This window comes from Gemmatimonadota bacterium, from assembly GCA_016714015.1.
Classification (GTDB): domain Bacteria; phylum Gemmatimonadota; class Gemmatimonadetes; order Gemmatimonadales; family Gemmatimonadaceae; genus Pseudogemmatithrix.
In genome coordinates this window covers 115,344-341,541 of sequence record JADJNZ010000006.1, presented here as the reverse complement: position 1 = coordinate 341,541, position 226,198 = coordinate 115,344, and the positions used below count along the sequence as shown (strand labels likewise).

Below are 226,198 nucleotides of genomic sequence, written 5' to 3'. Positions count from 1 at the left end.
GCACGTCCTCGGTCTGCTCCTCCTGGATGACGTCGATGACGTCGTCGACCGTGATGACGCCGAGCAGCCGGCTGTCGGCGTCGACGACGGGGACGGCGACGAGGTCGTAGTTGGAGGTCAGCTGCGCGACCTCCTCGCGGTCGGCGGTCGCCTGGACGGTGACGACCTCCGACCAGGCGATGTCGCTGATCCGCGCCCCCTCCGGGGCGGCGAGGAGTTCGCGGAGCGAGAGCACGCCGGAGAGCACCCCGCGCCCGTCGACGACATAGACCGTGCCCATCGCCTCGCGACGCCCGGCGCGGGCGATGGCGCGGACGGCCACGAGTGCCTCCTCGACCGTCTGCGAACCCGGGACCGAGACGAACTCGGTCGTCATCAGGCCACCGGCGGTGTCCGGCTCGTACTGCAGGAGCCGCTCGGTCTCGGCGCGCTCGCGTTCCGGGAGCTCCTCGAGGATCTCGTCGGCCGCCTCCTCGTCCATCTCGTCGAGCGCGTCGGCGCGCTCGTCCGGCGTCATGCCCGACAGGAGCCCGGCGGCGACGTCCGGGTCCATCGCCTCGAGGATCTCGGCGCGGAGGTCGTCGTCGACGTACTCGAGGACGGAGGCAGCGCGCTCGCGCGGCAGCGAGGTCAGCAGCAGCGAGACCAGCTCGCGCGGGATGAGCTCGGCGACGTCGGCGAGGTCGGCCGGGTGCAGCTCCTCCGTCTCGGCGGCGATGCTCCCCGGCTCCGTCTCGAGGAGGTCGAGGATGTCGGGCGCCACCAGCGCCGCGACCGACCGCTCCTTCTCGCGCTGATCCGGGCTCACGGGGTGCCTCCCCGGGTGACGAAGGTGTACGCGCGCGCGCGTACCATAGCGAAGTGTCCCGAAGCTAACGGGTCCGCGGGGCGCCCAACAAGCGCGCGCGTGGCGAAAGGACTCACGCAACGCTTCGCCGCCGGGCGCTGTCGAAACCCCTGAACGAACGACGCGTATCGTCTGCAGAGCGCAGGCGGCGCGGCGCTCGACCCCCACCGGGACCCCAACCCCGGACCGCACCATGTTGCTGCTCGCGCTCGCCCTGCAGACATCCGTCGCGCTGGGCCCGGACCCCGTGCGTCCGGTCCTCTCCCTCGATCCCGGAGCTCGCGCCGTTCCCGCGCCGACCGCGACGTCGGCCACCGCCGCACGCGCCACGACCGCCCCCGTCATCGACGGCCGGGACGACGACGCCATCTGGTTGCTCGCCCCCGCCATCACGCAGTTCCGGCAGCACGATCCCGTGGAGGACGGTGACCCGCGCTTCCGCACCGAGGCCAAGGTCGGCTACGACGCGCGCTACCTCTACGTCTTCGTCCGGGCCTTCGATCCCGCGCCGGACTCGGTCATGGCCTTCCTCTCGCGGCGCGACCAGCGCACGCAGAGCGACTACGTGCACCTGATGGTCGATGCCTACCACGACCGGCGCACCGGCTTCCGGTTCTCGGTGAATCCGCTCGGGGTGAAGCGCGACTTCTACATCTCCGGCGACGGCAACGAGGATGCGTCGTGGGACGGCGTCTGGGACGTGGTGACGGCGAAGGACTCGCTCGGATGGACCGCCGAGTACCGGATCCCGTTCGGCCAGCTCCGCTTCCCGGAGGCGGCGACGCACACCTTCGGGTTCGCCGTCTGGCGCGACATCGCGCGGTTCAACGAGCGCATCTCGTGGCCGCTCTTCCGGCGCAGCCAGACCGGGCTCGTGTCCCAGTGGGGCGAAGTGTCCGGGTTCGACGGCATCAGCCCGCCGCGTCGGCTCGAGGTGCTCCCGTACACGGTGGCAACGAATGCGCCGCGGCCGGTGGGGAACGCGTTCGAACGCCAGCAGAGCTTCGCCTTCGGCGCGGACGTGAAGTACGGGCTTACGTCGAACCTCACGCTCGACGGGACGGTGAACCCGGACTTCGGGCAGGTCGAGGCCGACCCGGCGGTGCTCAACCTCTCGGCGTTCGAGCAGTTCTTCGAGGAACGGCGTCCGTTCTTCCTCGAGGGCGCGGGCATCTTCAACTTCGCCGGGCAGGGCGGCGGGAACGGCAACGTCTCCAACGCGCTCTTCTACTCGCGCCGCATCGGGCGCGGTCCGCAGCTGGGCGGCCGCTACTACGACCAGGACAACCCGAACAACAGCACGATCCTCGGCGCGGCCAAGCTCACCGGGCGCACCGCGGGCGGCCTCAACGTCGGGTTCCTCAATGCCGTGACGGAGCGCGAGACCGGCGCCGGCGGCGCGACGATCGAACCGCAGACCAACTACCTCGTCACCCGGCTGCAACAGGACTTCGCCGAGGGCAACTCGGGCATTGGCCTCATGCTTACGGCGACCAACCGGTCGCTCGACGGTGACTCGCGCGAGTACCTGCGCGAGAGCGCCTACGCGCTCGGCGTCGACGCGCGACACCGCTTCTGGCGGAACAACTACCAGGTGAGCGGCTCCGCGGTGGCGAGCCGCGTCGCCGGCAGCGCGACGTCGATCCTCGCGACGCAGCAGAGCAATGTGCACCTCTTCCAGCGCCCCGACTCGCGCCTCGACGTCGATCCGGACGCGACCTCGCTCGCCGGCACACGCGTCGCGGTGAACGTCGGCAAGACGGGCGGCGGCATCACGCGCTTCAGCACCGGCGTCTCGTCGACGAGTGCGGGCTACGAGATCAACGACGCCGGTTTCCTCACGCGCGCCGACGTCACGAACAACGGCAACTGGTTCGGGCTCCAGCTCCAGGAGCCGACGAAGTACTATCGCCGCCTGTTCGTCAACGTGAATCAGTGGAACGACTGGAACACCGAGGGGCTCAAGCTCAACTCGGGGGCGAACATCAACCTGAACGGCGAGCTCCCCAACCAGTGGTGGTTCTGGACCGGCTTCAACGTGAACGCGATCGGCGAGTCATACGACGATCGCGCGGCGCGCGGGGGACCGGCGCTGCGGCGCAACCAGCGGCAGAACGTCTGGCTCGGCTTCCAGTCCGACGAGCGCAAGGCGGCGACGTTCGTGATGCAGGGGTACTACGTGTTCAAGGACGTCTCCGGGACCACCGAGTGGGGCGTCGACCCGTCGGTGAGCTTCCGCGTGGCGAGCCGCATGCAGGCCGAGGTCTCGCTCAACCTGAGCGCCGGCAACTACGACGCGCAGTGGGTGGGGAACCCCGTCGACTCGGCGGGCACGCACTACACGTTCGCGCGGATGCAGCAGCGCACGAGCGCGATCACGGCCCGGTTCGACTACACGGTCACGCCGCGCCTCTCGGTGCAGCTGTATGCGCAACCGTTCATCACCGCGGGCGACTACTCGAACCTGCGCGAACTCGCCGACCCGAGGGCCGCGCGCTACGCCGACCGCTTCCTGCCGTTCGCCGGCACGGTGGAGGACTTCAACGTGAAGCAGTTCCGGTCCAACACGGTCGTGCGGTGGGAGTACCGACCCGGTTCGGTGCTCTTCCTGGTCTGGCAACAGGGCCGCGGGCAGTTCGACCGGAACCCGGGCACGTTCGACATCGGACGGGACTACGCGGACCTGTTCCGCTCGCGCTCGGACAACACGCTGCTGGTGAAGGCGTCCTACTGGTGGGCGCGGTAAGGGGACAAGGGAGAAGGAGGAAGGGGGAACGCTCGACGATGCCGGATGCGAGGGTGGTGCCGGTCCGCGGCTACACCGCGCTCGGCGACGAGTTCCGGTGCTCGGACACCCGACGCCAGGCTTCTTCCTTCTTCATTCTGCCTTCTGCCTTCTGCCCTGAAACCCCGTAAACCCTTTTCCCGTACCTCGTGTCAGAGAACGTGAAGGGTCCGACGAAGAGTTGACAGTGGGGTGCGGGTCGGTGCTGGTGGGGGGCCGGCCGGCCCCCTGTCCGCTCCTCGTCGGAGGCCGAACGACAACAGCAACACCACAGCACCAGGGCAAGCGCGCCGGCGGGACCCGCAAGGGATCCGCCGGCGCGCTGCCGTTGCGTCACGCGAACGCCTAGATCGTCGGCAATGTGCGCGGCAGGATGCGGATCGCGGTCACTGCGAAGCCGGCGTCGGCGATCGCCGCGCGGATCGCCGAGTGCGATGCGCCCTCCGCGAGCGTGAGCTCAGCGCGGCCGAGCTCCACCTCCGCGCGCGTGATCCCCTCCACCGCCGCGAGGGCCATGAACACCGCGTGCTTCGCGTGCACGGCCAGCATCCCGTCGATCGTCACCTCGAGTCGCATGCGCGCAATCTACCATTGCGGGGAACGACCGGACCCGGCGAGCTTGTGGGGCATGACCACCGTCGCATTCCTCGGGCTCGGCGCGATCGGCACGCCCATGGCCAAGCATCTCGCGCGGGCGCCGCTCGGCTTGCGCGTCTGGAACCGCACCGCCGCGCGGGCCGCGGCCTTCGCCGCCGAACATGGTGTCGTCCATGCCGCCACACCGGCCGACGCGGCGCGCGGTGCCGATGTCGTGATCACCTGCTTCCCGGTCTCGTCGGACGTCGAGCGGCTTCTCGACGGTGCCGACGGGCTCCTCGCCGGCCTCGCGTCCGGGGCGACGCTCGTCGATTGCACCTCGGGTGATCCCGCCGGCTCGCAGCGCATCGCGGCCGCGCTCGCCGCGCGCGGCGTCGGATTCCTTGATGCGCCTGTCTCCGGGGGAGTCGTGGGCGCGGAGGCGGCGGCGCTCACCGTCATGGTCGGCGGCGATGCGGCGCTCCTCGCGCGCGTCCGGCCGGTGCTCGAGGTGTTCGGCAAGAAGATCGTCCACTGTGGCGCGGTGGGCGCCGGCGATGCCGTGAAGGCGGTGAACAACGGCTTGCTCGCGATCCATCTCTGGTCGCTCGCCGAAGGGCTCGCCGCGTTGCGCAAGGCCGGTGTCGATCCGGCGGTCGCCCTCGACGTGATCAACACCTCGAGCGGTCGCTCCAACGCGTCGATGAATCTCTTCCCCGAACGCGTCCTCACCCGCGCCTTCCCCCGCACCTTCCGTCTCGGGCTCCTCGACAAGGACATCGGCATCGCCGCCCAGGTGGCGCGCGAGCAGCAGGTCCCCGCGCCGCTCCTGCAGCTCACCGCCGACCTCTTCCGCGCCGCGCACCTCGCGATGGGCGAGGAGGCCGACCATGTCGAGGTCGTGAAGTGGGTGGAGCAGCTCACCGGCGTCACCATCGCCAAGGATTGAACCCGTGCTGAACCGCATCCGCGCGCGCTTCCCGGCCCTCCAACGGCACCACCGCGGGCTTCCGGTCGCCTACTTCGACGGTCCGGGTGGCACGCAGGTCCCGCAGTCGGTCGTCGATGCGATGGCGGACTACCTGCTGCACCACAACGCCAACACGCACTGGGCGTACCCGACGAGCGCCGAGACCGACGCGATGTTGCTCGCGGCGCGGACCGCGGTCGCGGAGTTCCTCAACGCGGCACCCAACGAGGTCGCGTTCGCGAACAACATGACCACGGGGACCTTCCATCTCGCGCGCGCGCTGGGGCGGGGGTGGGGGCCGGGGGACGAGGTCGTGGTGACCGACCTCGACCACCACGCGAACGTGGCGCCTTGGCGGGCGATCGAACGCGAGCGGGGCATCACCATCCGGCGGGTGTCGGTCGATGTCGCGCGCGGTCAGCTCGACCTGGCGTCGCTGCGTTCGGCGCTCGGTCCGCGGACGAAGCTCCTCGCGATCGGCGCTGGCTCCAATGCGCTCGGCACGATCTCGGACGTGGCCGAGGCCGCGCGCATGGCCCATGCGGTCGGCGCCCTCTGCTTCGTCGATGCCGTCCACTACGCGCCGCACGCGCTCGTGGACGTGCGCGCGATCGACTGCGACTTCCTCGGGTGCTCGGCCTACAAGTTCTATGGCCCGCACATCGGGATCATCTACGCCAAGCATGCCCTGCTGCAGGGACTCGACGTCCCCAAGCTCGCCCCGGCGCCCGACGAGGCACCCGACCGGTTCGAGACCGGCACGCAGAATCACGAAGGGATCGTCGGGGCCGGCGCGGCGGTCGACTTCCTCGCGTCGATCGGCGAGGGGCCGACCCGTCGCGCGCAGCTCGCGCACGCGTTCCACTATCTGCACGAGCGGGGCATGGCGCTCTTCACGCGCCTGTGGGACGGGCTGGGTGCGATCGACGGCGTGACCCGGTACGGGCCCGGCCCCGACCAGCCGCGCACGCCGACGATCGCCTTCACCGTCCGGGGGCACGACGCCGAGTCGGTGACGCGCGCGCTCGTGGACCGTGCGGTCTTCACGTCGCACGGCGACTTCTACGCCCAGACGATCGTCGAGCTCCTCGGCCGCGCGCAGGACGGTCTCGTCCGCGCCGGGGCATGCTGCTACACGACCGAGGACGAGGTGGACCGGCTGATCGAGGGTGTGCGGGAGATCGCCGCGCGCTGACCGTGGGCTGACGGCCCGCGCGCGCGGGCCGGAGGGGTCGGGTGGGAGGGTGATATATTGCGGCATGCGCGTGCGCCTGCTCCCGTTCCTCCTCGCCCTCGCCGCGTGCGAGCGCGCCGAGGCGCCGCCGCCGGCGCCGTCCGCCGAGTTCATCGTCGCCGCGGCCGACTCGGTGTTCTGGGTGCGCTCCGACGCTGACGGCATCCGGGTGCGCGGTGCGCCGATGGTGCTCGCGCAGGTCGCGGGCCGCTTCGCCGAGCTCTACGTCGCCGACGAGGACTTCTCGTTCTACGACGCGGCCTTCATCGGGCAGCGGCTCTTCAAGCGCGACCTCATCAGCGGCGACTCCGTGCAGCTGGTCGCGGACACGCTGCTGCCCGCGCTGGCGCGTGCCTATGCATCGGCCAATCCCGACGAGCGGCCGCTCGCGCCCGACGAGCATGGCAACGAGGACCCGCGCACCGTCGCCACGGCGGACATCCTCGTGCTCGAGATCCACGGACCGTGGCTCTCGTACGAGTACCGGACCGACGTCGACGTGATCGGCGGGACGAACGCGCACGGCGCGCGGCGCGGCGTGGTGGACCTTCGCACCGCGACGCCGGCGCCCCTCGAGGCGATCATCGGAGCGGGGCCGGCGCGTCGGGCCGTGGCCCTCGCGCGCGACCGCTGGAGCGCGCTGCGCGATTCCATCGCCGCGATCGCGCGCGACTCGGCGGTCGCGGTCACGCCGACGGTGGACCGCTTCGGCTTCGACGCCCGCAGCTTCTCGCTCAGCGTGATCGACCGGGCGTTGCAGGTGCGCTTCGCCGTCACGCAGAGCGGGGCCGACGAAGAGGCGAACGTCGTCGAGCTCGAGGCCATCGACGTCGACGCGCCGTCGTGGTTCGAGGCGCTGCGTCCGGAGTATCCGATCGACGAGCGCGCCGAGGAGCGACTCTGGCCGCGCGACGGCTTCACGCTGGTCGGTCGATCCGCCGATGACCCGCGCGCGCGGGTCGCGCTCTCGCTGCGCGATCCCGCCGGCACCGAGTGGCGGCTCGGGTCGGTGCCGTCGCCGGTCCTGCGGGTGATGTGGATCGGCGACTCGTCGGCGGTGCCGGGGACGCGCGCGGCGCTCACGAAGGCGTTCAACGACGCGTCGTTCTACTCGGGAGAGAACCGGATCGTTCGGCACACCCCTCGCGCCGCGCGTGTCGCGCCGCTCGTCGTCCCGGCTTCGGCGCGGAAGGCCCCCGTCGTCGTGCCGCGGCGCCTCGCACCGAGCCCCGCGGCGCGACGCGCACGGAGCGGCACATGAGCGCGCGCCCGTCCCGTCCCGTCCGCGAGTCGGCGCACGAGTCGACGAGCCTGATGATGCCCGAGGACGCGAACGTCCTCGGCGCCGTCTTCGGCGGCGCGGTGATGGCGCTGATGGACAAGACGGCCGCGGTCTGCGCCATGCGGCATGCGCGCCAGCAGTGCGTCACCGTCTCGGTCGACCGGATCGACTTCCGCGAGCCGGTGCATGTCGGGGAGCTGCTCGTGCTCAAGGCGAGCGTGAACTTCGCCGGCCGCACGTCGATGGAGGTCGGCGTGCGGGTCGAGTCGGAGGACCTGCGCACGGGGCGCCGCCGTCACACGAACTCCTGCTACATCACGTTCGTCGCCATCGACGAGAGCGGCCGTCCGACCGAGGTCCCGGCCGTGCGGCCGGAGTCGCGCGAGGAACAGCGCCGGTACGAGGCCGCCGAGGCGCGCCGCGCGCGACGCCTCGAGGAGCGCGCCGCCGAAGCGAAGCATGCGGAGGCGCACGCCCGCGCCGCCGTCACGACCCCCGAGGGAGCCCGCTGATGTCCGCCACCGCCACGCAGCTCTGGACCCCCGAGCGCGCGACCCGCGCCCTGCCGCTGGTCCGCCGCATCGCCGACGACCTCGTGCGCACCTACGCCGAGTGGAGGAGTCTCATGGCGCAGTTCGAGGTCGCCAACATCGCCACCGACCCGGACCGTCCCGACAGCGAGGCGGTGCGCCTCCAGAAGGAGGTCCAGCGCGCGGCGACCGAGATCGAGGGGTTCATGCGCGAGCTCGCCGAACTCGGCGTCGAGTGCAAGTCGCTGGAGACCGGACTCTTCGACTTCCCCGGTGAGCACGAGGGACGGCCAGTCTACTACTGCTGGATGCACGGCGAGCGCAGCGTGTCGCACTGGCATGAGATCGACGCGGGCTTCTCCGGTCGTCAGCCGTTGCCCTGAGCGCCGCCGCCGGGCCGCGCGCGCCGGTCAGCCGGCCGCGGCGACGCTCGCGGGGACCTCGTCCCGGTACGGCACCTCGAGCTCCATCCCGTCCTTGGCGAGCAGCACCTCGCCGCTGAAGGCCTCGCGCGCCTCGCGCCCGAGGTCGCTCGGATCGCGCGAGTAGCGCGCCGAGAAGTGCGTGAGCACGAGCCGGGTGACCCCGGCCATCTTCGCGACCGTCGCCGCTTCGCGCGCGGTCGAGTGCATCGTCTCCGCCGCGCGCGCGGCGTCCTCGTCCCCGAAGGTCGCCTCGTGCACGAGCAGGTCCGCGCCCACCGCCTGCTCGATCGTCCGCGCGCAGGGGCGCGTGTCGCCGGTGATGACGATCGTGCGGCCCGGCCGTGTCGGTCCCACGAGGACCGAGGGCTCGATCACGCGACCGTCGTCGAGCGTGACCGCCTCCCCCTTGTGGATGCGACCCCAGAGCGGGCCTTCGGGGATGCCGAGCTCCCGCGCGAGATCGGGATCGAAGCGCCCCCGCCGCTCGTGCTCGACGAGCGCGTAGCCCACCGCGGCCCCGTTCCGATGCTCCACCTGGAAGGGACGGATCTCGTAGTCCTTTCGCCGGATCGGCACGCCGGGCTCGACCTCGGCGACGGTCAGCGGGAAGGTGAGCTTCTCGTTCCCGAGGCCCTCGGCGCGCTTCATCATCGCGATCGCGCCCTTCGGTCCCCAGAGGCGGAGCGGTTCCGTGCGCGCCTGCAGGGCGAGCGTCTTCAGGAGCCCCAGCACACCCAGCCAGTGGTCGGTGTGGAAGTGCGTGAAGAAGATGTCACCGAGGGTGAAGCCGACGTTCCAGCGCATCATCTGGCGCTGGGTGCCCTCGCCGCAGTCGAACAGGAACGTCTCGCCCTCGCGCGTCACGGCGATGGACGAGAGCCCCCGCTCCACGGTGGGTCGCGAGGCGGAGGTGCCCAGGAAGCGCAGCGAGAGCGACATGGACGAAACTTAACGCCTCCCGCTGGCGTTCGGCCGTGAGGTCGATTTCCTTGGAGCGGTCCGCTCCTCATCACCCTTCGCCTGGCCTCCCTCACATGCATCGTCACCTCGCTCCGCTCCTCACGCTCGCCTTCCTGGCGGCGCCGCTCGCTGCGCAGTCGAAGGGCGCGCCGGCCCCCGCCGGCCTGCCGCGGCCCGGCTTCAACTGGGTGTTCGAGGGGAACATCGCCTTCGGTGGCGAGGAACTCATCGAGATCCAGTTCCAGAACGGCGACACGCAGACGCTCACGGGTGGCCAGGGCGGACAGATCGCGTTCGGCGGCCAGTACCGCTTGCCGGCGGCGCCGCGTCTCTCGCTCGGTGCCGTGGTCGGCTACAAGTTCGTGACCAACGCGTCGGAGAACGCGAGCATCGGCATCACGCGCATCCCGGTGGAGGTCATCGGCCGCTACGCGATCGATGCCGACTGGTGGGTGGGGGCCGGCATCACCAAGCACAACGCGGTGAACATGAACGGCGACGGCTTCTTCCCCGACACCGAACTCGAGTCGAACGCCGCGCCCACGCTCCAGCTCGGCTGGAAGTACGGGGTGCTCTCCTACACGGCGATGGAGTACACCGCGCCCGGTGGCGAGACGTTCGACGCCTCGGCGATCGGCATCGGCTTCCGCTGGGTCATCGGGCGGAAGTAGCGACCGCTTCCATGCGCTGGGTGCCGCTCCAGCTGGCACCCGGCGCGAGCGTCACCGGCGCGCCGATCGCGCCGGCCTCCACGCAGAGCATGTGGGTCTCGTCGCCGGGCACGAAGTCGCGGCGCGACGACGTCCCCGCCGCCCCGGGGTTCCAGACGACGGCGTCGGGGAATCCGCGCTTCATGAGGCGCAGCGTGCGATGCGGTTCGCGCAGCTCGAGCCGGTCCGGCGCGGCGTAGTAGACCCGGTCGAGCGGACCGGTGATCGCGAGCGCGGAACCGTGCTCGTCGAGGATGGCTCCGTCGCGCAACGCGTCACGGTACCGCAGGCCGTTCAGTCCGTGCACCTCGCAGGCGAAGGCGTCGCGCACGGCGAAGTAGGGATGCAGCGCCGCGGTGAACGCGAACGGCGCGTCACCCGTGTTCGTCACGTCCAGCGTGACCTCGAGTGCGTTCCCTCCCACCTGCGCCCGCAGCTCGGCGCGGAATCGATACGGCCACGCGGCGCACTCGGCGGCCGGTCGATCGCGCGCGACGTCGGCGTCGAGGAGGACCACTCGTGCCGTCCCGGCCGGCGCGGCGTCATCGGCGACCACCCAGCGCGTCGTGCGCGCGAAGCCGTGCTGCGGCAGCGCCCCGAAGGGCCCGAACTGCGGGAAGCAGATGGGGATCCCGCCGCGCACGGACTTGCCGCGACCGTACTCGGCCCGCGCGCTCACGAAGAGCCGGTCGTCGGTCTCACCGGCAGGGATCCACGACGTGACCTGGGCACCGTCGAGGTGGAGGCGGGCGGTGGCACCGTCGGCCGCGCGGAGATCGAGGAAAGGGGCGTCCATGCGTGAAGTCTAAGCCGGGCCTGGCGCGCGCGGACCCGCTATCGTTCAGCATCGCACGGACGACAGCTCAGGAGAGGACGGGATCGATGTCGCGGGCATTCCTGCGGGACGACGCGGAAGGCGAGATGCCTCGCCGCAACTATGCGCTGCCGGAGCGCGACGATCCGGACTACGATCGCGCCGCGGCGCGGGCGTTGCTCGACGCCGCCTGCGTGAGCGAGACGCAGCTCGCCGAACGCGCGACGGGATACTACTGGGGCGAGCCGAAGTTGAGACCGTATGTCGAGGTGATCCTCGCCGAGGCGGAGCGCACGCAGCAGGACCGGCTCGAACAGGTGGCGCGACGGTTCCTGCGTTGAACGCGTGAAGTGTCGGCGCATCGCGGCGCCGCATGATCCGTGGTGCCACAATGTGACGCTGCCTCTGGCCGCCGTGCGCGCCGTGCTCGTCATTCTCCGTGCACGGCGCACCGTGAACCGCCCGCGGCAGGAGAACGCGCATGACAGAACGCCCCAACCGTTTCCGTCAACTCACGGATTCGTTCGGTCTCGAGATCGATCGCCTCATCCGCACACTGCCCGGGGCGGATCCCTCGCTGCGCGGTGACCCCACGCCGTCACCGGATCGCGCGTCGCCAGCGATTCCCGGTCCGATCGGCGCGGTGAACCCGGCGCGCGGCAGCCTCGGCGCGAGCGCGGGTGTGGCCGCCGGTGCCGCCTCCGGCCCGACGTCGATCGGCGGCCTCGCGCCACGCACGATCGAGCTGATCGGCGCCTGGTTGCGCACGGCGGCCGCGAGCGGCCTTGGCGCCGCGGTGCTCTACTGGCCGTACGCGCACGAGTGCGGCTGGCTGCTGCATCTCTACCTCGGCGTGATCGCCGCGGTGCTGGTGTCCGGCGCGTGGGCGAGCGTGACCGCGTGGCGCGCGCGGGTGGCCGTCGCGCATGTGCTCGCGCTCATCGTGATGTTCTGGGGGGTCGTGCTCGCCGCGGAGCAGCTGCTGCCGCGCATCGGCTACGCCGCGGTCGGCGCGGCCTGGCGCTGCGCCGGTTAGGCGAGCGCGGCGTCGCCGCGGCCGCGCGCACTCAGGTAGTGATGCCAGAGGAGCCGCGCGGCCACCGCGCGCCAGGGTCGCCAGCGTGCGGCGATCGCATCGGCGCGCGAGGAGGCGATGGGACCCCGCGCGATGCGCACCTCGTGCACCGCCTTGATGAGCGCGAGATCGCCCGACGGCCAGGCGTCGGCGCGGCGGAGCGCGAATAGCAGATAGACATCGGCCGTCCAGGGCCCGATGCCTCGCAACGCGACCAGACGGGCACGCACGGTCGCGTCATCGGCGCGCGCGAGCGCGTCGAGGTCGAGCGTGCCGTCCCGGATTGCGCGGGCGACACCCCGCGCGTAGTCCGCCTTCTGTCGGCTGAATCCCGTCGCGCGCAGCGCGTGGTCGTCGAGCGCGAGGAACCGGTCGGGACGCACCTCGCCGAGGGTCGCGGAGAGCTTGGCGAACACGGCATTCGCCGACTCGAGGGAGACCTGCTGTCCGAGGATGCCGATGACGAGGCCGGCGAACCCCGGCGGGTGCGTCCAGAACGGCGGCTCACCATGCGTGTCGAGGATCCGCGCGAGGCGCGCATGTGCGAGGGCGAGCGCCTTCAGTCCGCGACGGTAGGTGCGGAGGTCGAGCGTCGCGGTCACTCGGCCGCGGAGAGGGCGTTCAGCGTCGCGCGGCACCAGGCGTCGAGCAGCACCGCGTACGCGGCCTCATCGAACGCGCCGAGGTCCTGGATGGTGACGGCGAAGTGCGGGTGCGCGGGGTGCGGCGGCGTGCTCGGCCGTTCGGTCACCGCCGTCGCGCTCGGCGGCGTCGCCACCGCGCTCCCGCCACTGGCATGCGACCGGCGCACCTCGCGCACCACCGTCGAGAGCGCGACCCCCTCGCGATAGACGCGCCTGAGCATGGCATACGCCCGGTCGCGCGTCGCGCCCCGGAACCGGGACGGGTGCTGGAGGGCGAAGGCCGAGAAGGCGAGGGCGTGGCGACTCCCCCACGGCTCCCGTTGCGAGTGGTCGAGCGCCAGCAACGCGTCGAAGCGCTGCGCGCACGAGTCCGAGGGATCCGGATACTGCGCGCCGCACTCGGGACAGGGGAGCGGCACGTCGGCGCGGACCATCATCATCAGTGCGCGTCCGGCGGGACCGGCAGCGTCTCCATCCAGCGGACGAGCGCGGTGCCGTCGTCGTGGGCGCGCAGCTGTGCGAAGAGCGCGAGTGCCGCGCGCCCGTCGGCGAGTGCCGCCGGCGTGTCCCCCATGGCCGCGAAGAGTTCGGCGCGCGAGCGCAGCGCCTCGGCCTGATGCAGGGCGGCCCCGAGCCGCCGCGTGCGGTCGACGGCGAAGTCGAGCAGGTCGCGCGCGTCGCGGTGCTTGCCCGTGATCGTGCACGCGACGCCCGCGAGGCGGCTCGCCTCGGCCTCGCGCACGACGTCGCCGGCCGCCGCGAACTCCCTCGCCGCGCGTCGTGCCTTCGCCTCGGCGAAGGAGGCATCGCCGCGGCGGAGCGCGAGCTCGGCGCGGCCGAGTCCGGCGATCGATGCGATGAGGGGCTGGGCCGCATCGCGGGCGAACTCGGCGCTGCGCTGCTCGAGCTCGTCCGCCTCTGCGAGCTTCCCGAGATCGCGATACGTGATCGCCATGTTGTGGAACGCCTCGGCCAGGCCGCGGGTGTTGCCGAGACGCTGGTGGGCCGAGATGGCGAGATGATAGAGGGCGAGCGCGCCGGTGCGGTCGCCCTCGATGTTGGCGATGGCGCCGAGGTTGCTCATCGCAAAGGCGACGAGGACGTCATCGCCATCCGCGCGAGCGAGGTCGAGCGCTTCATTGAAGCCGCGACGAGCGGCGTCGAGCTCGCCGAGCACGAAGTGCGCGGCGCCGGTGAGGACGGTGGCGCGGCGGAGGCTCGCGCGGTCGTCGCTCGCCTCGATGGCGGGGAGGACCGCGGCGAGCCACTCCTTCGCCTCGCGCGCGCGACCGGTGCGCACGAGCGACTCGGCGAGCAGCGCGGCCGTCTCGGGGTGGGTGCGCAGGCGCGATGCGTGCGCGAGGAGCAGCTCGCCCGCGTCAGTCCACGCGCCGGCCGCGGCGAGCTGCTGGGCCTGCGCCCGCAGTTCATGGAGGGCAGTGGGCGCGTTCATCGGGCCCCGTCCGTACCGGCGTCACCGGTCTCCTCGTCGCCGCCATCGAGCAGACGCATGAGGCGCGGGCGCGAGATGCCAAGCCGCCGCGCCGCCTCGCTCTTGTTGCCGCCGCACGAGTCGAGCGCGGCGCGCACGGCGAGCCGGATGATGTCGGCGAGCAGTACCGGGGATCCGGCGGTGGTCGGCCGCCCATCGGCATCGAGGTCGAGGAACTCGAAGTCGTTCGCCTCGAGCACCGGCTTGTCGGCGAGCAGCATCGTGCGCTCGATCACGTTGCGCAGCTCGCGGATGTTGCCCGGCCAGGCGCGGTCGCGCAGGGCGCGCTCGGCCCCCGCGCTGAGCGTCGGGCGCGTGAGCCCGTACTCCTTCGCGAAGCGCTCGATGAAATGGCGCGCGAGCGGCCCGATGTCCTCGCGGCGATTCCGCAGCGCCGGGAGCGAGACCGGCATGACGTTGAGGCGATAGTACAGGTCCTCGCGGAACTGCCCCGCCCGGATGGCCTCCTCGAGGTTCACATGCGTGGCCGCGATCACCCGCACGTCGATCGGGATGCTGCGGACGCCGCCGACGCGGCGGATGCTGCGCTCCTGGATGGCGCGCAGGAGCTTGCCCTGCAGCGGGAGCGCGAGATGTCCGATCTCGTCGAGGAAGATCGAGCCGCCCTGCGCCATCTCGAAGAGGCCCGGCTTGGCCGCCGAGGCGTCGGTGAAGGCGCCCTTCTCGTGGCCGAACAGGTCGCTCTCGAGGAGGTGCTCGGGGAGCGCCGCGCAGTTGATGTCGACGAACGGCGATTCCCGGCGCGGACCGTTGTAGTGGATCGCGCGCGCGATGAGCTCCTTGCCGGTGCCCGTCTCGCCGGTCACGAGCACCGTCACGTTGCTGTGCGGGATCACCTTCGCCACCCGTTCGAGCGCCGTCGCCAGGGTGCCGCTCGCGCCGAGGATGCCGTCGAAGGTGTACTTGCTGGCCTCGCCCGCCGTGAAGTGCAACCGGTCCTCGCGCGACCCGATCCGCTGGGTCGCGTCGGCGAGCCAGGACCGCAGGAGGTCGAGATCCTCGGGGATGACGAAGAGCTGGTCCGCGCCGGCGCGCATCACCGAGGTCGCGAGACGATGGCCCGCCTCGGCGGCCACCACCGCGAAGGCCGCGTCGGTCGCGGCGCGGAGGTCGCGCGCGGTCCGCGCCAATTGCGCTTCCTCGCCACCCGCGGCGACCAGGACGACGCTGCGCGTCGGGTCGATCTTCTCGGGGATCGCCTTCACGCGCTCGAGCGTCATCCCGATCTCGGCGGCGAGGCGCGCCCAGACATCGCTGAACGAGTCGCTGAGCGCGAGGACGACGAGCGTGGCCGGCGTCGTCCGCCGCCCCGCTCCGTCCGCTGCCCCTGCGCTGGCCCGCGATGTCGTCACGGCCACGATGCTACCAGCCGATGATGTAGTCGGTGAACCCGAGGACATCCGTCTCGATCTCGTGCGTGCCGATGGTGATCACGCTCGTCTGGCGGATCCATGGCGCCGAGACCGTCTCGCGCTTCCAGATGTCGATCAGGTTCAGGATCGCCGTGTCGTCGCTGTCCACCGAGCCGTCGTCGTCACGGTCCTCATCGGTCTCGAGGAAGCTGAACTTGAGGTCGGCGGGCTTGGCCGGGTCGAAGCGCAGCCCCGACGGTTCGAAGCGGACGAGCAGCTTCTCGGGGTCGACGAGGGTGATCGTGATGAGGATCGAGTCCCCGGCCGCGAACGGCGAGCCGTCGGGGCGGGTGAGCAACGCCTCGCGCGGCACACGGAAGCGGATGAAGTCGACCGAGTCGGCGCGCCCCGGACGCGAGCGATAGTACATGTACGCCGACGTCGCCTCGTCGTACTTGGCGTAGAACGTGACGACCGGATTCGCGATCGCCGGCGCGTCGGCGGCCGGCGCGAGCGAGTTCACCACGAGGCTCGTGTCGCCCACGGTGGGCGTGAGGGCCACCGGCGGCTCGTTCGGGACCGCGGTGCACGCGGCGGCGACGAGGAGCAGGCCGAGGACGGCGGCGCGGCGGGCGAAGGGAGCGAACATCATGGATCTTCCTGAAAGTGAGGTGAGCGGGTGATACCCCGGAAGTCTACCCGTGAAGTGTTGGATGCGCATTCGGGGTTCTCCACTCTGTGATGACCGGTCGCGCAGGGTCGCCCGGACGGGTCGACCCTGCGCGCACGGACGGTACCGGGACGGTGTGGCGTTATGCCGTGGGGAAGCTGCCGGCCACGAGCACCGCGCCCGCCGCGTTGCGGATCTCGATCGCGAGGCCGCTCACCGAGGTCGGGACCGACTGGCCCAGTTCGGTGCTGAACTCGATCTCCGCCTTGCCGAGCGCGTCGGTCGTCTTGGTGCCGACGCTCACGCCGCCGACGAAGAACTCCACCGCCATGCCGACGGGCAGGTGCTCGATCTCGAGCTCGAGTTCGCGCTTGGTGTTGCTATTGCGCGAGTCCCACGAGCCCTTGCCCTTGGCGTTCGAGAACGGCGCGCCGGCCGGCGGGAGGAGGTTCGCGTAGATGCGAATGCGAGCGGTCGACGAGGGGGTGGAGGTCGACGGGGTCGAGCTCCCCTTGGCGTCGGCGATGACCGACTGCGAGACCGGCGAGACCGGGCTGTCGGCGCAGGCGGCGAGGGCCAGGGCGGCGAAGAGCGAGGCGGGGGCGAGGTGGCGGATACGCATTGGACGAGGGGCTGTGGGGTGGTGGCGGCTCGCGGGCTGCGAGGCCGTCTGGCATCCCCTAGTGCAAGTGCGGCACCAGTAGCCCCCGACGAGTCAAGTCATTGCGTGTCAACAGCTTGGCGGAAATCGATGCGTCCGCTGGCTATAACGAAACGTTCCAAACCCCTATCGAATTGGAGTGGAGCGGACGCGTCACTCGGCCCGCGACCACCCGCCGGGAACCGCCGCGAGCAGTCGCCGGGCTGCCGCAGACGACGGCGAACCGAGGACCACCGACGCCTCCCCCTCCTCGGCCACCTGGCCATCGTGCATCACGAGGACGCGATCCGCGATGCGGGCGACCGATGGGATGTCGTGGGAGATGAAGAGCAGTGCGAGGCCGCGCTGGGCGCGGAGGTCGGTGAGGCGCTCGAGCAAGCGCTCGCGGGTGAGCGGGTCGACCGCGGAGACCGGCTCGTCGAGGATGAGCAGCCGCGGTTCGGGCCCGAGCGCGCGCGCCAGTGCCACGCGCTGTCGCTGGCCGGACGAGAGCTCCCCGGGCCTGGCCGATGCCACCGAGTCGGGGAGGTCGAGCTGCGCCAGGAGATCGCGGGCCCGCCGGCGCGCGTCGGTCGCATCGCAGAGGCCATGCACGAGCATCCCCTCGCTCACCAGCGCTTCGCAGGTGAGGTGCGCCGTGAGCGATGCGCCGGCGTCCTGCGGGACGAACTGCAGCGACTTCCGGATTCGACGCAGCGCCTCGCCCTCGAGGCGCGCGAGATCGTCGCCGTCGAATCGCATGGCCGTCGCGCGCGAGGGCCCGAGGCGCAGGATCGCGTGCGCGAGCGACGTCTTGCCGCATCCCGATTCGCCGATGATGCCGACCGACTCGCCGCGCCGGAGCGTGAACGAGATGTCCTTGACGGCCGTCACCTCCACGAGCGCATCGGGGCCGCGGCCGCGTGCGGGGTACGTCACGGAAAGGCCGCGGACGTCGAGCAGCGGCTCGGTGGGGGACGCCTCGCGCGGCCGGAGCGGCGCGCGCGCGATCGGCCGTCGCCGGGCGAGGACGTCAGCGGTGCGGCCGTCCTCCACCACGCGGCCCGCGTCGAGGACGAGCGTCCGTGCGCAGCGCTCCCCCACCAAGTCGAGATCGTGCGAGATCAGCAGGAGCGCCGTCCCGGACTCGCGGCGCAGCGTGTCGAGCAGGTCGAGCATCTCGCGCTGGCGCACCGGATCGAGTGCGGTGGTCGGCTCGTCGGCGACGACGAGCTGCGGCGCGACGATGAGCGCCATCGCGATCATCAGTCGCTGCCGCATCCCGCCGGAGAGCTCGTGCGGGAAGCGTCGCGCGGCCGCGCGGCCGATCCCCACGCGATCGAGCATCGTCGCCGCGCGCGCCGCGGCCTCCGCGATGCTCGCGAGCCCGTGCACCTCGAGGGCCTCGGCGAGCTGCGCGGCCGCCGGCATCGACGGGTTGAGCGCCGCGAGCGGCTCCTGGGAGATCAGCGAGATCCCGCGGCCCCGGACCGCGCGCAGCGCCTCGGCGTCGAGCGAAGCGAGGTCGCGTCCGGCGAGCGCGATCCGGGCGCCGTCGTCCAGGCGCAGCGGGGCGGGCAGCAACCGCAGCAGCGCGAGCGCGAGCGTGCTCTTCCCGGCACCCGACGCGCCCACTACCCCCACGCTGCTGCCTGCGGCGACGTCGAAGGCGACGTCATGCAGGAGCGTGTGACCGGCGCCACGCGCGCCGCGACGTTCGGCGACGCGCACGCCGAGGCCGCGGACCTCGAGCAGCGTGTCGCTCATTCGGTCGCGTCCGCGCCGCCGACGCGCTCGGCGACGAGGTTGGTCAGCAGGACCGTCGTGACGATCGCGAGAGTGGGGAAGACCACGAGCCACCAGCGCGCGACCACGCGCCCCTCGGCCTCGAGGATGATGTTCCCCCAGCTCGGCGCCGGCGCCGTGACCCCGAGGCCGAGGAACGAGAGCCCCGCCTCGAGCGGCACCGCGCTCGCGAGCGCCACCGTCGCGGCGACGCCGATCGTGGGCAGCAACGCCGGCATCAGGTGCACGCGGGCGAGGCGCATCGGCGGCACGCCGAGGGCGCGCGCACCGCGGATCCCCTCGCTGGCCAGCAGGCGCCGCGTCTCGGAGCGGACGAGTCGCGCCGTCGTCATCCAGCCGGTCGCCCCGAGCAGCAGGGCGAGCGCGAGCGGCGACACGCGACCGAACGCGGCGACGGCGGTGAGGAGGAGGAGCAGGCGCGGTACGGCGAGCATCGCATCCGTGGCGCGCATGAGGGAGGCATCGATCCATCGTCCGCCGAGTGCGGCCGTCGCGCCCACCGCGCTGCCGATCACCACCGAGACGACGACTGCGAGTGCGGCGATGCCGAGCGAGAGGCGCGCGCCGACGAGCATGCGGCTGAGCACATCGCGCGAGGAGGGGTCGGTGCCGAACGGGTGCGCCCACGACGGCGGCAGCGAGGCGAGCGCCAGCGGGTCCGGTGTCGCGAGCGGATCATACGGGGCGAGCCATGGGCCGACGAGCGCGAGCAGGGCGAGCGCGCCGAGCGCCGCGAGCGGGACGCGCAGGTCCACCGGGGAGGGCCGGTCGCCGCTCATGCGCGGCGCTGCCGGGGATCGGCCCACGCGACGGCGAGGTCCGCGAGGACGGTGCCGAGGACGACGAAGAGACTGCTGATGAGCACCGCACCGCCCACTAGCGGGTAATCGCGCCGGAGCACCGCGTCCACCATCACGCGCCCCATGCCGGGCCGGGCGAAGACGCGTTCGACGAGCACCGCGCCGCTCACCAGCGCGGGGAAGAGGAGGCCGCCGAGCGTGAGCACCGGCACGAGCGCGTTCCGCAACGCGTGGCGCATCAGCACCCGTCGTTCCGGAACGCCCTTCGCGCGGGCCGCTCGTACGAAATCGGCGCGCATCACGCCGAGCATCGCGCGCCGCTGGTGCCGCGCGACGACCGCTGCCACGATGAGCGCGAGCGTGAGGGCGGGCAGGGCAAGGTGATGGAGGAGGTCGAACAGGCCGGCGATCCCGGTGGGCGCGAAGTCGTCGCGCATGCCGCCGATGGGGAAGAGCCCGAGGGTGAGGGCTGGGCCCATCACGAGGAGCAGCGCGAGCACGAACTCGGGCGTGCTCAGCACGAGGAGCGAGGCCGCGGTGGCGAGCCGCGTGCGCGCGGTGTCGCCGCGCCACCCTTGCCAGGCACCGAGCGCCACGCCGGCGAGGCCCCCGAGGAGGAGGGCGGTCCCCATGAGCAGGAGCGTCGGCGGGAGCGCATCGCCGAGCACGCGTGAGACCGGGGCGCTGCGCGAGAACGACCAGCCGAACTCGCCGCGCGCCACGGCGCCCACGTAGCGCACGAACTGCACGGGGATCGGCGCGTCGAACCCGTAGAGCGCGCGCATCCGGTCGCGCACCTCGGGGGTGACCGTCTCCTGATCGAGAGACACGGCGAACGGATCGCCCGGCGCGAGCCGGATGAGCGCGAAGCAGATCGCGACGACCAGCGCGACGACGGTCGCGCCCTGACCGAGGCGGGAGAGGAGGACGCGCCGCACGTCGGGCCCGCTCAGGGCGCGGCGGGGGCCGCGTCGCGCGGGAGTCGCTGGGCCGGGTCGACCGACCAGTCGCCGAGCGTGAGCCACCACGCGTCGGGTCGCCAAGCGGGGAGGACCAGCCGCGCGTGGACAGCTGTCGCGTTGCGGCTCTCGAAGAGCCAGAGCGCGGGGGCGTCGTCGATGATGGTCTGGTAGGCGGCACGCAGGTGCTGGCGCGACGTGGCGAGGTCCATCGCGCCGAGCCCCGCGACGACGGCGGAATCGAACGCGGCGCTCTCGTAGTGCCAGGCGTTGCCCCCCCCGCCCCCGGGCACGGCGGCACTCGCCCAAGAGCCGCGCACGCCGTTGGGGCTCGGCGAGGTCCGAAGTCCGCCCATGATCGCGTCGAAGTCGCCGCCGGTCTGCGCGGCGACGAAGCGGGGGAAGTCCATCGCGTCGATGGTCATCGCGACGCCGATGCTGCGCAGCTGTTCCTGGATGAGCACCGCCATGCGCTCCCGCACGCGGCTCGTCGAGGGCACGATCACGGTGAACGCGAGCGCGCGTCCCTCGCGGCGCCGCACGCCGTCGGCGCCGCGCTCGGTCCAGCCCAACGAGTCGAGCAGCGCTTCGGCCGCGGTCCGGTCGAAGGGCAGCGGCGTCACGGTCGTGTCGGCCGTGGCCTGTGCGCGCACGAACGGTCCCAGCGCGGGCCGCGCGAGCGAATCGAAGACCGCGCGCACGACCTCACCGCGATCGACGGCGAGCGTGAGTGCGCGCCGCAGGGCGCGGTCGGCGAAGAGCGGATGCGGACGCTCCGCATCCCCCGCGACCCGCGCATTGAACGCGAGGAATCCGTAGTCGAATCCCGGCGACTGGATCACGCGCAGCGCGGGCACGGCCATGAGGCCGGCGACCTCGCCGGGCGGGAGCGGATCCCAGACGTCGATCTCGCCCGCCTTGAGGCGCGCCATCGCGGCGGCCGGATCGGGGGAGACGCTGAAGAGCACGCGGTCGAGCTGGGGGCGGCCGCGATAGTGCCCATCGACCGCGGCGAGTTCGATGCGAGCACCCGGCTCCCACCGCACCAGCTTGAAGCGGCCGCTGCCCACTGGCGCGCGCGCGGCCTCGCTCGTGCGCAACGCGCCACTCGCGATGGGGCCGACGAGGTGCGCCGGCAGCGGCATGACGAGCGTCGCGGCGAGGAACTGCTCGGGCGCGCGGGCGTCGAAGCGGAACGCGACGTGCAGCGAGTCGATCGCGGTCACCTCGCTGATGGCCGACGTCGCGGCGATCAGCGGGGAAGCGTTGGCCGAGTCGCGGATGACCGCGAAGCCGGTGACCACGTCGACCGCGCGCACCGGCGTGCCGTCATGCCAGCGTGCATCGGGGTGCAGCGCGAACGTGATGGTGAGCGAATCGGCGCTCCAGCTCCAGCGTTGCGCGAGCTGCGGCGTGAAGCCCAGGTCGCCGACGGTGCTCAACGACGGTCCCATCTCGGCGAGCCGATCGAACAGGAGCTCGGCGACGACCCGTCCCTGCTGGCCGTTCACGAGCGGCATGAGCAGGGCATCGGCGTCCACCGGGGTGCCGATGATGACCGTGCCGCCTAGGCCCGATGAGGCGGAGTCGCCGGTGCAGGCGATGGCGACGACGAGGGCGAGGCACGCGAGGGGACGGCGCATGGGAGGGGCGAGCGGGAGCGTGGCGTTCGGACCGGCCTCGCGCATCGCGCGGGCTCCCGCTGATAATGGCGTCTCGCCGCTCAGGGCGCCACGCGCGGGATCCACCCTGGCCGCACGTAGCGTGACGTGTTCCAGACCGCCGGATCGACCGGTGGGTCGAGCGTCACCTCGGTGTAGTACTCACCCTGGACCTCCGCTCCACCGCGGAAGACGTGCACCTCGCGCTCGATCCACACGCCGTTCATCAGCACGTGTCCGGACACCTGGATGTCGGTCAGCGGCTGTCCCGGTGCCGCCTCGAGCATGCGCACCAGATGCAGTCGTTCGGCATCGAGCCAGAACTGCGAGACGGTGGTGTCGCCGCTCGTCGCGCCGACGATCCAGACCGGCCGATCACGAAAGCGGCCGCTCGAGACCCGCGAGAGGTCGAAACCGTGTGCACGCAGTCGCGCGACGGTCTCCGGGACCGGCGCGGTGAAGGCGTCCATGATGAGCACCGCGAGGATGTTCCCCACGGCGCGCCCGCCGACCCGCTGCCCGCGCCGGAAGTTGATCGTCGAATCGCCGATGAACATGAAGGCGTTCATGCTGTCCACCGGCGCGACGTCGATGCGCAGCTTCCCCGGCACCTCGACCGTCTCGTACCAGGTCTGGTCGGGCCGGCCGGGGAAGGTCGTGCGTTGCACGAACGTCATGGTGCGATACCAGCGGCCATCGTACCGAGCGCGCATCGACTCGACGACCGCCTCGCCCGACCGCGGCGGCGCTTGCGCGCCGGCGCGGGGAGCGAGGCCGGGGCCGACGACGAGTCCCATGACCAGGGCGATCGCCGCCCGCCCCTGACGCACGGTCACTGCTGGCACCGTCCGTTCGGATCGGTCCGCGGCTTGTCGACCACCGGGCGCGCCTCGCTGTTCGCGACGCGGACGCCCAGCGCGGCGATGAACGAGGTCACGCGCGCGTAGTGCGGATAGTCGAGGTACTGCGGCTCATCGGTCACCTGATGGTAGTCCGCATGCCCGCCGGTCGTGAAGAACACGATCGGGATGTTGTACCGCGCGTACATGTAGTGGTCGCTGCGGCAGAAGATGTTCTGCGGATGCCCGTTGGCGTCGAGCGCGTAGTCGAACTTGAGCCCGTGGTTCCCGTCGCGGTTCTCCACCTCGGCCCAGTCGCCCAACTGCGTCGAGACGCGGCGCGAGCCGATGAGCTGCACGTAATCCGGGTTGCCGCGGATCTGCTCGCCCTGCAGCGTCGACCCGGTGACGTCGTCCGCGGTGCCGCGGCCGATCATGTCGACGTTGAGCTGGGCGATGATCGAGTCCCGCGGGACGGTGGGATGGTCGGTGAAGTACTGCGATCCGAAGAGCCCGAGCTCCTCGCCAACATGCCAGATGAAGAGGATCGAGCGCTTCGGCCGCGAGGTGCGGGTCGCGAGGTACTCGGCGATCTCGAGCACGCCCATCGAACCGCTCGCGTCGTCGTCGGCGCCGTTGAAGATCGTGTCCACGCGCGCACTCGCGCCGTTGGTCGCCCGCCGCACCTGCGCGAGCGCGGCGTTCACCTGCGCCTGCTGCTCGCTCGTGAGGTCGGGATCCGCCGCGTCCGCGCCCTGCAGGCGGAAGAGGTGGTTCACGATGTACATCGAGTCGTTCGCGACCGCCGGCCCGGTCCCGACGTGGTCGTTGTGCGCGCCGATCGCGACGTAGCTGTTGCGCAGGCGCGGATCGCTTCCCCGGAGGACGGCGACGACGTTGCGCGCCGGCGAGCGCGAGGGGGTGTTGCTCCACTTCACCGTGCCGCGCACCGGCGTGCCGGCGGTGCCCGGGGTCGCCGCGGCGAGCGGGCGACCGAGCATCGCCTCGGCCATCGGGCGCGTGACGTAGACGTAGAGCGGCAGTGGCGGTGCCGGTTCGCCCATCAGGAAGGCCGAGGGCTGCTGGTAGCCGGCGAGCGTGGCGGCGGGGATCTCCTCGCGCGCGACGATCGCGATGCCGGCGGCGCCCGGGTACGCCTGGTTCACGAGTCCGCGATTGGGCGTGTGCGGCGGGTTGCCGGGGAACGTGCCGGAGAAGGTGACGATGACGAGCTTGCCGACCGCGTCCTGCGCGCTCAGCCGCTTCGTCGCGTCGGCGAAGTCCCCGGCGTACACGACCGGGACGCCGTCGATGGAGCGCTCGCCCGTGCCCTGGTCACGCGGCACGAAATCGACCCAGGGACGGAAGGTCTTCCCGCCGGCGACGATGTTCGCCGTCTCGTCCAGCTTGCGGTCCATCCACGGCAGGGACTGGAAGTAGGTCCCGTTCTCGCCGGCGGGCTCGAGGCCGAGCCGCTTCATCTCGGCGGCGATGTACTCGACGCCCATGACGTTGCCGGGCGTGCCCATGAGCCGGCCCTGCATCGAGTCGGCCGCGAAGCGATAGACGCGCGACTGGAGGTCGGCGACGGTGATGTCGCCGGTGGTCGCGGTCGGTGTGCGGGTGGCGGGGCGGCGCAGCGCGGCCCAGGGCTCGGCCTGCTGCGCCGTGAGCGCGGCGGGAAGGGCGAGGAAGGCGAGGACGGTCGCGCGCGTGAGGAAGCTCGTCATGGGGCGCAGGAAGGGTGTGGGAGACGTGGGCGTCGATCGTTGGACACCGCGGAACGCGGGACGGTTCGCCTGTCCACGAGGGTACGGCCCCGCGCGCGGCGGGGTTTCGGGGCGAGTTCGGCCTAGGGGTCGGAGGGCGCGTCGGGCGCGGCGAGGGCGCGCGCCATGATCCAGTCCCGCTGCGGGTCGATGCCGACCGTGAAGATCTGCTCACCGACGACCGCGAGGCCACGCTTCTCATAGAAGGCGATCGCCCGGGGATTGCGCGTGAAGACCCCGAGCCAGAGCGCGTCCGCACCGCGGCGGCGCGCTTCCGCTTCCACCGCGTCGAACAACCGATGCGCCACGCCGGCGCCGTGATGCGCTCGCGCGACGTAGAAGCGCTTCAGCTCGATCGGGGCGGAGCCGGTGACGACCGCGGGTGCCTGCGTGGAGGCCACGTGCGCGTACCCGATGAGCGTCGCCGTTCCCCGCTCGTCGGTGTGCTCGGCGAGCAGGACGGTGCTCGCCGGGTCGGCGATCTCGGCGGCCTGGCGGGGTGGGCTGTAGTGCGCCGCCAGATGTGCGGCCATGTCCTCCGCGGTGTTCTGATCGGCGAACGCATCGCGGAAGGTCTCCGCCGCGAGGTGGCTGAGGGCAGCGGCATCCGCGGCGCGCGCGCGTCGCACGGTGATCATCGGACCGGAGGGGCGCTCGGGCATGGAGCGAATGATACGCGGGCGCGGCCGGTGCTGGGCTATGCGGACCCCGCGATCACCGCGAGGATGGTGCCGAGGACGACGAAGGTGCCGATGAACAACACGAGCGCGATCGAGGGGCCCGTCCGGATGAACGAGGTCTGCGACCGGAGATCGGGATGCGCTTGCAGATCGACGTAGGCGGCGCGCCCGCCGATGCAATCGGGGGCGCCGCCGGGCCGCGCGAGCGCGATCGCGCGCGAGAGCCAGAGCGTGTCGCCGCGCGTCTCGTGCACGGTCCCCTCGATGATGCGCACCGCGCATGTCGTGGCCGGCGCGCCCGGCGTGACGAAGACATGGACATCGAAGGTCCGCGGCGCCGAGAGCTGGATCGTCAGCGGCAGCGGAGGATGGCGATGGGTGGACGCGCAGCCGGACGCCGCAAGGACGGCGACGCCGAGGAGCAGCAGTCGACGAGCACTGTTCATGTCGGGGGTCCGAGGATTGCCATGATCGTGAGCGCGACGCCGAACGGGATCGCGAGGAGCACCGCGCCGAGCGTGCGCCAGGGATGCCCGCGCACGGTCACGGCCTCGACCGATGGCTGCTCCGAGAGGACCACGAGCCCACTCCGTCCGCGCAGGCAGTCCGGCGCGCGCGGCGCGCGTCGCATCGTGACGGCGTCATCGAGCACGAGCGTGTCGGCGCGGACCTCGCGGACGATCGCGCGCAGGTGGCGGACCTGGCACGGCCGCATCGCGGGGGTCTCGGAGTCGAGGACGTGGACCACGAACGGCCGCTCGGCCGCGAGCTGCACTGCGGGGCGCGTCACCGGGCTGCGCTGCGTGAAGGCACATCCGGATCCGAGCACGAGCAGTCCGGCGAGCACGATGGTGGGCCGCATGTGCGGGTACCTCGGGTGGGCGGACAACGCAGGGACGCGATGCCGGAAAGTGGCACCGCGTCCCGCGCCAGCGCTACCGTCGCGCCGACCGCTTCGCCTACCGCTCCCGGTTGGCGTCCGAGGTCCGCCGGTCCGGCAGGCGTTCGTACGCACGGACGAGCCGGACGAAGTCGGCGCGATAGCCCCATGGGTCGCGTCCGAGGGCGCCCTCGGCGAGTGCACGCGCCATGCCGCTGCTGGCCGCGCCCTTGTACTCGGAGTCCCGGAGCACCATGCCGAATGCCGCGACCGCCTGCGCGAAGCGGAAGTCCTCCGAGGCGACCGTCACGCGGTCCGGGACCGCGAGTTCCATCGGCACGCTCACCGAATCCTGCGGCGCCTTGTAGCGAAGGCGGACGAAGAGCAGCTCCTCCGAGGCCACGAAGGTCGCGGACTCGGCGCGGACGTACCGGAGCGAATCGGGGATCGGCGCGCGCTCCGCGTCCGACGCGCCCACGGGGATGACCTCGTAGAGGGCCGTCACGGAGTGTCCGGCGCCCATGTCGCCGGCATCCTTCGCGTCGTTCTTGAAATCCTCGTCCGCGAGCACGCGGTTCTCGTAGCCGATCAGCCGGTATCCCGCGACGCGCGACGGGTTGAACTCGACCTGCAGCTTCACATCCTTCGCCACCGTGACGAGGGTCCCGCCCATCTCCTGCACGAGCACCTTCCGCGCCTCGAGGGGGGAGTCGATGTACGCATAGTTGCCGTTGCCCTTGTCGGCGAGCATCTCCATCCGGTCGTCGTGCAGGTTGCCGGCGCCGAAGCCGAGCACGGTGAGCGCGGTCCCCTCGGCGCGCCGGGCCTCGACCATCCGTTCCAGCTCGGCGTTGCTCGTCGTGCCGACGTTGAAGTCGCCATCCGTCGCGAGGATGACGCGGTTGTTCCCGCGCGGGATGTGGTTCGCCTTCGCCACGTCGTACGCGAGGCGGAGCCCCGCACCACCGGCAGTGGAACCACCCGCCTCGAGCCGGTCGAGCACGTCGAGGATCCGCTGCTTCGCATCACCGGAAGTGGACGGGAGCGCGAGTCCCTCGCTGCCGGCATACACGACGATGGCGATGCGATCCTGCTCGCGCAGCTGGCCGACGAGCAGCCGGAAGGCCTGCTGCAGGAGCGGCAGCTTGTCCGGGCTCTGCATCGACCCGGAGACGTCGATGAGGAAGACGAGGTTGTTGGCCGGCGCGGTGGCCATGTCGATCGCGCGTGCCTGGAGCCCGATGCGGACGAGCCGGTGCTCCGGCGCCCATGGTGCCGCGGCGACGTCGGCGTGCACGGCGAACGGCCGCACGTCGTCCGGGGCCGCGTAGTCGTACGCGAAGTAGTTGAGCAGCTCCTCGATGCGCACGGCGTCGGCGGGCGGGTGCTGCCGGTCGACCGTGATGATCCGGCGCAGGTTGCTGTACGACGCGCGGTCGACGTCGATGCCGAAGGTCGAGCGCGGCGCCACGCGTGGCGACCGGAAGGGATTGTCCACGATGCGCGCGTATTGCTCGCCGCTCAGGTCGCGGTCCTCGGCGCTGCGCGATCCCCTGATGGGGAGGTCCGCCAGGCTGGTCCGCGCGCGGAGCTGGATCGCCGGCGCGCTGCCGCCGTAGAGCGCGCTCGCCGCCGCACCCTTGGTCACGATCACCTGCTCGAGTCGCAGCACGTCGGGTGCGAGCGCGAAATCGGCGGTCGTGGAGTCCTGCACGAGCGTGAGACGGCGCTCCTGCGGCACGTAGCCGATGGCGCGCGCCCGGACGACGATCGTGCCGCCGCGCTGCGCGGCGGGGAGGATGAGGCGGTACCGACCCTCGGCGTCGGTGCCGACGGAGACGCGTGCCGCCGGCACGACGACGTTCGCACCGAACAGCGGCGCGCCGGCCGTGGTGGTGATGCGGCCCGCGACGACGAGGTCCGCGGCCGGCGCCGGACGATCGAGCGGGATGGGCACGACGAGATGACTCAACGCGAGCACGGCACCAGCGAATGCTGCGGCATGCATGGCGACTCCTGCGTGGGTGGGGTCGGACGACGTGCGCGGAACGCACGTCCCTTTTCCCTCGCTACCCACCTATGCGAACGGCCGTCACGCGTGTGACGGCCGTTCGCCTGCGGAGGTACTGCTCGTCCTATCGCTGCTTCACGAACCGCACGTCGCGCGTGCGTCCGTTGCCCGCGTAGAGGCCGATGATGATGCCGTTGCGATCGCGCTCGAAGACGACGGTCGTCCCGTCCCCCGCACCGAACCGATCGCGCGCGCTCGGGGTGATCACCGCCGGGTCGGTCCGGCGGTTCAGCACCGTCAGCTTGCCGTCCTTCACCACGAGGTCGTAGAAGGTCTCGAGCTCCTCGCTGAAGTAGCGTCCGGCGTACGCGGCGAGCTCATCCGGCGTCGGCGCCCACGGCTTCTCGCCGTCGCCGACGAGGCGCGTCGCCTTCTGGTCGCCGTTCTGATGAAGCGTGAGTCCGGTCACCTTCCCCTGCGCATCGCGATGGAAGGTGATCGTCGCCGGCACGACGCGCAGGTCGAAGGTCGAGTCGGACATCGGGAAGATGCGGATCGCGCCCTGGCCGGTCGCCTGCGTGCGGAGCGTATCACCGGACCGCGTGAAGGTGAGCACGAATTGCGGGGCAGCATCGAGCGCATACCGGCCCACGAACGCGTCGAACTTCTTCACATCCCACGCCGACGCGTCGAACGCCGAGGACGCGGCAGCGGCGGTGGTCGGCGCGGCCGGCCGGAGCTCGGGGAGGAACGCCGCGGCGATCCGGAAGGCGAGGCTCGCGTCGAACCCGCCGTCGTTGCTCTGCACCGTCACGCCGGCGTCGAGGTCGGGATAGACCGCGAGCATCGAGCGGTGCGAGATGTCCGCGCCGCCGTGATGGACCCGCTTCTGCGTCCCCTGCTTGTCGATGAAGAGCCCGAAGCCGTACCCGGTCGGCTTCCCGTCGGTCAGGACGAACGAGGTCATCATCTGCGCGATCCCCGCCGCGGTGCCGACGCGCGGGCGCTGGTAGTTCTCCGCCCACTTCTGGAGGTCGGCGAGCGTCGTGTAGATGCCGCCGGCGCCCATCGAGCTCGCGAGGTCGCCGAGGTCGCGCCAGGTGTCGTCGGCGCCGCGCGAATAGCCGGTCGTCGCGCCACGCACCGTGCCGTGGCGGTCGGCGCGCACGACGGTCTGCGTCATCCCGAGCGGACCGAAGACGCGCGTCGCCATGAACTCGGGGAAGGGCAGCCCGCTCTTCCGCTCGACGATCATCGCCAGCATCGCGAAGGCGGTGTTGTTGTAGTTGAACTCCGCCCCTGGCGCGTTCTGCAGGGCCGGCTGACGCTGCACCGACCCGAGGATCTCGTCGCGCGAGAGGAAGTCGCCCTCGTCCATCCGACGCGCGGCGAGGAGCATCGCGTTGTAGACCTCGCGGTAGCCGCTCGTGTGCGTCAGGAGGTGGCGCACCGTGACGACCTTGCCGAGGTCGGGGATCTCGGGGAGGTGCGTGCGCACGTCGTCGTCGAGCGAGAGCTTCCCTTCCTCCACGAGCAGCATGATCGCGAAGGCGGTGAACTGCTTCGACGTCGAGCCGATGTTCGTCGGCGTCGCCGCGGTGAAGGGCACGTCGTAGGCGAGGTTCGCCATGCCGTAGCCCTTGGCGAAGAGCGTGCGGCCGCCCCGCCAGACGGCGACGGCGGCCCCCGGCCCGTCGCGACGGTCCCAGGGAGCCAGCAGCTGGTCGACGAGCCGCTTCGGGTCGGTCGAGAGCGGCTCTCGCGCGACGAGCGTGAGCACGAACTCGCCACCCGCCGAGTCGGGGAACACCTGGATGACGTGGGGTCCCTTCGCGACCGTCTCGACCTGGACGCGCTCGGTGCCGCGCCGCAGCTCGTTCCGCACGGTCAGCGCCGCGTTGCGCGGTCCCATCACGCGCACGATCGCGTTCACCGAGCGCTGCTCGACGGTGAGGCGGAGCAGCATGCCGGAGTCGGCATCGATGGTGTAGCGCGCCGTGTCGCCGCGGACGAGCGTCCGCTCGACGGGGCGACCGACGGTCAGCGGGACCTGCGCGAAGAGCGGAGCGGCGGCGGGGAGGAGTGCGAGGGCGAGGAGGCGGCGCATGCAGGGGCTCGGGGAGGAGGCGGTGGGGACGCCTGCGAAACTACCCGGGGACCCCGCGTTCGGCCATTGTCAATCGGCGCGCCTCACGGCCACGCATGCCGTCGCAAGCGCTCCACGCCATCCGCATCGGCGACCGCCAGGTACACCGCCCGCGCTCCGAAGCCGACGATCCGCTCGGCGAAGGGGAGCAGCACACGCCCCGCGATCTCGCCGCGACGCGAGACGATGTCGTATCGCCGCATCCGTGACTCCGCGGTCGGGAGTCGTTCGACCATCAGTCGTCCGTCGGGCATCGCGAGCACCGCGCTCCCGTCGATCCTTTGCGAGGGCATGGTGAAGGGCGGGATCACGTTCGGCCAGCCGCTCACGGCCGACACATCCGTGGTGGGCGGCCACCCGCGCATCTGCTGCATCGCCTGCAGGTACGCCTGACGCTCGCGCGCGGACATCGGCGGTCGTGTCGTGTCGAGCGGGCGCCCGATCGCGCAGGCGCGGCCCGGCGCGCACCAATCGACTCGGTACGGATCCGTTCGCGCGATGGCGATCCATCCGTCGGCGAAGACCGCGACCTGATCCTGCACCTGGAGCCCGAGAGCGTAGCGGCGCTCCGCGGGGGCGCCGCCCCCCGCGGCGGCGACCGCCGGAGGTGACGGCGTCACGCCCGCACCACGCTCCCACTGTGTGGGCGACCCGAGCCGCGTGATCGTGTCGACGCGGAGCGACGGACGCGCCACGCGCACGAGCAACAGCGAGTCGTCGAGCGTCGGCCGACCGCTCGCGTCTCGACCGAACTGCACGACGCCGATCCCGCCCCTCGTGTCGCTTCCCATGATGGGCATCATGCCCACGGCGCGGACGGTCGGATCGCCGGGGCCGAGCGTCGCGACCACCTCGACGCCCCGCAAGAGGAGCCAGCGCGGCGCGAACGGTTCCTTGAGCAGGGTCGAGTCGCCTCCGAGCGGCCAGAGGCGCCCGACCTGTCGGTACTCGCCGGGGCCATTGCCCGTGCGGCCGACCGCGAGCGATGTACCCGCGCGGAAGTCGACGGCGACGAGCACACCATCCTTCTCGTCCGTGACGAGGACGCGCCCGTCGGAGAGCTCGCGCATGCCGGCGACCACGGTGAACTCGGCGGGGTGCGTCGCGTTCGCCGGCGAGAGCCGGACCGGAGGCACGGTGGGCGTGCCCTGACCAGCGAGCGCGCGGGATACGAGGAGGACCGCGCTCGCGGCGATCGCGAGGGGCGAGTGAAGCGACATCGGAAGGCTCCGGGTTCGGAGGGTGGCGATCTTCGGACCCATCATGCACCGGAAAGATGTCGTCGAGATGGCCCCTGCATTAGAACTCGATGAACCGCGTGATGGCGTGTCGTCTCCCGCGCCGTGATATTGCGGGACCGTCCATTCCCAGAGGCCCCCATGCGCCACCGTCTTCCCGCCCTCGTCGCCCTCGCGGTGACGCTCGTTGCCCCTCTCGAGGCGCAGGCCCCGGACGCCATCCCCGCCCGCTATCGCGACGTCGCGAACCGGATCATCGCGGCGGCCGAGGCGGACTCGGTGGGCGCTTGGGACCGCATCGCCGAGCTCTCCGACCGCTTCGGGCACCGCCTCTCCGGCTCGGCGGCGCTCGAGCAGGCGATCGACTGGGTCGCGGCGACGATGCGGGCCGACGGGCTCGCCAACGTCCGCAAGGATCCGGTGATGGTCCCGCACTGGGTCCGTGGCGCGGAATCGCTCGAGCTCGTCTCGCCCCGTCGCATGTCGCTTCCGATGCTCGGACTCGGCGGCAGCATCGCGACCCCGCCCGGCGGGATCACCGCCGAGGTGATGGTCGTCGGGACCTTCGAGGAGCTCGCGGCCCGCGCGAGCGAGGCGAAGGGGCGGATCGTGCTGTACGACGCCGAATGGCGCGACTACGGGTTCAACGGTGCCTTCCGTCGGCAGGGCGCGATCGCCGCGGCGAAGGCCGGCGCGGTGGCCTCGCTCGCCCGCAGCGCCGGCCCGTACTCCATGCGCACGCCGCACACCGGCAACATGGCCTACGACTCCACCGTCACGCGCATCCCGCATGCGAGCGTCACCGCCGAGGACGCGATGATGATCCGCCGGATGATCGCGCGCGGCGAGAAGGTCCGCGTCACGCTGCGCATGAGCGCGCAGATGCTCCCGGACGCGCAGAGCCACAACGTGATGGGCGAGCTCGTCGGCCGTGAGAAGCCGTCGGAGATCGTGGTGATGGGCGGCCACATCGATTCGTGGGACGTCGGCAGCGGCGCGATGGATGACGGGGGTGGCGTGGTCGTCGCGTGGGAGGCGATCCGGCTCCTCAAGCGCCTCGGCCTCACGCCGCGGCGCACGATCCGCGTGGTGGGGTGGACCAACGAGGAGAACGGGGGTCGCGGTGGCGCGGCGTACCGCGACCAGCACCAGCGCGAGGTGCACCAGCTCGCGATCGAGTCGGACGGCGGCGTCTTCGCGCCCACCGGCTTCGGCTTCACCGGCCCGCCGGCCGCGCGCGCAGCCATCGAGGCGATCGGGTCGCTGCTCGCACCGATCGGGGCCGGCACCATCGGGGCCTCGGGCGGCGGCGCGGACATCGGGCCCATCATGCAGACCGGTGTCCCGGGGATGGGCCTCAACGTCGACGACTCGCGGTACTTCTGGTTCCATCACACTGACGCGGACACGCCGGACAAGCTCAAGCCGGCCGAGGTGCGCCGAGTGGTCGCCGCGATGGCGGTGATGGCGTACATCGCCGCGGACCTGGAGCAGTCGCTACGGCAATAGCGCGGCGACCGCGCGCCGGTCGACCTTCCCGATGGGGAGGAGCGGCAACGAGGCGAGGAAGGTGAGACGCTTGGGGACCTTGTAGGGCGACAAGCGCGCGCGGAGCGCATCGAGCAGCGTCACGGCGTCGAGCACGGCCCCTGTGTCCGGCTCCACGACCGCATGCCCGATCTCGCCCCACAGCGGATCGGGGCGGGCGATCACCACCGCGCGCGCGACGCCCGGCATCGCGTCGAGCGCGATCTCGATCTCGCGCGGATACACGTTGTAGCCACCCGACTTGAACATCTCGGAGGTGCGCCCGATGAGCCGAAGCGTGCCGTCCGCCCGCCACTCGCCGATGTCGCCGGTGTGGAGCCAGCCGTCGCGCAGCGCACGCGCCGTCGCGTCGGGCGCGTCGAGGTAGCCGCTGAACAGCATGTCGTCGCGCACGAGCACCTCGCCCTCGGACGAGAGGCGCACCTCCCGGGTCGGGTCGGGCCAGCCCGCGCCGTCCACCAACGACGCGGCGGGTGCGCCGAGCGGCGCCATGGTCACGGCGCCGACGCTCTCGGTCTGGCTATAGTCGGTGCCGAGGCGCCCGGGGAAGAGCGCGTCGAGCCGCGCGACGAGTGCGGCGGACGCGGGTCCGCCCGACCAGACCACCGCGCGCAACGACGTGAGGTCGTGGCGCGCCGGATCGTCGTTCGCGAGCACCAGGTCGAACATCGTCGGCACCTGGTACCAGAAGCTCACCCGCTCGCGAGCGATCAGCGCGAGCGTGTCCGCCGCATCGAAGCGCGGCACGCAGATGAGTGTGCCGCCGGAGACGAGCGTCGTCACCGACAGGTCGCCCACGCCGCCGATGTGATTCACCGGCACGTTGAGCAGTGTCCGGAACGGTCCGTGCGCCCAGGCGGCGACCCTTCGTCGCCCCGCCGCCAGCAGCGCGCGCTGCGAAAGGCATGCGCCCTTCCGCTTTCCCGACGAGCCCGACGTGTACACGATGAGGGCCGGTGCGTCGGGATCGGAGACGTCGGGCACCCCGGCCGGCGGGCCCGCGAGCAAGTCCTCGTGGTCGACGGCACACGCTCTCCACGGGTCGTCGATCGCCTCCGTCGCCGTCCCCGGCGCGACGATCACGCACGCGGGGTGCGCATCGTCCAGCGACTCGGCGAGCTCCGACGCCGTGCTCCGCGGATTCAGCCCGAGCCACGTCGCTCCGATCCGGACCGTCGCGAGGAACGCCACCCAGTATGCCGATCCCGGTGCCGTGAGCATCGCGACGCGATCACCCGCGCGCACACCCCGCTCGCGCAGGCCGGCCGCGGCCCGTTGCACCGCCGCATCGAGCGCGGCGTAGGTGAGCCGCGCGTTCGCATCCACCACCGCTTCGCGGTCGGGCGGCGCGTGCGACACATGATCGGAGAGGCGGCGGTGCCGCGGCGCGACGTCGGCGAGTCCGACGAGCGGGTTCGGTACGCTCATCCGATCGTGAGCAGGCGCGCCGGCGTTTCGACGAGGATCCGCTGGACGTCCGCCTCGCTGAAACCGCGACGACGCATCAATGGCACGACGTTCCGGAGGAGGTGCCCGTACCCGTGCCCACCGAGCGTGCTGAGCCGCGAGCGGTAGCAGATGTCCTGGCTGATCGCGATCTGGTCCAGGTGGCCGCGCGCCTTCAGCCGCCCGAGGGTCGCGACGCGCATGCCGTCGTTCGGCATGTCGATGTCGGCGAGCTTGTAGTACGTCGTCTCCATCCCGAAGAGGTCGAACTCGAGCACGATGCCGGTGTCCGCGAGGCGGAAGAGACGGTCGTCGTCGAAGATCGTCCGATCCAGATGGCTCATCACCACCCGCGACATGGGGACGCCGCGTCCCCGCAGGAAGTCCGCGACCTCCTGCGGCTGGTCGGGATGCCGACCCGGGTGGATCGTCAGCGCGGCGCCGCTCTCCTGCATCGCGAGCACCGCGCCCTCCATCACTCGCCGCTCCAGCGCGGTCCACGGCGCTTGGCATCCGATCTCGCCGATGATCCCCGCCCGGATCTCCGAGCCCCACGCCCCGTCGCGCAACTGCCCGAGCATCTCCGTCGCGAAGCTCTCCACCGTCCGCCCGGCGTTCCCCGGCGCCTGATAGTCGTCGACGTACCAACCGCATCCCATGACGATGTGCACGTCGGCGCGTCGCGAGACCTCGGCGAGACCTCGCGGATCGGGATGCAGGCCGCCACAGGACAGATCCACGATGCTGCGCCCGCCGTCCGCTCGCAGGTGCGCGAGCTCGGCCGCCGCGAGATCCACCTGGTCGAGCACGAGATTCCCGGGCGCGTGCACCTCGCCGTAGTCGATCGCGAAGCGCTCGGGGAGCGGGATGTCGTAGCCGCGCATCCCGTCGCCGCGCCAGGCCGGCGGGCGGATGTCGCACAGCACGTGCTCATGCAGCAACGTGGGGCCGAGCGCGTCGGGGGCGATCGGCCCGAGTACGGTCTGGACGTGGCCGGCCATGGGTTACCGCGCCGCCGCGCGCGCGAGCGGTCCGAGCGGCGAGCGCGCGTCGAGGGGATCCGCCGCGTAGAGGGCGCGATACCAAAGGAGCGAGACGAACTCCGCGAAGGCCTCGTCGGTCGGGGCCACTTCCGCGACGAGCGAGACGAGATGCGGGTCGCGCGTGGTGAAGAGCTTCCGCACGAGTTCGTCCATCATCCCGCCGAGCGCGTAGGCGACGAGTCGCACGTCGGTCTCGCGCACACGCGCCGCGGGGAAGCGGTGCAGTACGGCGGCGGAGATCCGCCGATACCACTGGTCGTTCGCATCGGCGAAGAGGCGCGCGAAGGTGGGCTCGTCGTCGGCGAGCTGGAGCAGGCAGCGGACCAGCCCGGCGTTCCGGCGCGCGGCGGCGATCCAGTCGCGGTTCGCCGCGTGGATCGCCGCGTATGCGCTCCGGCCCGTGGGGCGCTCCGTCGAGGCGGGGCGGGCGAGGAAGTCATCGAGGAATGCCCGGAGCACCGCGGTCGTCAGCGCGAGCTTGTTCTCGAAGTAGAGATACAGGACCGGCGGCGTGACCTCGGCGCGCGCGCAGACGTCGGACACCTTCATCTCGCGGTAGCCGACCTCGTTGAGCAGATCGATGGTCGCGAGGAAGATCCGGTCTCGCGTGCGTTCCCCCTTCGTCCGGCCGGTGACGGCCCGCTGCCGTCCGGCGACCGTGTCGCGGAAGGCGACGCCGGACGGCGCGGACGGGCGCGCGGCCCGCGCCCGGGAGGCCGCGCGTCGGCTCATCCCTGCGCCTCCCGCCAGGCGCGCGCGTACGCCGCGCGCGCACGCTGGAGCCCCGCGAGCGCGAGCGGCGCGGTGAGCAGCGGCAGCAACGCAAGCGACCACCCGACCGCTGCGTCGTCGTGGAAGATCCGCTCGGTGCCCAGCGCGACGAGCAGCGGACCGAGGCTCAGGCCGAGCAGGTTCGAGACCAGCAGGTAGAAGGCCACCACTTGCCCTCGCATCTCCGGAGGCGTGACCATCGCGAGCGAGGTGCTCGCGATCCCGTACGGATAGCCTTGCACCAGCGCCAGGGCAACGGCGGTCGCGGTCGCGATCGCCAGGCTCGGCGCGAGCGCGAAGGCGGGGACGACGACCGCGAATGCGAGCACCCCGCCGATCGCGGCGACGATCGGCGCGTCGGACCGCCCGCGCGAGGCGAGACGGTCGACGAGCCACCCCGCGCCGAGGACGCCGAGCGGGCCGGCGATCAGCATGCCGAGTCCGAGGCGAACACCTGCATCGGCCGACGCGATGCCGTGCACGCGGACGAGCACCGTCGGCGCCCACGCGAGCGATCCGTACGCGAGGACGGTGACCGCGGTGAAGGCGACGATCACCCCCCCGTAGATGTCGCGCCGTGCCCACATCCATCGGAGCGACGCGACGAGCGGCAGCTGCGCTGCGGCGGGGGCCGACGTGCGGCGCGGCTCATCGGCGAGGAGGAGCAGGGCGGCGACGAGCCATCCCGGTGCGCCCACCACGAGGAGGACCGCACGCCATCCCGCGGTGATCCCGAGCGCCCGGACCCAGGCGAGGTCGCCCGCGTCGAAGGCGGCGAGGAGCCAGCCGCCCGCGAGCAACGCGAGCGCCGAGCCCGCGAAGATGCCGGCCTGGAAGAGCCCGATGGCGCGACCGGCGCGTGATCGGGGGAATCGGTCAGCGAGCAGGGAGACCGCGGCGGGGGCGAGCGCCGCCTCGCCCACGGCGACCCCCATGCGCGCGAGGAAGAGCAGGGCGTAGCTCCCGGCGAAGGCCGAGGCGATCGTCATCGTGCTCCAGAGCGCGATCCCGGCGGCCATCAACCGAGGCCGATGGGTCCGGTCGGCGAGTCGACCGAGCGGGAGCCCGAGGACGGCGTAGAGGCTCGCGAACGCGAGTCCCTGCAACAAGCTCATCTGCACGTCGCTGATGCCGAGGTCGGCGCGCATCGGCTTCACGAGCAGCGTGAGGACCTGCCGGTCGACGAACGAGAGGCAGTTCGCCGCGAAGAGCAGGAGGGCGAGCCCCCACGCGCCCGCCTCGTGCCGGTCCTCCGCGGGCGACTCAGCCATCGGTCCGCTCATGCGCGCGGGGATCCGAGACCCAGAGCGAGAGCCAGTCGGCGACCAGCGCCGGCCGTCCCGCCCCTTCGACTTCTACCGTGACGCCGAAGCGGAAGAACTCGCCCGTCCCGCGCGGCTCGGCAGCGAGCAGTCGGACTCGGCAGCGGATCCGCGAGTCCACCGGCACCGGTGCGAGGAATCGCACGCGATCGAAGCCGTAGTTGAGCGGGAAGCCGGTGCGGGCGCTGTCCCCGGCGATCGCGTGCGCGGTGATGTCATGGAGGAAGTGCGTGAGGAGCGAGAGCGTGAGGAATCCGTGCGCGATGGGGCGGCCGTACGGGCTGTGCGTGGCGCACCAGGCGGGATCGTTGTGCAGCGGCTCGATGTCATCTGTGGCCGCCGCGAAGGCGTCGATCCGCGCCTGCGAGATGGGCAACCATGCCGAGACGCCGAGCTCCTCGCCGACACGATCACGCAACGTGGCCCGGGCCACCTCGTCGGCCGCGAGCGGCCCCCCGCGGGATGGACCCTCGGGCATCGCGGCGTCACGGCGGTCGGTCAGGCGATCCTCGGCAGGTTGACTTGTCGGAAGAAGCTAGTGACGTTTCCGAAATAAGCTAGTGACCACTAGGAAACGGGAGCGACGATGACAGGGCTCGGTCGACGGAGGGTGGCGGTGCGGCGCGCGACGCTCGGACTCTCGTTCGGACTCTCGCTTGGTCTCGCGTTCGGCCGGCTCGTCGCGCAGACGCCCGATGCCGTCGAAGTGCGCTATACCGCCTACGGGATGCCGCATGTGCGCGCGACGACGCTCGCCGGCGCCGGCGAAGGGTACGGGTGGGCCTTCGCCCGCGAGAACCTGTGCCTGATGCTGGAGAAGACCGTCACCCTCGCCGGCGAGCGCAGCCGGTCCATCGGGCCCGACAGTTCATACGTCGACGACTTCGTCGGCGTGCGGCTCACCAATGTCGAGAGTGATGCCGTCCACCGGTATCTCCTCGATCCGGCCGCAGTCGACGCCGCGCGCCGCGCCGCGTCGGCGGATGTCCACGCGCTCGTGCGCGGGTATGTCGCGGGGTTCAACCGGCACGTGCGCGCGGCGGCACTCCCGGGTGAGGCGTGCCGTGCGCAGCCCTGGTTCCGGCCGCTCACCGAGGAAGACATCTGGCGGCGCATCACGCAGGTGCCGCTCATCATGACGTCGATGCTCCTCATCAAGGAGATCGGCGTCGCGGCGCCGCCAGGGCGTTCCGACGCGGGAGCCGACGCCGCCACGGAGAGCGCACGCCCGGACGCGCTGCGTGCGCTCGCCGCGTTGGGCGGTCCAACGGGCGGCAGCAACGCGCTCGCCGCCGGCCGCGCCGTGCTCGGCGCGTCCGGCGGCGGGTTCACGTTCTCGAATCCGCACTTCCCCTGGCGCGGCTCCGAGCGGCTCTACGCCATGCATCTCACCGTGCCCGGGCGGCTCGACCTCTTCGGGTCGACGCTCTACGGCGTTCCCGTCCCGATGATCGGCTTCTCGGAGTCGATCGGCTGGTCCGACACGCACACGACCGACAAGCGCAGCACCATCTACGAGCTCACGCTCGATCCCGCCGACCCGACACGGTATCGCGTCGGCGACTCGACCCTCGCGATGCGGGCAGTGGTCGTCGAGATCCCCACCGCGGGCGGTCGCCGCACGCACACGATCTGGGAGACGCGTTACGGTCCGGTGATCGTGACGCCCGCCCTCCCCTGGACGCGTGACCGCGCCTACGCGTTCGCCGACCCCGAGCGGGGCAACGTGCGGATGGCCGACACGTTCCTCGCGATCGCGAGCGCCCGGTCGGTGCACGACATCCGCGATGCGCTCGTCCGGCATCAGGGATCGCCCTGGTCCAACATCACCGCCGCGGACCGGCACGGCGAGGTGCTCTTCGCGAACATCTCCGTCGCCGGCTACGTGACCGATGCGCAGCTCGCGCGGTGCCGCGTCACCAGCGCTGCGCGCGCGTACGAGAACCTCGCCGACGTCACGGTCCTGAACGGATCCGATCCGCAGTGCGCGTGGACACGCGACCCGCGCGCGCCGCAGCCGGGGATCATCCCCGCCGAGCTGCGGCCGTGGACCATCCGGCAGGACGTCACGCTCAACTCGAACGACAGCCACTGGTTCCCGAGCCCGATGCCCGGCGCGACGCTCGAGGGCTATCTGCAGGTGATCGGACCGGAGCGCACGGCGCGCGGGGAACGGACGCGGATCGCGTCGCTGTATGCGCGCGCCCACCTCGGTGCGGCGGCTGAGAGGCTCACACCTGCCTCCTGGGAGGCGCGCTTCTTCGCGTCGCGCAACCTCCTCGCCGAACTGGTGCTCGACGACCTGCTCGCGGACTGCCGCGCGACTCCCCGCGTCACGCTGGTCGACGGCTGGGCCGCGGACCTGACCGAGCCGTGCCGCGTGCTGGCGGCGTGGGACCGCACCGACCGGCTCTCCTCCCGGGGATCGGCCCTCTTCGCCGAGTTCGCGCGCGGATTCGAGCGCATCCCGATGACCGGCTTCGCGTGGGCGCCGCGGTTCTGGCGGGTGCCCTTCGATCCCGCCGACCCGGTGGGTACTCCGCGCGGATTCGTCGCCTCGGACGAGACGCGTCGGATCCTCGCGCGCGCCGCGCTTCGCTTCACGGGCGCGTCGCTCGCGCTCGACGCACCATTGGAGGCGCTCCAGTCGACGACCCGCGGAGGGCAGCGGCTCGCGCTCTCGGGTGCGAGCTACACCTATCACATGGTCTCCCCGGCGGCCTTCGAGCCCGCCAAGGGGATCACCGAGATCTACCACGGTGACAGCTACATCCACGCCGTGACCCTCGGCGCCGGGGGGCCCACGGGGCGGTTCATCGTCACCTACTCGCAGTCGACCAATCCGGCATCGCCGCACTTCGCCGACATGACGGCCGTGTACGCACGCCAGGAGTGGATCGACGTCGCGTTCACGCCCGAGGCGATCGCGGCGGCGCAGGTGGGCCCGCCGGTGCGCTGGGTGCGGTGAGGCCGTCGCGGGTGGCTGGCCACGCTCCCGCAGTATCTTCCAGCGATGCCCGCCACCAACACGACCTCCCGCATCCTCGTCGCCGGCGGCGGATTCCGGACGCCCTTCCTCGCGTACATGGCGGCCCTCACCGGCAAGGTCCGTCCGCGCATCTGCTACCTCCCCACCGCCGTCGGCGATTCGCCCGAGGCGATCAATCGCTTCTACGCCGACTGCGCGCCGCTCGCCGTGGAGCCGCACGTCCAGCGCGTCTTCATCGAGAGCCTGACCCAGACGGAGGATTGGGAGGAGGTCCTCCTCTCCATGGATGCGATCGTCGCCTCCGGCGGCAACACGCTGAACCAGCAGGCCATCTGGCGCGCGCAGGGCATCGACCTCGTGCTGCGCGAAGCGTGGGAGCGCGGGATCGTCCTCGGCGGCGCGAGCGCCGGCGGCCTCTGCTGGTTCGAGGAAGGCACCACCGACTCGCGGCCCAAGCGCCTCTCGGTGGTGAAAGGCCTCGGCTTCCTCAAGGCGAGCCACTCGCCGCACTACGATGGCGAACCTGGACGGCGTCCCCTCTATCAGGAGCTCATCGGCTCCGGGGCGCTGCAGCCGGGATACGCCTGCGACAACGACGCGGGGATCCTCTTCGAGGGCCAGACGGTCGCCCGCGTGGTGCACACCCGCGAGGACGCGAAGGTCTACCACGTGAGCGCGGTCGACGGCGAGGTGTTCGAACGGGAACTGCCCGCCGAGATGCTCGAACTCACGATCCGCCGCGAATGACGGAGATGCTGGATCGGTGAACCGTCGGGAAACCGATGAGGGCTCGCGTAGCTTTACTGAGTGAGAGGATGGACACTCAGTCCCGTACGGAGCGAACGATGAACGGCAAGAGCGGTGAGAACGGCGGCAAGTGCCCCGTGATGCATGACGCCCCGAAGGCGGCGACCGCCGGCGGCACGACCAATCGCGACTGGTGGCCCGAGCAACTGAACCTCGGCATCCTCCACCAGCATTCGTCGCTCTCCGACCCGATGGATGCCGGCTTCGACTACGCGGCCGAGTTCGAGACGCTCGACCTTGACGCGCTGCGGAAGGACCTCGCCGCCCTCATGACCGACTCGCAGCCGTGGTGGCCCGCCGACTACGGGCACTACGGACCGCTCTTCATCCGCATGGCGTGGCACAGCGCGGGCACCTATCGCACCGCTGATGGCCGCGGCGGCGCCGGCAACGGCTCGCAGCGATTCGCCCCGCTCAACAGCTGGCCCGACAACGGCAACCTCGACAAGGCGCGCCGCCTGCTCTGGCCGGTCAAGCAGAAGTACGGCCGCAAGATCTCCTGGGCCGACCTGATGATCCTCGCCGGCAACGTCGCGATGGAGACGATGGGCTTCAAGACGTTCGGCTTCGGCGGCGGTCGCGCCGACATCTGGGCGCCGGAGGAGGACATCTACTGGGGCGCCGAGGCCGAGTGGCTCGGTGACAAGCGCTACTCCGGGGAGCGGGAGCTCGAGGATCCGCTCGCCGCGGTGCAGATGGGGCTCATCTACGTGAACCCCGAAGGTCCCAACGGCAAACCGGACCCGCTCGCCTCTGCGCGTGACATCCGCGAGACGTTCAAGCGCATGGCGATGAACGACGAGGAGACGGTCGCGCTCACCGCCGGCGGGCACACGTTCGGCAAGATGCACGGTGCGGGCGATCCGGCCCTCGTCGGACCGGAGCCCGAGGCCGCGCCCATCGAGGAGCAGGGCCTCGGCTGGAAGAACGCGCTCGGCACCGGCAAGGGCGCCGACACCACGACCTCAGGGCTCGAAGGAGCCTGGACGCCGAATCCCACCACGTGGGACCACGGCTACTTCGACACGCTCTTCGGGTGGGAGTGGGAGCTGGTGAAGAGTCCCGCGGGTGCCTGGATCTGGGAGCCGACCGACAAGGTGAACGCGGCGATCGTCCCCGACGCGCATCGGCCCGGGAAGAAGGTGCTCCCCGCGATGTCCACCGCCGACATGGCGATGCGCATGGACCCGACGTACGCCGCGATCTCGAAGCGGTTCCATCAGGACCCGGCGGCCTTCGCCGATGCGTACGCGCGCGCCTGGTTCAAGCTCACGCACCGTGACATGGGGCCGCGCGCGCGCTACCTCGGCGCACTCGTGCCGCAGGAAGAGCTCATCTGGCAGGATCCGATCCCGGCGGTCGATCACCCGTTGATCGACGCGCAGGACAGCGCGTCGCTCAAGGCCGCGATCCTCGCGACGGGAACGCCCATCGCGCATCTCGTCTCCACGGCGTGGGCATCGGCGTCCACCTTCCGGGGATCGGACAAGCGCGGCGGCGCGAACGGCGCACGCATCCGGCTCGAGCCGCAGCGGAGCTGGGAGGCCAACCAGCCCGCGCGGCTCGCGAAGGTACTCGGCGCGCTGGAGCAGGTGCGGGCGGCGTTCGATGCGGCGCAGACGGGCGGCAAGCGAGTCTCGCTCGCCGACCTCATCGTCCTCGGCGGTTGCGCCGCGATCGAGGCGGCGGCCAAGAAGGCGGGGCACGACATCACCGTGCCGTTCACGCCGGGCCGGATGGACGCCGCGCAGGAGCAGACCGACATCGAGTCGTTCGAGGCGCTCGAACCGACCGCGGACGGGTTCCGCAACTATATGAAGACGGAGTACAGTGTCGCGGCGGAGGCCCTGCTGGTGGACCGCGCACAGCTGCTCACATTGACCGCGCCCGAGATGACCGCGCTCGTCGGCGGTCTGCGGGTGCTCAACGCGAATCATGGTCAGGTGCAGCACGGCGTGTTCACCAAGCGTCCGGAGACGCTCACGAACGACTTCTTCGTGCACCTGCTCGACATGGGGACGGTCTGGCAGCCGGCCGCAGGGTCGTCCGGGGTCTTCGAGGGACGTGATCGCGCGACCGGTGATGTGCAGTGGACCGGCACGCGCGTGGACCTGGTGTTCGGGTCCAACTCGCAGCTGCGCGCGCTCGCCGAGGTGTATGCGAGCGTCGACGGCGAAACGCGGTTCGTGCAGGCGTTCGTGGCGGCATGGAGCAAGGTGATGGAGCTGGACCGGTTCGACCTCGCCTGAGCGGGTGGTCCGCGCGCGCGGCGCGGACTAGCCCGTACGTGCGATGGGTTTCCCGTCGCGACGCAGGGCAGGGAAGGTCCGCGTCGTCGCCCGCGGCTCGCAGTTCCTGGACTACGCGTTCTTCCTGCTCTACGCGCTGCTCGGCATCCGGCTCGTGCTCGCGCTCATCGCCGCGCGGTCGGGGACCGGCTTCGTGCGATTCATCGCCACCATCACCGATCCCTTCTACGCGCCCTTCCGCGGCATCGTCGAGAGTCCGACGACCGACGGCGGCAACACCCTCGTGGTGCCGATCATCGTCGCGCTCGTGGCCTATGCGCTCCTGCATGCCGCGGTGAACGCGCTGTTGCGCATGGTGGGGACGCGCAAGACGGCGATCTAGCTCGCTTGCGTGCCGCAACGGGTCCGCGTGCTTCGCACACGGCCGTCTCGCGAGGACGCGTCGGCGGCCGGCCAACGCGCGATGCCATCGCGGCGTACCTTCACACGGTACCACGCCGGCGACCATTCCGCCGTCGCCCACCCGTCACCCCCTCGTCCATGCGACTCGTCCGCCTCGTCGCCACCTCGCTGTGCGCGACCCTCGCCGTTCCGCTCGCGGCGCAGCAGGCCCCGCGCGCACCGCTCGCCGGCTCCGTTCCGCTCACCTTCCCCACCGACGACCCGGTCCTGAAGCGCATCTGGACGGTCGGCATGGACAGTTCGATGACCGAGCGTCTCGGTCAGGTCATGTTCGACTCCATCGGGCCGCGGCTCACCGGCAGTCCCGGCTACGCGTCGGCGAGCGATTGGGTCGTGAGCCAGTACAAGCAGTGGGGGATCGACGCGCGGCGCGATACCTATGGCACCTGGCGCGGGTGGCGCCGCGGACTCTCGCACATCGACCTCGTGGGGCCGCGCGCGCGCACGCTCGACGGCACGATGCTCGCCTGGAGCCCCGGCACCAAGGGCCGCCCCGTGACCGCCGAGGCGATCATCCTTCCGAAGTTCAAGGACAGCACCGAGTTCGTGCGGTGGCTGCCGCAGGCGCGCGGCAAGATCGTGCTCCTCTCGCCGGCATGGCCGACCTGCCGCCCGTCGGAGGACTGGTTCCGCTTCGCGACCCCGACCTCGAAGGCGCGCATGGACTCGATCGTGAGCGTCATGCAGGCCGACTGGGCGAGCGACACGCGCGACAGCACGCGCCTCTATCGCGGCACCGGCCGGTCGATGGGTCTCGGCACCGGCACGCTCGGGCTCCGGCTCGAGCAGGCGGGCATCGCCGGGATGATCACCTCGCGCGCGAAGCTCAGCGGCTTCGGCGGCGCGCCCGGCGGTTTCGCCGGCGGACGTCCCGGTGGCCCGGGTGGGCAGGCGGCCACGCCAGCGAGCAACATGAGCGGCGGCGGGATGGCCGCGGCGCTGCGCGCGCCGGCGCCGCCGCAGGGCACTGGCGGCTGGGGTGTGATCGAGGTCTTCGAGACCTACAACACCGTCGCGCCGGCGATGACGCTCGACTGCGAGGACTACTCCCTCGTCTATCGTCTCGCCGAGAACGGCCAGAAGCCGATGGTGCGGATCGACGCCGACGCCGACCTGCTCGGCGAGGTGCCCGCGTTCAACACCATCGCCACCATCCGCGGCCGCGAGAAGCCGGATGAGTACGTGATCCTGTCGGCGCACTTCGACTCGTGGGACGGCTCGTCGGGCGCGACCGACAATGGCACCGGCACGCTGATGGCGATGGAAGCGATGCGCATCCTCAAGAAGGTCTACCCGAACCCGCGGCGCACGATCATCGTCGGGCATTGGGCGAGCGAGGAGCAGGGACTGAACGGCTCGCGCGCCTTCGCGAACGATCATCCCGAAGTAATGAAGGGACTGCAGGCGCTCTTCAACCAGGACAACGGCACCGGGCGCGTGCAGTCGCTCTCGTCGTCGGGGCTCACCGACATCGGCCCGCACCTGCGCGGCTGGTACGCGAAGCTGCCGAGCTTCTTCACCGACAGCATGAGCGCGAACGCGGTCTCGTGGAGCTTCCGCGACGTGCCCACCGGCAACCCCGGCGGCACCGACGGCGCGGTCTTCGCCTGCTACGGCACGCCGTCGATCGGCATGGGGGCGGTGGGGTGGAACTACAACACCTACACCTGGCACACCAATCGCGACACCTACGACAAGGTCGTGTTCGACGATGTGAAGCACAACGCGACCCTCGCGGCGATGCTCGCGTACCTCGCGTCGGAGGATCCGGCGTTCATCGATCGCACCAAGTCGCCCGGCCAGTGGCCGGCGAACTGGCCGGCCAACTGCGGCAATGCGCCGCGGCGGACCAACCCGCGCTACTGAGGGACGGCGAGCTGGGCGCCGCTACGCCCAGCTCGCCCCGACCGCGCGGATGAAGTTCCCGCCGAGTACGAGGCGGATCGTGTCGTCGCTGTAGCGGCGACGGCCCATCGCCTCGACGAGGTCGAAGATCCGCTTCGGGTGCGCCATGCCGTCCACGTGCACCCCGCCGTCGGCGGCGTAGTACGCCTTGTACCGCTCGAAGTTCGCCTGCGACGCCACCGACAACGGCACGTTCCCCTTCGGGATCGGCGTCCCGAGGCCCGCCATGTCGAGGTCCGACCCGATCCCGACATGCTCCGCGCCGACGAGCTTGATGACGTAGTCGAAGTGGTCCACCACATGCTCCACCGTGACCGGGGCCTCGGGGCGGATCATGAAGCGGATGAACGCGATCCCCATCACGCCGCCGTTCCGCGCCAGCGCCTTGAGCGCCTCGTCGCTCTTGCAGCGCGCATAGCCGGGCATCAGCCCGCGCGCCGCGCCATGCGTGAACACCACCGGCTTCGTCGCCGCGGCGATCCCGTCGAGCGTCGTGCGGTCCGCGCAGTGCGAGAGGTCCACCGTCATCCCGACGCGCTGCATCGCCGCGAGGACCTGGTGGCCGAAGACGCTCAGCCCGCCGTCATTGTGCTCGAGGAACCCTGCGCCGATGCGGTTCTGGAAGTTGTACGTGAGCTGCGCGACCCGCTGCCCCAGCCGATGGAACGTCTCGACGTCCGCCGGCGTGCGGAAGTAGTCCGCGTTCTGCGCCGTGATCATGATGCCGATGCGGCCGTCCGCGCGCGCGCTGCGGAGGTCGTCCACGCCATCGACGCGGATGAACCACTCCGGGCGCGACGCGATGAACCCGTTCCACTCGGCCATGAACTTGAGGTGGTCCTCGTACCCGGCGCCCCCGCGACCGAGCGCGAGCGTCTTCACGCCGGAGCCGCGGAACCGCTCGAAGTCGGCGGCCGTGAAGCTCGACGGATCCTGGATCCACCGGTCGGCACGCGGCGTCCCCTCCTCGCGCTCGTCGGCGAAGGCGAACTGGCAGAGCATGTCCACGACCGCCGACTCCTGCATCAGCCGGATGGTGCGCGCCGAATACTCGGCGGGGGACTGCGCGTCGAGGCGGTAGCGGCCACGGAGGAAGGCGGGGGCGGCCGCGGAGGAGAGGGCGGCGGCGCCGGCAAGGCGGAAGAGGTCGCGACGATGCATCGGGCGAATGTGCGACCCGCCCGGGAGCCACACAAGAGCGGGCGTCCGACTGGACCGCGGCCCGCGACACACCGATCTTGCGACCATGCCCCACGACCTCGCCTCCACCTTCCTCGAGCGCTCGCGCTACTACCTCGGCCGTGAGTACCCCGGCAAGATCCGGCTCGCCCTCAGCGCGATGCCCGCCGACCTTCTCTGGCAGCGCGCGAACGCGTCGTCCAACAGCGCCGGCAATCTCGTCCTGCACCTCGCCGGCAACGTGCGCCAGTGGATCGTGAGCGGCGTCGGCGGTGCCCCCGATGTGCGCCAGCGCGACGCCGAGTTCGCGGCCCGCGACGGGGCGGGGCTCGACGCACTGCTCGCGACGCTCGACGCCGCCTGTGCCGACGCCGTCGCGGTGTTCGACCGCCTCGACGCCGGCGCGCTCGGCGAGTCGCGAGTCATCCAGGGGCGCACGACGACGGTGTTCGCCGCGATCTACCATGTGGTCGAGCACTTCTCCGGGCACACCGGGCAGCTCATCCTCATGGCGAAGGCCGCTGCGCCGGATGGCGCGGTCCGCTTCTATGACGACACCGGGGGCCTCGCGCGGCCGCTCTTCCTGCCCGCGGGGATGACCGACGCCCCGCCGGGGGCGTGACATGACGATGCACATCGTGATCGACGATCCGGAGCGTCCTGATGTCCTCGCGCTGCTCGAGGAACACCTGCGGAATATGCACGCCATCACCCCCGCGGGCAGCGTGCACGCGCTCGACGTCTCGCGGCTCAAGGTCCCGTCGATCACCTTCTGGAGCGTGCGCGACGGCGACACGCTGCTCGGGTGCGGCGCGCTCAAGGAGCTGGACCCCGCGCACGGCGAGGTGAAGTCCATGCGGACGCCGGAGACCGCCCGGCGTCGCGGGGCCGGGCGCGCGATGATCCACCACATCATCGCGGTCGCGCGCGAGCGCGGATACGCGCGGCTGAGCCTCGAGACCGGTGCCTCGGCGCCCTTCCTGCCGGCGCGGCGACTCTACGAGAGCGTCGGCTTCACGTCGTGCGGGCCCTTCGGCGACTATCCCGACGACCCGCACTCGGCGTTCCTCACGCTCGCGCTCTAGCGCGCCCCGCCCGGCGGCGTCGCCGTGTCGGAAGGGACGTCGAACATCTGGCGCAGCAGCCGGCGCGCTTCGCCCTTCGGATCGTGCTCCACGGTCCACGGTCCATCGACGATCCGCATCGTCGCGCGTGAGTCGGCGGTGTAGCGCGGCCACGCCGGCTCGCCCGCGACGGTCGGATCTCCCGTGGTGGCGAACGCGGTCCAGGCGGCCTGGATGCGACGGGACAGCGCGGCCGGCGGCGCAGGGCCGGTGAACGACTCGACATCGGCGCCGAGATGGCCGAACACGAACGGCAACTCCATCGCGTGGCTCGCGCCGAGGCCCGGCACCCTCGAATCCCAGGCGAACAGGTACATGAAGACGGCGCTGTGCCGCGCCTGGCCTTCGGCGAGGATGATCGACGGTTGCCGGAGCCAGAACTCGCCCGCGAACTCCACGTAGCGCATCGGATCGTCGCTCCCCGCCGTGAAGCGGTCGGCGATCTCACGCACACGGGAGAAATCGCGCCCCATGGCCTTCCCCTTCTCCCGGTACTCGCGCATCAGGTTGCGCTCGAACTCCGGATCGTACAGCCGGAAGTAGAGCATCTCGTCCTCGTTCGTGCCGATCAGGACCGGCACGTCGGGATTCGCGCCACGCCAGATGTCGCCGAAGAGGTCCGTGGGCAGCACCTCCCCATCCACGCGCGCGCCCCAGGTGCTCACGCCGAGCTGGTCGCCACGCGCCTCCGCCACGCGTGCGGCCACGGCGAGCACCGTGTCGGCCGGCAGTGCCCGCAGCGCCGCGAGGTCGGCAGCATGCGCCTCCTGCATGAACGCGCGCGCGAGTTCCTGCGCGATCGGGATGTCGTCCGACTTGGGATAGCCCTTCACGGCGATGTTCGCCGGTCCGCCGCTCTCGATGATCGCCTTGTCGAAGAGGCCCTTGGCGAGCGGCATCGCCATGAGGCGCATCACCGCCGAGCCGCCGGCCGACTCGCCGAAGACCGTGATGTTGGCCGTATCGCCGCCGAACGCCCCGATGTGCGCGCGCACCCAGCGCAGTGCCGCGAGCTGGTCGAGCAGTCCCAGGTTGCGGCTTCGGTCCATCGCCGCGCCCCCGACCTCCGAGAGGTCGAGGAACCCGAATGGCCCGAGCCGGTAGTTCACCGAGACGAGCACCACGTCATTGTCGCGCGCGAAGTGGTGCCCGTCGTACATGGGGTCGGCGGTGCCGCCGCTGACATTGGCCCCGCCATGGATCCAGAGCATCACCGGGCGCGGTGGGCCATCGACGCGCCGCGTCCAGACGTTGACGCTGAGGCAGTCCTCGTCCTGACGCCTGAGCGATGCCGCTTCGACGGAGTCGATGGCTTGGCGGCAGCTGGGCCCGTACTCGCTGGCGTCGATGATCCCGTCGGCCGGCGATGGCGGGAGCGCCTCGCGCCACCGCAGCGGGCCGGTCGGCGCCTGCGCGTACGGGATGCCGAGGAACGCGAACACACCGTCCTCGACCGCGCGCGCGCGATACGCGCCCTGCGGGAGCTTCACGACGCGCGCGTGGTCACTGGCGGTATCCGGCGTGCACGCGGCGCACGCGAGGCACGTCGCGAGCATGAGCGCGCGCGTGGCCTCGGTCAGGAACTTCGTCCGTTCATGCATTCAGGGCCGCCGCCACGGATCCGAGAAGGATGTGTCACGCAGGAAGGCCGTATCGGTCAGCGTCGCGAGGAAGGCGAGCAGGTCTCGCCGCTGCTCGACGCTCAGCGCGAACCCATCGACGTTCGGTGCCTTGTGCGGGTTGAGTCGCCCGACCCCCGCATGCGGCCCCGTCGCGATCGTCCGCCCGCCCGCGGCGTAGTGATCGAGGACCGCGTCGAGCGTCGCGACGCTCCCGTCGTGCATGTAGGGTGCCGTCACGGTGATGTTGCGCAACGTCGGTGCACGAAAGCGTCCCATGTCCTCGGCGCGTCCCGTCACCGCATGCACGCCCGTGTTCGGCGCCGGATACGAGCGCGCTCCCGCGAGGTTGTAGAGGCCGGTGTTCGCGAACGTGCCCTCGGCCGACGTGTCCCCCTCCACGCGGACGCCGCCGCTCAGGTTCCATCTGCCATGACACTGGAAGCAGCCGCCCTGCTGGCCCGAGAAGAAGAACGCCGCGCCGCGCTTGGCCGACTCGGAGATCGCCCCGGGCTCGCCGCCGTAGCGGTAGCGGTCGTATGGCGACCGGAACGAGAGCAGCGTGCGCTCGAACGCGGCGATCGCGCGCACGACGTTGCGGAGGGAGTACGGCTCCGCGTCGTCGGCGAAGGCGCGCGCGAAGAGCCGGCGGTAGGTCGCGTCCCCGCGCACGGTGCGGAGGAACTCCGCCTCCCGGCCGTCCAGCCCGAGCTCGATCGGGTCGGTGCCGAGCATCGGCACGAGCGCCTGCGCCTCGAGGGCGTGCAGCGTGGGGTCGGCCCACGCGAGCGCCGGAGCGTACGCGACGTTCGTGAGGCTCATGCTCCCTCGCGGATGCCGCATCCCCGTGGCGCCGACGGCCTGGCCGAGACCATCGGTGAAGGCGAGCGCTTGTTGATGGCAGCTGGCGCATGACTGCCGGCCGTTCACCGACATCCGCTCATCGTGGAAGAGGTGCCGGCCGAGTTCGACCTTCGCGACGCTCATCGGGTTGTCGGCGGGGACCGGCGGTCGCGGGAAGGGCGCCGGGATCCGCCATGCGAAGTCGGGCTCCGGCGCCCGCAGCGCCGTCCCCAGTGTCGCCGCCGCGACGAGCAGGGCGACCGGTATGAGCAGCCGGGGGCGGATCCGCATCGACAGGGCGCGCTACTTGATGAGCAGCACCACGTCGAGCGATGCGAGCATCCGCATCGATCGCGCGCCGCGCTTGTCCTTCGGCAGCACGAGGCGGAAGCGTCCGTTCTCGGCGAAGAGCGGCTGGTCGTTCGCCGTGTCGGCGAGGAGTGCCTGGCCGTCGGTGATCGCCGGGTCGAGCTCGCCGATCGAGAAGAGCACCTGGTACCCGTCGGTCGCGCGGGCGAGCACGTAGCCCGAGAGCGAGTTGCGCCGTGCGGCGGGACCGAGGGCGAATCCCGCCTTCGCGAGGACGTCGGCCACCCACACGCCGCGGTAGGTCGTGGTCATCCCGTTGTTCGTCGTCGTCACCGTCGCGCGCGGCATCGCCGCGAGATCGGCCGCGGTGAGGACGAGCGGGGTCGGGACGTCACCACGGACGGTGATCGTCGGCTCGGGGGCGAGCGCGGACTGCGCATGCGCCGCAGGCGCGAGCGAGAAGAGCAACGCCGCCGTCGCCGCGGCGAGCGCGAGGAGCGGACGGCGGCGTGGACGGACGAGGCGGGCGGTCATGCGGCACTCGGTGAGGAGGGACGGTCGTTCAAATATACCGTCCCTCCCCGCCGGGCACCGATCGCCGGTCAGGGCTGCGTGCGGTTCACCACCGTGACCGTGAGCGACGACGGGTAGAGCCGCGAATGGTGCACGGTGCTGTGCGCCACCACGCCCTTCGATTCGTCGTAGTTGTTCCCGCCGGTGTTCAGGTTGCGGTCGAAGCGCGGGAAGTTGGAGCTCGAGACCTCGATGCGCAGCCGATGCCCCGGAGCGAACCAGTTGCTCGTGTTGAGCGGCTGGAGCGTGACCTTGTAGACGGAATCCTTCTGCATCCAGACCACCGGCTTGTCGTAGCCGTCGCGGTACCGCATGCGCTGGATGGACTCGTCGAGGTTGTAGGCCGTGCCATCGGGGGCGACGTCGAGCACCTTCACCGTGAAGTCGGTGTCGCGCGCATCGCTGGACACGAAGAGCGTCGGGATGATCGGACCCGAGAACTCCATCCCCTCCTTGAACGGTTCGCTCGTGTAGACGAGGACGTCCGGACGCGCCTCGGTGATGCGCTGGTCCATCGCGCCGGCACCGACCGCGTTCCCCTGGCAGCAGACGTTCCCGCCGCGCGACATCACCGGGTTGGCTGGGTCATACGTGAAGTGGTCGGGCGTGTCGCGGCGCGGCGGGGAGGTGCTGAGCACCCCGTCGCCGTTGAGCGTGTTCGCGTTGCCGCCGCTCCCGAGGTAGAAGGTCATCGGTGCCGCACCGCGCGGGGGCCAGACGTCCGACGTGTGCCACTTGTTCTCGCCCATCACGTAGTAGCGGACCCGCGCCATCGTGTCGATCGCCGTCGTCGGCGTCCCCTTCAGGAACTTGTCGAAGAAGGCGTACATGATCTCCTGGTAGCCCAGGCGCGCGTCGCCCATGTCGCGCTCGCCCACCACCGTGTGCTCCGTGGCGCGCGTGTACGAGCAGTGCGCCACCGGCGCGATGATCGCCCACTGCTGGTTCGCCGCCGCGCCGCGCGCCGTGCGGCGCACGATGTTGAACATCTCGAGGTTCGGTCCCACCGAGACGTCGTACCACGACATGAACCAGAGGCCCGGGATGTCGATGCGCATGTCGTCGTGATACAGGCCGCCGCGGTACCAGGCGGGGTCGTTCGGCGTGCGCTTGATCATCGCGCCGCCGGTGGCGACCGGCATCGAGTCGGCGAAGATGCCGCGCGGACCGTCGAGCGCCGAGAGGAGGTTCTGCACCGGCAGCGTCCAGAAGGCCTTCGCCCAATCCACGGGCGGGAGGCGCTGCGCCAGGTCGAACGACTTCGACGCGCGGATCAGCTGCTCCTGCGTCGCGTTCGCCGGGAACATCGGCCGCACCTGATTCTGCTCGCCGTAGAGCCAGTCGATGAAGAGCATCTGCACCGCGCCGCCGCGATACCAGTTGCCCTGCTCGTAGTAGGGCCCCACGCGGCCGACGCCGGCGCCGAATCCCTGGACGTTGAACGCCGCGTATCCCGGGTTCCCCTGCGCCGCGACCGCGCCCTGCCACTCCGCGGTCGACGAGCAGCCGGTCGTGCCGATCCGGCCATTCGACCACGGCCGCGCGCGGAGGTAGTCGAGCTCGTCGACGCCGTCGCTCACCGGCGCGCCGAGGATGTCGTAGTTCCCCTCGGACCAGAAGTGGCCGCGCTCCTGCATGTCCACCCATGCGTAGCCGCGCTTGATCGCCGTCAGCGCCGCCGTCATGTCGCGCGGTGCGCCGAGATTGATGTCCCACCAATTGAAGTTGTACGGCGTGCGCACCCAGATCGCCGGATACTTCTGCCCGCCGTCCTTCGGATAGTAGATGTCGGCCTGGATGCGGATGCCGTCGCGCATGGGGATCATCACCTTGCGTTCGACGACGGCGAGCGACTGCAGTTCGTTCTCGATCCTCCAGCGCACCGCGCGGAGGCTGTCCTGGTTGACCGCGGATGGCGCCTGCGCGGGCAAGGCGCCCGCGAGGCAGAGGGCGAGTGCGGCGAGGGAGATGGCGCGCCGTTGCATCCGAGCACTCCTTGTATGTGAGTTCCCCGACCTTCACAAGGTTGGAGCGCCCGGGCGCAGCGTCAAGCAGCCCGTGCCGCGGTCGTCCGCGCGTCGTCAGGGAAGCGCCGCACTTCCTGCGCGGGAGTCCCTGACGGCCGCGCGCTCTTCCGAGCCTCCCCTCCACGCGTTACGATCAGGCGGCGATCGTCCGATGATCGTCGCTCACCCCTCGCTCCCCGGAGTCCGTCGCGTGTTCCTCAGCAACCCCAAGGCCCAGACGGAATACGACGTGATCGTCGTCGGTTCGGGCGCCGGCGGCGGCATGGCCGCCTACCAGCTCGCCGTCGCCGGACTCAAGGTCCTCGTGCTCGAGGCGGGCCGGAACTACGACCCGGTGCGCGAGACGCCGATGTTCAAGCTCCCGCGCGAGGCCCCGCTGCGCGGTGCCGGCTATCGCGAGAAGCCGTTCGGTTTCTACGATGCCACCGTCGACGGCGGGTGGGAGGTTCCCGGCGAGCCCTACACCAACGCGCCCGGCACCGATTTCCGCTGGTGGCGCGCCCGCATGCTCGGCGGACGCACCAATCACTGGGGACGTATCTCGCTCCGCATGGGCGAGTACGACTTCAAGCCCAAGACCCGCGACGGACTCGGCGCCGACTGGCCGCTCACGTATCAGGACCTCGCGCCGTACTACGACCGCACCGAGATGCTCATCGGGGTCTACGGCGGCGATGACGACCTCGAGAACACGCCGCGCTCGTCACCGGGCGTGCTGCAGCCCGCCCCCGCGCCGCGCGCCGTCGAGCTCCTCGCCAAGAAGGCGTGCGGGCCGCTCAAGATCCCCGTGATCCCGGCGCACCTCGCGATCATGACGAAGCGCCAGGACGCGAACACGCTGCCGAAGAGGATCCACCCGGACAACCCGCTTGCCCAGCGCGTCCTCGCCCAGTCGATGCGCGAACGGCAGGCCTGCTTCTGGGCCACACCCTGCGGCAACGGCTGCTCCATCAAGGCGAACTTCCAGAGCACCACCGTTCTCCTGCCGCCCGCGCTCGCCACCGGCAACGTCGACATCGTCCCCGATGCCATGGTGCGCGAGGTGACGGTCGACCGGACCGGCAAGGCCACCGGCGTGAGCTACATCGACAAGCGCACGCGCACCGACCGGCACGTGAAGGCGCGCGTGGTCGTGCTCGCGGCGAGCGCCGCCGAGACGGCGCGCATCCTGCTCAACTCCAAGAGCGAGCAGGCGCCCAACGGCGTCTCCAACAGCAGCGGCCTCGTCGGCAAGTATCTCATGGATACCGTCGGCGCCGGGCTCGGCGGCCAGATCCCCATCCTCGAGAACCTCCCGCCGCACAACACCGACGGGGCGTCCGGGATGCACATGTACATGCCCTGGTGGCTCTACCAGGAGCAGCTCGCCGGCAAGCTCGGCTTCGCCCGTGGCTATCACATCGAGTTCGGCGGCGGCCGCAGCATGCCGGGGAACGGCACCTTCAGCGGGCTCGAGACCTACACGCAGGGCGCCTACGGCAAGCGGCTCAAGGAGGAGGCCCGCCGCTACTACGGGTCCTTCATGTGGTTCGACGGGCGCGGCGAGATGATCCCCAACGAGGACTCGTACTGCGACATCGATCCCGACACCGTGGACCAGTGGGGCATCCCGGTGCTCCGCTTCCATTGGAAGTGGTCGGAGCACGAGACGCGGCAGGCGGCGCACATGCAGAAGACCTTCGCCGAGATCATCGAGGCGATGGGGGGCAAGCTCACCGGTCGCGTCGAGACCGACGGGTCGCGCGCCATCGCGCGCGGCGGGCAGATCATCCACGAGGTCGGCACCTGCCGCATGGGCGACGACCCGCGCACCTCGGTCGTGAACCAGTACGGCCAGTCGTGGGACGTGAAGAACCTCTTCATCACCGACGGCGCGACCTTCGTGAGCAACGCCGACAAGAACCCCACGCTGTCGATCCTCGCGCTCGCGTGGCGCTCGTGCGACCACCTGCTCGACGAACTCCAGAAGAGGAACATCGGATGAGCGACGCGCCCGAGCTCCCCAACACCGACGGCACCGACACCCCGATCGGCGCGGACGAGTCCGCGCCCGTCACCCTCAAGCGTCGCGATGCGCTGCGCGTCCTCGCGGCCGCGGCGACGCTTCCGGTGCTCGACGGTCTCGCGGCCGGCGAGGCCGAGGCGCAGGGCACCACGCCGCGCCCAGCGGCACCGGCCGCCGCGCCCGCGACGCAGGCCCCGACCGGCGTCACGCCGGGCCCGCGCGGCACGCTCGCCGATCCCGACCTCCTGTATCCGCGCACCAACTGGCCGCGCCGGCTCACGACCGCCGAGATGGTGACCATCACCGCGCTCTGCGACGTGATCATCCCCGCCGACGAGAAGTCCCCCGCCGCCTCGGCCGTCGGCGCGCCGTCGTATGTGAACGAACACGTGAGCGCGCCCTACGACGGCAACCAGCGTGACCTCGTGCGCGTGCGCGGCGGCATCGCCTGGATCAACCTCGAGAGCCGCAAGCGCTTCTCGCGCGACTTCGCGCGGCTCACCGCCGCGCAGAAGACCGCGATCTGCGATGACATCTGCCATCTCCCGAACGCGAAGCCCGAGTTCCGCGCCGCGGCGCGGTTCTTCGACCTCGTGCGCGACCTGACGGCGACGGCGTTCTACACGACGGACGCGGGGATGAAGGACATCGGCTACGTGGGGAACGTGGCGATGCCCAAGTTCGATCCGCCGCCGCCGGCGGTGCTGCGTCAGCTCGGGCTGGAGTAGCGGGCAGGGCGGCCCACGCGCGATCCCCGCGCGTGGGCCGCACCCTCAGGCCAGCGGCGGCGCGCTCGCCACGAGCTCGCTGAACTTCGCGAGGTCGATGTTCCCGCCCGACACCACCACGACGATCGGCCCCTTGCCCGCCTGACCGGTGAGTGCCGCCGCCAGCCCGAGCGCCCCCGCGCCCTCGGCGATCACGCGCGACTTCTCCGCCATCAGCCGCATCGCCCGCTGCGTCTCGGCGAGTGAGACCACGATCGAACCGTCGAGCACCGGACGCATCCGTTCCCACATCCGCGGGAAGACGCTCTTCCCGCCCGCGCCGTCGACGAACGACGCCTCCCACTCCGGGAACGCCTGCGCCGAGCCCGCCGCGAACGAGCGCGCGACCGGCGAGGCCGTCGCCGGCTCTGCGCCCCACACCTTGGTCAGCGGACTGAGCGCGCGCATCGCCGCACCCACGCCGACGATCAGCCCGCCACCGCCGATCGCCGCGATCACCGCGCGCGTCTCCGGTTCGTCCTCGAGGATCTCCAACCCCATCGTCGCATGCCCCGCGATGAAGTCGTGGTCGTCGAACGGATGGATGAACGCCCCCTCCACACCCGGATACGCGCGGTCCTCCAGCGCCTGCCACGCCCCCGCGTACGAGACGGGCACGAGCCGCGCCCCCAGCGCGCGCATCCGGTCGAGCTTCGCCTGCGGGGCCGTCTCGATCGCCACGACGGTGCAGGGCACGCCCGCCATCCGCGCCGCGTACGCCACGCCTTGACCGGCATTGCCCGCGCTGATCGTCCACACGCCGCGCTGCCGCTCCGACTCAGGGAGCATCGCCACCGCGTTCACCGCGCCGCGAAGCTTGTATGCGTTGGTCGGCTGCAGGTTCTCGAGCTTGAGGCGGATGTCCGGGTGGCCTCGGCCGAGGTCGAGCCGCACGAGCGGCGTGCGGAGGATCGTCCCCGCGATGCGCGCGCGCGCGGCGTGGATCTCGGCGAGGGTGATCGGGCGGATGGGGGCGAGCATCAAGCGGCTCCGTGGTCGAGTCCGGTCGACTGAGGCGTGCGTGCGACAGTCACCGTGGAGCATCAACTTGGCAACGCGAACGGGCGGCCGCCATTGTTCCACGCGAGATGCCAAACCCCACCGACGACTTCCTCGACCTCCAGTCCGCCCTCGCCGGCGAGTACTCGCTCCAGCGCGAGCTCGGCCGCGGCGGCATGGGCGTCGTTCACCTCGCGCGCGACGTCCAGCTCGATCGCGATGTCGCCATCAAGGTCCTCCCCGCGCACCTCGCCAGCGATCCCGCCGCGCGCGAGCGCTTCGTCCGCGAGGCGCGCATGGCCGCCGGCCTCTCGCACCCGCACATCGTCCCCATCCATCGCGTCGGCGAGGCGGGCGGGTTCGTCTTCTTCGTGATGAGCTACGTCGAAGGCGAGACGCTCGGCGACCGACTCCGCACGCGCGGGCCGCTCCCGCCCGCCGACGCGACGCGGCTGCTCCGCGAGGTCGCATGGGCGCTCGCGTACGCGCATGGGCGCGGCGTCATCCATCGCGACATCAAGCCCGACAACATCCTCCTCGAGGCCGGCACCGGGCGCGCGCTCGTCACCGACTTCGGCATCGCCCGCGGCGGGGACCACGAGGAGGCCACGGGGCGGGTGATGGGCACCGCGCACTTCATGAGCCCCGAGCAGGCGGCCGATGGCGCCGTCGATGGTCGCAGCGACATCTACGCGCTCGGCGTCGTCGGCTTCCTCGCCGTCAGCGGGCGACTGCCCTTCGAATCGCCGAACGTCCACGCGCTGCTGCTGCGACAGGCGATCGAGGACGCGCCGCCCGTCGCGCGCATCGCGCCGGGCGTGCCCACCGCACTCGCGACGGCGATCGACCGCTGCCTCGCGCGCGACCCCGCGCGCCGCTTCGCGGACGGCGAGGCGCTCGCGGCCGCGCTCGCGCCCGTCCCCGACGCGCGACCCGCACTCCCGCCCACGCTCCGCGCCTGGCTCGGCGCGCGCAACCCGCTCCTCGTGCCGTACCTCGCCTGGGGCGGGCTCTTCGGCACGCTCACCTCGGTCAATCTCTTCGTCTGGCTCATCGGGCAGCGCCCGGCCGGCCCCGCCGACATCGTGCTCCTCGCCGCGATCACCGCGGCCCCGCTCGCCCCTATCGTCGGCTTCCATCTCAATCAGGCCGTCAAGCAGTTCCGCGCAGGGCACACCCTCGCCGACCTGCGCGCCGCCCTGGAGGTCTCACGGCGCGAACAGGCCGAGTCCGATGCGAGCGTGCGCGCGCCGTCCGATCCGCCGGCACATCGTCTGCTCCGCTACGCGACCACCGCGTCGGCCACCTGGCTCGCGACGACGTTGGGCCTGATCCTCGCCGGCGTCGTCCACGAGAACGTCATGGGCGCGCGCTGGATCGTCACGCCGATGCTCAGCACGCTCGCCCTCGGTGCCGTGAGCAATGCCCTCGACGTGCAGTTCATCCCCAACGGCATCCGGAAGCTCTGGCAGACCGGGATCCGCGAGCGCCTCTGGAACACCCGGCTCGGCGAGTGGTTCGCGCGGCGGCTCGGCGCACCCGAGCGGTCCACGCTCGCGGGCGCGAACGCCTTCCGCGCGACCGAGGCCGCCCTCGGCGTCGCCGCCGGCGAGCTCTTCGCCGCGCTGCCGTCGGCCTACCGCGAGCAGCTCGCCGAGCTGCCGCACATCGTCGCGTCACTCGAGGCCCGCGCCGCCGAGGCGCGCGCCGAGATCGAGATCGTCGCCGCGCTCGTGCCCGACGGCGACACGGGGGCCGACGTCCTCGCCGAGCGGAAGCGCGTCGCCGCGGCGCACCTCGGCGAGAGCGTCGCCGCGCTCGAGGGGATCCGCCTCGACCTGCTGCGCCTCCATGCCGGCACCGCCGACCTCAAGCCGCTCACGACCTTGATGGACGCCGCGCGTCGCATCGGGGAGGATCTCGGTCGGCTCGCCGAGGCGCAGCAGGAGGTGGAGGACGCTACGCGCCCGTCCGGGCCCACCAGAGGAATATCATCGCGAACACCAGATCCGGCGTCGCGTTGACCGCCATCCCCGCGGGGATCGCACCGGTGATGGCATAGAGGACGCTGAGCGCGAAGAAGCCGAGCTTCCCGAGTCCGCCGACGATCACGAGCGGGCGGTCGATCCGCGGACGGCGCGCGAGCCACGCGTACACGCCCCCGAAGAGCGCGATGGTGAACGCGAGTTGCGCCGCGAAGTACGGCGGCGCCTCGATCGGCAGGAATGGCGTCGCATACCCCATGGCCGGGAGCCCGAAGACGACGACGCCGAGCGTGTTCAACGCGACCGACGCCCACAGGGCGGTGCGGATGATCCGGTCGCGCGGCGCGCTCACAGCGTGACCGATCCACGGAACCCGCGCGCCGCGTAGTACGACTGGACGCCGTTGTGGTACGTGAACACGCGTCCATAGCGCCGATCGCAGAAGAGGGCACCTCCGAGCGCGCGCACGTCGGCGGGAGTGGCGACCCAGCTCGAGGTCTTGAGGTCGAACTCGCCGAGGGCCTGCAACGCGCGATACGCGTCCTCGTCGAGCATCGTGATCCCCATCGCCGCGGCCATGTCCATCGCACTGCCGGCCGGCTTGGCCTCCTTCCGGGCGTCGAGGGCGGCGCGGTCGAAGCAGAGACTGCGACGGCCCGCCGGGGATTCGGCCGCGCAGTCGGTGAAGGTCACGCGGCCCGTGCGCTTGTCGAACGCCGTGACGTCGGGCTCGCCGCCGCTCGATTCCATCGCCTGCACTGAGCGCAATGCCTTCGCGTCGTCCTCCAGCCGCGCTCGGACCTGCGCCCATGTGATCCCCGCATGTCGGTGCGGGTGCTGCCCGAAGCGCGCCTCGAGCGTGCGCAGCAACGCGTCCGGCGTCGTGCGATCGGCCTGCTTGGTGGTGGGGCGGGGGGACTCGGCCATGGCGATGCTCCGGGGCTGGTGGCGAAGGATGTTGCCGCGCGGTGAGACGGGGCGCTAGGCCTCGCCGGATCCGGGCGCCGGACTGCTGCTCGACGGGTGAGCCGGGTCGCCGCATCTTTCCGTGGAGATCCACGCACCCACTCGAGACCGCCTGCCATGCTCCGCGCGCTGCCGACTTCCCGCTCCCTCCTTCGCCGCACCGCGTTCGCGGCGGCCATGCTGGTCAGCATCGCCGGCTGCGACATCGGCGGCGGTGGTGGCGCCGACTCGCTCGCCTCACTGCCGCTCGACGGGACGATCGGCGCGAGCGGTGCCGGTGCCGCGCGCAGCAGCACCGGGCACTACTTCGTCCAAGCCCTCGACGGCGCCCTCTCCACCGTCCGCCTCGTGCCCGGCGGCACGCGCTGGGAGGTCTACGGCGTCGGCTACGGCACGCCCACTGCCCCTCAGCACGACGGCAGCATCTTCGTCCTGAGCGCGGGCGGCGGCTCGCTCATGCAGGTGGTGGGCGGCGAGTACGTCGATGTCCGTGCGGTGCCGGTGGCAGGCGCCACCTTCCTCGCCAAGACCGAGGATGGACGCCTGCACATGGTGAGCGCCACGGTCGTCACTGCGGTGAACTCCAGCTACACCTTCTGGAGCGCGCTCCCCGGTGACGCCACTTGGCGCAACGACGGCAGCGGCACGATGCCGACCGCGCAGCTCTGGATGACCTCGAAGGGCCGCGTCTTCGGGTGGCGGCGGAACTTCGGCGTGGTGCTCGTCGATCGCGCGACCGTGACACAGGCGACGGTCGTCGCGTGCGGACAGCCCGGGGCGAGTGCCATCGATTGCCCCAGTCTCTACCTGAGCGCCCTGCCGGATCGCCGCGGCCACTTCTATTTCACCAGCACCATCGACGCCAACGGCTTCCAGACCGAGCTGTGGCGCGTCGCCGATGGCCGCACCACCGCGACCCGCGTCGCCGGCCCGGGGCTGCCGCAGCTGCGCGAGAGCGACGGGGCCAGCAACTACTACCGTCCCGGCGGCATGGTCTCGCTCTACGCCGACGGGTCGCACCGTATCTGGATGGCGTTCCGCTGGGGCAACAACAACTCCAGCGACACCTCGTACCTCTACCGGTTCTCCGGGTCCGGCTGGAGCTACGTGCGCCGCGACCTGAGCCGCAACGTCATCCTCTTCGGCGACGGCGCGAACCCCGGCATCCTCGGCATCACGCTCTTCGGGTCGATGCAGGTGTGGAAGTTCGACTGACCCGCGCCCGGAGCGCGAGCTCCAGCGCAGCGGCGAGCCCCACGCCCACGGCGTAGCAGACCAGGTCGCTCCACAGGAATCCCTGGCCCAGCAGGAGTGCGCCGATCCGCGTCGCGCGCACCGCGTCGATCCATGGCGCGTGATACCGCTGGCTCAGCTCGACCGCGGCCGCGATGCTGATCGCCACGAGCGCGGCCCGGCGCACGGCGAGGCGCGGGCGGAGCAGCACGACGAGCCAGAGCACCATCGTCGCCCAGAGGGCGTCGCCACCGTAGCGCGCGATGAGGTCGGGGAACGCCCCCGGGAATCGCCGCGTGGCGAGGCCGAGTGCGATCGTCGCGGCGAGGAGGGCGAGGGTCCGCCCCGGTCGAGCCTGTCCCATGGCCTCAACGGTACGGTGGGCCGCCCCGATCTCCAATACTTAGGTATTGACAGAAGTATTAGTCACCCCTAACCTTCGCCCTGCAGGTCGCCCCCTCGAACCCCGGACGGTGCCGCGCATGGTACGAGCCGCAGACACGGATGACGTCTTCCACGCCCTCGCGAACCCCACGCGGCGAAAGGTCCTCGAGCGCCTCTCCACCGGACCGGCCACCGTCAGCGAGCTCGCGGCGCCGTTCGACATGCAGCTCCCCTCGTTCGTGCAGCACCTGTCGGTGCTGGAGCGCAGCCGCCTCGTGCGGTCGCGCAAGCGCGGCCGCGTGCGGACCTACGAGATCGCGCCCGAACGCTTCACCGTCGTCGATCACTGGCTCGCCGCCCGCCGTCGCGCATGGGAGTCGCGACTCGACCGCTTCGACGCGTACGTCACCCACATCAAGTCACAGGAATCCGACGCATGAGCGCCCCCATCCCGTTCGACCCCGCGCGCGACTTCGCCATCGAGCGATTCATCGACGCGCCGCCGCGCCTCGTCTGGGAGGCGCTCACGCGACCGGAGCATCTCAAGGAGTGGTACATGCCCAAGGTCTGGGGGCGTGTCGCGCACACCGAGATGGACGTCCGGCCGGGCGGCATCTTCCGCATCGACATCGCCGTGGGCGACGGACCCGAGATGCAGAACCTCGGCTGCTTCCTCGACGTCATGCCCATGGAGCGGCTCGCGTGGACGTCGATGCTCTTCCCCGGCTATCGCCCCGCGGTCTTCGACGACATCCCGATCACCGCGATCGTGACGATGCGGCCTGAAGGCACCGGCACCCGCTACGTCTTCACCGCGCTGCACCGGAGCGCGGAGGAGCTCGAGACGAACCGCTCGTCCGGGTTCTACCAGGGCACCGAGATCGCCGTGGACCAGTTCGTCGCGCACGTGCTCGGCCTCAAGTAGCGCCGGCCGCGCGCGCGCCTACGACTTGATGGGGCCGAGCGCGATGCCGAGTGCGGAGAAGAGGAGGAGCACGAACGCGGCGATCCCGAGCACGGCGGCCGCGCCCTGCACGACGCGCCAGGCGGTCTCGTGCGGTTCCTGCTCGGGCCAGGGGCGCGGGAGCAGCCGGAGCTCGGCCAGCGCCCACACGCCGTAGGCGGCGAAGCAGGTCGCCGCCGACGCGACGGCGAGCCAGCCGCCCGGGCGCGCCCACGCCGCCGCGACGGCGATGAGGACCCCGCCGATGATGTCGAGCACCAGGCGGTCGCGCGGCGTCCGTCGGGCGCGCGCGCTGAGGAGCTCGGCGAGGCTCGCGTTCGCGGGGAGTTCGGCGGCGACCATGGGGGGGCTCCGATCAAGGGTGGTCCGGGATGGCAGCGTCGGTCTGGGGGCGATCGACGTCACGCTCACCGATTCTACAGCAGAACGCGAGGACTCACCACCGACCCTTCGGGGCTGGATACGAACGGTCCGAGATCGGCGGAGGCAGCTCGGAGGCGGTCGGTGGGAACTGCGCATCGGACGGCGGGAACTGCGCGTCGGACCGCGGGAACTGCGCATCGGACGGCGGGAACTGCGCGTCGGACCGCGGGAACTGCGCATCGGACGGCGGGAACTGCGCGTCGGACCGCGGGAACTGCGCGTCGGACCGCGGGAACTGCGCGTCGAACTGCGGGAACTGCGCGTCGGACCGCGGGAACTGCGCGTCGGACGGCGGGAACTGCGCGTCGGACGGCGGGAACTGCGCGTGGGACGGCGGGAACTGCGCGTCGGACGGCGGGAACTGCGCGTCGGACGGCGCGAACTGCGGGTCGGACAACGGGGACTGCGGGTCGGACCGCGGGGACTGCGAGTCGGTCGCAGAGAACTCGTCGCCAGTCGGCTCGATCGCCGGACTTGATTCCGTCAACTCGCCAGGCGCCCGGGCGGCGCACCTTGGCTGGCGACGTCCCAGCGCGGAGCATATCGTAGCCTGATGCCCGACTCGACGAGATCGGTGGTTCAGACCGGCGGCCGCGTTGACCCGGTGCGAGCGCTCGCACGGATGGTCGTCCTCGCGGGTGTGGTCGCGGTCGCATGCACGAGCCCCGCCGAGCCGCCGCGCATCGCCGCGATCGACTTCGACTCGCCCTCCATCACACTCGATGCGCTCGGGGCCGCGGACACCATGGTCGCGACGGCCCGCGACCGCGCTGGCACGGCGATCGCGAATGTCGCGGTCACGTGGACGTCGAGCGCACCGGCCATCGCGACCGTCACGCCGGCAGGGGTGATCACGGCGGTCGCCAACGGCGAGGCGCTCATCCGCGCGTCAGCGAACGGGATCATCGGCACGCTCGTGGTACGCGTCGCGCAGGCGCCTGCGGCGCCGATGCTCGTCAACAGCGGGACGCTCGGTGCGACAGTCGGCACCGCGCTCGCGGCGCCGGTGCAGGTCAGGGTGCAGGACCGACTCGGCAATCCGATGGCGGGCCGCGAGGTCACCTTCGTCGTCGTGGATGGCGGCGGCACCGTGGGTGCCGCCAGCGCGACGAGCGGCGCGGACGGCACGGCCGCGACGTCGTGGACGCTCGGCACGAGCACGACGGCCGCGCACACCCTGCGCGCGTCGGTCTTCGGCGGGGACACGCCGCTCGACATCACGGCCGTCGCGCTAGCCGGCGCCCCTGACTCGCTCGCGTACGCGCCGGACGCCGTGTTCGGACAGATGGTGCTCGTGGGTACGGCGGTGCCGTACCTGCCGCGGGTGCGTATCCTCGACGCCTACGGCAACGGTGTTCCCGGCCAACCTGTGACCTTCGCCGTCACCGCGGGCGGCGGCACCATCACCGGCGCCGTCGACACCACCGATGCGACCGGCCTCGCGACGCCCGGCTCATGGATCGTGGGGAACAGCCCCGGGTCCAACGTCATCACCGTGAGCGCGGGGAGCTTCCCGTCGCTCGTCTTCGACATCACCGGCTACATCGACCCGTGCTCGTTGGCCGGTGCCACACCGCTGCCGTTCGGCACCGCGGCCGGGACCATCAGCAGCTTCGTCTGCCTGCAGGACGGGATGCGGTACGTGCGCTACCGGCTCGACCTCGCCGCGACCGACACGGTCGCGCTCGAGATGCGCCGGGGCTCGTTCGAGAGCCAGCTCGATAGCTACCTCGAGCTGTTCGACAGCTCCGGCACCACCCGAATCGCCTCGGCCGATGATCTCGTGCCCGGCGAGGACCTCACCGCCCGCATCGCACGCCCGCTCGCGGCCGGTCGCTACTATGTCGTCGCTCGGCAGGCGAGTGGGACATCGTTCGGTGCATACGCGCTCCACTACCGCAAGGCGCGCCTGGGCGTGCCGTCCGCGCTGCGCGTCGTCGCGGGTGACAACCAGGTGGCCGCGCCCGGGGCGACGGTCGCCGTCCAGCCGACCGTGCGGGTCGTCGACGAGGTGGAGTATCCGGTGGCCGGCATCACCGTCGGCTTCGCGGTGGCGGGCGGCGTCGGCGCGGTGGGCGCCGCGCAGGTGACCTCCGACGCGAGTGGTCTCGCGAGCGTGCCTTGGACGCTCGGCGCCGGACCCAACGTCCTCGTGGCGACCCGGTTCGACGTGCGCAGCGCGCTCTTCAATGCCAAGGGCAAGGCCTCCACGACCGGATTCGACATCGCATTGCGGTTCGTCGCCGAACCGAGTGCCGCGCACCTCGCCGCCTTCGCGGCCGCCGTCGCGCGCTGGGAGGCCGTCATCACCAGCGACGTCGCGTCGACCCCGCTCTCGGCCCCCCTCGGCACCTGCTACTCCGACCGCGCGATCGACGAGACGGTGGACGACGTCGTCATCATCGTGCGCCTCGCGCCGATCGACGGCGTCGGCAGCGTGCTCGGCTCCGCCGGCCCCTGCGTGATCCGTGGTCCCGCCACCCTCCCCGCCGCGCAGGCCGCGCTCCCGGTGCTCGGCGCCATGTTCTTCGACACCGCCGATCTGGTGTCGATGACCACCAACGGCACCCTCGGCGCCGTCATCCTTCACGAGATGGCGCACGTGCTCGGCGTCGGTACCATCTGGGCCGACAAAGGGCTGCTCAAGAACCCGTCGCCCACGACCGGCACGGGGCTCGACACCTACTTCGACGGCATCCGGGCCATCACGGCCTTCGACTCGCTGGGCGGCGCGACGTACAGTGGTTCAAAGGTGCCGGTGGAGAACAATCAGGGCGGGGCCGGCACGCGCAACGCGCACTGGCGCGAGAGCGTGCTCCTCAACGAGCTCATGACCGGCTTCATCAGCAGCACCACCCCCAATCCGCTCAGCCGGATCACCATCGGTTCGCTCGGCGACCTTGGCTACGGCGTGGACCTCCTGCAGGCGGACGCGTTCGGGGTCAACGCCGGGTTCCGGATGTCGGAGTCGTCACCGGGGTTCGAGCTCGTCGGCGACGTGCTGCGCATCCCGGTCGTCGTGCTCGGCCGTAGCGGCCGCGTGCCGCCTCCCCGCACCAAGCCGGGGCGCGTGCCGCCGCGCTGAGCGCGCCATCCGACGGAGTCGTACATTCACCGCGCCGAGCCCGATGCGCTCCTCGCAGACTCCCCGCGCGCTCCACCTCCGTTCGCAGAGGCCCCCCCCGTGTCGCGCTCCCTCCTCGCCGCACTTCTCCTCGCTGCCGCCGTCGCGGACGCGCAGTCCGCGACCGGGTACCAGTCCGACTTCTCCCGCGACGAGCTCGCGGCGCGCCGCGCGAAGGTCCTCGATGCCATCGGGCCGCAGGCGATCGCGGTCGTGCAGGGCGCGGCCGGCGTGCCGGGCTTCAGCGTCTTCCGGCAGTCGAACGACTTCTACTACCTGAGCGGGGTGGAATCGGCGCACGCGTACCTCCTCCTCAACGGGCGGACGCGCCGCTCCACGCTCTACCTCCCGCGTCGCGACGACGACCGCGAGCGCGGCGAAGGGAAGGTCCTCTCGGTCGAGGACAGCCTCCTGCTCATCGAGCTCACCGGCGTCGAGCAGGTGCGCGGGCTCGAGCGCCTCTCCCACGACCTCGTGGGGGGCGACCTGCTCCGCCCGCCGGCGATGGCACTCCACACGCCGCTCGCGCCGACGGAGACCGGCAATGACAGTCGCGACGAGCTGCTCGCGGCGCAGGCGCGGGCGGCCGGCGACCCGTGGGATGGACGGCCGACGCGCGAGGCCCACTTCGTCCAGCTCGTGCGGGAGCGATTCCCGCAGTACGAGATCCGCGACCTCTCCCCGACGCTCGACGCCATGCGCACGATCAAGAGCCCGGCGGAGATCGCCCTCATCCGGCGCGCGACGCAGCTGGCCGGGCTCGGGATCATGGAGGCGATGCGGTCCACCAGCGCGGGCGTGTACGAGTTCCAGCTCGACGCGGCCGCCAAGTACGTGCACTACCTGAACGGCGCGCGCGGCGACGCCTACGCGTCGATCGTCGGCGGCGGCACCAATGCGTACATGGGCCACTACTTCCGGAAGGCCGACCCGCTCCGCGACGGTGACCTCGTGCTGATGGACTACGCCCCCGACTACCGCTACTACACGAGCGACGTCACGCGCATCTGGCCGGTGAACGGGACGTTCACGCCGGCGCAGGCGGCGCTCTACGAGTACATCGTCGCCTATCGCGACGCGCTCTTCCGCCACATCAGGCCGGGGGTCACCTCCGACGAGGTGCTCGATCGCGCCGCGGCGGACATGAAGCAGTACCTCGCAGGCCGCACGTTCGCCTCGCTCGCGCACCTCAAGGCGGTGCAGGAAGGCCTCGTCTTCCGCGGGCACTTCCAGCACCCGGTGGGCATGGCGGTCCATGACGTGGGCCGCGTGCGCGGCGTGCCGCTCCGGGAGGGGATGGTCTTCACCATCGACCCGATGATCTGGCTCCCCGAGGAGCGGCTCTACATCCGCATCGAGGACGTGGCCCTTGTGACCGCCGACGGCGTGGAGAACCTCAGTGCCTTCGTCCCGTCGCGCATCGCCGATGTGCAGCGGACGATCGCCGAGCCGGGGCTGGTGCAGTGGCACAAGCCGGTCCCGCCGACGGGTGTCACCGGGAGGGACCGCCGATGACCGTTCGCCTGAAGTCCTTTGTCGCGCACGCGGCGACGCTCGTGGTGTTCGCGTCGCCGGCCCCCGCGCCCGCCGTCGCATCGTCCGCAGCGCGCGACACGTATCCGAAGGACCCGTCGATCGACGCGATCAACTACGCGTTCCAGATCGAGCTCTCGGACACCACCGACGCGATCACGGGCACGCTCACCTTCGACGTGCGGTTCCTCGCGACGACCGTGCGCGCGCTGCGGCTCGACCTCATCAACGCCGACCCGCGTCGCGAGGGGAAGGGGATGCGCGTCTCGGCCGTCACGCTCGACGGCGCCGCGGTGCCGTTCACCCACGCGAACGACGAACTGCGGATCCCGCTCCCCACCGCGCCCGCGGCGCAGCAGCGCGCGCGCATCGTCGTGCGATACGGGGGGACCCCGGCGACCGGCCTGATCATCGGCCGCAACAAGCATGGCGACCGGACCTTCTTCAGCGACAACTGGCCCGACCGTACCCGGCACTGGCTCCCCACCATCGACCATCCCTCCGACAAGGCGACGAGCGAGTTCATCGTGACGGCGCCGAGCCACTATCAAGTGGTCTCCAACGGCCTGCAGGTCGAGACCACCGATCTCGCGGGTGGCCGCCGACGCACGCACTGGCGCAATACCGTCCCGATCGCCCCGTGGCTCTACGTCCTCGGCGTCGCGCGGTTCGCCGTGCAGCGCGTCGACACCTTCGACGGCAAGCCGATCGAGACCTGGGTGTACCCGCAGGATCGCGATGCCGGGTTCGCCGACTTCGCCACGCCCACGAAGGACGTGCTCGCGTTCTACACCGACTACGTGGGCCCCTTCGCGTATGAGCGGCTCGCCAACATCCAGGCGAGCAGCGTGGCCGGCGGCATGGAATCGGCGTCGGCGATCCTCTATCACGAGAGCTCGGTCACCGGCACGCGGAGCGTGCGCTGGCGCAACGTGGTGATCCACGAGATCGCGCACCAGTGGTTCGGCAACGCCGTCACCGAGCGCGACTGGGATGACGTCTGGCTCAGCGAGGGGTTCGCGACCTACTTCACCCTCCTCTACATCGAGCACGCCTACGGCCGCGACGAGTTCGTGCGCGGGCTCGAGGCGAGCCGCCGTACGGTGCTGACGTTCGCCGCCGCGCATCCCGGCTACACGATCATCCACCGCGACCTGAGCCGGATGGAGGACGTGACCAGCTCCCACACCTATCAGAAGGGGAGCTGGATCCTGCACATGCTGCGCGGCGTCGTGGGGGACGAGGCCTTCCGTGACGGCATCCGGACGTACTACCGCCGGCACTTCAACGCGACCGCGACGACCGCCGATTTCCGTCGCGCGATGGAGGAGGCCTCGGGTCGCGACCTCGGGTGGTTCTTCGAGCAGTGGCTGTACGGCGCGGGCAACCTTGAGGTCGCCGGCCGCTGGACCTACGACGCGCGGACGAAGCAGGTGCGGATCACGCTCGACCAGGTGCAGGCCGATGGCAGCGTATTCACCATGCCGATCGAGATCGGTGTCTACACGCGCGGGGAGCCAGTGCCGACGATCCATCGCTTGCAGATGAACGCCAAGGCGAACGTCCTCACGATCAACGCCGCGTCGGAGCCGGCGGAGGTGCGCCTCGACCCGAACCTCCGGGTGCTGATGCAGGCGGCGTTCGAGCGGGGGCGATGACGACCGAGTCGGTTGAGCCGGATCCGTTGACTCGGCCGGCCGCCGTCTGGCGGATCGCACGCTAGGAACGGCCCCACTCCACCTCGATACCCTCTTTCGCTCCGAGCGCGGAACGCAGCAAGGTGATGAACTCGACCGTGCCCCCCTTCGCCTCGAGCAGGTCGATCGTGTCCGCGGTGAGGTAATAGTCGCGGTCCTCGCGTGACTCCTCCTCGAGCGCATGCCGCAGCAGCGCGACGTCGCCCTCGGAGATGGTGCCGATCGCAGTCCCGCGGTCCTTGTCGCGCAGCGTGATCATGAGCTTCCTCGAGAGAAGGTCCGGTGTCAGGCCGACGTTGTGCCTCTGCCGTGGACGCTTCAATAAGACGCGGCCGTGCGTCGGGCGCTAGGTCACCGCCGACCTCGGTCACCGTGCCGACGACGAGCCCTCTCCCCGGCGATGCGGAGTGACGCGCCCCAGAGCTGCGATGGCGAACTCCAGCACGGTCTGCTGCTCGACGCTCTTCGCGCGCGCTCGATACTCCCCGGGTTCGAGGGCTTCGGCGGACCTCGCCTCCCGGTAGCCCTGCGCTGGAACGCCGTACTGCGTCTGGATCGGAAGCGAGGGCCCTGCATCGCGCCGCCACACGAGTGCCCACATCTCGGTCACGCGGCCAGAGCGCATCGCCGATCCGCGCTCCACGAAGCTGAACTGTGGCGCGTGTCGCCCGCCGACTGGAAGGCAGGAGCGGGCAACGTGGCGCCCGGTACGACGGCGATCTCGGATGGCGCGGCACCATCGCAGGTCGCGGGGGCGAATGCGAGCATGGCGAGGGTCACGCGCCGAATCCGGCGCACGTCCTCAAGGATCTCGCACCACAGGGCATCGCTCCGCGCCCATCCCCTCACCCGTCATGCTCCGAATCCCGGGCGCCCGGCGTTCCGCCCACCAGACCACGCCACCGCTCCGCATCGATGTTCCGACCGCTCACAACGATCACGACGGGGAACGCCTGCGGACGCAGCGCGCCGGACCGCAACGCCGCCACCCCGGCCGCGCCCGAACCCTCGACCGTCAGCCCGTGCTCGCGGTGCTGCCACACGATCGCCTCGATCAAGTCGTCCTCGTCCACCGTCGCGATCCCGTCCAGCGACGCCTGACCCTGCGCCAGCATCTCCGCATCCACGAGCCCCGCGAGACCATCGGCGAGCGTCGGCAGGTCGGAGATGTCCGTTGGATGACCGGACCGCAACGCGAGCGTCATCGCGTTGGTGCGCAACGCCTGCGCGCCGAGGATCCGCACACCCGGCGCGGTCCCGCGCACGTAGCCGCCGACCCCGCCGGCCAGCCCGCCGCCGCCCACGCACACGACGATCGTCCCGGCACTCGGTAGGTCATCGAGGATCTCGGCAGCCACCGTGCCCGCGCCGGCGAGCAACGCGCGACCGGTGCAGGGACTCACGAACGTCGCACCGGTCGCCGACGCATGCGCGCGCGCCGCCGACTCGGCCGCATCGTAGCTGGCGCACGACGCGTCCACGCGCGCGCCGTGCGCCGCGATCTTCTCTCGCTTCACCGCCGGCGCGGTCGTCGGCACGAAGATCGTCGCCGGGACGTGCAGCAGCTCCGCCGCCATCGCCACGCCGATCCCATGATTGCCGGCGGAACTCGCGACGACGCCGCGCGCCCGCTCGGCGGGAGTGAGTGACAGCAGCGCGTTCAGTGCGCCGCGGAGCTTGAACGATCCACCGTGCTGCTCGCACTCCAGCTTGAGCAGCACCTCGCCGCCCGCGATCGCGGAGAGACCGGGAGACGGGATCAGTGGCGTTCGCACCACGTGCGATGCGATGCGAGCCGCGGCCGCGCGCACCTCGGCCGGCGTCGGCAGGATGGACGTCATGCGAGGGCCTCGAGCAATCGGTCGATGTCGGCGAGGTCGTTGTAGACGGACGGCGACACGCGCAGCCAGTCGGCCGCGATGCGCACCTCGACGCCCGCGGCGGCGAGGCGCCTGGGTACGTCGCTCGCGCCCACGCCGCGCCGCGCGAAGGTCACGTTCCCGGCGGTCGAGTCGGCGGGGGTCATCGACCGGAACCCGAGGCGCGGCATCTCGGCCTGCAACCGGCGGATCATCGGCACGCGGTGGGTCCGGATGCGGTCGGGGCCGAGCGCCATCACGTACTCCAGCGACCGCGCGAGCAGCGCGACCCCCACCTCGGCCATCCCGGTGAGCGCCCCCATCTCGAAGAGGCCGGCCGCGCTGCGGGCGAACGCGTACACGACGGGATCATGCGCGCCCGCGGGGAGGAACGGCGGGACGTGCTGGTCGATCTCGGCGGCCTGGTAGTAGCCGACCACCGGGCGTTCGATGCGGTCCCATGCCGATTCGCGCGCGTAGAGGAAGCCGAGTCCGAAGTCGCCCATCAGCCACTTGAAGCTCGAGCAGGCGGCGAAGTCGATCCCGCTCGCGGCGACGTCGAAGGGCTCGGCGCCGGCGAGGTGCACGAGATCGACGTACACGAGCGCGCCCTGCGCGTGCGCGAGGTCGGCGATGGCCCTCAGGTCATGACGGAAGCCGTTGTACATCGCGGCGGCGGAGACCTGCACGAGGCGCGTCCGCCGGTCGATGAGCCGCGCGAGGTCCCGGAGCTCGACGCGCCCGTCGTCCGTCGGCCGCGCGATGCGCACGTCGAGTCCCTTCCGCTTCAACGTGTCGAGGTGCATCAACGCGCCCTCGAAGTGGAGGCCGTCGGTCACGACGTTGCCGTCGAAGCGATGGTCGAGTCCGAGTGCGCGCATCACGAGGTTCTCGCCGGCGCTCGTGCTCGACACGTGCGCGATCTCGCTCGGCTTGGCGTTGATGAGGCGCGCGAAGAGCTGCTTGGGCGACGCGCGGCCCGGCTCGGCGGGGAGCGCCGCGGCGCGCCGCTCGGCGGCGACACGCGCGGCCTCGGACGAGACGCGCGGGATGGGATGCGTGTACGCGGCGTTGAGGTACGTCGTCGCGGGCCCGATCGCGAAGTCGGCGCGGCGTGGGAACGCGGCCCCGGGCTGCGGCATCGAGGCGCCGGACGGGACGGCGGGATCGATCTCGCCGCCGGGGAGGACCCTCAGCGCGGCGAGTCCGCCGAGCGCCCCGAGCATGCCGCGCCTGTCGAGCGTCATGCGCGGAATATACGGGTCAACGCTGCATCCGGATGTAGGCCTCCGCATCGAACTTCTCCCGCGCCCGCGCGAGACTCATCGGCCGCATGAGCCCGAAGACCGGCTTGTCGAACCAGGGGCGGTCGAACTTCCCGAAGCACCATTGGATGCCGCCGTAGCTCGACGGGTCGCGACCGTCGAGCGCCCACTTGTCGTTCAGGTGGATGAGATGCTCGAGTGCGTGCTTGTAGCGCGCCGTCCAGAGCATCACCGACTTGCCCCACAGCATCCGCACGACGTTGTGCATGTGCCCGGTGCGGACGAGCTCGCGCTGCGCGGCGTTCCAGAGCTCGTCGTGCGTCTCGCCGCGCTCGAGCTGCTCGCGGGTGTAGATCGCCTCGCGCGGGTCGTCCTTGTGCGCCGCCATCGTCCGGTGCACCCAGTCGGGGAGCCCCTTGAGCTTCCGAAACTCGGGGTTGCGCAGGCAGAAGTTGAGCGCGAGCTCGCGCCAGGTCACGAGCTCGTCCTCGAACTTCCGCGCGCTCTCGGCGTGCCCGGCGGCGCGCACGGTGCGGAGCACCTCGCCGGCGCTGATCTGCCCGAAGTGGAGCCAGGGCGAGAGGCGCGACGAGCCGCGCACGTCGGCGGGCTCGTTGCGCCGCTCGGCGTAGTCGGGCAGGGCATCGGCGATGAAGTCCGTCAGTCGCGCGCGGGCGCCGTCGAGTCCGCTCGCGAAGGGCACGGGCGGCACGGTGTGGTCGATCTCGCAGCGCGCGACCTCGGCGGCGACGTCGAAGCGGCGGAAGTCCACGCGATCGACGTCGAGCGAGCGCCAGACGCTGTCCGGCAGGGCGCGCGCGGCGGGACGTTCCTCGACCGGCTCGAGCGCGAGGTCGAGGACCTTCGCGATCTTCGGACGGATGGTGCGCGCGGCGTACTCCTCCTTCACGAACGCGCCCGACGGCACGATGCCGTGCGACTCGACGAGGTCCACGCGGCACGGGGCGCGCTCGACGAAGCGCGCGGTGCGCTCGGCGATGCCGGCGGTGGGGAAGCGGTCGGTCACGACGAGCGCCGCACGCGCGGCGAGACGGTCGACCACGCGGCGGTCGTCGCCGCGGCGGCGGCGCAGGGCGAACTGGTAGGAGAAGCCGAGGTCGGCGGCGCGGCGATGGAGGGCGCGCGCGTTCTCGAGGATCACCGTATGGATGCGGTCGTTCGCGTGCTCGTAGGTGGGGTCGAGTCCCTGGTGCACGAGCAGCGGCTTGCCGAGGCGGTCGGCGTGGAGGATGGCCTGGCGGAGCGCCCAGTTCTCCTCGAAGCGGTGCGTGGACTGCATCCAATAGAGGACGTAGTCGCCCTCGGGCTGGGTCCGCACGCCATTGGCCGTGACCGCGCGCAGGGCGAGCTGGTCGCGGACGTGGTCCGAGGTGAGGGGGTGGAGTTTCGCTGGCATCGTCCGATACTGATGAACGAGGGGGGTGGCGCCCGGTTCCCCCGTCGACTAGGTTCCCCGAATCGGCGGCCCCGCCAAGACCCATCGGCGGGGCCGTATGCGTGACCGGAACCTTTCTGGGTCGTCCCGGGTATGTGAGGCAGGACCGGGATCGGAAGTCTGCCGGAACGCGATGCGGGGCTGTAGCTCAGCTGGGAGAGCGCTGCAATCGCACTGCAGAGGTCAGGGGTTCGATCCCCCTCAGCTCCATATAGAAGTTTCGCTGGTTCGCGACTGGGTGATCTGCCCGCCGTCGTTCGGTAGGACGTACAGTTCCAATGACGACGTGCGTGGCGACTCCCCGCGCGAGACCAGCTTTGATGACGCCGCAGGCCTTCGGGTCTGCGGCGTTTGACATTTTCGGGATGCAGGTCGAAGGAAGAAAGCGGAAAGTGGCCTGCTCGCCTCACCAGCCATGGCGTTCGCGCAGTGCGGTGACGTGCGCCGTGTGGTGGCGGCTGTGCCAGGCGTAGAGCGCGGCCCAGATGTCGATCGTCTGCGGGCCGCCAGCGGGGTGCAGGAAGGGGCGCGCCCACTGCTCGGGAGTGAGGCTGCGCAGAATCGCGTCGAGGCGCGCGTGCACCGCATCGAGGATCGAGAGCGAGAGCTCCACCGGCAAGTGCGAGTCGGGCAGCTTCGCCCACTCGGCCTCCGCGTACGGCTTGATCACCGGGTTCTCCTCGGTGAGCGCCAGCTTCACGCGCGTGTAGCCGTTCATATGCGAGTCGGCGACATGATGCACCAGTTGCCGCACGGTCCAGCCGCCGGGGCGGTACGGGGTGTCGAGCTGGGCGTCCGAGAGTCCGCGGACCGCGCCGCGGAGGTTCGCCGGGAGGGCGGCGAGGGTGTCCATCCGGGCCGCACGGTCGGCCGCGGTGCTCGGGCCGGGGCGATCGAACCGGCCGATCGGGTACGAGAGGTCGCTGGTCATGGCCGAAAACTAGCGCCGAGCCGCAAGTCGATGCCGGACCAAAGGATACCCGCTGGTCCCGAGGGGTTGCCCGGAGGGGTGGTCCGCCGATAATTTCATTGTTCCCCACGGCAACGCGGGGTCGATGCCCGTTAGCTCAACTGGCAGAGCGTCTGACTCTGGATCAGAAGGTTCCTGGTTCGATTCCAGGACGGGCAACTGTAGGAATCACAGTGAGATACACGAAGCGGGGCACTCCTAACGGGGTGCCCCGCTTCGCGCGTAGTAAGCACATGGTAAGCATTGGGAGGGGAGTTCGGATGCCCCGCGGCGCCGGCGTGCGGCCGGTGAATCGCACCGCGTCAGCGCCCGCCGACCCCGCTCCGCCCCCCGCGAATCGTCGCGAGGGGGATGAGCGCGCCCTCGGATTCGAGGCGCGCGCGCAGGCCGAGCGGCGGCGCACTTCCGGCGTGCCGCAGGGTCACGGCTTCGCCCCCACCGATGGGGACGGCGATCACATCCCCCGCGGCGAGTCCTGCGGCGTTGGCGTTGGAGGAGTTCGTCGCGACCAGCAGATAGCGGGTGTGCGTCATGCAGGTGCTCCGGTGAGAGGGGAAGGCGCGCCGGCCATCACGCGGCCTTGGGCGTCACGGGCAGATTGAGCCGCGCGTAGTGCGCCGCGATCTCGTCGTCCGTCAGCGTGCGCGGTCCGTCGCCCAGGTCGACCGTGCGGGCCTCGCGTGCGCGCGTGAGGGTCGCCGCCCCGTGCGCGGGGTCCGCGAGCTGCTCGAAGCGGTCCATCTCGATACGCGCGGCGATGAAGTCCGACACCGCTTTCGCCGTCGCGGGCGTGGTCGCGACCGTCGCGAGCGTCCGGTGCAGGTCCGCGCGGGTCGTCTCGTCCATCCGGTTGAGTCGGTCACTCGCCATGTGCCGGAGGGCGTAGGCGAGCACGCTGTCGGGCGCGTCGGGGTTCGCCGCGTCCGTCGCGATGGCGACGAGTTCCGCGTCGGAGAGCCGGTCCGCGAGCTGCGCCAGCGCGACCGCGCGCGCGGGGTCCTTGAGGGCGGCGCGCCGATGCTCGGCCGCGGGGCGATGCCGCTCGAGCTCGGCGTACGCGCCCGACATGAGGCCGTGTTGCAGCTCGCGGACCGCGGCGACCTCCTCCCGGATGCCCTGCACGAGCGGGCCGAGGCGCTTCGCCTTGCCCTCGTCGGTGAGGCCCGCGTCGGCGGTGATCGCCGCGATCTCGTCGCGGCGCTTGCCGATGCGCTTGGCCGCGGCCTCAGTGTTGGTACGGATGACGAGCGCGCGCATTAGGCAGCCTCGGGGAGCGGGAGGGTGATCTCGCCGCGCTCGATGCACGGCGTCAGTTGGGCGATGACGTGCTTCGCCGGAGCCGCGGCGGGCGCGGGGACCTTGTGCGCGATGGCGAAGGCGCGGAGGGCGGGCTCGCCCATCGCCTCCAGCCGTTCGGGGATGCTGCGCGCGGCGGGGTCGCGCTCGATGGCGTACTCGGCCGGATGGGTGGCGGCGAGTTCGCGCGCGTCGGCGACCGTGCGCGCGAGCACGAGCCCGGATGCCAGGTGACGAATGCGGGTCGTGCCGATGGGAAGCGTCATGCGATGGGTCCTCAGGTGAGCGGCGGAAGGGATGCCCGGACGCACGGCCGCGCGCGCGAGGGGTGAAGGGGATCGTTCAGGGCCTGCGACATGTTCACGCCCACCACGCGAAGCGGACGAGGAAGTCAGTGAACGACGGCGTGAACCGCGGCGGCGCGGGCGGGTAGGGCGAGTCGGGGTCCGGATGCGCCCCCCGGCAGTCCAAGTAGCGCGCGAACCGGCGCGTGATCTCAGCAGGTGGGTAGCCCTGCTCTCGCAGCGGCGCGAACATGCGTCTGGCTTGGTTGTACGGGAACGTGCCGCGCTCGAAGTGCGACTCCCACGCGGCGCACGCGGGCGCGAGCCACGCGGCGGGTGTCCTCGTCGGGCGGCTCATGCGGCCTCCGACGTGTCGGGCGCGATCGCCATCGCTGGCCGGCCCAGCAGGTTCCTCGGCACGTAATCGCGATACCCGCGGGCGAACGCATCGAGCGAGCCCTCGTACCCGAGCGTGCATTCGCGGCGACGGTGTTCGCCGAACCGCTCGATCGCCACGAGTAGCGTGTGCTCGCCGTGGGTTTCGACACTCGGGGCGAGTTTGCGACGGAACTCGTGCGGGCTGATGAACCCGACCTCTCGTGTCCACGCCTTGACGCCCGGGGACACCCATTCGGGATCATAGGCACCGGTGCCGGTGCCGCGTCCACTGGACGGGTCGAACGCCCCGAATCGCTGTGCGAAGTCCTTGAGCGACGGCGTGAACCGGGTGCGCTCGATGACCGCGGGATCAGGGTCCGCCGTGTCGAGGCCGCGGACGCGGAGATACCACGCCAGCCGCACGGCGATCTCGGTTGAGCTGAACCCGGCCTTTCTGAGCGGCGCGAGCTGGCGTGCGGCCTGGCCCATCGGAAAGGTCCCGGGACCGTACGTTGACTCCCACGCGGCGCACGGCTCCGTCAGCCACGTCGCTCGGGACGGGGCGGGTTCCTGACCAGCAACAACCCGATGGCGCGACTCGCGCGGTTGGCGAGTCGGCGCCGTAGTTGTCGTGGTGGTGGTAGCTGTTGCGGTTCGTGCGCGTTCCGTCACGTCCTGTCCCGTTACGTCCTGTACTGTGACCACGGAACTTCCGGGGATATTCCGTGGATTCTCTGCGCTGGCACCCTCTTTACGGGCGCGGTCCTTCTTCGCGAGCTCGATCAGCTTGCCCTGCAGCCGGTCCCATCCGGGCATTCGACCCTCCTGCACGAATGCCTCGCGGAACGCGGCGGCGTACCGACCGCGCTCCCCTCGCCATCCCGCCCAACGCTCAAGCACCAGGTCGGAGATGGCCGACAGGTCGCCATCGGGCGCGTGCTCGCCTATCCGGCACCACGTGGCAATCACATGGCCGAGTGCGAGCTCGGGTTCGATGGTGAGCGTATCGGCGAGACCGATCACCTTGGGTTCATCCGGAACCCCGACGTTCACGCGAATCCACGACTGCATCAGGCCACCTGCTGGCGGAAGCGCGCGATCGCGTCGACGAGCTCGCCGGGCAGGGCTGCGAGAGCGGCCGGCGTGAGCCGCAGGGTCCCTCCGCCATGGCGCTCGTTGTCCAGGCCGAGGATGCCGATGATGACGCCACCGTGCGGCGCCTCGACCATGTGTACGCGCACGAGGGGTGCGCGGGGTCCTGCTCCTGCTGTGCTCACGACCTTCTCCGGTGACGCAAGCGGCGCGCGCGTGCAACGCGACACCTGCTTGGTCGGTGCGGCGATGTGCCGCGCCCGTGCAGCATGCGGCCCTAGGCGGCGGAACGAGCGCGGTCGCGCGCCTTCGCTTCCGTCGTGCAACTCACCGGCGCGCCGAGCCAGTCGAGGAGCGCCTGCTCCGAGTAGAGGCAGACGCGCGCGCCGGCGGGCTTGTGGTAGACGGGGCCGCCACCGGTGACCGCGAGCCGGGCAAGGCGCTCCTCGCTGATGGAGAGGAACTCGGCGGCTGCCTTCCGTCGGCGGAGACGGCGCGGGTCCGGGGGGAGAGGAACTGGGCGGCTGCCTTCCGATCGTGTGTCGTTGCTCATGTGCGCTCCGGTGTACGGGTGAAGTCACCAGCAGCATACGCATGGAAAAGAGTGCGACCTAGCGACACCCCACGACAGTCATTAACTTTTGGCACCATGGGTCGAGAGCGAGGTTCGGTGCTTATCAGCAATCCGGCGCTGCTGGGGATGGCGCTCCGCCGTACGCTCGACGCCGGTAGGCCCGACGACTGTGGCACCCCAGATGCGCCGAGGATGCCGCGGCCGATGTCGTTGGCGGAAGCCGCGGAGATCGTCGGCGTCTCCGCGCCGGCGATGCTGAGCCTCGTCGCCGGTCGCCGTCGACGCATGGGAGTCGACACCGCGGCGGGCCTGTGGCGGCTGTTCGCGGCGCTGAAGCGACGTGCGCTTCGCTCGCGCTCTTCCGTTACTGACGCATCCGAGGCTGAGTCGGTGGCGGCGCTGCGGCGGCAAGTCCGTCGGCACTCGTTCAATGGCTTCACGGCGCGTCAGCGCATCGAGCTGATCGAGTGGTTGCTCGTGCTCCACGCCGCCTTGACTGACTGTCTCCAGTTCCCCACGCCGCGCGGACGGAGCCAGGCGCTTCGTCGGAAGGCTAGCTAGCCGAATGGTCCGGACCTACTGGGCGCGCCGACTACTCGTACACCGTGCTCGGGCAAACCTCGTGCTCTGGGTCCCACCAGAGAATCGCGAGCACCGCATCTATCCGAATGCCGAATACCCGACGGGCTCCCGTCACTCGAAGCGATATGAGCTCGTCGACGTCGTCTACTTCGAGATCCCGTAGCCGTTTCTGCGCTTCAGACGAGAGACGATGGAATGGGATGGCATGGTGCTTCGGTCCGAGTATCTCGCGCCATGTCATGCTCTCGAACGCGCGAAGCCTCGCGAGGACTTGGCCTGCACCCTTGTCTGCGCTCGCATCAAAAACGAGGGTCGGGTCGAGGCGCGAGACACACCACGGGCCGCCGATATCGAGGCGGGCGAATCGCCAAGAGGGGCACTGCTCGTAGAAGCTGGTGCCGCTGACTGCAAAACGAGGAGCCTTGGCGGATGCCGATGGCTCCTCACGTACAACGGGGCGCTTCCCCCTATCTCGAGCCAACCCGTGCTAGGCGAGCGAGCCGTAGTACTCAGCCATCGCCGCGGGAGTGATCTCCGTCTCGCCCCGCTGTCCGGGCTCGAGGCCACGTCGTGCGTGCTTCCACGGCGTCTCGGCGTGCGTCAAGTCGCTGAGCCACTGCGCGGTCTTGTCTCCGTAGAACTCCAAAACGGAATCAACGGTCTCGCGCTGGTCGGTCGAAAGCACGGACGAGTCGCCAAGGGGCCACGAATCGACGAGGAACTGACCCTTGTGAACGTCGTACGCCTCACGGACGACAGGACCATTCGCCCACGCCTCGATGCGCTCGCTGAAGAGCGGGGCCTCTTCCCACACAAGGGACCAGGCCTGCGAGTAGTAAAGCAACTTCTGGAGCTTCATCGCCGTCATCGGCGAATGATGCTCTAGAATGTACTTTGCGACGTCATGAACGGATGGCATGCTACGGGGGGGGTAGAGAGGGCTCTAACAAGATGACGACGGGTCGGCAGTTCCGCCACGTCGCATTATTGTACACCGTCGCGGATCACCGCCGAGTGGCCGCGGAGTCATGTTTTGTCCGGTCGCCCGCGTGTGCCTGCGGCAGGATGAGCCACAGCGGAACGCCCCGACGCATCCCCTGACGGTGCGGCGCACTTCCGCGCCCGAAACGCGCTCCGGCAGCGTGAGCACCGCGGCGAGCGCGCCTCGCGGCCGTCCTTCGGCGACCATTCCGCCCCGCAGTCGGCGCAGGGCTTCGCCTCTGGCTCCGCTGACGCCGGTCGTTCCGCGTCCCGACACTCCGGGCAACGCTTGGCGAGCCGGTCGTTGCCGACGAAGACGCGCCATGCACTTCCCGCCACGATCCGCGTCCGCGGGCGCCACGTTCGACCGCAGTCCGGGCAGAGGCGCGGCGATCGCTCCCGGCGGCCGTGTGCGGCGACCCTGAGGCCGTCCCGGACTGCCGACGGGAGTGCCGTCGCGCCGCCCCCCGGCGCGGCCGGCAGCGTGCCGGAGAGGTCGGCGGCGAGCCAGTCCTCGAGCGAGGAGAGGCGGGCCAGCATGAGACGAGCGCACTCATCCTGCACCGCCTGCACGGCGTTCGGGAGGTCGCGCAGGATGGCGGGTTGGTCAAGGCGCCAGGCGCCCGTCGGGTAGCCCATCCCCCGGTACTCGTCGTGCGGAACCCATCCGACGTAGGCGAAGTGATCGCTGGCGAACCAGTCGACGAGCCGCTCCCGGAAGTCGTCCGGATCGACGCCACGGGGCGCATTTGCGGAGCGCACGCCGTAGCGCACCGCGCTCCGGAACCATGCGAGGGCACGTCGCCCGAACTTGGGGCGGCGCTCCGGTGTCTCGTCCATCTTCCACGTCATGGAGCCATCCGTGCGGCGGGTGCCGCGGTGGTCGGCTTGCGCCTCTGGGGCCGGAACGCTCCGGCGGGCAGGTGGATCAGCGGGTGCGAGTCGTGCGCTTGGTGCCCTTCGTGCTCTTCGTGAACCCCAGCCGGCGCGCGACTTCGGCCGAGACGGCATCCGCGCAGGTGAGGAGGAGTTCGTCGGGACGCGCGGCGTAGTGGCGCTCCGTCACGCCTTTGGCTGAGTGCCCGAGGACACCGCCGATCACAAAGGTCGAGTAGCCGAGTTCCGCGCCGATCGACGCAAAGCACCCACGGAAGTCCTCGACGGCGAAGTCCGCGAGGCCCGCCAGCTCGCGGAGCCGCGCCCACGCCTTAGCCGGGCCGGTAATGGGCGCGGCCGCGCGCCGTGGACGGGCATCGCGCCCCCCTGTCTCGGGCGTGGGTCCCTCGCGGCGCTCCTGCCCCGGAAAGAGGTAGGCCGACGCGGCGCGTCCTTTCGTCAGGCGCTCCGCCAGCGTCAGCGCGGCCGTGCCGAGGAAGATGCGGCTGACTCGCTTGTGCGCGGGTCGGACGGCGATGGTCCGGGCGTCCACATCCACATCGCCGACGCGGCGGGCGGTAATGGCCCCGACGCGCGCGCCCGTCAGCGCGATCATCGCGATCGCGTCGAGCTGCTCGCGGCGCGTGTCCCACGCGGGCGCGCCCGCAAGCTCGGCGTGCAGGACCGGCCAGGCCTTCGCCAGCGCGCGCCACTCGGCCGCGCTCAGGATGCGCTTCCGCTCTGGCTCGTCGTACGCTTCGACCATCGTCGCGGGGTTGCCGGCCTCGCGAGGCCGGTCCCCATCCCGCAGCGCGGTCGCGAGCACCGCCGAGATGACCGCCTTGCACCGATTCGCGAGGAAGGGCCGGTCGTGCATGGCGTGGTGCAGGTGCTCCACATGTCGGACGGTGACGGCGCCGATCGGCACAGCGCCGAGGGTCGGCAGAATCTCTCGGTCGAGGAGTCGCCGGGCTTCCTTCGCCCAGCGGGCGCTCCGCTTGAGCTGAAGCTTCTCCACGTACCGGTCGGCGACCGTCGAGAACGTCGCCGCGCGGGCCGTGGCGCTACGCCCTTCGACCGCTGCGGCCGTCTTGGCGCGCCGCTCCAGCAGGGGGTCGCGGTCGGCGCTCACGTCGCGCTTCGCCTGCTGGGCGAGCTCGCGGGCGCGCTCGGGGGGCAGCACGCCCACGTCGCCGAGCTTGATGCGCCGTTGGAGGCCGTGTACGCGGTAGAAGAGAATCCACGACCGCTTCCCGGAGGGCCAGACATCGATGCCGAACCCCGGCTCGCTGGCGTCCCACACCATGTACCGGACCGGCCCCGGCGCGATCGCGTCGACCACGCGCTTTAGCCGGAGGTTGCGGGGGTCGTGCGTTCGCACGTGCTTCGTCGCCATGGCCGGAGGCTCCGCTTGAGGGCGTCGGGCACGGTTTCGGCGCCCAACCAGTAAGCGAAAAGTAAGCACGCTCCCGCCAGTCTGCAATGATTCCCGACACCATGCGACAACGACACCAGAGCAGAAACTAGAGCGGGAGGGGGCTGTCTCCTCTGACATTGGACCGACTAACGCTCTGACTCTGGATCAGAAGGTTCCTGGTTCGATTCCAGGACGGGCAACTGAAGGGCCGGACCATCCTCGGATGGGCCGGCCCTTCGTCTTTCGGCTCGTGTGCACGGTTCCTCTGGTTCAGCTGCCCTGCGAGGTAACATGCTGCGTGACTCTGACCGCGTGCCACTCACCGCCTGACTCGCGAACCTCTACAGCGATGCGCGTGTAGGTTCGCACTCGTTCCTCACCGACGCGGTCGAGTGCGAAGACCTCGATGAGCACGAGAGTCATCCCTCGTCGATTCGCCGGCCCGTGGATCACCATGACCGATGTTCCGGGGATGGTCGCCCGACAACGCTGCTCGCACTCGAGCACTTCACGCGCTGCGGACGCACGGGCTCCCGAGCCGAGTTCTCTCGCGAGCGCTTCGGACTCGGCGCGTTCAGACGCGGACGAAGCAGCAAGCCGGTCGCTCGGTTCAGCCTCCAGAACCACGATCTGAGCGCGCGTGCGACCTCGTGAGAACACGCTGTCGCGGACGAGTTGGAGGGCAGCCGCGCGGGCCGACCGTGGTTGCGCGCGCGCCGGGCTAGCGAACGACACGACCGACGCCGATAGCAGCATCAGAAAGGCCGCTATCGCTCGCCGCCGTGCGGCAGGTCCGCGGCCTCTGGGGTCGGCGGCAGTCATAGGTACCCCCTTGAGCACATTCGCCCGTAGTAGTTCGCGACGGTCATGCCGTTCGGCATCAGGACGTCATCGCCCCAGCCCGTCGCGGCGTGCAGCCCTTCATGGAAGATGATGAAGCGATTGCTCTCGGTGTTCGTTGTGTACGACGGCGATCGGAAGGCCATCCGTCGAGAGGGCATCATGAGGTCCACGATGGCGAGCGTGGAATCAGTCATGGGCTGCCTCCAAATTCCGATCTCACCGACCGCAACGGCGGATGTCATGTGCGCCTGGATGATCTCGCAGACCTCGCGGTCTTCAGCACTCAGGGAAGACGGAAGGGCTGACCCCGATGTCGCCAAGAGCTGGGACGCCTCCCATGGGTAAAGCCCACGATAGCACTGAGCTTCGAGCAAGGACCAGCAATCTTCATCGGCCCAGAGTTGAGCCTGCGATTCGCGGAGGCCGGTCGTCGGACTCACTGCCGAGTCACATGCAACACTTAGAGCGACCAGGAGGACCAGCAGGAATGCTCTGGACATGCTGGTGCCCGTCCATGCGAAAAGGGTCCGGCAAGCACTGCGGGAATCGGAGGACAAGTTGATGCATGGAACGCGCCGTGGGCGCAGTGTCGACGGACTCGAAGCTAGTGGAACGTCGCGCCCTTGCTTCGGCGTTGCAATCCCCGATCTCACCCCGCCGCGACCAGCCGCGCGATCGCCTTGATCCCTTCCTCGCCCACGTCGAGGCTGTGCTCGTTCACGTACAGCGCGATGTGCCGCGCGCACACCTCCTCCGACATCTCCTGCGCATTGGCGCGCACGTAGGCGGCGCTCGCCTTGGGGTCGTCCATCGCGTGCTGCACCGACGCGCGGATCGCGACCTCGGCGGCGAGGCGCGTCTCCGGCTTCATGTCGCTGCGCGCGCAGATCCCCGCGAGCGGCACCGGAAGCCCCGTCTGTTCCTCCCACCACTCGCCGAGGTCGAGGAGCTTGAGCAGACCGTGCTCGGCGTAGGTGAAGCGGCTCTCGTGGATGATGAGTCCCGCCTCGGCGTGCCCGCCCGCGACGGCGCGGAGGATGCGGTCATAGCGCATCTCGAGCACATCCTTCACCGCCGGCGCCGCAAGGCGGAGGAGCTGGTAGGCGGTGGTCTCGCGCCCGGGGATCGCGATCTTCCCCGCGGCGACCTCGTCGAGCGTCTTCACGTGCTTGGTCACGACGAGCGGCCCCACGCCGTGCCCGAGCGCGGCGCCGCTCCGCAGCATCGTGTACTTCTTCCCCACCGAACCGAACGCGCCGACGCTCAGCTTGGTGAGGTCGAACTCGCCCTTGTGCGCGCGGCGGTTGAGCTCCTCGATGTCGAGGAGCACGGGCTTGATCTTGAACGGCGCGTCCACGAGTCCGTGCGCGAGCGCATGGAAGGCGAAGGTGTCGTTGGGGCAGGGGGAGTAACCGAAGGTCAGTTCACGCACGGGCGAGCTCCGCGATGAGACGCGGGGTCGCGTCGATGATGGCACTGAAGGCCGCGTCGAACTGCCAGCGCGCGCGGTCGCTTTCCTCGATTGCGTTCGAGATGGCACGGATCTCGATCGCCGGCACGCCGGCGAGTTGCGCGGCGCGGAGCACCGCGAATCCCTCCATCGCTTCCACATCCACGTCGTGCGTCCCGCCGATGCGCGCGCTCGTGCCGATCGCGCCGGTGCGCGCCTGCGGGAGCGCGCGCGCGGCCGCCGCGAGCAGCTCGGGCGATGCCGCGACGGTGTTCGGCGCCCACTTGGGCGCGACGCCGAGGTCGCAGTAACGCGCCTCGGTGCCGATCACGACGGTCCCGGGCGCGATGCCCGAGGCGCGTCGCGCGCCGGCGATGCCGACGTGCAGCACCGCGGCGGGGCGGTGCGCGGCGATCGCGGCGGCGGAGGCCGCCGCGGCGTCGACGGGCCCGACGCCGCACCGCACCGCCTGCCATCCGTCCGAAGGCGCGAGCTCACGCTCGGTCGCGGCGATGACGAGGATGCGGGTGCGGTCGATGTTCACTCCTGAATCTACTCGGTCCGGGGACCGTCTCAAACGCTTCCGGTCAGATTCGTGAGGTTAGATTTCCCCTCTCATCCCCACCCGCAGGCACCCGTGTCCGATCCCGCGCTCACCCCCGACCCGAACTCCCCCCGCCGCGACTTCATCCGCGAGATGGTCGCGGAGGACGTCGCCACCGGCCGCTTCGGCCGCGCCCCCGCGACGCGATTCCCCCCGGAGCCCAACGGCTTCCTGCACATGGGGCACGCCAAGTCGATCTGCCTCAACTTCGGCATCGCGAAGGAGTTCGGCGGGACCTGCAACCTCCGTTTCGACGACACGAATCCGGCGACGGAGGACATGAAGTACGTCGAGGCGATCAAGAAGGACGTCGAGTGGCTCGGCTTCAGGTGGGACGGGCTCTACTTCGCGTCGGACTACTTCGAGAAGCTCTACGAGGTCGCCGAACTCCTCGTGCAGAAGGGGAAGGCCTACGTCGACGACCAGACGGAGGAGCAGATCCGCACCAACCGCGGCACGGTGACCTCGGCGGGGACGCCGAGCCCGTGGCGCGACCGCACGCCCACGGAGAACCTCGACCTGCTGCGCCGCATGAAGGCGGGGGAGTTCGCCGACGGTACCTGCGTGCTGCGCGCCAGGATCGACATGGCGCACCCCAACATGATCATGCGCGACCCGCTGCTGCTGCGGATCCGCCGCGGCGCGCATCATTACCGCCGCGGGACGGCGTGGAACATCTTCCCGCTCTACGACTTCGCGCACGGCCTGAGCGACGCGATCGAGGGGATCACGCGCTCGCTCTGCACGCTCGAGTTCAAGGACAACCGCGACATCTACGAGTGGCTCGTGCAGGAGGCGGGGTTCACCGCGCCGCCGACGCAGATCGAGTTCGCGCGGCTCGAGCTCGACTATACGGTGCTCAGCAAGCGGAAGCTCCTGCGCCTGGTGAACGAGGGGCATGTGACGGGGTGGGACGACCCGCGGATGCCGACCATCGCCGGGCTGCGGCGCCGCGGCGTGCGCCCCGAGGCCATCCGCGCCTTCGCCGAGGTGATCGGCGTGGCGCGAAAGGACGCGCGGGTGGAGATCGCCTCCTTCGAGCATGCGGTGCGCAACGACCTCAACATGGAGGTCCCGCGCGTCCTGTGCGTGCTCAACCCGCTCAAGGTGGTGATCACGAACTACCCCGAGGGGCAGGTCGAGACGCTCGAGGCGCAGGACTACCCGCACGACGTGCCGAAGACGGGCACGCGGCAGGTGCCGTTCTCGCGCGAGCTGTTCGTGGATCGCGACGACTTCATGGAGGACCCGCCGAAGAAGTTCTATCGGCTCTCGGTCGGCCGAGAGGTGCGACTGCGCTTCGGCTACCTCATCACCTGCACCGAGGTCATCAAGGATGCCTCGGGGCAGGTCGTCGAACTGCGCTGCACCTACGACCCGGAGACGCGGAGCGGCAACGCCCCCGACGGACGCAAGGTGCAGGGCACCATCCACTGGGTCTCGGCGGCGCAGGCGCTCTCCTGCGAGGTGCGGCTCTATGACCGGCTCTTCTCGCAGCCCGATCCGGACGACGTGCCGGAGGGGCAGGACTTCATCAGCGCGCTCAATCCCGGCTCGCTCGTGATCATCCCTGACGCGAAGATCGAGCCGAGCGTGGGGCAGCACCCGATCGGCAGCCGCTATCAGTTCGAGCGGACGGGCTACTTCATGAGCGAGCCCGAGGACTCGACGCCGGGGAAGTTGGTGTTCAACCGGATCGTGGGGCTCAGGGACTCATGGGCGAAGGAAGTGCGGAGGGGCTGAATTCCGGATGAAGGCGGAAGGAGGTAGGAGGGGCGGCCGTGCGGCCGCCCCCCCTTCATCCTTCCGCCTTCCTCGGCTCCAGTACCAGCCAATCCTGCGGCCCGCCGCGCCACTCCTGCACCGCCTCCACGCACTTCGCCGGCATCCACTTCGCGAGCGAGGGCGCGAGCGCGCTGGGGAAATCCGCCATCGTCCGCGGCTGCGTGGGGATCACCGTGATGTGATGTGTCTCGGCGAAGCGCGCCTCGATCGTCGCGCGGCAGCCGGGGACGATCACGTCGTGCGTCTCCACGAGGATCGTCGCGGTGCGCAGCGCAGGGATGCGCGCGGGGTCGAGGAGCTCGCGCTCGTAGCCCTCGACGTCGATCACCACGAGGAGCCGACCGGCGTTCGCACAGGCGGCGCCGAGGTTCTCGGGGTCGGCGGCCCCGAGGATCGTCGTGCGCGCGGCGAGGCCGTTGCGGGCGACCGTCGCGGCGATCACGGCACGCGCCTCGGCCGTGAGCTCGAAGACGACGAGCGTCGCCTGCGCGAGACGACGCCCGAGCCCGGCGATGTAGAAGCCGTTGCCGCCGCCGACGTTGATGACCGTGTCCCACGCGCGATCGGCGAGGGCCTCGATCGTCGGGTGGAGCTCGCGCTCGTAGCTGCCGAGGAGGTGGGGCAGGAACGGGTGCGGCGCGAGACGCAGGCCGGCGAAGGGGCCGGCGGCGACGGTGCCGCCGGCCGCGCGCCAGGCGATGGTGCGGAAGAGCGTGTCGGCCGGGTACATCAGCGGCCGTAGCCGCGCGCGCGCGCCCTCGCCGACGAGCGCGCGATAGAGCGGACGGAGGGTCGCGCGCAGCGGGGTCAGCGCCGCTTCTTGTTGATCGTCGTCACGTCGATCACGCCAGCCTCGTGCCCGGCGCCGAAGTTCTGCACCGCGCGATTCTGGTCGTGATAGCGGATCTCGGTCACGTCCGCGGCCTTCACGGTGACGAGCGAGGACTCGAGATCGGGTTGCCGCATGCCGTCGATATAGACGACCACCTGGGTGGCGGCGCGGGTGTCGCCGCCCATGTCGGTGGAGGCCATGCGGCCGCGCGGCGGCTGGAGCCACCACGGACGCAGGAGCCGGATCGCGTCTGCGGCGGTGGCGACGTTCCCCGCGCCGTTGATCTCCTCCGGCGTGAGCTTGTTGCGGTCACCGCGGGGGCGCCGGGTGGCGGCGCGGGCCGTGGTGTCCTGCTGGGCCTCGAGGGCGGGAACGGCGGCGAGCGCGGCGAGCACGCTTCCCGTGAGCAGGGCGGTGCGGAGGAAGGAACGCATGGGCGGATCCGGGCTGGGGTGGCCGTCTCGCACGCGGCGAGGCGCTCACCGGAAGTTATCGCGTGAGGGGCGGCTCGCCAGCAGGTCGGGGACGGTCGGTCCCGCGCCCCGTGCGGCCCGCCCCGCCGATGACACTCCAGGCCCATCCGCAGGTAGTATGAAGGCAGTGACCCCCCTGACCTCCCTCGCGCGCGCGGCCGTCGCCGGTGCCCTCTCGCTCTCGCTCGCGGTCCCCGGCCTCGCGGCCCAGACGATCCGCGGCACCGTCGTGCGCAGCACCGACGACGCGCCGATCATCGGCGTGGTGGTGCTGCTCATCGACTCCACCGAGCTCGCCCGCGCCCGCGGTCTCTCCGACGCGCGCGGCACCTTCCAGCTGCGCGCGCCGGGCCCCGGGACCTATCGCCTGCGGACGCTCCGCATCGGCTTCACCGCCACGACCGGCGCACCGTTCGCCCTCCGCGCCGACACGACCGTGCGCCTCCCGCTCGACCAGATCCCGGTGAACCTCCCGGCGGTCACCGCGGCGGAGCGCACCGAGTGCCGCGAGACGATGACCGGTGGCCTCGCGACGGCGATCCTCTGGGACGAGGCGCGCACGGCGATCCTCGCCGCGGACATCACCATCCGCGACCTCGACTACCGTTTCGACATGATGCTGCACAGCCGCAAGCTCGACACGCGGCCGCCGCCGCTCCTGCTCGAGTCGGTCTTCGGGCGCGTGCGGCACGAGGGGATCCAGCCCTGGACGTCGTTCCCGCCCGACACGCTCGAGGCGCGCGGCTACGTCACGCCGACCGACTCGGGGCTGCGCTACGTCGCCCCGGACCTCGCCGTGCTCCTCTCGCCGTACTTCATGCGCACGCACTGCTTCCGCATGCGCGACTCGTCGGCCACGCCGGCGGGGCGCATCGCGCTGGAGTTCTGGCCGCACACCGCCATCCGCCGCTCGGAGATCAAGGGCGTCCTCGAGTTCGACGCGCGCACGCGCGCGCTGCACACGGTGACCTTCGCGTACGTGAACCTTCCCGAGACGGTCAACGACACCCTCGCGGGCGGCGAGATCGAGTTCGCGCAGCTCTCCAACGGCGCGTGGATCATCCCGCGCTGGCTCATCCGCGCGCCGATCCCGGTGCGCACCGCCCTCGGCGACACCGTACGCACCGCCGGCACCGCGGTGAACACCTGGCGCTCGGACTACCGCGTGGTCCCGACGACGTCGCGGCTCCGCGTCACCGGTGGCGACCTGCTCGTCGTGCGCCAGGGTCGCGACACGACGACCCTCTGGTCGCGGCACACCTCGCAGCTGATCGTGCGGGCGGTGCAGGCGGGTGGGCGCGAGCTCCAGCCCGCGGACGGCGTCGCCGTGGCCTTCGCCGGCTCGACCGAGCAGGAGGTGAGCGGCCCCGACGGCGTGGTGCGCTTCGCCGGGATGGTCGCCGGCGAGTACGCGGTGGAGGTGAGCACGCCGTACTACTCCGCGTTCGACATCGAGCCGGAGCGGTTCATCGTCGTCTTCTCGATGGAACCGCGCACCGCCGAGCATCGGGTGCGGGTGCGCACGCTGCGCGAGCTCGCGCGCGATGCCTGCGGCGAGAAGCCGGGCCACGCGGTCCTCCTCGGCTCGGTCGTCCAGGGAGACGTCGTCGTGCGCGGCGCGGGGGTGACGGCGCGCATCCCGCGCGGCGCGGCGTCGAGCCTCGACGAGGCGCGCACGGCGCGGGCGCGCACGACGCTCGAGGGGCGCTACGCGATCTGCGAGATCCCGACGGGCGTGGAGCTCTTCATCACCGTCGTCGCCGCCGACGGCACGCGCCTGCAGCAGTCCACGTTCATCGAGGCGGGCGAGACGGTGGCGTTCCTCGACCTCTCGCTCCCCGCCTCCCGTCCGCCGCGGCCGTAGCGCTCCGCGCGCGCCAGGGCCGCCTCAGCCGCCGCTACCGAGCTGGTAGGAGTACTTCACCGTGATGGCGCGCGAGATCGGCGTGCGCCACCGTGTGAAGCTGTCCGCCTGCTCGCCGTCGTTGAGCACCACGAAGAGACCGGTGTTCGCGGTCCGCAGCCAGGCGAAGCGCACGTTCGCGGTGAAGATCCCCGCCTGGTTGTTGTACTGCGTGAGCGACTGCACGAAGATCCGCGGCGTGAAGAAGTAGGCGAGCTTCACGCCGATGAGGTCGCGCACGAAGTCGCCCTCGGGGAGCTCGACGTCCTGGTGGTCGAAGGTGAGGGCCGACGAGAAGGCCGCGCCGCGGCGGGCGGTCACCGTCACGTTGCCGCCCTGCTTGGTTCCCGAGTAGAACTGGCCCACCTCGATGCGCGCGAGGAACGAGAGCGGCGCGCTCGGGTCGGAGCCCCAGTCGATGCCGGGGAGCGAGAAGTGGTACTGGCCCGGCTGCAGCACCACGCCCGGGGCGATGGTGAACGGCGCCTGCAGCCCTTCCGTGTAGACGTTGATGTCGGGCCCGAATCGGCCGCCCCCGTTGAACTCGACCTCGGTGAGATCGATGTGCGCCCAGGTGGACTGCGTGAAGCCGTCGGTCCCGACGTAGCGGCGGAGCGAGATGTGCGGGTTCCATTGCCGCACCTCCTTCCACCGGGGGCTCCGCACGAGGCGCATGAGCATGAGCTCGTCGAACCGGTAGCCCGCAGGGCGGCTCATGAACCCGACCTCGGGATTGAAGTCGTCGCCGACCTGCAGCATGCGCACCGAGTGGTTCCAGTCGCGGGTCTGGTAGGCGAGGCGCCCGCTCCACGCGTTGGCATCGCCGTCGCGGCCCGGCGTCTCGGAGCGACCGAACCAGGCGTCGGCGGTCCACGCCTGCCCGATCCCCACGCGGCCGTCCACGCCGTACACGCGATTGTGGTCGTCGGCGTCGCCGAGCCGCTGGCGCTGCACCGCCATCACGCCGACGCGCGAGCGGGCGGAGAGCTCCTTGAGGGTGCGCAGCACGGTGTAGGAGTTGCCCTCGACGCCGTTCTGCTCGCCGGTGATCATCTGCAGCGCACCGACGGTGAGGCCGCCGATGCGCCCGGTGAGGCGCCCGCCGCCGAGGATCGGCACCGGCTGGCCCACCGAGTCGATGCCGATGCGCCGCGTGAAGAAGAGGTCCACGGCCTGCGGCGTGCCGGCGGCGAAGACGCCGGCGTTCTCGAGGAAGAAGGGCCGCTTCTCGGGGAAGAAGAGCGGGAAGCGCGTGAGGTTGGTGCGCTGCTCGTCCACCTCCACCTGCGCGAAGTCGGTGTTGTAGGTCAGGTCGAGCGTGAGGCTCGGCGTGATGCCGTACTTCGCGTCGAGGCCCACCTCGCCGGTGGAGCGGAAATCCGGCATCGTCGCATAGGCGCGACTCGAGGTGCCGAGCACGTAGGGCGTGACGGTCGCGATGCGCTGCGACGGCACGGGGAGCTCCTCGAGGGTGCCCGCCTGCGAGAGGCGATTGAGGCTGAACTGGCGCGAGACGCGCGACCAGAGCGCCTCCTCGTTCCGGCGGCGGATGCCGCGCATGATGTTGAGGCCCCAGGTCTGCGTCGCCCCGGCGCCGTACCGGATGGTCGAGTAGGGGATGCGGAACTCCGCGTACCAGCCGAGCGAGTCCTGCGAGGTGCGGACGGTCCAGCTCGCATCCCAGTTGAGGTTCACGCCGCCGAGCGCGCCGGCCTGCGCGCGGTTGCCGCCGGCCGTGAAGACGCCGCCGCCCTCGCCCTCGCGGATCACCTGCTCGTCATGCTCGACGCCCGACGGCGTGGTGCCGAACATGAAGCCGTTCTGCCGGTCGTGGTAGGTGTCGAGGATGAATGCGAAGTAGTCGCTGTTGGTGAGCGTGACGTCGCGGATCTTCTCGCTCGGCACGATGAGGTGCGCCTCGCGGTCATAGAGCCAGGCGCCGACGTAGAGCGCCTCGCCGTCGGTGAGGATCCGGACCTCGGTGCGTTCGGAGACCGGGTTCCCCTCGACGGGCTCGCGCTGGACGAAGTCGGAGAGGACCTCGGCGCTGCGCCAGACGGCGTCGTCGAGACGGCCGTCGATCGTGGGTGGCGTCTGCACGACGGTGGCGCGGCCGCGGCGGGCCGCCGCTCCCGTCTGCGTGATCATCTGGGCCCGGGCGGAACCCCAGGTGGCGGACGACAGCACCAGCAGGGTGGCGGCGGTTCTCGCGCGGATCACGGTCGGGCGGGGTCAGGGAGCGATCGATGGGGGGAGCCGGGAAGATGGCGGGACCGGGCGACCGGCCGCAAACTCCCCCTGCACCGCGGGATACGTCGCCGACTAGTATGACGTTGTCGGACGCGCGGGACGACCCGCCGCGACCGGACTTCCACGGGGGACGATGATGCGAGCGGATCCGACGGACCCTCTCGAGCGGCTTCGAGAAGAGGCGACCGAACAGACGACGGCGCTCCTCCTCGGACTGCGGAACGGTGCGTCAGTGGTCGCGTGGGCGGACGCCGCGATCCATGCGTCGGACGCGCCGGACGCGGCGCTCTACGAGGTCTCGCTCACCCCGCCGGGGGACCTGAGCGCACTCCGGCACGCCCTCGCGCCGCTCGCGCACGATCCGGTGCCGGAGCGCACGGTGCGCGCCATGCTCGCGCTCGCGGCGGACGACCTCGCCGCCGGCCGTCGCCGTGCCGACGACACGGTGCGCGTGCTCGCGCAGATGCGCCGGATGTTGCCGCTCCCCGCCGACGTCGGCGAGTCCATCGACCGGCTGAAGGATGGCCACATGCTCGCCGAGGTCGGCCTCGGCATGACCGTCGACGAGGCCGAGTCGCGGGTGCGCGAGTGGCTGCAGTCTATGGGAACTGGCGCAGCAGCCGCCCGACCGCTTCCCTGACCGCCGGGGCCGGCCGCATCGTCGCCCGCTCCGGGATCTCACCGGCGATGAGGCCGCGCCAGGCGACGATGCCGCGATCGACCGTCACCGCGTCGACGATCAGCATCCCTTCCTCCCAGCTCACGACGCGATCGGCGAGCTCCTCGGGCGAGCCGTAGACGCCCCAGCTGCCCGGGGTCCGGACGCCGCCCGGCGGATCGTCCCGCGTGGGCAGTGTATCGACCACGCGCTGCTGCGCGACATGGAAGTGCACGAGGAACTGCGCCGACTCGGGCGTGGTGCGCGGGAAGCCCTGGGCGGTGAGCTCGGCCTCGAGCGCGTCGCGAATCATGGCGACCGCGCTGTCGGGCGGGATGCGTGCCCCTTCGGCGGCGGTGAAGCCGTCGCGGTCGATGGGCCCGAAGGCCCACCGCTGGCCCGCGGTGATCCGCACGTCGGGCGCACGTTGGATCGACACCGTGGGTCCGCAGGCGACAGTGGCGGCCAGTGCGGCGGTGGCGACGAGGACGGAGGCGAGGTGGTGTCTCATGGGTGAACGCTATGGTGCGCGGCGGGGGAATGCTGTCGGCGGAGTGGCGCGGGCGTATCAGGGGCCGGCTCACAGCGGGGTCGGGGCAACCTTCCCGCTCCCCGCGGGAATGCGTACGTTCCCGCGGTTCCGGCACGACCCCCCGAATCGCCTGAGGCCTGGATGCTTCCCAAGTCCGTTCGCGCCGCCGCGGCCTGTGCGGCCCTGCTCCTGACCACTTCCCTGACCGGGTGCGCCGGCGCCCAGGCGGGCCAGACCGCCCGCACGGTCGACGCCCAGGGCCCGTCGCTCCCGCTCCCCGCCGGCGTGAAGGCCGCGGCCTGGGTGGATCTCTTCGCCGGCGGCCCGAGCAAGCACTGGCGCGGCTACAAGCAGGACACGCTCCCGTCGGCCTGGGCCTACGACGCGACGACCAACACCATCACGCGCACCCGCTTCGGCGGCGACATCGTCACGCGTGCGCAGTACGCCGACTTCGAGTTCGAGATCGAGTGGAAGGTGATCCCCGGCGGCAACAGCGGGATCTTCTATCACGCGACCGAAGGGACGGCGGTGATCTACGAGAACGCACCCGAGATGCAGGTGCTCGACAACCAGCGGCACAACGACGGCAAGAACACGCTCACGTCGGCGGGGGCGAACTACGGGCTCAACGCGCCGGCGCGTGACGTCACGCGGCCGGTGGGCGAGTGGAACCGGGCCCGCGTGGTGGTCATCGGCTCGCATGTGGAGCACTGGCTCAACGGCGAGAAGCTCCTCGAGTACGAGCTCTGGACGCCGGAATGGACGGAGAAGGTGAGCAAGACGAAGTTCGCGCAGTGGCCGACCTACGGGCTGGCGCGCCGCGGGCACATCGGGTTGCAGGAGCACGGCGACCTGATCCACTTCCGTCATGCGCGCGTGCGGGAGCTCTCGCGATGATCAAGTTCCGCCTCGCGGTGATGATGTTCCTCCAGTACTTCGTGTGGGGCGCGTGGTTCGTCACGATGGGGACGTATCTGGGGCAGACGCTCCAGTTCACCGGGACGCAGATCGGCGCCGCCTACGGCGCGATGGCGATCGCCGCCTGCCTCTCGCCGATCTTCATCGGGATGGTCGCCGACCGGTTCATCAACTCGGAGAAGCTGCTCGCGGTGCTGCATCTCGCCGGCGGCGGGCTGCTCTATCTCGTCTCGCAGCAGCCGGCCTTCGGGACGTTCTATCCGCTGCTCATCTGCTACGCGCTCTGCTACATGCCCACGCTGTCGCTGAGCAACTCGATCTCGTTCCACCACATCAAGGACCCGGCGAAGGAGTTCCCGCTCATCCGCGTGCTCGGCACCATCGGGTGGATCGCGGCGGGGATCCTCGTGGGGAAGGTGCTCAAGGCCGATGCGCAGGCGCTGCCGATGCAGCTCGCCGCCGGCGCGAGCATCGCCCTCGGGCTCTTCTCCTTCGCGCTCCCGGCGACGCCGCCGCGCGGCGGCGACCGGCCGTTCAGCATCCGTGACGCATTCGGGCTCGAGGCGCTCCGGCTCTTCCGCCATCGCGACTTCCTCGTCTTCGCGCTCGGCAGCTTCCTGCTCTGCATCCCGCTGCAGTTCTACTACACGTTCACCAATCTCTACCTCAACGAGATCGGCGCGCCGGAGCCGGCGTTCATCCAGACCTTCGGGCAGATGAGCGAGATCGGGTTCATGGTGCTCCTCCCCGTCTTCCTGCTGCGCTTCGGCATCAAGGGGATCATGCTCGGCGGGATGCTCGCCTGGGCGGCGCGCTACTTCGCGTTCGGCGCGGGGAATGCGACCGACGGGATGTACCTCGTCTACATCGGCATCCTGCTGCACGGCATCTGCTACGACTTCTTCTTCGTGAGCGGGCAGATCTACACCGACCAGCGTGCCGGCGAGTCGATCCGCGCCGCTGCCCAGGGGTTGATCAACTTCCTGACGAACGGCCTCGGCTACATCGTCGGGGCGTACGCGTCGGGCCGCGTCGTGGACATGTACGCGAGCACCGAGGCCGCCACCGGCCTCGTGCGGCATGACTGGGCGCGCATCTGGCCGATCCCCGCGTACATGGCGCTCGTCGTCTTCGTGCTGTTCCTGCTGACGTTCAAGACCGACTCGAAGGTTCCCACCCCCGCTGCCTGAGGACCCGTTCATGTCCGGAAAGGATCTCGATCGCCGCACGTTCGTCGGAGGGCTCGCCGCCGCCGGCGCGCTCGCCGCGATCCCCAGCCCGCTCCATGCCCTCGGCGGCCAGCAGCCGAGCCAGAAGATCCGCATCGCCTGCATCGGCGTGGGCGGCATGGGCTTCAACGACGTGCGCGGCGCGTCGCAGGAACAGCTCGTCGCCTTCGCCGACGTCGATTGGCGCTCGGCGGAGCGCGCCTTCCGCACCTGGCCCACCGTGCGGCGCTACAAGGACTACCGCGAGATGCTCGAGAAGGAGAAGGACAACATCGACGCGGTGACGGTCTCGACGCCCGACCATGTGCACGGCGCCGCGGCGATGATGGCGCTCAAGATGGGGAAGCACGTCTACTGCCAGAAGCCGCTCGCCCGCACCATCGGCGAGGTGCGCGCGCTGCAGAGCGAGGCGACCAAGCGGCCGAAGCAGGTGACGCAGATGGGGAACCAGGGCCACGCCGCCGAGGGGATCCGGCAGATCCGCGAGTGGGTCGAGGCGGGGCTCATCGGACCGGTGCGGCGCGTGGAGTACTGGACCAACCGTCCCATCTGGCCGCAGGCGATCAACCGCCAGTCGACGGCGCACAACACGCCCGAGACGCTCGACTGGAACCTCTGGCTCGGCCCCGCCGCGCAGCGGCCGTACAACCCGGCGTACGCGCCGTTCAACTGGCGCGGCTGGTGGGACTTCGGCACCGGCGCGATGGGCGACATGGCCTGCCACCTGATGGACGCCGCCTACTGGACGCTCGGCCTCAAGTATCCGTCGCGCATCACGCCCGAGAGCACGCTGCTCTTCTCGGAGACGGCGCCGGCCTCGGAGCGGATCACGTACGAGTTCCCGGCGATCGGGAACCGGCCGGCGGTCACGCTCACCTGGCGGGATGGATCGCTCTTCCCGCCGCGCCCCGAAGGCTGGCCGGAGGCCGATGAATGGCCGTTCGACCGCGAGGGCGGGCAGATCTGGTACGGCGACAAGGGCATGATCCTCGCCGGGACCTACGCCGAGAATCCGCGCCTCCTCGATCCGAAGGTCGCCGCCGAGGTCGCGGCGAACCCGACGCCGAAGAAGTACCCGCGCACCGAGGGCGTGTACAAGGAGTGGTTCACCGCGATCCGCGAGGGGAAGAAGGCGGGGAGCGACTTCGCTGGCTACGCGGCGCCGATGACGGAGATGATCCTCATCGGGTGCCTCGCGGTGCGGATGGGGCGTGCGCTCGAGATGGATCCGGATACGGGGATGATCAAGAACGCGACGCCGCCGAGCGAGTGGGTGAATCCGACGTTCCGGGCAGGGTGGAGCCTGTGAAGCAGAAACGATGAAGGCTGAAGGTTGAAGGGGCGGGGGCCGTTCGGCCCCCGCTCTTTCTTCCTTGAGCGTTCATCCCAAGGAGATCCGATGCTCGTCGAAGCGTACGTCGATCAGCTCACCACCGCCCTCGCCGCCGAGCGCAACGGCGCGGGGCGTCTCGAACTCTGCGGGCCGGGCGAAGGAGGGCTCACCCCGTCTCCGGAACTGCTCGCCTCGGTGATGGGGGCGGTGCGGATCCCCGTGCATGCGATGACGCGGCCCAGGACGGGGGACTTCGTCTACACCGATGCGGAGTTCGCCCGGATGCGCGACGAGGTCGCGATGATCAAGGCCGCGGGGTGCGCGGGCGTGGTGCTCGGGATCTCGAAGCCCGACGGCACGCTCGATGTGCCGCGCATGGCCGAGCTGATCGCGCTCGCCCGCCCCATGCGCATCGGGGTGCATCGCGCGTTCGATCGCACGCCCGATGCGGACGCGGCGCTCGACCAGCTCATCGCGCTCGGCGTGGACGTGGTGCTCGCGGCGGGGCACGCGCCGACGGCGGAGGAGGGGATCGCGACGCTCGCGCGGTTGCACCGCCGCGCCGCGGGGCGCACGACGATCATGCCCGGCGGCGGCGTGCGGGCGCACAACGTGCAGCGGATCATACGCGAAACGGGCGTGCACGAAGTGCACGCCCGCGCGTCGGAGCCGGAGGTGTTCGCCGAGCTGGTCAGGGCTTCCACGTCCCCTTAGCGACCGCCGGCACGAACTTGTCCACGCCCTTCGCCGGATAGGCGAGCGTCCGACCGCTCTCCGCGCTCGCGTAGGCCGTCATGAGCATCTTCACCACCTCGACGCCGTCGTCGAAGGTGAGCATCGGTTCCTCCTTCCCGAGGAAGGCGCGCACGAAGTGGCGGTCCTCGCCGGTGTAGCCGTAGGCGAGGTACTCCTCGGGCACCACCGGCATCACGCCCTGCTCGGCGTTCTGCTTCTCCACGAGGTCCTCGCCCGCGCGGCCGGTCACTTCGCGCGAGAAGAAGAGCTGGAGCCCCGAATCGAGCGAGTTCCACTTCATCGAGTACTCGGGGCCGAGGAGCTCGGCCGAGAGCCGGAGCCCCGCGCCGACGAAGCTCCAGCTCGTCGTCGCCTCGCCGATCACCGTGTGGCCCTCGGGCGTCTCGAACTCGATGTTGAGGCTCGCGAAGTCCTCGCTCGGGCGCTTGGCGTAGTCGATCGACGAGCCCATCATGCCCTTGAGCTTCTTCACGTACGCCGGGCGCGACCACTTGAGCGACGCGATGTGGCCGGTCATCCGCACCGGCTTCACCGTGCTCAGCGGCTTCCCCGGCTCGGTGAGGAGGTAGCGGACGAGCAGCGCCGAATGGCACATCATGTCGTTGAGCACGCCGCCGCCCTGCAGCGCGCCGTTCCAGAACCACGGCATGTGCGGGCCGGAATGCTCCTCGCCCGCGCGCGCGAGATACGGCCGGCCGGTCGTGGCGGCGCCGCGCGCCCAGATGAGCTTCTTCCCCGCCTCGACGTGCGGCGCGAAGAGCTGGTTCTCGAGATAGCCGGTCTTGAGGCCGACGCTCTTCACGAGCTTCGCGACCTCCTTCGCCTCGGCGACGTTGCGCGCGAGCGGCTTCTCGCAGGCGATGCCCTTGAGGGTGCCCTTGCCGCTCTTGATGGCGTGGACGATCTCCTCGATGTTCTCGATGCGCGCCTGGTTGGGGCCGCAGAGCCAAAGCGCGTCGATCGCCGGGTCGGCGACCATCGCGGTGATGCTCTTGTATGCCTTGGCCGGGCCGGCGTCGAGCGTGCGCGCGAGCTGCGCGGCCGAGGCGGCGTTCTTCGCGTTGGGCGACCAGACGCCGAGCACGTCGGCGTCGCGGACGCCCTGCCAGGCCATGATGTGGAAGCGCGTGTTGAAGCCGGAACCGATGAAGCCGACGCCGAGACGCTGCATGGGAGCGGGTGCGGAGAGGTGAACGGGAGAACCTGCGAGGGACCGACCGGGGAGAGATAGCGCCCCGCGGCTCCCCTCACCAGCACCCCGGGCTCAGTGCACGGTCGTTCCCATGAGGTAGTCGAGCACGTCGCGCGCCGTGTACGAGTCGCGCCCGCGGGCGAGCGCCCCGAGCTCGAGGAGCGCGTCACCGCTGGTGATGAGCGGTGGCTCGACCGCGCCCTGCTCGCGGGGTTGGCCCATGCCGATGGCCGCCGCGAGCCCGTTGCAGAGGCAGAGTCGCCCTGCGGTCGCCTCGGCCTGGCCACCGGCGGCGACGAACTCATCCACCGGGGCGGCGGCGCAGCGATAGACCACGCGTCCATCCTCGCGCCGCGCCGCGCTGCGCAGATAGCCGAGGTCGCAGTTGCGCTCGCGCGGCGAGTCCGGCTGAAGCTCGCCGAGCGACGGAGACGACACGAGCTTGAACGGGAAGCCTGTGGGCGAGGCGAGCGGGTCGGTGCGGATGGTGAGCGTGTCGTTCGCGAGATCCCGCAGGACCCGTCGCTTGATGTCGTCGGTGAAGCCGGATTCGTCGGCGAACGCGAAGGCGGTGCCGACCTGGATCCCCGCCGCGCCGACGGCGCGTGCCTCCTCGAGGGCCTGTGGCGTGCCTGCGCGGCCGGCGAGCCAGAAGGGAAGGCCGAGGTCGCGCATCGCGCCGAGGTCGGCGGCGTCGCGGGGACCGTAGATGGGCTCGCCATTGGCGTCGAGCTGCATCGCACCGCGCGGCGGGGCGTTGTGGCCGCCGGCCGTGTTGGCCTCGACCACAAAGCCGTCCACGGTGCCGTTCGCCTTGCGCGCGAGGGTCGTGGCCAGCGTATGCGCCGAGACGATCGCGTAGAAGTGCGGTCGCCGAAGGGTGCCCGTCGCCCCATGCGCCGCGGCGTCGAACTCGAGCGCGAGCGGCGCATCGGCGGGCTGGCCCTCGACCTCGAAGCGGAGCGAGGCCGGCGTGCCGGCGGCGAGTGCATCGAGCGCGCCGGGGATCTCGCGCGGGATCCCCGCGCCCATCAGCACGACGTCCACACCGGCGAGCATCGCGCCGTACAGCGACGGGAGCGTGGGCATCTGCACCTTCGTCAGGAGATTGATCCCGACGCGCCCCCCATGTCCCTCCTTCGCGAGGAAGACCTCGACGAAGTTCGCAGCGATGGTCACCTGGTCGCGCATCGTGCTCACCGCGCGTCGGTACATCGGCAGGAGCTGGTAGGGCTCGCCGTCGGCGCGCCCCTCGGGCTTGAACCAGCGCTCGAGGACGCCGGCCGCGACACCCGGCAACGGCAGGTGTGCCAGCGCGCGCCGTACATGTCCGCCCTCGTCGCCATCCTGCAGTCGGCGCACGAGCACGGTGTCGAGCGCAGTCCCGGAGACGACGCCGAGCTGTCCGGCCGATGCGACCGCACGTGCGAGGCGCCAGTTGGAGACGGCCACTCCCATGCCGCCCTGGATGATCCGAGGGAGAGTCGCGGAGGACATCGGGGGCACCTGGTCGGGAGGGAGGAGATCGGCCGAGCTCGATCGAACCCGACAACAGTGCGCCGCCCCGGTCGGCGCCTCAGTCGGGATTCTGCCGCGACCATGCCGGGGAAATCCCTATGCGACTCGCGGTGCCGCGGGCGCGCGCTCCCTCCGGCGCGCTCAGCGCGCGAGGCGTCCCACCAGCGCGCGCGTGAAGACGACCATCTGGTCGTATGCCGCGGCCGGGAGGCGCTCGTCGTTGCCGTGCAGGGTGCGCAGGTACTGGTCCTCGACGAAGAGGCCGATGATGCCGATGACCTGCTGTCCCGCATTGCGGAGGTAGACGCCGTCGGTCGCGCCCATTTCCATGTACGGGATCACCGGCAGCGGCCTATAGACCTCGGCGAGCGTCTCGTCGAGCGCGCGCGCGAGCGGAGCGGGCATCACCGAGGGCGGGCTCGGCATCATCGGGTACGGGATCGTGATCTCGATGTCGGGCGCGTCGATCACGCGGCGCAGTCGCGCGAGCACGGTGTCGGGCGATTCGCCGGGGATCACGCGGCAATTCACGTTCGCCGAGGCTTCGGCGGGGATCGCGTTGGGCGCGGTCCCGGCCTTGAGGATGGTCGCGATGCAGGTCGTGCGGAGCAGCGCGTTCATGCCCGGGTCGGCGCTGAGGGTCCGCGCCGCGGCGACGTCACCCGGGTCGCGCGCGAGTGCGGCCATCGCCGTGCCCTGCGCGCCGGGCGTGAGCGGCGCGCGGCGCGCGAGGAACTCGCGCACCACCGGGTTCACGTTCGTGGGGAAGGTGTGGCGCGAGAGCCGGTCGATCGCCGTCGCGAGGCGATCGATCGGCGAGCGGCCGCTCGGGACGGAGCTGTGCCCGCCCGGCCCGCGCGCGGTGAGCGTGAAGTCGGTGTAGACCTTCTCCGCGCCCTGCACGCCGAACGCGATGCGCTTGCCATCGGCGATCTCGCCACCGCCCGCGTCGGCCACGACGATGAACTCGCCCGCGATGAGGTCGCGGCGGTTGGCGACGAGCCACTCGATGCCGTTGTCCTTGCCGCTCTCCTCGCCTGCGGTCAGGAGCAGCAGGAGGTCGCGCGCGGGAACGACGCTGCGGCGCCGCAGGTCGAGGAAGCTCGCGGCTAGGGCCGCCGCCGGTCCCTTGTCATCCATCACGCCGCGGCCATGGAGCAGGCCGTCCTTCTCGACGAGCTGCCAGGGATCGGTCGTCCAGAGCGCGGGCTCGGCGCCGACCACGTCGAGGTGCGCCGCGAAGATGCGCGGCGGGAGGGTCCGGTCGCGGCCGCGGAGTCGCACCACGAGGTTGCGATTCCGCGCCCCGGCGCCGAGGACCATCACGTCCTCGGTGGCGAATCCCGCCGCGCGAAAACGCGCGGCGAGGGACTCCGAGAGCGGGGTGAGGTCGCCCTCCTCGGTGGTGCGCGCACGGACCATCTCGGCGAGGATCTCGCGCGCGAGCGGCGCGATGCCGGCCGGGTCCTGCGTGGCGGTCTGTGCGCCCGCAGGGGTCGCGATCGCCGCGACGCCGGCGACGAGGAGCAGGGCGAGGGTCGCGAGGCGAGGACGAATCTGAATGAGTCTCATCGCGGGAAGATGCTCGCCCTCGGGGGAATCCGTCAGGGTTCACCGCAGGTGAACCCCGCAGGAGAACCCCGCAATGGAATCGCGCACGAGGAACCCGCACACCGGTTCATGCCTCCGCCCGACTGCGCGCCGCGCGGGCGGATCGCATCGTGGAGGTGCACCCCCACAGCAGGAGGGAACGATGTCACTGCTCAAGCAGGACCTCCCCGTCATCTTCGAGCGCGACCTGGGCCGGATGCGCAATCGGCTGCAGCGGTTCTTCGAGGAACCGTTCGGGCTCGACCTCCGTCTCCCGGCGATCGACGAGAAGCGGATGGAGAAGATGGTGTGGACGCCGAACGTCGAGGCGACCGAGACGCCGGCGGAGTACGTCCTCACCGCGGAGCTCCCGGGGATCTCCCCCGAGAACGTCGAGGTGGCGGTGGCCGAGGGGATGATCACCCTCAAGGGCCACAAGCTCGAGGAGAAGAAGGAGGGCGAGAAGGACCGCACCTTCCATCTCTGGGAGCGCACCTACGGCGAGTTCGCGCGGTCCTTCCGCTTCCCGGTCCCGGTGAACGAGGCCAAGGTCGCGGCGGAGTTCACCAACGGCATCCTGAAGGTCACGGTGCCCAAGCTCGAGGTCACGCCGCCGCAGACGCGGACGGTCCCGATCGCGAAGAAGTAGGATCGGGCGTGGCGCGACCACGCGAGCGGTCGCGCCACGGTGACCGGCTCAGTAGCCGAGGCCGCGGAGGTAGCTGCGGCACGATCCCGCCGACGCCCACGCATCGGCGGGATCGTCCATGTCGAGCGTCACGGTGACGACGCGCTGCGCGAGTCCCGTGGAGATGAGCCCCTTCCAGTCGATCACGCCCTTGCCGAGATCGACCTGCGCGTGCGGCGCGGCCGCGGCGGCATCCTTGAGGTGCAGGTGCGCGATGCGATCCTTGTGCGCCTTGAGGAACGCCAGCGGGTCGGCGCCTCCCTTGAACGCCCAATAGCAGTCGAGCTGGAAGTCGACCGACGCGGCGTCGGATTCCTTGATGAGGATCTCGAGCGCGCTCATCGCGCCGTGCTTGCGGAACTCGCGATCATGGTTGTGGTAGCCGATGCGGATGCCGAGCGGCGCGGCCTTGGCGCCGGCCGTGCTTAGGAGCTGCGCCGCGCGCTTCCAGCCATCGGCGTCATCCGCGTAGCCGCGCCCCATGCCGGCGACGATCACGGTGTGGATGCCCATCGTCGCGGCGTTGTCGAGCGTCGCGTCGAGCGCGGCCGGCTCGAGCGCGTCGGAGCCCACATGCGACGTCGGCACGCGGAGGCCGATGCCGTCGAGCAGCGTCCGGAGCTGCGCCGGCGTCCGCCCCCAGGTCCCCCACCACTCGACCTCCTCATAGCCGAGTCGCGCCACCCGCGCGAGCGAGGCGTCGAGGTCGGCGCGCATCTCGTCGCGCATCATGTACATCTGGATGCCCACGCCGCGGAGGTGCATCGCGCTCGATCCCGGATGGGCGCGGCCGGCGGCGCGCTGGTGGGCGCGCTCGGCGGCGCGGACGACGGAGGGCGCGAGGGCGGAGGCGCCCAGCGCGAGGAGGAAGTCGCGGCGGTTGGTCATCGGGAGAACATACGGGTCGGGGGCCGGTCGGGGAACTTCTGCCTTCTCCCTGCTCCCGTCTACTCCACGTACTTCGCCGGATCGTACGCCATCCCCGCCCGGAACAGCGTGCGCAGGTAGCCCAGATCCCGCTCCTGGTCCCCGGTGGGCTCGAATGGCGGGTACACGTGGATCGCCTTCTTCGAGAAGTCGAAGGCCACCGGCACGATGGGCATCTTCGCCTTCACCGCGATCCAGTAGAAGCCGCTCCGCCAGCGCTCGGTGCGCTTGCGCGTCCCCTCGGGCGAGAGGACGATGATCACCTTGTCCATCCCCTCGGCGAGCTCGGCCGTCTGCGTCACCACATCACTGCTCTTCGTCCGGTCAACGGGGAAGCCGCCGAGGAAGCGCATGACGATCCCGAGCGGGAACTTGAAGAGCGTGTCCTTGCCGAGGAAGGTGCCGCGGATCCCGAGTGCGTACATCGCGCGGATGCCGACGATGAAGTCCCAGTTCGAGGTGTGCGGCGCGACGATGAGCACGAACTTGCGCGCGTCGGGGAAGCCGGCACCCGTGAAGCGCCAGCCGCTCAGGCGCATGAGGCCGATCATCAGCCAGCGCATGAGGAAGTTGCCGCGCTGCGCCACGTTGTCGGTCACGACCGGAACGTTCACCACGCCGCCGCGCCGTGCCACCTGGGGGGAGGACATGGGGGTGGAACGTAGAGGGCCGTTGGCGGGGGTCAAGAGCGAGGCTAGACTCCATTGAGACCGTTGGCCCACTCGAACCGAGCCTCCCATGTCCTCTCGCCGCCGTTCCGTTCTCATGCCGTGCGCCTCGCTCGCGCTGGCGACGCTCCTCTCCGCGTCCCTCGCAGCGCCGCTGCAGGCGCAGCGCCCGAGCACCGCGGCCGATGCCGGCCGGTTGATCGGGGCGCTCTCGCACGATTCGCTGCAGGGGCGCGCGATGGGAACGCCGGGGAACGACAAGGCGGCGCGCGTGATCGCGAACGAGATGCGTCGCCTCGGCCTCGTCCCCGGTGGCGATGACGGCTACCTGCAGCGCATCCCGCTCAAGCTGATGCCGAGCCGGCGGCCCGGCGGCCCGATGCGGCTCGCGCCCGCCGAGAGCTTCGCGGCGCTCGACACCGTGCCGGCCGAACGGCGCGGGGCGTCGCAGAACGTGATCGGCATCATCGTCGGCAGCGATCCGGTGCTGCGCGACGAGGTGGTGCTGCTCGGTGCGCACTTCGACCACCTGCCGATGAACGCCGCGCGCGCGGTCGATGGTGACTCGATCTTCAACGGCGCGGACGACGATGCCTCCGGTGTCGCGGCGATCCTCGAGGCGGCGCGCCAGCTGAAGGAAGGCCCGGCGCCCAAGCGCACGATCGTCGTCATCGCGTTCACCGGCGAGGAGACCGGCGGGGCGGGGACGCAGTGGTACATCCGGCATCCGGTGCGGCCCATGGCGCAGGCCGTCGCGCAGTTGCAGGTGGAGATGATCGGTCGGCCCGATTCCCTCGCCGGCGGGGCGGGGAAGGGATGGCTCACCGGCTACGAGCGGTCGACGATGGGCGAGCGGCTCGCCGCGGCGGGCCTGCCGGTGATCGTGGACCCGCGGCCGTCGGAGAACTTCTTCCAGCGGTCGGACAACTATGCCTTCGCGCTCGAGGGGATCCCGGCGCACACGTTCTCGTCGTTCGGCGGGCACACCGACTACCACGGCGTGAATGACGAGGTCGACCGGATGGATCTCGCGCACGTCGCGGCGATGATCGATGCGACGGCCAAGGCCGTGCGCGTGCTCACCGACGGGCCGCGGATCGAATGGAAGGACGGCGGAAAGCCGGTGCGTCGCGCCGCGCCCTGATCGAGCTCAGGCGGGACGGCTTCACCACAGAGGACACAAAGGGCACAGAGAACGGCGGAGGACTGCGGCTGCAACTGCTGGGAACCACAGGGGCGCAGGGGACACCGGGGAAACAGGGCGTGGCGGAAGTCCCAGGCGAACGTCCGTTCCGAACCAAAACGACATCGTCTCGCGACCGGGTCCCCCCTGTGTCCCCTGTGCCCCTGTGGTGGAGCAGTTGCAGTGCTCCGCCGTTCTCTGTGCCCTCTGTGCCCTCTGTGGTGAAGCGGTTCAGCCGGGCCGGCGCCACTCGGCGGCCAGCCGTCCGAGCACACGCCAGCTCACGAGCCCCAGCGCCACCAGTCCGGCCCCGACCACGCCGAAGATGAGTGCCCACGCCGGCTCCCCGCTCGGCGCACGCAGCGCCTCGACGAGCAGGCCACCGGCGATCGGGCCGAAGAGGAACCCGAACGACCCCGCCACCTGGAACACGCCGAAGAGCCCTTCGCCGGCCCCGCGGCGCGCGAACTCGCTCACCAGCACCAGGCTCGGCGAGAACATCAGCGCGCTGAGCACTCCGGACGCCACCATCGCCACCGGCAGCAGCGAGAACGGCAGCACACCGTAGCTCGCGTAGACCAGGCCGAAGAGGATGTTCGCCGTCACGATCGGCGCGTACCACCCCAGCCGGTCGGCGAGGCGCCCCGCCGGCCAGCAGAGCGCGGCGAACGGCAGCAGGAAGAGCGACATCAGCATCCCGCGCGTCGCCGCACTCACCTGGTGCACCTCGGTGAGGAAGAGCGTGAAGCTCGAGACGAAGACGCCGATCAAGAATCGGTCCGCGAAGCCGTAGGCGAGCGGCATCCAGCTCGCGACGGTCGAACGGTCCCACGCGTAGCGTGAGCGCGCCCCCGTCTCCCCCGCGACCGACGCGGGCATGAGCAACGCCGAGCACGCGGCCACGGCGAGCAGCGCGGCGCCGACCGGATACACGGAATGGGGTGCCCGGTCGATCAGGATGCCGCCCACCGGGGCGCCCACGCCCACGCCCACCATCAGCGCCGACGCGACCACGCCCAGCGAGGCACCGCGTCGTGCGCCCCCGGCGCGGTTCGCCGCGATCATCAGGAAGGTCACCGCCGGCAGGTGCGCCAGTCCGTCCATCGCGCGCCACGCGAAGAGCATCGCGAGCGAATCGGCCGCGCCCATCCCCACGAAGCTCACCGCGTCGAGCGCGAGCAGTCCCACCACCCAGCGCCGCGTGTCGGGATAGCGGCGGTGGAGGCGGATCGCGATCGGCACGGCGATGATGCCCGTCAGCTGATTGAGCGACACGAACAGGTGCGCCTGGAACCGCGTGCCCCCATGCGCGTCCACCACGAGCTCGGTGAGCCCGGGGACGAGCAGCGTGATCGGGACGAGCGTCAGGAAGGTCGCGAGCGCGATCGCGCCGAGGGTCCGGCCGTTCGCGGGTGGCGCGGTGGTCAGGGGGGACACGCCACCAATCTATGCGGGACGCAAGCGTCGGATCGACATGATCCCGAGTATCGGCCCGACGGCGAGCAACGCGAAGGCGGCGCGCCATCCCGCGAGCGCGACGAGGGGCGGGATCATCTGGATGGTGAGCGTGGTGAGCAGGAAACCCAGACAGACCTGGACCGTGAGCGCCGTGCCGACCGCGTGCGGCGCCACCGATTCGGTCACGAGCACGGAGAACTGCGCCGAGTCGGCGATCACGAAGAAGCCCCAGGCGAGCGCGAGGGGCGCGAGGAGCCACGGCGTGCGGCCGAACGCCAGCCCGATCGCGAGCGCGCAGAGGCCGCTCACCGCCATCGCGATGATCACGAGCCGCTCGCGTCCGATGCGGTCGCTCACGAGCCCGCCCCAGACGCATCCCACGCCGCCGATCGCGATGGTGCCGAAGCTCAGCGCGCCCACCCAGGGCGCGCGCGCGGCGGTCGGGTCTCCCGCGGCCGCGACGGCGCTCGCCGCGATGAACGCCGGGATCCAGGTCCAGTAGGCGTACAACTCGGCCATGTGTCCGAGGTAGCCGCCGGTCGCCCATCGATAGCGCGGCGTGCGCACCACCTCGCCGACGAGGCCCCACGAGAAGGGGCGTGACGGGAAGACGAAGGGGCCGTCGCGCCAGGCGACGGCGATGGTGAGCGCGGCGAGCGCGGCGGCGGCGGACGCGGAGAACACGATGAGCGCGAGCGACGCCTCGGGGAGCACGCGCCAGAGATACGGCGCGGCCTTCCCGACCGTGAGCGCGCCCACGACCGCGCCCACGGCGAGCCCGCGGCGTGCGCGGAACCAGGTGGCGGCCATCTTCATCGCCGGCGGGTAGACCCCGGCCATGCACAGCCCCGTCGCCGCGCGCGTGATGAGGGCGGTCGAGTAGTCCGGCGCCCACACGAGTGCCGCGTTCGCGACCGCCGCCATCGTCGCGGCCCACGCGAAGTACCGCCGCGCGGGGAGCAGGTCCGCGAGGTTGAGCACCGCGGCGATCGCGGTGCCGAGCACGAAGCCGAGCTGCACGGCGGTGGAGAGGCCCCCCACCTGCGCATCGGTGAGCGCCCATCGGACGGCGAGTTCGGGGGCGGCGGCACTCCCCGTGAACCAGGGGCTCATCCCCAGCAGCTCGGCCACCGCGAGGAGGGCGAGCATCGCCCACGCGCGGCCGGCATCCCCCTGCGGGAGCGCTCGCGCCACGGTATCTTCGCTCGCGTCCACGCCTCGCGGGGTCATCGCGTGAAAGATACGGAAGCCGAACTCGAACTGCTCGTGCGGAGCAAGCACGCGCTCATCCTCCTCGACACCGGCGAGCCGGATCGCGCGGACGAGCTGCTCGCGGCCCTCGCGGCGCGGTCGTCGCTCTTCTACTACTCGTGGACGCGGTCGCGCGGCCTGCGTCGCGGCGTGCAGGCCGGCGATCCCTTCATCGAGCGGTCCGACGAACCGGCGAAGGCGCTCGCGCGCGTGCTCGACGAGGGAGCCGGCGTCTACCATTTCCGCGGCCTCGGCGCCTGGGTGGACGATCCGGTCATCGCGAGCCACGTGCTCGACGCGGTCGCGCACGTCGCCTCGCGGCGCGGGGCGATCGTCATCTCCGGGAGCGACCTCCGCGTGCCCGACACGCTCAGTGCGGTCGCCGCCACGGTGCACCTCCCGCTCCCCGGCTTCCCGGAGATGCGCGCGCTGCTCGAGCGCCTCATCCGCGAGCACAGTGCGCGCGGGCCGCTCAAGGTGGAGCTCACGCCAGAGGAGCGCGCGCGCCTGGTGAACAACCTCGTCGGCCTCACGCAGCACGAGGCCGAGCGCGTCGTGACGCGCCTGATCATCGAGGACAACGCGCTCCGCGCGGCGGACATCGCGCGCGCGGCGACGGCCAAACGGCAGGTGGTCGAGCAGGGGGGCCTGCTCGAATATCACCCGGCGGGCTCCGGCCTCGGCGAGGTCGCGGGACTGAACGGGCTGAAGGCCTGGCTCGGCGCGCGCCGCGCCGTCGTCGCCGACCCGCAGCGCGCGCACGACTTCGGACTCGGCTTCCCGCGCGGCGTGCTCCTCCTCGGCGTACCGGGGTGCGGCAAGTCGCTCGCCGCCAAGGCGGTCGCGAGCGAATGGGGGCTGCCGCTGCTCAAGCTCGACCCCGCCAACCTGTACGACAAGTACATCGGCGACTCGGAGAAGAACTTCAAGCGCGCCATGCGGACGGCGGAGCGGCTCGCGCCGATCGTGCTCTGGATCGACGAGCTGGAGAAGGCGTTCGCGAGCTCGGGCGGCGACGAGGACGGCGGCGTGTCGCGGCGCGTGTTCGGCACCTTCCTCTCGTGGCTGCAGGAGCGGAAGGGTGATGTCTTCGTCACCGCGACCTCGAACGACATCGCGAACCTGCCGCCGGAGTTCATCCGGAAGGGGCGGTTCGACGAGGTCTTCTTCGTGGACCTCCCCGACGCCGCCGCCCGCGCCGAGGTGCTGCGCATCCACCTGCGGCGCAGGCGGCAGGATCCGTCGCGGTTCGACCTCGCCGCGCTCGCGGGGGCGAGCGAGGGGTTCAGCGGCGCCGAGTTGGAGCAGGCCGTCGTCGCGGGCTTGCATGTGGCCTTCGCGACGAAGGGGACGCTCGACACGGAGATGCTTGAGCGCGAGCTGCGGGGGACCAAGCCCCTCAGCGGGACGATGCGCGAGCGTATCGCGCAGCTGAGGGACTGGGCGGCCGACCGGACCGTCCCGGCCGCCTGAGGTCCGCCGGTGGCCGCGGCCGGCGCGAACCCTCGCCGCTCGCGCCCTGTCCAATCCGGCGGTCCGCCGCTAACCTATCTGCGTCCGCGGGCCCAGGCCCCACCACCCAACCGGAGTCCTCCGAATGCGTCTCGCCGCCACCCTCGCCGCCGTCGCGCTGCTCACCAGCGCCTGCAAGACCGTCAGCTCGACCTCGACCTCCGTCACCGGGACGCCGCGCCTCGAGCCGGCGCCGGCGATGTCCGCGACCACCACGCCGGCCACCCCGGCTCCCGCTCCCTACTCGCCCGCGGGCAAGTGGTCGGTCGGCATCGTCGCGCAGGGCCAGAGCATGGAAGTGACGCTCGAGCTCGTGAAGCTCGCCGACGGCACCTGGTCCGGGGCGATCGGCACCGCGCAGTTCGGCACCATCCCGCTCTCGAAGGTCGAGATCACCGGCAAGAAGATGGTCGCCACCTTCCCCGTCCCGACCGGCGATGTGGGTACGATGACGCTCAACTTCGACGGCGATCTCGCCGAGGGCGAGTGGTCGATGCCGGGCGACGGCTCCAAGGTCAGCGGCAAGCGCAACTGATCGCCTGGACGGACGAAGCCCCCGGACCTCGCGGTCCGGGGGCTTCGTTGCGTACGCGAGAGGCGGTCAAGCGTCGCGCACGGGTCCGGTCAGAGGGCGAGGATGTTCGTCTGGAGCCAGTCGAAGCGCGCCGAGAGCCAGCTGCGCATCTCCTGCACCGCGGTGTCGTAGTCGGCGTCGGTGAAGGCCGCGCGGAGGTCCACCGCCGGGGTGAACCAGGCCTGCTCGTCCGGTCCGGCGATGAGTAGCGGACGCGGGTTGTAGGGTGCCCAGCGCGCGTGCGTCAGCTGCTGCGATCGCCGCAACGAGGCGGTGTACGTCCCGATGAACTCGTCGAGCTCGGCGCGGCGCGCGTAGAGGACCTGCCACCGCTGCTTCACGAGCGCAACGAAGGCCGGGTCCTCCATGAGGCGCGGCAGGTAGCCGGAGACGAGGATCTTGAAGCCCGTCGGCCCACCGTCATATGGATAGTTGCCGAAGGCGAGGTCGAAGTCCCAGACCGGCCCGAAGGTGATCCGTCCCGTCGCCGAGCGGTACATGTACACGCCGAACGAGAAGGCCGCATCGTTGTTCTTCGAGAGTTCCATCACGAGCCACCAGTCCACGAGCGACTGCGCATCGAGGTGCGCCGCGTAGCCGCTGTCGGGATCGGTGAAGTTCGGGCCGTAGAGCGCCTGCTCGAATGCGAGCAGCTGCCCCTCGATCGCGCTGCGCTGGGCCGGCGACGGAGCGTCGGGTGACTTGTAGACCCAGACCGACGGGATCGTATCGCCGTGGCCGACGGTCGTATACTCGGTCATCTCCGGTGTCGCGAACCAGATCTCGTCCGGATCCACGCGCCGGATGTCGTTGAGCTCGAGGAACCAGCCGTCCGCGCCGGCCGGGATGCGCGCCGCCCCGACCTCCATGTGGTCACAGAGCTGGTACGAGCCCTGGTGCACGTGGTTGAGGTAGAACTCGGCCGGTGTGCACCGGGGCGTGAAGGTCATGCCGAGGAGCGACGAGACCCGGAAGGCGGTGGCGTTGCGCGCGAGCGAGAGATCCCAGTAGTTCGCGAGCAGCACCCAGTCGCGTTCGGCGGGGAAGCCGAGGACCGAGCGCGAGGTCGCGAGCTTGAGGCGGTACGGCTTCTTCGGATTGTACCAGGTGGAGTTGCCGCGCCCGCGGATCTGCGTGCGCATGTTGAACGACCACTCGGGGTGGTCGCGACCGCCGTAGACGTCGACCGTCGCGCCGACGTACGTGGTCTTGGTCGCGACCTCTGCGCCGCCGTCGGTGTTGATGCGGACCACCGGCAGGCCCGTGAAGACGGTCACCGTGAGCACGTACTCGCGCTCGGTCCCCGTGGACGAGGTGAGACGGATGCGGCGGTCCTGCGCGAGGCTCACGCGCGTGAGGCCGTTGACCGGGAACGAATCCCCGAGCGTGACGAGCGTGACGGCCTCGTTCGTGATCCAGCTCGGCACGAGCGAATCGAGCGCGATCACCTCGGGGATGGCCAGCCGGACGGTGTCGCCGGAGATGCTGGCGACGACGTCGGCGGAGAGCGCGGGATTGCGCGCGGCCTCGAGGGCGAACGCCGTGAGCGACGGCGTGACCGGCACGATCGTGCGCGGCTCCGTCGGCGAGAGGCAGGCCGAGAGGAGGAGCGGAACGATGGCGAGGAGTCGGCGCGAAGCGATCATGACAGGGCAGGACGTGGACAGTGCATCGGTTCCGGACACCCGAATCCTACGACAGGATGCCCCGTCCGTCCGCCCCCGCATCACGCTGTGACACTGTCGGCCGCCGTCAGCCGTCCGACGCCTCCGAGAAGTCCTCGCCGGGATTCACGAACAGGTCCTTCTCGATCTCGTGCTGCGTGTCATGCAGTTCCTTGTATCGGCCGGCGAGCGCCATGAGTTCGCGGTGCGACCCGCGTTCGACGATCTCGCCGCCCTCGAGCACCAGGATCTGGTCTGCGCTGCGGATGGTCGAGAGGCGGTGCGCGATGACGAATGTGGTGCGACCGGCGCGGAGCGCCTTGAGCGCCTCGCGGATCTCGCGCTCGCTCTCCGAGTCGAGGCTCGAGGTCGCCTCGTCGAGGATCAGCACCTGCGGGTCGGCGAGGATCGCGCGGGCGATCGCCACGCGCTGGCGCTGGCCGCCCGAGAGCTTCACGCCGCGCTCGCCCACGATCGTCTCGTAGCCGTCGGGGAAGCCGGTGATGAACTCCTCGCAGTTGGCGATCCGTGCGGCCTCCATCACCTCGGCCCGCGTCGCGCCGGGCTTGGAGAAAGCGATGTTGTCGGCGACGGTGCCGTCGAACAGGAAGTTGTCCTGCAGCACCACGCCGAGCGTGGAGCGGTAGTCGCGGAGCCGGAGGGTCGCGAGGTCCTGCGCCCCGATCACCACCCGCCCCCGCATGGGACGGTTGAACGCGAGGATGAGCGAGATGAGCGTGCTCTTCCCCGAGCCGCTCGAGCCGACGAGCGCGGTCGTCGTCCCCGCCTTCGCGGTGAAGGTGACGTCCTTGAGCACCGGGATCCCCTCGCGGTACTCGAACCAGACGTGGTCGAACGCGACGTCACCGTCGACCCGGGCGAGCGGCTGCCGCGCGGCGTCGTCCTCGTCCTCGGTGGGCGTGGCGAAGATCTCGCGGATGCGGTCGAGCCCCGCGAAGGCCTCGGTGATCTGCGTTCCGATGCTCGCCATCTGCACGACAGGGAACGAGACGAGCCCCACGAAGAAGATGTACGAGACGAGGTCGCCGAGCGTCATGGTGCCCGCGACGACCGCGCGGCCGCCGACGGTGACGATGAGCACGCCCACCGCGCCGATGATCACCGTGCTCACCGCGGCGATGGCGCTCGTGCCGGTGATGGTGCTCGCGATGTTGCGGAAGAGCGCGTGCGCCCCCTTGGTGAAGACGATCTCCTCACGCTTCTCCGCCGTGTAGACCTTGACCACGCGCGCGCCGCCCATCGCCTGCCCGAGTCGGCCCGACACCTCGGCCTGGATCTTGGAGCGCTCGCGGAAGATCGGCCTCAGCTTCGCGAAGGCGTACGCCATCACCGCGCCGAAGATCGCGAGGAACACCAGCGTCATCGTCGTGAGGAACCAGTTCAGCCAGAACAGGTACCCGAGAGCGATCGAGGCGGTGAGGATGCCGCCGAGCAGCTGGATGATCCCCGTGCCGATCAGGTTGCGGATCCCCTCGGCATCGTTCATCACACGGTTGATGAGCACGCCGCTCTGCGTGGCATCGAAGAAGCTCACCGGGAGCCGGAGGATGCGGGCCTGCACCTGTCGGCGCAGGTCGGTGATGGCGCGCTGCGCGGCGACGGAGATCACCTGCGAGAGCGCGAACGAGCTCGCGGCCTGCAGGACGGTCGCGACGCCCGCCGCGACGGCGATCGGTGTGAGCAGCTCGAGCCGGTTCTTGGTCAGCACCTCGTCGATGATCCACTTCACGCTCCCGGGAAGGACGAGCCCCGCGAAGCGATTGACGAGCATGAGGGCCAGACCGATCGCGAGCGAGCGCCGATGCTGCCACATCAGCTTCCGCGTCTCGGCCCAGGCGGCCTTGTAGTCGGTCTTCCGCTTCTCCGGCTTCGCGCCGGCAGGAGGCGCCTTCACGGGAGCGGTCATGCCGCGCCTCCGCGCTCGGCGAGCATCGCCCCCGGGTCGTCGCTGATGATGCCGGAGACGCCGGCGGCCCAGAGTCCGCGCGCTTCGGCGCGGTCATTCACGGTCCAGACGTGCGTGGGGCCGCCGGCCGCCCGCATGAGCCGCGCGAAGCGGCCCACGGGGAGCGGGAGGCCGCGGAAGACGCGCGGGATGCACATGGCTTGGAAGGCGAGAGGGGCGTGCGGCAGCCCGAGGAGGGCCGGAAGGTAGAGACGGGCGAGGGCGGCCGTGGCGCCGGCGACTGGGATCCCGGCGCGGACGAAGGGTTGCAGGGCCTCGTCCATGAACGAGCCGATGAGGACCCGCCCGGTCGCCTGGAGGCGCTCCAGCAACGCGAGGACGGGGGCGGCGGCCTCCCGTGCCTTGATCTCGAGGATCATCGGCATGGTGGGATGCGTGACCAGCACCTCTTCGAGGGTCGGGACGCCGATGCCGAGCCCGCGGTATGGCGTGGTGTGACCGCCGTCCTTCGAGAAGCGCGCGCCGGCATCGACCTTGGCGAGGGCGCTGGCAGTGCGGTCGGCGACCGCGCCGGCGGCGTCGGTGGTGCGGTCCAGCGACGGGTCATGGATCACGACCGGGACGCCGTCGCGGGACAGATGCAGGTCCATCTCCAGCGCATCGACGCCGAGGGCGGCCGCCTGCGCGAACGAGACGAGCGTGTCCTCGGGAGCATGCGCACGATTGCCGCGGTGCCCGATGACGGGGCGCCGGGCGGGATCGAAGAGGGAGAGGGACACCCGGGAAAAATAGCGAAGCGGGGTGGGCCGAGTGGCCCACCCCGCTCCGGTCCTGCCCAGCCGTGGTGCTTAGAAGTTGTACGAGATGCGCGTGGTGATGAAACGCCCCACATCCGGCACGCCGATGAACGACGGGACGCGGCTGTCGAGGATGTTCTGCGCGTTGATCGACCACCGGACGTTCTGGGCGATCGGGAGCTTCGTGGAGAAGCCGGCGTCGACGAACCAGTTCACCGGGACCTGGTCGTACCGGATCGGGGTGCTCTGGTTGTAGCTGTTGAAGACGCCCGAGTTCACCGGGAACGCATCCGTGTAGCGGGTGCGGATCTCGGCCGACCGGCCCGCCGCCTGGTCATCCCAGCGGAAGGTGAGGGTCGCACGGTTCTTCGCCGCGTTGGCCGTGAGCGGGTTGGTGATCGTCGCGCCCGCGGCCTTCTCGAAGACGTTGCGGTTCAGGTTCGAGTAGGTCGCCGAGACCGAGAACACGTCGGTGAGGAGGTAGTCGGCGGCGAGGTCGATGCCGCGGACGTCCACCTGACCGATGGCGTTCTGGTACGTGAAGACGAGCTGGTTCCGGTCGTAGAGCGGGCTGTCGAAGTTGAGCATGCCGGCGGGGAGGCCGGCGAGCGACGTGACCCAGCCGGTGACGACGGTGTTGACCGCGCCCGCCGGCACGCCGTTGGCGACCAGCGTCGGCCCCATGGCGCCGCCGAGGTAGGCCCCGAGCGTCGTCGGGTCGAGGAAGACCGCGTCGTCGAGGTTGATGACCTGCGTCGTCGGATCCGCCGGGCGGATCTGGTACCAGAAGTCGACGGCGAGGCGGAGCTTGTTGTTCAGGACGCCCTTGTAGCCGAGTTCCCAGGTGTTCGAGAAGTTGGCGCCGAGGGGCGAGAGATCGACCGGGTTGGTCCACGGCACGATCGGGTTGCCGGCCGCGCCGAGGTTGCGGAGGACACCGCGGACCTGGGCGTTGGTCGGGGCGAGGCCGAGGAGCGCGGCCTGGATGTTGGCGATGGCCGGGGCCGGGAGACCGAGGGCGGCGAGGCCACCCGCGAGCTGCGGCGCGAAGGTCGCCATGATGCCCGGGACCATGTTGGCACCCTGGGCAGAGACCGGCGCGGGGCCGGTGAACGGCGACCGCATGCAGAGGCCGTTGTTGACCGCGGCGTCGCAGCTGCGATCGTAGTTCCAGCCCGTCTTCGGCTGGTTGCCGAGGATCTGGACGTCGAGGTTGCCGAGCGCCGGGCCGAGGTTGGCGCGGTTGCCAGAGAACTGGTCGAGGAAGAACGAGAACGAGGCCGGCGAGTTGAAGGCGCGGTTGTACGTCAGGCGCCAGTTCTGCGTCGGGGACTGCTTGAAGATGAAGGCGAAGCGGGGCGAGAACTGCGTCCCCTCGATGCGCGAGTTCATGTCGCCGCGGACGGCGCCGGTGAAGTCCACGCGATCGGAGATCGGGTGCGTCATCTGCAGGTACGCGCCCATCTCGTTGATGTTGTCATCGTCCTCGTTCCGCCCCATGATCGTGCCCTTCGTCTGGGGGGTCGTGGCGATGTAGTCGAAGCCGGCCGTGAACTTCGTCTCCTTCAGGTTGAAGCCCTGCTGGAGCTGCGCGACCATCACGTTCGACTGGTCGACGACCGGGATGCCCGAGCGGAGGTAGAAGGTGCCGTTGTCATCGAGCGGCGCGTCGTTGCCGGCGTTGGACGCGTTGTAGAAGACCTGCGCGAAGAACTTCTTGTGGCGGAAACGCTGCTGGAGGTTGCTGTAGCTCCAGTTCTGGACCTGCGCGGCGCCGAAGGTCGTCGTGATCTCGAGGGCCGAGCCGATCATGGAGTAACCGACGGTGGTGATCGCCTCGGTGTCGTCGTTCGGGCGCCAGTCGAGGCGCGCCTCGCCGGAGTACTTCTCGAGATCGAAGTTGCGGGCCTTGGCGACGCCCTGGCGCGAGGTCGGGACGCGCGGGTCGAGGGCGCCGGTCGGGGTGACGCCCCAGACGGCGTAGCGGGCGCGCTGCTCAGGGGTGACCGTGGCGCCGAAGCCGAGACCGACCTCGTTCGGGTCGGTGTACTGCCAGTCATCGGCCGTGAAGTACTCGCCCGAGAGCTTGTAGCCGAACTTGTTGCCGCCGAAGGTGCCGGCGTGGCGCATGCCGACGCGGGCCATCGAGCGCTCGCCGCCGTCGAGGGTGATCGACGTCCCCTGCGAGCTGAACGGCGACTTGGTGATCACGTGCATCACGCCGGCGCCGGAGTTCGGACCGTAGAGCGCCGAGGCCGGACCCTGCAGGACCTCGATGCGGTCGATGTCGTCGCCGGTGCCGGTGAAGAGGAACGGCACGTTGACGCGGAGCGACGGGACGCCGGCGAACCGGTAGTCCTGCAGCATCAGCATCGACGTCGAGAAGGCGTTGTTGAAGCCGCGCGAGACGATGTTCGCCTGCACGATGCCGCCGTTCGAGATCGAGAGGCCGGGCTGCGTCTTGATGTGGTCGGTGATCGACACCGACGGCCGCTCGGCGATGCGGTCGGCCGAGACGACGGAGATCGAGTTGGGCGAGTCGAGGATCTTCTCGGGCTCGGCGCCGCGGGTCGCGGTGGTCACCACCTGGTTGAGCTGCGCGGCGAGCTCGGAGAGCCCGACGTTCAGCGTCGTGGTGGCCCCGGCGTTCACCTGCACGCCGTCGGTGCGCTTGGCCGCGAACCCGATGCGGGTCACGACCACCGTGTAGGTGCCGGCCGGCACGTTCGCGATGCGGTACGAGCCGTCCTCACCGGACTGGCTCGCCGACACGCGCGTCATGCCGGAGTTCACCGAGATCTGCGCGGCGGCGATCGGGGCGCCACCCTCGGATTGGGTCACCTTGCCGGTGATCGTCCCCGACTGGGCGTCGGCGGCACCCGCCACGGCCATCAGGCCGAGGAACGCGAGCGCCTTGCTGACGAAACGAATTCGCATGAGAAAGCCACCTCAGAGTGCTTGGGGTGTTTGGGACCACGGGAGGCGTGGCCCACCCGACCCCCCGTGACCTGAATCACCGGGCGGCCGGACCGGGTCAAAGTTCCGCCCTGCCGGGGCTTACGTCAATACGTGGGCTCAACCCGGCCGGGGGGTGCCGCCCGGACCGGGGCGGGGTTACCGGACGCCGACGACCTTGTGGGTCTGCACCGAGAGCCTCCAACGCGGGTGCGCGAGGCAGTAGTCGACGGCGGCCCGTGTATTGGCCTCGCGATCGGGTCCATCCATCGGCTGGAGCAGGAAATGCCGGAAGGCGAGCCCCTCGAACCGCTCGGGCCGCGCGGCGGCCTGGGGGAACACCAGCTTGAGTTCGTCGCCGCCGGCGACCACCACCGGGGCGGCGGCCTTGGGGCTCACGCAGACCCAGTCGAGGCCGCGGGGGACGGGCTGGGTGCCGTTGGTCTCGACGGCGACCTCGAATCCGTGCGCGTGGAGGGCGTCGATCGCAGCCTCGTCCAGCTGCAGGAGCGGCTCCCCTCCGGTGCAGACGACGAGGCGCCGCCCACCGGGAACATCCGGCCACCGCGACGCCACCGCCGCCGCGAGGGCCTCGGCCGTCTCGAACCGACCGCCATCGGGCCCGATCCCGACGAAATCGGTGTCGCAGAAGGTGCAGACCGCCGTCGCGCGGTCCTGCTCGCGACCGGTCCAGAGATTGCACCCGGCGAACCGGCAGAAGACGGCGGGGCGACCGGCCTGGAGGCCTTCGCCCTGCAACGTATAGAAGAGCTCCTTTACAGAATACAGATGGAAGAAGGCTGAAGGCGGAAGGACGGAAGCGAGGACAGGATGCGGAGGGAGGTGCGGGATGCGGGGGGCGAGATGCCGCCCCCTTCATCGTATCTCATCGAACCCCTTCGCGCGGAGCACGCAGGCATCACAGTGCCCGCAGGCGATCCCCTCCACGCTCGGGTCGTAGCACGAGATCGTCCGGTCGTAATCCACGCCGAGCGCGAGTCCCGTCCGGATGATGTCCGCCTTGCTCAGCGCCATGAGCGGCGTGAGGATGCGCGTGCGGGCCGTGCCCTCGACGCCGGAGCGGGTGGCGAGGTTCGCCATCGCCTCGTACGAAGCGATGTACTCGGGACGGCAGTCCGGATAGCCGCTGTAGTCGAGCGCGTTCACGCCGATCAGCAGGTCGGTCGCGCCGAGCACCTCGGCCCAGGCGAGCGCGAACGAGAGGAAGATCGTGTTGCGCGCCGGCACGTAGGTGATCGGGATCCCCGCCGCCATCGCCGCGGCGTCGCGGTCCTTCGGGACTTCCACGTCGGCGGTGAGGGCCGAGCCGCCGAAGAGGCGCAGGTCGATGTCGGCCACCACGTGCCGCGCCACCCGCCACTCCTTCGCGATCGCGCGCGCGCGATCGATCTCGATCCCGTGTCGCTGGCCGTAGCGGAACGTCAGCGCATTCACCGCGTACCCCGCCCGAGTCGCCAGGGCGAGGAGCGTGGTGGAGTCGAGTCCGCCGCTCAACAGCAGGACGGTGGGGGTGCCGGCGGCGACCGGCGCCAGTGTCGCGAGCGGCATCGCTACTCCGTCCGCAGCCCGGCGACGATCTCCTTCAGCCGCATCGACCCCTGGAGCAGTGCGACCGAGGCTCCGGACATCTCTTCGCACGCGGCGCTCTGCTCCTCGGTCGACGCGCTGACTTCCTCGGCGGCGGCCGCGTGGCTCTCCGCGGTGCGGGCCGCGGTGGAGATGCCGCTTGAGGCGTTGTTCACCGCGGAGACGTTCGCGGTCGCGAGGTCGCCGAGGCTCTCGGCTGCGGCGCGCGTCTGCTCCGCCGCCCCGCCGATCGTCTCGAGGGCCTCGTCGAGTCCTGCCGAGACGGATTCGATCTCGGCGACGCGGCTGGCGCCCGTCTCCATCGCGAGCGTCGTGGTGCCCACGCGGCGCGTGACGATCGCGGTGAGCTGCACGACGTCGTCGGCGGCCTGCTGCGCCTGGTCGGCGAGCTTGCGCACCTCGTCAGCGACGACCGCGAACCCGCGGCCCGCCGCCCCCGCACGGGCCGCCTCGATCGCCGCGTTGAGCGACAGCAGGTTCGTCTGCTCGGCGATGCGGCTGACGATCCCGACGAAGCGGTTGATGCTCTCCGCCGTCGCCGTCAGCTCGCGCACCTCGCCGGCGGCGCGGTCCACCGACTGGCGGATCTCGATGAGGAGGTCGCGCGCGCGCGCGATCTCGGCCCGCTTCTCGCGCGCCACGCGCTCGATCTCCGCCGAGAGGTCGGCGACCTCGTCGGCGCCGGCCCGCACCTCGTGCGCGCGCTCGCGCACCTGCTGCAGCGCGGCGTCCGCGTCGCGCAGCGAGGAGACCTGGCTCTCCGCCCCTTCGGTGACCTCGGACATCGCACTCGCCGTCTGCGAGGCGGCGAGCGAGATCTGCTCGGCCGCCGAGGTGAGCTGGTGCGCGGAGGTCGAGACCTCCTCGGCCGTGTGGGTGGAGACGGTCGCGACGCGCGAGAGCGACGCGGCGGTGCTGTTCATCGCGTCGGCGAGCTCCTGGAACTCGCCAGGCAGCTCCTCCTCGGTGCGGATGTCGAGGCGCCCGTGGCTCAGGGCTCGCGCATGCGCGAGCAGCAGCGCGAGCGGCCCGGAGATGCGCTGGACCGTGCTCGCGAAGGTGATGACGCCGAGGATCATCGCGCCGATGACGACGGCGAGGAGGAGGTTCTTGCGGCGGAGGGCCTCCTCCTGCAACGCGCGGGTGTCGCGCGCGACCTGCGCGGCGCGCATCTCGCCCAGACGCGCGACGTCGCGCGTGAGCTCCGATTCGAGTGCCCGGATGGAATCGGTGCGGGCGACGGCGGATTCGAGGCGGCCGAGGTCGCGGAGCAACTGCGCCTGCGTGAGCCCGACCTCGAGGGTCGCGAGCTGCTCGTCGATGCCGGCGATGAGGCCGAGCTCGGTCGACGTGAGTCCGGGGCTCTCGTTCAGCTTCCGGAGCGCGGTGTGCGCGGCCCACCCGGCGTCACTGAACTCCGCATGGTCGAGGGCGACGCCGCGGTCGAGGTAGCGGACGGCCGCGCCGAGCTCGCGCGCGACGTTCGTGCGGAGGTCGGCGGTGAGCGCGGTCTCACGCTGCACCTGCCCGAGTGCGCCACCGATCTCGTCGCTGAACGCCCCGATGGTGATGTAGCCGACGATGCCGGCGATCACGAGGAGCCCGACCAGCAACGAGAAGCCGAAGACGAGGCGGCTCCGGATGGTCCGCAGGGAGAAGAGGTTCACGGCGTGCTCCCGCGCTCGGCGAGCGTGAGCTGGCCACGGACGACGCGCGTCATGGTGAATGACTTGCCGACCGGATCGCCCGTCTCGAGGAACGCGATGGGGCCGGTCACGCCGGCGAAGGCGCCGCCGGTCCCTCGCTGGGCCAGCCAGTCGCGCACGCGCGCGCGATCCGGGCCGACCGCCTCGACGGCCGCGGCGAGGAGCTTCACCGCGTCGTAGGCGAGCGCCGCGTTGCCGTCGGGATCATGGCCGAAGCGCGCGCGGAAGGCCTGGGTGAACCGTTGGGCCTCGGGACGCGGATCGAGCGCGGTGAACGGGGCACCCACGTACGCGCCCTCGGACGCGGCCGTATCCGCGACCACTCCGGTCCAGCCGTCGCCGCCCAGGAAGTCCGCGGTCATCCCGCGACGCCGGGCCTCGCGCAGGAAGGCCATCCCGGTGAGCTCGGTGCCGGCGATGAAGACGAGGTCCGGATTCCGCGCGGCGATCCACTCGAGGTAGATGTCGGCCCGTTTTCCCTCGTAGCCGATCGGGTCGATGCCGATGACCGTGCCGCTGAAGTTGCGGCGGAAGGCGTCGGCCAGACCGCGCCCGTACGAGTCGTTCTCGTAGAGGATCGCCACGCGCGACTTGCCGAGGCGCTCGGCGAAGCGCGCGAGGTCCACGCCGTTGGCCGAGTCGCTCGAGATCACGCGGAACGCCCAGGGCGAGATCCCGGTGAGGTCGGCCGCCGACGCGGTGGTCGCGACCGCGGGCAGGCGCCCGTCGTAGACCTTGGCCGCCGCGAGCATCGCGCCCGACGTGACATGGCCGACGACGGCGACGATCCGCGGGTCGTCGACGAACGACTGCGCCACCACGGCGGCCTTGGAGCCCTCGCCGCCGTCGTCCTTGAACTCGATGCGGAGGGAATCGCCGCGGATGCCGCCCGCCGCGTTGATCTCGGCCAGCGCGAGCTCCGCGCCAAGCCGGTTCGCACGACCGAATCCCTGCGTGAAGGGGCCGGCCATGCCGAGATGTACGGGACCGCGCGCGTCCCCGCAGCCCGTGAAGGCGACGAGGAGGGCCAGCGTGCGCAGGTGGCGAAGCGCGGGGGGACGCGGCATCAGGGGCGACGGGTGGTGGGTTGGTCGCGCAGGCGCTGCAGCGCCGTGCGTGCTTCGCGCCGGGCGGCGTCGGTGTCGGCGTCGCCCTTCTCCCAGCGGCGGAGGAACTCCGTCCAGGCGGCGATCGCCTTCTCGCGCTCACCCAACTGCTCGTAGAGGCGTGCGCGTGCGGCGAACGTCCGGACGTAGACGGCATGCCCGGGGTCGATGAGCGACGTCGCGAAGCGCGAGGGGTGCATCGCCTCGTACTGCGCGAGCGCGCCCGCGGCGTCACCCAGGTCGGCGAGCACCTCGGCACGCAGTGCGGTCCGCAGGCCGGCGAGGCCGAGGCGCGCCGTGCGCACCTGCGCGGCCGGCGAGAATGTCGCGGCGATGGTCCGCGCGCGCGCCGTGTCGCCGCGCTCGAGGGCTTCGCGGGCGTCGAGCTCGGGCCAGGCGGCCTCCTGCTGCGGATTCAAGCGCCGGGCGAGCCCCGAGAAGATCGTGTCGCGACTGACGAGATACCCGACGTATGCGACCGGGACGGCGCCGAAGCGCACCGGCGAGTTGGCGGGCAGGTCCTGCATGGGGCGCAGGCCATCGAGGAGCCATCCGCGCTGCGCAGCGGACATCTCGCCCTTCATCGCGATGTGCACGCTCGCGGCGAACCACTGCATCGCGGGCGCCATCGGACCCCCGATGAAGGGCGCGACGGTGTCGATGCGCGCCCAGAGTCCGGACACGCGGTCCACCTCGGCCCCGTTGCCGATCGCGCCGGCGGCGCTGATCGCCATCGCCAGGTAACCGTAGCGGTCGGTGAAGGGGATCTGCCGGAACCGCGCCACGTCGAGGGCGCGCGTGCCCTCCACGAGCCCGGGCGCGCCGCGCGGATCGTCGGCGATGAAGCGGTACTGGTTGCCCCACAGACCGTACTGCGGCGCCGCGAACTGCGGTTCGGCGAGCGTCTCGTCGACGACGATCATCGCCGAGTCGGTCATTCCGGCGGCCATGAAGCCCTGCGCGAGTGCGATGCGCGGCGCGATCGCGTTCACGTCCGCGCGGGCCCAGAGCCGCGAGAGTGCCAGTCCGGTCCGGCCGGCCTCGGTCCGCATCCTCGCGACCGCGTCGGGGCCGCCGGCGCGCTTGATCGATGCGGAGTCGCCAAGCTGGACCCGCGTGCCGTCGAAGAAGATCTGGCTGTTGGCGGTCGACATCCCGGCGTACAGGCTCACCAGGTGCGAGTAGGCGAGATGGAACGTCGAGTCGAGAGTGAGGGTGCGCTCGAAGGCGCGCAGCGCCCCCGTCATCCGCTCCAGGCTCCCTTCCATGTCGCTCGCGTCGAACTGCGTGTGGAACCGGGCGTCGGCGAGGCCGTACCACGCCTCCGCGACGCTCGAGTCACGGGCGATGAGGTCGCTGAAGATCTGCTGGGCGTCCCGCAGTTCCTTGGCACCGGTCCCGGTGTTGGCCGTTTGGACGCGCAGGCCCGTCGAGAGCGCGTGGTGCCCGCGCACGAGGGCTTGCTCGCGCGCGGGGAGTCGGTCGACGAGTGCGAGCGCCCGCTCCGACGCTTCGAGATACCCGGGCCCGCCCGCATCCCCCCAACCGAGCGCGAGCGAGCGCTTGTGCCACGCGAGCGCGAAGGTCGAGTCGGCGGCGATCGCACGCCGGAAGAGCGTGTCCGCCTTGAGGACCTGCCACGAGAAGAGCGCGCGCGTCCCTTCGAGGTAGGCGCGATACGCCGTGATCGACTTGGTCGTCGCGGCGGCGAGGTCCACCGTCTCTGTCGCGGTCCCGCCGGCGACGCCGAGCAGATAGCGCGCGAGGCCGTCGAACAGCGGGCGCGGGTCGGCGGAGAGCGCGACGGCGCGATGCTCCGTCTGTAGCGACTTCCCCGAGCCCACGTCGTAGAGTCGCGCGTCGACGAGCAGCGAGTCCGAGGTCGTCGCGATCGTGCCGGTGACGACGGTCCAGGCGCCGGCCTTCCGCGCGATCGCCAGCGCCCGGTCGATGTCGACGCGCTTGTCCTCGAGGCCCGCCTCTCGCACCAGCACCATCGTGCGCTCGTAGTCGGCGACGGTGAGGTCGCTCCACTGCGAGAGCGCGAGGGTGAGCATGTTCACCGACCCGTCGCGCAGCCATTGCACGTCGCGATTGCCGCTCTGGATCTCGAACGGCATGACCGCGTACGAGCGGCGCGGGTCGACGTCGCGTGGGGCGCCGCCGCGCGGCCAGAGGAGGGCGCCCGCGGTGATCACGAGCGCGGCGACCGCGATGCCGGCCACCACGATCCCGCGACGGCGCCCCGCCGCGCTCGCCGGGAGGGCGAACCCGGGCTTCGCTGATGGCGGGGTGGCCGCGCGCGTCCCGATCCCCGACGAGCCGCCCATCGGCGTCCAGGCCATGCCGATCACTTCCGCCATCTCGCGGCCGTTCGCCCATCGCTGGTCGCGGTCCTTGAGCAGCGCGCGGTCGATCGCCGTCGCGACGCCCTCGGGGATCGCCGGCACCGCGTCGCTGATGGGCTTCGGCGTCTCCGTCAGGTGCTTCACGAGCATCGCCGCGACGTTCCCCGCGTCGACCACCGGCTTGCCGGTGAACATCTCGTACCCCACGAGCGCGAGCGCGTAGAGGTCCGAGCGCCCGTCGATCGTCGTCTCGCCCGTCGCCTGCTCCGGGCTCATGTAGCGCGGGCTGCCGAGGATCATCCCGGTCCCCGTCATCCGACCGTCGCCCTCGAGCGCGCGCGCCACCCCGAAGTCGGTGAGCATCGCCCGCCCGGTCTCGCGGTCGAGCAGGATGTTCTCCGGCTTCACGTCGCGGTGCACGATGCCGTTCGCGTGCGCGTAATCGAGCGCGAGCGCGAGCTCGTGCAGGATCCGCTCGGCGCGCGCGCCGTCGACACGCTTCTCCCGGTCGAGCAGGTCGCGCAGCGACTCGCCCGGCACGAGCTCCATGGCGAAGTAGAGCATGCCGTCCGCATCGCCGGCGCTGTAGACCGCGACGATGTTCGGGTGCCGGAGCTTGGCGACGGTGCGCGCCTCCTGGAGGAAGCGCGCGCGAAGATCGGGGTTGGTCGCGACGTCGCCGGTGACGACCTTGATCGCGACCGGACGGTCGAGCGTGAGGTCGCGCGCGCGGAAGACGCTGCCCATGCCGCCCCGACCGAGCAGGCCATCGATGGCGTACTGCGCGCCGAGGCGGGCGCGCAGCGTCTCGAGCATCGGGTCGGTCGGCATCGGGTCGGTCACGCGTGTCCCTTGCCGCGCTTGCCCTTCGGCGCGGGCTGCTGCTGGGTGAGGCAGTGCAGGGTGCCGAGACCCCAGACGAGGTCCACGGCGTGGATCCCGACCACCTGGCGGTCGGGCAGCAGCTCGGCGAGCGTGTTGAGCGCGATCCGGTCGTTGGGGTCGTTGAACGTGGGGACGATCACGACGCCGTTCGCGAGGTAGAAGTTGGCGTAGCTCGCCGGGAGGCGCGTCCCATCCATCACGACCGGGCGTGGATAGGGCAACGTCACGGTCCGGATCGGGGCGCCGGTGGCGTCGGTCGCGCCCTCGAGCCGCCGCAAGTTGTCGAGCGACCGCGCGTGGTTCTCGTCGGCCGGGTCCTCCTCGTGCGCCAGCACCACCACGCCGGGCGCGACGAATCGCGCGATGTCGTCCACGTGTCCGTGCGTGTCATCGCCGACGCAGCCCTCGCCGAGCCAGATGGTCCGGGTGCACCCCAGCTCCTCGGCGAAGGTGCGCTCGTAGTCGGCGCGCGAGAAGCCGGGATTGCGGACCTGCTGGTCGCTCAGCAGCCACTCCTCGCTCACGAGCATCGTGCCGCGGCCATCGGTCTCGATGCCGCCGCCCTCGAGGATCACGCGCCCCTTCCCGTCGTGGCGCATGGGCTGGTGGCAGGCGAGTCCCGTGTGGTCGGCCACGAACCGGCCGATCCGCGCGTCATGCGCGAAGTTGTCGTACTTCGCCCAGGCGTTGAAGCCCCAGTGCACGAGGCGGACGCTGCCATCGGGCAGATGCACCCCGGTCGGACCGGAATCGCGCAGCCAGACACGGTCGCTCGGGCACTGGTGCAGGTGGATCCGTGACTCGCGGACCTCGTGCATCTTGAGGCAGTGCCAGGCCTGCTCCTCGGTCGCCTCGTCGTGCACGAGGATGTGCACCCGCTCATGCTCGGCGAGCGCGCGCGCGATCTCGGCGTAGACCCACGGGATGGGGCCGAACTTGCCCGGCCAGTCGGGTTCGTGATGCGGCCAGCTGATCCAGGTCGCGTCGTGCCGCTCCCACTCCGCGGGCCAGCGCACCGTCGCCGACGCCTCGCTCACGACCCGATCCAGCGATTGAGGATCGGGCCGTACGCATCCACGCGGCGGTCGCGCAGGAAGGGCCAGTTGCGGCGCGTGTACTCGATGAGCGCGGGGTCGCAGGTCGCGATGAGGGTCGCGTCCCCCGTCTCCGCCTGCGCCATGAAGCGGCCGTAGGGGTCGACGATCATCGAGTGCCCGAAGAACTCGATGCCGTCGGTCCCCGCCTCGGGCTCGAAGCCCGCGCGGTTGGGGGACGCGACGAAGACGCCGTTCGCGATCGCGTGCGCCCGCTGCGCGGTGCGCCACGCATCGACCTGCGCCGCGCCCCATTCGGCCTTCTCGGCCGGGTGCCACCCGATCGCCGTCGGATAGAACAGGATGTCCGCGCCGAGGAGCGCGTTGATGCGCGCGCCCTCGGGATACCACTGGTCCCAGCAGATGAGCACGCCGATCGTCGCGTAGCGCGTCTTCCAGACCATGAAGCCGCCCGCCTCGCCGTCAGGCCCACGCACGCCCTTCGGCTGCACCGGCGCCGTCGACTCGCCGGGAGCGAAGTAGTACTTCTCCTCGAAGAGCGGGTCGTGCGGGATGTGCATCTTGCGATAGACGCCGAGCAGCGCGCCGTCGGCGTCGATCACGCAGGCGCTGTTGCGATACACGCCCGGTCCCTGCCGCTCGTAGATCGGCACGACGAGCACGATCGCCAGCTCCTTCGCGACCGCCTGCAGGCGCGTGACGGTCGCGCCGGTCACCTCCTCGGCGAGGTCGAAGCGCGAGGCGTCGAGCCGCTTGCAGAAGTACGGGGCGTTGAACAGCTCCTTCAGGCAGATCACCTGCGCGCCCTTGCCGGCGGCATCGCGGATGCGCTGTTCGGTCGCGACGAGGGTCGCGGACGCGGTCGATTCGACGCCATCCTGGATGATGGCGACCGTGAACGGGGCTCGGGTGCTCATGCGGGAATTTCACCCCGCTACGCGCGCACCGCCACTACGATATCCATGACGTTCGTCCCGGTGTCGCGTGCCGGGAGGATCGCCGCGGCCGCATCGAGCGCGGCGAAGGCATCGCAGCGACGGAGCGAGCGCTTGGGGTCGCCGCCCGCCTCGGCGCTCGCGCGCCACGCCCCCGGTCCGATCCGTGCCCCGGCCGCGCTCCCCGGCCCGTCCCGCCCATCGGTCCCGGCCGCGAGCAACCACCCGTCCCGCACGTCGAGGTCGTCGAGGACTTCGGCCGCCGCGAGCGCGAGTTGCTGGCACCGGCCGCCGAGCCCATGGTCGTCGGGGAGCCGCACGGTGGTCTCGCCCCCCCACGCCAGCACGGCGCCCGCCGGAGCGCGGGCGAGGGCGTGTGCGATCACCCGCCCCGCAGCGGTCGCATCCCCCTGCAACGGCGTGCGGGAGAGCAGCACGGGACCGAGCCCGGCGGTACTCGCGCAGGCGCCGACGGCGTCGAGCGCGGCGGCATTGCCGACCACGAACGGTTCGGCCACCTGCGCGAATGCCGCCTGCCCGGGCTTGGGCGTCTCCGGCAGGAGTCCGGCGCGCATCGCGCCGAGCGAAGCGGCGATGGAGAGCGGCACGCGCATCGCGATCCCGGCATCGCGCAGGAGGCGCTCGACCTGGCGCGCGTCGAGCGGGTCCGGGCTCACCGGACCAGAACCGATCATCGCGGGATCCTCGTTGGGCACGTCAGCGAGGAGGATCGGTACGACGCAGGCACCGGTCAGCGCCTCGGCGAGGCGTCCCGCGCCCCACCGAGAGAAGCGCTTCCGCACCGCGTTGATGCGCGAGATCGGCACCCCCGCGCCGAGCAGGAGCGTATGCAACGCGGCGAGATCCTCTGCGCGCACGCCCGGGATGGGCGCGCCGACGAGACTCGACGTGCCGCCGGACACGAGGAGGAGCACGACGTCGTCCGCCGCGATCCGTTCGGTGAGCGCCGTGAGCGCGTCGGCGGCCTGCGCGGACCGTGCACCCGGGACCGGGTGGTCCCCGGCGACGCATGCCAGGGCCGGGTGAGCCGAGGGCCGATCGCTCGGCCCGACGATGAGGCCGCCGGCAGGTCGGAGGCCATTCGCGTCCAGATGACGGACCGCCTCCCCGGCCATCGCGTGCGCCGCCTTGCCCAGCGCGATGATCCAGTGCGGCCGGTCGCGCCGAAGTTCGAGCGCGACCTCGTGCGCGCGCAGTCCGTCGCGAACGGCGCGCGCCGGATCGGCCGCGTCGATCGCCGCGTCGTACATCGCGAGGAGCGCTGAGGCGACATCCCGGTGCGTCATGGACCTCTGCTGCCGTTGGCGGTGATCCGAGCGACTGGTCCCAGCGTAGGATCGGTCGGTCCCGCGGAGATCGCAATGCCGTCAGGTGGCGGGTTCGTTGCGGGGAGCCCGCACGTCACCTTCTCCCGGAGTCCAGCATGTCCTTGACGATCACGCGCGGTGGAGTGGCGCGAGCGCTCTTCGCGATGACGGTCCTCCTCAGCGCCGCCGGACCGCTCGCGTGCGGTTCGCCGGTCGAGACCGCCGATCTGCGTACGGCGATCGGCGAGACGGAGATCGAACTCTTCGGTGGACTCGTGCAGCGCGTCACCGTCACTCCGGCGGAGCCGACGATCGGCGAGGAAGTGGAGATCCGGTCCGTGGTGCGGAACCGCGGCGGCGGCACGCCCACCTTCCTCGAGAATGTCTGCCGGCTCGACCTCGAGAGCGCGCTGGAACTCACGACGGCTCCCGACTGGGCCGAGTGCAAGGGGCTGCCGAGACAGACGGGTCTGGCGCCCGGCGACTCGATCGAGGTGCGGACCCGCCAACGCGTGCACGGCGTGGCGGGCGAGCACGAGATCCGTGTGCTCCATGTGATCGAGCCACAGCAGTGGGTGCCGGTGCGGGTACGACTCCGGCCGCTCGGCTGACGGGGACCATGATGGACGAAGGGCCCGGCCGCGATCGCGGTCGGGCCCTTCGTGCGTCTCGCGGGCGTCAGTTGGCGCCGCGGGCCTTTTTCACCGCTTCGCCGAGCTCGGTGTACGCGTCGGCGGAGAGCTCGCGGAACGGCCGCATCACGTGCGCGATGCGCCCTTCCTTGTCGACGACGAACACCACGCGGCGGAACATGTTCACGGCAGGATACTTCACATCGTAGGCGTTGCCGGCGACCGCGGCCGGATCGCTCACGAACGTGACGGGGAACTTCGCTTCGGCAGCCCACGCCTGCTGGGTCTCGACGTCGTCGCTGCTGACGGCCAGCACGGTCACGCCGTTGCCGTTGTTGAAGAGCTGGGCGTACTGATCACGGTACGCCTCCATTTGGACCGTTCAACCTCGGGTTCGACTCTTCGGGAAGAAGGCGATGACGACGACCTGTCCGCGGAGCTCGGAGAGGCGGATGGGGCGCGGGGTGACTCCCGCTTGGGTGCTCGCGGGGAGCGTGAAGTCCGGCGCCATGTCGCCGACCTTCGGTCCCGTGGAGGGGGCGGGGTCCTGCGCCATCGCGGGCGAGGCCACCGCGAAGGCGACGAGCGCCGCCAGGGTACGGAGTGAGGTTCGCATGCGTGAATTGTGCGGGGTGGGGTGCGGGACCGCCAGTCGTCCCGTTCGACCCCGCGTCCCGACGCCGGGTTCCGGATCGCCGGGACGCGGCGTCATCGACAGCTCTCGAAGGCGGGCAGGTGCCGGTCGAGCGATGCCCGGCGGTTGTTCGTGAAGACGTTGCGCACGTCGTTCGGGAGCTCGGTCAGGAGGAGCCGGTCGTACATCGCGATGTTCTCCTGCTCGGCGACCACACCCGCAGCGCACGCCGCGGTCACGGTCGCGAAGCGCGGCACGTTCTCGAGCGTCCAGTCGCTGTCCGGGATGCCGATGCCGCGACGCTCGAGGATCGCACCGAGCGAGGTCGAATGCCGTTGCTCGGCGACGACGATGTTGTAGAAGGGGAGGACGTTCCCATGGTCGACGAGCACGCGGAGGTAGATCTGTTCGGCGCGGAACTCGTCCTGGATCGCGGTGTCGACCGCGGCGGCGACCGGCGTGGTGAGCGTGACATAGGCGGGCGCGACGACGGTGCTGTCCTCGGTGCAGGCGAGGGTCGCGACGAGGGCGGCGGCGAGCGGCAGGCGGCGTAGCATGGCGAGCTCCTTGTTGAATGCCATATGTACATCTGTACATATGACGTCGCCACCGCACCGTTGTTAGGCGCTCCGGATCAGAGGTCCACCATCCGCAGCGCCCCCGGGACGCTCGCGACCTCGACCGTCGGGCCCGCGGCCTGTCGCAGCTCGCCGTCCGCCTCGAACCAGGGGCGCTCGGTGAAGGTCAGCGTCGTGGACGTCACGCGCCGGTGCTGCACGTGGGGACTCGTCAGGTGCGTGCCGCCGATCGCGCGCGCCAGCAGCGGCAGGCGCGCGAGGCGCGCCACATCGCGGATGAGCACGGCGTCGAGCCGCCCGTCGTCGACCGTCGCGCCCGGCGCGATGTGGAACGCGCCGCCGAACCAGGCGCCGTTGGAGAAGACGGCGAGGAGGTGGTCCCGCGGCGGCTCGCCATCCACGCCGATCGGCAGTCCGCCGTAGGTGAGGATTCCCTGTAGCGCGCTCACGACGTACACCGCGGGGCCCTTGATCCGATGGTACCGCGCGGCGATGTGCGACACGTGGACGTCGAAGCCGAATCCCGCGACGTTCAGGAACCAGGTGTCGTCCACGCGCCCCATGTCGGCCCTTCGCTCGCGGAAGCCGCCATCGGCGAGGCGCTCGGCGAGGGCGGTCGGATCGCGCGGGTCGATGCCGAGGTTCTTGGCGAAATCATTCCCCGTGCCGGCCGCGAGGAGCGCCATCCGCATCGGGGCGCCGGCCTTGGCGAGCGGGATCGCGCAGTTGCTCCACGTCCCGTCCCCTCCAGCGACGACGAGCGTCTCGACGCCGTCGTCGATCGCCTCACTGACCAAGCGCGCCTCATCGCCCGCGTGCGTCGTCGCCCGCACGTCCGTGAAGCCGCAGCGCGCGAACGCGGCACGGATGCCGACGATCGCATGGGCGCCGCGGCCGCGGCCGGAGGCCGGGTTGTAGAGGAGCCGAAGCCGCATCGGGATCGCGGGAAGGAGCGAGGAGCGAGGGGAAGGAGCGAGGAGAAAAGGAAAGGGGGAGGGCGCGAAGCGGAAGGGGAGAGCGAGCGGGCGGCCTCTGCGCCCTCTGCTCGCTCTCCCCTTGCCCTTCTCACTCTCCCTCGACTCTCGCTCCTTCCCCTCGCTCCTCGCTCCTGCTCGCCGTCACTTCGCGGCGAGCTGCCGGAGCACGTACTGCAGGATGCCGCCATGTCGGTAGTAGTTCATCTCCTCCGGCGTGTCGATCCGGCTGCGCACCTGGAACGTCCCGCCGTCGGCCTTCACCGTGAGCGTCGCGCGCGGGGTCATCGTGTCGCTCATGCCCTCGATGGTGATCGCCTCGAAGCCGGTGAGTCCGAGCGACTGCCGTGTCTCGCCGTTCACGAACTCGAGCGGGATCACGCCCATCCCCACGAGGTTGGAGCGATGGATGCGCTCGAAGCTCTCGGCGATCACCGCGCGGACGCCGAGGAGCATCGTGCCCTTGGCCGCCCAGTCGCGCGACGAGCCGGTGCCGTACTCCTTACCGGCGATGATGACGAGCGGCGTACCAGCCTTCTGGTAGGCCATGGACGCTTCATAGAAGGAGGTCGGTTCGGCGTCCTTGGTCGTCCGCGTCCACCAGCCTTCCATCCCCGGCGTGAGATCGTTCTTGAGGCGGATGTTCGCGAAAGTGCCGCGCATCATCACCTCGTGGTTGCCGCGCCGCGCGCCGTAGGAGTTGAAGTCCTTCTTCTCCACGCCGAGCGACTTGAGCCAGACGCCGGCCGGCGACTTCTCGGCGATCGAACCCGCGGGCGAGATGTGGTCGGTGGTGATCGAGTCCCCGAACATGCCGAGGACGCGAGCGCCGGCGATCCGCTGCACGCCCGGCGGCGTCATCGTGATGCCGTCAAAGTAGGGCGGGTGCTTCACGTAGGTGGACTTGTCGTCCCAGACGTAGCGGCTGCCGGTCGGCGCCTTGATCGCCTTCCACTCGGCGTCGCCGCCGAAGACGTCGCCGTACTCCTTCTCGAAGTGCTCGCGCTTCACCGAGGTGAGGACGATGTCCTCGACCTCCTTCGTGGAGGGCCAGATGTCGCGGAGGAACACGGGCCCCTTGGCCCCCACGCCGATCGGCTCCTTGTCGAAGTCGATGTCGACGCGGCCCGCCAGCGCATACGCCACGACGAGCGGCGGCGACGCGAGGTAGTTGAAGCGCGTCTGCGGATTGACGCGGCCCTCGAAGTTGCGGTTGCCCGAGAGCACCGCCGCGACCGTGAGCTTGCCGTCGTCGATCGCCTTGCTGATGGTCTCCGGGAGCGGACCCGAGTTGCCGATGCAGGTCGTGCAGCCGTAGCCGACGATCTGGAAGCCGAGCGTGTTGAGCGCCGGCTGGACGCCGGCCTTGTCGAAGTAGTCGCGGACGACCTTCGAGCCCGGAGCGAGCGAGGTCTTCACCCACGGCTTGGTGGAGAGTCCCGCGGCGACGGCCTTCTGCGCGAGCAGGCCGGCGGCGAGCATCACGCTCGGGTTGCTGGTGTTGGTGCAGGACGTGATCGCGGCGATGACGACCGCGCCATCCTTGAGCTGGAAGCTGTGCCCGCGGTGCGTGCAGTCCACCGACGAGACGGCATCGATCGGGCCGCCCTCGGAGACCATCGTCGCGGCGGCGGCCCCCGTCGCCGTGCCCGCTTTCGCCGCGGCCGCGGCGGCGAGCCGCTCCTTCTCCGCCTTGAACGCCTCGGCGTAGTTCGCCTTCATGCCCGTGAGCGCGATACGGTCCTGCGGACGCTTGGGACCGGCGAGCGACGGCACGACCGTCGAGAGGTCCAGCTCGAGCGTGTCGGTGAAGACCGGATCGGGCGTCTCGCTGGTGCGGAAGAGGCCCTGCGCCTTCGTGTACGCCTCGACGAGCTTCACCTGGTGCTCGCTGCGTCCCGAGAGGCGGAGGTACTTGAGCGTCTCCTCATCCACCGGGAAGAAGCCCATCGTCGCCCCGTACTCCGGCGCCATGTTCGCGATCGTCGCGCGGTCCGCGAGGGCGAGCGAGCCGAGGCCCGGGCCGTAGTACTCGACGAACTTGCCGACGACCTTCTTCTTGCGGAGCATCTCGGTGCAGGTGAGCACGAGGTCCGTCGCCATCGCGCCGAGCGGGAGCTTGCCGGTGAGCTTGAAGCCGATGACCTCGGGGATGAGCATCGAGACCGGCTGCCCCAGCATCGCCGCCTCGGCCTCGATCCCGCCCACGCCCCAGCCGAGCACGCCCAGGCCGTTGATCATCGTCGTGTGCGAGTCGGTGCCGACGAGCGAGTCGCAGTAGACGGCCTTCTGCCCGTCCTCCTCGCCGACGAACGCGACCTGCCCGAGATACTCGAGGTTCACCTGGTGGCAGATGCCGGTGCCCGGGGGCACCACGCGGAAGTTGCGCAGGGCGGTGCCGCCCCAGCGGAGGAACTGGTAGCGCTCACCGTTCCGCTCGTACTCGAGCTTGGTGTTGAGCAGTTCCGCCGCCTCCACGCCGTACTCGTCGACCTGCACCGAGTGGTCGATCACGAGGTCGACCGGCTGGAGCGGGTTGATCCGCGTCGGGTCGCCGCCGAGGGCGGCAAGGGCGTCGCGCATCGCGGCGAGGTCGACCACGCAGGGGACGCCGGTGAAGTCCTGGAGGAGGACCCGGGCCGTGCGGAACGCGATCTCCTTGTCGACCGGCTGCTTCACGTCCCAGCGGGCGAGGGCTTCGATGTCGGCCGGCTTCACGAAGCCGCCGTCCTCGTTGCGCAGGAGGTTCTCCAGCAGGACGCGGAGCGAGAAGGGCAGGCGGGACACGGTGTTGCCGGACAGGCCGGACAAGGCGTCGAGGCGGTAGAACGTGTACGGCTGCCCGTCGACGGTGAGCGTGTCGCGGCTGCGGAAGCTGTTGTTGGAGGCCATATGGGGGGTGGGTTGGTCCAGCCTTCAAATCTAGTCGGCGTCCTCGAGTATCGGCATTTCCATCGTCTCCCGGCGGTTGGCCCCGTCGATCGCCTCCACATGGATGGCGTTCGTCGGGCACTGGTGCACGAAATCCCCGTCCGCCCGCGACCACTCGACCGGACTCACGAGCACCTCGGCCTTCCCCGACTGGTCCATGATCATCGACTTCGGTGCCAGCGTCACGCAGAGCGCACAGCCGGTGCAGGCGGCCCGGTCGACCCGGATGTCCACCATCCGCCGCGGCCAGACGCCGCCGAGCATCAGCGACGCCCCGGCGCGGTCGAGCGCATCCACCGCCGCCTCGTAGCCGAGGTCGATCATCCGGCGCACGTGGGCGAACGAGAACATGTTGAACTGCCAGACCGCGGGCCGCACGAGGAGCAGCGGGGGCCCCTGCCACTGGAGCAGTTGCTGCGACTGAAGCGACTTCATCATGATCTGCGCCGAGCGCATGTAGATCGCCGCGAACCCCTTCTCCTTGATCCGCCGCGCGCGCGCGATGTTCGTGCTCCCGACGTCCACCGCGATCACCGCGTCCATGCCGTGCGAGGCGGCGAGGGCCGGGACATTGTCGGAGATGCCGCCATCGGCGCAGGTGCGCCCCGCGAGCACCCCCGGCGGGAAGAAGCCGGGGAGGGCGCATGAGGCGTACACCGCCTCCCAGATCTGCACGTCATCGAGGCCCGGGAGGCCGAAGAGCACCTGCGACGCCGCCTCGAGGTCCACCGTGTTCACGAGGAGCGTGCGGCCGAGTTCGCGGAAGGTCCCGGTGGGCACGATGTCGCGCACGATCCGCTCGAGTGGCTTCCCGAGGTAGAGCGCGGGCGCGAGCATCCGCTTGGTGACCATCGAGATGTGGTCGATCCGGAAGAGGTCGCTCTTCCGGAGGTCGAGGGCGCGGCGCTCCATCTCCGCGATCGGCATCCCGCCCGCGTACGCCGCGGCGATGAGCGACCCGATGCTCGTGCCGGCGACCACGGTCGGCCGGATGCCGCGCTCCTCGAAGGCGCGCAGCACGCCGATGTGCGCGAACCCCTTGAGGCCGCCCCCGCCGAGCACGAGCGCGACCTTGGGGGGCAGGACCAAACTCCCGTTCACGCCCGGTGCATCCGGTCTGCGTAGATTCCCCATCGAATGCGCCTGCTCCTCGTCGAGGACGACCCGCGGATGGCGGCGACCGCCGCCCAATACCTGCGCAACGCCGGCTTCGCCGTGGACGTCGCGCCGGACGGCACGACCGCGCTTCGCGAGGCCAATATCAACCCATATGATGCGGTCATGCTCGATCTCGGGCTACCCGACATCGATGGCCTCGAGGTCTGCCGGCGCCTCCGCGCCCGCCAGCAACCGCTCCGGATCCTCATGGCCACGGCGCGCGATGCGGTCGAGGACCGCATCGCCGGCCTCGACACCGGCGCCGACGACTACATCGTCAAGCCGTACGCCCTCGGCGAGCTGGTCGCCCGGCTGCGAGCCCTGCTGCGGCGGCCCGCCGAATCGCTGCCGCAGGTACTTCGCGTGGGCGACCTCGCCCTCGACACCTCCACGCGCACCGCCGCGCGGGGACCGCGCGCCATCGCGCTGACCACCAAGGAGTTCGCCGTGCTCGAGGTGCTCATGCGGCACCCCGGCGCCGTCCTCACGCGCGAGCACATCAGCGAGCACGCCTGGGACCAGAACTACGATCCGTTCAGCAACGTCATCGACGTCTACATCGGGCGGCTCCGGCGGAAGATCGACGCCACCGGCGACGCGCCCATGGTCGAGACGGTCCGCGGGGCGGGGTACCGGCTCAACGCGGTGACCGGCGCATGAGTCCCGCGGTCGGGACCGCGCGCGGCCGCTCCATCCGCCTTCGCCTCACCCTGTGGTACGCGCTGTCCATCCTCGCGATCCTCCTCGTGGGCACGGTCGTCGCGCGCACCCTCGTGCGCCGCTCGCTCGAAACGGAGTTCACGCGCTCGCTCGAGTCGTCCGTCGCGCTCGTGCAGGGGTTCTTCCGCACCGAGCTGGCCGAGTACCGGCGGATCGACGCGACGCTCGCGCACATCGCCGGCGAGCTGATCATCCCGGACCGGCACATCGAGTTCCTGCGGCCCGACGGCACCACGTTCGAGCCACCCGCCGCGCTGCGCGCGGCCACGACCACGCAGCTGCCCCCTCCGGTCCGCGAGCGACGGGTCCTCCTCAACCCGCGCCTCGCGCCCGGCTGGGAGGTTCGCGTCGAGGCCTCGCTCGCGGCCCTCGTCCGCCAGGAGCGCGCCGTCGATCGGGGTGCGCTGCTCGCGGTGCCGCTCGCCTTCGTCCTCGCGTTCGTCGTGGGATGGGTCCTCACCGGGCGGACGCTCCGCCCCGTCGCGGGGATGGCCGATGCCGCCGACCGCATCACCGCGGGTGCGGGCGGGCGTCTCCCCATCGCGGATCCGCACGACGAGCTGGGCCGTCTCGGCCTGCGCTTCAACGCCCTGCTCGACCGCCTCGACGACGCGTTCGCGCGCCAACGGCGATTCCTCGCCGACGCCGCGCACGAGTTGCGCACGCCCATCGCGCGCGCGCGCGGCGTGGGGGAACTCGCGCTCTCCGTGCCCGCCACACCAGCCGACCGCCAGGCGCTCGAGCAGACCCAGCACGAGCTTGAGACGATGTCTGCCCTCGTCGACGAACTGCTCGAGCTCGCGAGGACCGAGGCCGGGGGCGGTGCCCCGGACCATCGGACGGTCTATCTGGACGACATCGTCGCCGAGAGTGCGCGCGCCTTCGGTGCCCTGGCCTCGCGCCGCCAGATGCGCATCGAGGTGGAGGTGCCGGAGGAGGTGCCGGTGCAGGGGAACGCCGCCACGCTCGAGCGACTCCTCGGCGTCCTCGTGGAGAACGCGCTCCGCTACTCGGAGCCCGGTGGTGTCGTCCGCGTCGCGGCGCGCCGCGGGACCGATGGCGCCGAGCTCGTCGTCGCCGACGAGGGCATCGGCATCCCGCCCGAGGAGCGTGCCCGACTCTTCGAACGGTTCTTCCGCGGCACCCGCGCCCGCCGGGTGGCCCCCGACGGCAGCGGACTCGGCCTGGCCATCGCGCAGGCCATCGCCCAGCGGCACGGCGCTCGGATCGTCTTCGATCCGGACGTCGCGGTCGGTACCCGGGTCATCGTCCACTTCGGCTAGCCGGGCCGTTCATCGTGGGTTCATCCCCGGCGCCTAGTATGCCCGGCGATGACACGACACGACGCTTCCCCCACGAGCGCCCTCCGAGTCGCCGTGCTCTTCGTGAGCCTGGCCTCGATGGCGCGCGCGCAGGCGCCATCGGCGCCCCCGCGCCTCTCCCTCGCCGACGCGGTGCGAGCGGCCACCGCGACCGGACCGGCTGCCCAGGCCGCCGCAGGCCGACGGGCCGAACTGGTCGGTCGTGCGCGCACCGACGCCCAATGGGCCAATCCCACCCTCGAACTCCGGCGCGAGAACCAGGGTGCGCCGATCCCGTTCGATGACTTCGCCACGCTCACGGTGCCGATCGACGTCACGGGGCGGCGATTCGCGCTCCGCTCGGCGCTCGGCGCCTCGCGCGAACGCGCCGCGGCGGACGCGCTCGCGCTCACGCGCGCCGCGGAGTTCGCGACCGCACGCGCCTGGTGGCACTCATGGGCCGCGGAGCATCTCGCGACGGTCGCGAGGGAGCAGTCGGAGCTCACGACACGGGTGGCGCAGCTCGACTCACTGCGCGCGGCCGAAGGGGAGGTCTCCGAGGCCGCGGCGTATCGCATGCGGATCGAGGCGCAGCGGGCGCGCCTCGCGGCGGCACAGGCGGTCGCTGCGGCCGCCGCCGCCCGCGCACAGCTCGCAGCGATCATCGGACAGCCGGATCCCGCGACCGTCGCCATCGCCGAGCCGATCCTCACGTTCTCGGAGCTCCCGACGCTCGAGGCGGCGCTCGCCGCGGCCGAACGCGATCGCCCCGATCTCGCTGCCGCGCGGGCGGCCGAGCGTGCCGCAGAGCGGCGTCGTGTCGCCGAGTCGCGCGGGGCCGTTCCCGATGTCGGACTGAGCGGCGGCTACAAGGGTACCGGCGGATATGCCACCGCGCAGTTCGGCCTGGTCCTCACGCCACCGCTGCTCAACCTCAACGGCGGCAACCGCGAGCGGACCGCCGGCGAGCTGCTCACGGCGACCGCCGATCGGCGCATGACGGAGTTGCGTGTCGCCACCGAGGTGCGCGCGGCGCTCGCGTCCGCTGAGGCGCTCGATGCCGGGGCGGCAGGATTCGACGGCACCTTCGTCGCGCAGGCGGGGATCGTCGCCAACGCGGCCGAGGCGGCGTATCGCGAGGGCGCCTCCTCGCTCGTGGAACTGCTCGATGCCTTCCGCGCCGCGACCGACGCGCGCGCGGACTACGTGCGCGGCACCCTCGACCGCGCGCTCGTTCGACTTGACCTGCGGCGCGCCATCGGCGCGCCCGCCGTGGAGGTTCCGTGATCCTCGTCGCTCCCCGCCGCGCTGCGCGCGCGGCACGCCTCGTCCTCGCGCTCGTCGCGCCCGCCTCGCTCCTCGTTTCCTGCGGCGGCGACGCGGCGGCGGTCCCCGAAGCGGCGGTCGTCGCCGACACGGCCCTCCTCTCCGCCGAAGCGGTCGCGATCGGCCAGTTCGAGCTCGTCGCCGTCGCCGAGCAGGCCTGGAGCGATGCCTGGAAGGTCCCGGCGCGCGTGAGCCTCGATCCCGGGTCCACCCAGCCGCTCGGCAGCATCGTCGAGGGGCGCGTGCTGGAGGTGAAGGTCTTCCCCGGGGACCTGGTGAGGGAGGGCGACATCGTCGCGGTGATCCACTCGCATGAGGTGATGGACGCGCGCCAGAAGCTCTCGGCCGCGAAGGCGGCCGCGATCTCCGCCGATTCCGCGGCGTCGGTCGCCGACGCGGCGGCCGGCCGCGCCGAACGCTTGCTGGCCGCGCGCGCCGTGTCGCAGGCAGAGGTCGAGCGGTCCCGTGCCGCGCGCACCGCCGCCGCCGCCGGGCGCGACGCCGCGCATGCGGAGCTCGAGCGAGCGACCGCGTTCGTGGAACATCTGGTCGGGAGCGGAACGCCGGCCGGGACCGATGAACATGCCGCGCTCATCCGGGCGCCATTCGACGGGGTCGTCACCGGGCGAGAGGCGCAGCCGGGCCAGGTGGTCCTCGTGGGGCAGCCGCTCGTGACCATCGCGCGCGAGGGGATGCTCGGGGTCGTCGTGCGGCTGCCCGAGGAGGCGGTGGCGAGCATCGCGATGGGAGGCGTCGTGCACTTCGAGGTGCCGGCGTATCCCCGGCGCGTGTTCGAGGCGCGGGTGTCGCGCGTGGCCCCAGTGGTCGACTCGCTCTCGCGGGCCATCGAGGTCTGGGCCGCGATCCGCGGCGACGGGCAACGCCTGCTGCGCGCTGAGATGACCGCCGATGCCGAGCTGATGGGCGCCACGGGCGCGAAGGTGCTCGCCGTGCCGATGGGTGCGATCCAGGTGATGGAAGGGGACACCGTCGTCGTGCTCGGGTCCCGCATGGGTGAAGGGCTGCTGCTCGAGGCGCGCGCGGTCAAGGTCGGTCGCCGCACCTCGACCTTCGCCGAGATCCTCGGCGGCGTCGTGAAGGGCGATTCGGTCCTGGGGAGCGGCGCGGCGATCGGCAAGGCGGAGATCCTCAAGCGTCGCGCGGCGGCGGAGGGAGGCGAATGAACCGCCTGATCGCGTTCGCGCTGAAGCAGCGGTTCTTCGTCATCGGCGGCGCGCTCACGCTCGTGATCGGCGGTCTCTACGCGCTCACGCACCTGCCCTTCGACGCGTTCCCCGACCTCACCGGCACGCGGGTGGAGGTCATCACGCCCGCGCCGGGGATGCCGCCGGAGGACATCGAGCGGCTCGTGACGTATCCGATCGAGTCGTCGCTGATGGGGATCCCGCGCGCCGAGGGCGTGCGCTCCGTGTCGAAGCAGGGGCTCTCGATCATCACCGTCTCGTTCCCCGACGACGTCGACGTCTACTTCGCGCGCCAGCTCGTCCAGCAGCGCCTCGCCGATGCGAAGGGCGCGTTGCCGACGGGGATCGAAGCGGGGCTCGGACCGGTCTCCACGCCCATGGGTGAGCTGTACCAGTACACGGTCACGAGCGATTCGATGTCGCTCACCGACCTCAAGACGCTGCACGACTACACGATCCGCCCGCGCCTCCGCACGGTCCCCGGTGTGAGCGAGGTCAACTCGTGGGGCGGCTACACGGAACAGGTGCACGTGGTCGTCGACCCGTCCAAGATCGCGTCGCGCGGCCTCACGCTCGCGGAGGTGCACGATGCGCTCGGGGCGAACAACCGCGCGTTCGGCGGCGCCTACGTCGAGAACGCCGGCGAGCGGTTCACGCTGCGCGGGGTCGGTCGCGCCGAGTCGCTCGACGAGATCGGCCGGATGGTGGTGTCGACCCGGGGCGGTGCGCCGGTGCTCGTGCGCGACATCGCCGTCGTGGAGCAGGGCGCGCTGCCGCGGCAGGGCGCGGTGACCCAGGACGGCAAGGGCGAGGTCGTCACGGGGATGGTGCTCAAGCTCAAGGGTGCCGACTCGCGTCAGGTGATCGCCGGCGTGCGCGCGCGAATGGAGGAGGTGAAGCAGGGGATCCCGGCCCACGTGCACATCACGCCGTTCTACGACCAGACCGAACTCGTGGCGCGCACGACCTCGACGATCACGAAGAACCTGATCGAGGGCGGTCTCCTCGTCATCGCCGTGCTCTTCCTGTTCCTGCGCAACGTGCGCGCCTCGCTCATCGTCGCGTCGGTCATCCCGCTCTCGATGCTCTTCGCCTTCGCCGGGATGAAGCTCTTCGGGTATTCGGCGAACCTGATGAGCCTGGGGGCGCTCGACTTCGGCCTCATCGTCGACGCGTCGGTCGTGATGGTCGAGAACTTCGTGCGACGGCTCGAGGAGGGGGCGCACGGGGATCGGGATTCCCTGTTCCTCTCCGCCGCGGTCGAGGTCGGCCGGCCGATCCTCTTCGGCATCGCGATCATCGTCGCGGTCTACATCCCCATCTTCACGCTCGACGGGATGGAAGGCCGCATGTTCAAGCCGATGGCCTTCACCGTCGTCACCGCGGTGCTCGGCTCGCTGCTCCTCGCGCTGACCTACGTGCCGACGATGTCGCACATGCTGCTGCGGCATGCGCGCGAGAAGCCCAATCGCTTCTTCGACGCGCTGAAGGCGTCCTACGGGCGTGGCCTCGAGTGGGTCTTCCAGCGCACCCGGCTCGTGGTGGTGTCGTCCGCCGCCGCCGTCGTGGTCGCGATGGCGTCCTTCGCCTGGATCGGCACCGAGTTCATGCCCAAGCTGGACGAGGGCAACATCCTGATCACGACGCGCCGGCTGCCGAGCATCTCCCTCGGTGAGGCGACACGGCTCTCGAGCGCGGCCGAACGGATCATCAAGCGGTTCCCCGAGGTCATCACCGTCGTGACGAAGGAAGGGCGTCCCGACCTCGCGACCGAGGCGATGGGGCTCTTCGAGGGCGATACGTACGTGATCCTCAAGCCGCGCGAGGAATGGACGACCGCGAGCGACCGCGAGGGCCTCGTCGCCGCGCTCGACAGCGCGCTGCAGGACATCCCGGGGCTCGAGGTCTCGTTCACGCAGCCGCTCGCCATGCGGCTCGACGAAGCGGAGAGCGGCATCCGCACCGACCTCGGCATCAAGGTCGTCGGCCCGGACCGCGAAGTGAACGAACGTCTCGGCGAACGGATCCGCGGCATCGTCGCCGGCGTCGAGGGCGCGGCCGACGTCTCGGTGGAGATCGCCGACGGTAGCGGCCAGTATCGCGTCGACGTCGACCGCGGCGCCCTCGCGCGCTACGGCGTGAGCGTCGCCGATGTCCAGGAGGCACTCGATCTGGGCACCGGCATGACGGTCGCGACCGAACTGGTCGACGGCCCGCGCCGGATCGGGGTCGCGGTCCGGCTGCCGGCCGTGAACCGTGGCGACCTCGAGGCGCTCAAGCGCATCACGGTGCGCACGGCGAACGGCGGCCTCGTCCCGCTCGGTTCGCTCGCGCGCCTCACGCCGGTGATGGGCCCCGAGCTCATCGCCCATGAGGATGCGCAGCGGCGCACGCTCGTCATGGCCAACGTCCGCGGCCGCGACCTCGGCAGCTTCGTGCAGGAGGTCCGCGCGAACGTCGAGGCGCAGGTGGACCTGCCGGCCGGGGTCTTCCTCGAGTGGGGTGGGCAGTACGAGAACCAGCAGCGCGCGCTCGGCCGCTTCGTGCTCGTCGTCCCCGCCGCGCTGCTGCTCATCTACTTCCTGCTCTTCCTCTCGTTCGACTCCGTCTCGCAGGCCGGGCTCGTGCTGCTGAACGTCCCCTTCGCGCTGGTCGGCGGCGTGGCGGCGCTCTGGTTGCGCGGACTCAACCTCAACCTCTCCGCGAGCATCGGCTTCATCGCGCTCTTCGGGATCGCGGTGCTCAACGGGGTCGTGCTCGTCGAGCACCTCAATCATCTGCGGGATCGCGGGCTCGACCTCGAGAAGGCGGTGCGCGACGGCGCGATGGATCGGTTGCGTCCCGTCCTCATGACCGCGCTCGTCGCCAGCCTCGGCTTCGTGCCCATGGCGATCTCCTCGAGTGCCGGCGCCGAGGTGCAACGCCCGCTCGCCAGCGTCGTGATCGGCGGGCTCGTCACCTCGACGTTCCTCACGCTGTTCGTGCTGCCGCTACTGTACCGGGCGCTCACGCGATGGGAGCTGGCGCGTGCGGAGGAAGAGGCGGGCGAGGACTCCCGTGCGGCCGAGGCGGAGTGGGCGACCTGAGTCCTCAGGTGGATTGACGGTCCGCGGTACTTAGGACATACTAAATCATGTCCAATGTACCGACGAATACCCGGAGCTTGCGTCGCGCCGCGCCCCTCATCGCGCTGCTGCTCGCCACCGCCTGTGGCGAGCCGCTCTTCCCCGGCGCTCCGCGGAACGACGAGATCCTCGAAGGGCCGATCGCCGGACTGACCGGGGCACAGCAGGCCGCCTTCGCGCGCGGCGACGCCGAGTTCGCCCGCCCCTTCGCCCCGGCCGAAGGGCTCGGGCCGACCTTCATCGCGCAGTCCTGCGACGCGTGTCACGCCGGCGATGGCAAGGGGCATCCGCTCTTCGACATCACGCGTTTCGGCCGCTACGAGGGCGCCACCTTCGATCCGATGCGCGCCGACGGTGGTCCGCAGCTGCAGGGCCGCGCGATCCTCGGGCACACGCCCGAACGCCTTCCCGCGACCGCGACCGTCTCTGCGCGGTTCACGCCTCCGGCCGTGACCGGACTCGGTCTGCTTGAGGCGGTGGATGACACCACCATTCTCGCGCGCGCCGACTCGGCGGATCTCGATGGTGATGGCATCTCCGGCCGTCCCAGCTGGGTCGATGCGTCCGACCTCGTCACGCGTCTCGCGGCGGAGGCGACGGCAGGGGTCAGCGGCGGCGCTCCGCGGCACGTGGCGTGGGCCGGTCGTCATCTCGGCCGATTCGGGAGGAAGGCGCAGGCCGTCACGTTGCGGCACCAGACCGTGAATGCGTACCTCGAGGACATGGGGCTCACGACCGACGAGCACCCGGATGACCTGCTCGTACCGGCGACAGGCGGCGCCGCGAGCGACGGCGTCGCCGACCCGGAGGTCGGGAGCGGGACCGTCGCGAGCGTGACGTTCTATCTCCGCACACTGCGGCCGCCGCCGCGGCGGGGGGAGAACGCTCCGGAGGTCCTCGCGGGACGCGATCGCTTCGAGGCCATCGGCTGCGCCCGCTGCCACCTGCTCACGATGCGCACCGGCCGCTCCGACGTCGCGCCGCTCGACCGGGTGGAGTTCTCGCCGCTCACCGACCTCTTGCTGCACGACATGGGACCGGAGCTGGACGACGGCTACACCGAGGGGCGCGCGACCTCGGCGGAATGGCGCACCGCGCCGCTCTGGGGGATCGGGCTCGCCGAGCGCGCCACCGGGGGCACGCCCTTCCTGCTGCACGATGGTCGCGCGCGTACGCTGCGCGCCGCGATCGGTCTGCACGGTGGCGAAGGCGGGGCGAGTCGCGCGGCGTTCAACGCCCTCTCGGCCGCCGACCAAGAGCGGGTGCTCCGCTACCTGAGGTCGCTCTGATGCGCACGCGTCGCGAGTTCCTCCAGCAGTTGCCGGGCGCGGCCGCGGGCCTCTGCGTGCTCGGGGCGCTGCCCGCGCTCGCGGCGGGCTGCGCTTCCGTGCCGTACGTGCGGGCCGAGCAGGTCGATGGGCTGCTCCGTGTGCCGTTCACGTCGCTCGACGCCGACGGCCGCGCGCTCGTCGAGTCGGCGGGACTCGAACTCCCGCTCTTCGTGCGTCGTGTCGCCGGCGCGTCTCCCGTCGTGCTCTCGACGCGGTGCACGCATCGGGGGTGCGAGGTGGAGCCCGGCGCCGACCGGTTGATCTGTCCCTGCCACGGGAGCGAGTACGACCTGCACGGCGCGGTTCTCGAGGGACCGGCCGAGCTCCCGTTGCGCCGGCACGCGGCGCGCGAGTCCGACGACGCGATACTCATCGCCGTCGCGCCGACGGAGCGCGCATGAGGCGCGTCGCGACCGTGGCATCCCTCCTGCTCGCGCCGGCCCTCCTTGCGGCGCAGGATGATTCCTCGTCGGTGCAGGGGAGCATCTACCGGCGTCCCTTCATCGCGGAGGCCGGGCGCACCGCGGTGGGCGGGTACGTGGAGGCCAACGCGCACTTCGCGCGCGAGCAGGGCATCGGACCGGGGCTCTCGATGGAGTTGCGCCGCTTCAACCTCTTCCTCTTCTCGTCGCTCGGCCCCCGGCTCCGCTTCATCTCCGAGCTCGAGTTCGAGCACGGGACGCAGGAGATCGCGCTGGAGACGGCGCTCATCGACTATCGCGTCTCCTCCGCCCTCGTGCTCCGTGGCGGGATCCTCCTGCCGCCCATCGGCGCGTTCAACCAGAACCACGACGGTCCGCGCTGGGAGTTCGTCGCCCGGCCGCTCGTCTCCACCGAGATCATCCCGTCCACGCTGTCCGAGGTCGGGTTCGGCGTGAACGGGCGTCTCGCCCCCGCCGGCCTCACGCTCACGTATGACGCCTACCTGACCAACGGCCTCGGCGAGGGCGTCGTGCTCAATCCCACAGGCCGCACGCATCTCGCGAGCGGGAAGCGGGCCGGCCAATTCGCTGGCGATGACAACGGCGTGCCCGCCCTCTCGGGTCGGCTCGCACTGCGGGCGCCGAAGGTCGGTGAGGCAGGGATCTCCTGGTACGGCACCACGTACAACACGTTCCGCGTCGACGGCATGGCGGTCGATGCCCGGCGCGACCTCGCGATCACGGCCGTCGACCTCGCGGCCTCGCTCCCGCGCGGCATCACGCTCCGCGGCGAGGCGGCCCTCGCGCGCGTCGACCTGCCCGACGGACTCACCGACCTGCTCGGGTCGCGCCAATGGGGGATCCACCTCGATCTGGTCGCGCCGGTGTGGCGCGCGGAGCGCGGCGTGCTGCGCGGCAGCATCCTTTCGGTCACCACGCGCCTCGAGCACGTGGACCGCAACGTCGGGCGCTTCGACGCGACCGGGCAACTCATCGGCGACGATCTCGGCGCGATCGTGCTTGGTGCGAGCCTGCGGCCCGCGGCGGGGACCGTGCTGAAGGTGAACCTCCGCCGCGAATGGTCGCACGACCTCCTGCGCAACGCCGCCTCGCGGCGAGCGGCGCTGCAATTCGGCATCGCGAGCTACTTCTAGTCCTGTCGAACCTGCATCCGGGCGAGGGCGTCCATACCTTTCGGGTGTCTCACGCGCCCGGTGCGCCCAGCCCCGCTCCCATGCACGATCCGCTCCTCCGCTTCCGCGACGAGTTCCCCATCCTCTCGCGCAGCACGTACATGGTCTCCAACTCCCTCGGCGCGATGCCGCGCACGGTCCCGGGCAAGCTCGCCGAGTACGCCGAGTCGTGGGCGACGTGGGGGGTGCGCGCGTGGGCGCGGGGCTGGTGGGAGATGCCGATGACCGTCGGCGATGTCGTCGCGCCCCTCATGGGGGCTGCCCCCAGCGAGGTGGTGATGGCCCCGACCGTCACGCTCGCGCAGTCGGCGATCCTCAGCGCCCTCGACTTCACGGTGGGTCGCGACACGGTCGTGATGACCGACCTCGACTTCCCGAGCGTCCGCTACGCGTTCGAGGAACTCGTGCCCAAGCTCGGCGGCCGCGTCGTCGTCGTCCCCACCGAGGACGGCATCACGATCGACCAGGCGCGCCTGCACGGGGCGATCGACGAGCGCACCGCGCTCGTCGCCGTCTCGCATGTCGCCTTCCGCTCGGCCTTCATCCTCGACGCCGACGCGCTCTGCGCGCACGCCCATGCGATGGGCGCGCTCGTCTCGCTCGACGCGTACCACTCCGTGGGCGTGATCCCCGTCGACGTGAAGCGGAGCGGCGTCGATTTCCTCACCGGCGGCGTGCTCAAGTGGCTCTGCGGCGGCCCCGGAGGCTGCTTTCTCTACGCGTCGCCGTCGGCGAGCGAGCGTTTCGCGCCCTCCCTCACCGGCTGGCAGGCACACAAGCGTCCGTTCGCCTTCGAGTACGGGATGGACTACGCCGAGGGCATCCATCGATGGCTCGGCGGCACTCCGGTCGTGCCGGCGCTGTATGCCGGGATGGAGGGACCGCGGATCGTCGCGGAGGCGGGGATGGCGGCGATCCGGGAGAAGAGCATCCGCCAGACGGCGCGGCTCGTCGCCCTCGCCGATGCGCGCGGCTACAAGATCTCGGCTCCACGCGAGCCCGACCGGCGAGGTGGCACGGTGGCGTTCGACGTCCCGCACGGCGCTGAGGTCGCGCAGGCGCTGCTCGCGCGTGATGTGGTCATCGACTATCGCCCCGGCGCCGGGATCCGAGTCGCGCCGCACTTCTACACGACCGACGACGAGGTGGAGCGCGTGGTCGCCGAGATCGACGACATCCTTTCGACGGGTGCCTGGTCGGCCTTCGCGGGCAGCAAGCCACGGGTCACCTGAGCGCCGCGGCGAGGGTCTTACGCGCGTCCGGCTCCTGCGGTAGTTTCGCCTCGGATTCCCCACCCGCGACGAGCCGACCCCGATGCCCCAACCACCGAAGAAGCTCCGGAAGCAGTACCTCAACAACCAGTATCCGAACGCGGTGCTGAAGTTCGAGGACGGCCACGAGATCGTGATCAAGCGTGGCACGGGCAAGACCTTCGACTGCTACGCCGGCGAGAACATCAAGCTCCTCGCCGTCTACGACCCCGACGCGCGCGAGCGCGACCTGGTCGAGACGCGCAAGGCGGACGACTTCCCGGACGCGTGACGCGCTCGCGCGTGGTGCGCCCCCTGGTCGCGATCGGCCTCGCCGTCGCGCTGGGGGGCGCGTCGCTTCCGGCCCAAGGCTCGCCACCGATGCCGGCACGGCCCGCGCATCTGCCGGCTGACACCGCACAGCTCCGGCGCACGCTGGATGCGCTCGTCGGGGGCCACCGAGGGATCGTCGGCTACGCGATCCACGACCTCGAGACCGGCGCGCGCCTCGGCCATCGCGCCGACGAGCCCTTTCCGACGGCCTCGCTCATCAAGGTCCCCATCCTCGTCACGCTCTTCACCCTGGCGGAGCAGGGGATGATCGACCTCGACGACCCGCTCACGGTCCTGCGCATCGACAAGGTCGGCGGCGCGGGGCAGCTGCAGTTCCTGCACGACGGCGCGCAGATCACCGTCCGCGACGCGGCGTGGCTCATGACCACGATCAGCGACAACACCGCGACCAACCTCCTGCTCGACCGCATCGTCATCCGACGCGTCTGGGCGCGGATGGACTCGCTCGGGCTCCCGCGCACGCGCGTGCATCACAAGAGCTTCCTGCGCGCCATCGCGTCCGTCGCGCCCGATTCGAGCGCGAAGTACGGGCTCGGGGTCTCGACGCCGAACGAGATGGCCCGCCTCTTCGAGCTGCTCGCGCGCGGCCGGGCGGTGAGCGCGCGCGCCGACTCGACGATGCTCGACATCCTCGCGCACAACGAGGACGGGCACCTCTTGCAGCGCTACGTGAGCGATCTCACCGCGCCGCACAAGACCGGGGCCGACGACGGCATCCGCACCGAGTGCGCGCTCTGGACGCTGCCCGACCGCGTCGTCGCCTGCGTGATGACCAGGGAGAACGCCGACCTCCGATGGAACATCGACAACGAGGCGCAGGTGCTGATGGGTCGCATGGGCGAGGCCATCGTCCGCGCCTTCCGTCGGGACGGTGCGCGATGAGCGCGGCACTGGCCTGGGCGCCGGAGGTGCGCGCCGCGATGGACGCGGGCCGTCCCATCGTCGCGCTCGAGAGCTCGGTGCTCGCGCAGGGCCTGCCCATCCCCGCCAACCGCGAGGCTGACGCCCTCATGCGCGCCGCCGTGCGCGCCGCCGGCGCGACGCCGGCCGTCACCGCGATGGTCCGCGGCGTCCTCACGATCGGACTCGACGGCGATGACCTCGAGCGATTCCTGAGGCGTGACGGTGTCACGAAGGTCGCGGCGCGCGACCTTCCCGTGGCCGCGGCGCAGGGCCGCGACGGCGCGACTACCGTCGCCGGGTCGCTCGCCGCCTGCGCCGCGGCGGGGCTCGACGTCTTCGCGACCGGCGGCATCGGCGGCGTGCATCGCGAACCGAGCTACGACGAGTCCGCTGACCTCGCCGAGCTCGCGCGCACGAGTGTCGTCGTCGTGTGCGCGGGCGCCAAGTCGATCCTCGACCTGCCGGCCACGCTCGAGCGCCTCGACTCCTACGGTGTCACGCTGCTCGGCTATCGCACCGACGAGTTCCCGGGGTTCTTCACCGCCTCGACGGGACTGTCCGTCCCCGCGCGCGTCGATTCGGCCGCCGAGATCGCCGACATCCTCCGGCACGCGCGTCGGCTCGGCCGACCCGGCGCCGTCCTTGTCGTGCAGCCGCCGCCCGCGGATGCGGCGCTCGATCGCGAGACCGTGGATCGCGCGGTGGAGCAGGCGCTCGTCCTCGCCCGGACCGCCGGCGTGCGTGGCGGGGCCGTGACCCCCTTCCTCCTCGCCGAGGTCCTGCGGGCGACCGAGGGGCGATCGCTCCGCGCCAATCTGTCACTGCTCGAGTCCAATGCCCGCCTCGCGGGAGAGGTCGCCGTCGCGCTGTCCGCAACCCCCTGACAACTCGTTCCATAGCTGTCGTACCGGGGTACTATCACGTAGTTTCAGCGGGTCCCCCCTTGAGCCTGAGGTCACTCGCCCGATGCCCTCTCCGTTCCTGAGTTCCGAGGAGTACGACGAGCGCGCGCACCAGCTCTACAACGAGGGGAACTACGACGAGGCCCTGACGATGCTCCGCGAGGGGCTCGGCCTCTATCCCAACGCGGTGGAGCTGCACGTGGGCGTGGGTTACGCCCGCCTCGCGCGCGACGAGTTCGCCTGGGCGCGCAAGGCGTTCGAGGAGGCGCTCGTCCTCGACCCGGAACACGAGGATGCGCTCGCCGGCCTGGGCGAGACCCTGCTGCGCTTTGGCCAGACCCCGCAGGCGATGAAGACCTTCCGCCGCATTCTCGAGCTCGGCTATGCCGACGACATCGAGCTCATGCTGCAGGTCGGGCGCGCGCTGTTCCGCGAGGGCCTCATCGCCGAGGCGAAGGAGTACTTCGAGATCGCCGTGCAGCAGGTCCCCGAGAACGCCGAGGCCGTGGCGATGGTCGGCTACGCCCAGCACCGCCTCGGTGACGACATCGGCGCCGAGGAGACGCTCAAGAAGGCGCTCCAGCTCGACCCCGACCACAGCGAGGCGCGCATCTACCTCGGCAACCTGCTTTACGATCGCGAGCAGTTCGAGGCGGCGCTCTTCCATCTCGAGCGGACCAAGCCCGAGGAGCACTGGGATGAGCTCGGCATCTGGCGCCTGATGGAGCTCAAGAAGTCGCACCTCCGCATCCGCGACGACGATTCGTCGCTGCGGATCTGGGAGGAGCGGCTCACCGAGCTCGCGCCGCCGGTGGATCCGATCGAGGAGATGCTCGCCGAGATCGAGGCGCGCGCGAACGAGTCGGCGCAGGAGGAGGCGCGATCGCAGCTCGAGCTGTTCGGCGCGTTGCTCGCCGACCTCGGCGAGCAGAAGCAGGCGCCCGACCTCCACCGCGTCGTCGGTCGCGACGGGCGTCGATACGACGGCTCGTGGGAGGAGATCGTCGGCTTCATGCGCGACGCGAGCCCGGGCCCGAAGGACCGCTCGCTCGAGGAGTTCATGCAGGCCGAGGCGCGCCGCGGCTTCGCGATCACGGGCATCCTCATTCCCACACGCGACGCCGAGAGCTTCCTCCGGGCGAGCGCCGACGCGGGCCTGCTGCGGATCGTCCACTGATCCGTTTCGCAGGCGTCGGCAAGACATACCGCTCGCTCCTCGGCCGCGCCACGCGCGCGGTCGAGGGGGTCTCGTTCACCATCGCTGCCGGCGAGGTCGTCGGCATCGCCGGGCCGAACGGGGCGGGGAAGAGCACGCTCATCGCGATGCTCCTCGGCCTGATCGAGAGCGACGAAGGGACGGTCGAGGTCGATGGGATCGCGCCAAGACGGTTCATCGAGCGCGAGGGGGTCGCCTACCTGCCCGAGTTGATGACGCTCCCCTTGTCGTGGGGCGTCGAGGAGGCACTCGACCGGCTCGCGTCGCTGCAGGGGATCGCGACAGGCGCGCGCCTCGGCGAGCGCGAGCGGGTGATCGAGGCCGTCGGCATCGGTGAGCACCGGGGCAAGCGACTCAAGGCGCTCTCCAAGGGGAACCTCCAGCGCGTCGGACTCGCGCAGGCGCTGCTCTCGCCGCGTCGCGTCGTGGTCTTCGACGAGCCGACGCACGGGCTCGATCCGGTCTGGACCGCGCGGTTCCGCGAGCTCGTCGGTGGCCTGCGAGCCCCGGACCGCGCGATGCTCATCGCCTCGCACAATCTCGATGAGCTCGAGCGGCTGTGCGACCGGGTCGTGATCATCGACCAAGGACGCGTGCAGCGCATCGTCGAGGTGCGCACGCACGCGGGCGCTGGCGGGGAGCGGCGGTGGCGCATCCAGTGTACCGCCGGCGCGGAGGCGCTCGTAATGCTGCTGCCGCGGGCCACGCGTGCCGGCGATCTGGTCGAGGCCACGGCGGACGTCCCCGCACTCAATCGGGCCCTCGCCGCGGCCATCACGCAGGGGACGCTCGTCGTCGCGGTGGCGCCTGCCGAGTCCTCGCTGGAAGAGGCCTTCCGCTCGGTGGTGCGCGGATGAGCACCACGGCGCTCCTCGCCTACACCCGATGGCACGCGCGCGACGCGTTCGTGCGCGCGATCTCGCCCGTCGCGATCTTCGCCGCCCTTGCGTTGCTGAACATCTGGGGGCTCGCGAGCCGGTTCAGCATGGTGGAGATCCGCGACACCGGCGAGCTGCATGACGGCGTGCAGCGCTTCTACGACCAGATGATGCCTCTCGCGATGACGCTCGGGGCGCTCACCGTGGGCAGCGGGTTCGTGGCGGTCGATCGCGAGCGCGGCCATGTGCGCTTCCTCTTCTCCACCCCCATCGTCGCCTGGCAGTACTACCTGCTCCGCCTCGTCGTGGGCATGCTGACCTTCACGGCGGCGTATGCGCTCGTGCCGCTCGGCTTCGGCTGGTTCGTCTTCGACGTCCCGGTCCTCCCCGTCCTTGCCTCCGCGGCGCTGTACGCGACGGTCTTCGGCTCGCTCGGCATCCTCGCGGGGGCGCTCACGCAGCGCGACGGTGCGGTGGTCATCGTCACCACGCTCCTGAGCATGTCACTCCACCTCATCGTGCGGGCGGGCGCGCCAGGGGTGCCCGCGTGGATGGTGTGGGCGGAGCGCATCCTGCCGCCGATCGCCACCGCGGACGTCGTTCGGACCGCCTGGCTCGCGGGTGCCGCGCCCGACGCGGCGGACCTCACCCGCGTGCTAGGTTACTCCGCTGCCATGCTCGTCACCGCGCTCTTCACCATCCACCGCGCCCCGCTCGTCCGCTGATGTCGCGCCTGCACGCCGTCCTTCCTGCCGACTCGGTGCGCCGGGTCCGCCTGCCGAACGGGCTGACGATCCTCGCACGGCGCGATGCCAGCGCGCCGGTCGTCTCGATCGTGACCTGGGTGAAGGCGGGGTACTTCGACGAGTCCGACGACGTCGTGGGCATCGCGCACGTGCTCGAGCACATGTACTTCAAGGGCACGCCGACGCGTGGCGTGGGCGAGATCGCGAAGGCCACCAAGGCCGCCGGCGGATATCTCAATGCCGGCACGATCTACGACCATACGCACTATTACACGGTCCTCCCGGCGTCCGGCTTCCTGCAGGGCCTCGAGGTGCAGGCCGACGCCTACGCCAACTCGATCATCGACGCCGAGGAGCTCGCGCGCGAGCTCGAGGTCATCATCGAGGAGACCAAGCGCAAGGAGGACACCGCGTCCGCGCTCGCCGTCGAGACGCTCTTCGCGCTGCTGCACGACCGGCATCGCATCCGCCGGTGGCGCATGGGACGCGAAGCGGGGTTGCGCGCGCTGTCCCGCGACCAGCTCGTTGCGTTCTATCGCAACCACTATCGACCGGGCAACACGGTCGTGGCGATCGTCGGTGACGTCGACCCCGATCTCATGGTGCGCGAGGCCACGCGCCTCTACGGCGGGCTCGCCGACGCGCCCGTCGTGCGCTCCTCGGGGCCGGTGGAGACCGTCGCACCGGGGTTCCGCGCGCACGAGTGGGAAGGCGACATCGCGCAGGCGGAGCTCGTGTTCGGCTGGCGCACGCCCGCGATGCTCCACGCCGACACGCCGGCGCTCGACGTGCTTTCCACCGTGCTCTCCGGCGGTCGCGCCTCGCGCCTCGTGCGCGCCGCGCGCGACCGTCGCCTGGTCTCGAGCGTGAGCGCGTACGACTACACGCCGACCGAGCTCGGCGTGTTCGTCGTGCATGCCGGCGCCCGCGCGACCGACCTCCCGGCGGCGGCACGCGCGCTCTGGGATCAGCTACGCCGCGTTCGCGACGGCGAGGTCAGCGCGGCCGAGATCGAGCGGGCACGATGCCTGCTCGAGGCCTCGTGGCTCCGTCGACTCGAATCGGCGGATGGCCAGGCGAACTTCCTCGGCGCCTGGCAGTTGCTCGGCGACTGGGAGTCCGGCATCGCCTACCATGATGCTCTTCTCGCCGTCGATGCCGCGCGCATCACCGAGGTCGCGAATCGGTGGCTCGACCCGCGCGAGGCCTCGGTCGTCTGCTATCGCCCGCGAGGGACGCCCCCCCTCGCCACCGACGTCAACGCGCTCCGCACCTTGCTGGAGACGGAGCGACCCGCGCCCATCGAGCCGAGCGCGGCACCGGTCGCCGCGCCGGCCCTGCGCGGACCGGGTGCGCGGCTCGAGCGCGTCGTCGACGGAGTGCACGTCTTCCGCACCGCGACTGACGTGCCCGTGCTCGTCCGCCGCCGCCCCGGCGCTGCGCTCGCGCATTTCGGCTGCTTCGTTGACGGGGGGGCGATCGACGAGTCCGAGGCCAATGGCGGCATCACCACGATCATGGCGCGCGCGGCCCTTCGTGGCACCGCCCGTCGAAGTGCATCACGGCTCGCCGAGGACGCGGAGCTCCTGGGGGGCACGCCGAGCGCGAGCGCGGGTGCCGAATCGATGCAGTGGTCGATCGGCGTCCCTGGACGACAGTTCGCCGCCGCCGCCGAGCTCCTCGCGGATCTCGTGCTCGCACCGGTCTTCCCCGAGGAGGGCATCGAGGCCGAGCGCGCCGTGGCCAAGGCCGCGCTCGCGCAGCTCCGGGACGACATGTATCGCCAGCCCATGCGCCTCGCAGCGTCCGCGGCCTGGCCCGGGCATCCCTACGGCCGCTCGACCCTCGGCTCGGAGGAATCGATCGCCGCACTCACGCGCGATGCGGTCGCGCGATGGCACGCCGACCAGGTGCCGACCTCGGCGGCCCTGCTCGCGGCCGTCGGGGACTTCGATCCGCAGGACGCTGCGGACATCCTCGCCAAGCGCTTCGCCGGATTGCGCGCCCGTGCACCGCGCACGATCGTCGCGCCGCCATGGCCGGAGCGCGCGCAGCGCGTGGTCGAGGCGCGCGACAAGGCGCAGACGGCCATCGCCTTCCTCTTCGACGGGCCCGGCGCGACGGACGAGGCGCGCTTCGACGCCGAGATGCTCGGTGCGGTCGCGAGCGGACTCGGCGGGCGCTTCTTCGAGGAGCTCCGCGATCGGCAGTCGCTCTGCTACGCCGTGCTCGCCCGTCCCTACGTGCGGCGTGCGAGCGGGACCTTCGGTGCGTACATCGGCACGTCGCCCGAGAAGGAGGAACAGGCGGTCTCCGGCCTGCTCCGCGAGTTCCAGCGGCTCGTCGACGACGAGGTCACCCCGGAGGAGCTCGATCGCGCGCGACGCTACGCCATCGGCGCGTGGCAGATCCGGCGGGCGTCAGGGGGGGCGGTCCTCGGCGACATCGCGGATGCGTGGCTCACCGGCGACCTCGGCGGCATCGCGCGCTATCCTGCCGATCTCGCGGCGGTGACGCCCGCGCGGATGCGCGCGGCGGCGCAGCGATGGTTCGATCCCGCACGCCTCGTCGAAGGGATCATCCGCGGTCGCGCCAAGGGCTGAGCGCGTCGCCGCTCAGAGGGTCGGGCGCCACTCCCGCCACCACGCGAGCAGTTGCAGCACGGCCCACATCGCGTGGCCGTTCCCCGCGCGCCCTTCGCGCACGCGCGCCCACTCTGCCCGTACCGCGTCGGCGCGCAGCACCGGGACCTGCGCGAGCGACCCTTCGCTCAGCAGCTCCTCCGCCCAGGGCCGCAACGGCCCCGTGAGCCAGCCGCGCACCGGCATCGTGAACCAGCGCTTCGGCCGCTCCCAGAGCGCGCGCGGCACACGCTGCGCCAGCACCTCGCGGAGGATCCACTTCGTCACGCCGCGCCGCACGCGCATCCCGTGCGGCAGCGTCCACGCGAATTCGAGCAGCCGATGGTCGAGCAGCGGCGCGCGGACCTCGAGTCCCACCGCCATCCCCGCGCGGTCGATCTTCTGCAGCAGGTCGTCGGGGAGGTAGGTCAGCTGATCGGCGAGCATCATCCGCTCGGCGAGCGCGAGCCGAGGATGGCGGCCGAGTACCGCGAGCAGCCGGTCCGGCGCCGCCGCGGTCGTGTCGAGCAGCACTGCCGGATCAAGCCATGCCGACCGCAGGGACCGATAGCCCTCGAGCGCGTCTCCCGCGGCGAGGAGATGGCCCACCTTCTGCAGTCGCTCTCCGATGAGCGGTGGGCGCTTGTCGCGGGGCACCGCGGCGAGCAGTACGTTCGCGATGGCGTCCCACGTCCCGGCGCGGGGTGCGAGCAGTGCCGCGGCCGCGGGGCGTCGCAGCGCGGACGGCATCGCCGCCACCCGCTCGAGCAACTTCCGTCCCTGCTCGTATCGCGTGTAGCCGGCGAACACCTCGTCGCCCCCGTCACCGCAGAGCGCCACCGTCACGTCACGACGCGCCAGTCGGCAGAGCAGCACCGTCGGGATGACCGACGGATCGGCGAGCGGCTCGTCGTAGATGCGCGCGAGATCGGGTACCACCGCCATCGCCTCCGCACCACCGACGCGCAGCATGGTGTGGCGTGTCCCGAGGTGCGCCGCGATCCGCGCCGCCGTGTCGGTCTCGTCGATCGCGTCATCATCGAAGCCGATCGTGAAGGTCCGCACGGGCTCGGGGGCCACCTCCTGCATGAGTGCGACGGTGAGCGCGGAGTCCACGCCGCCGGAGAGGAGCGCTCCGAGCGGCACGTCGGACTCGAGTCGTTCGCGCGTGGCGAGCCGGAGCAGATCGGTGAGGCGCGTCATGGCGTCCGCCTCGTTGGTGAGTCGCGCGCCGGCCCCGGCATCCGCCACGCGCTCGGCCTCCCACCACGGCTCGCTCTCCGGGAGCGGCGCGGCCGCATCGGTGAGCGTGAGGAGATGGCCCGGCGTCAGCTTGATCACATCCCGGTAGATGCTGCCTGGGGCCGGAACGTAGAGGTAGCGCGCGTATGCTGATAACTGTGAGGGGTCGACGCGGCGCGCGAAGTCCGGGTCCGCGGCGAGGGACTTGAGCTCCGAGGCGAAGAGCACGAGCCCTGGCGCGCGGTACACGAAGAGCGGCTTCTTCCCGAGGCGATCGCGCACGAGCGTGAGCGATCGTGCCGCCGCGTCCCAGAGTGCGATCGCGAACATCCCGGCGAGTCGCGGCAGGGCGGCGCGCACGCCCCACTGCTCCACGGCGGCGAGGATGACCTCCGTGTCCGAATGCCCGCGGAAGGCGTGGCCGAGCGCCGCGAGTTCCGTGCGCAACGCGCGGTGGTTGTAGATCTCACCGTTGAACGCGATCACGAACCGGCCGCTCGCCGAGCGCATCGGCTGGTGTCCGGCGGGCGAGAGGTCGAGGATCGAGAGGCGCTGGAACCCGAGCCCCAGGCCCGCGCTGGCGTCGACGAAGGCGCCGTCGTCGTCGGGTCCGCGATGGCGGATCGGCGTGCGGAGCCGCGTGACCGCGGCGTCGAGCGTGGCGCGCCGGTCAGGGCGCGTCGTCAGGATCCCGGCGAGGCCGCACATCGCGGGGCGCCCTCGCGCCTACCGCGACGTCGCGGAGGGGAAGCCGAGCGCGCCGTTCAGCCAGCGCACGAGCGGCAGCAGGGCGGCGTAGTCCTTCATGAGCGTGTCCACCAGCTTCGGTGACACCACCTCCGCGTCGGTGAGGGGCCGAGAGGCGGTGAACGAGTTGAAGCGCAGCCAGTGGCCGGCCGGATGGTCCGGCACCCAGCCGCGCGGCACCCGCGTGAGGCGCACGCCGGGTTCGTCGTCGCTCAGGCCGCCGAAGCGCTTCGCGAACGTCGGTGCCTTCAGGATCCGCTCGAAGGCCTTCTGCTCCTCCACGATCCGCTCGCGCAGCACGTTCAGGAGCGGGCGCGGCGGCATCCAGAAGCCCGCCGCGACGAGGGAGGCGCCCGGTTCGAGATGGAAGTAGAACCCCGCGCCGCCGTGCGCGTCGCGTCCCACCCCGCGCCCGGCATCGCGATGGAAGACCCAGAGCGCCGCGTGCGTCTTGTATGGCGACTTGTGCTTCGAGAAGCGGACGTCGCGGTGGATGCGGAACAGTGCTCGCTTGGGCGGCGCGACGAACTCCGGTGCCACGGTCGCGAACCGCACGTCGAGCTCCTCGGCCAGCAACTTGAGGGGGCGGAGCACCTCCTGCTCGTACGCGGGGCGGTGCGCCTCGAACCACGGCTTCTCGTTGTGCTTCCTCAGACCGCGCAGGAAGGTGAGCGACTGCGGACGGAAGCTCGTGAACGCGCTCACCGCCTCACTCCTGCGGACGCCGCTGCTGCGGGTTCTGCAGTCGCGGGCTCCCTGCCGCCCCGACGACCGTCGTCAGTGAGCGGTGGCCGTCCGCACCGATCGCACGCACGCCGACCCAGACGTCGTCCAGTTGCTCGTCGAGCAGGAACTCCGTCACGTTCCCCGTCGGCACGATGCGCGTATAGGTCGGCGCCGTGGTCCGACGCACGAGCAACTCGTAGCCGGTGGCGTTCGGCACCGCCGACCAGCGGATCGTGAACGACTGCCCGCCCGAGGCCCCGCGGCTGTCGCGCGCATAGTTGGTCGAGTCGGGTCGCGCGGGCGCGGCCGCGAGCGAGACCACCGTCGCGAGGTTCAGCCGCGTGACGCGTGCGACGTACGGGAAGTTCACGTCGTTCAGCGCGTCGGTCGGGAGGTGCTGCCGCTTGTAATTCTCCAGCCGTTCGGTGAAGCGGAGCGCCGGCGCCCCACGTTCGTGGAACGGCCGATGGTCGCCGCCGCGGCCCAAGCGGTCGAGCCGCAGGATCGGGATCACCTCGAAGTTCGGCTGGTACACCGCGCCCGTCGCCCAGACGTAGCGCGCGAGCTCCGGGCCGCCGAGCGCCAGGGAGTCCACGGCGAAGGCGCGCACCGACATCGAGTCCACGCGTCCGTCCTCGGCGGTGATGTTCCCCACGATGTCGTCGGTGAAGGCCGCGGTGACGCGCTTCCCCTCGCGCTTCAGCCGCTCGGCGAACTGCGTCGACCCGAGCAGTCCCTGTTCCTCGCCCGTGTAGAGGATGAACGCGATCGTCGCATCGAAGCCGCGCGGGAAGTGCTTCGCGACCACGCGCGCGGCCTCCATCACCGCGACCGTGCCCGAGCCGTCATCGTCCGCGCCCGGCGCGTCCGCGATGGTGTCGAAGCTGCCGCCATTGGGCACGCTGCAGATGCACGAGTCGTAGTGCCCGCCGATCACCACCACGCGCATCGTGTCGCGCCCGGGGAGCCAGGCAACGACGTTCGCGAGATGCACCGTCGGGCGCGCCGCTGATCGTCCGACGACCGCGCTGCCGGTGTCGTACTCGACCTTGAGGCACCCGCCGCAATCCTTTGACGCCTGGATCAGCTGCGCGTGGATCCACCGGCGCGCCGCCCCGATTCCGCGCGTCGAGGAGAGCGTGTCGCTGAGGGTGTTGCGCGTCCCGAACGCGACGAGCATGGAATCCGACGCGCGCAGCCGCGCGGGCGACACGTCGGCCATGGCGGCGACGATCCGCGGATCCTTCTGCAGTCCGAGCGTCGACGGCGCCTGCGCCCCCGCAGATGAGAACGCCGCGACGAGGGCCGCGGCGAGGAGAGACTTGCGTCGCATCGTACTGGGATTGGTGTTGGCTGCCTGCTGCCTTCTTCGTTCGGCCTTCTTCCTTCCGTCTCAGAACATCGACATCGCCAGGAACGACCGCAGGCTGTCGTTCGTCGCCCGCAACCGTCCCGAGAGCAACCGCGTGCACGACCAGAGCACCTTGTACGCGATGTCGCGGTTGAAGTCGAGCAACAGCTCGAAGTCGCTGCGCGAGATCGTCAACACCTTCGTGCCGCCGTTCGAGATCGCGTCCGTGGAGCGCTCGCTGCGGTCGAAGACCGACATCTCGCCGAACAGCGCACCCGGCTTGAGCACCGCGAGCGCCTCCTCGCCGCTCCCCGGCACCACGCGCGAGATCCGCACGTCACCCGAGACGATGAGGTAGAGCCGGCTCCCGGCCTCCCCTTCCTTGAAGATGTACTCCCCGGAGACGAACTCCTGCGTGCGACAGACCTCCGCGACGCGCGCGAGCTCGCCGTCATCGAGGTCCTGGAAGATCGCAACGCCGCGCAGCAGCGCGACCGTATCAGCCATCGTTTCCTCGGGGAACCAGGGGACTAGAGGCGAAGCTACCGGGGGGCGGGGACAGTGGCAAGCCGAACCGCCCCCAGGATAGCATTCGGGCATGCTCCACGATCCCACGCCGCCCTGCCGGTCGCACCTCCTCCGACGACGCGGAACACGACGTGCCCGCCAAGGCGGGAGCATCCGTGCGCTCGGTGCCGCGCTCGCACTGACGCTCGCACTGACGCTGGCACTCGCGGCCCCGTCCGCGGGGGCGCAGGAGGCCGTGTCCGCGCTTCCGCAGTGGGAGGGGCATCTCGTCAGTGTCCTCTCCCCCGACGCCGGCGTGCTCGGGGGGCTTGGCGTCAACCTGCGTGCCGGGTGGTACGCGCGCGTCGGGCTCGCCGCCTCCGCCGGGGCCGTCCGGGCAGGGGATGCGTGGGTGGGGCGTCAGCGGCTCGACGGCACCGCCCGCTTCCTGTTCGATCCATTCGCCGAACGCGCACGTGGATTCTACGCAGGCGCCGGGATCGGCGTGGAGCGGCGCGACGACGGATCCACCCGTGGGCTCCTGCTCGGCGTCGTTGGGCTCGAGGGCGCCACGCGGCGGCAAGTCGGAGTCCGCACGACGGTTCCGAGGTTCGTGCCGGCGGTCGAGCTCACGCTCGGCGGCGGCGCGCGGCTGGGCGTCGTGCTCCGAGGGAGACGACGCCAAGGGCGGTGACCGGGTGGCCGAACGACAGAGGCCCCGGAGCGACGCTCCGGGGCCTCTGTCGCGCGTTACGCCGCGCTCACCGTGTCGAGCTCGCCCGCCGTCGCATCACCCGCGTCGGTCGGGAGCTCCGCCGCCGGAGCGGCCTCGGGGGCGGTGCGCTTGGTCGGGGCAGCGAATCGCTCGCCCAGGGTGCGCAGGTCCCCGATCTCCTTCTTGCCGAGCTCATGATACCGCTCGGTCATGTACTGCATGGTCTCGTCGAACCATTCCTTCATGTGCTCCGGCTCGGAGCCGACGACACCGCAACGCATGATGTGCTGGAACAGCTCGTCGCGCGCCTGATCGAACGCCGACGGCGGGGCGGCGGCCGGACGGCCGCGGTTTCTCTGTCTGCTCATCTCGTCCGGATGGAGGGTCGTGGACGGGGGTCCCGTCCGCAGGGGAAAGCTAATCAGGAGGACACGCTTCTCCTACCCCGGACCCCCCGGCTGTGTAACTTTCGGGGAATCCCGTAGACCGGTCACCCCGGCGGAGAAACCCAGTGGCGAGCTCCAAGCGTAGCAACTCCAGATCATTCGGCACCATCCTCGCGGTCGTCGGCCTCGTCGGCGTGATCGCCCTCGTCGTCGTCATGTCCCGACCGCCCAAGGTCATCGCCCTCGTGCCCGGGTCCGGGGCCAACCTCGGTGCCCGAGGCGTCGTCGTCGGCAGCGCGGATGCCCTCGTCGAGGTCGTCGAGTTCGCCGACTTCGAGTGCCCGGGATGCGGCTATTTCGCCACCATCGAGGAGCCGGACATCATGGCCCGCCTCGTCGCGACGGGCGAGATGCGCTTCCGGTTCATGGACTACCCCCTCTCGATGCACCTGAACGCCGTCGCCGCGCACAACGCGGCCGCCTGCGCCAACGATCAGGGCAAGTTCTGGGAGATGCACGACGCGATCTATCGGAACCAGGACAAGTGGAACGGCCAGGCGACGCGCGATCCCAAGAAGCCCCTCAAGCAGCTCGCCAAGGACGCCGGGCTCGACGTCGGCAACTGGGAGACCTGCTTCGACTCCGGGAGCAAGCTCCCGCAGATCGACGCCAACCGCGCCGAGGGCGAGCGGCTTCGGGTGAGCTTCACGCCGTCGTTCAAGATCGGTGACCAGATCATCCCGGGCAGCCTGACCTACGACCAGATGCGGCAGTACGTCGCGGCTGAGAAGGTGCGGCTGATGGCGAACCAGAGCCTGCAGACGGGGAAGCCGGTGTCCGTGGACGACGCGAAGAAGACGGTGGTGCCGGCGCGGAACTGACGCAGCGGCTTGCGTGACGTGGGGCCCGGCGCCATCGGCGCCGGGCCCCGCGTATGTCCACGCCCCGGAGGACGACTCAGCCCTCCTGATCCTCGTACTGCGCTTTGAGCGACGCGACCACGCTCGGATCCGCCAGCGTCGTCGTGTCCCCCAGCGCCCGTCCTTCGGCGATGTCGCGCAGCAGGCGCCGCATGATCTTCCCCGATCGCGTCTTCGGCAGGTCCGCCGAGAAGAGGATGTCATCCGGCCGCGCGAGCGCACCGATCTTGGTCGCCACGAACTCGCGCAACTCGTCGCGCAGTTCCGACGACTTCGTGAAACCGTCGCGCAATGTCACGAACGCGCACACGGCCTGGCCCTTCAGTTCGTGCGCCTTGCCCACCACGGCGGCCTCCGCCACCGAGGGGTGCTCGACCAGCGCGGACTCCACCTCCATCGTCCCGATCCGGTGACCGGCGACGTTGAGCACGTCGTCCACGCGCCCGAGGATCCACCAGTAGCCGTCGTCGTCGAGCTTCGCGCCGTCGCCGGCGAAGTAGAGGTCGGGCCGGCCCGGCCACTTGGAGAAATAGGTCTCCACGTACCGCGCATCGTCGCCCCAGATCGTGCGGAGCATCGAGGGCCACGGCTTCGTGAGGGAGAGGAGGCCGCCACCCACGGGCATCGCCTCGCCAGCGTTGTTGAGCAACGTCGCCGTGTACCCCGGCAGCGGCTGCGTCGCACTCCCCGGCTTGGTCGCCGTCACCCCAGGCAGCGGCGAGATCACGATCGATCCCGTCTCCGTCTGCCACCAGGTGTCGACGATCGGGCACCGCGATCCGCCGATGTGCTCGTGATACCACATCCACGCTTCCGGGTTGATCGGCTCGCCCACCGAGCCCAGCAGCCGCAGCGAGGAGAGGTCGTGCTTCCGCGGGTGCTCCACGCCCCATTTCATGAAGGCGCGGATCGCCGTCGGCGCCGTGTAGAGGATGGTGACCCCGTGGCGCGCGATGAGCGACCAGAATCGGTCACGCTCCGGCCAGTCGGGCGCGCCCTCGTACATCACGCAGGTTGCCCCGTTCGCCAGCGGACCGTACACGAGGTAGGTATGGCCGGTGATCCACCCGACGTCGGCCGTGCACCAGAAGACGTCGTCCTCCTTGAGGTCGAACACGAACTTCGTCGAACTTGCCGCGCCCACGAGGTAGCCGCCGGTCGTGTGCACGATGCCCTTCGGCTTCCCCGTCGTGCCCGACGTGTAGAGGATGAAGAGCACGTCCTCCGCGTCCATCACCTCCGGCTCGCATTTGTCGTGCGCGTGCTGCATGAGGCGATGGTACCAGTGGTCGCGTCCCTCGACCATGTCGACATGCGCTTCGGTGATGGGCCCTGACGTGCGGCGCTGGACGACGACCACATGCTTCACCGTGGGGCACTCCTCGAGCGCCTTGTCGGCGTTGCGCTTGAGCGGGACGATCTGGCCTCGGCGGTATCCGCCATCGGCGGTGATCACCACCTTCGCCTGCGCGTCGTTCATCCGGTCGCGCAGCGACTCGGGACTGAACCCGCCGAAGACCACCGAGTGCACGGCGCCGATGCGCGCGCAGGCCAGCATCGCGATCGCCGCCTCGGGGACCAGCGGGAGATAGATCCCCACGCGATCACCCTTCTGCACGCCGAGGGACTTGAGGACGTTCGCGAAGGTCCGGACCTCGCGGGCCAGCTCCCAGTAGGTCAGCGTGCGCCGGTCGCCCGGCTCGCCTTCCCACACGATCGCTGCCTTGTTGCGCCGCGCGCCGCTGAGATGCCGGTCAAGGCAGTTCTCTGCGACGTTCAGCTTGCCGTCGACGAACCACTGGGCGTGCGGCGGCTGCCAATCGAGCGCCCGTGACCAGGGCGCGCGCCACTGGAGTGTGCGCGCCTGTTCGGACCAGTAATGGATGGGGTCGAGGGCTGCGGACTCGTGCAGCGCACGATCCTGCACGTGGGCTTCCCGTTGGAAGTCGCTCGGCGGCGGGAAGCTCCGCGTCTCGCTGAGCAGGACGGAGATGTCGGTCATGGGACAATGGTATGAAGGCCCAGCCGGGTTGGGCAGGCCGCAGCGACAGGTGTCGCGCGTCACGAATGCCGAGTGATGCACGAAGTGTTGCGAATGATTACACCGTCTTGTAAAGTGTCGCAACAGCCGCGCAATCCGCGAAATCCGCTGGGAATCACGATGTGATAGCCGTTTAATTCACTGCAATATAAAGACTTAGCTCATGGTGTCTGTTGGCACAGTTCTCGCTCCTTGTCTCCCTCGAAAGCGCAGAATGCCACATCGGCGAGTGCGATCGATGGAACGGCTCTCCCCTGCGCCGGAGGACACTGATGACCCGTTCGACCCTGATCCCCTCGGAGGCCACTGTGCAGCCGCTCGTCGCGCCCTTTCGACTCACTTCGGACCATCGCCTCGAGTTCCGGCGCGCGGTCCTCGAGTCCTTGGAGGCGGCCGCCGCCAGCGGCGATGCGCGCGTGGCCATCGACCTCGCCCGCACGATCGAGATGGATGCCAGCGGACTCGGCGTCCTCGTCCTCCTGCAGAAGCGCGCCCGTGAGCGCGGCATGCGCACGGAGCTTGTCAACACTCCGCGCGCAGTGCAGGACATGCTCCAGATGACGCGCCTCGATTCGCTGTTCGATCTCGCGACCCGCGCCTGAGCCGGCGGCGTACCATGCGGGCGCGGCCAAGTCCGTTCCGCGAAGGTGGCTCTGGCACTACCCTTCACGGATGAGCGGATCCGGGGGGAACGCACGATGACGGCGCGCGTCGAGGCCGCGGGATTGGTCCGCGCCTTCGGGGCGCGCCGCGCCGTCGATGGCCTCTCGTTCTCGCTCGGGCCGGGCGACTGCCTCGCCCTCTTCGGTCCCAACGGGGCAGGCAAGACGACGGCCCTCCGGCTCCTCGCCGGACTCCTCTCGCCGACCGCCGGCACCGCGTCCATCGAGGGCGTTGCCCTCCCCAAGCCCGATGCCCGTGCCCGGGTCGGACTCATCTCCCATCGCGGGATGCTCTACGAGGCGCTCACCGCGCGCGAGAACGTCCGGTTCTCGGCCCAGTTGCATGGCCTCGTCGATCCTGACGGCGCGACCCAACGGGCCCTCGAGCAGCTCCGGGTGGCCGACCGCGCCGACGTGGCCGTACGGGCGCTCTCGCGAGGACTCCAGCAGCGCGTCGCCATCGCCCGCGCGATCGTCCACGCGCCGGACGTCCTCCTCGCGGACGAGCCCTACACCGGCCTCGACGAACAGGGCGGGGCCGCCCTCACCGCCCTGCTGCGCGAGCGTCGCGACGCGGGGGCGGCGCTCATCGTCGTCACGCATCACCTACACGAGGGGCTCGCGCTCGCCACGCACGCCGCGATCATGCGCGCCGGCAGGTTCGCGCGGTTCGAGCGCGCGGAGGGCCTGGAGCGCGACCGGTACGCTGCCGACTATCGCGAGCTCGTCGCGTGAGTGCGCGTACGCCCGGCGTCCTCGCGGCCGCGTGGATCGTCGCCCGGAAGGATCTCGCGATCGAGTTCCGCACGCGCTCGGCGTTCCTCTCGGCCCTCGTGCTCTCGCTGCTCTCGATCGTGATCTTCTACTTCGCCTGGGATCCCACCGCGATCGGGGCCGCCGACCTCGCACCGGGCGTGCTCTGGGTGACGTTCACGTTCTCGGGGCTGCTCGGGATGCACCGCTCGTTCGGTGTGGAACAGCACGACGGCGCGATGGATGCGCTCCTCGTCGCGCCGGTGCCGCGGGAGGGGCTCTTCCTCGGAAAGGCGCTCGCGAACCTCGTCTTCGTTCTCGGCGTTCAAGCGGTGGCGCTGCCCGCCGTCGCGCTCTTCTACAACCTGCCCATCGGTCCAGCCTTCGGGGCGCTCGCGCTGCTCATGCTCCTCGCCTCCGTCGGGCTCGTCGCGGTCGGAACGATGTTCGCGGGCATGACCGCCAACACACGGCTCGCCGAGCTGCTGCTGCCGGTGCTCGCGATGCCGTTCTTCGTGCCGATCGTCATGCCCGCAGCGAAGGTCACCGCCTCGCTCCTCGGCGGGCGGCCACTCGAGGAGGCCTTCGCCTGGTTGCGCATCCTGCTCGCGTTCGACCTCGTCTTCTCATACATCTGCATGCTGCTGTTCCCCCTCACGCTCGACGACTGATCGGATGACCTCCCCCGCCCAGCCCGCGCGCCGCGCCGGCCCCGACTGGTTCCTGCTCGCCGCCGCCGCCGCGATGGCCGCGGCGTTCGCCCGGGCGATCTGGTTCACGCCACCCGAGCGACTCCAGGGCTACGCGCAGAAGATCTTCTACGTGCATGTCCCGTCGGCCTGGGTGGCGTTCCTCGCGTTCGGCTGCACCGCGCTCGCCGGGGCGTTCTGGCTCTTCCTGAAGGACCCGCGGCTCGATCGCTTCGCGGAGAGCTCGGCCGAGGTCGGCGTGATCTTCACCACGGGCGTGCTCGTCTCGGGGCCGCTCTGGGGCAAGCCGATCTGGGGCGCCTGGTGGGTCTGGGATGCGCGACTCACCCTCACGCTCTTCCTCTGGTTCCTGTACCTCGGCTATCTCGTGTTGCGCGGCGTGGTCCCTGAGCGCGAACTGCGGGCGCGCTACAGCGCGATCGTCGGCATCCTCGGGGCGGTCCTCATCCCGTTCATCCACCTGAGCGTCTACCTCTTCAACACGCAGCATCCCATGCCGGTGGTCGCGAATCCGGCGGGGATCCAGATGCCGGGGGTGATGGTGAAGACGTTCTTCCTCGCGCTGGGCGCCTTCACGCTGCTCTACGTCGCCCTCGTCCGCGCGCGCTACGCGCTCGCGGCGGAGCGTGACGCCCTCGACGACGACGCCACCGCGGAGCGCTGACCGATGCCCGACAACGCCGCCTACTACCACGCCGCATACCTCGTGCTCGGGGCACTCTACGCGGGGTATACGCTCTCGATCGTGCTGCGCCGGCGAGCCCTCGACGTGCGCCGCGCCCGACAGGATGCCGCACGCCAAGGAGGGCGCGCATGATCCACCCGTGGAAGGACCTGCCCGCGGGCAAGCATCCCCCCGAGGTCGTCACCGCGGTGATCGAGATCCCGCAAGGGGCCCGCAACAAGTACGAGCTCGACAAGGACTCGGGGATGTTCCGCCTCGACCGGGTGCTCTACTCGGCCGTACACTACCCCGGCGATTACGGGCTCATCCCGCGCACCCTGCACGAGGACAACGACCCGCTCGACGTCCTCGTGATGATCAAGGAGCCGACCTTCACCGGGTGCCTGATCGACGTGCGCCCGGTGGGTGTGCTCAAGATGCTCGACAAGGGCGAGCCGGACGACAAGATCCTCGCCGTCCCCTGCGATGACCCGGCGCACGGCGAGTACTTCGACATCGCCGACCTGCCGCAGCACTACCTGCGTGAAGTCGAGCACTTCTTCGCCATCTACAAGGACCTCGAGGGGAAGCGCGTAGAGCTTCTCGGCTGGGAGAAGAGTGACGTCGCGATGCGCGTGATCGAGGAGAGCATCGTCCGGTACGCCGAGGCGTACCTCTCGCAGGGCCCCTAGCCGAGGAACTTCTTGAGCTGGATTCGCCAGCTCTCGAGTCGTGCGGCCTTGGGCAACGTGGTCTTCACGACGATGCTGCCGAAGAGGGCGCTCCCGCGCACGCGCACCACCGGCGCTTCCGGTAGGCCGCGCTTGGACTTGTCGGTCACGTCGCCGAGCATCGCCGAGGCGTCGACGTCCGCGTTCAGGCCGGGTGGCAGCAGGACCTTGCACTCACCGAAGAGCACGTCGAGGTCGAGCGTGATGCCCTCGAGCGGGATCTCCGCCTCGCGGAGGTCGAGCAGCATCGAGCCGAAGACCACGCGCCCGAGGATCATCGGCGCGGGGACCCAGTAGCCCTCCTTCTTGACCTCGGCGAACACGGACAGATAGCGCTTCTCGCCGGGGGCGAGCGCACCGGTGGGCGTGGGCGCGGCCACCTGGTAGAGCGGCACCGGTGCGAGCGACGTGCGCGGCAGCGCCGGCAACCCGATGAGCACCGTCCGCAGCTGGTCGGCCGAGTCGGCCTTGTACACGCGCTCGAAGCGCGACTCGAGCTCGCCCGTGGTGAGGTGGTCCTGCGCGTAGTGCGCGCACAGGGTCTGGACGGCCTGCTCGCGTTCGACCTCGAGACTCATGTGACCACCCTCCCATAGCGGCCGCGGAAATAGAGCAGCGGATCGCCGTCCGCCACGTCCGCCTCCAGCACCTCGGCGACGACGATCACATGGTCCCCGCCTGCATGACGCTCGACGATCCGGCACTGCAGCCGCGCGAGCGCGCCGTCCAGCAGTGGTACCTCCCCGGCGCCGCGCGTGACCTCGAGGCCGGCGAAGCGGTCCGACTCCGCGCCCGCGAAGCGGCGCGACAGGTCCTCCTGCGCCGACGACAGGACATGCACCGCGAGATGCGTCGCATGCTGCAGCGGTGAGGCCATCGAGGCGTCGCGGTCGACGCAGACGAGCACCATCGGCGGCTCGAGCGAGACGGCGGTGAAGGCCGTCGCCGTCATGCCGAGGTCGCGCCCGTCGTCGGTACGCGTGGTCAGCACGGTGATCCCCGACGCGAAGCGCGAGAGCGCGGCGCGGTAGGTCGCCGGATCGATGGCGGCCCGCGTCACGCGACCATCCGCGAGAGTCCGACGGCGGCGAGCGCGCCCACCGCCGTCGCGAGGAGGTTCACGGTGTCGTTGGTCATCCACCGGAGACCGCGGACGTGGTGGGTGCGGTATTGGCATGTGTGGACGCGGCGTTCGGTCCACGTACGGCACTGCTCGCACCAGCGTTTCGATTGCAGGGCGGCGCCGAGCAGGCTGTCGGCGAGACTCCCGAGCACGCCGGCCGTCGTGAGTGCGCCCACCGCGCCGATGGCGGACGCGGTGAGGGGCATCGACGCGGGTGTGGTCAGCGCGACGCCAGGCAGGGCCACCAGCGCGGCCGCGACGACGCTCGCCGCCGCGCCCGCCAGGGTGACGCCTCCCGACATGCCCGGCTCGACCTCCGCGAAGGTGAGCAGGTGACGGGGCATCCCTCCCCAGAGCGTGCCGATCTCCGTCGCCCAGGTGTCGGCCGCCGCGGCCGCGAGCGCGCCGACGGCCGCCACGTGCAGGAGCGGTTGCTCTCCGAGCGTGCCGAGCAGCGCGAGCGCCGTGAATAGGCCCCCGTTCGCACCGACCTGCGCCGCGTTCCGGGCCTGCGCGTCGGGAAGGACGGACGCGGTCCGCGACGCCTTCGTCGCCGCGCCGACGCGCGTGAGCGCGGACGAGACCACGAAGTAGCCAATGAGTAGCAACGCCCAGCCCCAGCCCGCGACGGCGGCGAGGGTTCCCACCACGAACGCCGCCCATTGCCCGCGAGGCGTCAGGCTCCCGGCGCGCTGGGCTGCGCCCGCGATCACGCCGGCGAGGAGGGCCCCGAGGAGCCCGCGGAGGATCAACGAGTCCGAGATCCGCGCACCGCCTGCAGGATCCCGTGCACGCGAGTCCGCAGCGTCTCTGGGGCATGGGTCCGTTCCCCGATCCGCTGCAACCGCGCGCGCCGCGCGCGCGCCAGCGCGAGCAGGCCCGCGCACGCGCCGCACCCCGCGGCGTGCGCCTCGGTCCGGGCGATCGACAACGCATCCGCCTCGCCGTCCACCACCGCATGCAGCACGGCGTGAACAGCGTGACAACCCTCCAGGGGCGCTGCGTCGGATGGGGAGAAGTGCATGGGGGGAATGGGGATTCTGCCCGATTCCCCGCCGGACGCGCAAGCGCGGAGCGGGGAGCCTCCCCATGAACGCCGGTCCCCGCCGATCGGTGCCGTGCGGCCGCGCCGCCGGACCATTAGCTTGCTCCCCGGTTCCCCACCCTCAGCCCCGCGCATGTCCACGACCGTCGATCCGCTCGTCCCGCTGGTGCTGCTCGAGGCCGTCCGTGCCGTGGACATGCCCGATGGTGACCTCGAGGCGGAGTTCGTGGACGAACTGCGCACCAAGCGCTTCGGGCTCAGCGATACGGTCCTCGCGCAGATCCGCCGCTACAACGAGGCGGTCAAGCGCGGCCAGCGTCTCCCCTTCGAGGAGGCCTCGGGCATCGCGAAGCTGATCGGGCGGCGACCCGACGCCGAGGCGGTCTTCCGCGAGGCCGGACGCGTGCTCGCCCGGATGACGTACGCGCGGATCCCGGGCCCCACGCGCGCGCTGGTCCGCTCGCTCCCGACGCTGCTGGCACGGCCGCTCGCGCTCCGCCATCTCCGTCGGATCGGCGCGCGATTCCTCGCGGGGTCGGTGCGACGCGTAGGCGCGACGATCCTGCTCGACGTGCCCGGCTCGCCGATGCTTGACGCCGCGCCCCGACAGGCCGGCTGCGCCTTCTACGAGGCGATCCTGCGCGAACTCATGCAGCTCCTCGTCGGCGGCGTCGGCGCCGTGGAGCACGTCCGCTGCGCGTCCCGTGGCGAGAAGACCTGCGAGTGGCGCGCCGAGTGGCGCTCCATCCGCTGAGCGAGGTCCCATGCTCACCCCCGCGAGCCTTCCCGCCCTCCAGTCCGCCCTCGTCGAAGCCGGCCTCGACGGCTGGCTCCTGTACGATTTCCGTGGATTGAACCCCGTCGCCGGTTCGCTCCTCGGCTTCCACGGGATGGTCACCCGTCGGATCTTCTGCTGGCTCCCTGCGACCGGTACGCCGGTGGCGATCACGCACGCGATCGAGCAGGGGCCCTGGGCCGACTGGCCGACCGAGTGGCAGAAGGTGGTCTACAGCTCGTGGGAGGTCTTCGAGGCGTCGCTGCCGCCGCTCGTGCGGGGGAAGCGGATCGCGATGGAGTATTCGGCAGGGGATGCGGTGCCGGTCGTCGACCGCGTCCCCGCGGGCGTGCTCGAGATGGTACGGGGGGCCGGCGCCGAGGTGGTGACGAGCGCTGAGCTCGTCACGCGGTTCTTCGCGGTCTGGAGCGAGGCGGAGATCGCCTCGCATCGCCGGAACGCGGAGCAGCTTCGCGAGATCGCCCTCGAGGCGTTCGCGCGGATCGGGAAGTCCGTGCGTGCCGGGTCTCCGCTGCGGGAGCACGAGGTCGCGGCACAGATCCGCGAGGCCTTCGTCGCGCGCGGGCTCGAGGCGGATCATGGCCCGATCGTCTGCGCCTCGGAGAACGGGGCCAACCCGCACTACGAGCCGTCGGAAGCGTCCCCACGGGCCTTCCGCGAGGGCGACGTGGTCCTGATCGACCTCTTCGCGACCGCGCCAGGAGGGAGGGGGATGTGGGCGGATCAGACGTGGATGGCGAGCATCGGCGCGCCGTCGGCGCGCGCCGTCGAGGTCTGGACCGCCATCCGCGACGCGCGCGACGCGGCGATCGCGCTGCTCGATCGCAAGCTCGCGGCGGGCGAGGCGGTGCGCGGGGGTGAGGCGGACGACGCGGCGCGCGCCGTGGTCGTTGCGCGCGGCTTCGGGCCGTACTTCACGCACCGGACGGGCCACAGCATCGACGCTCGCGGCCTCCACGGCATGGGCCCCAACATCGACAACCTCGAGACGCGCGAGACGCGAGAGCTCGTCCCGGGAGTCGGCTTCTCCATCGAGCCGGGGATCTATCTCGCCGGGGAGATCGGGATGCGCACCGAGGTGAACGGCTACGTCGATCGCGGCGGACGCCTCGTCATCACACCCGCCGAGATCCAGCGCGACCTGATCGTCGTGTAGCGCGACCCGACGCGGCCGACGGTCGCCCGGCTCAGCGCCCGAGCCAGTCGACGAGGTGCCGGTCGATCACCATCGCGAGGAAGATGAGCGCGAGGTAGAGGAGCGAGTAGCCGTAGACCCACCAGGCCGGCTTCACGTAGTCGGCGGCCACGCGCACACGGTGCACGCCGTGCAGCAGGAAGCCGCCGAGCACGAGCGCCATGACGAGGTAGGGGAGGCCGAAGGCACCCCACGCGACCGGCAGGACGGTGAGCGCCACGAGCAGGATCGTGTACCACCACATCTGCGTGATCGTCTCCCGCTCGCCCCAGACGAGCGGCGCCATCGGGACCTTCGCGTTCCCGTAGTCCCGCTGTTTGTTCAGTGCGAGTGCCCAGAAGTGCGGCGGCGTCCAGTAGAAGACGATGAGGAAGAGGAAGAACGCGGTGAGGTCCAGTGACCCCGTCACCGCGGCCCAACCCACGAGCGGCGGGAAGGCGCCGGCGGCCCCGCCGATGACGATGTTCTGCGGCGAACTGCGCTTCAGCCAGCGCGTGTAGACGAAGACGTAGAAGTAGAAGCCCGCGAGCGCGAGCGCGCCGGTCAGGACGTTGACGAAGGTCGCGAGCATCCAGGTCGCGGCCGTGGCGATTAGCACTCCGAAGGCGAGCACGAGGCGCTCGTGCATCCGTCCGCTCGGGATCGGCCGCAGCTTCGTTCGCGCCATCACGTCGTCGATGTCGCGGTCGAGATACATGTTCACCGCGTTGGCGCCACCGGCCATCAGGTAGCCGCCGAGCATGACGAGCAGGACGATCTGCCAGCTCGGGTCGCCCGCCACGTACATCGGGGCGGCCGTGGTGACGAGGAGGAGCGAGATGATGCGCGGCTTCGTCAGGGTGACGAAGTCCTGCAGCAGCGTCCGTTCCACCGGGACCACGGGCACGGGGGCACCCGGCGCGGCCGTGCTCATGACCGGATCTCCCCGGGGACCGTCGGCAGTTCGATCTCGACCGAGGGCGGCGCCATCGTCGCCCGCCACGACAGGAAGAGGACGAGCGCCAGCACCAGCGCCGGACCGACCGCGAATGTCCACTCCAGCACCGGGCGCTCCGGGGCCGCGGCGCGTAGCACGCGGGCGGAGGAGCGCAGGATCATGACCTGCGCCACGACGACCGCGGCGGTGGCGGACCAGAACAGGACGGCGATGAGGACGGCGGGCATCGGTGAATTATCACCGGCGCCCCTCGCCGGAGGGAGCCCCACGGCGTACTTTCGGCGGATGAATGCCACCCCCCCTCCCGCGACCCTCGAGCGCCGCCTCGGACTCTGGAGCGCGATCGCGGTCGTGATCGGATCGACCATCGGTTCCGGCATCTTCCGCTCGCCGGCCGGCATCGCGGACAAGTTGCCCGGCCCGCTGCCCATGCTCATGTCGTGGGTCGCCGGCGGCATCTTCGCCATTTGCGGCGCCCTCACGCTCGCCGAGGTCGCGAGCGCGCTCCCGCAGACGGGCGGGGTCTACGTCTTCGTCCGGCAGGGCTGGGGGCGGGTCCCGGCATTCGTCTTCGGCTGGAGCCAGCTCGTGATGATCCGTGCCGCGTCCCTGGGCGCGATCGCGATCACGTTCTCTGAGTACTTCTGGCGCGTCAGGACCGGCTCGGCCGCGTCCGACGAGCAGGCGATGATGGTGCGGTACATCGCTGCTGCCGCGATCCTGCTGACCGGCGTCTTCAATATCGTGGGCGTCCGCGTCGGGTCGGCCTTCACGAACCTCACCGTCGTGGCGAAGTACGGCGGACTGATGTTCATCGTCCTGGTCGCGTTCGCGGTCGGATTGCCGCAGACCGGCGGGTTCTACACGCCCGCCCTGCCGGAGGGGAGCTTCACGATTCCCGCCTTCGGGCTGGCGCTCGTGAGCACGCTCTGGGCATTCGACGGGTGGGCCGACCTCTCGTACAACGGGGGGGAGGTCCGGGACCCGCAGAAGAACCTGCCGCGCGCCTTGATCGGCGGCACGCTCATGGTGATCACGATCTACCTGCTGGCGAATCTCGCGTATCTGGCGGTCCTGCCGATCGAGGAGATCCGCATCTCCAAGCTGGTCGCGGCGGACGTCGCGCAGAAGGTGATCGGCCCCGCGGGCGTGGTCTTCGTGTCGGTCACGGTGATGATCTCGACCTTCGGGACCTTGAACACCGTGCTGCTCACGAGCCCGCGGGTGTTCTTCGCGATGGCGGCCGACGGCCTCTTCTTCAAGTCGGTCGCGGCGGTGCATCCGCGCTTTGGGACGCCCTGGGTGGCGGTGTCGCTCACGGCCCTGATCGGGGCGACCTTCGTGCTGCTCCGGAGCTTCGAGCAGCTGGCGGACGCGTTCGTCACCGCGTTCCTCCCGTTCTATTTCCTCGCGGTCGCCTCGATCTACCGGCTCCGCGGGCGGGCGGACTATCAGCCTGCCTTCCGGTGCCCGGGCTACCCGGTCGTCCCCGCGATCTTCATGGTGGCCGTCCTCTATCTGCTCGGGAATGCGCTGGTGCAGGAATCCAGCCGCTGGCAGACGCTCGGCGTCTTCGGCGCCTGCCTGACGGGGGTGCCGCTCTACTATTTGACAGTCGGCCGGGGGCGGGGGCCTGAGCTCCGGGCAGGGGATGGGGGAGGGGACCGGTAACGATCCGGTCCCGGCAGGACCCGGGCCGGAAATCCGCCTTGGACGAATCCGGTCCGGATGCACTACATTTGTGGCGTTGTGGAAGGACGAATCTCACGGCAAATGAGGACATCACATGTACCGTAGTCTTCGCAGACTGGCCTTGTACGGGGCGATGGCCCTGGTCGGGGCGCTTTGGTCGACGACTGCCTCGGCCCAGGTCACGACCGGGTCGATGCGCGGCACCGTCACCGACTCGGCGGGTGGCCCGCTCGAGGGCACCCGCGTCACCGCCACGCACCGCCCGTCGGGCACCGTGTACCAGGCGATGACCCGGGCGGACGGCCGCTTCAACATCCCCGGCATGCGCGTCGGCGGCCCCTACACCGTCGAGGCGACCCGGATCGGGTTCGCCCGGCAGTCGAAGGACGGCTTGACCGTCTCGCTCGGCGTCTCGACCGACGTCGCCTTCCGCATGGGCCAGATCGCGACCACGCTGACGGCGGTGACGGTGACGTCGACCGGGTCGGAGATCGCGGAGACGCGCACGGGCGCGGCGACCGCGGTGTCACAGACGGCGCTCGAGCAGTTGCCGACGATCTCGCGCCGCATCGATGACTTCACGCGCCTCACGCCGCAGGCGAGCGGCTCGTCGTTCGCCGGCGTCGACAATCGCCTGAACAACATCATGGTGGACGGCGCCTACTTCAACAACTCGTTCGGCCTCTCGGGTCAGCCCGGCGACCGCACGGGCGTCTCGCCGATCTCGATCGACGCGATCGAGGCGCTGCAGGTGAACATCGCCCCGTACGACGTCCGCCAGGGCAACTTCACCGGCGCGGCGGTCAACACGATCACCAAGTCGGGCGACAACGAGTTCTCGGGCTCCGTCTACACGCAGTGGCGCGACCAGAGCATGGTCGGCACGCGCGTCGGCGGCCGGGCGTTCAACCCCGGCACGTTCGACTACTCGCAGATCGGCTTCCGTCTCGGCGGCCCGATCCTGAAGAACAAGCTGTTCTTCTTCGTCTCCTACGAGAGCGACGGTCTCACCGAGCCGGGCACAACTTGGCGTGCGAACGAGGGCGGCGAGACGGTCACCGGGCAGGTGACCCGTGTGCTCCGCAGTGACCTCGACTCGCTGAGCAGCTTCCTGAACAACTCGTTCTCGTACCAGACCGGTCCGTATCAGGGATACGACCACGAAGTGCCGTCGATGCGCCTCACGGCGAAGTTCGACTACGCGCTCAATGACCGGCACAAGTTCAGCTTCCGCTACACGAAGCTGGACTCCAAGACCGACGTGTTGCTCTCGAACTCGTCGTCGCTCGGCTTCGGCACCCGCCGCACGAACGCGAACGGCCTGAACTTCCAGAACTCGAACTACCAGATCCTCGAGATCATCGACTCGTACGTCGCTGAATGGAACGCGGTGATCGGCGATCGGATGTCGAACAACATGATCGTCGGCTTCACCAAGAACGACGAGAGCCGCGACTCCCGCGGGTCGGTCTTCCCGATGGTTGACGTGCTGAACGCCGGCGCGGTCTACACGACGTTCGGCTTCGAGCCGTTCACGCCGAACAACGAGCTGCGCTACAACAGCTTCCAGTTCCAGAACAACTTCAACATCTACGGTGACAACCACGACCTCACGTTCGGCGTGAGCGTCGAGAAGTACGAGTCCGAGAATGTCTTCTTCCCAGGGTCGCAGAGCGCGTACGTGTACAACTCGCTCGCCGACTGGTATACGGACGCGAACGACTATCTCGCGAACCCGAATCGCACCGCCTCGCCGGTCACGTTACGACGGTTCGAGGTCCGGTGGAACAACATCCCGGGGCAGGTGAAGCCGATCCAGCCGCTCGAGGTCACCTTCGCCGGCATCTACGCGCAGGACGAGTGGCGTCCGACGGACGACCTCACGATGACCTTCGGTGTGCGCGCCGAGATGCCGATCTTCGGCAACACGGCATTCGAGAACGCCGAGGTCGATGCGATGAACTTCGTCGACAACCTCGGGCGGACACGCCAGTACTCGACCGGGAAGCTTCCGGACTCGAAGATCCTCTTCTCGCCCCGGCTCGGGTTCAACTGGGACGTGAACGGCGATGGCGTCACCCAGGTGCGCGGCGGCTCAGGCGTCTTCACCGGTCGCCCCGCGTATGTCTGGATCTCGAATCAGGTGGGGAACAACGGTGTGCTCACGGGATTCGAGCGGCTGGACAACGTGACGAATCGGCCGTTCCATCCCGACCCGGATCACTACAAGCCGGCCTCGGTCACCGGCGCGCCCGCGGCCTCGTATGAGGTCAATTTCACCGATCCCGACTTCAAGTTCCCCCAGCTGCTCCGGACGAACCTCGCGATCGACCGAAAGCTCCCTGGTGGGATGGTCGGCACCATCGAGTGGCTGCTCGGTCAGGAGATCAATGGCGTCGCCTATTTCGATGCCAACCTGAGCCCGTCGGACTCGCGCTTCACCGGCCCGGATCCCCGCGCGCGCTGGAGCATCGATGACTGCCCCGGGACGGGATCCCTCGCCGGCGTGCAGAATCGCATCAACTGCAAGATCACGAATGCGGTGACGCTCAAGAACCAGAATCGCGGCAACTCCTGGAACATCGCGGCCTCGCTCGAGAAGAGCTTCATGAACGGCTTCTACGCGAAGGGCGCCTACAGCTACGGAGTCTCGCGCAACACCGTCGATGCCGGATCGATCGCCTCGGGGTCGTGGTTCGGAAATCAGCACACGGGCGATCCGAACGCCCCCGCCGTTGGATACTCCGGCACGTCGCTCGGTCACCGCTGGTTCGCGGTCGCGTCCTACGGACGGAACTTCTTCTCGTTCGGCCGTACGACCGTGTCGGCGTTCCTCGAGAGCCGCACGCAGGGCAACGGAAGCTACGTCTATGGTGGCGATCTCAACGGGGACGGAGGTACTTCAAACGACCTCATCTATATCCCGAAGAACTCCTCTGAGATCATCTTCACGCAGTTCACTGCGTCTGGCGCGACGTTCACTCCGGCGCAGCAGCTTGAGGCCTGGGAGGACTTCATCAGTCAGGACCGGTACCTTCGCAATCATCGCGGCGGCATCGTGGAGCGCGGCGCAGTCTTCATGCCGATGGTGACTCGCATGGACCTCAGCGTCTCGCAGGATGTCACCCAGATGGTCGCTGGAAAGCGGCACACGATCCAGTTCCGGATGGACATCTTGAACTTCTCGAACATGTTCAACTCGGATTGGGGGCGCAGCTGGAGCTTCGTCTCCACCTCGCCGCTCGTCCCCGCGGGAACGACCGCTGGCGGCCAGCCGCAGTTCCGGCTCCGGAACATCGGGAATAGGCTCATCAGCCGCAGCTTCCAGCGAAACGCGGGTGTGGGTGACGTGTTCCGGATCCAGTTCGGGGCGCGGTACATCTTCAACTGAGCAGCGGGCAGAACCACCAGCACTATGGACTGATTCCAAGGTCCACTGCCATCTGCCAACGGCCCGGCGAGCATAGCTCGCCGGGCCGTTGTGCTGATGCCCGCAATGACCGGTTCGGCGCGACCTGTTGCCGCTTCCGTTGCGTGGCCGCAGCGCGCGGCGCCAGCACGGCCGTGCGGCGCCTACAATCGGAGCTGGTCAGCATCGCCGCCGAGGGCCGCGTGCAACGCGCAGGGCCGGTTCGCCCAATGTCTCGGCTTCGCGAAGTCCCCGGCTCCATCGCCAAGCGATCCCGCTCAGCGCGCCCAAGACCGCGGTGCGAACTCGCCTGACGCACAGCCGAAGGAGGACGACGCGATGCAGTATGTCCGGCACATCCCCGCGGGCGCCGCCGATGATACCGCGCACGGCGGCAGGCGGACTCGGAAATGGAGCGGGGCACCCCGGAATCATCGGGGTGCCCCGCCATCGAGAAACGCCGAAGGATCCTGTTTCGGCCTTCAGCTCAGAAGATGCTGAGCTTCACGTACTTCTTCGGATTCCGCTGGAAGTCCGTCGTAAGGCTGTCCAGTCGCTGCACCAGCCCCCGTACGTCGCGGTACAGCCCCGGGTCGTTCAGCAACTGCGCTGCCGACCCATTCCCGCTGTCGACCTTCTTCAATACCGCGTTGAGCTGCTCGGTCGTCCCACGAAGGTCGTTCGTGAGGACGTTCACGTTCCGCGAGAGCTCGCCGAGGGCACGCACCGTCGAGTCGACCTGCGCCGAGTCGATCGAGCTCGCGAGTCGCTGGATCGACCGCTGCGTGCGGGTGAGTTCGGTTGCCTGTTGCTCCGCGATCTCGCTCAGCGAGGCGATCAGCGCGTTGGCGCTCGTCACCGTGCGGCGCACCTCGCGGAGGCCGCCTTCGTCCACCAGTTCCGTGCGGAGTGCCTTGGTCAACGCCTGCACGTCCTGGCTGATCGCGTCGACCTTCGTGAGCACCTCGCCGATCCCGACGGTTCCGGGGCCGGCCGGGATGGTGTCGCCGATCGCGAAGAAGTCGTCCGTCGGGATCGACGGCTTCATGGCCACCATCATGTCGCCGAAGACGCCGTTCGGCGCCACCGCCGCCGTCGTGCCCTTCGGGACCTGGTACTTGTTGTAGATCCGCATCGTGACGAGGAGCTTCCCGTCACGCCGGATGTCCACCGCATCCACGTAGCCCACCGAGACGCCCGAGAGCATCACCGGCTGCCCCTGCCGGAGGCCGGAGCCCCAGTCGAAGGCCGAGTAGACCACATAGCCGGGCAGGAGGCCGCCGCGGGCCAGGAACATCGAGCCGATGACGGCGAGGCCGATCGCGGCGGTCGCCACGATGCCCACGAGCACTTCGTCGCGTCGCTTCATCCTTGAAGGTATGGGGCGAGGAGGACTGCGGTACAGGCGTCGAGGATCAGGATGGCGATCGACGAGATCACGACCGCCTTCGCCGTGCTCTTGCCCACGCCCTCCGCGCCGCCGAAGGTGGTGTATCCCTCATACGTGCACAGGAAGGCGATCGCCGCACCGAACAGGGTCGCCTTGATCAAACTGTATGTCACCTGGAACTGGTCGTAGCCGAGCCGCACGCCCTCCATGAACTGGGCGAACTGCACATCGGCGACCGTGACCGCCGCCATCATCCCGGACAGCACGCCGATCACGTCGGCGAAGACCGTCAGGATCGGGAGCATGATGATCGCCGCCACCAGCCGCGGCACCACCAGGTAGGCCACCGGGTCGAACGCCAGCGTCTCGAGCGCGTCCACCTGCTCCGTCACGCGCATCGTCGCGATCTCGGCCGTCATCTTCGCACCCACCCGGCCCGCGAGGACCAGTCCCGTCAGCAGTGGCCCTGTCTCGAGGATCACGATCTGCCGCGTCGAGAGCCCCACGATCGAGAGCGCGATGCCCGGGAACAGCTGGTAGCGGATCTGGATCGCGATCACGCCCCCGATGAAGGCTGCCACCATCAGCGCTAGCGGCAACGAGTCCACGCCGATCGCCCGCATCTGGTGGATCACCTGCCCGCGCCAGGTGGGACCCTCGCGGAACGCGCGCGCGATGTCGCGGATGAAGAGCACGCGCCCGCCCACGCCGCCGAGGAACCCCAGCGTGTCCCGCCCCATCTGGCGGAAGAACACGAGGCTCTGCCGCTGGACGACCGGGAAGGACTCCGTGGGACGGTGCGACACGCTAGGTCCGGACCTTGATGAGGAGATAGGAGCCGATCACGCCGAAGATCGCTCCCGGGATCCAGGCCGCGAGCTCGGGCATGATGAGGCCGCCCGCACCGATCGCCTGGGTCATCTGCAACAGCATCAGGAATATAACCGTGGTCGCGAGGCTGATCGCGATCCCGTAGGCGGTTCCCCCACGCTGGGTCGAGGTCGCGAGCGGCGCCCCGATCAGCATGATGATGAAACAGGTCACCGGGATCGCGATCTTGAGCATCCGTTCCACCCGCAGCTTGTTGACGTCCGTGCCCGAGCGCTCCATCGCCTCGATGAACCGGCCCAGGTCGCGGTACCCCATCTCCGCGGGCGCCTTCGGGTTCGCCATCAGGTTCGTCGGCGCTTCCGTGAACCGGGAGTCGCGGAGCGAGTCGAACGAGACCGTCACGTTCGACATCGAGTCCGGCAGGATGTGCATCACGCCGTCGGCCAGCAGCCAGTTCCCCTTGCCGTCCCACGTGCCCGACTTCGCGGCGATGACGTAGCTCGGATAGTCCGGTCCCGCGCCAGGGCGCTCGATCTCCACGCCCTCGAGCCGCGAGGTCGTGACATCGGCGAATCCCACCTTGTAGACGCGCCCCGTCTCCGAGAGATAGGCGAAGTTCGCGCGCTTGTCCGTGTTCTTGAATACCTTCTCCTGGAGCAGCTCCAGGCGGCGCGCATTGAGCGGCGGCACCACCTCGGCGAGCAAGAGGCCGAACCCCGTGGCCGCGAGCGCGCCCACCGCGATCGGCGCGATGAACCGATGGAAGCTGATCCCCGAGGCCTTCGCCGCCGTGATCTCGCTGTGGCGCGTGAACCCGCCGATCGTGAAGACCGTCGCGAAGAGCACCGCCGCCGGCAGCACGAGGAACATCGTGTCCGGGATGCCGTAGAGGTATGCGAGCACGATGTCGCCCATCGGCAGCTTGCGCGACAGGTACTGGTCGAGCTTCTCGCTCACGTCGATGATGATGACCAGCAGCGGGAAGCCGAGCGCGGTCGCCGCGAGCACCTTCCAGAACTCCGAGAGGACGTAGCGGTCGAGCGGGCGCAGGAGCCTCATGCCGCCTTCCGTCGCCGGAAGCGCTCGACCACGCGTCCCCACCACTCCGACGTCTCGCTGCCGCGCGACGTCGAGCCTTCGCTCCCCAGGCGCAGGGTGAGGAAGACCCCTACGACCCCGAGCAGGACGTTCGCCGCCCACATCGCCACCGAGGGCCCGACGATCGCCCGGTCGGCGAGTGCCTCGCCCCCGAGCAGGCCCACGTAGTAGACCCCGAAGACGCCGAGGCTCACGCCGATCGTCAGCCCCACGCCGCCGCGCGGGAACCGCAGCGCGATCGGGGCGCCGAGGAGGACGAACACGATGCAGGCCGTCGCGATCGCGAACTTCTTCTCGATCTCCACGCGGAACTGGTCGATCGTGTTCTGCGACACGTCGAGCTCGAGCTGCATGCCCATGAGCTCCACTTCGGTGATTTCCCGCGGCGGCTCCCCCGGCACCTCGGACTGCGGCGCGAGGCGCGGCTGGTACGCCGACGGTGCACCCGCCGAGGGCGCGACGACGGGCGCCTCGGCCACGACACTGTCACCGGCGGGACGTGGCTTGGGCGGCCGGCGGACGACGCTCGCCCCCCCGGCCGCCGTCGTCGAGTCCGCCCCCGCGTCTCCGGCCGCGCCGCCGAACGTCGCGATCCCTGCGCCGACGAGCGACTTCGCGCCGGCCACGGCTCGGCAGTAGAGTGCGCCCACCCCACCACCGCCGCCCGGCACCTGCGCCGCCTCGCCCTTGGCGCGCTTGAGCCGTACCCACGCACTGTCGCGCTGGATCGAGGCGTCGTGCACGCGGGCCTGCAGCTCGCAGACGGTCAGCTCGCGATCCGACCGGTACGAGCGGCGGTCCTCGTTGCGGTCCAGGCGCACCGCGACCCCACGGACCTTGATCACGTCCGTCTTGTAGAAGCTGCGCTGCAACTGGTCCGGCTCGGTCGCCGAGAGTTCGACCATCGAGCCGTCGTGCAGCGTGAGGATGAGGTCCTCCCCGGTCGCGTTGAACGCGAGGACGCCGCTGTCGGCGACGATCGTGCGCCGGCGCGCCGGGTCGCCGAGGTCGTAGATCGTGACATCGCGCATCTGGTTCGTGCCCGAGGCGATCCGACCGGCGCGCAGGAAGAGCTGCCGCGGCACCACCTCGTTGATGACCTGTTCCTGCAATGCGAGCGTGGGCTTCACGCGCGCGATGTCGGACTGGAGGGTCGCGAGTCGGTGATTCGCGCGCGGCAGCACCTGGTCGTTGAACCAGACCATGAACAGCGTGAGTCCCACCGACGCGAGGATCACCGGCCGCACGAGGTACTGCATGCTCACGCCGCTCGCCTTGAAGGCGGTGATCTCGTTCTCGGATGCGAGTCGCGAGAAGGCGTGCAGCGTCGCGACGAGCACCGCCATGGGCAGGGTCATCGCGAGCGTGAACGGGATCGAGAGCAGCAGGAACTCCGCGATCACCGTCCAGGGGAGGCCCTTGCCCACCAGGTCGCCGAACTTCTTCGCAACGAAGTTGAGCAACAGCAGCGACGTCAGCGCGGATAGCGCGAACATCAGCGGGCCGGCGTGCTCCTTGAGGATGTAGCGGGCGACGATCTTCACGCCGGGGAGGTGCGGGGAACGGGCGGGGGACGGGCGAGGAGCGACTGGCCGACGGTCGACCGAAGGCCAGCGAGCGCGGTCCGCGCTCCCGGACTCGTATATTCCACCGGCCATCCGGTGCGGGGCAAGGCCGTGCACGGATTACCCCGCCCGCGCCGGAAGGTGCGCCCTCGCCACCGGAGTCCTGCCGCCATGCTCTCCTGCTCCTCGACCATCCCGCGTCCCCCCCGCCGCCGAGGGATGCTCGGGTCCGCGGTGCTCTTCGGGGGCTCCCTGCTCGTCGCCGCGGCGTGCAGCGGGGCTGACGCCGCCTCGCGCGCCGACCAGCGCGCCTCGTCGACGGGCGCTGGCGCTAGCCAGGGGGTCGAGTTCGATGGCGCTGCGGCGATGGCCAGTGTCGTGAAGCAGCTCGGGTTCGGTGCGCGGGTGCCGGGCTCGGCGGCCCATCGCGCCGCGGGTGACTGGCTCGTCGCCGAACTTCGGCGACGCGCGGATACGGTGATGGTCCAACAGTGGACCCACGTCACGGTCGATGGCCAGCGGCTGCCGATGCGGAACATCCTGGCGCGATTCCGGCCCCATGAGGCGCGGCGCGTGCTCTACGTCGCCCACTGGGATTCGCGCCCGACCGCGGAAATGGAGTCTGATCCGGCGCAGGCGGCACTCCCCGTCCCCGGAGGGAATGACGGAGCCTCCGGCGTCGCGATCCTGCTCGGCGTCGCGGAGGCGCTGAAGCGGACCCCCCCGTCGGTCGGGGTGGATCTCCTCCTGGTGGACGGGGAGGATTGGGGCAGCTTCGACACCAACACCGATGTGCTCATCGGGTCGACCTGGTTCGCGGAGCACCTGCCGGAGCCCGGATACGCCCCCGTGGCAGGCGTCCTGTGGGACATGGTGGGCGACTCGGTCCCCGTCTTCGAGCAGGAGGCGAACTCGGTGCAGGGGGCACCGGAGGTGGTGCAGCGAGTGTGGACCACCGCCCAGCAGCTGGGATATGGCGGCGCGTTCACCAATCGCCAGGGAATCGCCATCACGGACGACCACCTTCCTTTGCTTCGAAAGGGACTCCGCGTGATTGACGTGATTGACCTCGACTACCCGTGGCACCACCGGACGGGGGACACTGCGGACAAGGTGTCGCAGCGGACGCTCCAGCTCGTGGGGGACGTCGCGCTGGCTGTTATTCGCGGAATGTAGAAACAGTGTGAAGACATAATAGGCCTATAAATAGGGCACTCGAAGGAACGCGTTCGGAGTTGAGCGGCGCTTCATTGATTACGCTCGCAGTGATTCGGTGCGACTGTAGTTGAAGGCGAGTCGTAGCGTTTCCCGGTGCCGACGCCTGCCGAACGCCAAGCCCTGATCTTCGTCGCCGCGGTCGCCGCGCTCGGTGCCGGCGTCCGCGGGTGGCGCGCGATCGACCACCCCGCGGCCGCCCCGGCGGCGACTGCCGCGCTCGCGGACCAGCTCGCCCGCGTCGACTCGGTCATCGCCAGCGGGGGGCATCGTCGGTCGAGGACCGGAGGGTCCGGGAGGCGCGGACCGGGGCAGCGCGACTCGTCCGCCGGTCCTCCGGCGGCGCCCTCTCCGCTGCTTCGCACTCGTCCATCTCCCGCGCCGCGGCCGCCGCGCACGGCGAGCCCCGAACCGTCGATGGAACCCATCGACGTGGACCTGGCCACGGTCGACGAACTGGATCGCCTGCCCGGGATCGGACCGGCGCTGGCGGCGCGGATCGTGGAGGAGCGCGCGCGACTTGGCCCGTTCGGCTCCATGGATGCGCTCGATCAGGTCCGTGGGATCGGACCGGCGCTGGCTGAGCGGCTTCGGCCGCATGTCACGTTTTCCGGTTCGCCTCGTCCTCCCGACACGGAGGTTCCGCTCGCGAGCCGCGGTCGTCGTCCTTGACACCATCGCGTCTGCGCGGGCACCTTCACGCATTCTTCCCCGGGTCGGCGCCGCGCCGACCGGGGGCGCGCCGTATACCGTCCGTACCTATCGGGACCCCACACGCATGGCCTCTGCAGCGAACGCCGGCAGCGAACGGATCGGGGACCTCCTCATCAAGGAGGGCCTCGTCTCGCGCGAGCAGGTGCAGAAGGCGCTCGATGAGCAGCGGCAGAGCGGGACCCGGGTGGGCTACAATCTGGTAAAGCTCGGCTTCATCCAGGAGAACGACCTCGTCCGCACGCTCGCGCGGCAATACAAGATGCCGGCGGTCGACCTGTCGAAGTTCGAGGTCGACAGCAAGATCGTGAAGCTCGTGCCGGCGGACCTCGCGACGAAGAACCTCGTCCTGCCGCTCAAGCGCGACGGCCGCACGCTGACCGTGGCGATGGCGGATCCGACGAACCTCGGCGTGATCGAGGACCTGAAGTTCATCACGCGCTACGACATCTTCCCGGTGATTGCGGGCGAGTTCACGCTCAAGAACGTCATCGAGAAGCACTACGAGTCGAACGACGTCCAGATGTCGACCCTCCTCTCGGAGATCGAGGGGATGGAGACGGAGGACCTCGAGGTCGTCGAGGAGGAGAAGGAGGAGATGTCGGCCGCGGCACTCGCCGCCGCGGTGGACGACGCCCCGGTCGTGAAGCTGATCAACGCGATCCTCACCGATGCGGTGAAGCGCGGCGCGTCCGATATCCATTTCGAATGCTTCGAGCATGACCTGCGCGTGCGCTACCGGATCGACGGCGCGCTGCAGGAGGTCATGAAGCCGCCCAAGAAGATGCAGCCGGCGCTCATCTCGCGCTTCAAGATCATGAGTGCGCTCAACATCGCCGAGCGCCGCGTGCCGCAGGACGGCCGCATCAAGCTCAAGATGGGCAAGAAGGTCATCGACTACCGTGTCTCGACGCTCCCGACGCTCTTCGGCGAGAAGGTCGTGCTCCGCATCCTTGACAAGGGCAACCTCACGCTCGACCTCGAGAAGTTCGGCATCGAGCCGCGCGCCGAGAAGGAGCTGATGGAAGCGGTGCAGAACCCGTACGGCATGGTGCTCGTCACCGGTCCGACGGGCTCGGGCAAGACGACGACGCTGTACAGCTGCATCAGCAAAGTGAACTCGGTCGACACGAACATCATGACGGCCGAGGACCCCGTGGAGTACAACCTCTACGGGGTGAACCAGGTGCTGGTGCGCACCGAGATCGGGATGACGTTCGCGGCGGCGCTGAAGGCGTTCCTGCGGCAGGACCCGAACATCATCATGGTCGGCGAGATCCGCGACCTTGAGACGGGCGGCATCGCGATCAAGGCGGCGCTCACGGGTCACCTCGTGCTCTCGACCCTGCACACGAACTCCGCGGCCGAGACGGTGACGCGCCTGCTGGACATGGGACTCGAACCGTTCAATGTGAGCTCGGCGCTCAATCTCGTGCTGGCGCAGCGCCTGCTCCGCCGGATCTGCGGCAAGTGCAAGATCGTGTTCCGTCCGGACGCCGCCGAGTTCGAGGCGGCGAAGTTCACGCCCGAGATGACGCTCCAGGACCTGCGCTTCACCGAGCAGGCCGTGAAGGACATGATCGCGCGTGCGCCCGCCGACGCGGCGCCGCACCTCGCGAACGTCACGATGCACACGAAGGTGATGGACATGCCCTTCTTCAAGGGCAAGGGCTGTGACGCGTGCAACGGCTCGGGATTGAAGGGCCGCCAGGGCGCGTACGAGGTCATGTTCATGACGCCGTCACTGCGAAAGTTGATCCTGCAGAACGTCGGCGCTGCGGAGATCAAGGACGCCGCGGTCGAGGGCGGGATGCTCACGCTGCGCATGGACGGCCTGCTCAAGGTCTGGAAGGGCATCACCACGCTGGAACAGGTCGTTCGCGAGACGAGCGCGTGACGGTCCTCCTCCCCCCATCCTCCGTCGTCACCGAATGACCGCCCCCGCCTCCGCTGCCGCCCCCCAGGTCAACCTCCGCGTCCTCCTCGAGGAGATGATCGAGCGCGGCGCGTCCGACCTGCACATCACCGCGGGCGACCGCCCCAAGCTCCGCATCGACGGGGACATCCAGTCGTCCCGGCAGGAGGTGATCCTCCAGCCGAAGGACACGCTGCAGCTCGCGTACTCGGTGCTCACCGAGAACCAGAAGAAGCGCTTCGAGATGGAGGACGAGCTCGACTTCTCGTTCGGCATCCAGAACCTCGCGCGCTTCCGCGGCAACTGCTTCAAGCAGCGCGGTTGCGTCTCGATCGTGATGCGCCAGATCCCGTTCAACATCAAGACGTTCGCCGACCTCAACCTGCCGCCGGTGATCGCCAAGCTCGCGGAGAAGCCGCGCGGTCTGGTGCTCGTCACCGGTCCCACCGGCTCGGGCAAGTCGACGACGCTCGCCGCGATGATCGACAAGATCAACCGCGAGCGGAAGGGGCACATCCTCACGGTCGAGGACCCGATCGAGTTCATCCACAAGCACCAGGGTTGCATCGTCAACCAGCGCGAGGTCGGGAGCGACACGAAGTCGTTCGGCAATGCCCTCAAGTACGCGCTCCGCGAGGATCCCGACGTGGTGCTCGTGGGCGAGATGCGCGACCACGAGACGATCCACGCCGGCCTCACCATCGCCGAGACGGGTCACCTCGCGTTCGCCACGCTGCACACCAACTCGGCGGCCGAGGCGATCAACCGCATCATCGACGTCTTCCCGAGCCACCAGCAGGCGCAGGTCCGCGCCCAACTCGCGTTCGTGCTCGAGGGCATCATCACGCAGACGCTGCTCCCCAAGCGCACCGGCAAGGGGCGGGTGATGGCGGCGGAGATCCTCGTGGTCACGCCGGCCATCCGTGCGCTCATCCGCGACGACAAGATCCACCAGATCTACTCGTCGATGCAGTCCGGCAAGAAGTTCGGCATGCAGACGCTCAATGATGCGCTCTACCAGCTGTACGTCGCCAAGGAGGTGACGGAGGAGGAATGCCTCCGCGTCTCGGGCGACCCGAACGAGTTCCTCCGCATGATCGGCAAGACCGCCATCGAGGAGGGTCCGTCGGCCTCCGCGAAGTCCGGCCCGATGGCCGGCGGCGCGGGCCGCCGCTGAGCCCCTCGTAACCAGGAGACCCCATGCCCGCCTTTTCCTACACCGCCCGCACCGCCGGGGCGAGCTCAAGAGCGCCACGATCGAGGCCTCGAGCAAGGACGACGCCGTCGCGCAGCTGAAGAAGATGCGCATGAACGTCGTCAAGGTCGAAGAGCAGTCGAAGACCCCGAGCAAGACGAAGGGGTCGATCGCGATGCGCGACATCGTGATCTTCACGCGACAGTTCTCGACGATGATCAATTCGGGCCTGCCGCTCGTGCAGGCGCTCGACATCCTCTCGAAGCAGTCGGAGAACCCGGTCCTCCAGAACGTGACGCGGCAGGTGGTGTTCGACGTCGAGTCGGGCCACACCGTCGCCGACGCGCTCGCCAAGCACCCGAACGCGTTCACCGAGCTCTACGTGAACATGGTCGCGGCCGGCGAGGCCGGCGGCATCCTGGACACCATCCTGATGCGTCTCGCGACGTTCATGGAGAAGAACGACGCCCTCGTCCGCAAGGTGAAGGGCGCGATGATCTACCCCGGCGTCATCATGGGGGTCGCCGGTACGGCGATCACCGTGCTGCTCCTGTTCGTCATCCCGACGTTCCAGAGCATGTTCGCTTCCGTGGGCCTCGCCCTGCCGCTCCCGACGCGCATCGTCATCGCGCTCTCGGAGTTCCTGCAGGGCTACTGGTGGGCGCTCATCATCGCCGGCTTCGTCGGCTTCCGCAGCTTCAAGAGCTACTACGCGACCGCCAACGGCCAGCTGGCGATCGACCGCCTCATGCTCAAGGCGCCCGTTCTCGGCGACGTGCTCCGCAAGTCCGCCGTGTCGCGCTTCACGCGCACCCTCGGGACGCTCATCAGCTCGGGCGTCAGCATCCTCGACGGCCTCGAGATCACGGCCAAGACGGCGGGCAACCGCGTCGTCTCAGACGCGATCCTCGCCTCTCGCTCCTCGATCGCCGGTGGTGACACCATCTCCGCCCCGCTCGCCAAGTCGGGCGTCTTCCCGCCCATGGTGATCTCGATGATCGCCGTCGGTGAGCAGACCGGCGGCCTCGACGAGATGCTCTCGAAGATCGCCGACTTCTACGACGAGGAAGTCGATGCCGCGGTCTCCGGCCTCCTCTCGCTCCTCGAGCCGATGATGATCGTGTTCCTCGGCGTCGTCGTCGGCGGCATGGTCGTCGCGATGTACCTGCCGATCTTCGACATGATCAACGCGGTGCAGTGACGTCGGCCGCGCGGTGATGTAGGACGGAGGGCGGGCCTCGTGGCCCGCCCTTCTCATTTCGCCCGACAGCCTCGCGCGGGTCCATCCAGCGACGCGTCGGGGCATTCCCCACAACGGGCCGGGGACGCCCCGGCTGGTCGACCGGGGTACCAGATGCGAGCTTCCGTCGCCGTGCCCATCCTCTTCGCCGAGTCCCCTCTGACCGACCACGTCCGCCGTGTCGTCACCCCTGCGGCGGCGTCCCTCGCGCTCGGCCTCGTGGTCACCGCCGCGGTCGTCGCGCCAGCGTTCGCGCAGGTGCGTACCGTGGAGCCGCGGCTGCCCTTCGCGATCGGGGAGGCACTCGACTACCAGGTGCGCATCGCGCGCCTGGGTGACGTGGGGACGGGGCGCATGTGGATCGAGGGCCCAGTGGTCGAGCAGGGGGTCAGCGTCTGGCGGCTGCGCTCCGAGATCAACGCGGGGAAGGGCCCGATTCGCGCGACCGACCGGACGAGCTCCTGGCTCGACCCGCATCGCTTCGCGATCGTCCGCTTCGAGAAGACCGAACGGCACGTGCTCTCGAACGGCGCGGAGCGCGTGACGATCGATCGCGCCTCGCATCGATGGAGCGACAGCGAGGGTCCATCGGGCGCCCTCGGGAGCGAGATGCCGCTGGACGAGCTGTCGTTCCTCTACTTCCTGCGTACGATCCCGCTCGAGCGCGATACCGTGCTCCGGTTCGACCGGCACTTCGACGCCACCCGCAACCCGACCGTGGTGCGCGTGAAGGGAGAGGAGACGCTCAGTACGGCCGCAGGGATCTTCCGGACGCGCGTCGTGGAGATGGAGGTGCGTGACCCCAAGCGGTACAAGGGTACCGGGACCATCCGGATCAACCTCTACGCAGAGGAGTGCCACATCCCGATCCGGATCGAGAGCCGGATGCCCGTCCTGGGCATCACGACGCTTACGCTGACCGGTTGGTCGCACTCGCCGCGCTACCCAGACGCGCTCCCCTGCGACTAGTGTAAGGGCGGGTAGGGAATCCCCCTACCCAAAGAGCCGAAAGGACCGGACCAAAGTTCCGGTACTGCCCTACTGTCAGGGAATGTCCCCACACCGAGCTTCATACCACGAAACGCGCACCGTGCGCGGAACGTGAACCTGGACCGGAGACTCCCCCATGAGCAGTCGAATCCGCGGTGCCGCGACCGCCCTGCTCTTGCTCGCCGTCGCAGGCGCCTGGCGCCCCCTGCTCGATCCCCTCAAGCTCCGCGCCGAGAGCAAGCTCTGGTTCGACGGGAAGTCGACCGTGCGCGACTGGTCCTGCAAGGCGACGCAGATCGACGCCGTGATCGACGCGGAGGCCGGCGCCGCTGCGAACGTCCTGAAGGCGCAGAAGGCCGTGAAGACCGTCTCGCTCACGTTCCCGGTCGCGAAGCTCGATTGCGAGAACGGGACGATGAACGGGCACATGATGAAGGCCCTCAACGCCACGACCCAGCGCACGATCGTGTTCGCGCTCACCGGCTACGAACTCGCGGCCGGCGCCCCCGTGAAGGGCACGCTCAACGGCACGCTCACGCTGAACGGCGTGACGAAGCCCATCTCGTTCCCGGTCGAGTACGCGTCCGGTGCGGCCGGCGCGCTCCGCGTGACCGGCAAGTACGCGGTCCTCATGACCGACTGGAACGTGCAGCCGCCCAAGCTGATGATGGGCGCGCTCAAGGTGGATCCGACGATCACCGTGAACTTCGACCTGCAGCTCCAGCCCTGAACGGTTCCGAACGTCTCTCCCCCACTGTGCAGCTCCAACCCTGACCGGCGGGTGCCGGTCTCTTCCCCCGAGGTACCCATATATGCGTAACATCCGTACCGCCCTCTCTCTCGTCGCCGGCCTGGCCATGGCCGCCCCGGCCGGCGCGCAGGTCCTCGACTCGGCGCAGGTGAAGTACCCGCAGCCGATGGTCATCCAGTACACGCGGCCGTACGATTCGCGCGGCATCAACATGTTCGAGACGCCGAAGCGGGCGGGCGCGACGTATGAAGGCTTCAAGATGACGATCGGTGCCGCGTTCACCCAGCAGTTCCAGGGGCTCACGCACTCCAATGATGCCGACTCGGTGTTCGTCGCCGCGGTCAATCCGTCGCCGGGTGCTGCCGGCAGCGCGGCGATCTCCGATCGCAACCGCCTGATCGAGATCGGCAAGGGCTTCAACAACGCCGTCGCGAACATGATCTTCAATGCGCAGCTGGCCCCGGGTATCCGCGTCCAGATGACCAGCTATCTTTCGGCGCGGCATCACAACGAGACGTGGGTCAAGGACGGCTTCATCCAGATCGACGAGTCGCCGTTCGACCTCCCGCTCTTCAACAGCATCATGAAGTACACGACGCTCAAGATCGGCCACTTCGAAGTGAACTACGGTGACCAGCACTTCCGCCGCACCGACAACGGCCAGGCGATGTACAACCCGCTCGTCGGCAACTCGATCCTCGAGGCCTTCACGACGGAAGTAGGTGCCGAGGCGGTCTTCCAGCGGAACGGTTTCCTCGCCGTCGCGGCGATCACGAACGGCGAGATCCGCGGCCAGCTGGCCCGCCCGGCCGATCGCGATCCGGCGCACATGATCAAGCTCGGATACGATCGCCAGGTCAACGACGATCTCCGCGTCCGCCTGACTGGCTCGTGGCGCAGCCAGAACAGCGCGGTGAGCAACACGATCTACAGCGGCGACCGCGCGGGCTCGCGCTACTACTACGTGCTCGAGAACTTCCGGGCAAGCGAGTCGGCCAACTTCACGTCCGGCGCGGTGAACCCCGGGTTCTCGGACGAGATGACCGGCACGATGATCAACCCGTTCGTCAAGTTCCGCGGCCTCGAGTTCTTCGGCGTGATCGAGAGCGCCAAGGGTCGGTCGGCGGCCGAGACGGTGACGCGCGACATCACGCATAACCAGTTCGACCTGACCTACCGCTTCGGCCCCTCGGACAAGCTCTACATCGCCGGCCGTCTCGCGAACTTCGCGGGTGACCTCGGAGTGAGCGGTGCCGGCCCGACCCTGCAGGACAACTCTGACGTGAAGGTCAACCGCACCCAGTTCGGCGGCGGCTGGTTCCTCACCCCGAACCTCCTGCTGAAGGCCGAGTACGTGACGCAGACCTATGACGGCTTCGCCCGCCGCGACATCCGCAGCAACGGCAAGTTCAACGGCTTCATGCTCGAAGCGGTGACCGCCTGGTAACCTGCGGCACGTGATGGACCCTCAGTGACGGGGGAAGGGAGGGCGGGGTAGGGCGTGCATGATCAAGCGCCTTGCCCCGCTCTTCTCGTTGTGCCTCGCCCTCGGTTGCGGCTCGCCGACCGGGGTGCAGGCCTCCTTCGGATTCGGCGACCCGTTCTGGATCGAGGTCGGGCACTCCGCGGTGAGTCGAGATGCGGACATGGTCGTACGGTTCTTGAGCGTGATCGAGAACTCCACCTGTCCTATCGACGCCGTCTGCGTCTGGGCAGGACGCGCGATCGTCGAGGTGGGGGTGACGGTCGCGCCGGAGCCGGAAGTGCTCGTCGAGATCGAGGTGACGGCCTCGACGCCCGCTGCCCGCCAGCGAACGGTCGCGGGGCGGCGCGTGGAGGTCCAGGAGCTTCGTCCGCCCAATCGACTTGGCGGAGCGGTCGGGTCGCCGGAACTGCGACTCGTGGTGGTCGCGGTCCGCTGAGGCCACGCACCGGCGCGTATTGAGGCTTGCCGGTCGCGCGACCAGATTGCGCGCATGATCACTCGACTGCTTCGCGACTTCCGACGCGCCATGCCGGCCGCCCTCGGGCTCCTCTTCCTGCTCGCGTGCGGGCGCACCCCCGGGGCGACTGCCCAGGACGCTCCGCGGCCCGGGGTGCTGCCCGCCCTCGACTCGGCGCGCCTCATCGGGGATGTCTACCGACTCGCGCACGACTCGATGGGGGGGCGCGGCGCGATGACGCCCGAGAACGTGAAGGCGCGCGGCTGGTTGGAGGCGGAGTTCCGGCGACTCGGGCTCGAGCCGGTGGACGGCCGTCACGTGCACGCGTGGGTGCGCCCGCCCCGGCGTAACGCGACCGACTCGTTGCGTGGCGCGAACGTCCTGGGCCTCGTGCGCGGGCGGCGCGCGCCTGAACGCGTGATCGTGGTGAGCGCGCACTACGACCATGTGGGGACACGCAACGGCCAGGTCTTCAACGGGGCGGATGACAATGCGTCGGGCACCGCCGCGGTGCTCGCGATGGCTGCGCACTTCAGGGCGCACCCGCCGGAGCACACGATCCTCTTCGCGTTGTGGGACGCGGAGGAGGTCGGGCTGCAGGGCGCGCGTGCCTTCGTCGCGGCGCCGCCCGTGCCGCTGGCGTCGATCGTCGCCAACGTGAACCTCGACATGGTCTCGCGCAACGAGAAGGGTGAACTGTTCGCGGCCGGCGCGACGCCGTGGCCGCGGATGCGCCCGCTCCTCGAGGCCCTGGCGCCGCAGGCGCTCGTGACGCTCAGACTCGGGCACGACAGCGGCGGCGGATCCGAGGATTGGACCGGCCAGTCGGACCAGGGCGCGTTCCACGCCGCCGGGATCCCGTTCGTGTACTTCGGCGTCGAGGATCACCCCGACTATCACAAGGCGACCGACGATCCGGAGCGGATCCAGCCCGGGTTCTACTACCGCGCGGCGCGTACCATCGCGGCGTTCGTGGAGCGGCTCGACGCGGCGGTCACCTCGTGGCCGCCGCGCTGACCGGCGTCTAGCGCGCGAGGCACTCCACCGCACGCAGCGCCCCGTCGGTGCGTGCTTGACCCTCGCCCGTGATGACGACCACGTTCGCGTCCATCGCGCGCAGGACCGCCGCGAAGTCCTCGAAGAGCGCTTCGCGATTCAGGGGGCGATCGCGCACGCCGTCGGGCGTCCATGGCAGGTCGGGGGCGCAGAGCAGATACAGATCGGCGCGCCGCGCGCGGGCTTCCGCGACGATCCAGTCCGGGCAGTGACCATAGTAGTGCCGCGCGTAGACCACGGTGCTCACGAGGTCGGTGTCGCCGACGAACGCGGACGGGCCGTCGGCGCCGACGGCGTCCTGCAGCTCCATCGCGAGGCGCGCGATGGGTTCGACCGTCGTCGCGGAGAGCGGCGTGTCGGCGCGCTCGGCGAAGAGGCGTGCCGCCTCGGGAACGGAGGGCACGCCGAGGTGCCGCGAGAGGGCGGTCGCGAGGGTCGTCTTCCCCGTGCACTCGGGGCCGGTCAGGACGATGCGCGAGCCAGCCATGAACGGCGCCAGTCGAGGTAGCCCTTGGTCGCGAGCACGAGGAAGACGGCATAGAGCGCCGCGGTCACGTACAGCGCCTTCGAGAGGAACATCGCCACGTAGGCGATGTCGGCGACGATCCAGAGCGCCCAGTTCTCCAGGAGCTTGCGGGTCATCATCCACTGCGCGATGAGGCTCAGCACCGAGAGCGCGGAGTCCACCCAGGGCAGGGCCGCGTCGGTATGCCGCTCGAAGTAGAGCGCGAGGCCGGAGGCGGCGACGAGCCCGATCGGGATGAGGCGCAACGCCTCGCGGCGCGTCACGCGGGAGACGGGGAGCTCGGTGCGGTCGGCGCCGCCGAACTTCCACTCGTACCAGCCGTAGCACGAGAGGACGAGGTAGATGGCCTGCAGCCACATGTCCGCGTAGAGCTGCGCGCGCCGGAAGACGAGGAAATAGAGCCCCACGTTCACGATCGCGGTGGGCCAGCTGGCGATGTGCTCGCGGGTGCTCAGCCACACGCTCACGATGCCGAAGAGCGCGGCCACGGTCTCGAGCCGGTTGGCGGCGAGATACGCGAGCACGGCGTCGGTGAGGGCGGCCATGCGGGAGAGTAACCGACGCCCGATGCGGTGGACAGGGCGGCGTCGACGTGGTCATCTTGCATCGGTCCGCCCACCTCGTCCCCGAATCCGGGAGCCCCGTGCTCATCCCGATCGCCTTCGCGTTGCTCGCCGTCGCTTCGCCGCTCCCCGCCTGCGACTCCGGTGCCGAGACGGGCCTGGCGCCCGCGGTCCGCACCGACTCGACCCTCGGGGCGCTCTACGCCAGCGGCCAAGACTATCGGACCTTTCTCGCCGAGGCGAAGGCGCGGCGTGAGCTCTGGGTGCGCCATACCGAGGCGGCCGTGATCGCGCCGGACGTCCTCGCGACCGCGCGCGCGTTGATGGGCCGGTGGCGGATCCTCGTCGTCGCGGTGGACGGGTGCAGCGACTCCGCGAACACGCTCCCGTACATCGCGCGACTGGTGGAGCAGGTGCCGTCGCTCGAGCTCCGCGTGGTGCTACCGGGCCCCGGTCAGGCGGTGATGGAAGCGCATCGGACGCCTGACGGCCGGCCGGCGACGCCGACCTTCGTCGTTCTCGACCCGAGCGGGAATGATGTCGGGTGTCTGGTGGAGCGTCCGGCCGCGCTTCAGCAGCTCGCGATGCAGGCCCGGACCGCAGGGACGCTCGAGACGTTCGCCCGAGACAAGCAGAAGTGGTACGACGCGGACGCCGGGGCCTCGGTCGTGCGGGAACTCGTCGCGGTGCTTCAGGCCGCGGCCGCCGGCGCCCCCCGCTGCGACGCCCCCCGCTGACCCCTGCCGAAGCGGGGCCCATCGGGATATCTTTCGTCGTTACCCATCACCGGACCGTATGGCCAAAGAAGAAGCGATCGAACTCGAAGGGACCGTCTCCGAAGTGCTGCCAAGCGCGACCTTCCGGGTGCACCTCTCGAACGGACACGATGTCCTGGCCACGATGGCCGGCAAGATGCGGCGCTTCCGCATCCGCGTGCTCCAAGGGGATCGCGTCTCGGTCGAGGTGTCGCCGTACGATCTGAGTCGCGGACGCATCACCTTCCGGCACAAGAACTAGACGGAGCGCGGACGGGAGATGGGAGAAGTCAGAAGCGGGGGACTGGCACTTGGCCGGTCCCCCGCTTCTGCCATCTCGACACTGCCCTCTGCCTCAGTGCGCTGCAGCGCCTGCCGCTGGCACCGCCTTGTCCGGCTTCAGATACGTCGCCTTGTGGGTGCTGTACGCCGCCACGTTCGCGACGATCGCGAGCACGATGATCGCGGCCGCGAAGCCCCAGCCGAGCTTGTTCGGGTCGTGCGCCTCGTTGCTGCTGGACATCTGGTCACTCCGGAGGAACGGGGTTCGGCTCGAATGGTAATCGGACCGGGGAGGCTCCCGCCACTGGTCGCGGCGACGGCCCGCGGATTGATTCCGGTCATGACAGAACCAACGCCTCCAGTGGTGGAGCGGTTCGTGACCCGCCGGACGGCGCGGTGTGCGGTGCGGGGCCCCACGGACCGGCGCGCGGCGGGGGAGCTCTGGATCGTGCTGCACGGCTACGGGCAGCTGGCGACCGACTTCCTCGCCGCCTGCGCCGCGCTCGACGACGGCTCCCGCCTCATCGTGGCGCCCGAGGCACTCTCGCGGTTCTATGACGTCCGCTCGCCGCTCGAGCGGCACGCGGCCGCCAGCGTCGGGGCCTCGTGGATGACGCGCGAGGAGCGTGCCGAGGAGATCGTGGACCAACTGCATTGGCTGCAGCAGGTGCACGACCACTACCGCGCGATCGTCGCGCCGTCGGCACCCCTCACGATACTCGGATTCTCGCAGGGGACCGCGGCCGCTTCGCGCTGGGTGGCGCATGGCGGGGTCACCCCTGCGCACCTGATCTGCTGGGGCGGTTCGATCGCGCCCGAGCTCGCGCTCGATGCGGCCTCGCCGCTCGGCCGGACGCGCACCACGCTGGTGGTCGGCGAGCGGGATCGATTCGTCTCGGCCGAGCAGCTCACGCTGGAACGTGACCGGCTGGACGCCGCGGGCTTCCGCTACGCGTTCGAACGGTTCGAGGGCGGGCACCGGCTCGACGACGCGACGCTCCGCCGCGTTGCCGGGTCCGGCGCCTAGGTCAACGGTTGCGGAACCGTTCCAGGTCGCGGCGGTCGCGCTTGGTGGGGCGCCCCGGCTCCGGCTCCATGGCCGGCGCGGCCGCGTGGAGCTGCCAGTGCAGCTTCTCGCGCGCGGCGCGGGATGCGTCCGTCTCCGTGAACAGTCGCGCGGCCTCGGCGGCGGTCCCGCGGCGCTCTCCGGTACCGGTCACCTGGAGGACATGCTCGTATGGTCCGATGCGGACCCGCACCTCGTCGCCCGGGCGAACGGCCTTGGCCGGCTTGGCGCGTTCGCCGTTCACCTGCACCTTGCCACCGTCCACCGCGTCGGCCGCGAGGGAGCGCGTCTTGAAGAAGCGCGCGGCCCAGAGCCATTTGTCCACGCGGACGGGTTCGGTGCTCACCGGACGATCGAGGGGATCGCGATGCATGTGTGGAAGATAGTCCTGGTGGCGTTCGGCGCGAGCGGTGGCCTCATCGGCTGCGGTCGCGAGGCGGCGGAGGTCGAGCGCACGCGCGTGGAGCGGGTGGGGATCGCGCGAGCGGAGTCGACCGCGGTGCGGGTGGCTGCGCTCCCGGCGACGGGACTCTGGTCGAAGGAGCACCTCATCGAGCGCCTCGTGCGCGCCGGCGTCGCGCCGCGCGAGGTCACGGACGCGCCGGCGGGGCCTGCGTGGATGGGGGCGCGTGCCGTCGTCATCGCGGCGGGCGGCGGCGAGGTCTTCGCCTGGATCTTCGCGGACAGCGTGGCGCGTCGCGCGGTCACGGACTCGCTCGACGCGACCACCGGTGCCCCCGTCGGCGCGTCACCGCCATTCGCCGGCCCATACGTGTTCGTGCGGCAGAACAACCTCGCCGCCATGATCACCGGCGGGTCTGAGACGAATCAGGACCGGATCGCCTTGGCGCTGCAGGCCGGACTCCCGGCGGCCAAGCCGTGAGCGTCCGACCGGAACCCGATCGCCGCGCGGTGGTATCTTGAAGCGCCCGACCGTGTCGCGCTGTCCTGTCCCCCGTACCGACCCTTGATGACCGCTCGCTCCCATGTGTCGACGCTCCGGCCGGTCGCCGCTGCCGTGCTCCTGCTCGCGGCTCTCGGCGGATCGGTCCGGTCGCAGCCGCTGCCCACGCCTCAGGCGCTGGGTGCGCGGCATGATTCGCTCATCGGTGGCCGTGCGGCACTCGAGGGACACACGTCGCTGCGGTTGAGCGGGTCCTTCACGATCCCCGACATGGGGCTCGATGCGCCGCTCGAGATCCTCAAGCGCCGACCCAAGCAGTATCTCCTGCGCGTCACGATGGGGCCCGTGGGCGAGGTGCTCTCGGGCTTCGACGGTAAGGTGGCATGGTCGGTCCAGCCGGGCGCCGGCGCGATGCTGCTCGACGGCGAGATGGCGACGCAGATGGCCGACCAGGCCGACTTCTTCGGTGACCTCCATGACTACTCGCGCTTTGCGAGCGTGACGACCCTCGAGCCGACACTGTTCCAAGGGAGACGCGTCCATCCGGTGCAGATGATCCGGCCGAGCGGCGATACGCTCGTGGAGTACTTCGACGTCGAGACGGGGTTCAGTGCCGGGAGTCGCACCGCGCTCGTCACGCCCGCCGGCCGCGTCGAGGCCACGAGCGTGGTGAGCGAGTACCGGACGTTCCATGGGCTCACGGTCGCCACGCGCATCGAGCAGCGCAATCCGCAGTACCGGTTGATCATCACCATCGCGAACGTCGAGTTCGACACGCTCGACGACACGGCACTCGCGCCTCCCGAATCGGTGAAGGCGCTCATCAAGCCCGACTGATCCCACCCCTCTCTCCCTTCCTCCCGAGCCCACCCATGCCCGTGCGTTTCCTCCGCTTCGCGCTCGCCCTCGCCCTGTCCGCCCCCGCGCTGCCGGCGCAACAGGCCGCGATGTCACACGACCACCAGGCCAAGCCGGCGCTCGACGCCGAACTCGCGGAACACTTCAAGGGGATCGCCCTTACCGACGCGCAGATCCGGCAGGTGACCGAGATCAAGGCGAAGCAGCACAAGCTCATGGAGGAGTTGCAGCGCAACCCGGGCGGCCGCGACTCGGTTGCAGTGCGCGCCGAAGTGCAGAAGCTGATGGACGGCGAGCACGCCCAGTTCATGGCGCTCCTCACGCCCGAGCAGAAGCGCATCTTCGAGCAGAACATGCGGGCGCACCATCCGGCCGGTGCGCGGCCGACGATGGAACATGGCGCCGGTGGGCACGACATGGGGAAGGCGCCGACCAAGGCGCCGGAGCCGAAGAAGCCGTAGGCACTTCCGGCGTTCTGAACAAACGGGGGGCGCTTCGGCGCCCCCCGTTCTGCGTTCAACATCGACACCATTAGTACCGTGAGTCCCATAGGAGAACGCTCCAATATTAGGACCCATTGGAACTAAGCGGTTTCCGAATAGTTTTATCCGGAAACCTCCACACGAATGTCTCCGAACCCGCTCGCTCTCGTTCTCGCCGAGGCGCTGCTCGCCCGGACCGGTATGCCCGGATCGCCCGGCGAATGGCGGCAGGACCTCCGCCGCCTCGATCTTTCGGCGCCTGATGCCGCCGTGCTCGCTGACCGTGTCAGCGACTGTGCGCACCGTGCCGGCCACTCCTTCCTTCGCCGCACGTTCAATGCCTCGGAGTGGCCCGACGCGCTCGCCGGCGCGGCCGGCCCACTGATCGTCGTCGCGGATGGCGAGCGCGGCGTGCGAGGCGCGCTGGTCGAGCGTCGTGCGAACGGCACCGTGACCGTGCGCATCGCCACTGATGCGCCGACGGGCGCGGTCATCGGCGATGGCATCGACGTCTCGCTCGACGCCGCCTACGCGCAGATCGCCGACGGAGCCCGGTTCGTCGCGGTCCTCTTCCCCACGCCGGTGGTGATCGCGACGACCGCGGTGGATGAGGAGGCGGAACCTGCGACGCCCATGCAACGCCTCGGGTCGCTGCTGCTCGCGGAGAAGGGGAACATCGGCCTCGTCTACGCCTACGCGACGCTCGTCGGCCTCTTCAGCCTCACGCTGCCACTCGGGGTCCAGGCGATCATCGGCCTCGTCTCGGGCGGGCTGCTGCTGCAGCCGGTGGTGCTGCTCATCCTGTTCGTCGTCGCGGGCACGCTCGCGACCGGGGTGCTGCAGGTGCTGCAGCTCGCGGCCGTCGAGTCGATCCAACAGCGCATCTTCGCGCGCATCGCGCTGGAGTTCTCCATCCGCGTGCCGCGCGTGAGCGTGGAGCGCGCCTGGCGAGAGGACCTGCCGGAGCGGATGAACCGCTTCTTCGAGGTGCTCACGATCCAGAAGAGCCTTGGCAAGCTGCTCACCGGGACGACGACGGCGTTGCTGCAGGTGATCTTCGGGCTGCTGCTGCTCACGTTCTACCACCCGTACTTCACGCTCTTCGGGCTCGGGCTCGCGCTCACGCTCGCGCTGATCCTGCGGCTCACCGGCCCGCGCGGGCTCGAGACGAGCCTCATGGAGAGCGCCTACAAGTACCGCACGGTGCATTGGCTGGAAGAGGTCGCGCGCGCGGTGCATGCCTTCAAGTCGGGAGGACGCGCGACGCTTGCGCTGGAGCGCATGGACGGGCACGTGAGCGGCTACCTCCGTTACCGGCAGCGCCACTTCCGCGTGCTCGTGGTGCAGGCGATGGCGGCGATCGGCTTCAAGACGATCGTGACCGGCGCGCTGCTGGTCCTCGGCAGCGCGCTCGTGATCGACCGGCAGATCACCCTCGGGCAGTTCGTCGCCGCGGAGCTGGTGATCGTGACCGTGCTCGCGGGAATCGAGAAGCTGGTCGCCTCGCTCGCCGACGTGTACGACGTGCTCACCTCCGTCTACAAGCTGGGTGGCGTGACGGACCTCCCGCTCGAGCGGGCCGACGGACTCGTGCTCGCGGCGGCGGCGGAGGGGGTGCGTGTGCGCGTGGACGGGCTCACGTACCGATATCCGACGATCGAGCGCGCCGCGCTCGACGCGGTCTCCTTCGATGTGGCCGCCGGCGAGCGCGTGGCGATCATCGGACCCGACGGCTCCGGGCAGTCGACGCTGTTGCACGTGCTGGCCGGGCTGAAGCCGGGCTACACGGGAGCGGTGCGCTTCGACGGCATCACGCTGCACGATCTCGATCCCGCCGCGTTGCGCGACCGGATGGGCCTGGTCCTCAGCAGTGCCGACATCTTCGAGGGGACGGTGGAGGAGAACATCACGCTGGGGCGCCCCGGCATCGGCCCGGCGGAGGTGCTGGTCGCGCTGGATTGTGTGGGCGCCGCCGACGCCGTGCAGGCGATGGAGCGCGGGCTGAGTACCCTGCTCACCAACGGGGCGCGCGGGCTGCCCTCGACGCTGCGCGTGCGCCTGCTCGTGGCGCGCGCGATCGCGGGCTCGCCGCGCCTGGTGCTGGTGGACGAATGTCTCGCGCTCGTCGAGCCGAGCGCGCGTCGTGAGCTGGTGGCGGCCCTCACCGCGCGCGGTGCGCCGTGGACCCTGCTCGTGGTGACGCACGCACGCGAGATGCTCGAGTCCTGCGATCGCGTGCTCGTGCTTCAGGACGGGACGCAGCACGCGATGCGGCCGTGGCCGCAGCTCGCCGCGGATCCGGTCGTCTCCGCCCTCCTCCCGTCCGCCCGGGGGGCCGCCTGATGGGTGGCATCCCCGACCTCAACACCGAGCGCGCGGCCTCGCTCGACTCGGTCAAGCTGCTCGCGCGGCAGCCGTCGTTCCGCACGCTCGGCCGCTGGATGCTGGGCATCCTCGCCCTCGTGCTCCTCGTCCTGTTCCTGCCGTGGCAGCAGAACGTGCAGGCGAGCGGCGAGGTGACCGCGCTGCGCCCCGACGAGCGGCCGCAGCAGGCGTTCGCGACGGTGGGGGGCCGGATCGTGCGCTGGTATGTCGCCGAAGGCGCGGTCGTGCGCGCCGGTGACCCGATCATCGCCCTGGCCGAGGTGAAGGAGGCGTACCTCGATCCGCGCGCGTTCGAGCGGTTGGCCCAGCAGGTGGAGGCGAAGCGCGACGCGGTGACCGGGAAGCGCGCGAAGGCCGACGCGCTCGCGCGGCAGCGCGTCGCGCTCGACAGCGCGTGGGTGTTCGCGCGGCAGAAGGGGGACAATCGCATCGCGCAGCTCACGGCATCGCTCGCGGCCGCGCAGCTGGAGGATTCGATCGCGACGGTGCAGGCGTCCCGCGCGCAGGCGCTGTTCGCCGAGGGGCTGCGCTCGCGCGGTGAACTCGAGACGGCGCGCCAGCGGGCGCAGCGCGCGAGTGCGCTCGCCCTCGAGGTGGCGGCGGCACTGGCGACGGCGCGGGCGGATCGGGCCGGCGTGGAGGCCGACTACTCCGAGAAGATCGCGAAGGTCGAGGGGGACCGGAGCTCGGCGCTCGCCGAGGCGGCCGAAGGGGAGGCCGAGGTGGCGAAGCTCTCGACGGGGCGGGACAATCTCGAGGAGCGGCAAGGGCTCCTCGTCGTGCGTGCGCCCAGCGATGGCGTGGTGGTGCGCGCCTTGCGCGCCGGCGTGGGTGAGATCGTGAAGGACGGCGAGGCGATCGCCAGCGTGCAGCCGAAGACGCCGGCGCTCGCCGTCGCCCTCAACGTGACCGCCCGTGACGTGCCGCTGATGCAACCCGGCGATCGGGTGCGTCTGGAGTTCGCGGGGTGGCCGGCAGTCCAGTTCAGCGGGTGGCCCAGTGTCGCCGTGGGCACGTTCGGCGGCCGCGTCGCGGTGATCGACCAGTTCGCGCAGCCGGACGGTACGTACCGCGTCCTCGTCGAAGCCGACTCGAGCGATGAGGACTGGCCGCGCGAGTTGCGCCTCGGCTCAGGCGCGCGTGGGTGGGCGTTGCTCCGGAACGTCACGGTCGGTTTCGAGCTCTGGCGCCTGATGAACGGGTTCCCGCCGGCCCAGTCCGCCCCACCGTCGGCAGCGAAGGGCGCGAAGAAGTGATCGTCGCGCTCGCACTCGCGCTGCTGCCTGCGGTCGCCCAGAGTGATTCGCTGACGCTCGAGGCGTTCCTCGCGCGCGTGCGCGACGCGCACCCGGTCGCGCGACAGGCCGAGGCCGTGCGTCAGCAGGCGCGGGAAGACCTGCGCGCCGCGCGGGGCGGCTTCGATCCCTCGGTGAGCGCGACGTGGGACTACAAGCGCTTCAAGGGAATCGGCTACTACGACGAGGTCGATGCGCGCCTCACCGTCCCGACCCCCTGGGGGGTGGACGTGAAGGTCGGCTGGGAGCGGGCGGCTGGCGCGATCATCAATCCCGAGCGCAAGACGCCGGGGACGGGACTCCTCTCGGCAGGCCTCAGCATCCCGATCGGGCCCCGGTTGTTGACCGATGAGCGACGCACCGGCGTGCGGCAGGCCGAGCTGGCGGCCGAGGCGGCCGACGCGGACGCGGACGCGACACTGGTGCGGCTGCTCCAGCAGGCCGCTCGCGACTGGGGTGCCTGGTACGAGGCCGACGCGCGCGCCGGAATCGCGCGAGACGGGGTGACGCTCGCGCGGTTCCGGCTCGACGCCGTGCGCTCGCGTGTGCGGGAGGGTGATGTCGCGGCGATCGACAGCGTGGAGGCGCTCGCCGAATGGGATCGCCGCCTACTCGCGGAGATCGATGCGTCGGCCGCGCTCGCGTCTGCGCGTCTGGTGGTGAGCGGGCATCTGTGGGACGCGAACGGGGCGGCGGTGGCGCTCCCGCCCACCGCGCGCCCTCGGCTCGGCGCGGCTTCGGTGGCTGACGGCGCGCGCCGGGTGGACGACGCGCAACTCGTGCGGCTGGCGCGCGAGCATCCATCGGTCCTCGCCGCGCGGGCGCGCTGGTTGCAGGCCGAGGCGCAGCGGCGCCTGGTGTTGACGCAGGTGTTGCCGTCGGCGAGCGCCGAGGTGAGCGCGCTCGGGGCGGGGAGTTCCCTCGGTTCGTTGCCAGCGCTCTCCGAGGCGGCCGACGATGCGAAGGCCGGCGTGTCGGTGCGGATCCCGCTCTTCGCGCGCCGGGAACTCGGACGCCTGCGGGCCGCGGAGGCGCGCACGCGGCAGCTCGCCACGGAACGCGATCGCGTGATGCGCGATGTGCAACTCGCGGCCGAGCGCGCGGCGATCGAACTCGCCGCGGTGGAGGCGCAGGTCGCGGGGCAGGCGCGGGTGCTGGCGGCGAACGAGGTGCTCCTCGCCGCGGAGCAGCGGCGCTTCGACATCGGCGAGAGTTCGTTGCTCATCGTGAACCTGCGCGAGCGCGCGGTCCTCGATGAGCGTCAGCGGGCGGCGCAGCTCGAAGCGCGGCGGGCCACGGCGCTCGGCGCGCTCGCGGCGGCCCTCGGAACCCCCGCGGTTGTGACGGGTGAAACAGCCGGACCGTCCCGACGGTAGGGCCGTCGAGCTCCTCCACCCTCTGCCTCGTCCGATGCGTACCTTGCGCGCTCTCCTCGTCCTGCTGCTCATCGCGGCGCCGGCACTCGCGGCGCAGCAGTCCACCGTCGCCATCCCGGTCGGGCTCCAACTCGGCATCCCACAGGGCGAGTTCGCCCAGAACGTCAACTTCGCCGGCGGCGTCGGCGGCGGAGTGCTCTGGAAGGTCGGAGGACCGATCGCGCTTCGCGCGGACCTCGGCTTCCTCATCTACGGTTCCGAGACGCGACGCGTCCCTCTCGGCGGCGGCGCGCTCGGGCTGATCAACGTCGATGTCTCCACGACCAACTCGATCTTCGGCGGCAGTCTCGGCGGGCAGATCGGAGTGCCGGGGCGGACCGTGATGCCCTATCTCGGCGGCAGCGTCGGGTTCTCCGCGTTCACGACCTCGAGCAGCGTGCGCGGGTCGAACAGTTCGGACGAGCCGTTCGCCTCGAGCACCAACTCGAACGACGGCACGTTCGCGAAGACGGCGTTCGGCGGGCTCTATATCCCGTTCGGCGAGGGCACGACGGTCTTCGACCTTGGTGTGCGACACACCTGGAACGGCGAGAACGTGCGCTACCTGACGCCGGGGGACATCACGGAGGACGGAAGCGGCAACGTGATCCTCAACCCGCGGCAGACGCGCGCCGACTTCCTCACCGTCTTCATCGGCATCACGTTCACACCCGGGACGAAGTCGCCGCAGAAGTGACGGGGTCGGTCACTCCTCGGGCTTCCAGCGGCGGTCGCGCTTCTGCGTGGACCGCCGCTTCTTCGTGTCGAGGCGCTGGAGCTTCGAGGAGCGGGTGGGTTTGGTGGCGCGGCGCGCCTTCGGGACGACGAGCGCCTGGGCGACCATCGTCGCGAGCCGTTCGAGCGCGAGCGCCCGGTTCTGCGTCTGACTGCGCGTGTCGGCGGCGACCACGCGCACCGTGCCGGTAGTATCGAGGCGCGAGCCGAGCCGGGTGAGGAGCCGCTCGCGCATCTCGGGGTCGAGCGCGGTGGAGGTCGCGGCCCGCCACGTGACCTCCACCCGCGTCGATGAGGTGTTGACGTGCTGTCCTCCGGGCCCGCCGGCACGGGTCGCGCGGATCTCGAGCTCATGGGCTGGTATGGCGACCCGGGCATTCACGCGGAGTCGTCCGTCGTCGGTCCAGGGGGCGTGATCGCTCATAGGTAGTGACGGCATGGTGTTGCATTTCGCCAGACCGCTCGTCTCATTGAAGTCGTTGCGGATTGCAACACTGGAGAGGGCGCTTGGCGCTTCGCGAACCGGGGACCGGAGAAGGATACCACGCCGTGCTGGATCCGCGCCGCCTGCTGCGCTGGATCTACCTCGGGCGTGTGCTCGTGGCGACCGGGAGCTTCGCGGCGACGCTGCTGCGGGCGGTCTTCGTCGACCCCCAGGCGACCTTCCTCGCGACGGTCTTCTTCGTGACCGCGATGGCGCTCACCGCCATCTCGTTCGTGCGGACCGAGGTGAACCGCCGGCGTCCTGGCGAGGGGTTCCTCTACGGACAGCTCGTCCACGACCTCTTCCTGATCACGAGCGTCGTGCACCTGACCGGCGGCGCGGAATCGCAGTTTTCGGCGCTCTACATCCTCGTGATGGCCGCGGCGGCGTTGCTGCTGCCCATCGGTAGCTCGCTGCTGCTCGCGATGCTCGGCTCCGTGCTCTACGTCGGCGATGCGTTCCTGGTGAGCGGCGGGACGCTCACGCTGTATGTCGTGCTGCAGCTCGTGGTATTCACGCTGGTGGCGGTCGGCACCGGGTACATCGCGGCGCGTCTGCAGGAGGCGGGCGAGGGACGCCAGCGGCTGCAGGAGGAGCTTGCGCGGATGCAACTGCGCGCGGCGGACATCCTCGCCAACATCCGGTCAGGGATCATCACCGTCGACCATGGCGGCAAGCTGCTCTATGCGAATCCGGCGGCCGCGGCGATGCTCGGGCTCGCGGTCGACCAGGAGGTCGGCACGCCGGTGCTCGCGCGCATCGCGCGGACGGCGCCGGGGGTGGCCGATGCGCTCGTCGCGCATGCCGCCGGCGGCGTGGTGACGGCGCGGCGCGAGGGGTCGCTGCTCCGCAACGGCGTGCCGGTGCCGGTCGGGATCACGACGACGTCGGTGAGCGGGGACCTGCGGCAGGAGGGGCAGGCGACGACGGCGATCTTCCAGGACATCACGGACCAGAAACGGCTCGAGGCGATGCACCTGCGCGCGCAGCGGCTCGAAGCGGTCGCGGAGTTGAGCGCATCGCTCGCGCATGAGATCAAGAACCCGCTCGCGAGCATCCACAGTGCGGTCGAGCAGATGTCGCGCCGTCCGACCGCGACGGCGGATGAACGGACCCTCGCGGCGCTCATCGTGCGCGAGTCGGAGCGGCTCTCGCGCCTGTTGAGCGAGTTCCTGGACTTCGCGCGTGTGCAGGTCACGCGACGCGACCCGCTCGACCTCCGGCACCTGGTGCAGGGGGCCGCGACGCTCGCTGGCACGCACCCGGACCGTGGTGACCAAGCGCGCCTGTCGCTCGAGCTTCCCGACGGGCCGCTCATGATGCAGGGGGACGAGGACCTGCTGCATCGCGCGCTCTTCAACCTGATCCTCAATGCGTTCCAGGCCTCCCCGTCACAGGGCGAGGTCCGGGTCCGGCTGCGCACCCTGCCGCGCGACCAGCAACCGATGGGGCTGCCGTTCAACGGTCCGGTCCACGCGATCGAGATCCGCGACCAGGGCACGGGCATCCCTTCCGAGATCGCGGACCGGCTGTTCGAGCCCTTCGCGACGACGAAGCCCGGCGGCAGCGGGCTCGGACTCGCGATGGTGCATCGCGCGATCGAGGCCCACAGGGGGCTGATCCTCGTGGACAGCCTCGCGACGGGCACCTGCTTCACCGTCCTCCTCCCACTCGAGCCGCCAGGGCTCGGAGCCACCCCGTGAGCGACCGTCCCACGTCCCCGTCCGTGCTCATCGTCGATGACGAGTCCGGCATCCTGCAGACCCTCGAGATCCTCCTGCGCGCGGAGGGCTTCACCCCGCATGTGGCGCACGGCGGCAAGGCCGCGCTCGAGAAGCTCCAGACGCTCTCGCCAGACATCGTGCTGAGCGACGTCCGGATGCCGCAGGTCACCGGCGTGGAGGTCCTCGCGGCCGCGAAGGCGAAGGACCCCGATGTGCCAGTGATCCTCATGACGGCGCAGGCGACGCTGCAGACCGCGATGCAGGCGGTCAACGAGGGAGCGTTCTACTACATCCAGAAGCCGTTCCGGAACGACGAGTTGCTCGCGATCCTGCGCCGCGCCGCCGAGCACCGGATGCTGCGCGTGGAGAACACGGTCCTCAAGAAGGAGATCCGCAAGCGGGAGCGTCGGGGTGCCGGCGCGCCGGTGGGACAGAACCGGGCATGGCTCGACGTGCTGCGGCTCGCGGAGGCGGTCGCGCCAACGGAGTCGACCGTGCTCGTGACGGGCGAGTCGGGCACGGGCAAAGAGGTCGTGGCGCGCTACATCCACGACCTCTCGGGGCGCGCGGACTCGACCTTCCAGTCGATCAACTGCGGGGCGCTCCCCGAGGGGCTGCTGGAGAGCGAACTGTTCGGCCACGTGAAGGGATCGTTCACCGGGGCGACCCGCGACAAGCAGGGGCTCTTCACCGCCGCGGGCGGCGGCACGTTCTTCCTCGACGAGATCGGCGAGACGACGCCGGCGACGCAGGTGAAGCTGCTCCGCGTGCTGCAGCATCGCGAGGTGATTCCGGTGGGCGCGACGGAACCGATCCCCATCGATACGCGCATCATCGCGGCGACGAACCGCGACCTCGAGGAGGAGATCAAGCGCGGCAACTTCCGTCGCGACCTGTTCTACCGTCTGAACGTGATCTCGGTGCACCTGCCGCCGTTGCGCGAGCGGCGCGACGACATCGTGCTCCTCGCGGAGGGGTTCCTGCAGCGCTCGGGCGAACAGCGGCAGGAGGCACCCAAGCGCCTGGGGGACGACGCGGTGGAGGCGATGCTCTCGTACGCGTGGCCCGGCAACGTGCGTGAACTCGAGAACGCGCTGGAGCGCGCGGTGATCCTCTCGACGGGGACGACGATCGGCGTTGCCGCGCTGCCCGAGCGGGTGAGTGAGCGGCAGAGCGAGCCGCTGGTGGCCGAGCGCGCGACGCCCAACCCGACGCTCGAGACGATCGAGCGCGCCTACATCCTGTTCGTCCTGCAGGCGGAGCAGGGGAACAAGACGCGGGCGGCGGAGATGCTGGGTATCGACCCGTCGACGCTGCATCGCAAGCTCGCGCGCTACGGGGTCGAGGCGTGAGCGAGGCCGGGGCCGCGCCGCGCCCCTGGGGACCGCTCGGTGCGCTCGAGCGCCGCGCGCCGCTGGTCGCGGCGGTGGTCGCGCTCGTCGCGGCACTCGTGACGATGACGTCGGACCCGATCGGCGTGTTCAATGACGACGGGATCTACTTGCTGACGGCGAAGGCGCTCGCCGAGGGGCAAGGCTATGTGTATCCGCACCTGCCGGGCACGCCGCCGGCGATCCACTATCCGCCGGTCTGGCCGCTGCTGCTCGCGGCCGCATGGAAGGTCGCGCCGGCGTTCCCGTCGAACATCGGCTGGTTCAAGCTGATCAACCCGGTGGTGCTGGCCGCGGCGGCGGCCGGGCTCGTGGTGTTCGGTCAGCGGCTCCTCGGCCTGCGCTGGTGGGTCGCGCTCGCGGCCGCGCTCGCGGCGACGGTGACCGTGCCGGTGCTGTTGCTCACCAACCTGCTGCTCAGCGAGCCGCTGTTCCTCCTCCTGTTGCTGCCGACGCTCTGGATGACGGAGCGCGTGGTGCGCGAAGGGGGCGTGCGACCGGCGGTGTGGACCGCGGTGCTGATCGCACTACTGGTCCTGGTGCGCACGTTGGGGGGCGTGGTCCTCGTCGCGGGCGTGATGCTCCTCACGTGGGAGCGTCGCTGGAAGGAGCTCCTGATCGTCGCCGGCGGCAGCGTCGTGCTCCTCCTGCCATGGCAGTTCTTCGTCTGGCGGGCGATCCCGTCGTTCCCGCCGGAGTTGCTCGGTTCTTACGGTCCGTACCTCGACTGGGTGGTGGACGGTTACAGGGACGGTGGGCTCGCCTTCCTCGATCAGGTGCTTGGGAAGAACGTCGAGGCCACCTGGGTGATGCTGGGCGTCTTCTTCTCGCCCCTCTGGGACGGGGTGACGCGGCAAGTGATGGCCGCGCTCGCGTTGGCGGCCTTCGGCGGCGGGTTGGTCGCGCTCGCCGCGCGTGGTCGGGCACCGGTCACGGCCCTCGCCCTGAGTGGCTATCTCGTGGCGGTGCTCGCCTGGCCCTTCTGGGTGGACCGATTCCTCTGGGTCGTCTGGCCACTGGTGGTGCTGATCATGGTCGCCGGGGTGGCGACGCTCGCGGCGCGGTTCCGCGGGCATGGGCAGCCGCGCGAGGCGATGGTCTTGGTCGCGGCGCTTCTGGCGCTGGCGGCGGGCCACACGACCTACAATGCGCGCGGGCTGTCGAAGGGCTGGGAATCGAGCGCGTCGCGCGCGATGACCGGCGCGGGAATCCGTCTCGTGCGGCACGTGAACGACGACCGCTCGCTCGACGGCCAGCGGATCGCCGCCGAGCTCGCGCCGATGCTCGCGATCTACACCGGGCTGGAGGTGCTGCCGGTGGAGATCCTGACGCCGCGCGAGCATGTGGTGGACAAGACGCCGGCCGAGCACCGGTCCGAGCTCGAACGGATCGACCGCCGTTTCCGTCCGGCGGCCTACGTGGTGATGCGCGACGGCCCGTTCTACGCGGCGCTGCGCGCCGCCCGACTCGACGACGGGCGCACGCTCGTCGACGTCTCCCCCGATGGCGTGCCGGTGCGCACGCTCAAGGTCCAGGTGCCATGAACCAGTTGACGCCCAATTCGATCGCCTCGATCCCCGGGCCGCGCATCCGCGGCCGCACGCCGCTCCCCGCCGCGGAGCTCGTGCTCTCGGTACTGATCCCCGTGTACAACGAGCGGAACACCATCGACCGGATCCTCGACGAGGTGCACCAGGTCCCGGTGCGCAAGCAGATCATCTGCGTCGACGACTGCTCGAGCGACGGCACGCGCGAGCGGTTGCTGGAGCTGAAGGCCGCGGGGCGTATCGACATCCTCGAGTTCCACGAGGTGAACCGCGGGAAGGGCGCGGCGATCCGGACCGCGCTCAAGGCGAGCACCGGCAACGTCGTCATCGTGCAGGATGCCGACCTCGAGTACGACCCCAACGACTGGCCCGGACTGCTCGAGCCGATCATCGACGGTCGCGCCGACGCGGTCTTCGGATCGCGCTTCCTCGGCGGACCCCACCGCGTGCTCTACTTCTGGCACTCGGTGGGCAACACGGTGCTCACGCTCTTCAGCAACATGCTCTCCGACCTGAACCTCACGGACATGGAGACCTGCTACAAGGCGATCCGCGGGGATCTCGCGCGCTCGCTCCACCTCACGTCGGACCGGTTCGGGTTCGAGCCGGAGGTCACCGCACGCCTCGCGCAGGTGAAGGCGCGCATCTTCGAGGTGCCGATCTCGTACTCTGGCCGCACGTATGCCGAGGGGAAGAAGATCGGCTGGCGCGACGGCGTCGCCGCCATCGGCCACATCATCCGCTACAACCTCTCGCGATGAGCGCTCGCCGTGAGCAGGCGATGCGGGCGTGGAACGCGCACGACCTCCGCTGGTCGGTCGTGCTCGTGCTCGTCGTGGCGCTCGCCGCGTCGGCCAGCGGGCTCGGCAACCTCTTCGCGTATGACGACATCCCGATCATCGTCGAGAACCCGATGGTGACCCAGCTCCACGGGCTCGGCGAGTACCTCGTCGACTCGTACTGGGGCCCGTCACGCGGGAACTCGCTCTATCGCCCGCTCACGGTGATCGCCTACGCGCTCGAGTGGGCGGTGGGGGGCGGGAGCGCCTTCCCGTTCCACCTGGTCAACGTGGTGCTCTACGCCGCGACGGCCGTCGCGGTGCTCGCGCTCTTCCGCCAGCTCCTGCCCCGCGTGCCCGCGGTCATCGCCGCGGCGGTCTTCGCCGCGCATCCGGTGCACGTCGAAGCGGTGGCGAACGTCGTCGGCCAGTCGGAGATGTGGACGGCGATCCCGATGCTGCTCGCCGTGCTCGCCTACGTGCGTGACCGCCAGCAGGGTGCCCTGCGCACCCGGACGGTGTTCGTCATCACCGGCTGCTTCGCGTGGGCCCTGCTCCACAAGGAGCATGGCATCGTGCTGCCGACGCTGTTGCTCGCGGCCGAGCTCTGCTTCGCCGGACGCGGCTTCGCCGAGTCGGCCGACGGGGCGCGGACGCGGTGGATGCTCGCGCGGGCGCTCGTGCTGCTCACCGTGGCGTACATCATCGTGCGGCTCTCCATCCTCGGCGGCTTCGCCGGCGACGCGCCGCATCCGGCGCTCGACGGACTGCCCACCGGTCGTCGCCTGCTCGTGATGCTCGGGCTGGTGCCGGAGTTCGTGCGCCTCTTCCTCTGGCCCGCGTCGCTGTACCCAGACTACTCGCCGCAGGCGGTGCCGTTCCTCGATGCGCCGGCGCTCGGGCACTTGCCCGGGGCGCTGGTCCTGCTGGGCGTGCTCGCCTTGTTCGTCTGGGCGTGGCGCCGTGACCGCGTGATCGCGTTCGGCCTGCTCTGGGCCGGCCTGACGCTGGGCCCCATTTCGAACATCCTCCTGCCGACCGGGGTGCTCATCGCGGAACGCACGCTGTTCCTGCCGAGTGTGGGAGTGCTGCTGGTGATCGGGCGCGTGCTCGAGCGCGCGTGGCCGACGCTCGCGGCCTACCCGGCGCGCTGGGTTCGCGTGGCCGTGCCGACCGTGGGCGCCGTGGTGCTCGTCGCGGCTACCGCGCACTCCGCAGAGCGGACGCTGGTCTGGGCGGACAATCCGACCCTCTTCTCAACCATGGTCGTCGAGTCACCCAACAACTTCCGGTCGCACTTCGCGCTGGGGGAGCTGTTCGGGGCGGCCGCGAGCTGGAAGCGGGCGGAGTACCACCTGCGGATCGCGGACTCGCTCTATCCGGGTTACGACCTGTTGGAGCTGTCGCTCGCCCGGGTCCTTCATTTCGACGATCGGTGCCCCGATGCCCTGCCGGTGTATGATCGGGTGCTTCGCCGGCGGCCCGAGGCGGAGATCGCGACCGTTGGGCGGACGGCCTGCCTGCTGGAGGTCCGGCGGCTCTCGGATGCACGGGCCGAGGCCCTGAAGGGGATCGGCCGGGGGCTGTCGGTCGGGGCGTTCGGTATGATGCTCCAGAAGGCGGAGTCGTCCCTGGTGGCGCACGACACCGTGGATGCCCGGAACCGCTGGTGGCGGGCAGGGGGGCCGGTCTCCAAGTCCCCGGCCCGGCTCCGGGTGCCCGTCCTCTTCATGAAGCCGGCGGCTTCCGGGGGCCGCAAATCGCCATAATCCTCGCCGTCCCCGTGCCGATACTGGACGTGTGACCTTGGACACAGGATGCAAGTCCATACACGGCAGCACTTTGGCCACGAAAGCGTCCGTGGCAGGTTTCTTGCTTTTCTCCTTGGCGGAAGTCAACCGCCATAACCCTCACTCCACTTCCGCGGAGCAGCCTACATGCTGAGCAACAAGAAGGGCTTCACCCTGATCGAGCTTCTGATCGTCGTCGTCATCATCGGCATCCTGGCCGCGATCGCGATCCCGAAGTTCGCGAACACGAAGGAGAAGGCGTACCTCACGGCCATGAAGTCCGACCTCCGTAACCTCGTGACGGCCGAAGAGGCCTACTTCGCCGAGTGGGCGACGTACACGAGCGCGCTGTCGACGACCTCGTACCGCAGCTCGACGGGCGTGACGCTCGGCACCATCACCCCGACGACGGGCGGCTTCTCGGCCTCGGTCTCGTACCCGGGTGGCACGACCAAGACCTGCCAGATCACGGTGGGCTCGGGCACGCGCGATGGCGAGCCGGTCTGCGACTCCTGATATAGTCGCCTGATCGACCTTCGGGGGCCCGGCGCATCTGCGCCGGGCCCCCGAATGCTTTTGATGATGCGGCGAGTGCTCCGATGACGCGCGGGGGCACTCGCCGCGCCACCTTCGGCCCATGCGATCACGGCGTGGGGTCTCACTGGTGGAAGTGCTCGTCGCGTCGGCGCTCCTCGCCGTCGGGGTGAGCGGCGCGCTCAGCGCGCTCGTGACCGCGGCGAGACTCCGCCAGCGCGCGAGCGTGCGCGAAGCGGTCACGCGCCGGGTGGAGGCGCGCCTCGCCTGGTTCACCCTGCAGGGGTGCGCGTCCGTGGATACGGTGGTCGTCGACGCGAGCGCCGCGATCGAGGAACGATGGCGGGTGACGCGCTCGGGCGCGGTGGCGCGTCTCGACGGGCGCGCCCGTTCCGTCGACGGCGGCCGTCCCGTGCGCGTCGCGCTCGTGCACGAGCGGCGCTGCCCATGAGCGCCCGCCGCGGGTTCCTGCTCGCGGAGGCGCTATGCGCACTGGCGCTCGCCGGCGTGCTCGCCGTCGCGACCGCGTCCGCACTGCTGCAGGGGCGGCGCCTCCTCGCGACCGCCGAGGCCCGCGCCCGCGCGGAACGCGCGGCCGTCGAGGCTCTGCAGGTCGTCGGTGCACTGGTGCGTGACGCGGACTCGCTCGTGGTGCTCGGCGACACCGCGATCGAGTTCCAGGCGCGGGTCGCGGATGGCGTCGTCTGCGCGCGCGTGGGCAACGCGCTCTTCCTGCCGCCGACGCGCCCGAGCGTGGGCGCCCCGCTCGTCTCGCTCGCGCAGCCACCCGAGACAGGTGATGAGGTCCGGGCGTGGGTGGAGGACACCGTCACCGGCTACCGCGCGTGGGTGTCCGCCCCGGTGGAGAGCCTCACGACGCGGACGGGGGATGCGCCCTGCGGCTCGGCCGGGGGGTTCGCTGACCCGAGTGACGCTGGGGCGGCGCGGATTCGCGTGGTGGCGTCCGCGCTCGACGCGCGCGTACGTGCCGGAACGCCGCTCCGGGTGGGGCGCCGGGGACGACTTGCTCTCTATAGCGTCGGGGCGGGGCAGTGGATGCTGGGATGGCGTCGCTGCGCCAACGGGACGTGCGGCGTCGTGCAGCCGGTGGCGGGTCCGCTCCGGTCGCCGGCCGCTGCCGGGTTCCGGGTGCGGAACCTCAGCGGCGGGATGCTCCAGCTCTCAGCGGGCGTGGCCGACATCCCCGGGGTCTTCGAGTCACTCGTGGTGCGGACCGATGCGGGGCGATAGGCGCGGGATGATCCTGCCGGCGGTGTTGGCATCGTTGGTGCTACTGGGACTGCTCTCGTCGCTCGCACTCTTCGACGCAGTACAGGAGTGGCGGGTCGCGGGGCTGGGCGACGACCAGCTACTGGCGCGGGCCGCCCTCCTCGAGGGGCTGGACCGCGTGGCGTCGCCCGGCGACCTCCCGCTCCTCTGCGTGAGCGCGCCGGTGGCCGGGCAGCAGGCGAGCGGAACGGCGGTTGGGGGCGGGCGATTCCTGGTTCGCTGGACTCACCTCGGTGGAGGACTCGTGCGCGCCGAGGTGCAGGGACTCGGTCGCTCCGGCGCTCGATCGGGGGCGATCGCGCTCCTGCGACCGGACTCCACTGACCATCTGGCCGGGATGGTCGTCTGTTCCCGTGCAACCCGACTGGACCCGGCGGGCCCGGGGTGGTTGGTGACGCCTCCGGACGGGTGAGGCGGGGTGGATCGCAGGTGTCGGAGGGGGTGTCGGTCAGGGCCCTCAGTTACTTCCTGACCAAGACGTTCGTGTAGCTCTGGCAGGCGACAGGTACTTCGCGGTGCATTGACCCTGAACGGGCTCGCTCGCATGTTTGCGACCCGCCTACAACCGTCTCGCTGGTCGCCTCACGGGATCCCCATGGCGCTTTTCGGACGCAAGAAGACATCCGTCGGTCTCGACATCGGCTCGGGCCTCATCAAGGTCGCGGTCGTGGACCACTCCAAGTCGCAACCGGAGCTCGTCCGGGTGGCGATCACGCCGCTGCTCGCGGACGCGATCGTCGAGGGCGAGATCATGGACCCCGGCATCGTGGCCGACGCGATCACGAGCTGCCTTGCGGCGGCGGGCGTGACGTCGAAGGCCGTGGTCACGGCGGTCGGCGGTCGCGACGTGATCATCAAGAAGATCCAGATCGAGCGCGTGAAGGAGCAGCAGGCGCGCGAGCTCATGCGCTGGGAAGCCGAGCAGCACGTGCCGTTCGACATGGAATCGGTGGAACTGGACTTCCAGATCCTCGACCCGGCCGGGACGGACGAGCAGATGAGCGTGCTGCTGGTCGCGGCGAAGCGCGAGCTCGTGGAGGCGAAGGTGCGCGTGCTGACGGACGCCGGGTTGTCGGCGGCCGCGGTGGATGTGGACGCCTTCGCGCTGCACAACGCGTTCGAACTCAATCATCCCGACGCGATGTCGGGGATCGTTGCACTGGTGAACATCGGCCACGAGGTGACGAACATCAACATCGTCGAGGACGGCGTGCCGGTGCTGACGCGCGACCTGACGGTGGGGACGCGCCGGTTCCGCGAGGACCTGCAGCGCGACCGCGGCGTGGGCTCGGAGGAGGCGGCGGCGATGCTCCAGGGCTATGACCGCTCGGAGCATCTCGATGCGGTGTTCGAATCGCGCGGCGAGGAGATCGCTGTGGGCATCGAGCGTGCGGCGGCCTTCCTCGCCTCGTCCTCGCGCTCCGGCTCGCAGGTTAGCGCCGTGTACGTCTGCGGCGGCGGCTCGCGCGCGCCGGGCCTGCTCGACGCGCTCGCGACGCGGCTGCGGCTGCGTGTGGAGCCGGCGAGCCCGTTGGCGAACCTCGTGGTCCGTGACGGAGCCTTCGAGGGCCTCGTCACGGATGAGGTGGCGCCCCTCATGATGCTGCCCATCGGTCTGGCGCTTCGCCAGCCCGCCTGACGCCCGGACGCCCAGATGATCGAGATCAATCTCCTCCCAGGCGCGCGCAAGAAGTCGAAGTCCACCGGTGGTGGCTCGTCGTTCGATGTGCGCGCGTTCGTCGGCTCGCTCGGCGAGCGGTTCAAGGACCCGTGGCTCGGCATCGCCGCCGGTGGCGTGCTGGTCGGGGTCGCCGCCGTCGGTGCGATGTGGTTCTTCCAGGGCCGTACCGCGGCGGCGCTCGATGAGCAGCTGCGCGTGGCGGTGCAGGACAGCGCCCGGTTCGACGCCGTGGTGAAGGCGACGCGGACGGCGCAGGCCCAGCGCGACTCCATCATGCGGCAGATGGCGATCATCCAGGCGATCGACGGTGAGCGCTTCGTGTGGCCGCACATCATGGACGAGGTGTCGCGCGCGCTCCCGACCTACACCTGGCTCCGCTCGGTGGGGCAGTCTAGCGCGCCGTCGACGGTCTCGCCGGAGCAGGTCGCGGCCGGCCAGTCCCCGAAGCTGACGCTGCGCGTGATCGGCCTGACGGTCGATCTCCAGGCGCTGACCATCTTCATGAAGCAGCTCGAGGCGTCGGACTTCCTCGAGAACGTGACCATCGCTGGGACGCAGGCGACCCAGAGCGAGGGTAAGACGGTGACCGAGTTCACGCTCGACATGGCGTACTCGAAGCCGCCGGCCAGCGCGGTGCGCACGGTCCCCCTGACCATCTCGGTGAGGTAATCATGGCCAGCTTGCCGACCAACCAGCGCGACCAGATCATGCTCTTCGTGGGCGTGCTGGGCATCTTGGGCGCGGGCGCGTATTGGAACTGGGTCTACTCGCCCAAGAGCGAGAAGATCGAGGAGACGCGGACCCACGTGGAGGCGCTCGACGCCTCGAACCAGCGGGCGAAGTCGATCATGGCGCGCGGCTCGGTGGAGCAGCTGCAGGCCGAGTCGAAGCGCCTGCAGGCGAACCTCGACCTGATGCGCACGCTCATCCCGACGGGGAACGAAGTGCCGGCGCTGCTCGAGCAGATGCTCGGTGCGGCCCGTCGCACCGGTCTCGAGATCTCGGGCTTCACGCCGGGCGCGACGGTGCAGGGTGAGACCTTCGACACGATGAAGTACCGCATGTCGATGCAGGGGAGCTACCACCAGATCGGCGCGCTGCTCACGGCCGTCGGGTCGCTGCGCCGCATCATCGTGCCGATGAACGTGTCACTGGTCCCGTCGTCCACCCGCGAGGCGCGCGCCAATGCCCCCGAGGAGCGGATCCTGACGGCCCAATTCGATATCCAGACGTACGTCTCGAAGACCGGGACGGAGGGGGACCGATGATGCGACGACCGTTCGTGCTCGCGCTGGCGCTGCTCTTCGCGGCGACGGCGGCCGAGGCACAGCAGAAGAAGAAGGGGACGGAGATCCCGCTGCCGGAGTTCCCGACCGACTCGCTCGGACGGATCCTCCTCGCCCGAGAGACCTACGGGTATCCGGGGGATGGCCGCCGCGATCCGTTCGCGTCGCTGATCGCCACCGGCGACATCCGTCCGTTGCTCGAGGACCTGAAGTTGACCGGCGTGATGGTCGCGCCGAACGCGGCGAGCTCGATGGCGATGCTGCGCGACGAGTCCACGAAGGAGATCTACAAGGCGCGGGTCGGCTCGGTGTTCGGCCGCATCCGCGTGACGGCGATCCGCCCGGGTGAGGTGACCCTGGCGATCGACGAGTTCGGCTTCACCCGGCAGGCCGTGTTGACGATGATCGATCCCAATTCACAGAGGACGCCATGAGGCGATATCGGACGCTGGCCGCGCTCGCGGTCGGCACTTTCCTGACGACGGCTGCGCTGCCTGCGGCTGCGACGCCCCTGACGGCGAACGAAGCCGCCGCGGTCACCGCGGTGCGGGTCGTGCCGGGCGCCGGACGCGCCGACGTGGTGCTCTCGCTGAGCGGCGACGTCACCGTCGCCGACTTCACGCTCACCAATCCGCACCGCGTGGTGGTCGACGTGCGCGGCGCGACGATGCAGCTGCGGGCCCCGGCCTACGATCGGGTCTCGCGCGCCGGCATCATGAACGTGCGCCTCGCACAGTTCGATCCGACGACCGTCCGCCTCGTGCTCGATCTCGACGGCGCCCGGGAGTACAGCGTGGTGCGCGGCGATGGAGAACTGCGGATCAGCGTCACCGGTCCCGACGCGTTCGCGCCCTGGGGCGCGGGTGCCGCGGCCGTCGCCGCCGCGCCCGCCGGCCCGGTCGCGAGTCCTGAGGCTGTCCCGGCCGCGCAGGACGAGGCGCCGGCCCCGGCCGCGCGCTTCGAGGCGCTCTCGCCGCGCACGCCTATGGTGCAGCAGGCCCAATCCCCGCGCATCAACGTCGAGTTCAACCAGACGCCGATCCGCGAGGTCATCGGGTTCTTCTCCTCGTTCTCGGGTCGGACCATCATCACCGGCTCGACCGTCAGCGGCACGGTGACCGCGAACATCCCCGGCCAGCCGTGGGACATCGCGCTCTCGAAGATCCTTCAGGCCAACGGCCTCTCGGCGGTCGAGGATTCGACCGGTATCATCACGATCGACAGCTACCGGAACCTCGCGGCGCGCGTCGCCGCGGAGCCGCTGGTCACGAAGGTCGTGCCCGTGAACTACGCGAAGGCGAGCGAGCTCGCCGTCACGATCCGACAGATCATCGCCGCCTGCTCGTCGGGCTCGGCGAGCACCGTGGTCGACGCCGGCGCGGATCCGTCCGCGGCGCCGCCGGCCGATGGCGCCCCGCCGGCCGGTGGCGCGGCCCCTGCAGGCGCGAGCGGTCCGACGACCACCTGCGGCCGCGGAACCGTCGCGGTCGAGGAGAAGACGAACACGCTCCTCATCACCGAGTCGGTCTCGCGCCTCCCGGAGATCGTCCAGTACGTCGCCGACCTCGACAAGCGCACGCCGCAGGTGGCGATCCGTGCCAAGATCATCGCCGTGGACCGCACCGCGACCGACGAGCTCGGCCTGAGCTATGACATCGGCTCTTCGGGCACCTACAGCAACGTCCTCCAGTCGCGCGGCACGCCGGGCGAGTTCCGCGTGGACCTCGGCGGCGATGCGTTCGCCGGTGTCGCCAACGCGAACCGTCTCTTCAGCAGCTCGGCAGCGCTGTCGCTGATCTTCAACACCGCGATCAACGGCTACAACTTCACGAGCTTCGTCGACGCGCTGCACTCCGAGGAACTCTCGGACGTGCAGGCGGAGCCGAGCACGACGACGATCGACAACCGGCAGGCGACGCTGTTCGCCGGGCAGGAGATCGCGTTCCTGCTCACGCCGCCGATCCCGGCAGGTCAGATCCAGGCCGTCGCGCCGCAGATCTCGCGGCTCAAGGTCGGCATCGAGCTCATCGTGACCCCGCACGTGACGGCCAACCGGCAGATCGCGATGGAGATCTCGGCGACGCAGCAGTCGCTGCTGACCTCGACCGCGGCCGGTCCGAGCATCAGCGAGCGCAAGGCGGAGAACCAGGTCCTCGTGGCGGACGGCGAGACGGCGGTGATCGCCGGCCTCACGCAGACACAGGTCACCAAGATCCGCAGCGGGATCCCGTGGCTCATGAACGTGCCCTACATCGGCCGGCTCTTCAGCCAGACGAGCACGCTCGAGCGGAAGCAGGACCTGCTCATTCTCGTGACGCCGCACATCGTCGACGAAGGCGAAGTGATCCGGCGCTGACAGAGGCTGAAGGCTGAAGGATGAAAGGGGGCGGGCCGATTCGGCCCGCCCTTCTTTCGTCCCGGGCCGCCTGCGGGACACCTTATCTTTACTGCCATGCCGCACCTCACCTTCCATACCGCCGGCGAATCGCACGGCCCCGGGCTCATCGCCCTCGTCGAAGGGGCGCCCGCGGGGCTGCCGCTCCTCGCCGCCGACGTGGACGCACAGCTCGCCCGCCGGCAGCAAGGCTACGGGCGCGGGCGCCGCATGCAGATCGAGACCGACCGGATCGAGTTCCTTTCCGGCGTGCGAGCGGGTGAGACGATCGGCGCCCCCATCGCGATGCTCATCCGCAACCGGGACTGGGCCAACTGGGAGGCCATCATGGATCCCGCCCCGCGGCCGGAGGACGACACGGCCGAGGGGCGGCGCCGGCAGGTGACTCGGGTGCGCCCCGGACATGCGGACCTCACGGGACTCCTCAAGTTCGACCGCGCCGATGCGCGGGACGTCCTCGAGCGAGCCTCCGCGCGCGAGACCACCGCGCGCGTCGCATGCGGTGCGATCGCGCGGCGCCTGCTCGGCGAGTTCGGCGTGCGCGTCGGATCGCACCTCGTGCACCTCGGTGGCATCGACACGGCGGTCCGCGACCTCCCCGAGGAGCTCAATGCGGCGGCCGACCATTCCCCGCTCCGATGCCTCGACGCGGCGGCCGAGGCGGCGATGATCGCTCGGATCGATGAGGCGAAGTCGGCGGGCGATACGCTCGGCGGCATCTGCGAGGTCGTCGTCACGGGGCTCCCGGTGGGGCTTGGTGCGCACGTGAGCTGGGACCGCAAACTCGACGGTCGCCTCGCGCAGGCCATCTGTTCGATTCCCGCGGTGAAGGGTGTGGAGATGGGGATGGGCTTCGCGGCGGCGCGCGCCAAGGGCTCGGAGGTGCACGACGCGATCGAGCCTGCCCCCGGGCGCCCGCGCACGGGGAACGTGCAGCGGCGCACCAATCGCGCCGGCGGGCTCGAAGGGGGCATGACCACCGGCGAACCGCTCGTGCTGCGTGTGGCGATGAAGCCGATCGCGACGCTCATGCGGCCGCTGGGGACGGTGGACACGAGGACCGGTGCGGCGGCGGATGCGGCGGCGGAGCGCAGCGACGTCACGGCGGTGCCGGCGATGGGCGTGATCGCCGAGGCGATGACCGCGCTCGTCCTCGCGGATGCGTTCCTCGAGAAGTTCGGCGGTGATTCGCTCGGCGAGGTGCGCCGCAACCACGACGGATACCTGGCGCGCGTCGCCGAGCGGATCGGCTGACCATGGGGTCGTCGCCAGGCGCGGGGCGCGGGCGTCACCTCGTGCTGCTCGGCCCGCCCGGTGCGGGCAAGAGCACGGTCGGCCCCCTGGTCGCTGACGCCCTCGACCGGCCGTTCGTCGACCTCGACACGGAGATCGCGCGGCGCGCAGGCCGGTCTGTGGCCGAGATCTTCGCGGCGAATGGAGAGACCGGATTCCGCGCGATGGAGCGCGAACTCTCGGTGGAGCTGCTGCGGACGGACGGGCCTCTGCTGGTGCTCGCGCCTGGGGGCGGCTGGGTCGAGGATGCGGCGAATCGCGCCCTGCTCGAGGCTCGGGCGGACGGGATCTACCTGCGAGTACCCGTGCCGGTCGCGCTGGCGCGGATGGGAGCCTCGGTCGAGGCCCGGCCGCTCCTCGCGGGGGGTGATCCCGCCCAAAAGCTGGGCGAACTGATTCGGCGGCGAGAGGCATTCTATCTGCAAGCGCGATATACGGTTAGCAACGAATCGATGTCCCCATCCGAGGCGGCCTCATCTATAGTAGCGCTTGCGACGGCCGAACGACCGGACTAGGATAGCCAGCCTTATGGCGACCACCAAGAAAACTGCCGCGAAGAAGGCGGCAGCCAAGAAGAAGACCCCGGCCGCGAAGGCCGTGAAGGCCGCGAAGAAGGCTCCCGCCCGCAAGAAGCTGGCGGTCGAGCCCGAGCTGCCGCATGACGAGGACGCCGCCCGATCGGCGGCCGGCAAGTCGCTGGTGATCGTGGAGTCGCCGGCCAAGGCGAAGACCATCGGCAAGTACCTCGGCAACGCCTACGCGGTGAAGGCGACGGTCGGCCATATCCGCGACCTGCCGGTGAAGAACATCGGCATTGATACGGATGCCGGGTTCGAGCCGCAGTACGTGACGATCCCCGGCAAGGAGAAGACGGTCGCCGAGCTGAAGAGCGCGGCGAAGACCGCGTCAGCCGTATTCATCGCGACCGACCCTGACCGCGAGGGTGAGGCGATCGCGTGGCACGTGGAGCAGCAGATCAAGGGGAAGAACGCGCCGCCGATCAAGCGGGCGCTCTTCTACGAGATCACCAAGGACGCGGTGAAGAAGGCGCTCGACGAGGCGCGCGCGATCGACATGAAGAAGGTCGACGCGCAGCAGGCCCGTCGCGTGCTCGACCGCCTGGTGGGCTACAAGGCGAGCCCGGTGCTCTGGAAGACGGTGAAGAAGGGTCTGTCGGCGGGTCGCGTGCAGACGGTCGCGCTTCGCCTGCTGGTGGAGCGCGAGCGCGAGATCCGTGCGTTCGTGCCGCGCGAGTACTGGACGATCGCGGCGGCGCTGACCCACGAGGGTCAGGGCTTCACGGCCAAGCTGCACCACGTGGACGGCGAGAAGCCGGAGATCCCGGACAAGGCCGCGGCCGACCGGATCCTCGGCGACCTCAAGGGGCGCACGCACTTCGATGTCACCGACATCAAGCGGCGTGAGCGCCGCAAGAACCCCGAGGCGCCGTTCAAGACGAGCACGCTGCAACAGGAGGCGGCGAAGAAGCTCGGGTTCGGCAGCAAGCGGACGATGCGGCTCGCGCAGAACCTGTACGAAGGCGTCCAGCTCTCCACGAGCGAGGGCGCGGTGGGTCTCATCACCTACATGCGCACCGATCATGTGCGCGTGGCGGAGACGGCGGCCGCGGCGGCGCGCGAGTACCTCGGCGCGCACTATCCCAAGGAGTTCCTCGCCGACGGGCCGCGGCTCTTCCCGGCAGCGAAGGACGATGCGGCGCAGGGCGCGCACGAGGGTATCCGCCCGACCGACCCGTCGCGCAACCCGGAGAGCGTCGCCAAGTACCTGTCGCCGGAGCAGCTCAAGCTCTACACGCTCATCTGGCAACGCTTCATGGCGAGCCAGATGGCGCCGGCGGTGTTCGACACGACCACGGTGGACTTCGACCTCGGGCGCTACCTGTTCCGCGCGACCGGCTCGGTCGTGAAGTTCAAGGGCTTCCTCGCGCTCTACAAGGAGGCGCGTGAGGAGGGTGAGTCGAAGGCGCTCGAAGACGAGCAGGCGCTGCCGGCGATCGAGCCCGGGGAGCACGTCCCGGTGCGATCGATCGACCCGTCGCAGCACTTCACCGAGCCGCCGCCGCGCTACTCGGAGGCCTCGCTCGTGAAGGAGCTCGAGAAGCGGGGCATCGGGCGCCCGTCGACGTACGCGAGCATCATCTCCACGCTCACCGAGCGGCACTACGCCGAGCTGCAGCAGCGGCGCTTCTTCCCCACGCCGCTCGGCGAATCCGTCGAGAAGGTCATGGTGAAGCAGTTCCCGCGCGAGTTCGACGTGGGCTTCACGGCGCTCATGGAAGGGGAGCTCGACAAGGTCGAGGATGGGCAGATGAAGTGGCAGGAGGTGCTCGAGGAGTTCTGGGCGCCGTTCGAGGCGAAGGTCGAGTCGGTGGATGCGGAGTCGCTCATCCGTGAGGCGCACGACCTCTCGGCGTTGGCGAACGAGCGGTGCCCGCTCGACGGCGGGAAGCTCGTGCCCAAGGGCGGTTTCTTCGGTCCGTTCGTCGCGTGCGAGAACCATCCGAAGGCGTGCAAGTACACGCGGCCGCTCAAGGGCGAGCGCGTCCCGGCGCAGCTCACCGACTATCCCTGCCCGCTGTGCGGCAAGCCGATGGTCGTGCGGCGCTCGCGCTCGGGCGAGTTCCTCGGCTGCTCGACCTTCCCCAAGTGCCGCGGCACCAAGTCGATGCCGACCGGCGTGAAGTGTCCGAAGGACGGTGGCGACATCGCGGCGCGGCGTTCGAAGAAGCGGGGCAAGGCGTTCTACGGCTGCGAGAACTACCCGAACTGCGACTTCGTGTGCTGGGACAAGCCGGTGCTCGAGGCCTGCCCTGAGTGCGGCAACGTCGGGGCCGAGGCGAAGAGTTCCAAGACGCGCGGGCACTATCGTCGCTGCCTGAAGTGCCAGAACGAGTGGGATGTGGAGACGCCGGAAGGGGCCGACGCGGAAGCGGAGGCGGCAACGGCGTGAGCGGCGACCCGATCCATGTCGTCGGAGGCGGCCTCGCTGGCAGCGAGGCCGCCTTTCAGTTGGCGGCGCGCGGCCACGCGGTGGTGCTGCACGAGATGCGCGGTGCGCCCGGCGGGCCGGGCACGCCGGCGCATCGCACCGACCGGCTCGCGGAGCTCGTCTGCTCGAACACGTTCAAGAGCACCGACGTCACCAACGCCCACGGCCTGCTGAAGGCCGAGATGCGCGCGCTGGGGTCGCTCGTGCTCGCGTGCGCGGACGAGGCGCGCATCCCTGCGGGGACGGCGCTCGCGGTGGACCGCGATCTGTTCAGCGCCGCGGTACATGCGAACGTGCACGCGCATCCGGGCATCACGGTGGTGCGGGACGAGGTCACGACCCTGCCCGCCGTGGGGATCATCGCGACCGGGCCGCTGACGAGCGATGCGCTCGCGGCGGCGATCGGGGCGCGGATCGGCGAGGCGTCGCTCGCCTTCTACGACGCGATCGCGCCGGTGATCGCGACCGAGTCGATCGACACGTCGATCGCCTTCCGCGCCGCGCGGTGGAACAAGGAGACGATGGCCGAGGCGGGGCCGGAGGGGGCGTACCTGAACTGCCCGATGGATCGCGAGGAGTACGACGCGTTCATCGCGGCGATGGTCGCGGCCGACCTCTACCACTCGCACGAGTTCGAGGCGATCCCGTACTTCGAAGGGTGCATGCCGGTGGAGGAGATGGCACGGCGGGGGCCGGAGACGTTGCGGCACGGCCCGATGCGGCCGGTGGGACTGCGCGACCCGCGCACGGGGAAGCGGCCCTGGGCGGTGTTGCAGTTGCGCCAGGAGGATCGGGCCGGCCGGATGTGGAATCTGGTCGGATGCCAGACGCGGATGCGCTATCCCGAGCAGACGAGTGTCTTCCGGCTCGTGCCGGGGCTCGGCCGCGCGGAGTTCCTGCGGTACGGGAGCATCCACCGGAACTCCTACCTGAACGCCCCGAAGGTGCTGTCGCCGCACCTCGCGCTCCGCGACGCGCCGACGACGCTGTTCGCCGGGCAGCTGACCGGGGTGGAAGGGTACACCGAGAGCACCGCGACGGGGCTGCTGGCGGCGATCAACCTCGACCGGCTGGTCCGGGGGCTCGACCCGGTCGTTCCGCCTCCCACGACGATGCTGGGCGCCCTCTACCGCCATCTCCGCGAGGCCGACCCGGCGCACTTCCAGCCGATGAACGCGAATTTCGGCCTCCTCGAGGAACTGCCGGACCCCCCGCGGGACAAGGACCTGAAGCGGGAGCGGTACGCGGAGCGGGCGTTACGAAACCTCGAGTCCTGGCGTCAGGAATCTGGAATCGTGCGTCCCCCGGTCGTGGAGGGTGTCCCGTGAAGAAGCTCCTGATCCTCGCATTGCTCATCGGCGGCGGCCTCTGGTTCTATGGCCGGAACCTGCCGCGCGAACATACCATCGAGAGTTCGATCACCATCACCGCGCCGGTGGACACGGTCTACAAGGTCGTGCGCTCCATCGGCAACCAGCCCATCTGGTGGTC

General features: G+C 70.5%; 210 protein-coding genes, 2 tRNA genes and 1 pseudogene (2 of these 213 only partly in view). 108 read left to right on the top strand and 105 right to left on the bottom strand.

The window, feature by feature from the left end; translation table 11 throughout:
• A protein-coding gene (gene mgtE, locus IPJ78_13830; GenBank protein ID MBK7907624.1) for a magnesium transporter crosses the window boundary here: on the bottom strand, window positions 1-1,042 show its 5' portion. Its footprint begins 608 nt before the window's first position; only the first 1,042 of its 1,650 coding nucleotides appear in the window; the start codon lies at window positions 1,040-1,042; its stop codon lies off the left edge, out of view.
• On the opposite strand from mgtE, the gene IPJ78_13825 reads away from it, so the two are divergent.
• A complete protein-coding gene (locus IPJ78_13825; GenBank protein ID MBK7907623.1) occupies window positions 1,041-3,593 on the top strand; it encodes a carbohydrate binding family 9 domain-containing protein in 2,553 nt (850 codons plus the stop codon). The genes mgtE and IPJ78_13825 overlap by 2 nt on opposite strands.
• Before the next feature lie 384 nt (window positions 3,594-3,977).
• Here the strand turns inward: IPJ78_13825 and IPJ78_13820 are convergent, their stop codons facing one another.
• Window positions 3,978-4,208, bottom strand: a complete 231-nt coding sequence (locus IPJ78_13820; protein ID MBK7907622.1) for a copper resistance protein CopZ — start codon at window positions 4,206-4,208, stop codon at window positions 3,978-3,980.
• A 52-nt stretch (window positions 4,209-4,260) separates the two neighbouring features.
• On the opposite strand from IPJ78_13820, the gene IPJ78_13815 reads away from it, so the two are divergent.
• The 5 genes from IPJ78_13815 to IPJ78_13795 all read left to right on the top strand — a co-directional run bounded on the left by IPJ78_13815 (window position 4,261) and on the right by IPJ78_13795 (window position 8,607).
• Window positions 4,261-5,157, top strand: a complete 897-nt coding sequence (locus tag IPJ78_13815) for an NAD(P)-dependent oxidoreductase (protein ID MBK7907621.1) — start codon at window positions 4,261-4,263, stop codon at window positions 5,155-5,157.
• A complete protein-coding gene (locus IPJ78_13810; protein ID MBK7907620.1) occupies window positions 5,153-6,373 on the top strand; it encodes a cysteine desulfurase-like protein in 1,221 nt (406 codons plus the stop codon). The genes IPJ78_13815 and IPJ78_13810 overlap by 5 nt, the downstream gene beginning before the upstream one ends.
• Before the next feature lie 64 nt (window positions 6,374-6,437).
• Window positions 6,438-7,673 (top strand): hypothetical protein, encoded by a 1,236-nt coding sequence (locus IPJ78_13805; protein ID MBK7907619.1) that lies wholly within the window; start codon window positions 6,438-6,440, stop codon window positions 7,671-7,673.
• Window positions 7,670-8,206, top strand: a complete 537-nt coding sequence (locus tag IPJ78_13800; protein ID MBK7907618.1) for an acyl-CoA thioesterase — start codon at window positions 7,670-7,672, stop codon at window positions 8,204-8,206. The genes IPJ78_13805 and IPJ78_13800 overlap by 4 nt, the downstream gene beginning before the upstream one ends.
• Window positions 8,206-8,607, top strand: a complete 402-nt coding sequence (locus IPJ78_13795) for a DUF2203 domain-containing protein (GenBank protein MBK7907617.1) — start codon at window positions 8,206-8,208, stop codon at window positions 8,605-8,607. The genes IPJ78_13800 and IPJ78_13795 overlap by 1 nt, the downstream gene beginning before the upstream one ends.
• 27 nt (window positions 8,608-8,634) lie before the next feature.
• On the opposite strand, the gene rnz is transcribed toward IPJ78_13795, so the two are convergent.
• Complete coding sequence (gene rnz / locus IPJ78_13790; protein MBK7907616.1) at window positions 8,635-9,588, bottom strand: ribonuclease Z; 954 nt, start codon at window positions 9,586-9,588, stop codon at window positions 8,635-8,637.
• 95 nt (window positions 9,589-9,683) lie between these two features.
• Between rnz and IPJ78_13785 the strand changes: the two genes are divergently transcribed.
• On the top strand, window positions 9,684-10,280 hold the full coding sequence (locus IPJ78_13785; protein MBK7907615.1) for a hypothetical protein: 597 nt from the start codon (window positions 9,684-9,686) through the stop codon (window positions 10,278-10,280).
• On the opposite strand, the gene IPJ78_13780 is transcribed toward IPJ78_13785, so the two are convergent.
• Window positions 10,264-11,115: a D-hexose-6-phosphate mutarotase gene (locus IPJ78_13780; GenBank protein MBK7907614.1), complete on the bottom strand. Its 852-nt coding sequence runs from the start codon at window positions 11,113-11,115 to the stop codon at window positions 10,264-10,266. The two genes, IPJ78_13785 and IPJ78_13780, sit on opposite strands and share 17 nt — an antisense overlap.
• Window positions 11,116-11,240: 125 nt before the next feature.
• On the opposite strand from IPJ78_13780, the gene IPJ78_13775 reads away from it, so the two are divergent.
• On the top strand, window positions 11,241-11,474 hold the full coding sequence (locus IPJ78_13775) for a hypothetical protein (GenBank protein MBK7907613.1): 234 nt from the start codon (window positions 11,241-11,243) through the stop codon (window positions 11,472-11,474).
• Between the two features lie 140 nt (window positions 11,475-11,614).
• A complete protein-coding gene (locus IPJ78_13770) occupies window positions 11,615-12,169 on the top strand; it encodes a hypothetical protein (protein ID MBK7907612.1) in 555 nt (184 codons plus the stop codon).
• On the opposite strand, the gene IPJ78_13765 is transcribed toward IPJ78_13770, so the two are convergent.
• The 18 genes from IPJ78_13765 to IPJ78_13680 form a co-directional block, all read right to left on the bottom strand.
• On the bottom strand, window positions 12,166-12,810 hold the full coding sequence (locus tag IPJ78_13765; GenBank protein MBK7907611.1) for a DNA-3-methyladenine glycosylase 2 family protein: 645 nt from the start codon (window positions 12,808-12,810) through the stop codon (window positions 12,166-12,168). The two genes, IPJ78_13770 and IPJ78_13765, sit on opposite strands and share 4 nt — an antisense overlap.
• Complete coding sequence (locus tag IPJ78_13760) at window positions 12,807-13,292, bottom strand: hypothetical protein (GenBank protein ID MBK7907610.1); 486 nt, start codon at window positions 13,290-13,292, stop codon at window positions 12,807-12,809. Before IPJ78_13760 ends, IPJ78_13765 begins: the two co-directional genes overlap by 4 nt.
• Window positions 13,292-14,305 carry a tetratricopeptide repeat protein gene (locus tag IPJ78_13755; GenBank protein ID MBK7907609.1) on the bottom strand — a complete coding sequence of 338 codons (1,014 nt, stop codon included), beginning with the start codon at window positions 14,303-14,305 and terminating at the stop codon, window positions 13,292-13,294. The genes IPJ78_13760 and IPJ78_13755 overlap by 1 nt, the downstream gene beginning before the upstream one ends.
• On the bottom strand, window positions 14,302-15,717 hold the full coding sequence (locus IPJ78_13750) for a sigma 54-interacting transcriptional regulator (GenBank protein ID MBK7907608.1): 1,416 nt from the start codon (window positions 15,715-15,717) through the stop codon (window positions 14,302-14,304). The genes IPJ78_13755 and IPJ78_13750 overlap by 4 nt, the downstream gene beginning before the upstream one ends.
• A gap of 10 nt (window positions 15,718-15,727) precedes the next feature.
• Window positions 15,728-16,369: a hypothetical protein gene (locus tag IPJ78_13745; GenBank protein ID MBK7907607.1), complete on the bottom strand. Its 642-nt coding sequence runs from the start codon at window positions 16,367-16,369 to the stop codon at window positions 15,728-15,730.
• Window positions 16,370-16,529: 160 nt separating this feature from the next.
• Window positions 16,530-17,009, bottom strand: coding sequence for a hypothetical protein (locus IPJ78_13740; protein ID MBK7907606.1), 480 nt, complete (start codon window positions 17,007-17,009; stop codon window positions 16,530-16,532).
• A gap of 192 nt (window positions 17,010-17,201) precedes the next feature.
• Entirely contained in the window at window positions 17,202-18,794 is a 1,593-nt protein-coding gene (locus IPJ78_13735) for an ABC transporter ATP-binding protein (protein MBK7907605.1), read from the bottom strand.
• Complete coding sequence (locus IPJ78_13730) at window positions 18,791-19,612, bottom strand: ABC transporter permease (GenBank protein ID MBK7907604.1); 822 nt, start codon at window positions 19,610-19,612, stop codon at window positions 18,791-18,793. Before IPJ78_13730 ends, IPJ78_13735 begins: the two co-directional genes overlap by 4 nt.
• Window positions 19,609-20,571, bottom strand: coding sequence for an ABC transporter permease (locus IPJ78_13725; GenBank protein ID MBK7907603.1), 963 nt, complete (start codon window positions 20,569-20,571; stop codon window positions 19,609-19,611). Before IPJ78_13725 ends, IPJ78_13730 begins: the two co-directional genes overlap by 4 nt.
• An 11-nt stretch (window positions 20,572-20,582) precedes the next feature.
• Complete coding sequence (locus IPJ78_13720; GenBank protein MBK7907602.1) at window positions 20,583-22,280, bottom strand: peptide ABC transporter substrate-binding protein; 1,698 nt, start codon at window positions 22,278-22,280, stop codon at window positions 20,583-20,585.
• A gap of 35 nt (window positions 22,281-22,315) precedes the next feature.
• Window positions 22,316-23,089 (bottom strand): hypothetical protein, encoded by a 774-nt coding sequence (locus tag IPJ78_13715; GenBank protein MBK7907601.1) that lies wholly within the window; start codon window positions 23,087-23,089, stop codon window positions 22,316-22,318.
• Window positions 23,086-24,822: a M28 family peptidase gene (locus IPJ78_13710; GenBank protein ID MBK7907600.1), complete on the bottom strand. Its 1,737-nt coding sequence runs from the start codon at window positions 24,820-24,822 to the stop codon at window positions 23,086-23,088. The genes IPJ78_13715 and IPJ78_13710 overlap by 4 nt, the downstream gene beginning before the upstream one ends.
• A gap of 122 nt (window positions 24,823-24,944) precedes the next feature.
• Window positions 24,945-25,523 (bottom strand): GNAT family N-acetyltransferase, encoded by a 579-nt coding sequence (locus IPJ78_13705; protein MBK7907599.1) that lies wholly within the window; start codon window positions 25,521-25,523, stop codon window positions 24,945-24,947.
• A 35-nt stretch (window positions 25,524-25,558) separates the two neighbouring features.
• On the bottom strand, window positions 25,559-25,987 hold the full coding sequence (locus IPJ78_13700) for a hypothetical protein (GenBank protein MBK7907598.1): 429 nt from the start codon (window positions 25,985-25,987) through the stop codon (window positions 25,559-25,561).
• The gene (locus IPJ78_13695) at window positions 25,984-26,403 is read right to left on the bottom strand and encodes a hypothetical protein (protein MBK7907597.1); all 420 of its coding nucleotides are present in this window, start codon (window positions 26,401-26,403) and stop codon (window positions 25,984-25,986) included. The genes IPJ78_13700 and IPJ78_13695 overlap by 4 nt, the downstream gene beginning before the upstream one ends.
• Window positions 26,404-26,500: 97 nt before the next feature.
• The gene (locus IPJ78_13690; GenBank protein ID MBK7907596.1) at window positions 26,501-28,429 is read right to left on the bottom strand and encodes a von Willebrand factor type A domain-containing protein; all 1,929 of its coding nucleotides are present in this window, start codon (window positions 28,427-28,429) and stop codon (window positions 26,501-26,503) included.
• A gap of 127 nt (window positions 28,430-28,556) precedes the next feature.
• A complete protein-coding gene (locus tag IPJ78_13685) occupies window positions 28,557-30,539 on the bottom strand; it encodes a serine hydrolase (protein MBK7907595.1) in 1,983 nt (660 codons plus the stop codon).
• A gap of 83 nt (window positions 30,540-30,622) precedes the next feature.
• A complete protein-coding gene (locus IPJ78_13680) occupies window positions 30,623-31,798 on the bottom strand; it encodes a hypothetical protein (protein MBK7907594.1) in 1,176 nt (391 codons plus the stop codon).
• A gap of 159 nt (window positions 31,799-31,957) precedes the next feature.
• Here IPJ78_13680 and IPJ78_13675 point away from each other — a divergent pair, with 159 nt between their 5' ends.
• A complete protein-coding gene (locus IPJ78_13675) occupies window positions 31,958-33,325 on the top strand; it encodes a M20/M25/M40 family metallo-hydrolase (GenBank protein MBK7907593.1) in 1,368 nt (455 codons plus the stop codon).
• On the opposite strand, the gene IPJ78_13670 is transcribed toward IPJ78_13675, so the two are convergent.
• From IPJ78_13670 to IPJ78_13650, 5 genes are read right to left on the bottom strand one after another with little or no spacing between them, the layout of a single operon-like run.
• Window positions 33,314-34,792 (bottom strand): AMP-binding protein, encoded by a 1,479-nt coding sequence (locus tag IPJ78_13670; GenBank protein ID MBK7907592.1) that lies wholly within the window; start codon window positions 34,790-34,792, stop codon window positions 33,314-33,316. The genes IPJ78_13675 and IPJ78_13670 overlap by 12 nt on opposite strands.
• Window positions 34,789-35,811, bottom strand: a complete 1,023-nt coding sequence (locus tag IPJ78_13665; protein MBK7907591.1) for an aryldialkylphosphatase — start codon at window positions 35,809-35,811, stop codon at window positions 34,789-34,791. The genes IPJ78_13670 and IPJ78_13665 overlap by 4 nt, the downstream gene beginning before the upstream one ends.
• Before the next feature lie 3 nt (window positions 35,812-35,814).
• Window positions 35,815-36,585: a TetR/AcrR family transcriptional regulator gene (locus tag IPJ78_13660; protein MBK7907590.1), complete on the bottom strand. Its 771-nt coding sequence runs from the start codon at window positions 36,583-36,585 to the stop codon at window positions 35,815-35,817.
• Entirely contained in the window at window positions 36,582-37,895 is a 1,314-nt protein-coding gene (locus IPJ78_13655) for an MFS transporter (GenBank protein MBK7907589.1), read from the bottom strand. Before IPJ78_13655 ends, IPJ78_13660 begins: the two co-directional genes overlap by 4 nt.
• Window positions 37,888-38,424: a MaoC family dehydratase gene (locus tag IPJ78_13650; protein MBK7907588.1), complete on the bottom strand. Its 537-nt coding sequence runs from the start codon at window positions 38,422-38,424 to the stop codon at window positions 37,888-37,890. The genes IPJ78_13655 and IPJ78_13650 overlap by 8 nt, the downstream gene beginning before the upstream one ends.
• A gap of 138 nt (window positions 38,425-38,562) precedes the next feature.
• Between IPJ78_13650 and IPJ78_13645 the strand changes: the two genes are divergently transcribed.
• The 5 genes from IPJ78_13645 (at window position 38,563) to IPJ78_13625 (ending at window position 46,319) form a co-directional block, all read left to right on the top strand.
• Window positions 38,563-40,914, top strand: coding sequence for a penicillin acylase family protein (locus IPJ78_13645; GenBank protein ID MBK7907587.1), 2,352 nt, complete (start codon window positions 38,563-38,565; stop codon window positions 40,912-40,914).
• A 45-nt stretch (window positions 40,915-40,959) separates the two neighbouring features.
• Window positions 40,960-41,682 (top strand): peptidase E, encoded by a 723-nt coding sequence (locus IPJ78_13640; protein ID MBK7907586.1) that lies wholly within the window; start codon window positions 40,960-40,962, stop codon window positions 41,680-41,682.
• Window positions 41,683-41,780: 98 nt separating this feature from the next.
• Complete coding sequence (gene katG, locus IPJ78_13635; protein ID MBK7907585.1) at window positions 41,781-43,991, top strand: catalase/peroxidase HPI; 2,211 nt, start codon at window positions 41,781-41,783, stop codon at window positions 43,989-43,991.
• A 43-nt stretch (window positions 43,992-44,034) separates the two neighbouring features.
• Window positions 44,035-44,373: a YggT family protein gene (locus IPJ78_13630; GenBank protein ID MBK7907584.1), complete on the top strand. Its 339-nt coding sequence runs from the start codon at window positions 44,035-44,037 to the stop codon at window positions 44,371-44,373.
• 827 nt (window positions 44,374-45,200) lie between these two features.
• Window positions 45,201-46,319, top strand: coding sequence for a M20/M25/M40 family metallo-hydrolase (locus tag IPJ78_13625; protein ID MBK7907583.1), 1,119 nt, complete (start codon window positions 45,201-45,203; stop codon window positions 46,317-46,319).
• A gap of 21 nt (window positions 46,320-46,340) precedes the next feature.
• Here IPJ78_13625 and IPJ78_13620 read toward each other — a convergent pair whose 3' ends face one another.
• A complete protein-coding gene (locus IPJ78_13620) occupies window positions 46,341-47,519 on the bottom strand; it encodes a membrane dipeptidase (GenBank protein MBK7907582.1) in 1,179 nt (392 codons plus the stop codon).
• An 85-nt stretch (window positions 47,520-47,604) separates the two neighbouring features.
• Here IPJ78_13620 and IPJ78_13615 point away from each other — a divergent pair, with 85 nt between their 5' ends.
• Entirely contained in the window at window positions 47,605-48,159 is a 555-nt protein-coding gene (locus IPJ78_13615; protein MBK7907581.1) for a DUF664 domain-containing protein, read from the top strand.
• Window positions 48,160-48,166: 7 nt separating this feature from the next.
• A complete protein-coding gene (locus tag IPJ78_13610; protein MBK7907580.1) occupies window positions 48,167-48,622 on the top strand; it encodes a GNAT family N-acetyltransferase in 456 nt (151 codons plus the stop codon).
• Here IPJ78_13610 and IPJ78_13605 read toward each other — a convergent pair.
• The 4 genes from IPJ78_13605 to IPJ78_13590 form a co-directional block, all read right to left on the bottom strand.
• A complete protein-coding gene (locus IPJ78_13605; protein MBK7907579.1) occupies window positions 48,619-50,262 on the bottom strand; it encodes a carboxylesterase/lipase family protein in 1,644 nt (547 codons plus the stop codon). The genes IPJ78_13610 and IPJ78_13605 overlap by 4 nt on opposite strands.
• Window positions 50,263-51,414 carry a di-heme enzyme gene (locus IPJ78_13600; protein ID MBK7907578.1) on the bottom strand — a complete coding sequence of 384 codons (1,152 nt, stop codon included), beginning with the start codon at window positions 51,412-51,414 and terminating at the stop codon, window positions 50,263-50,265.
• 12 nt (window positions 51,415-51,426) lie between these two features.
• A complete protein-coding gene (locus IPJ78_13595) occupies window positions 51,427-51,966 on the bottom strand; it encodes a molybdopterin-dependent oxidoreductase (protein ID MBK7907577.1) in 540 nt (179 codons plus the stop codon).
• Window positions 51,967-52,034: 68 nt separating this feature from the next.
• The gene (locus IPJ78_13590) at window positions 52,035-53,990 is read right to left on the bottom strand and encodes a CocE/NonD family hydrolase (GenBank protein MBK7907576.1); all 1,956 of its coding nucleotides are present in this window, start codon (window positions 53,988-53,990) and stop codon (window positions 52,035-52,037) included.
• A 193-nt stretch (window positions 53,991-54,183) separates the two neighbouring features.
• Between IPJ78_13590 and IPJ78_13585 the strand changes: the two genes are divergently transcribed.
• Both IPJ78_13585 and IPJ78_13580 read left to right on the top strand, forming a co-directional pair.
• Window positions 54,184-56,016, top strand: a complete 1,833-nt coding sequence (locus IPJ78_13585) for a GMC family oxidoreductase (GenBank protein MBK7907575.1) — start codon at window positions 54,184-54,186, stop codon at window positions 56,014-56,016.
• Window positions 56,013-56,765, top strand: coding sequence for a gluconate 2-dehydrogenase subunit 3 family protein (locus IPJ78_13580; protein ID MBK7907574.1), 753 nt, complete (start codon window positions 56,013-56,015; stop codon window positions 56,763-56,765). Before IPJ78_13585 ends, IPJ78_13580 begins: the two co-directional genes overlap by 4 nt.
• 45 nt (window positions 56,766-56,810) lie before the next feature.
• Here the strand turns inward: IPJ78_13580 and IPJ78_13575 are convergent, their stop codons facing one another.
• Window positions 56,811-57,785, bottom strand: a complete 975-nt coding sequence (locus tag IPJ78_13575) for a pyridoxal-phosphate dependent enzyme (protein MBK7907573.1) — start codon at window positions 57,783-57,785, stop codon at window positions 56,811-56,813.
• 107 nt (window positions 57,786-57,892) lie between these two features.
• On the opposite strand from IPJ78_13575, the gene IPJ78_13570 reads away from it, so the two are divergent.
• Window positions 57,893-59,827, top strand: coding sequence for a serine/threonine protein kinase (locus tag IPJ78_13570; protein MBK7907572.1), 1,935 nt, complete (start codon window positions 57,893-57,895; stop codon window positions 59,825-59,827).
• On the opposite strand, the gene IPJ78_13565 is transcribed toward IPJ78_13570, so the two are convergent.
• Entirely contained in the window at window positions 59,763-60,140 is a 378-nt protein-coding gene (locus IPJ78_13565; protein ID MBK7907571.1) for a hypothetical protein, read from the bottom strand. The two genes, IPJ78_13570 and IPJ78_13565, sit on opposite strands and share 65 nt — an antisense overlap.
• Window positions 60,137-60,715 carry a DUF4256 domain-containing protein gene (locus IPJ78_13560; GenBank protein MBK7907570.1) on the bottom strand — a complete coding sequence of 193 codons (579 nt, stop codon included), beginning with the start codon at window positions 60,713-60,715 and terminating at the stop codon, window positions 60,137-60,139. The genes IPJ78_13565 and IPJ78_13560 overlap by 4 nt, the downstream gene beginning before the upstream one ends.
• 156 nt (window positions 60,716-60,871) lie before the next feature.
• On the opposite strand from IPJ78_13560, the gene IPJ78_13555 reads away from it, so the two are divergent.
• Complete coding sequence (locus IPJ78_13555; GenBank protein MBK7907569.1) at window positions 60,872-61,969, top strand: hypothetical protein; 1,098 nt, start codon at window positions 60,872-60,874, stop codon at window positions 61,967-61,969.
• On the opposite strand, the gene IPJ78_13550 is transcribed toward IPJ78_13555, so the two are convergent.
• Window positions 61,929-62,351 (bottom strand): DUF2809 domain-containing protein, encoded by a 423-nt coding sequence (locus IPJ78_13550; protein ID MBK7907568.1) that lies wholly within the window; start codon window positions 62,349-62,351, stop codon window positions 61,929-61,931. The genes IPJ78_13555 and IPJ78_13550 overlap by 41 nt on opposite strands.
• 118 nt (window positions 62,352-62,469) lie before the next feature.
• Between IPJ78_13550 and IPJ78_13545 the strand changes: the two genes are divergently transcribed.
• Both IPJ78_13545 and IPJ78_13540 read left to right on the top strand, forming a co-directional pair.
• The gene (locus IPJ78_13545) at window positions 62,470-62,811 is read left to right on the top strand and encodes a helix-turn-helix transcriptional regulator (GenBank protein ID MBK7907567.1); all 342 of its coding nucleotides are present in this window, start codon (window positions 62,470-62,472) and stop codon (window positions 62,809-62,811) included.
• Window positions 62,808-63,296 (top strand): SRPBCC domain-containing protein, encoded by a 489-nt coding sequence (locus tag IPJ78_13540; GenBank protein ID MBK7907566.1) that lies wholly within the window; start codon window positions 62,808-62,810, stop codon window positions 63,294-63,296. The genes IPJ78_13545 and IPJ78_13540 overlap by 4 nt, the downstream gene beginning before the upstream one ends.
• Window positions 63,297-63,314: 18 nt before the next feature.
• Here the strand turns inward: IPJ78_13540 and IPJ78_13535 are convergent, their stop codons facing one another.
• Both IPJ78_13535 and IPJ78_13530 read right to left on the bottom strand, forming a co-directional pair.
• Window positions 63,315-63,677, bottom strand: a complete 363-nt coding sequence (locus tag IPJ78_13535; GenBank protein MBK7907565.1) for a hypothetical protein — start codon at window positions 63,675-63,677, stop codon at window positions 63,315-63,317.
• A 94-nt stretch (window positions 63,678-63,771) separates the two neighbouring features.
• Window positions 63,772-64,155, bottom strand: coding sequence for a hypothetical protein (locus tag IPJ78_13530; GenBank protein ID MBK7907564.1), 384 nt, complete (start codon window positions 64,153-64,155; stop codon window positions 63,772-63,774).
• Window positions 64,156-65,910: 1,755 nt separating this feature from the next.
• On the opposite strand from IPJ78_13530, the gene IPJ78_13525 reads away from it, so the two are divergent.
• From IPJ78_13525 to IPJ78_13515, 3 genes are all read left to right on the top strand, one after another.
• Window positions 65,911-66,843, top strand: a complete 933-nt coding sequence (locus IPJ78_13525) for a peptidase (GenBank protein ID MBK7907563.1) — start codon at window positions 65,911-65,913, stop codon at window positions 66,841-66,843.
• Between the two features lie 99 nt (window positions 66,844-66,942).
• Window positions 66,943-68,397, top strand: a complete 1,455-nt coding sequence (locus IPJ78_13520) for an aminopeptidase P N-terminal domain-containing protein (protein MBK7907562.1) — start codon at window positions 66,943-66,945, stop codon at window positions 68,395-68,397.
• Window positions 68,394-70,073 (top strand): M1 family metallopeptidase, encoded by a 1,680-nt coding sequence (locus IPJ78_13515; GenBank protein MBK7907561.1) that lies wholly within the window; start codon window positions 68,394-68,396, stop codon window positions 70,071-70,073. Before IPJ78_13520 ends, IPJ78_13515 begins: the two co-directional genes overlap by 4 nt.
• 61 nt (window positions 70,074-70,134) lie before the next feature.
• Here IPJ78_13515 and IPJ78_13510 read toward each other — a convergent pair whose 3' ends face one another.
• From IPJ78_13510 to IPJ78_13495, 4 genes are all read right to left on the bottom strand, one after another.
• On the bottom strand, window positions 70,135-70,371 hold the full coding sequence (locus IPJ78_13510) for a hypothetical protein (GenBank protein MBK7907560.1): 237 nt from the start codon (window positions 70,369-70,371) through the stop codon (window positions 70,135-70,137).
• Window positions 70,372-70,957: 586 nt separating this feature from the next.
• Window positions 70,958-71,953, bottom strand: a complete 996-nt coding sequence (locus tag IPJ78_13505) for a pyridoxal-phosphate dependent enzyme (protein MBK7907559.1) — start codon at window positions 71,951-71,953, stop codon at window positions 70,958-70,960.
• A complete protein-coding gene (locus tag IPJ78_13500; protein ID MBK7907558.1) occupies window positions 71,950-73,218 on the bottom strand; it encodes an aminotransferase class V-fold PLP-dependent enzyme in 1,269 nt (422 codons plus the stop codon). The genes IPJ78_13505 and IPJ78_13500 overlap by 4 nt, the downstream gene beginning before the upstream one ends.
• A 16-nt stretch (window positions 73,219-73,234) precedes the next feature.
• On the bottom strand, window positions 73,235-74,653 hold the full coding sequence (locus IPJ78_13495; GenBank protein ID MBK7907557.1) for a deoxyribodipyrimidine photo-lyase: 1,419 nt from the start codon (window positions 74,651-74,653) through the stop codon (window positions 73,235-73,237).
• A 176-nt stretch (window positions 74,654-74,829) separates the two neighbouring features.
• On the opposite strand from IPJ78_13495, the gene IPJ78_13490 reads away from it, so the two are divergent.
• Window positions 74,830-74,902, top strand: a tRNA-Ala gene (locus tag IPJ78_13490).
• A 196-nt stretch (window positions 74,903-75,098) separates the two neighbouring features.
• On the opposite strand, the gene IPJ78_13485 is transcribed toward IPJ78_13490, so the two are convergent.
• A complete protein-coding gene (locus IPJ78_13485) occupies window positions 75,099-75,623 on the bottom strand; it encodes a putative metal-dependent hydrolase (GenBank protein MBK7907556.1) in 525 nt (174 codons plus the stop codon).
• Window positions 75,624-75,748: 125 nt separating this feature from the next.
• On the opposite strand from IPJ78_13485, the gene IPJ78_13480 reads away from it, so the two are divergent.
• Window positions 75,749-75,821, top strand: a tRNA-Gln gene (locus IPJ78_13480).
• A gap of 143 nt (window positions 75,822-75,964) precedes the next feature.
• Here IPJ78_13480 and IPJ78_13475 read toward each other — a convergent pair.
• From IPJ78_13475 to IPJ78_13445, 7 genes are all read right to left on the bottom strand, one after another.
• On the bottom strand, window positions 75,965-76,195 hold the full coding sequence (locus IPJ78_13475; protein MBK7907555.1) for a hypothetical protein: 231 nt from the start codon (window positions 76,193-76,195) through the stop codon (window positions 75,965-75,967).
• 37 nt (window positions 76,196-76,232) lie between these two features.
• Window positions 76,233-76,919, bottom strand: coding sequence for a hypothetical protein (locus IPJ78_13470; protein ID MBK7907554.1), 687 nt, complete (start codon window positions 76,917-76,919; stop codon window positions 76,233-76,235).
• Window positions 76,919-77,224 carry a hypothetical protein gene (locus IPJ78_13465; GenBank protein ID MBK7907553.1) on the bottom strand — a complete coding sequence of 102 codons (306 nt, stop codon included), beginning with the start codon at window positions 77,222-77,224 and terminating at the stop codon, window positions 76,919-76,921. The genes IPJ78_13470 and IPJ78_13465 overlap by 1 nt, the downstream gene beginning before the upstream one ends.
• Before the next feature lie 94 nt (window positions 77,225-77,318).
• Window positions 77,319-77,600 (bottom strand): hypothetical protein, encoded by a 282-nt coding sequence (locus IPJ78_13460; protein MBK7907552.1) that lies wholly within the window; start codon window positions 77,598-77,600, stop codon window positions 77,319-77,321.
• The gene (locus tag IPJ78_13455) at window positions 77,597-78,691 is read right to left on the bottom strand and encodes a hypothetical protein (GenBank protein MBK7907551.1); all 1,095 of its coding nucleotides are present in this window, start codon (window positions 78,689-78,691) and stop codon (window positions 77,597-77,599) included. The genes IPJ78_13460 and IPJ78_13455 overlap by 4 nt, the downstream gene beginning before the upstream one ends.
• Complete coding sequence (locus IPJ78_13450; GenBank protein ID MBK7907550.1) at window positions 78,691-78,897, bottom strand: hypothetical protein; 207 nt, start codon at window positions 78,895-78,897, stop codon at window positions 78,691-78,693. The genes IPJ78_13455 and IPJ78_13450 overlap by 1 nt, the downstream gene beginning before the upstream one ends.
• 92 nt (window positions 78,898-78,989) lie before the next feature.
• Window positions 78,990-79,265 (bottom strand): hypothetical protein, encoded by a 276-nt coding sequence (locus IPJ78_13445; GenBank protein MBK7907549.1) that lies wholly within the window; start codon window positions 79,263-79,265, stop codon window positions 78,990-78,992.
• Window positions 79,266-79,382: 117 nt separating this feature from the next.
• On the opposite strand from IPJ78_13445, the gene IPJ78_13440 reads away from it, so the two are divergent.
• Window positions 79,383-79,847, top strand: coding sequence for a hypothetical protein (locus IPJ78_13440; GenBank protein ID MBK7907548.1), 465 nt, complete (start codon window positions 79,383-79,385; stop codon window positions 79,845-79,847).
• A 508-nt stretch (window positions 79,848-80,355) separates the two neighbouring features.
• On the opposite strand, the gene IPJ78_13435 is transcribed toward IPJ78_13440, so the two are convergent.
• The 6 genes from IPJ78_13435 to IPJ78_13410 form a co-directional block, all read right to left on the bottom strand.
• Window positions 80,356-80,787 (bottom strand): DUF4065 domain-containing protein, encoded by a 432-nt coding sequence (locus IPJ78_13435; protein MBK7907547.1) that lies wholly within the window; start codon window positions 80,785-80,787, stop codon window positions 80,356-80,358.
• Window positions 80,788-80,894: 107 nt separating this feature from the next.
• Entirely contained in the window at window positions 80,895-81,701 is an 807-nt protein-coding gene (locus tag IPJ78_13430) for a hypothetical protein (protein MBK7907546.1), read from the bottom strand.
• A gap of 76 nt (window positions 81,702-81,777) precedes the next feature.
• On the bottom strand, window positions 81,778-83,121 hold the full coding sequence (locus IPJ78_13425) for an integrase family protein (GenBank protein MBK7907545.1): 1,344 nt from the start codon (window positions 83,119-83,121) through the stop codon (window positions 81,778-81,780).
• Window positions 83,122-83,960: 839 nt separating this feature from the next.
• A complete protein-coding gene (locus IPJ78_13420) occupies window positions 83,961-84,179 on the bottom strand; it encodes a hypothetical protein (GenBank protein ID MBK7907544.1) in 219 nt (72 codons plus the stop codon).
• A 455-nt stretch (window positions 84,180-84,634) separates the two neighbouring features.
• Window positions 84,635-85,417: a 1,4-dihydroxy-6-naphthoate synthase gene (locus IPJ78_13415; GenBank protein ID MBK7907543.1), complete on the bottom strand. Its 783-nt coding sequence runs from the start codon at window positions 85,415-85,417 to the stop codon at window positions 84,635-84,637.
• Complete coding sequence (locus tag IPJ78_13410; GenBank protein ID MBK7907542.1) at window positions 85,410-85,979, bottom strand: hypothetical protein; 570 nt, start codon at window positions 85,977-85,979, stop codon at window positions 85,410-85,412. The genes IPJ78_13415 and IPJ78_13410 overlap by 8 nt, the downstream gene beginning before the upstream one ends.
• Before the next feature lie 153 nt (window positions 85,980-86,132).
• Between IPJ78_13410 and IPJ78_13405 the strand changes: the two genes are divergently transcribed.
• Window positions 86,133-87,782 (top strand): glutamine--tRNA ligase/YqeY domain fusion protein, encoded by a 1,650-nt coding sequence (locus IPJ78_13405; protein ID MBK7907541.1) that lies wholly within the window; start codon window positions 86,133-86,135, stop codon window positions 87,780-87,782.
• A gap of 55 nt (window positions 87,783-87,837) precedes the next feature.
• Here IPJ78_13405 and IPJ78_13400 read toward each other — a convergent pair whose 3' ends face one another.
• Window positions 87,838-88,554 carry a hypothetical protein gene (locus IPJ78_13400; GenBank protein ID MBK7907540.1) on the bottom strand — a complete coding sequence of 239 codons (717 nt, stop codon included), beginning with the start codon at window positions 88,552-88,554 and terminating at the stop codon, window positions 87,838-87,840.
• A 77-nt stretch (window positions 88,555-88,631) separates the two neighbouring features.
• On the bottom strand, window positions 88,632-89,090 hold the full coding sequence (locus IPJ78_13395; GenBank protein ID MBK7907539.1) for a hypothetical protein: 459 nt from the start codon (window positions 89,088-89,090) through the stop codon (window positions 88,632-88,634).
• Window positions 89,091-89,256: 166 nt separating this feature from the next.
• On the opposite strand from IPJ78_13395, the gene IPJ78_13390 reads away from it, so the two are divergent.
• Window positions 89,257-90,993 (top strand): carboxypeptidase regulatory-like domain-containing protein, encoded by a 1,737-nt coding sequence (locus IPJ78_13390; GenBank protein MBK7907538.1) that lies wholly within the window; start codon window positions 89,257-89,259, stop codon window positions 90,991-90,993.
• A gap of 24 nt (window positions 90,994-91,017) precedes the next feature.
• Here IPJ78_13390 and IPJ78_13385 read toward each other — a convergent pair whose 3' ends face one another.
• Entirely contained in the window at window positions 91,018-93,252 is a 2,235-nt protein-coding gene (locus tag IPJ78_13385; protein MBK7907537.1) for a carbohydrate binding family 9 domain-containing protein, read from the bottom strand.
• A 166-nt stretch (window positions 93,253-93,418) separates the two neighbouring features.
• On the opposite strand from IPJ78_13385, the gene IPJ78_13380 reads away from it, so the two are divergent.
• Window positions 93,419-93,922, top strand: a complete 504-nt coding sequence (locus tag IPJ78_13380) for a hypothetical protein (GenBank protein ID MBK7907536.1) — start codon at window positions 93,419-93,421, stop codon at window positions 93,920-93,922.
• Here the strand turns inward: IPJ78_13380 and IPJ78_13375 are convergent.
• The gene (locus IPJ78_13375) at window positions 93,882-94,451 is read right to left on the bottom strand and encodes a DUF4136 domain-containing protein (GenBank protein ID MBK7907535.1); all 570 of its coding nucleotides are present in this window, start codon (window positions 94,449-94,451) and stop codon (window positions 93,882-93,884) included. The two genes, IPJ78_13380 and IPJ78_13375, sit on opposite strands and share 41 nt — an antisense overlap.
• Before the next feature lie 162 nt (window positions 94,452-94,613).
• Here IPJ78_13375 and IPJ78_13370 point away from each other — a divergent pair, with 162 nt between their 5' ends.
• The 4 genes from IPJ78_13370 to IPJ78_13355 all read left to right on the top strand — a co-directional run bounded on the left by IPJ78_13370 (window position 94,614) and on the right by IPJ78_13355 (window position 98,669).
• Window positions 94,614-95,372 (top strand): DUF1080 domain-containing protein, encoded by a 759-nt coding sequence (locus tag IPJ78_13370; GenBank protein MBK7907534.1) that lies wholly within the window; start codon window positions 94,614-94,616, stop codon window positions 95,370-95,372.
• Window positions 95,369-96,583: a nucleoside permease gene (locus tag IPJ78_13365; GenBank protein MBK7907533.1), complete on the top strand. Its 1,215-nt coding sequence runs from the start codon at window positions 95,369-95,371 to the stop codon at window positions 96,581-96,583. Before IPJ78_13370 ends, IPJ78_13365 begins: the two co-directional genes overlap by 4 nt.
• A gap of 10 nt (window positions 96,584-96,593) precedes the next feature.
• The gene (locus tag IPJ78_13360) at window positions 96,594-97,931 is read left to right on the top strand and encodes a Gfo/Idh/MocA family oxidoreductase (GenBank protein ID MBK7907532.1); all 1,338 of its coding nucleotides are present in this window, start codon (window positions 96,594-96,596) and stop codon (window positions 97,929-97,931) included.
• Window positions 97,932-98,021: 90 nt separating this feature from the next.
• Window positions 98,022-98,669: a copper homeostasis protein CutC gene (locus IPJ78_13355; protein ID MBK7907531.1), complete on the top strand. Its 648-nt coding sequence runs from the start codon at window positions 98,022-98,024 to the stop codon at window positions 98,667-98,669.
• Here IPJ78_13355 and IPJ78_13350 read toward each other — a convergent pair.
• From IPJ78_13350 to IPJ78_13340, 3 genes are all read right to left on the bottom strand, one after another.
• The gene (locus IPJ78_13350; GenBank protein MBK7907530.1) at window positions 98,647-99,882 is read right to left on the bottom strand and encodes a Gfo/Idh/MocA family oxidoreductase; all 1,236 of its coding nucleotides are present in this window, start codon (window positions 99,880-99,882) and stop codon (window positions 98,647-98,649) included. The genes IPJ78_13355 and IPJ78_13350 overlap by 23 nt on opposite strands.
• A gap of 93 nt (window positions 99,883-99,975) precedes the next feature.
• Window positions 99,976-101,361, bottom strand: a complete 1,386-nt coding sequence (locus IPJ78_13345; GenBank protein ID MBK7907529.1) for a nitronate monooxygenase — start codon at window positions 101,359-101,361, stop codon at window positions 99,976-99,978.
• A 201-nt stretch (window positions 101,362-101,562) separates the two neighbouring features.
• Entirely contained in the window at window positions 101,563-102,993 is a 1,431-nt protein-coding gene (locus IPJ78_13340) for a M20/M25/M40 family metallo-hydrolase (protein ID MBK7907528.1), read from the bottom strand.
• A 181-nt stretch (window positions 102,994-103,174) separates the two neighbouring features.
• Here IPJ78_13340 and IPJ78_13335 point away from each other — a divergent pair, with 181 nt between their 5' ends.
• Window positions 103,175-103,660, top strand: coding sequence for an Hsp20/alpha crystallin family protein (locus IPJ78_13335; protein MBK7907527.1), 486 nt, complete (start codon window positions 103,175-103,177; stop codon window positions 103,658-103,660).
• A 48-nt stretch (window positions 103,661-103,708) separates the two neighbouring features.
• Here IPJ78_13335 and IPJ78_13330 read toward each other — a convergent pair whose 3' ends face one another.
• Both IPJ78_13330 and IPJ78_13325 read right to left on the bottom strand, forming a co-directional pair.
• Window positions 103,709-104,587 (bottom strand): sugar phosphate isomerase/epimerase, encoded by an 879-nt coding sequence (locus IPJ78_13330; protein ID MBK7907526.1) that lies wholly within the window; start codon window positions 104,585-104,587, stop codon window positions 103,709-103,711.
• Window positions 104,588-104,646: 59 nt separating this feature from the next.
• A complete protein-coding gene (locus IPJ78_13325; GenBank protein MBK7907525.1) occupies window positions 104,647-105,276 on the bottom strand; it encodes a 1-acyl-sn-glycerol-3-phosphate acyltransferase in 630 nt (209 codons plus the stop codon).
• Window positions 105,277-105,364: 88 nt separating this feature from the next.
• Here IPJ78_13325 and IPJ78_13320 point away from each other — a divergent pair, with 88 nt between their 5' ends.
• Entirely contained in the window at window positions 105,365-106,438 is a 1,074-nt protein-coding gene (locus IPJ78_13320) for a M20/M25/M40 family metallo-hydrolase (protein ID MBK7907524.1), read from the top strand.
• Between the two features lie 270 nt (window positions 106,439-106,708).
• On the opposite strand, the gene IPJ78_13315 is transcribed toward IPJ78_13320, so the two are convergent.
• Both IPJ78_13315 and IPJ78_13310 read right to left on the bottom strand, forming a co-directional pair.
• A complete protein-coding gene (locus IPJ78_13315) occupies window positions 106,709-107,914 on the bottom strand; it encodes an MFS transporter (GenBank protein ID MBK7907523.1) in 1,206 nt (401 codons plus the stop codon).
• Window positions 107,915-107,923: 9 nt separating this feature from the next.
• On the bottom strand, window positions 107,924-109,165 hold the full coding sequence (locus IPJ78_13310) for an MFS transporter (protein ID MBK7907522.1): 1,242 nt from the start codon (window positions 109,163-109,165) through the stop codon (window positions 107,924-107,926).
• A 3-nt stretch (window positions 109,166-109,168) separates the two neighbouring features.
• On the opposite strand from IPJ78_13310, the gene IPJ78_13305 reads away from it, so the two are divergent.
• Entirely contained in the window at window positions 109,169-110,659 is a 1,491-nt protein-coding gene (locus tag IPJ78_13305; GenBank protein MBK7907521.1) for an AAA family ATPase, read from the top strand.
• A 124-nt stretch (window positions 110,660-110,783) separates the two neighbouring features.
• The gene (locus tag IPJ78_13300; GenBank protein ID MBK7907520.1) at window positions 110,784-111,233 is read left to right on the top strand and encodes a hypothetical protein; all 450 of its coding nucleotides are present in this window, start codon (window positions 110,784-110,786) and stop codon (window positions 111,231-111,233) included.
• An 89-nt stretch (window positions 111,234-111,322) separates the two neighbouring features.
• On the opposite strand, the gene IPJ78_13295 is transcribed toward IPJ78_13300, so the two are convergent.
• The 12 genes from IPJ78_13295 to IPJ78_13240 form a co-directional block, all read right to left on the bottom strand.
• Window positions 111,323-112,918, bottom strand: coding sequence for a CotH kinase family protein (locus IPJ78_13295; protein ID MBK7907519.1), 1,596 nt, complete (start codon window positions 112,916-112,918; stop codon window positions 111,323-111,325).
• A 106-nt stretch (window positions 112,919-113,024) separates the two neighbouring features.
• Window positions 113,025-114,863, bottom strand: a complete 1,839-nt coding sequence (locus IPJ78_13290) for an ABC transporter ATP-binding protein (protein ID MBK7907518.1) — start codon at window positions 114,861-114,863, stop codon at window positions 113,025-113,027.
• Window positions 114,860-115,642: a glycerophosphodiester phosphodiesterase gene (locus tag IPJ78_13285; protein ID MBK7907517.1), complete on the bottom strand. Its 783-nt coding sequence runs from the start codon at window positions 115,640-115,642 to the stop codon at window positions 114,860-114,862. Before IPJ78_13285 ends, IPJ78_13290 begins: the two co-directional genes overlap by 4 nt.
• A gap of 69 nt (window positions 115,643-115,711) precedes the next feature.
• Window positions 115,712-118,597, bottom strand: a complete 2,886-nt coding sequence (locus IPJ78_13280) for a TonB-dependent receptor (GenBank protein ID MBK7907516.1) — start codon at window positions 118,595-118,597, stop codon at window positions 115,712-115,714.
• A gap of 177 nt (window positions 118,598-118,774) precedes the next feature.
• On the bottom strand, window positions 118,775-119,404 hold the full coding sequence (gene queE, locus IPJ78_13275) for a 7-carboxy-7-deazaguanine synthase (GenBank protein ID MBK7907515.1): 630 nt from the start codon (window positions 119,402-119,404) through the stop codon (window positions 118,775-118,777).
• Window positions 119,405-119,491: 87 nt separating this feature from the next.
• On the bottom strand, window positions 119,492-120,184 hold the full coding sequence (gene queC / locus IPJ78_13270; GenBank protein MBK7907514.1) for a 7-cyano-7-deazaguanine synthase QueC: 693 nt from the start codon (window positions 120,182-120,184) through the stop codon (window positions 119,492-119,494).
• A 2-nt stretch (window positions 120,185-120,186) separates the two neighbouring features.
• Entirely contained in the window at window positions 120,187-121,890 is a 1,704-nt protein-coding gene (locus IPJ78_13265) for a methyl-accepting chemotaxis protein (protein MBK7907513.1), read from the bottom strand.
• Window positions 121,887-122,996 (bottom strand): ABC transporter substrate-binding protein, encoded by a 1,110-nt coding sequence (locus tag IPJ78_13260; GenBank protein MBK7907512.1) that lies wholly within the window; start codon window positions 122,994-122,996, stop codon window positions 121,887-121,889. The genes IPJ78_13265 and IPJ78_13260 overlap by 4 nt, the downstream gene beginning before the upstream one ends.
• The gene (locus tag IPJ78_13255) at window positions 122,996-126,226 is read right to left on the bottom strand and encodes a protein kinase (GenBank protein MBK7907511.1); all 3,231 of its coding nucleotides are present in this window, start codon (window positions 126,224-126,226) and stop codon (window positions 122,996-122,998) included. Before IPJ78_13255 ends, IPJ78_13260 begins: the two co-directional genes overlap by 1 nt.
• Window positions 126,223-127,305: an agmatine deiminase family protein gene (locus tag IPJ78_13250; protein ID MBK7907510.1), complete on the bottom strand. Its 1,083-nt coding sequence runs from the start codon at window positions 127,303-127,305 to the stop codon at window positions 126,223-126,225. Before IPJ78_13250 ends, IPJ78_13255 begins: the two co-directional genes overlap by 4 nt.
• A complete protein-coding gene (locus tag IPJ78_13245) occupies window positions 127,302-128,240 on the bottom strand; it encodes a carbon-nitrogen hydrolase (GenBank protein ID MBK7907509.1) in 939 nt (312 codons plus the stop codon). The genes IPJ78_13250 and IPJ78_13245 overlap by 4 nt, the downstream gene beginning before the upstream one ends.
• Before the next feature lie 17 nt (window positions 128,241-128,257).
• Window positions 128,258-129,565 (bottom strand): DUF4147 domain-containing protein, encoded by a 1,308-nt coding sequence (locus IPJ78_13240; GenBank protein ID MBK7907508.1) that lies wholly within the window; start codon window positions 129,563-129,565, stop codon window positions 128,258-128,260.
• Window positions 129,566-129,702: 137 nt separating this feature from the next.
• Between IPJ78_13240 and IPJ78_13235 the strand changes: the two genes are divergently transcribed.
• Window positions 129,703-130,197, top strand: a complete 495-nt coding sequence (locus IPJ78_13235) for a hypothetical protein (protein ID MBK7907507.1) — start codon at window positions 129,703-129,705, stop codon at window positions 130,195-130,197.
• A 67-nt stretch (window positions 130,198-130,264) separates the two neighbouring features.
• Here IPJ78_13235 and IPJ78_13230 read toward each other — a convergent pair whose 3' ends face one another.
• The 6 genes from IPJ78_13230 to IPJ78_13205 form a co-directional block, all read right to left on the bottom strand.
• Window positions 130,265-130,591, bottom strand: a complete 327-nt coding sequence (locus IPJ78_13230) for a redoxin domain-containing protein (GenBank protein ID MBK7907506.1) — start codon at window positions 130,589-130,591, stop codon at window positions 130,265-130,267.
• A 9-nt stretch (window positions 130,592-130,600) separates the two neighbouring features.
• The gene (locus tag IPJ78_13225; protein ID MBK7907505.1) at window positions 130,601-130,774 is read right to left on the bottom strand and encodes a redoxin domain-containing protein; all 174 of its coding nucleotides are present in this window, start codon (window positions 130,772-130,774) and stop codon (window positions 130,601-130,603) included.
• A 152-nt stretch (window positions 130,775-130,926) separates the two neighbouring features.
• Window positions 130,927-131,433 (bottom strand): DUF2202 domain-containing protein, encoded by a 507-nt coding sequence (locus IPJ78_13220; GenBank protein ID MBK7907504.1) that lies wholly within the window; start codon window positions 131,431-131,433, stop codon window positions 130,927-130,929.
• A 53-nt stretch (window positions 131,434-131,486) separates the two neighbouring features.
• Window positions 131,487-132,365, bottom strand: a complete 879-nt coding sequence (locus IPJ78_13215) for a hypothetical protein (GenBank protein MBK7907503.1) — start codon at window positions 132,363-132,365, stop codon at window positions 131,487-131,489.
• 183 nt (window positions 132,366-132,548) lie between these two features.
• On the bottom strand, window positions 132,549-135,296 hold the full coding sequence (gene acnA / locus IPJ78_13210; protein ID MBK7907502.1) for an aconitate hydratase AcnA: 2,748 nt from the start codon (window positions 135,294-135,296) through the stop codon (window positions 132,549-132,551).
• A gap of 30 nt (window positions 135,297-135,326) precedes the next feature.
• Complete coding sequence (locus tag IPJ78_13205; protein MBK7907501.1) at window positions 135,327-136,436, bottom strand: patatin-like phospholipase family protein; 1,110 nt, start codon at window positions 136,434-136,436, stop codon at window positions 135,327-135,329.
• 36 nt (window positions 136,437-136,472) lie between these two features.
• Between IPJ78_13205 and IPJ78_13200 the strand changes: the two genes are divergently transcribed.
• From IPJ78_13200 to IPJ78_13125, 16 genes are all read left to right on the top strand, one after another.
• Window positions 136,473-137,153 carry a response regulator transcription factor gene (locus IPJ78_13200; GenBank protein ID MBK7907500.1) on the top strand — a complete coding sequence of 227 codons (681 nt, stop codon included), beginning with the start codon at window positions 136,473-136,475 and terminating at the stop codon, window positions 137,151-137,153.
• The gene (locus IPJ78_13195) at window positions 137,150-138,496 is read left to right on the top strand and encodes a HAMP domain-containing protein (GenBank protein MBK7907499.1); all 1,347 of its coding nucleotides are present in this window, start codon (window positions 137,150-137,152) and stop codon (window positions 138,494-138,496) included. Before IPJ78_13200 ends, IPJ78_13195 begins: the two co-directional genes overlap by 4 nt.
• A 93-nt stretch (window positions 138,497-138,589) precedes the next feature.
• Complete coding sequence (locus IPJ78_13190; GenBank protein ID MBK7907498.1) at window positions 138,590-139,801, top strand: TolC family protein; 1,212 nt, start codon at window positions 138,590-138,592, stop codon at window positions 139,799-139,801.
• Window positions 139,798-141,024 carry an efflux RND transporter periplasmic adaptor subunit gene (locus IPJ78_13185; GenBank protein MBK7907497.1) on the top strand — a complete coding sequence of 409 codons (1,227 nt, stop codon included), beginning with the start codon at window positions 139,798-139,800 and terminating at the stop codon, window positions 141,022-141,024. Before IPJ78_13190 ends, IPJ78_13185 begins: the two co-directional genes overlap by 4 nt.
• Window positions 141,021-144,131 (top strand): efflux RND transporter permease subunit, encoded by a 3,111-nt coding sequence (locus IPJ78_13180; protein MBK7907496.1) that lies wholly within the window; start codon window positions 141,021-141,023, stop codon window positions 144,129-144,131. Before IPJ78_13185 ends, IPJ78_13180 begins: the two co-directional genes overlap by 4 nt.
• Before the next feature lie 47 nt (window positions 144,132-144,178).
• Window positions 144,179-145,459: a thiol oxidoreductase gene (locus tag IPJ78_13175; protein ID MBK7907495.1), complete on the top strand. Its 1,281-nt coding sequence runs from the start codon at window positions 144,179-144,181 to the stop codon at window positions 145,457-145,459.
• The gene (locus IPJ78_13170) at window positions 145,459-145,902 is read left to right on the top strand and encodes a ubiquinol-cytochrome c reductase iron-sulfur subunit (protein ID MBK7907494.1); all 444 of its coding nucleotides are present in this window, start codon (window positions 145,459-145,461) and stop codon (window positions 145,900-145,902) included. Before IPJ78_13175 ends, IPJ78_13170 begins: the two co-directional genes overlap by 1 nt.
• Entirely contained in the window at window positions 145,899-147,077 is a 1,179-nt protein-coding gene (locus tag IPJ78_13165; protein ID MBK7907493.1) for a hypothetical protein, read from the top strand. The genes IPJ78_13170 and IPJ78_13165 overlap by 4 nt, the downstream gene beginning before the upstream one ends.
• Before the next feature lie 80 nt (window positions 147,078-147,157).
• Window positions 147,158-148,348 (top strand): aminotransferase class V-fold PLP-dependent enzyme, encoded by a 1,191-nt coding sequence (locus IPJ78_13160; protein MBK7907492.1) that lies wholly within the window; start codon window positions 147,158-147,160, stop codon window positions 148,346-148,348.
• Window positions 148,349-148,430: 82 nt separating this feature from the next.
• Window positions 148,431-148,658, top strand: a complete 228-nt coding sequence (locus IPJ78_13155) for a hypothetical protein (protein ID MBK7907491.1) — start codon at window positions 148,431-148,433, stop codon at window positions 148,656-148,658.
• Window positions 148,655-149,602: a serine hydrolase gene (locus IPJ78_13150; protein ID MBK7907490.1), complete on the top strand. Its 948-nt coding sequence runs from the start codon at window positions 148,655-148,657 to the stop codon at window positions 149,600-149,602. The genes IPJ78_13155 and IPJ78_13150 overlap by 4 nt, the downstream gene beginning before the upstream one ends.
• Window positions 149,599-150,507: a pseudouridine-5'-phosphate glycosidase gene (locus IPJ78_13145; protein MBK7907489.1), complete on the top strand. Its 909-nt coding sequence runs from the start codon at window positions 149,599-149,601 to the stop codon at window positions 150,505-150,507. Before IPJ78_13150 ends, IPJ78_13145 begins: the two co-directional genes overlap by 4 nt.
• Window positions 150,508-150,589: 82 nt before the next feature.
• Window positions 150,590-151,702, top strand: coding sequence for a tetratricopeptide repeat protein (locus IPJ78_13140; protein MBK7907488.1), 1,113 nt, complete (start codon window positions 150,590-150,592; stop codon window positions 151,700-151,702).
• Between the two features lie 146 nt (window positions 151,703-151,848).
• Window positions 151,849-152,598, top strand: coding sequence for an ABC transporter ATP-binding protein (locus IPJ78_13135; protein MBK7907487.1), 750 nt, complete (start codon window positions 151,849-151,851; stop codon window positions 152,596-152,598).
• Window positions 152,595-153,344 (top strand): ABC transporter permease, encoded by a 750-nt coding sequence (locus tag IPJ78_13130; GenBank protein ID MBK7907486.1) that lies wholly within the window; start codon window positions 152,595-152,597, stop codon window positions 153,342-153,344. Before IPJ78_13135 ends, IPJ78_13130 begins: the two co-directional genes overlap by 4 nt.
• Complete coding sequence (locus tag IPJ78_13125) at window positions 153,344-155,968, top strand: insulinase family protein (protein ID MBK7907485.1); 2,625 nt, start codon at window positions 153,344-153,346, stop codon at window positions 155,966-155,968. Before IPJ78_13130 ends, IPJ78_13125 begins: the two co-directional genes overlap by 1 nt.
• Before the next feature lie 12 nt (window positions 155,969-155,980).
• Here the strand turns inward: IPJ78_13125 and asnB are convergent, their stop codons facing one another.
• From asnB to IPJ78_13105, 4 genes are read right to left on the bottom strand one after another with little or no spacing between them, the layout of a single operon-like run.
• The gene (gene asnB / locus IPJ78_13120; protein MBK7907484.1) at window positions 155,981-157,936 is read right to left on the bottom strand and encodes an asparagine synthase (glutamine-hydrolyzing); all 1,956 of its coding nucleotides are present in this window, start codon (window positions 157,934-157,936) and stop codon (window positions 155,981-155,983) included.
• An 18-nt stretch (window positions 157,937-157,954) separates the two neighbouring features.
• Window positions 157,955-158,680 (bottom strand): DUF2461 domain-containing protein, encoded by a 726-nt coding sequence (locus tag IPJ78_13115; protein ID MBK7907483.1) that lies wholly within the window; start codon window positions 158,678-158,680, stop codon window positions 157,955-157,957.
• Between the two features lie 4 nt (window positions 158,681-158,684).
• Window positions 158,685-160,034, bottom strand: a complete 1,350-nt coding sequence (locus IPJ78_13110; protein MBK7907482.1) for a M20/M25/M40 family metallo-hydrolase — start codon at window positions 160,032-160,034, stop codon at window positions 158,685-158,687.
• Between the two features lie 60 nt (window positions 160,035-160,094).
• Window positions 160,095-160,559 (bottom strand): cyclic nucleotide-binding domain-containing protein, encoded by a 465-nt coding sequence (locus tag IPJ78_13105; GenBank protein MBK7907481.1) that lies wholly within the window; start codon window positions 160,557-160,559, stop codon window positions 160,095-160,097.
• A 91-nt stretch (window positions 160,560-160,650) separates the two neighbouring features.
• Between IPJ78_13105 and IPJ78_13100 the strand changes: the two genes are divergently transcribed.
• The gene (locus IPJ78_13100; GenBank protein ID MBK7907480.1) at window positions 160,651-161,253 is read left to right on the top strand and encodes a hypothetical protein; all 603 of its coding nucleotides are present in this window, start codon (window positions 160,651-160,653) and stop codon (window positions 161,251-161,253) included.
• Window positions 161,254-161,309: 56 nt separating this feature from the next.
• Here the strand turns inward: IPJ78_13100 and IPJ78_13095 are convergent, their stop codons facing one another.
• Window positions 161,310-161,642: a hypothetical protein gene (locus IPJ78_13095; GenBank protein ID MBK7907479.1), complete on the bottom strand. Its 333-nt coding sequence runs from the start codon at window positions 161,640-161,642 to the stop codon at window positions 161,310-161,312.
• A gap of 143 nt (window positions 161,643-161,785) precedes the next feature.
• On the opposite strand from IPJ78_13095, the gene IPJ78_13090 reads away from it, so the two are divergent.
• The gene (locus IPJ78_13090; GenBank protein ID MBK7907478.1) at window positions 161,786-162,541 is read left to right on the top strand and encodes a thioredoxin domain-containing protein; all 756 of its coding nucleotides are present in this window, start codon (window positions 161,786-161,788) and stop codon (window positions 162,539-162,541) included.
• A gap of 76 nt (window positions 162,542-162,617) precedes the next feature.
• Here IPJ78_13090 and acs read toward each other — a convergent pair whose 3' ends face one another.
• Entirely contained in the window at window positions 162,618-164,582 is a 1,965-nt protein-coding gene (gene acs, locus IPJ78_13085; protein MBK7907477.1) for an acetate--CoA ligase, read from the bottom strand.
• 311 nt (window positions 164,583-164,893) lie between these two features.
• On the opposite strand from acs, the gene IPJ78_13080 reads away from it, so the two are divergent.
• The 6 genes from IPJ78_13080 to IPJ78_13055 all read left to right on the top strand — a co-directional run bounded on the left by IPJ78_13080 (window position 164,894) and on the right by IPJ78_13055 (window position 168,102).
• The gene (locus tag IPJ78_13080; GenBank protein MBK7907476.1) at window positions 164,894-165,223 is read left to right on the top strand and encodes an STAS domain-containing protein; all 330 of its coding nucleotides are present in this window, start codon (window positions 164,894-164,896) and stop codon (window positions 165,221-165,223) included.
• A gap of 96 nt (window positions 165,224-165,319) precedes the next feature.
• Complete coding sequence (gene ccmA / locus IPJ78_13075) at window positions 165,320-166,018, top strand: heme ABC exporter ATP-binding protein CcmA (protein MBK7907475.1); 699 nt, start codon at window positions 165,320-165,322, stop codon at window positions 166,016-166,018.
• Window positions 166,015-166,707 (top strand): heme exporter protein CcmB, encoded by a 693-nt coding sequence (locus IPJ78_13070; GenBank protein ID MBK7907474.1) that lies wholly within the window; start codon window positions 166,015-166,017, stop codon window positions 166,705-166,707. The genes ccmA and IPJ78_13070 overlap by 4 nt, the downstream gene beginning before the upstream one ends.
• Window positions 166,708-166,711: 4 nt before the next feature.
• Entirely contained in the window at window positions 166,712-167,410 is a 699-nt protein-coding gene (gene ccsA / locus IPJ78_13065) for a cytochrome c biogenesis protein CcsA (protein MBK7907473.1), read from the top strand.
• Between the two features lie 3 nt (window positions 167,411-167,413).
• Window positions 167,414-167,563 (top strand): hypothetical protein, encoded by a 150-nt coding sequence (locus tag IPJ78_13060; GenBank protein MBK7907472.1) that lies wholly within the window; start codon window positions 167,414-167,416, stop codon window positions 167,561-167,563.
• Window positions 167,560-168,102: an inorganic diphosphatase gene (locus tag IPJ78_13055; protein MBK7907471.1), complete on the top strand. Its 543-nt coding sequence runs from the start codon at window positions 167,560-167,562 to the stop codon at window positions 168,100-168,102. Before IPJ78_13060 ends, IPJ78_13055 begins: the two co-directional genes overlap by 4 nt.
• Here IPJ78_13055 and IPJ78_13050 read toward each other — a convergent pair.
• From IPJ78_13050 to IPJ78_13040, 3 genes are all read right to left on the bottom strand, one after another.
• Window positions 168,099-168,719, bottom strand: coding sequence for a DUF1707 and DUF2154 domain-containing protein (locus IPJ78_13050; GenBank protein ID MBK7907470.1), 621 nt, complete (start codon window positions 168,717-168,719; stop codon window positions 168,099-168,101). The genes IPJ78_13055 and IPJ78_13050 overlap by 4 nt on opposite strands.
• Entirely contained in the window at window positions 168,716-169,318 is a 603-nt protein-coding gene (locus IPJ78_13045; protein MBK7907469.1) for a flavin reductase family protein, read from the bottom strand. The genes IPJ78_13050 and IPJ78_13045 overlap by 4 nt, the downstream gene beginning before the upstream one ends.
• A gap of 694 nt (window positions 169,319-170,012) precedes the next feature.
• A complete protein-coding gene (locus IPJ78_13040) occupies window positions 170,013-170,288 on the bottom strand; it encodes a zf-HC2 domain-containing protein (protein MBK7907468.1) in 276 nt (91 codons plus the stop codon).
• 154 nt (window positions 170,289-170,442) lie between these two features.
• Between IPJ78_13040 and IPJ78_13035 the strand changes: the two genes are divergently transcribed.
• Together IPJ78_13035 and IPJ78_13030 are read left to right on the top strand one after the other, a co-directional pair.
• The gene (locus tag IPJ78_13035; protein MBK7907467.1) at window positions 170,443-171,063 is read left to right on the top strand and encodes a hypothetical protein; all 621 of its coding nucleotides are present in this window, start codon (window positions 170,443-170,445) and stop codon (window positions 171,061-171,063) included.
• A gap of 10 nt (window positions 171,064-171,073) precedes the next feature.
• Entirely contained in the window at window positions 171,074-172,261 is a 1,188-nt protein-coding gene (locus IPJ78_13030; protein ID MBK7907466.1) for an aminopeptidase P family protein, read from the top strand.
• Between the two features lie 31 nt (window positions 172,262-172,292).
• Here the strand turns inward: IPJ78_13030 and IPJ78_13025 are convergent, their stop codons facing one another.
• The gene (locus tag IPJ78_13025; protein MBK7907465.1) at window positions 172,293-173,213 is read right to left on the bottom strand and encodes a protoheme IX farnesyltransferase; all 921 of its coding nucleotides are present in this window, start codon (window positions 173,211-173,213) and stop codon (window positions 172,293-172,295) included.
• Window positions 173,210-173,464 (bottom strand): hypothetical protein, encoded by a 255-nt coding sequence (locus tag IPJ78_13020; GenBank protein MBK7907464.1) that lies wholly within the window; start codon window positions 173,462-173,464, stop codon window positions 173,210-173,212. The genes IPJ78_13025 and IPJ78_13020 overlap by 4 nt, the downstream gene beginning before the upstream one ends.
• 58 nt (window positions 173,465-173,522) lie before the next feature.
• Between IPJ78_13020 and IPJ78_13015 the strand changes: the two genes are divergently transcribed.
• A complete protein-coding gene (locus tag IPJ78_13015) occupies window positions 173,523-174,908 on the top strand; it encodes an amino acid permease (GenBank protein ID MBK7907463.1) in 1,386 nt (461 codons plus the stop codon).
• 115 nt (window positions 174,909-175,023) lie between these two features.
• A complete protein-coding gene (locus IPJ78_13010) occupies window positions 175,024-178,320 on the top strand; it encodes a TonB-dependent receptor (protein ID MBK7907462.1) in 3,297 nt (1,098 codons plus the stop codon).
• A gap of 505 nt (window positions 178,321-178,825) precedes the next feature.
• On the opposite strand, the gene IPJ78_13005 is transcribed toward IPJ78_13010, so the two are convergent.
• From IPJ78_13005 to IPJ78_12990, 4 genes are read right to left on the bottom strand one after another with little or no spacing between them, the layout of a single operon-like run.
• Window positions 178,826-179,707: an MCE family protein gene (locus tag IPJ78_13005; GenBank protein MBK7907461.1), complete on the bottom strand. Its 882-nt coding sequence runs from the start codon at window positions 179,705-179,707 to the stop codon at window positions 178,826-178,828.
• Entirely contained in the window at window positions 179,704-180,534 is an 831-nt protein-coding gene (locus IPJ78_13000) for an ABC transporter permease (protein ID MBK7907460.1), read from the bottom strand. Before IPJ78_13000 ends, IPJ78_13005 begins: the two co-directional genes overlap by 4 nt.
• A gap of 1 nt (window position 180,535) precedes the next feature.
• Window positions 180,536-181,618 carry an LptF/LptG family permease gene (locus tag IPJ78_12995; protein MBK7907459.1) on the bottom strand — a complete coding sequence of 361 codons (1,083 nt, stop codon included), beginning with the start codon at window positions 181,616-181,618 and terminating at the stop codon, window positions 180,536-180,538.
• Window positions 181,615-183,201: an LptF/LptG family permease gene (locus IPJ78_12990; GenBank protein MBK7907458.1), complete on the bottom strand. Its 1,587-nt coding sequence runs from the start codon at window positions 183,199-183,201 to the stop codon at window positions 181,615-181,617. The genes IPJ78_12995 and IPJ78_12990 overlap by 4 nt, the downstream gene beginning before the upstream one ends.
• A gap of 192 nt (window positions 183,202-183,393) precedes the next feature.
• Here IPJ78_12990 and IPJ78_12985 point away from each other — a divergent pair, with 192 nt between their 5' ends.
• The 10 genes and pseudogenes from IPJ78_12985 to IPJ78_12940 all read left to right on the top strand — a co-directional run bounded on the left by IPJ78_12985 (window position 183,394) and on the right by IPJ78_12940 (window position 194,199).
• Window positions 183,394-184,398: a M28 family peptidase gene (locus tag IPJ78_12985; GenBank protein MBK7907457.1), complete on the top strand. Its 1,005-nt coding sequence runs from the start codon at window positions 183,394-183,396 to the stop codon at window positions 184,396-184,398.
• Between the two features lie 456 nt (window positions 184,399-184,854).
• Entirely contained in the window at window positions 184,855-185,109 is a 255-nt protein-coding gene (locus IPJ78_12980) for a helix-hairpin-helix domain-containing protein (GenBank protein ID MBK7907456.1), read from the top strand.
• 106 nt (window positions 185,110-185,215) lie between these two features.
• Complete coding sequence (gene tadA / locus IPJ78_12975) at window positions 185,216-187,045, top strand: Flp pilus assembly complex ATPase component TadA (GenBank protein ID MBK7907455.1); 1,830 nt, start codon at window positions 185,216-185,218, stop codon at window positions 187,043-187,045.
• Between the two features lie 34 nt (window positions 187,046-187,079).
• Window positions 187,080-188,240 (top strand): type IV pilus twitching motility protein PilT, encoded by a 1,161-nt coding sequence (locus tag IPJ78_12970; protein ID MBK7907454.1) that lies wholly within the window; start codon window positions 187,080-187,082, stop codon window positions 188,238-188,240.
• A 23-nt stretch (window positions 188,241-188,263) separates the two neighbouring features.
• Window positions 188,264-189,459, top strand: a pseudogene (locus tag IPJ78_12965) (type II secretion system F family protein).
• Between the two features lie 153 nt (window positions 189,460-189,612).
• Window positions 189,613-190,467, top strand: coding sequence for a DUF3108 domain-containing protein (locus tag IPJ78_12960; GenBank protein MBK7907453.1), 855 nt, complete (start codon window positions 189,613-189,615; stop codon window positions 190,465-190,467).
• Window positions 190,468-190,624: 157 nt separating this feature from the next.
• Complete coding sequence (locus IPJ78_12955) at window positions 190,625-191,218, top strand: YceI family protein (GenBank protein ID MBK7907452.1); 594 nt, start codon at window positions 190,625-190,627, stop codon at window positions 191,216-191,218.
• A gap of 187 nt (window positions 191,219-191,405) precedes the next feature.
• Window positions 191,406-192,686, top strand: coding sequence for a hypothetical protein (locus tag IPJ78_12950; protein ID MBK7907451.1), 1,281 nt, complete (start codon window positions 191,406-191,408; stop codon window positions 192,684-192,686).
• 58 nt (window positions 192,687-192,744) lie between these two features.
• Entirely contained in the window at window positions 192,745-193,161 is a 417-nt protein-coding gene (locus IPJ78_12945) for a hypothetical protein (GenBank protein ID MBK7907450.1), read from the top strand.
• Between the two features lie 54 nt (window positions 193,162-193,215).
• Window positions 193,216-194,199: a M20/M25/M40 family metallo-hydrolase gene (locus tag IPJ78_12940; protein ID MBK7907449.1), complete on the top strand. Its 984-nt coding sequence runs from the start codon at window positions 193,216-193,218 to the stop codon at window positions 194,197-194,199.
• A 7-nt stretch (window positions 194,200-194,206) separates the two neighbouring features.
• Here the strand turns inward: IPJ78_12940 and IPJ78_12935 are convergent, their stop codons facing one another.
• Both IPJ78_12935 and IPJ78_12930 read right to left on the bottom strand, forming a co-directional pair.
• Window positions 194,207-194,725: an ATP-binding protein gene (locus IPJ78_12935; protein MBK7907448.1), complete on the bottom strand. Its 519-nt coding sequence runs from the start codon at window positions 194,723-194,725 to the stop codon at window positions 194,207-194,209.
• Window positions 194,701-195,309, bottom strand: a complete 609-nt coding sequence (locus IPJ78_12930) for a nicotinamide mononucleotide transporter (GenBank protein ID MBK7907447.1) — start codon at window positions 195,307-195,309, stop codon at window positions 194,701-194,703. The genes IPJ78_12935 and IPJ78_12930 overlap by 25 nt, the downstream gene beginning before the upstream one ends.
• 98 nt (window positions 195,310-195,407) lie before the next feature.
• Between IPJ78_12930 and IPJ78_12925 the strand changes: the two genes are divergently transcribed.
• A complete protein-coding gene (locus IPJ78_12925; protein ID MBK7907446.1) occupies window positions 195,408-196,064 on the top strand; it encodes a thioredoxin family protein in 657 nt (218 codons plus the stop codon).
• A 58-nt stretch (window positions 196,065-196,122) separates the two neighbouring features.
• Complete coding sequence (infA, locus tag IPJ78_12920; GenBank protein MBK7907445.1) at window positions 196,123-196,344, top strand: translation initiation factor IF-1; 222 nt, start codon at window positions 196,123-196,125, stop codon at window positions 196,342-196,344.
• A gap of 93 nt (window positions 196,345-196,437) precedes the next feature.
• Here the strand turns inward: infA and IPJ78_12915 are convergent, their stop codons facing one another.
• Complete coding sequence (locus tag IPJ78_12915; GenBank protein MBK7907444.1) at window positions 196,438-196,605, bottom strand: hypothetical protein; 168 nt, start codon at window positions 196,603-196,605, stop codon at window positions 196,438-196,440.
• Between the two features lie 135 nt (window positions 196,606-196,740).
• Between IPJ78_12915 and IPJ78_12910 the strand changes: the two genes are divergently transcribed.
• On the top strand, window positions 196,741-197,391 hold the full coding sequence (locus IPJ78_12910; protein MBK7907443.1) for a hypothetical protein: 651 nt from the start codon (window positions 196,741-196,743) through the stop codon (window positions 197,389-197,391).
• A gap of 1 nt (window position 197,392) precedes the next feature.
• On the opposite strand, the gene IPJ78_12905 is transcribed toward IPJ78_12910, so the two are convergent.
• Window positions 197,393-197,803, bottom strand: coding sequence for an RNA-binding S4 domain-containing protein (locus IPJ78_12905; protein MBK7907442.1), 411 nt, complete (start codon window positions 197,801-197,803; stop codon window positions 197,393-197,395).
• Here IPJ78_12905 and IPJ78_12900 point away from each other — a divergent pair.
• The 7 genes from IPJ78_12900 to IPJ78_12870 all read left to right on the top strand — a co-directional run bounded on the left by IPJ78_12900 (window position 197,798) and on the right by IPJ78_12870 (window position 205,466).
• Window positions 197,798-198,313 (top strand): hypothetical protein, encoded by a 516-nt coding sequence (locus tag IPJ78_12900; protein MBK7907441.1) that lies wholly within the window; start codon window positions 197,798-197,800, stop codon window positions 198,311-198,313. The two genes, IPJ78_12905 and IPJ78_12900, sit on opposite strands and share 6 nt — an antisense overlap.
• Before the next feature lie 87 nt (window positions 198,314-198,400).
• The gene (locus IPJ78_12895; protein ID MBK7907440.1) at window positions 198,401-199,171 is read left to right on the top strand and encodes a hypothetical protein; all 771 of its coding nucleotides are present in this window, start codon (window positions 198,401-198,403) and stop codon (window positions 199,169-199,171) included.
• Window positions 199,172-199,206: 35 nt separating this feature from the next.
• Window positions 199,207-199,653, top strand: a complete 447-nt coding sequence (locus IPJ78_12890) for a hypothetical protein (GenBank protein ID MBK7907439.1) — start codon at window positions 199,207-199,209, stop codon at window positions 199,651-199,653.
• Between the two features lie 165 nt (window positions 199,654-199,818).
• Window positions 199,819-202,017, top strand: coding sequence for an ATP-binding cassette domain-containing protein (locus IPJ78_12885; protein MBK7907438.1), 2,199 nt, complete (start codon window positions 199,819-199,821; stop codon window positions 202,015-202,017).
• A complete protein-coding gene (locus tag IPJ78_12880; GenBank protein MBK7907437.1) occupies window positions 202,017-203,315 on the top strand; it encodes an HlyD family efflux transporter periplasmic adaptor subunit in 1,299 nt (432 codons plus the stop codon). Before IPJ78_12885 ends, IPJ78_12880 begins: the two co-directional genes overlap by 1 nt.
• Entirely contained in the window at window positions 203,312-204,730 is a 1,419-nt protein-coding gene (locus tag IPJ78_12875; GenBank protein ID MBK7907436.1) for a TolC family protein, read from the top strand. Before IPJ78_12880 ends, IPJ78_12875 begins: the two co-directional genes overlap by 4 nt.
• Window positions 204,731-204,764: 34 nt before the next feature.
• Window positions 204,765-205,466: a hypothetical protein gene (locus IPJ78_12870; GenBank protein MBK7907435.1), complete on the top strand. Its 702-nt coding sequence runs from the start codon at window positions 204,765-204,767 to the stop codon at window positions 205,464-205,466.
• A gap of 9 nt (window positions 205,467-205,475) precedes the next feature.
• Here the strand turns inward: IPJ78_12870 and arfB are convergent, their stop codons facing one another.
• The gene (gene arfB / locus IPJ78_12865) at window positions 205,476-205,928 is read right to left on the bottom strand and encodes an aminoacyl-tRNA hydrolase (protein ID MBK7907434.1); all 453 of its coding nucleotides are present in this window, start codon (window positions 205,926-205,928) and stop codon (window positions 205,476-205,478) included.
• Window positions 205,929-206,053: 125 nt separating this feature from the next.
• Between arfB and IPJ78_12860 the strand changes: the two genes are divergently transcribed.
• The 19 genes from IPJ78_12860 to IPJ78_12770 all read left to right on the top strand — a co-directional run.
• Entirely contained in the window at window positions 206,054-207,691 is a 1,638-nt protein-coding gene (locus IPJ78_12860; GenBank protein ID MBK7907433.1) for a PAS domain S-box protein, read from the top strand.
• The gene (locus IPJ78_12855; protein MBK7907432.1) at window positions 207,688-209,064 is read left to right on the top strand and encodes a sigma-54-dependent Fis family transcriptional regulator; all 1,377 of its coding nucleotides are present in this window, start codon (window positions 207,688-207,690) and stop codon (window positions 209,062-209,064) included. The genes IPJ78_12860 and IPJ78_12855 overlap by 4 nt, the downstream gene beginning before the upstream one ends.
• Window positions 209,061-210,647 carry a hypothetical protein gene (locus IPJ78_12850; GenBank protein MBK7907431.1) on the top strand — a complete coding sequence of 529 codons (1,587 nt, stop codon included), beginning with the start codon at window positions 209,061-209,063 and terminating at the stop codon, window positions 210,645-210,647. Before IPJ78_12855 ends, IPJ78_12850 begins: the two co-directional genes overlap by 4 nt.
• Window positions 210,644-211,411, top strand: a complete 768-nt coding sequence (locus IPJ78_12845) for a glycosyltransferase family 2 protein (protein MBK7907430.1) — start codon at window positions 210,644-210,646, stop codon at window positions 211,409-211,411. Before IPJ78_12850 ends, IPJ78_12845 begins: the two co-directional genes overlap by 4 nt.
• The gene (locus IPJ78_12840) at window positions 211,408-213,198 is read left to right on the top strand and encodes a hypothetical protein (protein MBK7907429.1); all 1,791 of its coding nucleotides are present in this window, start codon (window positions 211,408-211,410) and stop codon (window positions 213,196-213,198) included. The genes IPJ78_12845 and IPJ78_12840 overlap by 4 nt, the downstream gene beginning before the upstream one ends.
• A 171-nt stretch (window positions 213,199-213,369) precedes the next feature.
• Window positions 213,370-213,735: a prepilin-type N-terminal cleavage/methylation domain-containing protein gene (locus IPJ78_12835; protein MBK7907428.1), complete on the top strand. Its 366-nt coding sequence runs from the start codon at window positions 213,370-213,372 to the stop codon at window positions 213,733-213,735.
• A gap of 121 nt (window positions 213,736-213,856) precedes the next feature.
• On the top strand, window positions 213,857-214,204 hold the full coding sequence (locus tag IPJ78_12830; protein ID MBK7907427.1) for a prepilin-type N-terminal cleavage/methylation domain-containing protein: 348 nt from the start codon (window positions 213,857-213,859) through the stop codon (window positions 214,202-214,204).
• On the top strand, window positions 214,201-215,004 hold the full coding sequence (locus tag IPJ78_12825; protein MBK7907426.1) for a hypothetical protein: 804 nt from the start codon (window positions 214,201-214,203) through the stop codon (window positions 215,002-215,004). The genes IPJ78_12830 and IPJ78_12825 overlap by 4 nt, the downstream gene beginning before the upstream one ends.
• Entirely contained in the window at window positions 214,991-215,455 is a 465-nt protein-coding gene (locus tag IPJ78_12820) for a hypothetical protein (GenBank protein ID MBK7907425.1), read from the top strand. Before IPJ78_12825 ends, IPJ78_12820 begins: the two co-directional genes overlap by 14 nt.
• 183 nt (window positions 215,456-215,638) lie before the next feature.
• Window positions 215,639-216,682 (top strand): type IV pilus assembly protein PilM, encoded by a 1,044-nt coding sequence (gene pilM / locus IPJ78_12815; protein ID MBK7907424.1) that lies wholly within the window; start codon window positions 215,639-215,641, stop codon window positions 216,680-216,682.
• Between the two features lie 15 nt (window positions 216,683-216,697).
• Window positions 216,698-217,393 carry a PilN domain-containing protein gene (locus IPJ78_12810; GenBank protein ID MBK7907423.1) on the top strand — a complete coding sequence of 232 codons (696 nt, stop codon included), beginning with the start codon at window positions 216,698-216,700 and terminating at the stop codon, window positions 217,391-217,393.
• Between the two features lie 2 nt (window positions 217,394-217,395).
• Complete coding sequence (gene pilO / locus IPJ78_12805; protein ID MBK7907422.1) at window positions 217,396-217,992, top strand: type 4a pilus biogenesis protein PilO; 597 nt, start codon at window positions 217,396-217,398, stop codon at window positions 217,990-217,992.
• Entirely contained in the window at window positions 217,992-218,444 is a 453-nt protein-coding gene (locus tag IPJ78_12800; GenBank protein ID MBK7907421.1) for a hypothetical protein, read from the top strand. The genes pilO and IPJ78_12800 overlap by 1 nt, the downstream gene beginning before the upstream one ends.
• On the top strand, window positions 218,441-220,366 hold the full coding sequence (locus IPJ78_12795) for an AMIN domain-containing protein (protein ID MBK7907420.1): 1,926 nt from the start codon (window positions 218,441-218,443) through the stop codon (window positions 220,364-220,366). Before IPJ78_12800 ends, IPJ78_12795 begins: the two co-directional genes overlap by 4 nt.
• A gap of 96 nt (window positions 220,367-220,462) precedes the next feature.
• Window positions 220,463-221,659: a chorismate synthase gene (gene aroC / locus IPJ78_12790; protein ID MBK7907419.1), complete on the top strand. Its 1,197-nt coding sequence runs from the start codon at window positions 220,463-220,465 to the stop codon at window positions 221,657-221,659.
• A 41-nt stretch (window positions 221,660-221,700) separates the two neighbouring features.
• Window positions 221,701-222,213: a shikimate kinase gene (locus tag IPJ78_12785; protein ID MBK7907418.1), complete on the top strand. Its 513-nt coding sequence runs from the start codon at window positions 221,701-221,703 to the stop codon at window positions 222,211-222,213.
• 13 nt (window positions 222,214-222,226) lie between these two features.
• On the top strand, window positions 222,227-224,668 hold the full coding sequence (gene topA / locus IPJ78_12780; protein ID MBK7907417.1) for a type I DNA topoisomerase: 2,442 nt from the start codon (window positions 222,227-222,229) through the stop codon (window positions 224,666-224,668).
• Window positions 224,665-226,035: a methylenetetrahydrofolate--tRNA-(uracil(54)-C(5))-methyltransferase (FADH(2)-oxidizing) TrmFO gene (gene trmFO, locus IPJ78_12775; protein ID MBK7907416.1), complete on the top strand. Its 1,371-nt coding sequence runs from the start codon at window positions 224,665-224,667 to the stop codon at window positions 226,033-226,035. The genes topA and trmFO overlap by 4 nt, the downstream gene beginning before the upstream one ends.
• Window positions 226,032-226,198 carry the 5' end (the start) of an SRPBCC family protein gene (locus IPJ78_12770; protein MBK7907415.1) on the top strand. Its footprint extends 370 nt past the window's final position, so the window shows 167 of its 537 coding nt (coding positions 1-167); its start codon is at window positions 226,032-226,034; the stop codon falls past the right edge of the window. Before trmFO ends, IPJ78_12770 begins: the two co-directional genes overlap by 4 nt.

Excerpts from the sequence above, each read along its gene's own strand:
- IPJ78_13170 (MBK7907494.1), top strand. The coding sequence starts at position 145,459 with ATGCGCACGCGTCGCGAGTTCCTCCAGCAGTTGCCGGGCGCGGCCGCG.
- infA (MBK7907445.1), top strand. The coding sequence starts at position 196,123 with ATGGCCAAAGAAGAAGCGATCGAACTCGAAGGGACCGTCTCCGAAGTG.
- IPJ78_12820 (MBK7907425.1), top strand. The coding sequence starts at position 214,991 with ATGCGGGGCGATAGGCGCGGGATGATCCTGCCGGCGGTGTTGGCATCG.
- IPJ78_13500 (MBK7907558.1), bottom strand. The coding sequence starts at position 73,218 with ATGACGCTCGACAGGCGCGGCATGCTCGGGGCGCTCGGCGGACTCGCC.
- IPJ78_13455 (MBK7907551.1), bottom strand. The coding sequence starts at position 78,691 with ATGCAGTCGTGGATTCGCGTGAACGTCGGGGTTCCGGATGAACCCAAG.
- IPJ78_13035 (MBK7907467.1), top strand. The coding sequence starts at position 170,443 with ATGTCCACGACCGTCGATCCGCTCGTCCCGCTGGTGCTGCTCGAGGCC.
- IPJ78_13060 (MBK7907472.1), top strand. The coding sequence starts at position 167,414 with ATGCCCGACAACGCCGCCTACTACCACGCCGCATACCTCGTGCTCGGG.
- IPJ78_13820 (MBK7907622.1), bottom strand. The coding sequence starts at position 4,208 with ATGCGACTCGAGGTGACGATCGACGGGATGCTGGCCGTGCACGCGAAG.
- IPJ78_13350 (MBK7907530.1), bottom strand. The coding sequence starts at position 99,882 with ATGCAGCGTCTCGGCGTCGGCTTCATCGGTTCCGGCTTCAACACGCGC.
- IPJ78_13730 (MBK7907604.1), bottom strand. The coding sequence starts at position 19,612 with ATGAGCGGCGACCGGCCCTCCCCGGTGGACCTGCGCGTCCCGCTCGCG.
- ccsA (MBK7907473.1), top strand. The coding sequence starts at position 166,712 with ATGACCTCCCCCGCCCAGCCCGCGCGCCGCGCCGGCCCCGACTGGTTC.
- IPJ78_12845 (MBK7907430.1), top strand. The coding sequence starts at position 210,644 with ATGAACCAGTTGACGCCCAATTCGATCGCCTCGATCCCCGGGCCGCGC.
- IPJ78_13130 (MBK7907486.1), top strand. The coding sequence starts at position 152,595 with ATGAGCACCACGGCGCTCCTCGCCTACACCCGATGGCACGCGCGCGAC.
- IPJ78_12795 (MBK7907420.1), top strand. The coding sequence starts at position 218,441 with ATGAGGCGATATCGGACGCTGGCCGCGCTCGCGGTCGGCACTTTCCTG.
- IPJ78_13680 (MBK7907594.1), bottom strand. The coding sequence starts at position 31,798 with ATGTCGCTTCACTCGCCCCTCGCGATCGCCGCGAGCGCGGTCCTCCTC.
- IPJ78_13195 (MBK7907499.1), top strand. The coding sequence starts at position 137,150 with ATGAGTCCCGCGGTCGGGACCGCGCGCGGCCGCTCCATCCGCCTTCGC.
- aroC (MBK7907419.1), top strand. The coding sequence starts at position 220,463 with ATGCCGCACCTCACCTTCCATACCGCCGGCGAATCGCACGGCCCCGGG.
- IPJ78_13495 (MBK7907557.1), bottom strand. The coding sequence starts at position 74,653 with ATGCCAGCGAAACTCCACCCCCTCACCTCGGACCACGTCCGCGACCAG.
- pilO (MBK7907422.1), top strand. The coding sequence starts at position 217,396 with ATGGCCAGCTTGCCGACCAACCAGCGCGACCAGATCATGCTCTTCGTG.
- IPJ78_13675 (MBK7907593.1), top strand. The coding sequence starts at position 31,958 with ATGCGCCACCGTCTTCCCGCCCTCGTCGCCCTCGCGGTGACGCTCGTT.
- IPJ78_13755 (MBK7907609.1), bottom strand. The coding sequence starts at position 14,305 with ATGAACGCGCCCACTGCCCTCCATGAACTGCGGGCGCAGGCCCAGCAG.
- IPJ78_13045 (MBK7907469.1), bottom strand. The coding sequence starts at position 169,318 with ATGCCAATACCGCACCCACCACGTCCGCGGTCTCCGGTGGATGACCAA.
- IPJ78_13335 (MBK7907527.1), top strand. The coding sequence starts at position 103,175 with ATGTCACTGCTCAAGCAGGACCTCCCCGTCATCTTCGAGCGCGACCTG.
- IPJ78_13585 (MBK7907575.1), top strand. The coding sequence starts at position 54,184 with ATGATCGTCGCTCACCCCTCGCTCCCCGGAGTCCGTCGCGTGTTCCTC.
- IPJ78_13445 (MBK7907549.1), bottom strand. The coding sequence starts at position 79,265 with ATGAGCAACGACACACGATCGGAAGGCAGCCGCCCAGTTCCTCTCCCC.
- IPJ78_13095 (MBK7907479.1), bottom strand. The coding sequence starts at position 161,642 with ATGAGCAGACAGAGAAACCGCGGCCGTCCGGCCGCCGCCCCGCCGTCG.
- IPJ78_13055 (MBK7907471.1), top strand. The coding sequence starts at position 167,560 with ATGATCCACCCGTGGAAGGACCTGCCCGCGGGCAAGCATCCCCCCGAG.
- IPJ78_13360 (MBK7907532.1), top strand. The coding sequence starts at position 96,594 with ATGTCCGGAAAGGATCTCGATCGCCGCACGTTCGTCGGAGGGCTCGCC.
- IPJ78_13110 (MBK7907482.1), bottom strand. The coding sequence starts at position 160,034 with ATGCGACGCAAGTCTCTCCTCGCCGCGGCCCTCGTCGCGGCGTTCTCA.
- IPJ78_13610 (MBK7907580.1), top strand. The coding sequence starts at position 48,167 with ATGCACATCGTGATCGACGATCCGGAGCGTCCTGATGTCCTCGCGCTG.
- IPJ78_13770 (MBK7907612.1), top strand. The coding sequence starts at position 11,615 with ATGACAGAACGCCCCAACCGTTTCCGTCAACTCACGGATTCGTTCGGT.
- IPJ78_13235 (MBK7907507.1), top strand. The coding sequence starts at position 129,703 with ATGTCCTTGACGATCACGCGCGGTGGAGTGGCGCGAGCGCTCTTCGCG.
- IPJ78_13155 (MBK7907491.1), top strand. The coding sequence starts at position 148,431 with ATGCCCCAACCACCGAAGAAGCTCCGGAAGCAGTACCTCAACAACCAG.
- IPJ78_13280 (MBK7907516.1), bottom strand. The coding sequence starts at position 118,597 with ATGCGAATTCGTTTCGTCAGCAAGGCGCTCGCGTTCCTCGGCCTGATG.
- IPJ78_13030 (MBK7907466.1), top strand. The coding sequence starts at position 171,074 with ATGCTCACCCCCGCGAGCCTTCCCGCCCTCCAGTCCGCCCTCGTCGAA.
- IPJ78_13475 (MBK7907555.1), bottom strand. The coding sequence starts at position 76,195 with ATGACGCACACCCGCTATCTGCTGGTCGCGACGAACTCCTCCAACGCC.
- rnz (MBK7907616.1), bottom strand. The coding sequence starts at position 9,588 with ATGTCGCTCTCGCTGCGCTTCCTGGGCACCTCCGCCTCGCGACCCACC.
- IPJ78_13745 (MBK7907607.1), bottom strand. The coding sequence starts at position 16,369 with ATGATGTTCGCTCCCTTCGCCCGCCGCGCCGCCGTCCTCGGCCTGCTC.
- IPJ78_13225 (MBK7907505.1), bottom strand. The coding sequence starts at position 130,774 with ATGGCGCAGGACCCCGCCCCCTCCACGGGACCGAAGGTCGGCGACATG.
- IPJ78_12945 (MBK7907450.1), top strand. The coding sequence starts at position 192,745 with ATGATCAAGCGCCTTGCCCCGCTCTTCTCGTTGTGCCTCGCCCTCGGT.
- IPJ78_13560 (MBK7907570.1), bottom strand. The coding sequence starts at position 60,715 with ATGGCCGAGTCCCCCCGCCCCACCACCAAGCAGGCCGATCGCACGACG.
- IPJ78_13640 (MBK7907586.1), top strand. The coding sequence starts at position 40,960 with ATGCCCGCCACCAACACGACCTCCCGCATCCTCGTCGCCGGCGGCGGA.
- IPJ78_13290 (MBK7907518.1), bottom strand. The coding sequence starts at position 114,863 with ATGACCGCTCCCGTGAAGGCGCCTCCTGCCGGCGCGAAGCCGGAGAAG.
- IPJ78_13595 (MBK7907577.1), bottom strand. The coding sequence starts at position 51,966 with ATGACCGCCCGCCTCGTCCGTCCACGCCGCCGTCCGCTCCTCGCGCTC.
- IPJ78_13005 (MBK7907461.1), bottom strand. The coding sequence starts at position 179,707 with ATGAAGCGACGCGACGAAGTGCTCGTGGGCATCGTGGCGACCGCCGCG.
- IPJ78_13605 (MBK7907579.1), bottom strand. The coding sequence starts at position 50,262 with ATGCATGAACGGACGAAGTTCCTGACCGAGGCCACGCGCGCGCTCATG.
- IPJ78_13080 (MBK7907476.1), top strand. The coding sequence starts at position 164,894 with ATGACCCGTTCGACCCTGATCCCCTCGGAGGCCACTGTGCAGCCGCTC.
- IPJ78_13505 (MBK7907559.1), bottom strand. The coding sequence starts at position 71,953 with ATGACGTCCATCCTGCCGACGCCGGCCGAGGTGCGCGCGGCCGCGGCT.
- IPJ78_13380 (MBK7907536.1), top strand. The coding sequence starts at position 93,419 with ATGCGAGCGGATCCGACGGACCCTCTCGAGCGGCTTCGAGAAGAGGCG.
- queC (MBK7907514.1), bottom strand. The coding sequence starts at position 120,184 with ATGCCGCTCGCGACACTGGCGCCGGTCGCCGCCGGCACCCCCACCGTC.
- IPJ78_13695 (MBK7907597.1), bottom strand. The coding sequence starts at position 26,403 with ATGCGGCCCACCATCGTGCTCGCCGGACTGCTCGTGCTCGGATCCGGA.
- IPJ78_13020 (MBK7907464.1), bottom strand. The coding sequence starts at position 173,464 with ATGCCCGCCGTCCTCATCGCCGTCCTGTTCTGGTCCGCCACCGCCGCG.
- IPJ78_13650 (MBK7907588.1), bottom strand. The coding sequence starts at position 38,424 with ATGCCCGAGGGTCCATCCCGCGGGGGGCCGCTCGCGGCCGACGAGGTG.
- IPJ78_13460 (MBK7907552.1), bottom strand. The coding sequence starts at position 77,600 with ATGAGCCGCCCGACGAGGACACCCGCCGCGTGGCTCGCGCCCGCGTGC.
- pilM (MBK7907424.1), top strand. The coding sequence starts at position 215,639 with ATGGCGCTTTTCGGACGCAAGAAGACATCCGTCGGTCTCGACATCGGC.
- IPJ78_13570 (MBK7907572.1), top strand. The coding sequence starts at position 57,893 with ATGCCAAACCCCACCGACGACTTCCTCGACCTCCAGTCCGCCCTCGCC.
- IPJ78_13160 (MBK7907492.1), top strand. The coding sequence starts at position 147,158 with ATGCACGATCCGCTCCTCCGCTTCCGCGACGAGTTCCCCATCCTCTCG.
- IPJ78_13710 (MBK7907600.1), bottom strand. The coding sequence starts at position 24,822 with ATGACGAGCTTCCTCACGCGCGCGACCGTCCTCGCCTTCCTCGCCCTT.
- IPJ78_13735 (MBK7907605.1), bottom strand. The coding sequence starts at position 18,794 with ATGAGCGACACGCTGCTCGAGGTCCGCGGCCTCGGCGTGCGCGTCGCC.
- IPJ78_13435 (MBK7907547.1), bottom strand. The coding sequence starts at position 80,787 with ATGCCATCCGTTCATGACGTCGCAAAGTACATTCTAGAGCATCATTCG.
- IPJ78_12895 (MBK7907440.1), top strand. The coding sequence starts at position 198,401 with ATGACCGCTCGCTCCCATGTGTCGACGCTCCGGCCGGTCGCCGCTGCC.
- IPJ78_13705 (MBK7907599.1), bottom strand. The coding sequence starts at position 25,523 with ATGCCCGAGCGCCCCTCCGGTCCGATGATCACCGTGCGACGCGCGCGC.
- IPJ78_12935 (MBK7907448.1), bottom strand. The coding sequence starts at position 194,725 with ATGGCTGGCTCGCGCATCGTCCTGACCGGCCCCGAGTGCACGGGGAAG.
- IPJ78_13300 (MBK7907520.1), top strand. The coding sequence starts at position 110,784 with ATGCGTCTCGCCGCCACCCTCGCCGCCGTCGCGCTGCTCACCAGCGCC.
- IPJ78_13760 (MBK7907610.1), bottom strand. The coding sequence starts at position 13,292 with ATGATGATGGTCCGCGCCGACGTGCCGCTCCCCTGTCCCGAGTGCGGC.
- IPJ78_12840 (MBK7907429.1), top strand. The coding sequence starts at position 211,408 with ATGAGCGCTCGCCGTGAGCAGGCGATGCGGGCGTGGAACGCGCACGAC.
- IPJ78_13465 (MBK7907553.1), bottom strand. The coding sequence starts at position 77,224 with ATGACGCTTCCCATCGGCACGACCCGCATTCGTCACCTGGCATCCGGG.
- IPJ78_13025 (MBK7907465.1), bottom strand. The coding sequence starts at position 173,213 with ATGAGCACGGCCGCGCCGGGTGCCCCCGTGCCCGTGGTCCCGGTGGAA.
- IPJ78_13665 (MBK7907591.1), bottom strand. The coding sequence starts at position 35,811 with ATGGCCGGCCACGTCCAGACCGTACTCGGGCCGATCGCCCCCGACGCG.
- IPJ78_13685 (MBK7907595.1), bottom strand. The coding sequence starts at position 30,539 with ATGCGCCGCCTCCTCGCCCTCGCACTCCTCCCCGCCGCCGCTCCGCTC.
- IPJ78_13140 (MBK7907488.1), top strand. The coding sequence starts at position 150,590 with ATGCCCTCTCCGTTCCTGAGTTCCGAGGAGTACGACGAGCGCGCGCAC.
- IPJ78_12955 (MBK7907452.1), top strand. The coding sequence starts at position 190,625 with ATGAGCAGTCGAATCCGCGGTGCCGCGACCGCCCTGCTCTTGCTCGCC.
- IPJ78_13515 (MBK7907561.1), top strand. The coding sequence starts at position 68,394 with ATGACCGTTCGCCTGAAGTCCTTTGTCGCGCACGCGGCGACGCTCGTG.
- IPJ78_12810 (MBK7907423.1), top strand. The coding sequence starts at position 216,698 with ATGATCGAGATCAATCTCCTCCCAGGCGCGCGCAAGAAGTCGAAGTCC.
- IPJ78_12915 (MBK7907444.1), bottom strand. The coding sequence starts at position 196,605 with ATGTCCAGCAGCAACGAGGCGCACGACCCGAACAAGCTCGGCTGGGGC.
- IPJ78_13700 (MBK7907598.1), bottom strand. The coding sequence starts at position 25,987 with ATGAACAGTGCTCGTCGACTGCTGCTCCTCGGCGTCGCCGTCCTTGCG.
- IPJ78_13670 (MBK7907592.1), bottom strand. The coding sequence starts at position 34,792 with ATGAGCGTACCGAACCCGCTCGTCGGACTCGCCGACGTCGCGCCGCGG.
- IPJ78_13625 (MBK7907583.1), top strand. The coding sequence starts at position 45,201 with ATGGGTCTCGGCACCGGCACGCTCGGGCTCCGGCTCGAGCAGGCGGGC.
- IPJ78_13485 (MBK7907556.1), bottom strand. The coding sequence starts at position 75,623 with ATGACCAGCGACCTCTCGTACCCGATCGGCCGGTTCGATCGCCCCGGC.
- ccmA (MBK7907475.1), top strand. The coding sequence starts at position 165,320 with ATGACGGCGCGCGTCGAGGCCGCGGGATTGGTCCGCGCCTTCGGGGCG.
- IPJ78_13010 (MBK7907462.1), top strand. The coding sequence starts at position 175,024 with ATGTACCGTAGTCTTCGCAGACTGGCCTTGTACGGGGCGATGGCCCTG.
- IPJ78_13510 (MBK7907560.1), bottom strand. The coding sequence starts at position 70,371 with ATGATCACGCTGCGCGACAAGGACCGCGGGACTGCGATCGGCACCATC.
- IPJ78_12970 (MBK7907454.1), top strand. The coding sequence starts at position 187,080 with ATGACCGCCCCCGCCTCCGCTGCCGCCCCCCAGGTCAACCTCCGCGTC.
- IPJ78_13200 (MBK7907500.1), top strand. The coding sequence starts at position 136,473 with ATGCGCCTGCTCCTCGTCGAGGACGACCCGCGGATGGCGGCGACCGCC.
- IPJ78_12825 (MBK7907426.1), top strand. The coding sequence starts at position 214,201 with ATGAGCGCCCGCCGCGGGTTCCTGCTCGCGGAGGCGCTATGCGCACTG.
- IPJ78_13815 (MBK7907621.1), top strand. The coding sequence starts at position 4,261 with ATGACCACCGTCGCATTCCTCGGGCTCGGCGCGATCGGCACGCCCATG.
- IPJ78_13785 (MBK7907615.1), top strand. The coding sequence starts at position 9,684 with ATGCATCGTCACCTCGCTCCGCTCCTCACGCTCGCCTTCCTGGCGGCG.
- IPJ78_13630 (MBK7907584.1), top strand. The coding sequence starts at position 44,035 with ATGGGTTTCCCGTCGCGACGCAGGGCAGGGAAGGTCCGCGTCGTCGCC.
- IPJ78_13545 (MBK7907567.1), top strand. The coding sequence starts at position 62,470 with ATGGTACGAGCCGCAGACACGGATGACGTCTTCCACGCCCTCGCGAAC.
- IPJ78_13620 (MBK7907582.1), bottom strand. The coding sequence starts at position 47,519 with ATGCATCGTCGCGACCTCTTCCGCCTTGCCGGCGCCGCCGCCCTCTCC.
- IPJ78_13590 (MBK7907576.1), bottom strand. The coding sequence starts at position 53,990 with ATGCAACGGCGCGCCATCTCCCTCGCCGCACTCGCCCTCTGCCTCGCG.
- IPJ78_12940 (MBK7907449.1), top strand. The coding sequence starts at position 193,216 with ATGATCACTCGACTGCTTCGCGACTTCCGACGCGCCATGCCGGCCGCC.
- IPJ78_13310 (MBK7907522.1), bottom strand. The coding sequence starts at position 109,165 with ATGACCCCGCGAGGCGTGGACGCGAGCGAAGATACCGTGGCGCGAGCG.
- IPJ78_13175 (MBK7907495.1), top strand. The coding sequence starts at position 144,179 with ATGTCCAATGTACCGACGAATACCCGGAGCTTGCGTCGCGCCGCGCCC.
- IPJ78_13105 (MBK7907481.1), bottom strand. The coding sequence starts at position 160,559 with ATGGCTGATACGGTCGCGCTGCTGCGCGGCGTTGCGATCTTCCAGGAC.
- topA (MBK7907417.1), top strand. The coding sequence starts at position 222,227 with ATGGCGACCACCAAGAAAACTGCCGCGAAGAAGGCGGCAGCCAAGAAG.
- IPJ78_13365 (MBK7907533.1), top strand. The coding sequence starts at position 95,369 with ATGATCAAGTTCCGCCTCGCGGTGATGATGTTCCTCCAGTACTTCGTG.
- IPJ78_13660 (MBK7907590.1), bottom strand. The coding sequence starts at position 36,585 with ATGAGCCGACGCGCGGCCTCCCGGGCGCGGGCCGCGCGCCCGTCCGCG.
- IPJ78_13780 (MBK7907614.1), bottom strand. The coding sequence starts at position 11,115 with ATGGACGCCCCTTTCCTCGATCTCCGCGCGGCCGACGGTGCCACCGCC.
- IPJ78_13230 (MBK7907506.1), bottom strand. The coding sequence starts at position 130,591 with ATGGAGGCGTACCGTGATCAGTACGCCCAGCTCTTCAACAACGGCAAC.
- IPJ78_13345 (MBK7907529.1), bottom strand. The coding sequence starts at position 101,361 with ATGGGAGTGGCCGTCTCCAACTGGCGCCTCGCACGTGCGGTCGCATCG.
- IPJ78_13135 (MBK7907487.1), top strand. The coding sequence starts at position 151,849 with ATGCTCCTCGGCCTGATCGAGAGCGACGAAGGGACGGTCGAGGTCGAT.
- IPJ78_13600 (MBK7907578.1), bottom strand. The coding sequence starts at position 51,414 with ATGCGGATCCGCCCCCGGCTGCTCATACCGGTCGCCCTGCTCGTCGCG.
- IPJ78_13330 (MBK7907526.1), bottom strand. The coding sequence starts at position 104,587 with ATGACCAACCGCCGCGACTTCCTCCTCGCGCTGGGCGCCTCCGCCCTC.
- IPJ78_13690 (MBK7907596.1), bottom strand. The coding sequence starts at position 28,429 with ATGCATGCCGCAGCATTCGCTGGTGCCGTGCTCGCGTTGAGTCATCTC.
- IPJ78_13125 (MBK7907485.1), top strand. The coding sequence starts at position 153,344 with ATGTCGCGCCTGCACGCCGTCCTTCCTGCCGACTCGGTGCGCCGGGTC.
- IPJ78_13420 (MBK7907544.1), bottom strand. The coding sequence starts at position 84,179 with ATGACTGATTCCACGCTCGCCATCGTGGACCTCATGATGCCCTCTCGA.
- IPJ78_13355 (MBK7907531.1), top strand. The coding sequence starts at position 98,022 with ATGCTCGTCGAAGCGTACGTCGATCAGCTCACCACCGCCCTCGCCGCC.
- arfB (MBK7907434.1), bottom strand. The coding sequence starts at position 205,928 with ATGAGCGATCACGCCCCCTGGACCGACGACGGACGACTCCGCGTGAAT.
- asnB (MBK7907484.1), bottom strand. The coding sequence starts at position 157,936 with ATGTGCGGCCTCGCCGGGATCCTGACGACGCGCCCTGACCGGCGCGCC.
- IPJ78_13540 (MBK7907566.1), top strand. The coding sequence starts at position 62,808 with ATGAGCGCCCCCATCCCGTTCGACCCCGCGCGCGACTTCGCCATCGAG.
- IPJ78_13430 (MBK7907546.1), bottom strand. The coding sequence starts at position 81,701 with ATGACGTGGAAGATGGACGAGACACCGGAGCGCCGCCCCAAGTTCGGG.
- IPJ78_13370 (MBK7907534.1), top strand. The coding sequence starts at position 94,614 with ATGCTTCCCAAGTCCGTTCGCGCCGCCGCGGCCTGTGCGGCCCTGCTC.
- IPJ78_13800 (MBK7907618.1), top strand. The coding sequence starts at position 7,670 with ATGAGCGCGCGCCCGTCCCGTCCCGTCCGCGAGTCGGCGCACGAGTCG.
- IPJ78_13575 (MBK7907573.1), bottom strand. The coding sequence starts at position 57,785 with ATGCTCGCCCCCATCCGCCCGATCACCCTCGCCGAGATCCACGCCGCG.
- IPJ78_13260 (MBK7907512.1), bottom strand. The coding sequence starts at position 122,996 with ATGCCGCGTCCCCCCGCGCTTCGCCACCTGCGCACGCTGGCCCTCCTC.
- IPJ78_13400 (MBK7907540.1), bottom strand. The coding sequence starts at position 88,554 with ATGTACCCGGCCGACACGCTCTTCCGCACCATCGCCTGGCGCGCGGCC.
- IPJ78_13405 (MBK7907541.1), top strand. The coding sequence starts at position 86,133 with ATGGTCGCGGAGGACGTCGCCACCGGCCGCTTCGGCCGCGCCCCCGCG.
- IPJ78_13535 (MBK7907565.1), bottom strand. The coding sequence starts at position 63,677 with ATGGTCGCCGCCGAACTCCCCGCGAACGCGAGCCTCGCCGAGCTCCTC.
- IPJ78_12930 (MBK7907447.1), bottom strand. The coding sequence starts at position 195,309 with ATGGCCGCCCTCACCGACGCCGTGCTCGCGTATCTCGCCGCCAACCGG.
- IPJ78_13615 (MBK7907581.1), top strand. The coding sequence starts at position 47,605 with ATGCCCCACGACCTCGCCTCCACCTTCCTCGAGCGCTCGCGCTACTAC.
- IPJ78_13325 (MBK7907525.1), bottom strand. The coding sequence starts at position 105,276 with ATGTCCTCCCCCCAGGTGGCACGGCGCGGCGGCGTGGTGAACGTTCCG.
- tadA (MBK7907455.1), top strand. The coding sequence starts at position 185,216 with ATGGCCTCTGCAGCGAACGCCGGCAGCGAACGGATCGGGGACCTCCTC.
- IPJ78_13165 (MBK7907493.1), top strand. The coding sequence starts at position 145,899 with ATGAGGCGCGTCGCGACCGTGGCATCCCTCCTGCTCGCGCCGGCCCTC.
- IPJ78_13740 (MBK7907606.1), bottom strand. The coding sequence starts at position 17,009 with ATGCGTATCCGCCACCTCGCCCCCGCCTCGCTCTTCGCCGCCCTGGCC.
- IPJ78_13220 (MBK7907504.1), bottom strand. The coding sequence starts at position 131,433 with ATGGCATTCAACAAGGAGCTCGCCATGCTACGCCGCCTGCCGCTCGCC.
- IPJ78_13825 (MBK7907623.1), top strand. The coding sequence starts at position 1,041 with ATGTTGCTGCTCGCGCTCGCCCTGCAGACATCCGTCGCGCTGGGCCCG.
- IPJ78_12950 (MBK7907451.1), top strand. The coding sequence starts at position 191,406 with ATGGTCATCCAGTACACGCGGCCGTACGATTCGCGCGGCATCAACATG.
- IPJ78_12870 (MBK7907435.1), top strand. The coding sequence starts at position 204,765 with ATGCGTACCTTGCGCGCTCTCCTCGTCCTGCTGCTCATCGCGGCGCCG.
- IPJ78_13720 (MBK7907602.1), bottom strand. The coding sequence starts at position 22,280 with ATGCGCGAGGCCGGTCCGAACGCCACGCTCCCGCTCGCCCCTCCCATG.
- IPJ78_13320 (MBK7907524.1), top strand. The coding sequence starts at position 105,365 with ATGTCCTCTCGCCGCCGTTCCGTTCTCATGCCGTGCGCCTCGCTCGCG.
- IPJ78_13295 (MBK7907519.1), bottom strand. The coding sequence starts at position 112,918 with ATGATCGCTTCGCGCCGACTCCTCGCCATCGTTCCGCTCCTCCTCTCG.
- acnA (MBK7907502.1), bottom strand. The coding sequence starts at position 135,296 with ATGGCCTCCAACAACAGCTTCCGCAGCCGCGACACGCTCACCGTCGAC.
- IPJ78_12830 (MBK7907427.1), top strand. The coding sequence starts at position 213,857 with ATGCGATCACGGCGTGGGGTCTCACTGGTGGAAGTGCTCGTCGCGTCG.
- IPJ78_12960 (MBK7907453.1), top strand. The coding sequence starts at position 189,613 with ATGCGAGCTTCCGTCGCCGTGCCCATCCTCTTCGCCGAGTCCCCTCTG.
- IPJ78_13580 (MBK7907574.1), top strand. The coding sequence starts at position 56,013 with ATGAGCGACGCGCCCGAGCTCCCCAACACCGACGGCACCGACACCCCG.
- IPJ78_13145 (MBK7907489.1), top strand. The coding sequence starts at position 149,599 with ATGAGCGCGGCACTGGCCTGGGCGCCGGAGGTGCGCGCCGCGATGGAC.
- IPJ78_12985 (MBK7907457.1), top strand. The coding sequence starts at position 183,394 with ATGCTCTCCTGCTCCTCGACCATCCCGCGTCCCCCCCGCCGCCGAGGG.
- IPJ78_12890 (MBK7907439.1), top strand. The coding sequence starts at position 199,207 with ATGCCCGTGCGTTTCCTCCGCTTCGCGCTCGCCCTCGCCCTGTCCGCC.
- IPJ78_13240 (MBK7907508.1), bottom strand. The coding sequence starts at position 129,565 with ATGACGCACCGGGATGTCGCCTCAGCGCTCCTCGCGATGTACGACGCG.
- IPJ78_13180 (MBK7907496.1), top strand. The coding sequence starts at position 141,021 with ATGAACCGCCTGATCGCGTTCGCGCTGAAGCAGCGGTTCTTCGTCATC.
- IPJ78_13245 (MBK7907509.1), bottom strand. The coding sequence starts at position 128,240 with ATGAGCACCCGAGCCCCGTTCACGGTCGCCATCATCCAGGATGGCGTC.
- IPJ78_13655 (MBK7907589.1), bottom strand. The coding sequence starts at position 37,895 with ATGGCTGAGTCGCCCGCGGAGGACCGGCACGAGGCGGGCGCGTGGGGG.
- IPJ78_13795 (MBK7907617.1), top strand. The coding sequence starts at position 8,206 with ATGTCCGCCACCGCCACGCAGCTCTGGACCCCCGAGCGCGCGACCCGC.
- IPJ78_13340 (MBK7907528.1), bottom strand. The coding sequence starts at position 102,993 with ATGAGACTCATTCAGATTCGTCCTCGCCTCGCGACCCTCGCCCTGCTC.
- IPJ78_13015 (MBK7907463.1), top strand. The coding sequence starts at position 173,523 with ATGAATGCCACCCCCCCTCCCGCGACCCTCGAGCGCCGCCTCGGACTC.
- IPJ78_13215 (MBK7907503.1), bottom strand. The coding sequence starts at position 132,365 with ATGCGGCTTCGGCTCCTCTACAACCCGGCCTCCGGCCGCGGCCGCGGC.
- IPJ78_13550 (MBK7907568.1), bottom strand. The coding sequence starts at position 62,351 with ATGGGACAGGCTCGACCGGGGCGGACCCTCGCCCTCCTCGCCGCGACG.
- IPJ78_13040 (MBK7907468.1), bottom strand. The coding sequence starts at position 170,288 with ATGCACTTCTCCCCATCCGACGCAGCGCCCCTGGAGGGTTGTCACGCT.
- katG (MBK7907585.1), top strand. The coding sequence starts at position 41,781 with ATGAACGGCAAGAGCGGTGAGAACGGCGGCAAGTGCCCCGTGATGCAT.
- IPJ78_13100 (MBK7907480.1), top strand. The coding sequence starts at position 160,651 with ATGCTCCACGATCCCACGCCGCCCTGCCGGTCGCACCTCCTCCGACGA.
- IPJ78_13375 (MBK7907535.1), bottom strand. The coding sequence starts at position 94,451 with ATGAGACACCACCTCGCCTCCGTCCTCGTCGCCACCGCCGCACTGGCC.
- IPJ78_12905 (MBK7907442.1), bottom strand. The coding sequence starts at position 197,803 with ATGCATCGCGATCCCCTCGATCGTCCGGTGAGCACCGAACCCGTCCGC.
- IPJ78_13775 (MBK7907613.1), top strand. The coding sequence starts at position 11,241 with ATGCCTCGCCGCAACTATGCGCTGCCGGAGCGCGACGATCCGGACTAC.
- IPJ78_13555 (MBK7907569.1), top strand. The coding sequence starts at position 60,872 with ATGCTCCGCGCGCTGCCGACTTCCCGCTCCCTCCTTCGCCGCACCGCG.
- IPJ78_12995 (MBK7907459.1), bottom strand. The coding sequence starts at position 181,618 with ATGAGGCTCCTGCGCCCGCTCGACCGCTACGTCCTCTCGGAGTTCTGG.
- IPJ78_13470 (MBK7907554.1), bottom strand. The coding sequence starts at position 76,919 with ATGCGCGCGCTCGTCATCCGTACCAACACTGAGGCCGCGGCCAAGCGC.
- IPJ78_13395 (MBK7907539.1), bottom strand. The coding sequence starts at position 89,090 with ATGCGTTCCTTCCTCCGCACCGCCCTGCTCACGGGAAGCGTGCTCGCC.
- IPJ78_13050 (MBK7907470.1), bottom strand. The coding sequence starts at position 168,719 with ATGAGTCTCGAGGTCGAACGCGAGCAGGCCGTCCAGACCCTGTGCGCG.
- IPJ78_12880 (MBK7907437.1), top strand. The coding sequence starts at position 202,017 with ATGGGTGGCATCCCCGACCTCAACACCGAGCGCGCGGCCTCGCTCGAC.
- IPJ78_12885 (MBK7907438.1), top strand. The coding sequence starts at position 199,819 with ATGTCTCCGAACCCGCTCGCTCTCGTTCTCGCCGAGGCGCTGCTCGCC.
- IPJ78_13805 (MBK7907619.1), top strand. The coding sequence starts at position 6,438 with ATGCGCGTGCGCCTGCTCCCGTTCCTCCTCGCCCTCGCCGCGTGCGAG.
- acs (MBK7907477.1), bottom strand. The coding sequence starts at position 164,582 with ATGACCGACATCTCCGTCCTGCTCAGCGAGACGCGGAGCTTCCCGCCG.
- IPJ78_13425 (MBK7907545.1), bottom strand. The coding sequence starts at position 83,121 with ATGGCGACGAAGCACGTGCGAACGCACGACCCCCGCAACCTCCGGCTA.
- IPJ78_12900 (MBK7907441.1), top strand. The coding sequence starts at position 197,798 with ATGCATGTGTGGAAGATAGTCCTGGTGGCGTTCGGCGCGAGCGGTGGC.
- IPJ78_12980 (MBK7907456.1), top strand. The coding sequence starts at position 184,855 with ATGGAACCCATCGACGTGGACCTGGCCACGGTCGACGAACTGGATCGC.
- IPJ78_12800 (MBK7907421.1), top strand. The coding sequence starts at position 217,992 with ATGCGACGACCGTTCGTGCTCGCGCTGGCGCTGCTCTTCGCGGCGACG.